At 46.0% G+C, this 230,686-nt stretch carries 203 protein-coding genes and 4 riboswitches (2 of these 207 only partly in view); of the genes, 162 read left to right on the forward strand and 41 right to left on the reverse strand.

Translation table 11 applies throughout. The features are described 5' to 3' along the window. Positions 1-493, reverse strand: the 5' portion of a protein-coding gene (locus tag PIL01S_RS05750; RefSeq protein ID WP_127536680.1) for a beta-class carbonic anhydrase. Its footprint begins 68 nt before the window's first position; only the first 493 of its 561 coding nucleotides appear in the window; its start codon is at positions 491-493; the stop codon falls past the left edge of the window. Positions 494-715: 222 nt separating this feature from the next. Between PIL01S_RS05750 and PIL01S_RS05755 the strand changes: the two genes are divergently transcribed. The 21 genes from PIL01S_RS05755 (at position 716) to PIL01S_RS05855 (ending at position 27,226) form a co-directional block, all read left to right on the forward strand. Beyond that, positions 716-2,230, forward strand: coding sequence for a carboxypeptidase M32 (locus tag PIL01S_RS05755; protein ID WP_127536681.1), 1,515 nt, complete (start codon positions 716-718; stop codon positions 2,228-2,230). A 151-nt stretch (positions 2,231-2,381) separates the two neighbouring features. Further along, positions 2,382-3,386: an ABC transporter substrate-binding protein gene (locus PIL01S_RS05760; protein ID WP_127536682.1), complete on the forward strand. Its 1,005-nt coding sequence runs from the start codon at positions 2,382-2,384 to the stop codon at positions 3,384-3,386. Between the two features lie 29 nt (positions 3,387-3,415). Then, positions 3,416-4,210, forward strand: coding sequence for an ABC transporter ATP-binding protein (locus PIL01S_RS05765; protein ID WP_127536683.1), 795 nt, complete (start codon positions 3,416-3,418; stop codon positions 4,208-4,210). 41 nt (positions 4,211-4,251) lie between these two features. Further along, positions 4,252-5,043: an ABC transporter permease gene (locus PIL01S_RS05770; protein WP_371859929.1), complete on the forward strand. Its 792-nt coding sequence runs from the start codon at positions 4,252-4,254 to the stop codon at positions 5,041-5,043. A 481-nt stretch (positions 5,044-5,524) separates the two neighbouring features. Then, on the forward strand, positions 5,525-6,502 hold the full coding sequence (locus PIL01S_RS05775) for an aromatic acid exporter family protein (RefSeq protein ID WP_127536684.1): 978 nt from the start codon (positions 5,525-5,527) through the stop codon (positions 6,500-6,502). Positions 6,503-6,577: 75 nt separating this feature from the next. Continuing rightward, positions 6,578-7,138: an outer spore coat protein CotE gene (locus tag PIL01S_RS05780; protein ID WP_127536685.1), complete on the forward strand. Its 561-nt coding sequence runs from the start codon at positions 6,578-6,580 to the stop codon at positions 7,136-7,138. Between the two features lie 109 nt (positions 7,139-7,247). Further along, entirely contained in the window at positions 7,248-8,498 is a 1,251-nt protein-coding gene (locus PIL01S_RS05785) for a putative amidoligase domain-containing protein (RefSeq protein ID WP_307720976.1), read from the forward strand. 206 nt (positions 8,499-8,704) lie between these two features. Further along, positions 8,705-11,491: a DNA mismatch repair protein MutS gene (mutS, locus tag PIL01S_RS05790; RefSeq protein WP_127536686.1), complete on the forward strand. Its 2,787-nt coding sequence runs from the start codon at positions 8,705-8,707 to the stop codon at positions 11,489-11,491. Positions 11,492-11,511: 20 nt separating this feature from the next. Then, entirely contained in the window at positions 11,512-13,599 is a 2,088-nt protein-coding gene (gene mutL / locus PIL01S_RS05795) for a DNA mismatch repair endonuclease MutL (RefSeq protein WP_127536687.1), read from the forward strand. A gap of 17 nt (positions 13,600-13,616) precedes the next feature. Then, entirely contained in the window at positions 13,617-14,402 is a 786-nt protein-coding gene (locus tag PIL01S_RS05800; RefSeq protein WP_127536688.1) for a class I SAM-dependent methyltransferase, read from the forward strand. Next, a complete protein-coding gene (gene miaA, locus PIL01S_RS05805; RefSeq protein ID WP_127537192.1) occupies positions 14,386-15,333 on the forward strand; it encodes a tRNA (adenosine(37)-N6)-dimethylallyltransferase MiaA in 948 nt (315 codons plus the stop codon). Before PIL01S_RS05800 ends, miaA begins: the two co-directional genes overlap by 17 nt. A 219-nt stretch (positions 15,334-15,552) precedes the next feature. Further along, entirely contained in the window at positions 15,553-15,780 is a 228-nt protein-coding gene (locus PIL01S_RS05810; protein WP_164764178.1) for a hypothetical protein, read from the forward strand. Positions 15,781-16,008: 228 nt separating this feature from the next. Further along, complete coding sequence (hfq, locus tag PIL01S_RS05815; RefSeq protein WP_017687918.1) at positions 16,009-16,251, forward strand: RNA chaperone Hfq; 243 nt, start codon at positions 16,009-16,011, stop codon at positions 16,249-16,251. A gap of 171 nt (positions 16,252-16,422) precedes the next feature. Then, positions 16,423-19,065 carry a penicillin-binding protein 1A gene (locus PIL01S_RS05820; RefSeq protein WP_127536690.1) on the forward strand — a complete coding sequence of 881 codons (2,643 nt, stop codon included), beginning with the start codon at positions 16,423-16,425 and terminating at the stop codon, positions 19,063-19,065. Between the two features lie 283 nt (positions 19,066-19,348). Continuing rightward, positions 19,349-19,912 (forward strand): ribonuclease FAU-1 family protein, encoded by a 564-nt coding sequence (locus PIL01S_RS05825; protein ID WP_127536691.1) that lies wholly within the window; start codon positions 19,349-19,351, stop codon positions 19,910-19,912. 109 nt (positions 19,913-20,021) lie between these two features. Further along, the gene (locus tag PIL01S_RS05830) at positions 20,022-20,993 is read left to right on the forward strand and encodes an AAA family ATPase (RefSeq protein WP_127536692.1); all 972 of its coding nucleotides are present in this window, start codon (positions 20,022-20,024) and stop codon (positions 20,991-20,993) included. Between the two features lie 118 nt (positions 20,994-21,111). Beyond that, positions 21,112-22,395, forward strand: coding sequence for a GTPase HflX (gene hflX, locus PIL01S_RS05835; RefSeq protein ID WP_127536693.1), 1,284 nt, complete (start codon positions 21,112-21,114; stop codon positions 22,393-22,395). A gap of 84 nt (positions 22,396-22,479) precedes the next feature. Beyond that, complete coding sequence (locus PIL01S_RS05840) at positions 22,480-23,733, forward strand: methionine gamma-lyase family protein (protein WP_127536694.1); 1,254 nt, start codon at positions 22,480-22,482, stop codon at positions 23,731-23,733. An 82-nt stretch (positions 23,734-23,815) separates the two neighbouring features. After that, on the forward strand, positions 23,816-24,229 hold the full coding sequence (locus PIL01S_RS05845; RefSeq protein WP_095286436.1) for a MerR family transcriptional regulator: 414 nt from the start codon (positions 23,816-23,818) through the stop codon (positions 24,227-24,229). Between the two features lie 128 nt (positions 24,230-24,357). Further along, complete coding sequence (gene glnA, locus PIL01S_RS05850) at positions 24,358-25,686, forward strand: type I glutamate--ammonia ligase (RefSeq protein WP_095286437.1); 1,329 nt, start codon at positions 24,358-24,360, stop codon at positions 25,684-25,686. Positions 25,687-25,930: 244 nt separating this feature from the next. Further along, positions 25,931-27,226: an aldehyde dehydrogenase gene (locus PIL01S_RS05855; protein WP_127536695.1), complete on the forward strand. Its 1,296-nt coding sequence runs from the start codon at positions 25,931-25,933 to the stop codon at positions 27,224-27,226. A 111-nt stretch (positions 27,227-27,337) separates the two neighbouring features. On the opposite strand, the gene lexA is transcribed toward PIL01S_RS05855, so the two are convergent. Further along, positions 27,338-27,964 (reverse strand): transcriptional repressor LexA, encoded by a 627-nt coding sequence (lexA, locus tag PIL01S_RS05860; RefSeq protein ID WP_056689962.1) that lies wholly within the window; start codon positions 27,962-27,964, stop codon positions 27,338-27,340. A gap of 295 nt (positions 27,965-28,259) precedes the next feature. Here lexA and PIL01S_RS05865 point away from each other — a divergent pair, with 295 nt between their 5' ends. From PIL01S_RS05865 to PIL01S_RS05900, 8 genes are all read left to right on the forward strand, one after another. Next, positions 28,260-28,637 (forward strand): LysM peptidoglycan-binding domain-containing protein, encoded by a 378-nt coding sequence (locus PIL01S_RS05865; RefSeq protein WP_127536696.1) that lies wholly within the window; start codon positions 28,260-28,262, stop codon positions 28,635-28,637. A 96-nt stretch (positions 28,638-28,733) separates the two neighbouring features. Then, on the forward strand, positions 28,734-28,943 hold the full coding sequence (locus PIL01S_RS05870) for a DUF896 domain-containing protein (RefSeq protein ID WP_095357365.1): 210 nt from the start codon (positions 28,734-28,736) through the stop codon (positions 28,941-28,943). 127 nt (positions 28,944-29,070) lie between these two features. Continuing rightward, positions 29,071-29,583, forward strand: coding sequence for a hypothetical protein (locus PIL01S_RS05875; RefSeq protein WP_095286441.1), 513 nt, complete (start codon positions 29,071-29,073; stop codon positions 29,581-29,583). Between the two features lie 27 nt (positions 29,584-29,610). Beyond that, a complete protein-coding gene (locus PIL01S_RS05880) occupies positions 29,611-30,402 on the forward strand; it encodes an HAD family hydrolase (RefSeq protein ID WP_127536697.1) in 792 nt (263 codons plus the stop codon). A 583-nt stretch (positions 30,403-30,985) separates the two neighbouring features. Next, positions 30,986-31,915, forward strand: coding sequence for an ABC transporter permease (locus tag PIL01S_RS05885; protein ID WP_371859930.1), 930 nt, complete (start codon positions 30,986-30,988; stop codon positions 31,913-31,915). A gap of 12 nt (positions 31,916-31,927) precedes the next feature. After that, complete coding sequence (locus tag PIL01S_RS05890) at positions 31,928-32,797, forward strand: carbohydrate ABC transporter permease (RefSeq protein WP_127536699.1); 870 nt, start codon at positions 31,928-31,930, stop codon at positions 32,795-32,797. 70 nt (positions 32,798-32,867) lie between these two features. After that, complete coding sequence (locus PIL01S_RS05895; protein WP_127536700.1) at positions 32,868-34,499, forward strand: ABC transporter substrate-binding protein; 1,632 nt, start codon at positions 32,868-32,870, stop codon at positions 34,497-34,499. 106 nt (positions 34,500-34,605) lie between these two features. Further along, positions 34,606-35,280, forward strand: coding sequence for a GntR family transcriptional regulator (locus PIL01S_RS05900; RefSeq protein WP_095286446.1), 675 nt, complete (start codon positions 34,606-34,608; stop codon positions 35,278-35,280). Between the two features lie 92 nt (positions 35,281-35,372). On the opposite strand, the gene PIL01S_RS05905 is transcribed toward PIL01S_RS05900, so the two are convergent. After that, positions 35,373-35,918 (reverse strand): cupin domain-containing protein, encoded by a 546-nt coding sequence (locus tag PIL01S_RS05905; protein ID WP_095286447.1) that lies wholly within the window; start codon positions 35,916-35,918, stop codon positions 35,373-35,375. A gap of 179 nt (positions 35,919-36,097) precedes the next feature. On the opposite strand from PIL01S_RS05905, the gene metH reads away from it, so the two are divergent. The 26 genes from metH (at position 36,098) to PIL01S_RS06035 (ending at position 63,483) form a co-directional block, all read left to right on the forward strand. Then, positions 36,098-39,538, forward strand: a complete 3,441-nt coding sequence (metH, locus tag PIL01S_RS05910) for a methionine synthase (protein WP_127536701.1) — start codon at positions 36,098-36,100, stop codon at positions 39,536-39,538. A 74-nt stretch (positions 39,539-39,612) separates the two neighbouring features. Beyond that, complete coding sequence (gene rnz, locus PIL01S_RS05915) at positions 39,613-40,557, forward strand: ribonuclease Z (RefSeq protein WP_127536702.1); 945 nt, start codon at positions 39,613-39,615, stop codon at positions 40,555-40,557. A 348-nt stretch (positions 40,558-40,905) separates the two neighbouring features. Next, the gene (locus tag PIL01S_RS05920; protein ID WP_127536703.1) at positions 40,906-41,715 is read left to right on the forward strand and encodes a TIGR01457 family HAD-type hydrolase; all 810 of its coding nucleotides are present in this window, start codon (positions 40,906-40,908) and stop codon (positions 41,713-41,715) included. Between the two features lie 6 nt (positions 41,716-41,721). Next, positions 41,722-42,543, forward strand: a complete 822-nt coding sequence (locus PIL01S_RS05925) for an Fpg/Nei family DNA glycosylase (RefSeq protein ID WP_127536704.1) — start codon at positions 41,722-41,724, stop codon at positions 42,541-42,543. Then, the gene (locus PIL01S_RS05930; RefSeq protein ID WP_127537193.1) at positions 42,533-43,381 is read left to right on the forward strand and encodes a deoxyribonuclease IV; all 849 of its coding nucleotides are present in this window, start codon (positions 42,533-42,535) and stop codon (positions 43,379-43,381) included. Before PIL01S_RS05925 ends, PIL01S_RS05930 begins: the two co-directional genes overlap by 11 nt. 20 nt (positions 43,382-43,401) lie before the next feature. After that, entirely contained in the window at positions 43,402-43,740 is a 339-nt protein-coding gene (locus tag PIL01S_RS05935) for a cyclic-phosphate processing receiver domain-containing protein (protein WP_095286453.1), read from the forward strand. Next, complete coding sequence (locus PIL01S_RS05940; protein ID WP_127536705.1) at positions 43,740-44,057, forward strand: thioredoxin family protein; 318 nt, start codon at positions 43,740-43,742, stop codon at positions 44,055-44,057. The genes PIL01S_RS05935 and PIL01S_RS05940 overlap by 1 nt, the downstream gene beginning before the upstream one ends. A 2-nt stretch (positions 44,058-44,059) precedes the next feature. Then, positions 44,060-44,833: an ABC transporter ATP-binding protein gene (locus tag PIL01S_RS05945; protein WP_127537194.1), complete on the forward strand. Its 774-nt coding sequence runs from the start codon at positions 44,060-44,062 to the stop codon at positions 44,831-44,833. A gap of 6 nt (positions 44,834-44,839) precedes the next feature. Next, complete coding sequence (locus tag PIL01S_RS05950) at positions 44,840-45,889, forward strand: SAM-dependent methyltransferase (RefSeq protein ID WP_127536706.1); 1,050 nt, start codon at positions 44,840-44,842, stop codon at positions 45,887-45,889. 179 nt (positions 45,890-46,068) lie between these two features. After that, positions 46,069-47,544, forward strand: coding sequence for a serine/threonine protein kinase (locus tag PIL01S_RS05955; protein WP_127536707.1), 1,476 nt, complete (start codon positions 46,069-46,071; stop codon positions 47,542-47,544). A gap of 30 nt (positions 47,545-47,574) precedes the next feature. Then, a complete protein-coding gene (locus tag PIL01S_RS05960; protein WP_127536708.1) occupies positions 47,575-48,591 on the forward strand; it encodes an SAF domain-containing protein in 1,017 nt (338 codons plus the stop codon). A 74-nt stretch (positions 48,592-48,665) separates the two neighbouring features. After that, the gene (locus tag PIL01S_RS05965; protein ID WP_127536709.1) at positions 48,666-49,379 is read left to right on the forward strand and encodes a hypothetical protein; all 714 of its coding nucleotides are present in this window, start codon (positions 48,666-48,668) and stop codon (positions 49,377-49,379) included. Continuing rightward, positions 49,376-50,206, forward strand: coding sequence for a ParA family protein (locus tag PIL01S_RS05970; RefSeq protein ID WP_127536710.1), 831 nt, complete (start codon positions 49,376-49,378; stop codon positions 50,204-50,206). Before PIL01S_RS05965 ends, PIL01S_RS05970 begins: the two co-directional genes overlap by 4 nt. A gap of 7 nt (positions 50,207-50,213) precedes the next feature. Continuing rightward, a complete protein-coding gene (locus PIL01S_RS05975; RefSeq protein WP_127536711.1) occupies positions 50,214-52,040 on the forward strand; it encodes an ATPase, T2SS/T4P/T4SS family in 1,827 nt (608 codons plus the stop codon). Further along, entirely contained in the window at positions 52,030-54,096 is a 2,067-nt protein-coding gene (locus PIL01S_RS05980; protein WP_127536712.1) for a hypothetical protein, read from the forward strand. The genes PIL01S_RS05975 and PIL01S_RS05980 overlap by 11 nt, the downstream gene beginning before the upstream one ends. 64 nt (positions 54,097-54,160) lie before the next feature. Continuing rightward, positions 54,161-54,646, forward strand: coding sequence for an ABC transporter permease (locus PIL01S_RS05985; RefSeq protein WP_127536713.1), 486 nt, complete (start codon positions 54,161-54,163; stop codon positions 54,644-54,646). Positions 54,647-54,662: 16 nt separating this feature from the next. Continuing rightward, a complete protein-coding gene (locus PIL01S_RS05990; protein ID WP_127536714.1) occupies positions 54,663-55,061 on the forward strand; it encodes a hypothetical protein in 399 nt (132 codons plus the stop codon). Further along, a complete protein-coding gene (locus PIL01S_RS05995) occupies positions 55,058-55,609 on the forward strand; it encodes a hypothetical protein (RefSeq protein WP_127536715.1) in 552 nt (183 codons plus the stop codon). The genes PIL01S_RS05990 and PIL01S_RS05995 overlap by 4 nt, the downstream gene beginning before the upstream one ends. Next, on the forward strand, positions 55,596-56,591 hold the full coding sequence (locus PIL01S_RS06000; protein ID WP_127536716.1) for a hypothetical protein: 996 nt from the start codon (positions 55,596-55,598) through the stop codon (positions 56,589-56,591). The genes PIL01S_RS05995 and PIL01S_RS06000 overlap by 14 nt, the downstream gene beginning before the upstream one ends. A 135-nt stretch (positions 56,592-56,726) precedes the next feature. Then, on the forward strand, positions 56,727-58,277 hold the full coding sequence (locus PIL01S_RS06005; RefSeq protein ID WP_095286466.1) for an ABC-F family ATP-binding cassette domain-containing protein: 1,551 nt from the start codon (positions 56,727-56,729) through the stop codon (positions 58,275-58,277). 109 nt (positions 58,278-58,386) lie between these two features. Beyond that, positions 58,387-58,496, forward strand: a riboswitch (TPP riboswitch). A 245-nt stretch (positions 58,497-58,741) separates the two neighbouring features. Next, a complete protein-coding gene (locus PIL01S_RS06010) occupies positions 58,742-59,365 on the forward strand; it encodes a thiamine phosphate synthase (RefSeq protein WP_127536717.1) in 624 nt (207 codons plus the stop codon). Positions 59,366-59,382: 17 nt separating this feature from the next. After that, positions 59,383-60,615, forward strand: coding sequence for a glycine oxidase ThiO (gene thiO, locus PIL01S_RS06015; protein WP_127536718.1), 1,233 nt, complete (start codon positions 59,383-59,385; stop codon positions 60,613-60,615). Then, complete coding sequence (gene thiS / locus PIL01S_RS06020) at positions 60,612-60,815, forward strand: sulfur carrier protein ThiS (RefSeq protein WP_127536719.1); 204 nt, start codon at positions 60,612-60,614, stop codon at positions 60,813-60,815. Before thiO ends, thiS begins: the two co-directional genes overlap by 4 nt. A gap of 3 nt (positions 60,816-60,818) precedes the next feature. Then, positions 60,819-61,586 carry a thiazole synthase gene (locus PIL01S_RS06025; protein WP_127536720.1) on the forward strand — a complete coding sequence of 256 codons (768 nt, stop codon included), beginning with the start codon at positions 60,819-60,821 and terminating at the stop codon, positions 61,584-61,586. Further along, positions 61,583-62,632 carry a ThiF family adenylyltransferase gene (locus PIL01S_RS06030; RefSeq protein WP_127536721.1) on the forward strand — a complete coding sequence of 350 codons (1,050 nt, stop codon included), beginning with the start codon at positions 61,583-61,585 and terminating at the stop codon, positions 62,630-62,632. Before PIL01S_RS06025 ends, PIL01S_RS06030 begins: the two co-directional genes overlap by 4 nt. A gap of 158 nt (positions 62,633-62,790) precedes the next feature. Then, positions 62,791-63,483, forward strand: a complete 693-nt coding sequence (locus PIL01S_RS06035; protein WP_127536722.1) for a response regulator transcription factor — start codon at positions 62,791-62,793, stop codon at positions 63,481-63,483. 140 nt (positions 63,484-63,623) lie between these two features. Here PIL01S_RS06035 and PIL01S_RS06040 read toward each other — a convergent pair whose 3' ends face one another. Beyond that, entirely contained in the window at positions 63,624-64,124 is a 501-nt protein-coding gene (locus PIL01S_RS06040) for a C40 family peptidase (RefSeq protein ID WP_095286473.1), read from the reverse strand. 287 nt (positions 64,125-64,411) lie between these two features. After that, positions 64,412-65,053: a thiamine diphosphokinase gene (locus tag PIL01S_RS06045; RefSeq protein WP_127536723.1), complete on the reverse strand. Its 642-nt coding sequence runs from the start codon at positions 65,051-65,053 to the stop codon at positions 64,412-64,414. A 168-nt stretch (positions 65,054-65,221) separates the two neighbouring features. Here PIL01S_RS06045 and PIL01S_RS06050 point away from each other — a divergent pair, with 168 nt between their 5' ends. Both PIL01S_RS06050 and PIL01S_RS06055 read left to right on the forward strand, forming a co-directional pair. After that, on the forward strand, positions 65,222-65,890 hold the full coding sequence (locus PIL01S_RS06050) for a trimeric intracellular cation channel family protein (RefSeq protein ID WP_127537195.1): 669 nt from the start codon (positions 65,222-65,224) through the stop codon (positions 65,888-65,890). Positions 65,891-65,892: 2 nt separating this feature from the next. After that, the gene (locus PIL01S_RS06055; protein ID WP_127536724.1) at positions 65,893-66,363 is read left to right on the forward strand and encodes a low molecular weight protein-tyrosine-phosphatase; all 471 of its coding nucleotides are present in this window, start codon (positions 65,893-65,895) and stop codon (positions 66,361-66,363) included. Positions 66,364-66,507: 144 nt separating this feature from the next. Here the strand turns inward: PIL01S_RS06055 and PIL01S_RS06060 are convergent, their stop codons facing one another. Beyond that, positions 66,508-67,242, reverse strand: coding sequence for an alpha/beta hydrolase (locus PIL01S_RS06060; RefSeq protein WP_127536725.1), 735 nt, complete (start codon positions 67,240-67,242; stop codon positions 66,508-66,510). A 255-nt stretch (positions 67,243-67,497) separates the two neighbouring features. Here PIL01S_RS06060 and pdhA point away from each other — a divergent pair, with 255 nt between their 5' ends. The 9 genes from pdhA to PIL01S_RS06105 all read left to right on the forward strand — a co-directional run bounded on the left by pdhA (position 67,498) and on the right by PIL01S_RS06105 (position 79,463). After that, complete coding sequence (gene pdhA, locus PIL01S_RS06065) at positions 67,498-68,565, forward strand: pyruvate dehydrogenase (acetyl-transferring) E1 component subunit alpha (RefSeq protein ID WP_095286477.1); 1,068 nt, start codon at positions 67,498-67,500, stop codon at positions 68,563-68,565. 105 nt (positions 68,566-68,670) lie between these two features. Beyond that, entirely contained in the window at positions 68,671-69,648 is a 978-nt protein-coding gene (locus tag PIL01S_RS06070) for an alpha-ketoacid dehydrogenase subunit beta (protein ID WP_095286478.1), read from the forward strand. A gap of 176 nt (positions 69,649-69,824) precedes the next feature. Beyond that, entirely contained in the window at positions 69,825-71,141 is a 1,317-nt protein-coding gene (locus PIL01S_RS06075) for a dihydrolipoamide acetyltransferase family protein (protein ID WP_127536726.1), read from the forward strand. Between the two features lie 3 nt (positions 71,142-71,144). Continuing rightward, the gene (gene lpdA, locus PIL01S_RS06080; RefSeq protein WP_095286480.1) at positions 71,145-72,560 is read left to right on the forward strand and encodes a dihydrolipoyl dehydrogenase; all 1,416 of its coding nucleotides are present in this window, start codon (positions 71,145-71,147) and stop codon (positions 72,558-72,560) included. A gap of 275 nt (positions 72,561-72,835) precedes the next feature. Further along, entirely contained in the window at positions 72,836-73,630 is a 795-nt protein-coding gene (gene thyA / locus PIL01S_RS06085; RefSeq protein ID WP_095286481.1) for a thymidylate synthase, read from the forward strand. Between the two features lie 27 nt (positions 73,631-73,657). Next, entirely contained in the window at positions 73,658-74,146 is a 489-nt protein-coding gene (locus PIL01S_RS06090) for a dihydrofolate reductase (protein ID WP_127536727.1), read from the forward strand. Between the two features lie 633 nt (positions 74,147-74,779). Next, positions 74,780-76,267: a glutamate synthase subunit beta gene (locus PIL01S_RS06095; protein ID WP_095286483.1), complete on the forward strand. Its 1,488-nt coding sequence runs from the start codon at positions 74,780-74,782 to the stop codon at positions 76,265-76,267. Positions 76,268-76,515: 248 nt separating this feature from the next. Beyond that, a complete protein-coding gene (fur, locus tag PIL01S_RS06100; RefSeq protein ID WP_281280768.1) occupies positions 76,516-77,007 on the forward strand; it encodes a ferric iron uptake transcriptional regulator in 492 nt (163 codons plus the stop codon). A gap of 125 nt (positions 77,008-77,132) precedes the next feature. Continuing rightward, the gene (locus PIL01S_RS06105; RefSeq protein ID WP_127536728.1) at positions 77,133-79,463 is read left to right on the forward strand and encodes a type IA DNA topoisomerase; all 2,331 of its coding nucleotides are present in this window, start codon (positions 77,133-77,135) and stop codon (positions 79,461-79,463) included. 55 nt (positions 79,464-79,518) lie between these two features. On the opposite strand, the gene PIL01S_RS06110 is transcribed toward PIL01S_RS06105, so the two are convergent. Together PIL01S_RS06110 and PIL01S_RS06115 are read right to left on the reverse strand one after the other, a co-directional pair. Beyond that, complete coding sequence (locus tag PIL01S_RS06110) at positions 79,519-80,283, reverse strand: HAD family hydrolase (protein WP_095286485.1); 765 nt, start codon at positions 80,281-80,283, stop codon at positions 79,519-79,521. A gap of 45 nt (positions 80,284-80,328) precedes the next feature. After that, positions 80,329-81,249 carry an ArsR/SmtB family transcription factor gene (locus PIL01S_RS06115; RefSeq protein ID WP_127536729.1) on the reverse strand — a complete coding sequence of 307 codons (921 nt, stop codon included), beginning with the start codon at positions 81,247-81,249 and terminating at the stop codon, positions 80,329-80,331. A 203-nt stretch (positions 81,250-81,452) separates the two neighbouring features. Between PIL01S_RS06115 and PIL01S_RS06120 the strand changes: the two genes are divergently transcribed. The 5 genes from PIL01S_RS06120 to PIL01S_RS06140 all read left to right on the forward strand — a co-directional run bounded on the left by PIL01S_RS06120 (position 81,453) and on the right by PIL01S_RS06140 (position 86,994). After that, entirely contained in the window at positions 81,453-82,652 is a 1,200-nt protein-coding gene (locus PIL01S_RS06120; RefSeq protein ID WP_127536730.1) for an MFS transporter, read from the forward strand. Between the two features lie 84 nt (positions 82,653-82,736). Further along, positions 82,737-83,462 carry a phosphonate ABC transporter ATP-binding protein gene (locus tag PIL01S_RS06125; RefSeq protein ID WP_127536731.1) on the forward strand — a complete coding sequence of 242 codons (726 nt, stop codon included), beginning with the start codon at positions 82,737-82,739 and terminating at the stop codon, positions 83,460-83,462. Positions 83,463-83,484: 22 nt separating this feature from the next. After that, positions 83,485-84,801, forward strand: a complete 1,317-nt coding sequence (locus tag PIL01S_RS06130) for a hypothetical protein (protein WP_127536732.1) — start codon at positions 83,485-83,487, stop codon at positions 84,799-84,801. After that, the gene (locus PIL01S_RS06135) at positions 84,794-85,492 is read left to right on the forward strand and encodes a response regulator transcription factor (RefSeq protein WP_095286490.1); all 699 of its coding nucleotides are present in this window, start codon (positions 84,794-84,796) and stop codon (positions 85,490-85,492) included. The genes PIL01S_RS06130 and PIL01S_RS06135 overlap by 8 nt, the downstream gene beginning before the upstream one ends. After that, the gene (locus tag PIL01S_RS06140) at positions 85,489-86,994 is read left to right on the forward strand and encodes a sensor histidine kinase (protein ID WP_127536733.1); all 1,506 of its coding nucleotides are present in this window, start codon (positions 85,489-85,491) and stop codon (positions 86,992-86,994) included. The genes PIL01S_RS06135 and PIL01S_RS06140 overlap by 4 nt, the downstream gene beginning before the upstream one ends. Before the next feature lie 75 nt (positions 86,995-87,069). Here the strand turns inward: PIL01S_RS06140 and PIL01S_RS06145 are convergent, their stop codons facing one another. Then, positions 87,070-88,296, reverse strand: a complete 1,227-nt coding sequence (locus tag PIL01S_RS06145) for a glucose-1-phosphate adenylyltransferase (RefSeq protein ID WP_127536734.1) — start codon at positions 88,294-88,296, stop codon at positions 87,070-87,072. Between the two features lie 196 nt (positions 88,297-88,492). On the opposite strand from PIL01S_RS06145, the gene glgB reads away from it, so the two are divergent. The 3 genes from glgB (at position 88,493) to PIL01S_RS06160 (ending at position 93,788) form a co-directional block, all read left to right on the forward strand. Beyond that, entirely contained in the window at positions 88,493-90,505 is a 2,013-nt protein-coding gene (glgB, locus tag PIL01S_RS06150) for a 1,4-alpha-glucan branching protein GlgB (protein ID WP_127536735.1), read from the forward strand. After that, positions 90,502-91,944 carry a glycogen synthase GlgA gene (gene glgA / locus PIL01S_RS06155; RefSeq protein ID WP_127536736.1) on the forward strand — a complete coding sequence of 481 codons (1,443 nt, stop codon included), beginning with the start codon at positions 90,502-90,504 and terminating at the stop codon, positions 91,942-91,944. Before glgB ends, glgA begins: the two co-directional genes overlap by 4 nt. Before the next feature lie 137 nt (positions 91,945-92,081). Continuing rightward, positions 92,082-93,788 (forward strand): right-handed parallel beta-helix repeat-containing protein, encoded by a 1,707-nt coding sequence (locus tag PIL01S_RS06160; protein ID WP_127536737.1) that lies wholly within the window; start codon positions 92,082-92,084, stop codon positions 93,786-93,788. Positions 93,789-93,863: 75 nt separating this feature from the next. Here the strand turns inward: PIL01S_RS06160 and PIL01S_RS06165 are convergent, their stop codons facing one another. Next, positions 93,864-95,615: an alpha-glycosidase gene (locus tag PIL01S_RS06165; protein WP_127536738.1), complete on the reverse strand. Its 1,752-nt coding sequence runs from the start codon at positions 95,613-95,615 to the stop codon at positions 93,864-93,866. Positions 95,616-95,867: 252 nt separating this feature from the next. Continuing rightward, on the reverse strand, positions 95,868-97,043 hold the full coding sequence (locus PIL01S_RS06170; protein ID WP_127536739.1) for a M20 family metallopeptidase: 1,176 nt from the start codon (positions 97,041-97,043) through the stop codon (positions 95,868-95,870). Between the two features lie 205 nt (positions 97,044-97,248). Between PIL01S_RS06170 and PIL01S_RS06175 the strand changes: the two genes are divergently transcribed. The 3 genes from PIL01S_RS06175 to PIL01S_RS06185 all read left to right on the forward strand — a co-directional run bounded on the left by PIL01S_RS06175 (position 97,249) and on the right by PIL01S_RS06185 (position 100,543). Further along, the gene (locus PIL01S_RS06175) at positions 97,249-98,688 is read left to right on the forward strand and encodes an ABC transporter substrate-binding protein/permease (protein WP_371859931.1); all 1,440 of its coding nucleotides are present in this window, start codon (positions 97,249-97,251) and stop codon (positions 98,686-98,688) included. Next, positions 98,675-99,400: an amino acid ABC transporter ATP-binding protein gene (locus PIL01S_RS06180; protein ID WP_153978998.1), complete on the forward strand. Its 726-nt coding sequence runs from the start codon at positions 98,675-98,677 to the stop codon at positions 99,398-99,400. Before PIL01S_RS06175 ends, PIL01S_RS06180 begins: the two co-directional genes overlap by 14 nt. A 266-nt stretch (positions 99,401-99,666) precedes the next feature. Next, positions 99,667-99,866, forward strand: a riboswitch (cyclic di-AMP (ydaO/yuaA leader). Between the two features lie 2 nt (positions 99,867-99,868). Next, entirely contained in the window at positions 99,869-100,543 is a 675-nt protein-coding gene (locus PIL01S_RS06185) for a 3D domain-containing protein (protein WP_127536742.1), read from the forward strand. A gap of 128 nt (positions 100,544-100,671) precedes the next feature. Here PIL01S_RS06185 and PIL01S_RS06190 read toward each other — a convergent pair whose 3' ends face one another. Continuing rightward, complete coding sequence (locus tag PIL01S_RS06190) at positions 100,672-101,463, reverse strand: polysaccharide deacetylase family protein (RefSeq protein WP_127536743.1); 792 nt, start codon at positions 101,461-101,463, stop codon at positions 100,672-100,674. 151 nt (positions 101,464-101,614) lie between these two features. On the opposite strand from PIL01S_RS06190, the gene lpdD reads away from it, so the two are divergent. The 5 genes from lpdD to PIL01S_RS06215 all read left to right on the forward strand — a co-directional run bounded on the left by lpdD (position 101,615) and on the right by PIL01S_RS06215 (position 104,526). Further along, positions 101,615-101,956: a prenylated flavin chaperone LpdD gene (gene lpdD, locus PIL01S_RS06195; protein ID WP_127536744.1), complete on the forward strand. Its 342-nt coding sequence runs from the start codon at positions 101,615-101,617 to the stop codon at positions 101,954-101,956. Positions 101,957-102,080: 124 nt separating this feature from the next. Next, on the forward strand, positions 102,081-102,752 hold the full coding sequence (locus tag PIL01S_RS06200; RefSeq protein ID WP_095286502.1) for a PspA/IM30 family protein: 672 nt from the start codon (positions 102,081-102,083) through the stop codon (positions 102,750-102,752). Between the two features lie 96 nt (positions 102,753-102,848). Next, positions 102,849-103,250 (forward strand): DUF350 domain-containing protein, encoded by a 402-nt coding sequence (locus tag PIL01S_RS06205; protein WP_095286503.1) that lies wholly within the window; start codon positions 102,849-102,851, stop codon positions 103,248-103,250. A gap of 23 nt (positions 103,251-103,273) precedes the next feature. Then, positions 103,274-103,780, forward strand: coding sequence for a DUF4178 domain-containing protein (locus tag PIL01S_RS06210; RefSeq protein WP_095286504.1), 507 nt, complete (start codon positions 103,274-103,276; stop codon positions 103,778-103,780). A gap of 11 nt (positions 103,781-103,791) precedes the next feature. After that, positions 103,792-104,526, forward strand: a complete 735-nt coding sequence (locus PIL01S_RS06215) for a DUF4247 domain-containing protein (RefSeq protein ID WP_095286505.1) — start codon at positions 103,792-103,794, stop codon at positions 104,524-104,526. Between the two features lie 125 nt (positions 104,527-104,651). On the opposite strand, the gene PIL01S_RS06220 is transcribed toward PIL01S_RS06215, so the two are convergent. Next, entirely contained in the window at positions 104,652-104,942 is a 291-nt protein-coding gene (locus PIL01S_RS06220) for an HNH endonuclease (RefSeq protein WP_127536745.1), read from the reverse strand. A 166-nt stretch (positions 104,943-105,108) separates the two neighbouring features. Here PIL01S_RS06220 and PIL01S_RS06225 point away from each other — a divergent pair, with 166 nt between their 5' ends. Continuing rightward, positions 105,109-106,377 carry a molybdopterin molybdotransferase MoeA gene (locus PIL01S_RS06225; RefSeq protein WP_127537197.1) on the forward strand — a complete coding sequence of 423 codons (1,269 nt, stop codon included), beginning with the start codon at positions 105,109-105,111 and terminating at the stop codon, positions 106,375-106,377. A 5-nt stretch (positions 106,378-106,382) separates the two neighbouring features. Further along, positions 106,383-106,922, forward strand: coding sequence for a molybdopterin-guanine dinucleotide biosynthesis protein B (mobB, locus tag PIL01S_RS06230; protein WP_127536746.1), 540 nt, complete (start codon positions 106,383-106,385; stop codon positions 106,920-106,922). 167 nt (positions 106,923-107,089) lie between these two features. Here the strand turns inward: mobB and xerS are convergent, their stop codons facing one another. Beyond that, entirely contained in the window at positions 107,090-108,184 is a 1,095-nt protein-coding gene (xerS, locus tag PIL01S_RS06235; RefSeq protein WP_127536747.1) for a tyrosine recombinase XerS, read from the reverse strand. 171 nt (positions 108,185-108,355) lie between these two features. Between xerS and PIL01S_RS06240 the strand changes: the two genes are divergently transcribed. The 10 genes from PIL01S_RS06240 (at position 108,356) to PIL01S_RS06285 (ending at position 118,626) form a co-directional block, all read left to right on the forward strand. After that, a complete protein-coding gene (locus PIL01S_RS06240; protein WP_127536748.1) occupies positions 108,356-108,844 on the forward strand; it encodes a GNAT family N-acetyltransferase in 489 nt (162 codons plus the stop codon). A 243-nt stretch (positions 108,845-109,087) separates the two neighbouring features. Further along, on the forward strand, positions 109,088-109,984 hold the full coding sequence (locus tag PIL01S_RS06245) for an aldo/keto reductase (RefSeq protein ID WP_127536749.1): 897 nt from the start codon (positions 109,088-109,090) through the stop codon (positions 109,982-109,984). Positions 109,985-110,369: 385 nt separating this feature from the next. Then, positions 110,370-111,614, forward strand: a complete 1,245-nt coding sequence (locus PIL01S_RS06250; protein WP_127536750.1) for an MDR family MFS transporter — start codon at positions 110,370-110,372, stop codon at positions 111,612-111,614. A gap of 501 nt (positions 111,615-112,115) precedes the next feature. Beyond that, positions 112,116-113,105 carry a LacI family DNA-binding transcriptional regulator gene (locus PIL01S_RS06255; protein WP_095357426.1) on the forward strand — a complete coding sequence of 330 codons (990 nt, stop codon included), beginning with the start codon at positions 112,116-112,118 and terminating at the stop codon, positions 113,103-113,105. Next, positions 113,098-113,979 carry a ribokinase gene (rbsK, locus tag PIL01S_RS06260; RefSeq protein ID WP_127536751.1) on the forward strand — a complete coding sequence of 294 codons (882 nt, stop codon included), beginning with the start codon at positions 113,098-113,100 and terminating at the stop codon, positions 113,977-113,979. Before PIL01S_RS06255 ends, rbsK begins: the two co-directional genes overlap by 8 nt. Then, entirely contained in the window at positions 113,976-114,377 is a 402-nt protein-coding gene (gene rbsD, locus PIL01S_RS06265; protein WP_127536752.1) for a D-ribose pyranase, read from the forward strand. Before rbsK ends, rbsD begins: the two co-directional genes overlap by 4 nt. A 14-nt stretch (positions 114,378-114,391) precedes the next feature. After that, on the forward strand, positions 114,392-115,873 hold the full coding sequence (locus PIL01S_RS06270) for a sugar ABC transporter ATP-binding protein (RefSeq protein ID WP_127536753.1): 1,482 nt from the start codon (positions 114,392-114,394) through the stop codon (positions 115,871-115,873). A gap of 10 nt (positions 115,874-115,883) precedes the next feature. Then, entirely contained in the window at positions 115,884-116,846 is a 963-nt protein-coding gene (gene rbsC / locus PIL01S_RS06275; protein WP_371859932.1) for a ribose ABC transporter permease RbsC, read from the forward strand. Between the two features lie 14 nt (positions 116,847-116,860). Beyond that, entirely contained in the window at positions 116,861-117,793 is a 933-nt protein-coding gene (gene rbsB / locus PIL01S_RS06280) for a ribose ABC transporter substrate-binding protein RbsB (RefSeq protein ID WP_127536754.1), read from the forward strand. 266 nt (positions 117,794-118,059) lie between these two features. Continuing rightward, on the forward strand, positions 118,060-118,626 hold the full coding sequence (locus PIL01S_RS06285; RefSeq protein ID WP_127536755.1) for a sugar O-acetyltransferase: 567 nt from the start codon (positions 118,060-118,062) through the stop codon (positions 118,624-118,626). 234 nt (positions 118,627-118,860) lie between these two features. Here the strand turns inward: PIL01S_RS06285 and PIL01S_RS06290 are convergent, their stop codons facing one another. After that, a complete protein-coding gene (locus PIL01S_RS06290) occupies positions 118,861-120,276 on the reverse strand; it encodes an amidohydrolase (RefSeq protein ID WP_127536756.1) in 1,416 nt (471 codons plus the stop codon). A gap of 196 nt (positions 120,277-120,472) precedes the next feature. Here PIL01S_RS06290 and PIL01S_RS06295 point away from each other — a divergent pair, with 196 nt between their 5' ends. Then, positions 120,473-122,482 (forward strand): helix-turn-helix domain-containing protein, encoded by a 2,010-nt coding sequence (locus PIL01S_RS06295; RefSeq protein ID WP_164764179.1) that lies wholly within the window; start codon positions 120,473-120,475, stop codon positions 122,480-122,482. A gap of 99 nt (positions 122,483-122,581) precedes the next feature. On the opposite strand, the gene PIL01S_RS06300 is transcribed toward PIL01S_RS06295, so the two are convergent. Further along, positions 122,582-124,354 (reverse strand): sensor histidine kinase, encoded by a 1,773-nt coding sequence (locus PIL01S_RS06300; RefSeq protein WP_127536758.1) that lies wholly within the window; start codon positions 124,352-124,354, stop codon positions 122,582-122,584. A gap of 3 nt (positions 124,355-124,357) precedes the next feature. Further along, positions 124,358-125,098, reverse strand: a complete 741-nt coding sequence (locus PIL01S_RS06305) for a response regulator transcription factor (RefSeq protein WP_127536759.1) — start codon at positions 125,096-125,098, stop codon at positions 124,358-124,360. Positions 125,099-125,471: 373 nt separating this feature from the next. Between PIL01S_RS06305 and PIL01S_RS06310 the strand changes: the two genes are divergently transcribed. From PIL01S_RS06310 to gcvH, 9 genes are all read left to right on the forward strand, one after another. Next, on the forward strand, positions 125,472-126,479 hold the full coding sequence (locus tag PIL01S_RS06310) for an ABC transporter ATP-binding protein (RefSeq protein WP_127536760.1): 1,008 nt from the start codon (positions 125,472-125,474) through the stop codon (positions 126,477-126,479). Continuing rightward, a complete protein-coding gene (locus PIL01S_RS06315; RefSeq protein WP_127536761.1) occupies positions 126,476-127,474 on the forward strand; it encodes an ABC transporter ATP-binding protein in 999 nt (332 codons plus the stop codon). The genes PIL01S_RS06310 and PIL01S_RS06315 overlap by 4 nt, the downstream gene beginning before the upstream one ends. A 22-nt stretch (positions 127,475-127,496) precedes the next feature. After that, positions 127,497-128,447, forward strand: coding sequence for an ABC transporter permease (locus PIL01S_RS06320; RefSeq protein ID WP_127536762.1), 951 nt, complete (start codon positions 127,497-127,499; stop codon positions 128,445-128,447). Between the two features lie 52 nt (positions 128,448-128,499). Beyond that, positions 128,500-129,399 carry an oligopeptide ABC transporter permease gene (gene opp4C, locus PIL01S_RS06325; protein ID WP_127536763.1) on the forward strand — a complete coding sequence of 300 codons (900 nt, stop codon included), beginning with the start codon at positions 128,500-128,502 and terminating at the stop codon, positions 129,397-129,399. A gap of 59 nt (positions 129,400-129,458) precedes the next feature. After that, complete coding sequence (locus PIL01S_RS06330; protein WP_127536764.1) at positions 129,459-131,108, forward strand: ABC transporter substrate-binding protein; 1,650 nt, start codon at positions 129,459-129,461, stop codon at positions 131,106-131,108. A 39-nt stretch (positions 131,109-131,147) separates the two neighbouring features. Next, positions 131,148-132,131 (forward strand): ABC transporter ATP-binding protein, encoded by a 984-nt coding sequence (locus PIL01S_RS06335; RefSeq protein WP_281280769.1) that lies wholly within the window; start codon positions 131,148-131,150, stop codon positions 132,129-132,131. An 83-nt stretch (positions 132,132-132,214) separates the two neighbouring features. Continuing rightward, positions 132,215-133,693, forward strand: a complete 1,479-nt coding sequence (locus tag PIL01S_RS06340) for a M20 family metallopeptidase (protein ID WP_127536765.1) — start codon at positions 132,215-132,217, stop codon at positions 133,691-133,693. 24 nt (positions 133,694-133,717) lie between these two features. Then, positions 133,718-133,835: riboswitch (glycine riboswitch) on the forward strand. 3 nt (positions 133,836-133,838) lie between these two features. Then, positions 133,839-133,920, forward strand: a riboswitch (glycine riboswitch). 62 nt (positions 133,921-133,982) lie between these two features. Further along, a complete protein-coding gene (locus PIL01S_RS06345) occupies positions 133,983-135,242 on the forward strand; it encodes a serine hydroxymethyltransferase (RefSeq protein ID WP_281280770.1) in 1,260 nt (419 codons plus the stop codon). Between the two features lie 19 nt (positions 135,243-135,261). Beyond that, positions 135,262-135,663: a glycine cleavage system protein GcvH gene (gcvH, locus tag PIL01S_RS06350; protein WP_127536767.1), complete on the forward strand. Its 402-nt coding sequence runs from the start codon at positions 135,262-135,264 to the stop codon at positions 135,661-135,663. Positions 135,664-135,979: 316 nt separating this feature from the next. Here gcvH and PIL01S_RS06355 read toward each other — a convergent pair whose 3' ends face one another. After that, complete coding sequence (locus PIL01S_RS06355) at positions 135,980-136,591, reverse strand: TetR/AcrR family transcriptional regulator (RefSeq protein WP_127536768.1); 612 nt, start codon at positions 136,589-136,591, stop codon at positions 135,980-135,982. A gap of 176 nt (positions 136,592-136,767) precedes the next feature. Between PIL01S_RS06355 and PIL01S_RS06360 the strand changes: the two genes are divergently transcribed. The 4 genes from PIL01S_RS06360 to PIL01S_RS30155 all read left to right on the forward strand — a co-directional run bounded on the left by PIL01S_RS06360 (position 136,768) and on the right by PIL01S_RS30155 (position 139,404). Beyond that, on the forward strand, positions 136,768-137,505 hold the full coding sequence (locus tag PIL01S_RS06360) for an SDR family NAD(P)-dependent oxidoreductase (protein WP_127536769.1): 738 nt from the start codon (positions 136,768-136,770) through the stop codon (positions 137,503-137,505). A gap of 120 nt (positions 137,506-137,625) precedes the next feature. Next, positions 137,626-137,754, forward strand: a complete 129-nt coding sequence (locus PIL01S_RS29795; protein ID WP_222592015.1) for a DUF6254 family protein — start codon at positions 137,626-137,628, stop codon at positions 137,752-137,754. Positions 137,755-138,116: 362 nt separating this feature from the next. After that, positions 138,117-138,758 carry a hypothetical protein gene (locus PIL01S_RS06365; protein ID WP_127536770.1) on the forward strand — a complete coding sequence of 214 codons (642 nt, stop codon included), beginning with the start codon at positions 138,117-138,119 and terminating at the stop codon, positions 138,756-138,758. Positions 138,759-139,221: 463 nt separating this feature from the next. Then, positions 139,222-139,404 carry a helix-turn-helix domain-containing protein gene (locus PIL01S_RS30155; protein WP_371859919.1) on the forward strand — a complete coding sequence of 61 codons (183 nt, stop codon included), beginning with the start codon at positions 139,222-139,224 and terminating at the stop codon, positions 139,402-139,404. A gap of 168 nt (positions 139,405-139,572) precedes the next feature. Here the strand turns inward: PIL01S_RS30155 and PIL01S_RS06370 are convergent, their stop codons facing one another. Together PIL01S_RS06370 and PIL01S_RS06375 are read right to left on the reverse strand one after the other, a co-directional pair. Next, positions 139,573-140,382: a cytochrome c oxidase assembly protein gene (locus tag PIL01S_RS06370; RefSeq protein ID WP_127536771.1), complete on the reverse strand. Its 810-nt coding sequence runs from the start codon at positions 140,380-140,382 to the stop codon at positions 139,573-139,575. Continuing rightward, positions 140,372-140,887: a DUF2243 domain-containing protein gene (locus PIL01S_RS06375; RefSeq protein ID WP_127536772.1), complete on the reverse strand. Its 516-nt coding sequence runs from the start codon at positions 140,885-140,887 to the stop codon at positions 140,372-140,374. The genes PIL01S_RS06370 and PIL01S_RS06375 overlap by 11 nt, the downstream gene beginning before the upstream one ends. A 327-nt stretch (positions 140,888-141,214) precedes the next feature. On the opposite strand from PIL01S_RS06375, the gene PIL01S_RS06380 reads away from it, so the two are divergent. Next, positions 141,215-141,745, forward strand: a complete 531-nt coding sequence (locus PIL01S_RS06380) for an AAA family ATPase (RefSeq protein ID WP_127536773.1) — start codon at positions 141,215-141,217, stop codon at positions 141,743-141,745. Positions 141,746-142,119: 374 nt separating this feature from the next. On the opposite strand, the gene PIL01S_RS06385 is transcribed toward PIL01S_RS06380, so the two are convergent. The 5 genes from PIL01S_RS06385 to PIL01S_RS06405 all read right to left on the reverse strand — a co-directional run bounded on the left by PIL01S_RS06385 (position 142,120) and on the right by PIL01S_RS06405 (position 146,186). Further along, positions 142,120-142,887, reverse strand: a complete 768-nt coding sequence (locus PIL01S_RS06385) for an ABC transporter permease (RefSeq protein WP_127536774.1) — start codon at positions 142,885-142,887, stop codon at positions 142,120-142,122. Continuing rightward, positions 142,888-143,649, reverse strand: coding sequence for an ABC transporter ATP-binding protein (locus PIL01S_RS06390; protein ID WP_127536775.1), 762 nt, complete (start codon positions 143,647-143,649; stop codon positions 142,888-142,890). 12 nt (positions 143,650-143,661) lie between these two features. Next, positions 143,662-144,525: a pentapeptide repeat-containing protein gene (locus PIL01S_RS06395; protein WP_127536776.1), complete on the reverse strand. Its 864-nt coding sequence runs from the start codon at positions 144,523-144,525 to the stop codon at positions 143,662-143,664. 14 nt (positions 144,526-144,539) lie between these two features. After that, positions 144,540-144,869 carry a PadR family transcriptional regulator gene (locus PIL01S_RS06400; RefSeq protein ID WP_127536777.1) on the reverse strand — a complete coding sequence of 110 codons (330 nt, stop codon included), beginning with the start codon at positions 144,867-144,869 and terminating at the stop codon, positions 144,540-144,542. A gap of 297 nt (positions 144,870-145,166) precedes the next feature. Further along, positions 145,167-146,186 (reverse strand): alpha/beta fold hydrolase, encoded by a 1,020-nt coding sequence (locus PIL01S_RS06405; protein WP_127536778.1) that lies wholly within the window; start codon positions 146,184-146,186, stop codon positions 145,167-145,169. A gap of 139 nt (positions 146,187-146,325) precedes the next feature. Between PIL01S_RS06405 and PIL01S_RS06410 the strand changes: the two genes are divergently transcribed. Then, complete coding sequence (locus PIL01S_RS06410; protein WP_127536779.1) at positions 146,326-147,234, forward strand: LysR family transcriptional regulator; 909 nt, start codon at positions 146,326-146,328, stop codon at positions 147,232-147,234. A 135-nt stretch (positions 147,235-147,369) separates the two neighbouring features. Here the strand turns inward: PIL01S_RS06410 and PIL01S_RS06415 are convergent, their stop codons facing one another. Further along, positions 147,370-147,897, reverse strand: coding sequence for a DinB family protein (locus PIL01S_RS06415; protein WP_127536780.1), 528 nt, complete (start codon positions 147,895-147,897; stop codon positions 147,370-147,372). Positions 147,898-148,295: 398 nt separating this feature from the next. On the opposite strand from PIL01S_RS06415, the gene PIL01S_RS06420 reads away from it, so the two are divergent. Together PIL01S_RS06420 and PIL01S_RS06425 are read left to right on the forward strand one after the other, a co-directional pair. After that, on the forward strand, positions 148,296-148,667 hold the full coding sequence (locus PIL01S_RS06420) for a winged helix-turn-helix transcriptional regulator (protein ID WP_127536781.1): 372 nt from the start codon (positions 148,296-148,298) through the stop codon (positions 148,665-148,667). A 164-nt stretch (positions 148,668-148,831) separates the two neighbouring features. Further along, the gene (locus PIL01S_RS06425; protein ID WP_127536782.1) at positions 148,832-149,548 is read left to right on the forward strand and encodes a 3-ketoacyl-ACP reductase; all 717 of its coding nucleotides are present in this window, start codon (positions 148,832-148,834) and stop codon (positions 149,546-149,548) included. Positions 149,549-149,684: 136 nt separating this feature from the next. On the opposite strand, the gene PIL01S_RS06430 is transcribed toward PIL01S_RS06425, so the two are convergent. Then, positions 149,685-151,037 carry an MATE family efflux transporter gene (locus tag PIL01S_RS06430; RefSeq protein WP_127536783.1) on the reverse strand — a complete coding sequence of 451 codons (1,353 nt, stop codon included), beginning with the start codon at positions 151,035-151,037 and terminating at the stop codon, positions 149,685-149,687. A gap of 141 nt (positions 151,038-151,178) precedes the next feature. Here PIL01S_RS06430 and PIL01S_RS06435 point away from each other — a divergent pair, with 141 nt between their 5' ends. After that, complete coding sequence (locus tag PIL01S_RS06435; protein ID WP_127536784.1) at positions 151,179-151,859, forward strand: TetR/AcrR family transcriptional regulator; 681 nt, start codon at positions 151,179-151,181, stop codon at positions 151,857-151,859. Between the two features lie 257 nt (positions 151,860-152,116). Here the strand turns inward: PIL01S_RS06435 and PIL01S_RS06440 are convergent, their stop codons facing one another. Beyond that, positions 152,117-154,141: an ATP-dependent DNA helicase gene (locus tag PIL01S_RS06440; protein WP_371859933.1), complete on the reverse strand. Its 2,025-nt coding sequence runs from the start codon at positions 154,139-154,141 to the stop codon at positions 152,117-152,119. A gap of 183 nt (positions 154,142-154,324) precedes the next feature. Between PIL01S_RS06440 and PIL01S_RS06445 the strand changes: the two genes are divergently transcribed. The 3 genes from PIL01S_RS06445 (at position 154,325) to PIL01S_RS06455 (ending at position 159,566) form a co-directional block, all read left to right on the forward strand. Further along, entirely contained in the window at positions 154,325-156,577 is a 2,253-nt protein-coding gene (locus PIL01S_RS06445) for a glycoside hydrolase family 3 N-terminal domain-containing protein (protein WP_127536786.1), read from the forward strand. A gap of 474 nt (positions 156,578-157,051) precedes the next feature. After that, positions 157,052-158,329, forward strand: a complete 1,278-nt coding sequence (gene codB / locus PIL01S_RS06450) for a cytosine permease (RefSeq protein WP_127536787.1) — start codon at positions 157,052-157,054, stop codon at positions 158,327-158,329. Beyond that, entirely contained in the window at positions 158,298-159,566 is a 1,269-nt protein-coding gene (locus tag PIL01S_RS06455) for a cytosine deaminase (protein WP_127536788.1), read from the forward strand. Before codB ends, PIL01S_RS06455 begins: the two co-directional genes overlap by 32 nt. 182 nt (positions 159,567-159,748) lie before the next feature. Here the strand turns inward: PIL01S_RS06455 and pdxR are convergent, their stop codons facing one another. Further along, positions 159,749-161,221, reverse strand: a complete 1,473-nt coding sequence (pdxR, locus tag PIL01S_RS06460; RefSeq protein WP_127536789.1) for a MocR-like pyridoxine biosynthesis transcription factor PdxR — start codon at positions 161,219-161,221, stop codon at positions 159,749-159,751. Positions 161,222-161,434: 213 nt separating this feature from the next. On the opposite strand from pdxR, the gene pdxS reads away from it, so the two are divergent. The 4 genes from pdxS (at position 161,435) to PIL01S_RS06480 (ending at position 168,767) form a co-directional block, all read left to right on the forward strand. Then, positions 161,435-162,319 (forward strand): pyridoxal 5'-phosphate synthase lyase subunit PdxS, encoded by an 885-nt coding sequence (gene pdxS / locus PIL01S_RS06465; RefSeq protein ID WP_212676968.1) that lies wholly within the window; start codon positions 161,435-161,437, stop codon positions 162,317-162,319. Between the two features lie 209 nt (positions 162,320-162,528). Beyond that, positions 162,529-165,042, forward strand: coding sequence for a GH39 family glycosyl hydrolase (locus PIL01S_RS06470; protein ID WP_246058102.1), 2,514 nt, complete (start codon positions 162,529-162,531; stop codon positions 165,040-165,042). Positions 165,043-165,244: 202 nt separating this feature from the next. Next, the gene (locus tag PIL01S_RS06475; RefSeq protein WP_127536790.1) at positions 165,245-166,477 is read left to right on the forward strand and encodes a PTS sugar transporter subunit IIC; all 1,233 of its coding nucleotides are present in this window, start codon (positions 165,245-165,247) and stop codon (positions 166,475-166,477) included. A 19-nt stretch (positions 166,478-166,496) separates the two neighbouring features. Beyond that, positions 166,497-168,767 (forward strand): beta-glucosidase, encoded by a 2,271-nt coding sequence (locus PIL01S_RS06480; protein WP_127536791.1) that lies wholly within the window; start codon positions 166,497-166,499, stop codon positions 168,765-168,767. A 98-nt stretch (positions 168,768-168,865) separates the two neighbouring features. Here the strand turns inward: PIL01S_RS06480 and PIL01S_RS06485 are convergent, their stop codons facing one another. Next, the gene (locus PIL01S_RS06485; protein WP_246058103.1) at positions 168,866-169,807 is read right to left on the reverse strand and encodes a DMT family transporter; all 942 of its coding nucleotides are present in this window, start codon (positions 169,805-169,807) and stop codon (positions 168,866-168,868) included. 173 nt (positions 169,808-169,980) lie between these two features. Here PIL01S_RS06485 and PIL01S_RS06490 point away from each other — a divergent pair, with 173 nt between their 5' ends. Next, on the forward strand, positions 169,981-170,469 hold the full coding sequence (locus tag PIL01S_RS06490) for an NUDIX hydrolase (protein ID WP_127536793.1): 489 nt from the start codon (positions 169,981-169,983) through the stop codon (positions 170,467-170,469). Positions 170,470-171,037: 568 nt separating this feature from the next. Here the strand turns inward: PIL01S_RS06490 and PIL01S_RS06500 are convergent. Continuing rightward, positions 171,038-171,589, reverse strand: coding sequence for a TetR/AcrR family transcriptional regulator (locus tag PIL01S_RS06500; RefSeq protein WP_127536795.1), 552 nt, complete (start codon positions 171,587-171,589; stop codon positions 171,038-171,040). Between the two features lie 215 nt (positions 171,590-171,804). On the opposite strand from PIL01S_RS06500, the gene PIL01S_RS06505 reads away from it, so the two are divergent. The 4 genes from PIL01S_RS06505 (at position 171,805) to PIL01S_RS06520 (ending at position 174,362) form a co-directional block, all read left to right on the forward strand. Next, positions 171,805-172,569, forward strand: a complete 765-nt coding sequence (locus PIL01S_RS06505; protein ID WP_127536796.1) for a carboxymuconolactone decarboxylase family protein — start codon at positions 171,805-171,807, stop codon at positions 172,567-172,569. A 29-nt stretch (positions 172,570-172,598) separates the two neighbouring features. Then, the gene (locus PIL01S_RS06510; protein ID WP_127536797.1) at positions 172,599-173,012 is read left to right on the forward strand and encodes a cupin domain-containing protein; all 414 of its coding nucleotides are present in this window, start codon (positions 172,599-172,601) and stop codon (positions 173,010-173,012) included. Between the two features lie 175 nt (positions 173,013-173,187). Next, positions 173,188-173,727 carry a GNAT family N-acetyltransferase gene (locus tag PIL01S_RS06515; RefSeq protein ID WP_127536798.1) on the forward strand — a complete coding sequence of 180 codons (540 nt, stop codon included), beginning with the start codon at positions 173,188-173,190 and terminating at the stop codon, positions 173,725-173,727. Positions 173,728-173,774: 47 nt separating this feature from the next. After that, positions 173,775-174,362, forward strand: coding sequence for a GNAT family N-acetyltransferase (locus PIL01S_RS06520; protein WP_127536799.1), 588 nt, complete (start codon positions 173,775-173,777; stop codon positions 174,360-174,362). Between the two features lie 18 nt (positions 174,363-174,380). Here the strand turns inward: PIL01S_RS06520 and PIL01S_RS06525 are convergent, their stop codons facing one another. Next, positions 174,381-175,166, reverse strand: coding sequence for a helix-turn-helix transcriptional regulator (locus tag PIL01S_RS06525; protein ID WP_127536800.1), 786 nt, complete (start codon positions 175,164-175,166; stop codon positions 174,381-174,383). 86 nt (positions 175,167-175,252) lie between these two features. On the opposite strand from PIL01S_RS06525, the gene PIL01S_RS06530 reads away from it, so the two are divergent. Further along, positions 175,253-176,437 carry a DUF2264 domain-containing protein gene (locus PIL01S_RS06530; protein ID WP_371859920.1) on the forward strand — a complete coding sequence of 395 codons (1,185 nt, stop codon included), beginning with the start codon at positions 175,253-175,255 and terminating at the stop codon, positions 176,435-176,437. Positions 176,438-176,713: 276 nt separating this feature from the next. Continuing rightward, positions 176,714-177,754 carry an ABC transporter substrate-binding protein gene (locus tag PIL01S_RS06535; protein ID WP_246058104.1) on the forward strand — a complete coding sequence of 347 codons (1,041 nt, stop codon included), beginning with the start codon at positions 176,714-176,716 and terminating at the stop codon, positions 177,752-177,754. Between the two features lie 119 nt (positions 177,755-177,873). Here PIL01S_RS06535 and PIL01S_RS06540 read toward each other — a convergent pair whose 3' ends face one another. Further along, positions 177,874-178,377 (reverse strand): hypothetical protein, encoded by a 504-nt coding sequence (locus PIL01S_RS06540; protein WP_127536803.1) that lies wholly within the window; start codon positions 178,375-178,377, stop codon positions 177,874-177,876. Between the two features lie 295 nt (positions 178,378-178,672). On the opposite strand from PIL01S_RS06540, the gene PIL01S_RS06545 reads away from it, so the two are divergent. The 4 genes from PIL01S_RS06545 to PIL01S_RS06560 all read left to right on the forward strand — a co-directional run bounded on the left by PIL01S_RS06545 (position 178,673) and on the right by PIL01S_RS06560 (position 183,810). Continuing rightward, positions 178,673-179,413 (forward strand): LytR/AlgR family response regulator transcription factor, encoded by a 741-nt coding sequence (locus tag PIL01S_RS06545; RefSeq protein ID WP_127536804.1) that lies wholly within the window; start codon positions 178,673-178,675, stop codon positions 179,411-179,413. Between the two features lies 1 nt (position 179,414). Next, entirely contained in the window at positions 179,415-180,713 is a 1,299-nt protein-coding gene (locus PIL01S_RS06550; protein WP_127536805.1) for an ATP-binding protein, read from the forward strand. Positions 180,714-180,826: 113 nt separating this feature from the next. Next, positions 180,827-182,878 carry a serine hydrolase domain-containing protein gene (locus PIL01S_RS06555; RefSeq protein WP_127536806.1) on the forward strand — a complete coding sequence of 684 codons (2,052 nt, stop codon included), beginning with the start codon at positions 180,827-180,829 and terminating at the stop codon, positions 182,876-182,878. Positions 182,879-183,054: 176 nt separating this feature from the next. Beyond that, on the forward strand, positions 183,055-183,810 hold the full coding sequence (locus PIL01S_RS06560; RefSeq protein WP_127536807.1) for a class I SAM-dependent methyltransferase: 756 nt from the start codon (positions 183,055-183,057) through the stop codon (positions 183,808-183,810). A gap of 443 nt (positions 183,811-184,253) precedes the next feature. Here the strand turns inward: PIL01S_RS06560 and PIL01S_RS06565 are convergent, their stop codons facing one another. Further along, positions 184,254-185,879: a PucR family transcriptional regulator gene (locus tag PIL01S_RS06565; RefSeq protein WP_127536808.1), complete on the reverse strand. Its 1,626-nt coding sequence runs from the start codon at positions 185,877-185,879 to the stop codon at positions 184,254-184,256. A gap of 204 nt (positions 185,880-186,083) precedes the next feature. Between PIL01S_RS06565 and PIL01S_RS06570 the strand changes: the two genes are divergently transcribed. The 8 genes from PIL01S_RS06570 (at position 186,084) to PIL01S_RS06605 (ending at position 195,122) form a co-directional block, all read left to right on the forward strand. After that, positions 186,084-187,304 carry an amidohydrolase family protein gene (locus PIL01S_RS06570; RefSeq protein WP_127536809.1) on the forward strand — a complete coding sequence of 407 codons (1,221 nt, stop codon included), beginning with the start codon at positions 186,084-186,086 and terminating at the stop codon, positions 187,302-187,304. A gap of 61 nt (positions 187,305-187,365) precedes the next feature. Beyond that, positions 187,366-188,586 carry an amidohydrolase family protein gene (locus tag PIL01S_RS06575; protein ID WP_127536810.1) on the forward strand — a complete coding sequence of 407 codons (1,221 nt, stop codon included), beginning with the start codon at positions 187,366-187,368 and terminating at the stop codon, positions 188,584-188,586. 327 nt (positions 188,587-188,913) lie between these two features. After that, positions 188,914-189,846 carry an ABC transporter permease gene (locus PIL01S_RS06580; RefSeq protein ID WP_127536811.1) on the forward strand — a complete coding sequence of 311 codons (933 nt, stop codon included), beginning with the start codon at positions 188,914-188,916 and terminating at the stop codon, positions 189,844-189,846. 9 nt (positions 189,847-189,855) lie between these two features. Beyond that, positions 189,856-190,746 carry a carbohydrate ABC transporter permease gene (locus PIL01S_RS06585; RefSeq protein WP_371859921.1) on the forward strand — a complete coding sequence of 297 codons (891 nt, stop codon included), beginning with the start codon at positions 189,856-189,858 and terminating at the stop codon, positions 190,744-190,746. A gap of 56 nt (positions 190,747-190,802) precedes the next feature. Then, positions 190,803-192,287, forward strand: a complete 1,485-nt coding sequence (locus PIL01S_RS06590; protein WP_127536812.1) for an ABC transporter substrate-binding protein — start codon at positions 190,803-190,805, stop codon at positions 192,285-192,287. A gap of 16 nt (positions 192,288-192,303) precedes the next feature. Then, positions 192,304-193,263 (forward strand): amidohydrolase family protein, encoded by a 960-nt coding sequence (locus PIL01S_RS06595; protein ID WP_127536813.1) that lies wholly within the window; start codon positions 192,304-192,306, stop codon positions 193,261-193,263. Between the two features lie 192 nt (positions 193,264-193,455). Beyond that, on the forward strand, positions 193,456-194,106 hold the full coding sequence (locus PIL01S_RS06600) for an HAD hydrolase-like protein (RefSeq protein ID WP_127536814.1): 651 nt from the start codon (positions 193,456-193,458) through the stop codon (positions 194,104-194,106). A gap of 83 nt (positions 194,107-194,189) precedes the next feature. Next, positions 194,190-195,122 (forward strand): copper amine oxidase N-terminal domain-containing protein, encoded by a 933-nt coding sequence (locus PIL01S_RS06605; protein WP_127536815.1) that lies wholly within the window; start codon positions 194,190-194,192, stop codon positions 195,120-195,122. 111 nt (positions 195,123-195,233) lie between these two features. Here PIL01S_RS06605 and PIL01S_RS06610 read toward each other — a convergent pair whose 3' ends face one another. Beyond that, positions 195,234-196,085 carry a helix-turn-helix transcriptional regulator gene (locus PIL01S_RS06610; RefSeq protein WP_127536816.1) on the reverse strand — a complete coding sequence of 284 codons (852 nt, stop codon included), beginning with the start codon at positions 196,083-196,085 and terminating at the stop codon, positions 195,234-195,236. Between the two features lie 173 nt (positions 196,086-196,258). On the opposite strand from PIL01S_RS06610, the gene PIL01S_RS06615 reads away from it, so the two are divergent. Continuing rightward, complete coding sequence (locus PIL01S_RS06615; RefSeq protein WP_127536817.1) at positions 196,259-197,665, forward strand: family 4 glycosyl hydrolase; 1,407 nt, start codon at positions 196,259-196,261, stop codon at positions 197,663-197,665. Positions 197,666-197,981: 316 nt separating this feature from the next. Next, the gene (locus PIL01S_RS06620) at positions 197,982-198,905 is read left to right on the forward strand and encodes a bifunctional helix-turn-helix transcriptional regulator/GNAT family N-acetyltransferase (RefSeq protein ID WP_127536818.1); all 924 of its coding nucleotides are present in this window, start codon (positions 197,982-197,984) and stop codon (positions 198,903-198,905) included. 106 nt (positions 198,906-199,011) lie between these two features. On the opposite strand, the gene PIL01S_RS06625 is transcribed toward PIL01S_RS06620, so the two are convergent. The 5 genes from PIL01S_RS06625 to PIL01S_RS06645 all read right to left on the reverse strand — a co-directional run bounded on the left by PIL01S_RS06625 (position 199,012) and on the right by PIL01S_RS06645 (position 202,588). Then, complete coding sequence (locus tag PIL01S_RS06625; protein ID WP_127536819.1) at positions 199,012-199,581, reverse strand: class I SAM-dependent methyltransferase; 570 nt, start codon at positions 199,579-199,581, stop codon at positions 199,012-199,014. A gap of 26 nt (positions 199,582-199,607) precedes the next feature. After that, positions 199,608-200,708 carry a sensor histidine kinase gene (locus PIL01S_RS06630; RefSeq protein ID WP_246058105.1) on the reverse strand — a complete coding sequence of 367 codons (1,101 nt, stop codon included), beginning with the start codon at positions 200,706-200,708 and terminating at the stop codon, positions 199,608-199,610. After that, complete coding sequence (locus PIL01S_RS06635; RefSeq protein ID WP_127536820.1) at positions 200,701-201,381, reverse strand: response regulator transcription factor; 681 nt, start codon at positions 201,379-201,381, stop codon at positions 200,701-200,703. The genes PIL01S_RS06630 and PIL01S_RS06635 overlap by 8 nt, the downstream gene beginning before the upstream one ends. Before the next feature lie 83 nt (positions 201,382-201,464). Continuing rightward, positions 201,465-202,031 (reverse strand): class I SAM-dependent methyltransferase, encoded by a 567-nt coding sequence (locus PIL01S_RS06640; RefSeq protein WP_127536821.1) that lies wholly within the window; start codon positions 202,029-202,031, stop codon positions 201,465-201,467. 53 nt (positions 202,032-202,084) lie between these two features. Continuing rightward, entirely contained in the window at positions 202,085-202,588 is a 504-nt protein-coding gene (locus PIL01S_RS06645; RefSeq protein ID WP_127536822.1) for a DedA family protein, read from the reverse strand. Between the two features lie 609 nt (positions 202,589-203,197). Here PIL01S_RS06645 and PIL01S_RS06650 point away from each other — a divergent pair. From PIL01S_RS06650 to atzF, 10 genes are all read left to right on the forward strand, one after another. After that, positions 203,198-204,400 (forward strand): glycoside hydrolase family 5 protein, encoded by a 1,203-nt coding sequence (locus tag PIL01S_RS06650; RefSeq protein ID WP_127536823.1) that lies wholly within the window; start codon positions 203,198-203,200, stop codon positions 204,398-204,400. A gap of 216 nt (positions 204,401-204,616) precedes the next feature. After that, positions 204,617-205,156, forward strand: coding sequence for a GNAT family N-acetyltransferase (locus tag PIL01S_RS06655; protein WP_127536824.1), 540 nt, complete (start codon positions 204,617-204,619; stop codon positions 205,154-205,156). Between the two features lie 330 nt (positions 205,157-205,486). Beyond that, complete coding sequence (gene biuH / locus PIL01S_RS06660) at positions 205,487-206,170, forward strand: biuret amidohydrolase (protein ID WP_127536825.1); 684 nt, start codon at positions 205,487-205,489, stop codon at positions 206,168-206,170. Between the two features lie 48 nt (positions 206,171-206,218). Next, on the forward strand, positions 206,219-207,226 hold the full coding sequence (locus PIL01S_RS06665; protein ID WP_127536826.1) for an ABC transporter substrate-binding protein: 1,008 nt from the start codon (positions 206,219-206,221) through the stop codon (positions 207,224-207,226). 11 nt (positions 207,227-207,237) lie between these two features. Continuing rightward, positions 207,238-208,062, forward strand: a complete 825-nt coding sequence (locus PIL01S_RS06670; RefSeq protein ID WP_095357492.1) for an ABC transporter ATP-binding protein — start codon at positions 207,238-207,240, stop codon at positions 208,060-208,062. Continuing rightward, positions 208,059-208,811, forward strand: a complete 753-nt coding sequence (locus PIL01S_RS06675) for an ABC transporter permease (protein WP_127536827.1) — start codon at positions 208,059-208,061, stop codon at positions 208,809-208,811. Before PIL01S_RS06670 ends, PIL01S_RS06675 begins: the two co-directional genes overlap by 4 nt. After that, positions 208,808-209,881, forward strand: coding sequence for a cyanuric acid amidohydrolase (gene atzD, locus PIL01S_RS06680; RefSeq protein ID WP_127536828.1), 1,074 nt, complete (start codon positions 208,808-208,810; stop codon positions 209,879-209,881). The genes PIL01S_RS06675 and atzD overlap by 4 nt, the downstream gene beginning before the upstream one ends. A 40-nt stretch (positions 209,882-209,921) precedes the next feature. Continuing rightward, positions 209,922-210,356 (forward strand): cupin domain-containing protein, encoded by a 435-nt coding sequence (locus PIL01S_RS06685; protein WP_095286573.1) that lies wholly within the window; start codon positions 209,922-209,924, stop codon positions 210,354-210,356. A 16-nt stretch (positions 210,357-210,372) separates the two neighbouring features. Next, positions 210,373-211,980, forward strand: coding sequence for a PucR family transcriptional regulator (locus PIL01S_RS06690; RefSeq protein WP_127536829.1), 1,608 nt, complete (start codon positions 210,373-210,375; stop codon positions 211,978-211,980). A 31-nt stretch (positions 211,981-212,011) separates the two neighbouring features. Further along, on the forward strand, positions 212,012-213,790 hold the full coding sequence (gene atzF / locus PIL01S_RS06695; protein WP_127536830.1) for an allophanate hydrolase: 1,779 nt from the start codon (positions 212,012-212,014) through the stop codon (positions 213,788-213,790). 281 nt (positions 213,791-214,071) lie between these two features. On the opposite strand, the gene PIL01S_RS06700 is transcribed toward atzF, so the two are convergent. Beyond that, the gene (locus PIL01S_RS06700) at positions 214,072-215,226 is read right to left on the reverse strand and encodes a glycosyltransferase family 61 protein (RefSeq protein WP_127536831.1); all 1,155 of its coding nucleotides are present in this window, start codon (positions 215,224-215,226) and stop codon (positions 214,072-214,074) included. 439 nt (positions 215,227-215,665) lie between these two features. Here PIL01S_RS06700 and PIL01S_RS06705 point away from each other — a divergent pair, with 439 nt between their 5' ends. The 11 genes from PIL01S_RS06705 to PIL01S_RS06755 all read left to right on the forward strand — a co-directional run. Continuing rightward, a complete protein-coding gene (locus PIL01S_RS06705; protein WP_127536832.1) occupies positions 215,666-217,192 on the forward strand; it encodes a response regulator transcription factor in 1,527 nt (508 codons plus the stop codon). A 47-nt stretch (positions 217,193-217,239) separates the two neighbouring features. Then, positions 217,240-219,063, forward strand: a complete 1,824-nt coding sequence (locus PIL01S_RS06710; protein ID WP_127536833.1) for a sensor histidine kinase — start codon at positions 217,240-217,242, stop codon at positions 219,061-219,063. Beyond that, positions 219,053-220,594, forward strand: a complete 1,542-nt coding sequence (locus PIL01S_RS06715) for a response regulator transcription factor (RefSeq protein WP_127536834.1) — start codon at positions 219,053-219,055, stop codon at positions 220,592-220,594. Before PIL01S_RS06710 ends, PIL01S_RS06715 begins: the two co-directional genes overlap by 11 nt. A gap of 178 nt (positions 220,595-220,772) precedes the next feature. Then, on the forward strand, positions 220,773-222,449 hold the full coding sequence (locus PIL01S_RS06720; protein WP_127536835.1) for a type 2 periplasmic-binding domain-containing protein: 1,677 nt from the start codon (positions 220,773-220,775) through the stop codon (positions 222,447-222,449). A 128-nt stretch (positions 222,450-222,577) separates the two neighbouring features. Then, positions 222,578-223,543, forward strand: a complete 966-nt coding sequence (locus PIL01S_RS06725) for an ABC transporter permease (protein ID WP_127536836.1) — start codon at positions 222,578-222,580, stop codon at positions 223,541-223,543. Between the two features lie 112 nt (positions 223,544-223,655). Continuing rightward, complete coding sequence (locus tag PIL01S_RS06730; RefSeq protein ID WP_246058139.1) at positions 223,656-224,495, forward strand: carbohydrate ABC transporter permease; 840 nt, start codon at positions 223,656-223,658, stop codon at positions 224,493-224,495. Continuing rightward, on the forward strand, positions 224,496-226,052 hold the full coding sequence (locus tag PIL01S_RS06735; protein ID WP_127536838.1) for a glycoside hydrolase family 43 protein: 1,557 nt from the start codon (positions 224,496-224,498) through the stop codon (positions 226,050-226,052). 60 nt (positions 226,053-226,112) lie between these two features. Continuing rightward, positions 226,113-227,147 carry an endo-1,4-beta-xylanase gene (locus PIL01S_RS06740; protein ID WP_371859922.1) on the forward strand — a complete coding sequence of 345 codons (1,035 nt, stop codon included), beginning with the start codon at positions 226,113-226,115 and terminating at the stop codon, positions 227,145-227,147. A gap of 69 nt (positions 227,148-227,216) precedes the next feature. Further along, positions 227,217-228,203 carry a glycoside hydrolase family 43 protein gene (locus PIL01S_RS06745; protein ID WP_127536840.1) on the forward strand — a complete coding sequence of 329 codons (987 nt, stop codon included), beginning with the start codon at positions 227,217-227,219 and terminating at the stop codon, positions 228,201-228,203. Between the two features lie 457 nt (positions 228,204-228,660). Further along, positions 228,661-230,196, forward strand: a complete 1,536-nt coding sequence (locus PIL01S_RS06750; RefSeq protein WP_127536841.1) for a glycoside hydrolase family 43 protein — start codon at positions 228,661-228,663, stop codon at positions 230,194-230,196. Between the two features lie 146 nt (positions 230,197-230,342). Further along, positions 230,343-230,686, forward strand: partial view of an extracellular solute-binding protein gene (locus PIL01S_RS06755; protein ID WP_246058106.1) — the 5' portion only. 1,357 nt of this gene lie beyond the right edge of the window; 344 of the gene's 1,701 nt are visible here — the first part of the coding sequence; the start codon lies at positions 230,343-230,345; its stop codon lies off the right edge, out of view.

Raw genomic sequence — 230,686 nt, forward strand, 5'->3', positions numbered from 1 at the left:
GTACTCCCTGTGGAAACAGGGGATGATTTTTGATGACTCCTACAGTATGTTTTACCCCTTCATCAACACTGCTAAACCCTCGAAGCCAATTGTTCAAATTGATTCCGGAGTTATCCAGAGCATTGATGACTTCCTTGGATACGCCGCGGTCAAGCATGTGACCAATCATTGTGTCTGCTTGCAAAGATGCCATACCGCACTCGGTGTGACCGACAACAACAACTTCGTCTGCTCCGAGCTCATAGATAGCTACAAGCACGCTTCGCATAACAGAACCGAAAGGTTGAGAGATAATGGCGCCTGCCGTTTTAAGGATTTTAACCTCACCATTCTTCAAATTCATCGCTTTTGGCAGCAGTTCCACCAGACGGGTGTCCATGCATGTGATAATTGCCATTTTTTTAGTTGGAAACTTACCGGCCGTATACTTTTCGTATTCTTTTGTTTCGACAAATGATTTGTTGTACGCCAAAATCTCTTGAATGTTGTTCATGTCCATTGCCTCCTGTTATCCAATACGATGAGCACGGCTGCTTGCATCGGTATGCAGCTTGTCCTAAGCCCTGCCCTTGATTATACCACGGTCAGCAAACGGCACGATATCTTATAAATAAGAATCAAGCCATTTTACCTCTGTTAAAAGTTGATTATACGCATTGCAAAAAGTATCATCAATAGGGAGTCTAAACTTTTTTTGGAGAGGTGAACGATAACAATGGAAGAACAAACCCTGAAACATCTGGAACCATTCCTTAATTTGGCCAGCAAAATCAAAAGTTATCACGAAGCCATTGGTTTGCTTCATTGGGATCTGCGCACTGGTGCGCCGAAGAAAGGCGTTCCGACTCGTTCGGAAACCATCGGCATGTTATCCACCGAAGCGTTCAAGCTTCAAACTTCGGCTGAGATGAAAACCTATTTGGACATGCTGACAAAACCAGAGGTGTTGAATCAACTGGATGATATAAATCGCCGTCTGGTATTGGAATGCAAAAAGGAATACGACCGAAGCCAATCTGTCCCGCCTGAGAAGGTTCAAGCATATACGGTGCTTACGGCCAAATCGGAAACGGCATGGGAAGATGCCAAGCATAATAGCGATTTTGAAGGCTTTTCCCCGTATTTGACAGAGATCGTGAAACTCAAACAGGAGTTCATCGACTACTGGGGTGTGAAAGACACACGCTATGATACGCTGCTTGATATGTATGAGCCGGATCTGACCGTAGAGAAAGTAGATGCGGTATTTGCCCGGTTGAAAGCACGTTTGGTGCCGCTGCAGGAAAGGATCAATGCTTCCGAAAACAAGCCGAATACGGAGTTCTTAAACCAGCTGTTTGATACGGATCAACAGGAAAAATTCAGTTTGTTCATTTTGGGACAGATGGGTTATGACTTTGATGCCGGAAGACTGGATGAGAGTGTTCATCCGTTCGCGACAGGACTTAACCCGGGGGATGTGCGAATCACGACGAATTACTTGCAGGATGATGTGACGAGCGCGGTATTCAGTTCTTTGCACGAAGGCGGACACGCTCTATATGAGCAAAATATTGACGAAAGTCTGGCAGGTACCCTTCTGGCTGAAGGAACGTCGATGGGTATTCATGAATCCCAGTCCCGTCTGTGGGAAAATATGATTGGCCGCAGCCGTCCGTTCTGGACTCGCTATTATCAAGACTTGCAGCAGCATTTTCCACAATTGAGCGATGTGGCTCTGGAAGATTTCTACCGTGCGATCAACCGCGTCGAAAGTTCCCTGATTCGAATTGAAGCAGACGAGCTGACGTATAATCTGCACATTATCATCCGTTATGAGATTGAAAAAATGCTGTTCAATGAGGGACTGGAAGTCAAGGATTTGCCGGAAACCTGGAACGCCAAGTACAAAGAATATTTAGGCATCGTTCCTCCAAACGATGGTGTAGGTGTGCTTCAGGATGTTCACTGGTCCGGTGGCGATTTTGGTTATTTCGCATCGTATTCACTCGGCAACATGTATGCCGCTCAGATTCTACATACGTTGCGCCAGGAACTGCCGGAGTTTGACTCTTATATTGCTGAAGGCAATCTGATACCGATCAAGGAATGGTTAACGGACAAGATTTATCGTTACGGCAAGAGCCGTACGCCATCCGAATTGATTCTCGCTGTAACAGGTGAGGAACTAAACCCGGATTATCTGGCGGACTACCTGGAAGCAAAGTATACCGAGATTTACAAACTGTAGTTGTACAATTCACATACCACGAAGCAGGTACTAGAGAGAGCCGGGCATATGCCCGGCTCTTTTTTGGTGTGCAAGTTCTTAACCTTTTGATGGGCAGCGGCATATTCATAGTAGAGAGAAACTGCTGAAACCAGCGAAGGAGGGAAACAGCATGAAATACACGCCCTGGTTCATCCGTGCCATCGTTATATTGCTGATTATCATTGTAGCGCTCACGAGCTGCAACCGAGAGAAAAACGAAGCGAAAATTACGATTGGCGAGGTGACGCGTTCGGTATTTTACGCACCGGAGTATGTAGCCGTAGCTCAAGGTTTTTTTGAAGAAGAGGGACTTGAGGTCGAGATCCAGACAACGGCTGGTGGTGACAAAACGATGGCTGCCTTGCTCGCGGGCTCCGTGGATATTGCCCTGGTCGGAGCAGAGACATCTATCTACGTCTATCAGCAGGGAGCGGAAGATCCGGTCATTAACTTTGCCCAGCTAACCCAGACAGACGGAACATTTTTGTTTGCACGGAGTGCGGAAGGCAGCTTTGATTGGGATCAGCTGAACCAAAGTACATTTCTTGGACAACGCAAAGGCGGGATGCCGCAAATGGCTGGAGAATTCACGTTGAACAAACACGGCATTGATCCGCAGAATGATCTGGAATTGATCCAAAATGTCGATTTTGCCAACATTGCTTCTGCATTTGCGTCGGGTACCGGAGATTATGTACAGCTGTTTGAACCACAGGCGTCAATCTTTGAACAGGAAGGCCGCGGGAAGGTCGTTGCATCGTTTGGAACGGAGAGTGGACATTTGCCTTATACGGTGTTCATGACAAAACAAAGCTACATCAACGATAACAAGGAAATGGTACAGAAATTTACAAATGGGCTGCACAAAGCACAGGTCTGGGTAGATTCCCATTCGGCTGAAGAGATTGCCGAGGTCATCCTCCCTTACTTTAAAGACATCGATCAATCCATTCTCGTAAGTAGTATTAATCGCTATAAAGAGCAGGGGACGTATGCAACAGATCCGATTATTGATGATGAAGAATGGAACAATCTGCTGGACGTCATGAGTGCGGCTGGAGAACTCGAACAACGGGTGGATTCCAAAGCGATTGTCGACAACACCTATGCGGAACAAGCAGCATCTGTGAAGTAACCAGGCATTCAGGAAAGGAAGTGATCGCCATGCCTGAATCCGATACGGTGATTAGACTGGAAGGGATTTCGCAAGTGTATGTCAATGAGCGTGAAGCCTCATTGGTCATCGAAGACCTGAGCCTTCAGGTTAAACAAGGCGAATTTGTCAGTCTTGTTGGTCCGAGCGGGTGTGGCAAAACAACATTGTTGTCCATCATCGCCGGGCTGCTCACGCCAACCGCGGGAGAGGTGAAAGTTAAAGGGAAACTGGTTGAAGGTCCTTCTGCCCAGATTGGCTATATGCTGCAGCAGGACTATCTGTTTCCATGGCGTACCATTTTGGACAATGCATTGATCGGACTTGAATTGACGGGCAGGCTGGATGAACGGAGTCGTAAACGAACAAGCGAGCTGCTTGCAGAGATGGGCCTTGCTGGAACAGAGAATTTGTATCCTTCCGAACTATCTGGGGGCATGAGGCAGCGTGTCGCACTCGTGCGGACGCTTGCAACCGATCCATCCTTACTGCTTCTGGATGAGCCATTCTCTGCACTGGACTATCAGACCAAGCTGCAGCTGGAGGATCTGGTGTCAGATACGCTCAAGGAAACGGGAAAAACCTCGGTGCTGGTCACCCATGACCTGTCCGAAGCGATTGCAGTGAGTGACCGCGTTATTGTGCTGGACCGCAATCCTGGACGAATTCGGAAAGAGTTTATCATTCCGGAAGCCATTCGGAAATCCCAGCCCTTCTACGCAAGAGAACAGGAAGGTTTTAATGAGCTTTTTCAGGCATTATGGAGCGAACTGGAACAGTCCGGAGGAGGTGAGAAGAACGGGTGAATCATACGAGAGAGAAGCAGGAAATGCGCCGGGATGAATGGATGCAGAAACTGCACCAGGGCCACATGAAGCAGGTTGCTGAGTGGCGCCGCAAGGTACTTGCGGTTCAGCTGTCCCTGCTGGTCTGCATGTTTTTGTTATGGGAGCTGGCGGGCAGGCTGCGCTGGATTGATGTGCTGCTGTTCAGTTATCCGAGCAAAGTTTTTGCCCAGATCGGCAAGGACATCGCTAGTGGTGAACTTTGGATTCATGTCGCAGTCACCGTTGGGGAGACAGCAGTTGGCTTTTTGCTGGGGACGCTTGTCGGAACGCTGCTTGCGGTCCTGATCTGGTGGTCTCCTTTTTTGTCCAAAGTGCTTGATCCCTATATGGTCGTATTCAACAGCATGCCAAAGGTGGCACTCGGCCCCATCTTCATCGTCATGTTTGGTGCAGGCTTTACGGCTATTGTCATGACTACGTTGTCCATTACGGTGATCATTACGACCCTGGTTGTGTACAACAGTTTCAACGAAGTGGACAGCAATTATATCAAGGTCATTCGTACGTTCGGTGGCGACCGGTCCGTGATTTTTACCAAAGTTGTCCTGCCGGCTTCGTTTCCCGCGATTGTTTCTACATTGAAAGTCAATGTGGGCATGGCCTGGGTCGGTGTAATTGTGGGTGAGTTTCTGGTTGCCAAACAGGGGCTCGGGTACTTGATTATCTATGGATTTCAGGTCTTCAATTTTACCCTGGTATTATCGAGCCTGCTTATTATCGCGGCCGTAGCTACAGCAATGTATCAACTTGTGGTGTATGTAGAGAGAAAACTGCTGGCAGGTCGCAGGTAGTGCCACGAAAAAAGTTAATAGAGCTTGCTAGATCGTGTTATGTATACAATTTCACAAGGGGTGTCACGTTGCCCGCTAACCAAAAATCAAGTACCATACTAATACGAATATTCCGTGCAGTCCTTCATGTATGCGGAGATTGGAGATTAGGGCCTTATATGTCTTCACCCCGCATCAAATCGAAATTGCCAGCGTCCCACATCCGGGACGCGATGTTGTGACCGGCATGCATGGGCATGTCGGTTGATGCCGTTTATTGATTCTGATGTGACTGCATATGTCTAGGCATCCCTTCAATAGCTTCTTTTTTTGTAAAACGGGAAATGGTTTGCCTAATGGTGTGTAATACTACGAATACTACGTATTGCAGAAGCAGGCTAACGCAGATTTGTTAGAGGTATGAAGCAGGACATGCATTCATCCGGATGGGACGAAGAGCTGGCTTGGCCATATAAGCAGCTTAGAGGAGAGGTAATGAGAAATGGGTTTTAGAGTAATTAAAACCGCAATTGCTGCACTGATGGCTGTGCTGATTGCGGACTGGTGCGGCTTGCCCGGGCCAACATCGGCAGGCTTGCTGGCCATTCTGGGTGTCGATGTTACGAGAAAAAGAAGCATTCGCACGATTTCGGCGCGATTCTTTGCTTCCGTGGTAGGTCTTTTGTTTGCAAGTGTACTTTTTCACTTTCTAGGCTTCCATTATTGGGTTCTGGCCGTGTACATACTGATTGCGTTTCCGGTAATTGTTCGGGCCGGATTCAAGGAAGGCATTGTGACGGGGTCTGTCGTGGTCTTTCGTGTCTTCAGTGGCGGGGAGATGGACGTTGAAGTCATTTTGGTGCAAATCGGGTTGCTGCTGATTGGTCTGGGATCTGCAATGGTCGTTAATCTGGCATATATGCCGGCAGCGGACCCGCAAATGCTTCAGATTCGCAAAAGGATTGATGAACTATTCTCCGTGATCTTCAAGGAGTTTGCTGCGACTCTTCGTAATCCGAATGAGGTCTGGGCAGGGAAGGAACTGATTGAAGCGGACAAGGCTGTTCTTGGAGGCATTGAAGCAGCCAAGCGTTCACTGGAGAATCAGGTCATTCATCCCAACGAAGAATGGAGCGTATACTTTTACATGCGAAAAACGCAGCTGGACTCCATTCAGCATATGATGCATCTGGTATCTCAAATTTATCAGAAGATGCCACACGCCGAAATGGTGTCGGAGCTGTTTGACCAGCTCAGTCAGGATGTGCTCACAGAGTCTTACACTGGACGAACCGAAAAACTACTCGCAAATGTGCAGGAAGAATTCAGGCGAATGGAACTGCCAGATACAAGGGAAGAATTCGAGATTCGTTCTGCGATTCTCCAGCTGTGCCGGGAACTCGCGCTGTATCTGAAAATTGCGAAAAAGGACAAAGCACCGTCTCCGATTACGGACCGGTCCCAATCTACAAACGAATAATAGAAAATAGTTGTCACCCTAGACGGATGCCCTGCATACACTTGTAGTGAATGATTGTATGGAGGAGGTTTAAAGATGTCATTGAGTCATAAACATCAATGTAGAGAGATCATCACGAAGGCGATCTGCGGCAAAGGTCGTAAGTTCTCTACCGTAACACATACCGTGACTCCGCCTAATGGTCCGACCAGTATTTTGGGGGCTTGGATTATCAACCACCAATATGAAGCCGTATCAGCGGGGGACGGAATTGAAGTTATTGGTACTTACGATATCAACATTTGGTATTCCTATGACAAAAATTCGCAGACAGATGTAGCCAAAGAAACGGTGTCGTATGTAGAACATGTACCTTTGTCTTACCTGGATCCGAAACACCGGGCTTCCACAGTGGAGGTATCTGCGGATGCAACGCAGGAACCAAGCTGTGTGGAAGCCACTGTATCCGCAGGCGGAGGCAGCGTAGTTATCCGAGTAGAACGGGAATTCGCTGTTGAACTGGTTGCCGAAACCAAAGTATGCGTGAAGGTATGCACAGATGGTTGCGGAGACTACGAAGACAAGGATTATGACTTTGGCAGCACGGATGAAGATTATGATGATCTTGATCCGGACCTGCTTGACGAGGAACTGTAATTTCTTCGTCTCTTGTATCCTTAGCTAAGGTATTATATGCGCCGCAAGCGGCAGTGAAGAGGGCGCAAGCCCTCTTTTTTCTTTTTGGGCGATGGAAAGGAGGGACCGAATGAATGTAATGGAAGAGGCAGAGCAAGCGGTTAAACGTTACGAACGCATGTCGGCGGGTGAACGGGCAGGACGATTGGAGCGAGCCGGCATTGAAGTGCTTGCCTCACGTGACAGGCAAAAAAGGGAGCCTGGCCTAAGAGTACGTTACGATGTAGAGATATGCTGCCTGTACGCACTTCGGATTAAACGGCGGGATACGAGCGGCATGGGCGGTGCACAGGATAGCGTACTGGACCGGGAAGCGGCTTCGACGCTGTTCAAAAGAATCGAGCGGCTAGCTGTTAAAACCTTGTATACCCTTGGACTCGATCACGGCGCTGTACGGCTGGAAGCTTCGGGGAAAAACGGGTGCACTGTTGTTTCGATTGACCCGCGTCCGTGGAAGGGCATGACAGATTTATCTGTCATGTACCGGGAAGGCTGGAAGCAGCTGCAGTCTCAACTGGATGAGGAAAGTCAGAATAAAGTAACGCCCGTGCTTGGAATGGACCCGGAGTTTCTACTCGTGCAGATGCCGGAGTCCAAAATTATACCTGCTTCAAGGTTTCTCGGACGCACAGGAATGGTAGGCTGCGATTCCGTGACTATCGGGGGGAGGCGGATCTATCCGGTTGCTGAACTTCGTCCTGCCCCCAGTTCGGAACCGCGAGAGCTGCTAACTCATTTACTTAGAGCTTTCGACCTGGCATCCCGCAGCATAACCGACCATTCGCTCATTTGGCAGGCTGGGGGAATGCCGCAGCGTGGATTGCCGCTCGGGGGACATGTTCATTTCAGCGGAGTGACGCTTAACGGGGATTTGCTGCGTGTGCTTGACAATTATCTGGCCCTGCCGCTTGCGTTTCTGCAGGACCCGCGTGGTTCGGGCAGGCGTCCAAGGTACGGAGCACTGGGTGATTTTCGATTGAAGCACTATGGTGGATTCGAATATCGAACACTGCCCAGCTTCCTGATCTCTCCACTCGTTGCCAAAGGAGTGGTCGCTCTCGCAGGTCTTATTGCCGCCTCCTACACCAGTCTTCCTCTTCGTCCTTTGATGAACACAACAGTGCATGCTGCTTTTTACGAAGGAGACCGGGAACGAATGAAGGAATACATTCCAGCGCTTCTGGACGATCTGGTCGGCTTGGAGGACTACTCAAGATATGAAAAGTATGCCGCTCCGCTCATACGTCACCTGAGAGAAGGGAAGACGTGGGATGAGAGCCGGGACATTCGCAAAGTCTGGAATATTCGTGCAGGTTCATGAAGAGTAGATGTTTTTTTGTTATAATAGAAAGTAAGTCAATTTTGGATCTGATTACAGCTATGGAAGACATGCAGACACTGGTCTGTGAAGGAAGCGGCAGGTGGCCGAAACATGAGGCGGAGGCACGAAGATGTGCCTGACCGCCTTATTGTTCCTTCTAGGGCAGGGACTCTTCCTGACAACATAGGAACGGATGGAGGATATTCATGGCTCAGTATACGCCAATGATTCAACAATATTTGCAAGTGAAGGCCGAAGCGCAAGACGCTTTTCTTTTTTTTAGATTAGGTGATTTCTATGAGATGTTCTTCGATGATGCTGTCAATGCAGCACGTGAGCTCGAAATTACGCTGACTGCACGCGCAGGCGGTGGGGAAGAGAAAATTCCGATGTGCGGTGTGCCTTATCATTCGGCGGACAATTACATACAGCGTCTGATTGAAAAAGGATACAAGGTTGCCATCTGTGAGCAGATGGAAGATCCAACCGTAACAAAAGGCATGGTACGCCGGGAGATTGTACGTGTCATCACGCCTGGAACGGTGATGGAAGGCAAGACTCTTGGCGACAAATCCAACAATTATATGGTCTGCCTGACAGGAAACCAAAATACACTGGCGCTGGCAGCGTGTGATCTGTCAACGGGTGAATTGTACGTGACGTCCGTGCCATATTCCAAAGAATGGCTGAAAGATGAGATCGGCATTTACGAACCTTCCGAATTAGTCGGTGATGCGACTCTTCTCGATACCATCGCTGCGCAGTCTTCACCAATCGGTAGACCTGTTGTATACACGCCTTGGACCAAAAGCAAGGAAGATCTCGTTCGGCAACAATTCGGCGAAGCTGCATGGGCAAGACTGGAGCCTGAACGTCAAGTTTGTGTTGCACGACTGTTCTCTTATCTGAGTGAAACGCAGAAACGTTCTCTGGGGCAATTGACACAAATCTCGACTTACGAGCCGGATCACTTCATGATTCTGGATCCATTCACCAGACGTAATCTGGAACTTGTGGAAACGGTTCGCGAGCGTTCCAAAAAAGGCTCGTTGCTCTGGCTGCTGGACAGAACGGAGACATCCATGGGTGCGCGGATGCTGCGGCGGTGGGTGGATAAACCCTTACTTCAAAAAGGGAAAATTAATGAGCGGCTAGAAGCAGTGGACACGTTATACAATCAGTTTATTTTGCGTGAGGATTTGCGTGCTGAACTGAAGGACATTTACGATCTGGAACGACTGGTGGGGCGGATTGCTTTCGGGAATGCCAACGGGCGCGATTTGAACGCACTCAAGCTGTCGCTGGATAAAATACCTGGACTGCGCCAGTATTGTGCAGAATCTTCTTCTACCACGCTGCAGAACATTGCGGAGATGATGGATGACTGTAGTGACTTGAGGGATGCTATCGGGCGCGCCATTGTGGACGAGCCTCCGGTATCCGTAAGAGATGGAGGATTAATCCGTGAAGGTTACCATGAACGACTGGACGAACTAAGGGAAGCATCGGTGAACGGCAAACAGTGGATCGCTGAATTGGAAGCAAAAGAACGTGAAGCTACGGGTATCCGCTCCCTGAAAATTGGCTACAACAAGGTGTTTGGCTATTATATCGAAATTACGAAGTCCAATCTGGCCTCCTTGCCGGAAGGCCGTTATGAGCGAAAACAGACGTTGGCTAATGCAGAACGTTACATTACGCCGGAGCTTAAGGAAAAGGAAACATTGATTCTCGAAGCACAGGACAAGATGGTCGATATTGAATACGGATTGTTTGCTGAGCTGAGGGATCGGTTGAATCAGGAAATTGCAAGACTGCAAAAACTGGCTGAACAGGTTGCGGAGATCGATGTGTATCAATCCTTCGCGGTAATCAGTGCAGAGCGGAATTTTGTTAGACCAACACTGACAGATGGTTATGACTTTGTTGTGGAACAAGGACGTCATCCTGTGGTGGAGGCTGTTATGAGGGATGGTGCCTTTATCGCCAACCACACGGCAATGAAAAAGGAAGAAGCACGGATTCTTCTGATTACTGGTCCAAATATGGCTGGGAAAAGTACGTATATGCGACAAGTTGCCCTGATCTCAATCATGGCGCAGATCGGTTGTTTTGTACCAGCAGGTCAGGCAGAGGTACCCATCATGGATCGCATCTTCACACGAATTGGGGCAGCAGACGATCTGATTGGCGGTCAAAGTACGTTTATGGTGGAGATGGCGGATATTCAGGTAATGACTGACAAAGCAACGCCGAGAAGCCTGATCATTATCGATGAATTGGGCCGGGGCACGTCAACAAGCGAGGGGATGGCCATTGCCCAATCCGTCATTGAGTATGTGCACGACATTATAGGCTGTAAAGCACTCGTATCGACGCATTTTCATGAACTGGCTCACCTGGAAGAAAGTCTGGATAAGCTGTCAAACTACTCCATGGCCGTACAGGAGAGTGGGGACAAAGTGAATTTCTTGCGCAAATTGATTCCGGGTGCTGCCAGCAGCAGTTATGGTATATACTGCGCACGACTTGCTGGTCTGCCGGATAGTATTATTGAACGAGCGAATGGTTTACTGCACGGCTTCGAACATGCGGCTGCACAGGTGGCGGTCGGCAGTGAGTTTGCTGGGAAGGGAAGCCGCATTCCGAGATCGGACTACAATAATACACCTGGAATGGAAAATGCCACAGTGATACGAGAGGAAGCTGTTGTTTCGGTACCCGATACGGTGACTTACGTGGAGAGAGAGCCGTCCAATGCGCGGGGCCAAAAGAACAATTCTGGTTCCAAACCCCAAGACGTTGTCCAGCTGTCGATATTCGGTGATGATGAGCCCGACGTGGGAAGCAAGCCCGATGCTGTGGTCGCTGTGGACAAACCCGCGCGAGATTTTATAAGCAACATGAGAGACATTGATGTTATGAATATGACGCCTCTGCAGGCGATGCAATTATTGAATGAGCTTAAGTTAAAGGCACAGCAATTATCCTGATATGATGGGAGGGGAAACCTGTGGCGAAAATACATGTCCTTGACGAACATATTGCCAACCAGATTGCAGCAGGTGAAGTGGTTGAACGGCCTGCTTCGGTTGTTAAGGAATTACTGGAGAATTCCGTGGATGCAGGGGCTACCAAAATTGAAGTTTCCGTTGAAGAGGGCGGATTGCTCAGCATTCGTGTGAAAGACAACGGTTCAGGCATTGAACCCGAGGATCTGGAAACAGCATTCTATCGTCATGCAACGAGCAAAATTACGCACGGACGTGATCTCTTCCAGATCACAAGTCTTGGTTTTCGGGGAGAGGCTCTGCCGAGTATCGCGGCTGTCTCCAAGGTCGAAGTGCTAACGGCTAGCGGAGACGACGGCCGGGGGCGCCGGATTGTGATTGAGGGTGGCAAACTGTGTACACATGAGGATGCTGCTTCACCTCAAGGGACAGAGTTTGTTGTCAAAGAATTATTTTATAATACTCCTGCCCGCCTGAAATATATGAAAACCATCCAAACCGAGCTGGGACATATCTCGGATGTGCTGTACCGGATGGCCATGTCTCATCCGCATATTTCCTTTACGCTGCGGCATAATGCCAATGTGCTGCTGCAGACGCTCGGAAACGGCGACCTGCTTCAGGTGGTGGCAGCAATCTACGGTACCAGTGCAGCCAAAGCCATGCTGCCCGTCCAGGGCGAGAATCTGGATTATCGGGTAAGTGGATTAATCAGTCTTCCGGAATGGACACGGGCCAATCGGGGCGGCATGTCAACGATTGTAAATGGTCGATATATTCGCAATTATGGTCTTAATCAAGCCATTCTTAAAGCGTATCACACGTTACTCCCGATCAATCGATTTCCGCTTGTTGTGGTGCAGCTTGAGATGCATCCCTCACTCGTGGATGTAAACGTGCATCCGGCAAAACTGGAAGTGCGGTTCAGCAAAGAAGCGGAGTTGTACGAATTTATTGAAACGACAGTGAGGGGGATTTTGCGGCAGGAAGTGCTTATACCTCAAGTGACCAAACAGCAGATCAGACGTGGAGACGACAGTTCATTTATACAGGAACAGTTTCTGTTTCCGCGAGGACCATACAAGGATGAGCCAGTGATAGAAGATGAGGTTGCACAGTCCAAAAAGAATAGCACCCCTGTGCCAGGCAACACGGCCATGGAAGAGGACGATCTGGATGCCCCCGCTGATATTCAACCGGGTCATGCTGCGGAACTCTTTTCAGAGGTGCCACCCTTGCCGGACGCTCCACCGCCAGATCAGCTCAACCCGATAAATCCGTTTCAAGCCCTTGTTGTTGATGAGCGGGTTCAGACAGATGAACGCGAGGTGCCAGCTCAGGACACAGCGCCGACATATCGACCAACCAACGTGAATGTTCCAGTTAGAGAAAACCGGCTGTCATATCAAGCTTCTAATCGTTCCAATATGGAGCGCAGCTGGAAGGGTTCAGGTTTACCTGATACTGCAAAGCTGGCAGCAGCGGTGAAGTCGGATGCGACGTTGCCGGCGTTTCCAGAGCTTAGCCTGATTGGTCAGCATCACGGTACGTATCTGATTGCCCAGAATGAAGACGGCCTCTATCTGATTGATCAGCATGCCGCTCATGAGCGGGTGAATTATGAGTATTATTATGAAAAGTTTGGCAATCCGGCTCAAGCTTCACAGGAGCTTTTGCTGCCGATCACACTGGAATTTACACCGTCCGAAACGGAAAAACTCAAGTCCAGGCTTGCCTGGTTTGAACAGGCTGGAGTCTATCTGGAGCATTTCGGTGGACAGACGTTTCGTGTGCGCTCCCATCCGTTCTGGTTTCCCAAAGGGGACGAGAAGGATATTATTGAGGAAATGTCTGAATGGGTGCTCAGCGAGCGCAGCATTGATGTGGGGAAAATGCGTGAAGCTGCTTCCATCATGTGCTCCTGCAAAGCCTCGATTAAAGCCAATCAGAAGCTGACAGAACAGGAAGCAGAGACGCTCATTCAGCGACTCGGTTCCTGCAGGCAGCCCTATACTTGCCCACACGGGCGACCGATAGTCGTTTCATTTTCAACCTATGATCTGGAGAAACTGTTCAAACGGGTCATGTAGCTGTTTAGGAGGAAGTTATGTATATTACAACCGGTGATACAGAGGCGCCTTCGCTTGTGGAACGCGCGCGCAAGCTCGCGGAAACGACGGGTGGTACCTATGTGCCGCGCAATAAAAAGTCTTTGCCCAGGCTGATTGAACGTTATGGCGTTAACGAAATCCTGGTCGTGCTTCAGGGCAAGGCGCGCTTGTATCGCAAGAATGCGCCGCAGCTTGAATTTCATCCAAGCATGGGATTCGTACGCGCGAAGCGTGTGTTGCGCGGAGAGCCTGATCCTATGCTGGAAGCGGGAGCTGTAATTAAAGGAGATACCATCATTGATTGTACAGCCGGATTAGGTACGGATGCGCTTGTATTCTCCGTCGCAGCAGGTAAGCAGGGGAAGGTTATTGCTTGTGAGAGCTCTCTGCAGCTCTATACACTGTTGGTTGAGGGGATGTCCTATTACGAGAGTAATCAGCCCGAAGTCGATGAAGCCTTTCGCAGAATTGAATTAAGACATGCCAATCATCTGGATTTTCTTCGTTCTATGCCGGATCGAAGCTGCGACACAGTTTACTTCGACCCCATGTTCCGCGAACCGATGATGGATTCAAGTGCGATTCAGCCCTTGCGGGATTATGCAAACTCCCATGCACTGGATATTCAAAGTATTATGGAGGCCAAACGGGTAGCCCGCAAACGGGTTGTGATGAAAGAAAAGCGCGGCAGCGCGGAGTTTACGAGGCTCGGATTCGAGGTGCTGGATCGCGCCAATGCAAAAACACTGTACGGAGTGATAAATGTTGAAAGCGGAAGCTAAACCTAAACTGCTTGTACTGGTTGGACCGACAGCAGTAGGCAAAACAAGGATGAGTATCGAGCTCGCACAAGCGTTTAATTGCGAAATTATTTCGGGAGATTCGATGCAGGTCTATCGTGAAATGGACATCGGGACAGCCAAGATTACCCGTGAAGAGATGAGAGGAGTGCCCCACCATCTCATTGATATCCATGAACCGGAATATCCATATTCGGTTGCAGAATTTCAGGAGAGCTGTACCCGGCTGATCAGTGAAATACAGGATCGCGGTAAGCTGCCCTTTATTGTTGGGGGAACCGGTCTGTATGTAGAGTCGGTCTGTTACGGATTTCAATTCTCGGAAAGCGGGTCGGATGAGGCTTTTCGGGAGGAACAGTTTCGCTATGCGGAGTTACACGGTGCTCAGGCGCTGCATGACAAGCTGAGGGAAATAGATCCAATTAGTGCGGAACGGCTACATGTGAACGACCAGCGGCGAATTGTTCGGGCTCTTGAGATTTACCACCTGACAGGGGAGAAGTTATCTGAACAACTGGCGTCGCAGAAGAAAGAATCCCCGTACGATCTGAGTATTATAGGTTTAACAATGGATCGTCAAAAGCTCTACGCCAGGGTTGAAGAACGGATTGACCTGATGATTGAGCAAGGTTTGGTAGAAGAAGTGAAGTCACTGCTGGAACGCGGTGTGGCCAGAGGTCATATCTCCATGCAGGGACTGGGATACAAGGAAATTGCGGCGTATCTTCAAGGCGAAGTCAGCTGGGATGCTGCGGTGGAATGGCTGAAGAGGGATACCCGCCGCTTTGCCAAACGCCAGCTTTCCTGGTTCCGGCATATGAAGGACATTGAATGGGTGGATATGACAGATACCGAAGATTTCGCAGGGAACTATGAGAGGGTATGTGCATTAATTCATCAAAAGTTCAAATGATTGCGAAACGTGTGAAATAGGTCCCTTATGGGACGTTTGAACCTCTATCTCTTGATTTCAAAAAAGAGTAGAGGTTTTTTATTTTGAGTGCAAAACATAGAAAATAAAGGAACAGATTTAATCAAATGGTTGTAAAAAAATGACATGAACTTTAAGATGAAAACACATAACAACATCAAATAATGAACCGTGTGTTCCAATGAGAAAGGGATGGTCTTCTTGGATTCGGGCTTTAGTGGAGGAACGAGCTTATATCTATTTTTTTCCGGATTATTCGGAGTTGCTGTTGCCATTCTGGGTCTTATTGCCCTAATTTGGGTAATTATCGTTCTGTCCAATACCAATACATACCTGAAAATGCTGATTCATGATCGAAAAGAACGGCAGAAAATTCCGCTAACGAAAGCATTGTCGAACCCTTTGGTTGACCAGGAACGGCAGGAATAAAGCGCTCTAAAACGATGATTTTGTCCCTCTTTTGCATTTTAGACAAGCGGTGTATAATGGATAAGTCTTCTAACTGCACGTCAGGCTGATTCCGAGATGCAAATTAGTAGACAAGGGGTTTTTGTGGATTATATGAAACTGTTCATGATATAATAGCACGAAAGCTACTCAGCGATATTGAATACTATCTTAAACACGAATTCAAATGAACCAATGGGGGTACGGCTAATGAACAAGTCCATCAACATCCAAGATACGTTCTTGAACCAACTGCGGAAAGAAAACATTCCTGCTACGGTCTATCTGACCAACGGCTTTCAAATCCGTGGAACGATCAAGGCATTTGACAATTTTACGATCGTCATTGACAGCGACGGACGCCAGCAAATGGTCTATAAGCACGCCATCTCCACGTTCACGCCGCAACGCAGCGTATCGCTGATGCAGCAGGATAACAGCGGCGAAGCTTAAAAAAATTACGAAACCTTTTCTACAACCATTACGTCTACAAGTATAGGAATTGAAGCAGAGCAACCTTAACAAGGGTTGTTCTTTTCATTCCGGGCAAAAAAGGGTTATGATAAGCATTAGCCTTTACAGGCAAATAGAAATTGTGCAACCGAAAGGGAGTCAGGAGGTAACATGCCAAACGATCCGTTGTCGAGGTCTAACAATCGCAACAACAATAACAAGTCACCCAAGAAAGCGAAGCCTAAGACCTCTAAAAAGAAAAAAATTACGGGTAAACGCGTTGGGTGGACACTATTTTTCACTATGGCAATCGCCATCTTTTGTGCACTTGGCGGGTATCTGTTCATCATGGTCAGTGGTGAGCGGCTGCTTACAGCCAACATGGACAAAACAACAATTAATGAGACATCGAAAGTATATGATCGCAATGGTCAATTAATGGGGGAGCTGTCGATTCAGAAGCTGGAACCCGTTGATGAAGATGAAATTCCCGAATTGGTAAAGGAAGCTTTTGTGGCAACAGAGGACAGACGATTCTATGAGCATCAGGGTGTGGATATCTGGTCCATCGGACGTGCAGCTGTAAAAGACATCATGGCCCGTTCCATGGTTGAGGGGGGGAGTACGCTAACCCAGCAGCTTGCGAAAAATATGTTCCTGTCCCGTGACAAAACATTCTTCCGGAAAGCGACGGAAGTATCCATTGCGATGGCTTTGGAGCGCAAGTACACAAAAGACGAGATTCTGACGATGTACCTGAACCGGATTTTCTTTGGTCATCAGCGATATGGGATCAAGGCCGCTTCTGAATTTTATTTCGGGGAAAAAGATTTGAATAAACTTGAGTTGTGGGAAATTGCTACACTGGCTGCGATGCCTAAAGGGCCGTCCGCCTATAACCCGCTGAGCAATCCGAACGATTCCAAAGCGCGCCGCGGTGTGGTGCTGCAGCTGATGTACGAACAAGGCTACATCACGAAGGAAGAAATGGATGAAGCCAAAGCGGTGGATTACGATTATACACCACCGGAGAAAGAGCAAAAATATCAAGCTTTTATTGATTATGTACTTCGTGAAGCAGAACGCGTAACAGGCAAAACAGAAGATGATCTGAACATCGGTGGATACAAGATTTATACAACCATGGATGCTCAGGCACAGACGGCCATGGAAAGTGCCTTCTCGGATGACAGTTTATTTGAGGAAAGCAAAGACGACCAGAAGGTTCAAGGATCCATGGTTATCATGAACCATGAAAATGGTAGTCTGGTTGCTCTCTTGGGTGGACGTGACTATCAAACGAAGGGGTACAGCCGGGTAACACAGAGCCGCAGACAACCGGGATCGGCATTCAAGCCCATCGTATCGTATGCGCCTGCACTGGAGTCTGGAGAATATAACGCCAATTCGCCGCTGAGCAATCAGAAGCAGTGCTTTGGCAATTATTGCCCGGGAAACTTGCATGGATACTCTTCAACAATCAGTATGACCGAGGCCATCACGAAGTCGGAGAACATTCCTGCCGTGTGGCTGCTTGATAAAATAGGTGTAAATACAGGCGTACAGTTTGCCAAGAGTGTAGGCATTCAGCTTACAGATGAGGATAAAAACCTAGCGATTGCTCTGGGTGGTCTGAGTAAAGGTACAAATACCCTTGAGATGGCACAAGCTTATAGTGCATTTGCCAACCTCGGTGAATATCAACAGGCTTATTCGATCAAGGAAATCAAGGACAGCTCGGATAAGTCCGTTTACAAACATGACAAGTCAGACACGACGCGTGTCATGAGTGAACAAAATGCATACGCATTGACACAGATGCTTCAAAATGTAGTCAATGATGGTACAGGACGTTCAGCAAGACTGGATCGCCCGGTAGCAGGTAAAACCGGTACGGTGCAGAGCGGCATCGCTGGCAACAGCGCAAACCGTGATGTATGGTTTGTCGGGTATACACCTGAATGGACTGCTGCAGTCTGGATGGGATATGATAATCCGGACGCAACCCATATGCTCAAAAACAGCAGTAAGCTATCCGCAGCTTTCTTCGCCAAAGTCATGACTGATGCACTGAAGGGTGTACCTGTGAAGGACTTTGAAGCACCTAAAGGTGCACAGGCACCACCACCGGAAGAAACGCAACCGGAGCAGCCGCAATTATCGGTTAGTGGATTAAGCGGGGCGTATGATCAGAATTCTCAGACGGTTTCGCTTAACTGGACAGGAACAGGAGATGCGAATACTCAATATCGGATCTATCGGAAAGAGACGTCCGAAGCGCAATTCACCCATCTGATTGATTCGGTGGGATCGACTAGTGCACAGGATCTAAGTGCACTTCCAGGCCTGACATACGAGTATTATGTTACTGCCTTTGATCTGGCCTCTGGACTTGAAACGGATCCGTCCAATACGATCTCACTTATGATTGAGGCGCAGGAGATCGAACCAGTGGAACCAGAACCGGGTACAGACCCAGGAACGGATCCAGGAACGGAACAGCCTGGTACCGAGAATCCGGATAACGGTTCACCGGATAATGGGAATTCGGGTGAAAACAACGGTAACAATGGGAATAACGGTAACGGCAACGGTAATGGTAACAATGGAGGACCGGGGCAAGGAAACGGCCAGCCTGGTGATGGAAATACATCCCCTGGAACGGGAACTACCGATCCTGGTGGGAACAATGATGGATCTGGCGATGGTTCGGTTACGACTCCTGGTGAAGTTGTTCCGCCGGATGCCGGAACAGAAAGCAACACAGGTGAAAACGATGGTACGGTTGAAACACAGACCGGAAACGATGGTTAACTTCAACTAATTATCATTAACGCAGCTCTTAACCTGCTTCCCGAATGATCGGTGAAGCAGGTTTTTTGCTATAGACAGCGATAATTTAACTCCATTCATATCGATTAATTGGTGAGGCAAAGCTTAATTTTGAGTGTATAACTTAAATATGGTAAGCTGTAGCTATCGTAATACGTTGTGCAAAACTGATTCGTAAGTCATGGAATCGGCTGTGCGGACGTTATTCAGTGTTCACCAATATGAGAACAGGTCAAGGGCCTGTAGTCGGCAAAGAGGGGTTCGTATGAAACGGAAATTCGGGGACCGCGCGAACTGGCGCCGGATTACGAACCGACAATTTACATGCCGGTTCGTACAATCCAAAGTTTTTACAGGTTACATTACGTTGTATACCATACAGGATTTGAAAGAACCCTTGTGGAAAACCTATGGGGGGAGTACGTTTTGCATCGCAGATAAAGGGTATTCATGGCTGCAGTATTACCCGAAGGGAGAGCATTTCGTGGTGACAGCCATGTTTGATGATCAGGAACGGATCGTTGAATGGTACATTGATACCTGTCGAAGCCAGGGCATCACGGATCAGGGGGTTCCCTGGTTTGATGATCTCTATCTCGATGTCGTCGTCCTGAAAGATGGAGAGGTATTTTTGCTGGATGAAGATGAGCTTGAAGACGCCCTCTCGCGCAAACATATTACAACCAGCGATTATGATCTGGCTAACCGTACGGCCAAGGAATTGCTGCATGCCATTGATGCTCATGTGTTTCCTTATTTTCAACTATCATTGAAACATCGGAAGACCTTGTTTGAAAACGGGGAGTTTCGCAAAAACGTTCAAATCTGAGTTTTGACCAATCAGAGAATTACTTCGCCATCCTTCTAATATTGGAGCATCTGATAGAATACATTAATAATCAGGAGAGATCAGCCCGATAAAATAGAGGTGATGGCGAATGAACGGACGGGTCATGGCTGCAGGAGGGCAACCGGGAGGCAGACCATCCAGACAAATTAATGTTGTATTGCGTAACCAAGAGCCTCAGATGTTGGCGAAGGAAGAGGAGACACCACTTCAGGCAGTAAAGGGATTAGCCAAGCACAGCCATTTTCAAGAGATTCAAGGTGAGCTTGAGCAGTTGGTTGGGCTGGAAAATATCAAGGATCTCGTATTTGAAATCTATGCGTTTTTGCAAATTGCCCAGATGCGTTCTGAGGCAGGCCTGATCAGTGGAGCACATGTATATCATATGATTTTCAAAGGAAATCCAGGGACCGGGAAAACCACGGTTGCGCGGATTGTGGCAAAGCTGTTCCAAAAGATGGGCGTGCTCAACAAAGGGCACCTTATTGAGGTGGAGCGGGCCGATCTGGTCGGAGAGTACATTGGACATACGGCCCAAAAAACGCGTGATCTGGTGAAGAAGGCACTTGGAGGCATCTTGTTTATCGACGAGGCATACAGCTTGGCTCGCGGTGGCGAGAAGGATTTTGGCAAGGAAGCTATTGATACACTTGTTAAATCCATGGAAGATCACAAAAATCAATTCATTTTGATTCTGGCAGGGTATTCTGAAGAAATTGATTTCTTTCTGCAGACCAATCCGGGATTACCATCCCGATTTCCTATCCAGGTTGAATTTCCGGATTACAGTATAGATCAGTTGATACAGATTTCAGAGATTATGGCGAAAGAGCGAGATTATATTTTAATGCCACAGACCATCCTGAAGTTGAAGCAGCATTTGCTGCAGGAAAAAAATGAATCTCTGCATGCCTTCAGCAATGCTAGGTACGTTCGAAATGCAATTGAGCGGTCCATTCGTCATCAGGCGGTTCGATTGCTGGAACAGTATACCCAGGGCAGTCCGGGAAAATTGGAACTGATGACGATTCGAACAGAGGATTTGAAGTTTGAGCGAAAGTAAGCGATAATGGTTTTTTTGGAGCAGCCGGCCGGGTTAACCGGTTCGGCTTAAAGTACGCTATGAGGGAACAATAACCGTAATAGATGAAGCTGAGTTTGAGAAGGAGGACACATTGAATATGACAGTTACCCACGATACAGATCAGGTCAAGAAAGACCGCGCCGTTTTAGTTAGTTTGATTACAGATGAAGTAAAGCGTTCAGGCATTAATCCGGAGTACTCTTTGGAGGAATTGGTGAAGCTTGCAGAGACCGCAGGTGTTGAGGTGCTGAGTGTATTGTCCCAGAACCGGGAAACCCGGGATACGAAGTGGTTTATCGGAAAAGGTAAAGTGGAGGAGCTACGTGCGATTGCAGAGGAATTAGGCGCGACCACAGCGATATTTGATCAAGAGCTGTCTGGAGCTCAGGTTCGTAACCTGGAAGAGGCACTGGATCTCAAAATTATCGACCGTACCCAGTTGATTCTGGATATTTTCGCTCAACGTGCAAATACAAGAGAAGGTATCATTCAAGTCGAATTGGCCCAACTTAGCTATCTGCTTCCACGATTATCGGGTCATGGCAAAAACCTTTCACGGCTTGGAGGGGGAATCGGGACACGTGGACCGGGGGAAAGCAAGCTGGAGACGGATCGCCGTCATATCCGGGGGCGCATTGATGATCTGAAACGGCACCTGGAAGAGGTTACACGCCACCGCAAACTTCATCGCGAGCGTCGTAAAAAGACAGGCATTGTACAGGTAGCACTTGTGGGGTATACGAATGCAGGCAAATCCACATTGCTTAAACAATTAACTGCCGCTGACGTATATATTCAGGATCAGCTGTTTGCAACGTTGGATCCAACTTCACGTACGATGGAGCTTCCGAGCGGTAAAGAAATTGTACTTACGGATACCGTAGGATTTATTCAAAACCTTCCACATGATCTGATTGCCGCTTTCCGTGCAACATTGGAGGAAGTGAACGAAGCCGATCTGATTTTACATGTTGTAGATGCATCCTCTGCAATGAGGGAAGATCAGATGAGAACTGTGCACGACATTCTCCAGCAGCTCGGATCTGGCGACAAGCCTCAATTGGTGCTCTATAACAAAAAAGATGCATGTACACCGGAGCAGCTGGAAATGCTTCCTTTGGACAAAGACCATATGAAGGTAAGTGCACTGGAAGAAGCTGACCTGCTGAAGATTCGGGAGCGAATTCAGGAAGAGTTGACGGGGGATACGAAGCGGTTCCGTATTCCTGCAGAGCGGGGCGATCTTACATCCGTGCTTTATAAGGTTGGAGATGTTGTTGAAACCACTTTTGAAGAAAACGATGTGATCTATCAAGTTGAGCTGCAAAAAGGAGAATATGAAAAATTCGGTTATTTACTTGAAGATTTCATTGAATTGTAATATACATGACATATTGGTATGGTAAGTTGACACGATAATCGATATTATGCGTTAGATTAGTGCAATGAAGGGGAATGAAGTAAGATGGCAAGCTTGGATACAAAGATTGTGGAGCTGCAACAACAAGTTGAGGCCCAGATAGAACAACAGATGAGAATGATTGACGGTATTACGGATTACAACCAGTGGAAGGTCATTGATGCGTTTCAACGCAAACAAGTCAGTGATTTTCATTTTGCCGGTTCAACGGGATATGCATATAACGATCGTGGCCGGGAAGTGCTGGATGAAGTATATGCGGACGTATTTGGCGCAGAAGCTGCGTTGGTTCGTCCCCATTTTGCCTCAGGTACACATACGATAGCCACCGCTCTCTTTGGCGTACTGCGCCCAGGTGACGAGTTGTTATACATCACAGGTAAACCTTATGATACATTGCACAAAGTCATTGGAAGTCCGGAAGATGGAACCGGATCTCTTCGGGACTTTGGTATTGGATACCGTGAAACCGCTTTGCTGGCAGATGGAAGTGTCGATTGGGACGCAGTGAAAGGGAATATTACTGCTTCAACCAAAGTCATTGGTATCCAACGTTCACGTGGGTATGACTGGCGTTCTTCCTTCTGTATTGATGAGATAGCTGATATGGTAAGACGGGTAAAGGCCATCAAAGAAGATGTTATCGTGTTCGTGGATAACTGTTATGGCGAATTTACTGAGAAACGCGAACCGACAGAGGTCGGGGTAGATCTGATGGCAGGTTCACTAATCAAAAACCCTGGCGGAGGCCTTGCTGAAACCGGGGGTTACATATGCGGGAAGGAAAAGTATGTTCAACTGGCAGCGTATCGTTTGACTGCACCTGGCATAGGTGGTGAGGTTGGTGCCATGTTGGGAACTACCCGTGGGATCTACCAGGGACTTTACATGGCGCCGACAATTGTGGGACAGGCCATCAAGGGCAGTACCTTTGCCGCTGCAATGTTTGCTGCTTCGGGATTCGTAACCAAACCTGCATGGAATGAGACACGCACAGATTTGATCCAAGCTGTGCAGTTCTCCTCCGCGGAGCATCTGATCGCTTTTGTACAGGGAATTCAGCGGGCTGCTGCAGTGGATAGTCATGTCGTTCCTGAGCCATGGGACATGCCTGGTTATGAACATCCCGTCATTATGGCGGCAGGTACGTTTATACAGGGCGGAAGCCTGGAGTTGTCAGCGGATGCGCCTATTCGAGAGCCATATATCGGCTACATGCAGGGTGGATTAACCTACTCTCATGTTAAATATGGCGTTTTGATGGCGCTCCAGACAATGAAAGATCGTAAATTATTGTGAGTTTATCTAACACGTCATTGACACTTAGTAATAACTAAATGTACAATAGGGTGAAGAATAGATGACTGGAAGGTTGATGAACATGGGTGACGAAATTCGCAGAAATATGGCCTTATTCCCGATAGGTATTGTTATGAAACTTACGGATCTGTCCGCTCGTCAGATTCGATATTATGAACAGCACAGCTTGATTGTACCGGCAAGAACGTCAGGTAACCAACGTTTGTTTTCCTTTAATGACGTAGAACGATTGCTGGAGATCAAGGCTTTGATCGAAAAAGGTGTTAATATTGCCGGCATCAAGCAGGTTATGAATCCAGTATCCAAGGAATCTGAGGAAGCAACAGTTATCACCGCAGATACAGAAGTGAAGCGCAGAGAACTGTCGGATACACAGCTGCACCGTTTATTGAAGCAACAGCTGGTTTCGGGTAAGAGACCTGGACAAGTATCTCTCATTCAGGGAGAGCTTTCCCGATTTTTTAATAAAAAGTAAGTTCGCATAACTTGGCGAGTGAGGGGAAATCATGCAGTTGTGATGGCAGACTCCTTGACCCGTGGAACTTTCTAATGTACAAATATAACATGCAAGCCAAATAAGCAGAAAAGAAAGGGAGAGGTATCGTGAGTTATACAAAAGAAGACATTCTCCGCATCTCTAAAGAAGAAAACGTACGATTCGTTCGATTGCAATTTACCGACTTGCTGGGAGCTATCAAAAACGTTGAAATTCCTGTAAGCCAATTGACCAAGGCTTTGGATAACAAAATGATGTTTGATGGTTCTTCCATTGAAGGTTATGTGCGTATTGAAGAATCCGACATGTACCTCTATCCGGATCTCGATTCTTGGCTGATTTTCCCTTGGGTAGCTGAGAACCGTGTTGCTCGCCTAATCTGTGATGTTTATTTGCCGGATGGCAACCCATTCCCTGGAGATCCACGCGGCATCTTGAAACGTAACCTGAAGGAAGCCGAAGAAATGGGATTCACTTCCTTCAATGTCGGTCCTGAACCAGAGTTCTTCTTGTTCAAAACAGACGAAAAAGGAAACCCGACTAACGAACTGAATGACCAAGGTGGATATTTCGACCTTGCGCCTACGGATCTTGGTGAAAACTGTCGTCGTGACATCGTTATCACACTTGAAGAAATGGGCTTTGAGATCGAAGCTTCCCACCATGAGGTAGCTCCAGGTCAGCATGAGATCGACTTTAAATATGCTGATGCTCTAAAAGCAGCAGACCAGATCCAAACGTTCAAACTCGTTGTTAAAACGATTGCACGTCAGCATGGTCTACATGCGACCTTTATGCCGAAACCATTGTTTGGTATGAACGGTTCCGGTATGCACTGTAACCAATCGTTGTTCCAAGGCAGTGCGAACGCATTCGTTGACGAGTCGGACGAGCTGGGTCTCAGCAAAACTGCACGTCACTTCATGGCTGGAACGCTGAAGCATGCGCGTGCGTTTGCAGCAATTACTAACCCAACTGTGAACTCATACAAACGTCTTGTACCAGGTTATGAAGCCCCTTGTTATGTAGCATGGTCCGCCAGTAACCGTAGCCCAATGATCCGTATTCCAGCTTCCCGTGGTTTGAGTACACGTGTTGAGGTTCGTAACCCGGATCCGGCTGCTAACCCTTACTTGGCTTTGGCTGTTTTATTGAAAGCAGGTCTGGACGGAATCAAACGTGAGCTTTCCTTACCAGCTCCGATTGACCGTAACATCTACATTATGTCAGAAGAAGAGCGTGTGGAAGAAGGCATTCCAAGCTTGCCGGCTGACCTGAAAGAAGCATTGAACGAATTGATCCGCAGCGAAGTCATCTGTGATGCGCTTGGCGATCACGCCTTGGCTCACTTCTACGAGCTGAAAGAAATTGAGTGGGATATGTACCGTACACAAGTCCACCAATGGGAACGCGATCAATATATCACGTTGTACTAATTCGGAAAGCCCTTGGCGCAAAAAAGTGCCAAGGGCTTTTTTTGATGAATTACATAATGGGACAGAGGTGAGTAGTTTTCTAAAAAATACCAGCATTTAATAGTATTTATATAATAGTAAGAGAGAAGATACATATTTTACTTAGAACAGTCATTTTAATATGTTGATAATTTCATATAAACAAGATATAATTCAATTATATTTTTAGCAATTTAATTTTAAAACATTAATTGGAGATGTTAATATGGAAAAAGCGAAACAACTCGTTGCAAGACAGCGGGCATTCTTTTATACAGGACAAACTAAAAATATCGAGTATCGGATTCATGCTCTTCAGCAATTAAGACAAGGCATTGAGAAATATCAGCAACGGATATTGGATGCACTGCATGCTGATCTAAATAAATCGGAAACAGAGGCCTATAACTCTGAGATTCGCATCGTTTTGGGTGAACTGGATTTTGCACTAGAACATCTTAAGGAATGGGCGGCTCCTAGAGCAGTGCCTACAAGTGCTGTTATACCTGATGGTACAAGCACGATCTATCCAGAACCTTATGGAGTTGCTCTCATTATTGCGCCATGGAACTATCCGTTTCAACTGGCATTTGGTCCTTTGATTGGTGCAATTGCAGCGGGTAACTGTGCTGTTATTAAGCCTTCTGAATTAACGCCGGCAGTGTCACGTCTGACGTATGACCTGATCACGGATATTTTTCCTGAGGAATATGTTGCTGTCATGGAAGGTGAAGTCGAAATGAGCACAGCCTTGTTGAAAGAGAAGTTTGATTATATTTTCTTCACAGGAAGCACGGGTGTGGGTCGCATCGTTATGAAGGCAGCAGCAGAGCACCTTACGCCGGTAACGCTTGAATTAGGTGGTAAAAGCCCTGTAATTGTTCATAAAGACGCAGATTTGAAGTTGGCAGCTCAGCGGATCGTCCGTGGCAAGTTCTTGAATGCGGGTCAGACCTGTGTTGCTCCGGATTACTTGCTTGTACATCAGGACGTACACGATAAACTCCTTGAAGAGATTGGTGAGGAGATTCAAGATAAATTCGGTAAGGATGTCATGGGAAATCCTGATTTTCCGCATATCGTCAACACACGTAACTTTGATCGACTGTCTGTATTCTTAGAAGAGGGTCATGCTCTGATTGGTGGTCGCTCTGATCGGGATCAGCTGCTGATTGAACCTACCTTGGTAGGAAATGTGGATTGGGATTCACCTGTTATGCAAGAAGAGATATTCGGTCCCATTCTGCCGGTAATGACTTACGATGATCTTAATCCTCTGCTCGCTGAGATCGTACGCCGTCCCAAACCGCTGGCGCTATACCTGTTCACGCAGCAAGAGGAGCTGCAGAATCAGGTCTTGGATCAAGTGTCCTTCGGTGGAGGGTGCATTAATGATACGTTGTCTCATATGACTTCACATTATTTACCGTTTGGCGGTGTAGGAGAGAGTGGTATGGGGTCATATCATGGTCAGCAAAGCTTTGAAGTGTTCTCCCATCACAAAAGCATTCTCAAACGATAACATATGGAATTAACGAAGTAGAAATTTAGCATGTAAAAAGAGGTTGTCCTGTTGAACAGGGCAACCTCTTTTTGTCATTACAGTTCAGCTGACTTGCTGTTGAAAGAAAGACTAGTGAATATCACGGAAAAGGCCAATCACTTTACCCAAAATGCTAACATGTTTTAAACGAAGTGGTTCAAATGTTGCATTCTCAGGCTGAAGACGAATGTGGTCTTTCTCTTTGTAAAATGTTTTAACTGTAGCTTCGTCATCTTCAGTCATCGCAACGACAATATCTCCATTATCTGCCGTTTGCTGCTGGCGTACGATAACGTAATCTCCATTGACAATTCCTGCTTCGATCATACTGTCACCAACAACAGAGAGCATAAACACTTTCTGTTCTCCAACATAATGTGTCGGTAGCGGGAAATAATCCTCAATGTTCTCTGTTGCGGTAATCGGAACCCCTGCAGTGACTTTACCTACGACAGGAATGCGAGCAACACTGTGTGCAAACTGATGGGAGTGTTCTGATTCCTCCTGGCTTAACAACTCAATGGCTCTTGGTTTAGTAGGGTCACGTCTAATGAGACCTTTCTTCTCCAAGCGGTCCAGATGTCCATGAACCGTAGAACTGGAAGCCAGTCCAACCGCTTCTCCAATTTCACGTACGGAAGGAGGATATCCCTTCAACCGGACTTCATTGCGTATAAACTCCAGAATAGCTTGCTGCCTGCTGGATATCTTCGACATACCGTATCAACCCCATTTTAGTAACGTTTGGGAAAATTATAACATAGAACCTCCGTTCGTACAAACATAAGTTCTAAATAAAATCCGATAAAATCAATGTTTTTGAGTCTTTTATTCGTATAATCCTTCAAATTTAACAATAGTAAAAAAACGAGTTGGATTCACCTAGAGATTTGCGGGAAATTTGGAGTTTAAAATAAAGCGAACAATTGTTCTAAAAATCTGTTGTACAAAACAAGTGTTCGTGTTATATTGATTTTAACAGATAGGAACAAACGTTTGGAGGACGATTAATATGAGATATTCCACTTATCAAAGTATTTACGAACCGGTGAATTCGGAAGCGGTCAAGTCTAACATAGGTAACGTTAAACAATGGTTTGCAGAAGCCAAGATGCCAACATGGTTGTTGAAATTGATTATGGCATCGTTAATCATATTTATTGGCTGCAGCACTGTATTGACTGTGTTTGCAGGAGACGAGAACAATGTTCTTCCTGGCAGCAAAATAGCTGTTTCCCAGGGTGAGACATTGTGGAGCTTATCTTTGGAACATAAACCTGAAAATATGGATACGCGTGTATATATAGAAGCAATAAAGAAAGTAAACCAGCTTCAAACAACTTCAATTCAAGCCGGACAGGTTCTAATTTTGCCTCAGTTTACCCCTTAAAATCACGATTCAGTGGAGCGAGTAAGTAGCAACCTTGACAAGCAGCCTCGATCATGTCAAAGTTAGTATGACTTTGTATTTTTGGAGGGGACAAGCTTGGATATAGATAGCCTGGTAGCACGCATCAATGAATTGGCTCGTAAACAAAAGTCCACTGGACTTTCAGAGGAAGAACTTGCCGAACGTGCTAAACTTAGAGAAATTTACTTAAACAACATCCGCAGCAACTTCAGACAGCAACTGGATTCTATTGAAATTGTTGATGATGAGAAGGATCAAGGCCACCAAGGCAAACTCAAACACTAAGGAAACCTAAAGATATCATTATGATATTTAGGTTTCTTCCTTTTATTTTGAGGATGCAAATTTATAGGGGGAATGTCGGTTTGCGAATTTTGTAAGCCGATACAAAGATGACATAAGGGGGATTCTCATGGCTCGTTCGTTCGAGAGAACGGTTCGGAAAAATTCAAAGCAGTTGAATCAGCAGCGCAAAAAAAATGGTCAACCGATTTCGGGTACGCCCGGTGAGGACATTTTCAAAGGACGCAGTCTTCTGTTTCCTATTTTCCTCATTGGACTTGCGTTTTTGTATCTGTTTATGAGCACATTTCTTGTTAAAGCTCCAATGACAACATGGGACTGGGTTACGATGCTGTTGTATGTATTTTTGGCTGTAATTTTTATGCTTCGCCGTCCTTACATCAAAATCGGGAGCAACCGGATTATAACAACCAAAGGGAATCGGGAACGCTCCATTGGAGTAGATGACATCGTTAAGTTTAGATTCGAACAGGGAACGGTAGTTATCGAACATAACAGCCGTGGCAAAAGATGGGTGTTCACTAAACTGTTGAACCGCTATGACACAGATGCCATTTCTGAACGACTTCTGAAATTTGCCAAAGCACATCAGATTACTGTAGAAACAGACGAGAAAAAGTAATTATTCACAAAGGGGAAGATGATCGGAATGGCATTAAAAGCGATTTTGTTCGACCTGGATGATACTTTATTGTGGGATGAACGCAGTGTGCGGGAAGCATTCCACGAAACTTGCCTGCTTGCTTCACAAGAAACCGGCGTTGATGCTGAGGCATTGGAAGAAGCTGTTCGTAATGAAGCTCGTAGTCTATATGAATCATATGAAACCTTTCCATTCACCAAAATGATTGGTATCAATCCGTTTGAAGGACTATGGGCTAATTTTACAGGTGGTGACCAGCCTGAATTTCGTCAATTGGAGCAGCTTGCCCCTGTATATCGTAAGGAGTCCTGGCGTCGTGGCTTATTGAAGCTGGGCGTGGACCGTGAAGATTTGGCTGAACGTCTTGCCTCGCAATTTGGAGCAGAGCGAAGATCCAGACCCCATGTATATGAAGAAACGATGGACACTTTGCGTCACTTGCAGGGAAAATTCAAATTGTTGCTCTTGACGAATGGTTGTCCAGCTCTGCAGCAAGAGAAGTTGGATGGTGTGCCTGAACTGGCTCCTTTCTTCGATGAGATCATCATCTCGGGTACTTTTGGAAAAGGAAAACCGGATCCGTCCATCTTTGAACATGCGCTCAGCAAACTTGGAGTAAAACCAGAAGAAGGCTTGATGGTTGGAGATAAACTCACGACGGATATCCGCGGAGCTTTGTCAGCAGGAATCCAGTCTGTCTGGATTAATCGTGAGAACAAAGTGAACTCGGAGTCTTATGTACCTGATCATGAGATTAAGCACTTATCAGAATTAGATCGTATTATTGCTAATTTCTGATTATTTCAGAATTGAACAATAGTGCATTTTAAAACATTGATAACCTCGGTGAATGATGCAAAATCATTCATGGGTTATCAATGTTTTTTGGTTTGGTTGAAACTTTAAAGCAACTGCGTAGTGAAGAAATATCAAAAATAATAAAAAAAGGTATTGTAATGTTGGGACTGCTGTTTTAGAATGTAACTAACATACTAGTATGACTAGTATGGGAATCATTTAAAGCAGTACTCTTTTGGAATATCCAGGTTATGGAATCAGAAGTTATTGCTTTATTATTTTTATGTATATTGTAAGCGCTTTACATAGTTTTGGAAAATATTAATTTTTGGAATACAATAGGTATTCATGAGATTGAGCAATAAGAAAACAATCTGTACCTAAGTATATCCATTAAACTACTTTAAATTGATATCGCTTACATTCAAAATATCTAGTATGCAGTGGGGGTGAAATTTCTGCAAGGGTTTCGATAGAAAGAAGTGAAGATGGGAGCTGTCATGAAGTACTTTTAATTTTATCAAGTTTATTTGATCGGAGTGAATCAGATATGAAGTCAGAAACTGCTAAAACCACACTTACGATGACCTCATTACGCAAAGAAAGCAGGTTAAGAACGGCTGGAGCCTTACTCCGCAAAGATTGGCAGCTGTATTCACTATTAATACTTCCAGTGATCTATCTGATAATTTTTAAATACGGGCCCATGATTGGTAATGTGATTGCCTTTAGAAGATTTGTACCCGGAGGCAGCATTTTTGGTGAAACCTGGGTTGGGTTAAGGTATTTTCAGATGTTCGTTCAGGACCCCACATTCTGGAAAGTATTTGGGAACACACTCATTTTAGGTGGGCTTGCATTACTCTTCACTTTCCCAGTTCCCATTATCTTTGCGCTGCTTTTGAATGAAGTAAAAAGTAAACGCTTCAAAAAGTTCGTTCAGACTGCATCCTATCTGCCGCATTTCTTATCGATCGTTATCGTAGCCGGTATGATTTTGCAACTAACGGCAGTGAATGGATCAATTAATGGCTTGGTTGCATTCTTTACTGGAGACAATATTCCTTTTATGCAGCGCGCCGAATGGTTCAGAACGATCTATATAACCTCTGAAATTTGGCAAGGCATGGGCTGGGGAGCCATTTTGTATCTTGCCGCCTTAACAACAATCGATGATTCTTTGTATGAAGCTGCACGGATTGACGGTGCGAATCGCTGGAAACAGACGATCCATGTAACCATACCAGGCATTTTGCCAACCATCGTTACATTGTTAATTCTGAATATGGGTAATTTTCTTGCTGTCGGATTTGAGAAAATTCTCCTCCTTTACAATCCGCTTATCTATGATACATCAGACGTGATTTCCACTTATCTGTATCGTGTAGGTTTGCAATCCAGCAACTTCAGTTACGCTACTGCGATTGGATTATTCGAATCACTCATCGGACTGATCTTGGTATTCTCGGTAAATGCAATCTCACGCAGACTAACACAACGAAGCTTGTGGTAAAGGAGGGGCAACATGCAGGAATCAAAATCATACAAAGTGTTCAAAGTGTTCAACGCCATCTTTTTGCTGCTCGTGGTATTCGTCACACTCTATCCGTTCCTGAATGTCGTAGCACAATCTTTCAGTAGCGAATCCTATATCAATTCCGGGAAAGTCAGTATCATCCCGAGAGGGTTCAATGTTGAAACCTACAAGACCATCTCGCGTGACAGCATGTTCTGGACCAATTATAAAAATACAGTTATCTACACCGTGGTAGGTACGTTGATATCCATGTTTATGACAACCATATTCGCGTATGCAATTTCTAAAAGGAGATTAATGGGACGCAAGTTCTGGACAATGTTTGCCGTGTTCACCATGTTTTTCAGTGGCGGATTGATTCCAAACTATGTCCTGATTAATTCCCTTGGCATGAACAATACGATGTGGGCGTTAGTTGTACCTGGAGCAATCAGCATTTATAACATGTTAATTATGAAATCATTTTTCGAAAACATGCCTGAGGAGCTGGAGGAAGCAGCAGCCATCGACGGTTTAAACACATATGGTATTTTACTTCGTATCATATTGCCGCTAAGTAAGGCTGTAATGGCTACAATGGTTCTGTTCTACGCAGTGGGACACTGGAACTCATGGTTCCCGGCATTCCTATATCTCGACAAAAAGGAACTGTTCCCTGTGACCATTTATTTGCGGAACATGATTGCAGGTGCAACAGGAGGAGCTTCTGCTGGAGCGTCGGCTGATAATTTGACTCAAATCTCAGCTAATATCAAGTCGGTAACGATGGTACTTACGATTCTGCCTATCCTTACGATTTATCCGTTTGTGCAAAGATACTTTGTAACCGGTATCATGTTGGGATCTGTCAAGCAGTAATTCCAAGTGCATATAGTTAACATCTCTTAGACGCAAGGCCAATCTAAACCACATGCAGGGGGACAATGTAATGAAAAAGAGACCACGCAAGCTTGTAGGCAAGATGGTTTTGGCAACAATGATGAGTGTTGTTTTGGCAGCATGCAGCAGCGGAGCGGGAACCGAGAAGGCCGAACCTGAATCCAAAGGGGCTATGGAGTCCTACGGAGTGGGTGAAACGTTTAAAGCCTCGGAGCCATTCAACTTATCCATACTTTATAGTGATCAGCCAGCATATCCATACAAGAAAGATTGGTTGCTTTTCCAAAAAATCACCGAGCTGACGGGTGTGACCTTGGATCCTACCATTGTACCAATGTCTGACTATCCGCAAAAAAGATCTCTTTTGATCAGTTCGGGAGATGCACCTCTCGTAATCCCTAAAACCTATCCGGGTGAAGAATCTGCCTTCGTATCTTCTGGAGCCATATTACCCGTAAGTGACTATGTTGACTTGATGCCTAATTTCAAGGACAAGATAGAGAAATGGGGACTTGAGGATGAACTGGAGGGTCTCCGTCAGGAAGACGGGAAGTATTATGTTCTCCCTGGTTTGCATGAAGAAGTATGGCCAGACTATACACTGATTGTTAGAACGGATGTCTTCGAGGAAAACAACATTCCTATCCCAACAACTTGGGATGAACTATATGATGCTGCCAAGAAGTTGAAAGAGATCTACCCAGATTCGATTCCGTTCTCTGACCGATTTGAATTTAACAGTACGTTGAATATTGCGGCTGCTGGTTTTGGAACCAAGGGCGGGTGGGGTTTCGGCAATGGTCTTACGTATAAGGAAGACAAGGATGAATTCGTATATACATCCACTACTCCTGAGTACAAAGAAATGCTGACCTACTTCAACAAAATGGTGTCCGAAGGATTGCTGGACAAGGAAAGTTTCACTCAAGATGATGATCAAGCGACACAAAAATTTGTCTCTGGCAAGTCGTTTATCATTAACGGTAACTCTCAAACGTTAGTGCTGCATCGCAATGATATGAATAAAACGTTGGGTGAAGGAAAATTCTCCATTGCTAAAATTACGGTTCCGGGTGGTCCGAAAGGACAATTAATGTCTGGATCAAGACTTGAAAACGGTGTCATGATTTCCGGTAAAATCAAAGATAGTGAAAATTTCAAAGCAACAATGCAATTTATTGACTGGTTATACTACAGTGATGAAGGACAGGAGTTTGCCAAATGGGGAGTTGAAGGAGAGACCTTCACGAAACAGGATGGGGTTCGCAAGCTTGCGGATGATGTGAACTATAATGGATTGAATCCTAAAGGCACAAAAGATCTGCGTATTGATTACGGTTTCTCTGGTGGCGTGTTTGCTTATGGTGGAACAACGGATCTGCTGCACTCCATGTTTAGTGAAGAAGAATTGAAATTCCAGCAGGACATGAAGGATACCAAGGAAGTTATTCCTGCTGAACCTCCAATCCCGTACTCAGATCTTGACCGTGAACAGGTGACATTGCTTAGTACTCCACTTAAGGACTACTCGGACCAAAATACCCTTAAATTTATTCTTGGCGAACGCAGTCTTGACGAGTTTGATGCATTTGTAAAGGAACTGGAAGGACAAGGGTTGTCTCAGTACTTGCAGATTTCCAACGATACGTACAAAAAGTATAAAGAGAACAAACAGCAGTAGCATGATAAACAAAGTTTAAACGATTGCCGTTTCGCTGAGCTCATTTTAGTGAAACGGCAATTTATGCTAAGATGAATGAATACGGCTGAGAGGAAGAGGTTAAGGAATGTCACTTAATCAAAAGATTAGAGGTTCGACCCGGGCTTATTCATATGAGCTGATAAAGGAAAGAATTTTGCACCTTGAGCTTAAACCTGGTACGAAGATTTCAGAGAAAGAAATAGCGGATGAACTTGAGGTCAGCAGAACTCCTGTTCGTGAAGCTTTCATGAAGCTTGCTGAAGAGGAACTTTTGGATATTATCCCACAGAGTGGAACAATCGTCTCACATATTAATCTGGAGCATGTGGAAGAAGGCAGATTTATGCGAGAAAAAATAGAAAAGGAAATTGTAGCGCTGGCGTGTGCCTCATTTGCAGAAGAATTCAAATTCAGATTGGAAACCAATATCGCTATGCAGGAAGTGTGTATGGATAAGAATAACTTCTATCGACTGTTTGAACTGGATGAGGAGTTTCATCAGATCCTGTTTCAGGGAACTGGAAAAATGAGAACGTGGAAAATGCTTCAGCAGCTTAACATTCCGTTTAATCGTCTGCGTATCCTTCGCTTGTCCGAAGACATTAATTCCGAAATTATTATCTCCCAACACAAGGAAATCTACCAGCTCATCAAGGAGCGCCAAACAGAACAAGCGATGAAGGTGATGGAAGCTCACCTTAGACTTGTCGTTGTTGAACAGGAGACGGTCAAAGCAAAGTATCCACATTATTTTATATAATCCATCTAGTGTTGTATAATGATCCAAACCGCAACAAACCCCTGTTCAAATGGACAGGGGTTTGTTGAATGAACGATATCCGTAATATAAGATTAGGCCTGCTTAATAAAAGTAGGATCCGGGTACGGGTCAGCAACCCAGCCGTCTTTTTCGATAAAGAGACGGACAGCAATAATTTGTTTGTTCTCCATCAAAGTGAAGAAATGCGGCGTGTTTTCCGGTACGGAAATGACGTCTCCAGGAGACAATTCTACATTAAAGTAACCTACATCATCTGTACCTTTGATAACAAAGATCCCTTTACCCGCGACAATGGCACGGATTTCATCTTCGGCATGTGTGTGGATTTCCTCGAACTTGGCCAATTTTTCTTCAATATCTGGCGTTTGTTCGGAGAGGGTGATGACATCCCAGATCTGATATCCGCGACGTGCAGCGAGGTCTTTGATTTCATAATCAAAGGTTTCCAAAACCTGGTTTTTCTGATCATCAGTCAATCCAAAGTTATTTTGCAATTCAGCACTTAATTTGGATGCGTCCCATTTTTCATAGAGTACCTCATATTTGTCCAAGAAATTTCGAACATTTTCGTCTCCAGTGATACGTTCGTTCGTATTTCTGATCACAATTTCAGCCATGTTCTTTCCCTCTTTTCCACTTGGTTTAATAGATATTATATCGGATGTCTACCTTTTTGTCGATTCGCAAATTCGACCTTGATCGTCTGAAACCCGCCATACAGCTGAATAAAACCGATCTTTCACAATAAGTAAGTTTCTGTTAAACTAAGATTTAACGTTTTGCGGGGGTGAAGTTATTGGATAAGCTTAGTCTACATGATGCATTAAAACAACGAATATTAATCCTCGACGGTGCGATGGGGACCATGATTCAACAAGTTGATCTCACTGGTGCAGATTTTGGCGGAGAGGATCTGGATGGCTGTAATGAAATGTTGGTACTTACACGTCCAGAACTCATCCAGCGCATTCATGAAGAATATCTGGAAGCTGGTGCAGATTTAATCGAAACCAATACATTCGGAGCTACTTCGGTTGTATTGGCCGAATACGATATCCAGGATCGTGCCCGCGAGATTAACCTCGAAGCTGCTCGAATTGCGAGAGCTGCGGCAGATCGGTTTTCGACTCCAGAATCCCCACGGTATGTGGTAGGTGCGATGGGACCAACAACGAAGACGCTCTCAGTTACGGGCGGCGTAACGTTTCAGGAGCTCATCGACAGTTATTCCGAGCAAGCGCTCGCTTTAATTGAGGGAGGCGTTGATGCGCTACTGCTTGAAACTTCGCAGGATACCCTTAATGTCAAAGCAGGCAGCATAGGTATCCAGCAAGCATTCGAGCAGAGCGGAATTAAGCTCCCTTTGATGATCTCAGGGACAATTGAACCGATGGGAACAACCCTTGCGGGTCAAAACATCGAATCCTTTTATATATCCCTAGAACACCTTAACCCAATTTCAGTGGGACTAAACTGTGCTACAGGCCCGGAATTTATGCGTGACCACATCCGTTCTCTTTCCGGAATGGCTTCAGTAGCAGTCAGCTGTTATCCGAATGCAGGTCTACCTGATGAAAATGGTAATTATCATGAATCACCTGATTCACTCGCTCAGAAAATTGGAGCATTTGCCGAACAGGGATGGTTAAACATCGCCGGAGGTTGCTGCGGTACAACTCCAGCACATATTCGGGCGATGCGTGATACGCTTGCCAAGTACCCCCCAAGAGAAATGAACGGAACACATCCGCCAGCATTATCCGGTATTGATCCCGTATATATAGAGCAGGATAATCGTCCATATATGGTTGGTGAACGGACCAACGTGCTTGGATCTCGGAAATTCAAGCGCCTGATCGTTGAAGGGAAATATGAGGAAGCTTCGGAAATTGCACGCGCTCAGGTAAAAAATGGAGCACATGTTGTCGACGTTTGTGTGCAGGACCCGGACCGCGAAGAAGCTGAGGATATGGAAAAATTTCTCGAACTGGTCGTCAAAAAAGTAAAAGTTCCGCTGATGATTGATACAACCGACGCAAAGGTCATCGATCTTGCTCTTCAGTACTCTCAAGGTAAAGCGATAATTAACTCCATTAACCTTGAGGATGGGGAAGAGAAATTCGAGCTTGTAACTCCTCTTATCCACAAATATGGCGGAGCCGTTGTAGTGGGTACAATCGATGAACGTGGACAAGCCATTAGTCGGGAAGATAAATTGGAGGTTGCCAAGCGTTCATACGATCTGCTGGTGAACAAGTATGGATTGAAGGCTGAGGACCTGATTTTTGATACATTGGTGTTCCCTGTTGGCACCGGGGATGAGCAGTATATTGGTTCTGCCAAGGAAACCATTGAGGGGATTCGGGTTATCAAGGAAGCTATGCCTGAGTGTCATACGATTCTTGGTATCAGCAACATCTCATTTGGATTGCCTGAGGCCGGTCGGGAAGTCCTGAACTCTGTCTTTTTGTATGAATGTACGAAGGCAGGACTCGATTACGCGATTGTAAACACGGAGAAGCTGGAACGTTATGCTTCCATCCCTGAAGAAGAACGCAGATTGTCGGAAGAGCTGCTCTATAATACAAATGACGAAACACTCGCTGCATTCGTAGCGGCATTCCGGAACAAAAAGGTTGAGAAGAAAGAGAAGATTTCGAATCTTTCATTAGAAGAGCGTCTCGCCTCTTATGTTGTCGAAGGCAGCAAAGAGGGATTGTTGCCAGATTTGGAACAGGCTCTTGCCAAATACTCAGCGCTTGAAGTCATCAATGGGCCACTTATGCAGGGGATGGAAGAAGTAGGCCGACTGTTTAACAACAACGAGCTGATCGTTGCTGAGGTTCTACAGAGTGCGGAAGTAATGAAGGCCTCAGTTGCTTATCTGGAACAATTCATGGAGAAAAATGAAACATCTGTGAAGGGCAAAATCATTCTGGCAACGGTTAAGGGTGATGTGCACGACATCGGGAAGAACCTGGTGGAGATCATCCTGTCCAATAACGGTTACCGAATCATTAATTTGGGTATAAAAGTACCACCAGAACGAATTATAGAAGCATATAGAGAAGAAAAAGTCGATGCAATCGGCTTATCCGGTTTGCTTGTCAAATCGGCACAGCAGATGATTGTCACCGCGCAAGATTTGCGTACAGCGGGTATCGACGTACCTATCATGGTGGGTGGAGCAGCACTTACGCGCAAATTCACCAAGAACCGGATTCGTCCTGAATATGACGGAATGGTTGTATACGCAAAAGACGCGATGGACGGTCTGGATTTGGCTAACAAGCTGATGAACCCGGTTTCCCGTGAAGTCATGCAGCTGGAGATGGAGGCCGAAAAAGAAGCAGATGCGTCCAGTGCAGAAACAGTTAAACCGCTGCCGGAGCTTACGCGAGTTGAGCGGTCGGATATCGCAATCGACAATCCTGTTCTTGTTCCTCCGGATCTTGAGCGGCACACGCTGCGTAATTATCCATTGTCGCACATTTTGCCGTATGTAAACATGCAGATGCTGCTTGGTCATCATCTTGGCCTTCGCGGTTCTGTGGAGCAGCTGCTCGCTTCGGGTGATCCCAAAGCTACCGATCTCAAAGCGGTTGTAGACGGAATTATGCAAGAAGCAGTCCGGGATGGAATTATCCAGGCACATGCGATGTATCGCTTCTTCCCGGCACAATCCAGCGGCAATAGCGTCATCATTTACGATCCCGAGAATACAAGCAATATTCTGCATACCTTCACATTCCCGCGGCAAAAGGTTGAACCGTTCCTGTGCCTGTCTGACTTCCTGAAGCCAGTGGAATCTGGAGAAATGGATTACGTTGGATTCATGGTTGTAACAGCCGGTCACGGTGTTCGTGAACTATCTACGGCATGGAAGGAGCAAGGGGATTACCTTCGATCACATGCTCTGCAATCTGTAGCACTTGAAGTAGCTGAGGGATTAGCTGAACGAGTGCATCATATGATGAGAGATATATGGGGCTTCCCGGATCCGGCGAACATGACCATGAAACAGCGTCATGGCGCGCGTTACCAAGGGATACGGGTGTCATTTGGATATCCGGCTTGTCCGGATTTGGAAGATCAGGGGCCACTCTTCAAGCTGATGCAGCCTGAGGACATTGGTGTGGAACTGACGGAAGGCTTCATGATGGAGCCGGAAGCTTCCGTATCCGCGATGGTGTTCAGTCATCCGCAAGCCAAATATTTTAATGTTGAAAAAGCATAGTCAATAAGAGGTCAGGCAGAGCCCTCCGCATCGTCGGAGGCTTTTTGCTGGCAACAGAAAGAGGTGCAATCCGGATGGAACTATATTTCCTGGGAACTAACGCTGGTGTACCTACACTGCAGCGGAATGTAACTTCCATTGGGCTCCGCATGTTGGATGAGCGAAGAGCTTTGTGGTTGTTTGACTGCGGGGAAGGAACCCAGCACCAAATTTTGAGTTCACCGCTAAAACTGAGTAAATTGGAGAAAATCTTCATTACTCATCTTCATGGGGACCATGTATTCGGGCTTCCCGGCCTGCTTTCGAGCAGGGCTTACCAGGGAGGGACGACACCCCTTACGGTTTATGGACCGCCTGGGACAGAACGTATGATTACAACCGTAATGGAGTTAAGTCAGTCTCGGATTAACTATGAGTTGAAGATTGTTGAGCATACAGGTGGTTTGCTGTTTGAAGACGAGAGCTTCATTGTAGAGTCTGCATTACTGGAACATCGGATCGACAGCTACGGCTACCGAATTACGGAGAAGGATCGTCCAGGCAGTCTCGATCAAGCTAAGCTGGCAGAGTATGGTTTGAAGCCGGGTCCTCTTTTTGGTCGTCTTAAACGCGGTGAGACGATTACCCTGGATGACGGCAAAGCTGTTCGTCCGGAGGATGTATTAGGAGCTCCCAAACGCGGCAAAGTGATAACCATTTTAGGAGATACACGACCGTGTGCAAATGTATTGCCCCTCGCTAAGCATGCAGATGTACTTGTGCATGAAGCAACATTTATGGACGATTTGGCAGATACCGCTCATGAGTACTATCACAGCACTGCTAAGCAAGCGGCTGAGGCGGCCAGAGCAGCAGATGTTGGAGAATTGATTATGACTCATTTTAGCTCTCGTTATAAGGATGATGAACAGCTGCAGCCCCTTTTGGACGAGGCAAAGGCCGTTTTTCCTAACTCCAGATTGGCGAATGAGCATCAGTTAATTCCTGTCATTCATCATCAGAATGGATCTCAGTTATAATTAAGGCAGTTGGGCTTCAAAAATGTTCGTTTAAAGGCGGCAATTCAGGCGGGACTGAAGGGGAGAGGCCCTGAGGTCCCTTTTGCAATCTGATCGGAAAGCGTGTAGGATGGGCAATATGAGCAGGGAAATGAACCAAATTATTTTCCGGGAAAGCGCAGGAAATGACAAGCTTGTACAGAAGGCGCGCGAGTGAAAACGTCTGGGTTCGATTCGGTTCGACGTGTTGCGTGCTCATACGAGCAAGCCCGTATTATTTTTTGAAATACATAGCTATGGATCAAAAAACTTCAAAATGTAATTAAGGACATGAATGGTTAATGGTCTAAAAGAAAGGAAGTGCTCTGTATGATTAAGGCCTATCTGATCGATCTGGATGGAACACTCTATCATGGCAGACATCGGATTGAAGGGGCAGACAAGCTTATTCAGACGCTGAATGAACAGGCTGTACCTTATTTATTTGTAACAAATAATTCTTCACGTACACCGCAAGGGGTAGCAGATCACTTGAACGAAATGGGAATTCCAGCGGAAGCATCTCAAGTTTGTACTTCTGCAGTTTCTGCTGCTGAATATGTAGCTGAAGAATCTCCTGGCGCAAGAGTTGCCTGCATTGGAGAAGCTGGTTTACTTCAGGCTATCGATGAAGCAGGATTGCAAAGGACGGAAGAAAAGCCGGAATACGTCATTCAAGGCATTGACCGTGAATTTTCCTACCAAAAACTAACCAAGGCACTGCGCTGGATTAATGATGGAGCAAAATCAATCCTGACCAACCCAGATCTACAGCTCCCCTCTGATGATGGCTTGACTCCAGGAGCAGGTACCATTGGTGCTGCGATCGAAGCGGCTACAGGTGTTTCACCAACTGTAATCGGCAAGCCTTCCAGCATTATTATGAAGTCAGCGATTGATCGATTAAATTTAAGGGCTGATGAAGTGGCAGTGATCGGGGACAATATGCGTACAGATATTGCAGCAGGAGCAGCAGCTGGATGCGAGACATTGCTCGTATTGACCGGAGTCACAACGAAAGAAAATATGGATACTCATATTAGCGCGACCAAGATACGTCCTGATCATGTGTTTGATGATTTGCATAAACTGATTGAGTGGCTGTTGCAACAAGAGAGCCAAGCATCCAAGAAGGGATAGATACAGATGCCGGAACTGCCGGAAATGGAAAACTACCGGACATTATTGTCCGCAGAAATACTTGATTTACCTATTACTGGTGTTGTCGTTAATCGGGAAAAATCCATCAATAAAGAGCCAGAGGAATTTACGCGCGAACTTACAGGCAATCGTATTATTTTTGTCGAGCGCCGGGCGAAGTATCTTATTTTTCATTTGGCAAACGGTAAACGACTGGTGCTCCATCTCATGCTGGGAGGCATGATTTACTGGGGGACTGAGGCAGATCGTCCCGATCGGTCGACACAAGTTGAGATTCAATTTGGTGATCATATCTTGTTCTTTATTGGACTCCGATTGGGTTATTTGCACCTGCTTACATCCAAGGAAACGGAAGAAGCCATGGCCGATCTTGGACCTGAGCCACTTGATCGACGCATGAATCCTGAGCGTTTTGCTTCATTGCTGAAAGGACGCCGCGGAACGCTCAAAACGACCCTGGTTAATCAGCACATTATTGCTGGTATCGGCAATTGTTACTCGGATGAAATTGCTTTTGCTGCAGGTTTGAGACCTAGTTCCAAAACACAGAACATCGCCAGTTCACCAGAGCTCACAGAGCGTTTGTTCCGTTCTATGCAGTCGGTGCTCCGTGAAGCAGCTTCGGAGGGTGGTTATATGGAAATGCCGCTGATGCAAGGGGACACGAAAACAGGAAGTTTTGATGAGCAATGCAGGGTATATGATCGCGAAGGGGAAAGCTGTCCACGTTGTGGAGGCACGATTGAACGAGTGGAAATTACGGGGAAGAAGGCTTTCTTCTGTCCGAATTGTCAGCATGAGGCCTAATTACGGAATCGGCGCACACGTCAGCACGAGAGGTGGATTTTTACAAGCAGCCAAGAGGGCATATGAGATGGGGGCAACGGCATTTCAATATTTTCCGAAGAACCCCCGGAGCCTTGGTTTGAAAGATCCTGATCTTAAAAATGCTGAATTGTGCCGGGAGTGGTGTGAGGAGAATGGCATTGCGTCCATTGCACACTCACCCTATCCGACGAATCCGGCTTTGGGCATGACCCGTGGAGAGGCGGGGTTTCATGCTACCGTAGCTTCCATAAGGAATGATCTGCATATTGCAGATGTGTGCGGTTCAGTAGGAACGGTAGTTCATTTTGGTCATCTTAAGAGTGATCAGCCGCTTGAAGGGTATCAGAATCTCATCCATTGTTTGGATACGGTTTTGGAAGACTGGAATGGACAGGCAAAGATCTTGCTCGAAAATCAGGCAGGTGACCACGGTCCAATGGGCACGACGATGGAAGAAATGATTCAGATTCGCAAGCTGAGCCAATATCCGGAGCATATTGCTTTTTGTTTTGACACATGTCATGCTTTTGCTTCAGGGATGTGGCACAGCAATAGTGAACAGGATATGCTTCAAAAAGGCAGACAGCTTGGGTACTGGGATGCACTTGCTGCTGTGCATTTTAATGACTCCAAATATGCTTCCGGCTCGTGCAAGGATCGACATGCGCGAATCGGTCAGGGATTTATAGGAAGCAAAGCGATGCAAGAATTGTTGAGTTCGACCGAGTTCCAACAGGCTGTCGTTGTGTTGGAAACCGAGACAGGTGAGGATGGGACGCACAAAGATGATATTGAGGTCATGCGTTCCTGGTTGTAAACGGGGAGAGGAGTGGTCGTATGCATGTTTTCTTGGATGATTACCGGTCATGTCCCAAGGGATTTGTCTTGGCTACCAATGCGGAAGAATGTCTAATGCTGCTCAGGGAAGGTGACGTGGATATTCTGTCCCTGGATTATGAATTGGGGCCGGATTCGCCAAATGGTGGAGAAGTTGCAGCTGCCATTGTACGGGAAGGGCTGTTTCCACGCGAAATTTATTTACACACCTCCAGCATGTACGGCAAACGTCAGATGTACGAATTGTTATATACCAATAAACCTGACACTGTAAAGGTACACAACGGTCCGATGACAGGTGAGGTTATGCTTCGGGTTGCTGCGGGAGAGCTCAGCTGATGAAGCCCATTCATTCGAAGCTTTTGATGCGCGGTGTGTGGGAAGGTATTCCTCAAGCTGTATTTATCTACACCCCTTTATGCGGTACTTGTGCTGCAGCGAGAAGAATGCTGGAAATCGCGGAGCATTTGCTGCCTGAGAACACATTATTTGAAATGAACATTCATGATATTCCGGATCTTGTGCAGCAGTTTAAAATTTCAAGCGTACCTGCAGTGATGCTGTTTGATGGTGAGCAGGATGTACCTAAAATGATTTATCGAATGTCCTCGGTGGAGCACCTGCTAAATGAAATTCGAAAGGCGGTCCTGAAATGAGGATTATTTCGATGGAGCATGTTTCTCTTCGCCGGGAGGATAATCAGATCCTGGATGACGTTCATCTGCATATTGAGCAGGGCGAGCATTGGGTCATTCTGGGACGTAATGGTTCAGGCAAAACAACACTGCTGGAAATGATGAATGGATACATGTTCCCCAGTCAAGGGCGTATTGAGGTGCTGGGGAACTTATATGGGCAATGTGACGTTCGTGAAGTCAGAAAAGAGATTGGTTATATCAGTCAAACGCTGATTGAAAAACTGACATTGCGAGACCCGGTCTGGGAGGTCGTTGCGACAGGTGCATTTGCCTTTTTGCGTTTTTATCAGACCATTCCCGATGAAGTGAAGACTAGAGCCTTGAATCTTCTGGATGACATGGGCTTCGCTAAATTGGCTAACCACCCGCTGGGTACACTATCCCAGGGCGAGCGAAAAAAAGTTATGCTTGCACGTTCATTGATGGCGGATCCTAAGTTATTAATTATGGACGAGCCGTGCGCTGGACTCGATCTGTATGAACGGGAAAAAATGTTGGCTGAAATCGACCAACTTCGTCAGCGCAATATAACAGTAGTATATGTAACGCATCATGTAGAAGAGATCATGCCCTTATTTACACATGTAGCATTGATTCGCGAAGGTCGTATTGCTGCGGCTGGAAACAAACATGATGTTTTGACACAGGATACAATTAAGCATACGTACGACATTCCGGTCGACATCCAGTGGGATCACGATCGACCATGGATTCGCGTACGTTCTGGAGGGTAACACAAGTTGAGTACACAGTCATCTAGCGGAGAAGGGAACTTCTCCCGTTTTATCTGCACAGCCAATCATGGCTTTGCGCCCTATGCTCAGGAAGAACTGCGCCGTACATTCGGTGCTGTTAAGAGCACGGTACTTGTACCGGGTGAAGTCCTTCTTGCAGGCTTACCGGTAACAGAAGAAGAGGTATCGATCAAACTCCTTGAGGAAAATCCAACGTTTTTACGTCACATTCAGCCTGTTCAGTTTCAGGAGAATACGGAAGATTCTGATCAGGCGATGGAGAGACTGATTGCCTTTATTACAAACCATACGGAGTTGACCGGAACCAAAGTGGCATTACAGGTTCGTAAAACGGAAGGTTCATTTTGGCTGGAGAACGCTGCTTCATTGAAGCAATGGTTGACCGAAAAACTGGATACACTAGGCTGTGATTGGGTTGTTCGCGATGCAGACTCTGTTATTTCTGTGTTTGCGGCAGATGATGCATTGTATGCTGGTATATCACGACCTGAACAGAACCTTTCCGACTGGAGCGGGGGAGCTGTACGCTTTCAAAAAGAGGAAGGCCAGATCTCGCGTGCCAAATTCAAGCTGCTTGAGGCAGAGCAGACATTTGGCATCGATTTTGCATCGTTTCACAAAGCGCTTGATATTGGTGCTGCCCCTGGTGGTTGGACTTCCTTTTTGCTAGAACGAGGATTAGAAGTCACAGCAGTGGACCCGGCCAAAATGGATGCCACACTTCTGGAATCGCCCAAACTTACGTTTTTGAAAAAGAATGCAGGTGATGTACGGTTCCGTGAAGGTGAATTTGACCTGCTTGTCTGTGACATGAGCTGGAGTCCCAAATTGATGAGCCGACTCGTTTCGGACTTGTTATATAGTCTTCAATCCGGTGGAACAGCGGTTGTTACGGTAAAATTGCTTCATAAGAAACCACTCGCGCTGATCAAGGAAGTCATTGATACGTTTGAGCGTTCACGGATGCAGATTCAACGATCCAAACAATTGTTTCACAATCGCGAGGAAATAACACTTTATATGATTAAATATTAAGCACGTAAAGATTTTAAATTTACTACTTTACAATATCTTGTGGCGTATACTATAATGATACCATTATTAACCATAATGAATCCAAGGGAAAGCATCCCGAGGTGGACAAGTCTGGATAACCGGACTGTTGCACTTCGGTAAGCTTTCCCTTTTTTGTTATGCAGAAAGGAGGAGTATACATGAGACATCCGGCGAGGCTGGAACACGGAAGCCTGCTGGGAGGACGATATCGGATCGAGTCCGTACTGGGTACAGGTGGGATGAGTCACGTATATAAGGCAGAAGATATGAAGTTGCCAGGTAAGACCTGGGCAATAAAAGAAAGTGTTGCTATGGTACCTTACGAATCCAGTATGGAGACGGAAGCTGCTCTTTTGACCTCACTCAGGCACCCCAGATTACCGCTGATTGTTGATTTTTTTGTACCGAATGAAGAGGGCTACACGTACCTGGTAATGGAATACATTGAGGGTCAGACACTAAGTGATTATCACAAGCAATGTCGCGGAAAGATCCCCCTCGAACATATGACAGATTTTGTGCTCCAATTACTTGACGTGCTCAGTTATTTGCATGGTCTGAATCCAGCAGTGATTTATCGCGATCTGAAGCCATCCAACATCATGATAACCCCAGACCATGAAGTCAGGTTGATTGATTTTGGGATTGCTCGCAGCTTCAAGGCTCAGCATACAGAGGATACGGTGAAACTGGGTACGGCAGGGTTTGCTGCTCCCGAACAATACGGTACCGGACAGACGGATGCCAGATCGGATTTGTATGGGCTCGGAGCACTGCTGCTCTACCTCATGACGGGTGGTACATATACAGAATGGATACAAGGGGTCGAAAGTTCCATACGCAGTGATGTACCTCGCACTTACATTCCGGTTGTACGGCGATTGTTGAGACAGAACCCCGAGGAACGCTTCCAATCTGCCGATGAAGTCCGCAAAGAACTGCTTCGAAGACCTGGAATAACGGAGAGTAATGATTCGACAACATTGACCATTAGCGGTGGAACTAGAGTTATTGCTCTGACAGGAGCATCTTCCGGTGTTGGGGTTACGCATACCGCCATAGCCATTAGCCATTACCTGGAGAGACAACAGTTTAAGGTGGCAGTCATCGAGATGTCGCCGCGCTCCCAATCGTTTGCAAGGATTCAGCAAGTTGCCCAAGCTGGGAAACCATTATTGGCAGGCAGACAGTTTGCAGTAGACGGAGTGCACTATTGGAAGCAGTCCGGACGAGCAGACATTTTGTCTCTGCTGGGTGGCAGCTACCAATTCATCGTTATGGATCTGGGTAGTGGTCAGGATCAGAATCGACTGGAGGAATTTCTGAGAGCAGACCTGCCTATTGTTGTGGGCTCAGGTGCTGAGTGGAAGCAGGCAGAGATTAATGCATTTGTTCGTTCGCATTATCGTTATCCGAGAGACAAATGGATTTATTGTTTGCCGCTTGCAGCCACAGATGCTGTTCAACGTGTACGTAGAACTTTGAATACATCAAGTGTGTACGGACTTCCATTGCACATTGATCCTTTTGATAGGGATTCTCAGACAGACAAGGTATTAGCCCATATATTGAATCATTTGATCGGGCAGCAGCCCAAGAAGCGTTCGTTTTTTGCAAGAAGAATAAAATCATGATTAGAGGAGCTTGTGAAAGGAGAGCCTTTTTTGTCCAAATTAAGAAAACAAAGCCGACAAATGATCTATGCCGGATTAACCGGTGCGGGAGCAGTAGGATTATTATTCGGGGGATATGTCATCTACAACGTGATTACAATGAATGACACCAAATCTGAAATGGAGTCCCAGTATGCTTCAGCTTACGAACAAAAAGAAGCTGAGCTGCTGCAGCAATGGAACACAGGAGCACAAGGCTGGGTAACGGTACGCGACGTTGAAGCAGGAGAACCGATCTTACCCGAGGATATTAAGCTTATCGCAGTGCCTGATGCTCAAGCGCCACGTAATTTATGGTCCAGCACCAAACAGATGGATGGGCAAGTAGCCAAAATAGAATTGAAAAAAGGAACAGCCATAACAACCGAAATGGTTTATGAAGACACGCCAGCACCGCCAGATTTAAGAAATCGTGAACTGCAGGTCGTTTTATTACCCACTTCACTTGCACAAGGCGATAATATAGACATTCGCATCCAATTTCCAACAGGGCAGGACTATATCCTTCTGTCCAAGAAGAAAGTAGAGCGCCTGAATGAAGCGACGTTGTGGATTACCATGACCGAGGAAGAGATTCTGTCGCTGTCCAGCGCAATCGTAGATGCCTATTTACATAAAGCTTCAATTTATGCACTAACGTATGTTGAGCCTCAGTTCCAGACAGCTGCAATTCCAACGTACCCTGCCAATAGTGAAGTGCTGAAACTGCTTGAAAGTGACCCGAACATTGTTCGGCGGGCAGAACAGGAGTTGTCGAGACAGGTACGGAGTTCCCTTGAGAGCTCTCTGGCTGCTTCCATGACAGCGCCCTCCCAAAGTGTTGAGCAAGATGTTGCACAATCATCCGTTTCCCATAACAGCAGACCTCGCTCTAACAATACTTCGGACGAAGTCATATGGAATGACGGATCAGGAAGCAATCAGCAAACGACAAATGGAAACAATCCATCCACGGAGTCTTCCGCATATACGGATGAACAGAAAAGCCTGTTGACCGGAGGAGAGTAGTAGACATTCAAAATGTAAAAATATAATGCTGATAACAACGTAATAATGCATAAAAGGAAGGAGTTGAGTGTCACGTGCATACTTGGATTTTCGCTGGATTATGTGAAAAAAATGATCTTATGTTATATCTGTGCAAAATTTTAGCCACTTCAGGCAAGCGGGTGTTACTGGTTGACGGAACTTTACAACAAAAGTATGGGTACGGGGTTGGAGAAGGACACCATTCTCTGCGTATCACCGAATTTGAGGGTTTTGATATTGCCTGTCACTTTGTAACTTCGGCCGCGGTTGAGAGTCATCTGGAGGCTAGTGGAGAAGGTGTGGACGCTTATGATTATGTCTTGTATGACATGGAAACCTCCCATTTCGCATCTAGAGAATTATGGCTCACGGCTGATATTCGAGTCTGGGTGAGTGATTATGAACGTTACAATCTGGAACGAGGAAAAGGCTGGTTGAGGCGGCTTCTTGAAGAGCAATCTTTACCAACAGAGCTTTCATTTCAGCGCATTCTGATTAATGCAGTTGACTGCAAATTGGAAGAACGTTACCTATGGGCCTATCTGGAAGGAAGTCCTTTTGTTTGGACAGGCGAATCTTTGATACTTCCATGGGATGAACTGACTGCTGCGGTGAAATTGGAAAATGAACATCACCGTCGGGTGCGGTTAGGGCCTTTGTCACGGAGCTACAAAAAATCACTATGTCGTTTGTTCGAACAATTGACTGGATGGGAAAGTGTTCGAAGTCGAAGAGCGATCAAGGAAGCGGAAAGGATGAGAGCATGAGCAACATTTTGTTTTGGAGTCCTTTTGCAGGTTCGGGCAGTACGTCCAGTGCAGTAATTAGCGCCTACGCCATGGCACTTCAATACAGGACCCGAGTTTTATTAGTGAACACAGGTCCAGTCGGCAGTGGTATTGAAGCACCGCTTCCATCTATGGAATTAGGGCAGGCTGACAGTCTGTTCAGATTTGAAGAGGGTGGTTGGGATGCAGTAGAACGACTACATATAAGCGGAAGCCTAGGCAAGCATAATTTGAAGGATTACGCGAAGCCGCTATTACGGGATAGATTGGATTTATTGACCGGAAGAATTAACCAGATGGAACGTACGCCCAAAGAACACATTGAAACGTTGAAAGCACTGCTGGAAGTGGCGAATGAGTACTACGATATGGTTTTGCTGGATGTGGACCGTGAGGGAATGGATGCGACCGTTCTACTGGCTCAAGCTGATTATGTTGTAGTGAATTTGACACAAAATATGCGTGATCTGGAATTGTTTTTTGAACACATCAAACCTGATAACTTAAGTAACCAAAACATGCATGTTGTCATCAACAAGTATGATCCGCAAGCAAGGGCAACTCTTAACAACATTCGCCGACGTTTCCGTTACAAGGGATCCATATCCATTGTGCCTTATACGACTGCATTTCTGGATGCTGTGAATCGGAGGGATACGGCTACGTATCTGCAGCTTGAAGGATTGAGTGACAGTAGAGATCTTCGAAAAGGAAGCATGGCCGCCAGTATGGCTGAACTTGCTCGCCTGATTATGGACGGTGCGGGTATGCGTACTGTTCTGAAAAGGCTGGAAAGGGGAGCCTGAACCTCCAATGCTCTGGAATACAATAGGGATCAGTTTTATTGTAATAGCTGTTTTGACATACATCTGGATCAAAACGAAATCATTCCATCAGCAAAAAAATGCAGGAACTCCTGAACGCGAGGCATTTACGATTGAAATGCTAACTGAACAGGTGAAGAACTCGCTGCATGAATTAAGTCATAGTCAGCTTGCGGATATCGGTCTTCATGAAGAAGAATATCGCAGGAGAATCAATCAGCGTGCCGAGATGAGAAAAGCGCTGAAAGGCTGCGTCTCTGGCAGCATAAGTGACAAAACCTATGTAAAGAACCTAATCGCTGATTTACTTACTCGAAACATAGGTCTGAATAAAACCAATGTGGATGAAGTCATCCTTTTTGCGGAGCCCGATCTGTTATCCGTTCAAGACCAGTTTGAAATTGTCTTTTACCTGTACCGACAGCAGTTCGGCGTCGATGCCTTGTCACGCTTGATTGACACTTACGATCTGGGCAGACTCCGATTGGAGGATGGTGCTGAGGACGGCGGTGGATATTATGTTTCCGAAGAAGATATCCGGTATGTATTTGAGTGCGAATACCGTGAACTCGGTTTTAGAGAAAAAACGGATATTATCGTTCAGCGGATATACCAACATTACAAAGGTTTCTCGGTTGTAGATGAAATCAGAGACCAGCGAATTGATGGAGTTAGCGGCGGGGTTAGCGGTATGCTGGATGCCATGCAAGATATCGGAATTAAGCACCCGGCTTCCTGGAATGATCTGTTGGAAGATGGCTTGGAGGATACACCCGTTGACGTTCCGCTAAGTGGTATGGAGAGTGTTTGGATTTTTTACAAAGGGAAGTCGATCCATCTTTCATTTTTATCGTTTGGCAGTACACGGGAGCTGAAGAGGGTTTGTCAGAATATTTATAAATATAATTATCCTGGTCAGTTATCTGAAGCGAATGGATATAAGGTTAACGAAATGAAGGATGGCTCTCGTGTCGTTGTGGTACGACCTCCTTTTGCAGAATCCTGGGCGTTTTTTGTCCGGAAATTCGATATTCCCAATGCGTCGCTTGAGCAATTAATAACCGGCAGCAATGCCGAACTGCCAATCACATTACTGAAGTACCTCATGAAAGGAAGTCGTATTACAGCTGTGACTGGTGCTCAGGGATCTGGTAAAACGACGCTGCTGATGGCGATGGTCAAGCATATCTATGCCTCATACACCCTGCGTGTACAAGAAATGGCATTCGAGCTGCAGCTGCGTCGAATCTACAGTCGTCGTAATATTTTGAGCTTTCGGGAGACGGAACATATTTCAGGTCAACAAGGACTGGATTTGCAGAAAAAAACAGATGGAACAGTCAACATACTGGGAGAGGTTGCGAGTGATGAGGTTGCTGCCTGGATGATTCAAATGTCGCAGGTGGCGAGTTTGTTCACTCTGTTTACCCACCATGCCAAGACATTCCGGGATCTGGTATTCTCGCTCCGCAACTCTTTGCTCAAAACAGGTATGTTTCAACATGAGCACATTGCTGAGGAACAGGTCGTCAGTGTCATCAATTTTGATGTGCACATGAAAAAGGACCCCGAAGGACGCAGATACATAGAGCGAATTACAGAGTGCTTGCCTCGTGCTGATCAGGTGGACAGTGTGGAAGAACGGGCAGGGTTTGCTTTTCGGAATGTCATTGAATACAAGGATGGCGAATATGTGGTAACCGCTCCCCTGTCACCTAGCTGCATTATGGATATGCGGGACCAAATGACATTGCACGATGCTGCACAGTTTGAACAGTTTATTGAGCGGCACTGGGGTGATATGCATGACAACTAAATCGTGGCTTATCCTTTTGCTGGGTATATGTATCTCCGGGCTCATGATTACGCTCCTGACTCTCCAATTCTTTCAAAAGAGGGGGAAGGGTTTAAGCGATAGAGTTCCTGGAACAACAACTCCTGTTGCCAATCGAACGGTCTGGGTAAGGTCATTTCTGCTGCAGTCCTATCGCTGGGGTAAGAGGGTGCCGATTTTGGCATCTTACATCTATTTGATTCAAAAGCGGGTCTCATTCAGACATGTTGGAGATGAAGCCTCTTTAAGGCGTATGACCATGACTGTTGTTCTGATTGTTGCGGGAGGATACGGAAGTATTAGTATCTTGCTGTTCTTAATGCAACCAGGGATTGCTTTCTTCATTTTGTCTGTACTTTGCGCTGTCGTAATCCATAGTCTTGTCGTGGACTTGTGGCTGAATCGCACAGAGAAACGGCTGCTGGTCCAAATGTTGGATCTGTTTGCGGACGTGCGACATCGATACCACCAGCACGGGATGATCGAAGAAGCACTCTATGAAGCTGGAGAAGCTGGTGTGGGTGAAGCAGCCGATCAGGTATTGCTAATCTATGAGGCACTGACTTCACCAGATCCCAATGAAGCGTTGGAGAGGTATTACGAGATAGCCCCCAATCGATTTTTGAAGGCTTTTGCTGGCATCTCCTATATGGTGATGGAGTTTGGGGACAAGGACAGGGCTCAAGGTTCAATATACCTGAAAGGTTTGGGAAACCTAACTCAGGAAATTCATTTGGAAATTTTGCGGCGTGACAAGTTGGATTACCTTTTAAAAGGATTGAATATGATTGCGCTGGCTCCGGTATTGTTTACGGCTCCCATTGAACGCTGGGCGAGAGGCAGTTTCCCGACCATGGATGAGTTTTACCGCAGCAAGCTTGGATTCATAACCAAAATATCAATCTATATCATCATAATTTTGGCCTACTTGCTGTTGCAGAGACTTCAGCATTACGATGAAACGCGATTCCGCTCAGGGCACAAACCTTCCATCATGGACCGTTTTTTGTACAACCAAAAATTCATTCGTAAATTGGCCATGTTGTTTGCTGCTAAACCAGGAAGTACAAATTATACCCAGACGGTAAGGTTGATGAGGGAGAGCAGCGCTGAATTAAAATACGAGTGGCTGGCGATCCGCAGACTGATGTTGTTTGTGTGCTCCTTAGCACTGGCTATCGGTTGTATATTACTGCTTCATCAAATTGAACGAAATCATGTTCTATACGATCCGGTAAGAGATGACCGCATGTTTGGAGCAATGGCCGAAGCTGAACTGAAGCAGGCTGCCGAAAAAACAGCTTTGGACCGAGAGGTAATGGGGCGGTTAGGCATGAAACGTGGAACTAGTTATGATGACGTGTTTAACATGTTACAACAGGTTTCCCCCATCCCATTAGACTCTGATACACAAACTGAAACGAGTCTGCGCATCATTCAAAAGCTCGAAATATACAACAAGCAGTACTTGCACTGGTGGGAGCTGCTGATTGCCATCTTTATCGGCGCAGCCGGATATTACATGCCCATATGGCTCATGATGTTCCAGCGTAAAATGCGAAGCATGGACATGAAGCATGAAATTTACCAATATCAGACGGTGATCTCCATTTTGCGTGAGATGGACCGGATGTCCGTTGAAGAGATTTTGGAATGGCTTAATCGTTTTGCCGTCATTTTCAAACGACCACTGCAAAAATGTCTGCTGCACTTTGAACATGGACCCGAAAATGCACTTGAGCAGCTGAAAGAGGATGCAGGATTGGCTGAGTTTCAGCGTTTGGTGGACAAACTGCAGCTTGCACTCGGTAAAATATCGATTCGTGAAGCGTTTGATGATCTGGACAGCATGATGGCTTTTTATTTTGATCAGCGGAAGCAGGAGTATACCAGAATGATAGATGTAAAAGCCTCATGGGGCAGAATGATTGGCTTTACCCCGATGTATGCCCTTATTTTTCTCTATCTGGTGATCCCGCTTGTTGGTATGAGCTTCCTGCAAATGAACATTTATTATGAACAAATTCAGAAACTGTAGCGGTTCAGGTTGAACCCGTTCAGGCTGATATACATTTATTTATCAAAACATAGGAGGATTTAACATGAACAATGCTTCAAGTGCTTTAAAGGTAGCCGCAGGGATCTTTTTGACGATTGCCCTTATTACGATTGTGGTACTTCTGTTTATTTCTGCTCAGGAGGCAACCAAAACAGCGCAAAACAATTTTGCGGATATTCAGACAGAATTATCTCAGGCAGCATTTACGGTGTATGACGGGACAACGATCAGTGGCTCCCAAGTTACTAACGCACTGCGTAAGTATGCGGACAAGGATCAATTTGGTATCCAGGTCATTACAGGAAAAAACAAGGGTGGTCAGTGGTATGGCAATGAGTTGAACATTTCTCAGGATATTAATAATGCCGATTACGGTTCAGTCATTGCTCCAGATAACAAAGTGGGCAGTATTAATCAGACGATGAGCGAAAAGGACAATCAATACGTTAACCCAAGTGGAAAGTTCAAGGCCGTAATCGTTAAAGACAAATCAAATGTGGTGAGAGGACTAATCTTCCAGCAATCCTGACAGGAGTTGGTTTCCATTGTCCCAGAATACTCAGCAGCTCATGTTGTTTTGTACCGCAATTGTCCTGTTTGTAACAGCCTGCCTGTATGGACAACAAAGCGTTAGCGTATTGGTCAGTGCTTTGAGTTCCAGTGTGCACACGAATGAAGACATGGAAGGAAGAATAAATACAACATTAAGAATAAGCGAACCCCTTCGTTACAGCGGAGCTGAGGTGTTACATACGGTTAGACAAATGACAGGTACAGCGGTGGAAGTGCAGGTTGACGGGAAAAAGTATACGATAGACCCGCTTATCAACCGAAGTGCGATCATACCTGTTCACGTGTCTGCTTCCTATAAACCGGAGTTTTTAAGAGATGATAGCGGTGAATTGCTTCGAATTGCATTTTGGAGGGAGGCCAGTATCAATTGATAAATGCTGTATCCAAGCTGCTAGCAGTTATGCTGGCAGTACTTCTGCTATATGTATATCCGACTGCGGAAACGGCAGATCGACAAGACGATATAGCACGAATGGTCACATATCAGACGGTTACCCGTTTTGTGGATTCGGTCAGAACGAATGGTTATATCTCTCCTGGGATGTATGCCGAATTTGAAGAGCAGCTAGCGCGAACAGGCAATGTTTACGAGATTACCATGGAGCATCTGCACAAAAAATATGTTCCTCATTACACGGATCCGATGGATCAAGGTACATTTACAGGAACATATGAGACGGTACAGGATGCATATTACTCAGCGCAAATCTTAGAAAAAATGTTCCCTGTCTCGGGCACGTACGCAGCCGATGATCCGCTTCGTAGATACACACTGACCATGGGTGACTTTTTCACGATTACACTTAAAAATACCAATCGGACATCAGCCATGCTGATTCGCGAGTGGCTGAATGGTACGGCTCCTGCGGCAGCAGTGTTTACCACTTATGGAGGCATGGTTCTCAATGAAGATTACTGATTTATCCATTGTGTTTGTTCTAGTTTTTCTACCCTTTTTTTGGATGGTTTCTCGGAATACCCATGATGCGGATGAAGCTCAGCTTCTTAATCAAAGGTATAGATCAGCCCTCCAAACAGCTGTATTGGACGCGGGAAACGTAATGCACCAGAATGAGAAGCAAAACAGTGAGGCAGGATATGATTCCACCAAATTCGTAAAGGCAGATAAGGAACTGGCGCTTCAGACATTCACTCAAACGATGGCCTTGAATATGGGCATACATGACGATCCAAAGGCAATTAAAGCACTGTTTGATTACATACCGGCCATAGTTGTACTGGATTACGATGGTTATTATATCTTAGCTAAGGAAGCGGAGATGACTGGTGAGACTGATGATTCGTACCACCAGGTATGGAGTCCTAAAATGCTTTATACATATTCAGATTCAGACGGCAGCAGCATTAATTTTACACTTGACGGTTATGTTTATGCTTATGATGCCGTTCAGGGTAAATGGATTGAAGGCTTTCAAAGGGAACTCGCTTCGACTAGTGGAATTCCATTGCTGCAAAATTTAGATTCGTTTGAGCAGGTCAGACAAACTCGCATCGTCATGAGCGTACAGGAGAATCTAGCCGAAGTCATTAATCGGCATAATGAGTTTGCAAGAAGAAACGGGATATCCTATACGTTTACCTTGCCTCTTATTTCTCAGGAGGATTGGTACAATACGATTAATGATACGGGGATCATGGCCTTTATTCAGGGCTTGCCTGTAGGGAGCCAAAAGGTAAACACCTATGCCATCGGTGGAGGAAGGTTGGTTAAAAGAACAGCAGTCATTGGAGGGATAGAACCTTCTACCGGCATAAAATATTATTATCCAGCAACTTGTAAGAATAACTTCCGAGCTGAAGAAGTTTTTACCGATGTGAAGCAGGCCGCGGCAGCGGGGTATTTTGAGGGGAATTGTTACATTAACAAGGTTGTTCACTGAGTATGACTGCTGCGCTACTACATTGCTTTCAGAAAGGCAGGTCCTGTGCTAAAATAGGGTTTCAGTTCAGAACTTGACCGGTATCAACAATACCGAATAAAAGTAATGTTAAATAGATAGGAGCAACCTCATCTCATGAGTTTATTGTCAGTGGAGAACGTCAGTCACAATTTTGGTGACCGCACGTTATTTAAAAATGTATCTTTTCGTTTACTTGCAGGAGAGCGTGTAGGCCTGGTCGGAGCAAATGGTGTAGGAAAGTCCACTTTAATGAACATTTTGACCGGAAAATTGCTGAAAGACAGCGGGAAAGTGGAGTGGACACCAAAAGTCCGTTACGGATATTTGGATCAGCATACCAAGCTGACTCCTGGCAAAACAATCCGCGACGTTTTAAAAGATGCCTTCCTTCCCCTGCTTGAACTGGAAAAAGAAATGATGGCCATTACAGACCAGATGGCTGATGCAGACCCAGACCAGCTTGAAAAACTGCTGGAAGAAATGGGTGAAATCCAGGAGCAGCTTGAGCAGGGCGATTTTTATTTGATTGATGTAAAAGTGGAAGAAATGGCGAATGGCCTCGGATTATCCGCTATTGGGCTTGATCGTGACGTCGCTGCTCTAAGCGGGGGACAACGGACCAAAGTATTGCTCGCCAAGTTGTTGCTCGAGAAACCGACGGCTCTTTTGCTGGACGAGCCAACAAACTACCTGGACGTGGAGCACATTGAATGGTTAACGCGATATTTAAAAGATTACCCTTATGCATTCATCCTGATTTCACATGATACGGAGTTCATGAATGAAGTCGTTAACGTCATTTATCATCTGGAATTTGCTAAATTGACGCGTTATGCTGCCAACTACAATAAGTTTCTTGAAATGGCAGATATGCAAAAAGCACAACATATCGACGCTTATGAGAAACAGCAGGAATATATTAAGAAACAGGAAGATTTCATTCAGCGTAACAAGGCAAGAGCCTCCACTTCCGGACGTGCCAAAAGCCGCGAGAAACAGCTGGGCAAGATTGAACGAATCGATCGCCCGGATGAAGCAGCAAAACCGACATTTAAATTCAAAGATGCCCGTGCCAGCAGCAAAACAGTATTCGAGGGAATTGATTTCGAGATTGGTTATTCCTACCCTTTGCTGCCTAAGATGACAATGACCATTGAACGTGGTGAGAAAATAGCCATTGTTGGATGTAACGGTGTAGGTAAGTCGACACTTCTTAAAACCATATTGGGCAAAATCCCGCCGATCAGCGGTAAAACGTTCCTGGGGGATTATCTGGAAACGGCTTACTTTGAACAGGAAGTTCGGGCTGGCAACATTACGCCAATTGAAGATGTGTGGAACGAATTCTCCCATCTAACTCAGAATGAAGTACGCGGACATTTGGCCCGCTGTGGTTTGAAAAACGAGCATATCACTCGTCCGCTGAGTGCACTTAGTGGGGGAGAACAAGCGAAAGTTCGCTTGTGCAAGCTTTTGATGCGTGAAAGCAACTGGATCCTGTTTGATGAACCGACAAATCACCTGGATGTAACAGCAAAAGCGGAGCTAAAACGTGCCTTGCAAGAATTTAAAGGTACAGTACTGCTCGTTTCCCATGAACCTGAATTTTATCAGGATTGGGTCACCAAGACATGGGACGTCGAAGCCTGGTCTGAGAAAAACTAGTTGTTGCGGAGCAATTTAGTGCTCTACAATCAAAACATTCATCAACATGAGTTTGAAAAATCAACGGTGACAAAAAAAGGTGACTATGGTAACATAGGCTACAACTTCATACAATCACTAGGGGGGCCGCTCGTTGCGGCTGAGATGGAATAATGCGATTCCGGACCCTTTGCACCTGATCTGGATTATACCAGCGTAGGGAAGTGGCGCGTTTTAGTTAATGATATGGGCAAATTAATATTCGATTTTGTAGCGAATGTGAATGCTCACAAGTGGAACATGAAGGTATCTCGTATATATCAGGGCTATGGTTTAATAGCTTGTATACCTGACAACTGGCATGTAAAGCTCATTTAACTAACTGGACATGTTATCGCGGCCACTCCCTACGGGAGTGGCTTTTTTGTACTTACATATTGTGACGGCAAGGAAGGTGAAACCAAACGGATACCTTTAAAAAACCTGTGAATTCACTATCGTTTGAACTGCATGCTGTTTCGCCAGGGGTAGGGGATCAACAACGTTTTCTGAAGATTGCAGCGGATGCATGGCCTTGGCTTGACTATATCCACATCCGGGAAAAACATCTAACCACTGAACAAAAAATTCAATGGGCTCATAGTTTGCTGAACGCAGGAATTCCATCTGACAGGATCGTAATCAATGGTCTATGTGAGCTGAATAATTTGGAGAAACATGTTTTCATTCAGAGGATTCATTGGGGCCAGTCCGATATGGCGACTACTCAAGGCAGCAGCCTGAACAAAAGCGATCGACTTCGTCTCGGTATTTCTGTTCACTCTCTTCACGAAGCTAGAGTAGCTGAAGAACGGGGAGCGGATTACCTCTTTTATGGTCATGTATTTTCCTCCAGCAGTAAACCTGGGAGCAAGCCGAGAGGGATATATGCACTGTCTGAAATATGCTCAGCTGTTTCCATTCCCGTAATTGCCATTGGCGGTATTGGACCGGCAAACATAGCTGCTGTACGTGCAGCCGGAGCAAATGGTGCGGCAGTAATATCTTCTATCTGGACCAGTGATAATCCGGAAAGCGCGGCAGCATCCTTGAGGCGTGCTATCGAATGAATAACGGAGGTGAATGAATGAGCAGAGAAGCAAGAGGCCGAAGACGAAGTGGCAGCCTTTACCGAAATGGAGCAGCTTGTACGACACTAATACGTGGAGAAATTCGTGGCAAGCTTCATGCGGAAACTATTGTTGTGGGAGGCGGCGTTATAGGTTGTGCCATCGCGTATGAGCTAGCTTCACGAGGTAAAGAAGTGATTTTAATCGAGCGTGCGCGTATTGCAAGTGAGACATCTTCTGCGGCAGCGGGCATGTTAGCTGCAGACAGCGAGACGTTTCATACTACTGTGATGTCAAAGCTAGCATATGAAAGTAGAAAACGACTGCATCAGCAAAAAGAACAGCTTGAACTACTAAGCGGCATTGAAATTGGCCTGCAGCAGAGTGGATTTATTACACCATTTCGGAATGAAGCCGAGATGAAAAAGTATAGCGATTCGAGAAGAAGTACAGTTTTGCCTACAGAGCAAATGTGGTGGGATCATTCCAAGCTTCAACGTGAAGCCCCATGGATAAGCAAGGAAGCTTTCGGGGCTCTGTATAGAGCTTCAGAAAGTGAACTTCTTCCTGTCAATTTGGCACGTGCCTATGCGGGCGCAGCTCAAACAATGGGAGCCAAAGTAATCGAAGGTGTACAGAATGTAAGTCTAACTGCCGATTCGAGCGGAATCCAGGGTGTGGAAACGTCGATTGGAAGATTAACGTGTAAGCATGTTGTTGTCGCAGCTGGATTACAAGGTGGAGAGATTTTGAAGCAGGTGGGTCTTAACCTGCCCACTCTTCCAGTGAAAGGTGAAATTGCAGCAATTCAATATGCGAAACATGATGCAGATTACAGACCTGACAAGACGGTTTATGCAGATAATGTATACATTGTCCCCAAAGCAAACGGTGAAGTTTGGATCGGAGCAACCAGTTTACCAGGACGCTCGGATCGGGATGTAACTGTTGAAGGTATTCAAAAGCTGCTTGCATCCGCAGCAGGGTGGGTCCCTGGAATACAGCAAGCCCAGTTTATCCGTGCCTGGGCAGGGGTTCGACCATCGACTCCTGACGGTTTGCCTTATCTGGGAGCTTGTAAAAGCATACCCGGGTTATATACCGCGTTTGGACATTACAGAAATGGCATCTTACTTAGCGCAATTACCGGCAGCCTGATGGCTGATCTGATGGCTGGCCATTCTTCGGAGGAGCTTGGCATTGATGAATTGAGTCCGGAGCGTTTGAGCAGAAAGGAGATTATGCAGTGAACATCATCGTAAACGGGCAGAGCATGAACATTGAGGACGATTTAAATCATGTGGATCAGCTACTGCAATCTTTTAATTTGCAGGTGAAAACTGTGGTGGTTGAGTTAAATCGCCAAATTCTGATGAGGGAGCACCATGCATCGACCGTTTTAAGAGACGGAGACCGAATTGAGATCGTACATTTTGTGGGAGGCGGTTAAAACATGCTGAAGATAGGACATCATTCATTTCATTCTAGATTGTTGTTGGGTACGGGCAAATTTGACGATTTGGATATACAGAGTCAAGCGGTAGAAGCGTCAGGAACCGAAGTGCTGACTTTTGCAGTTCGACGCCTCAACTTGGAAGATCGGGATAAACACCACTTCCTTGATACACTCGATTTGAAGCGATTCACTTTACTCCCTAATACCGCGGGTGCTTCCACTGCAGAAGAGGCCGTCCGAATCGCTGAACTTGCCCGTGCCTCAGGACTTTGTGATATGATAAAAGTAGAAGTGATCGGAGATGGGATCACACTGCTGCCAGATCCGATCGAAACGTACAAGGCCTGCGAGATCCTGTTGGAAAAAGGATTCATCGTACTGCCTTATATCTCAGATGATGTGATTTTAGCCAAACGGCTGCAGCTGCTTGGGGTTCATGCAGTCATGCCAGGAGCTTCACCGATCGGAGCAGGAAGAGGCATTATCAACCCGTACAACCTGGAAATCATAATGGAGCAAGCGGTTGTTCCTGTAATTGTGGATGCCGGATTGCGTTCCCCCAAAGATGCTGCTTATGCCATGGAGCTGGGGGCGGATGGTGTGCTGCTGAATACGGCGGTATCCGGTTCGGGAGATCCGGTTAAAATGGCAAAAGCGATGCGAATGGGAGTTGAAGCGGGAAGACTTGCTTATGAGGCAGGCATGATACCCGTTAAGCGTTATGCGGCAGCCAGCAGTCCGGCGGAAGGAATGGTTCATACATGATAGAAGAAACAAATTCAACGGAGCAAAGTGATCGATATTCGAGACAGGAACGATACGCTCCGCTTGGCAAAGAAGGTCAGCGCAGACTAAACAACAGCAGGGTTGTTATCGTGGGGGCCGGTGCACTGGGAACCGGCATTGCAGAGACGCTCGCCAGGTCAGGTATTGGACACATTACCATTGCGGACCGGGACTATGTGGAATGGAGCAACCTGCAGCGACAGCAGCTCTATGTTGAACAGGATGCAGTTCAGCGAATGCCAAAAGCGATGGCAGCCGAAAAACGCCTGCTCGATATCAACTCCTCGGTTGTCATTGAAGGCAAGGTGATGGATGTCCGTGCAGACGAGCTGGAGGATCTCATTCAAAATGCAGATCTTATCATGGATGCCACGGATAACTTTGATACAAGGCTGCTGATTAATGACATGTCCCAGAAATACCGCATTCCCTGGATTTATGGGGGGTGTGTGGGGAGTTATGGTATCACGTATACGTTCCTGCCCGGGGATACCCCTTGTTTGAACTGTTTACTTGGCGAGGTACCGCTCGGTGGAGATACTTGCGATACATCGGGGATTATACCCCAGGCTGTGCAGATGGTAACGGCGAACCAGACAGCAGAAGCGATGAAGCTGCTTAGCGGTAATGAAGGTGCGCTGCGGCGTAAGCTGTTGTCCTTTGATGTATGGCGGAATGAGTACATATCCATAAATGTGGATGGTGCCAAAAAAGCAGATTGTCCTTCCTGCGGAAATACCGCTTCCTATCCATACCTTTCCGCTGCAAATCTGGAGAAAACCGATGTGTTATGCGGTAGGGATACAGTTCAGATTCGTCCTTCTCGCTCCATGAAGCTGAATCTTCAAGATACGGCTGAGCGTCTGAGGAGGCTTGATGAAGGACCAGTTGAAGTCAATCCGTTCCTGATCTCTTTTACGAAAGGGGTGCATCGATTGGTTATTTTTCAGGATGGACGTGTTCTGGTTCATGGCACAAAAGATACTGCAGAAGCTCGAACACTCGTACATCGATATTTTGGCTAAATGATTAAATTCAACAGTCTGTTCCCTATAGGGGAATGGACTTTTTCGTTTTACGGCATGCTAAGCAAACAATAGGTTGCTGTACTCCAGGTGGAAATGATAAGCGAATTGGTCATTTTACACCTTGACAGCGGTTGAGACAGGCCGGGTGAAACGAAATGAAAACGTCCATTTTACTTATTGGTGCCAAAGACCGAACGAACTCGATTAAGGAAGTGCTGTGTACCGAGAGTTACTCCGTTTTTGATATTAAATGGGAAGAACTGTATCAGGAACAGGACGCCCAGCTGGAAACCTGCAGCATGATAATTGGCGTAGTGGATGAGGAGCATGACAATTCAATTGTGGAGGAACTGCAATGGCTAATGGAGTATAAGGAAGGCGTCGTTCCTATTATCGTGATTACACCACAGGCAACCCCGGAACAGATAGTCGCTTGGCTTGATCAAGGCGCAAATGATGTAATTGTTGAACCGTTTCAGTGGAAAATCGTGATGGCGAGAATTCGAAATTTACTCCGCGTCTTCTGGAATGCAGCCCGAACGGATGAGGAGGTCATCGTTGTGCATGATCTTAAAGTGAATCTGCGTTCACGCAGGGTAAGCCGTTCAGGGGACTACCTCATGTTGACACCAAAAGAATATGAACTGCTGGAATTTTTGGCCAGGCATGTGAATGAGGCGTGTACGCGGAGTGCAATTCTAAGGGAAGTGTGGGGGTATGATTTTGCGATGGATACCAATGTAGTTGACGTATATATTAAACATTTGCGTGTTAAGGTTGATAAAGGGAGAGATATTAAACTGATCCATACCGTACGCGGCATCGGCTACATGCTTCATACCAGTTAATGAATGACTCCCAGCATCAATATGACGTTAAGTTACCAAAATACGCCTGTTTGTAATCCTGAGAAATCCGGGTAAATATAAAAGGACCGGATCCAAGATCCGGTCCCAACTGCCTGTCTATAGTATAAATTATAGTTTAACTACAGTACGCGGCGAGCTTTAATATATGTTCTTTTCCAAGTACCGGAATTCAGATCCGAGATGGTTACACCAGGAGAGCCGTAAGTGTGCAGAATTTTGCCATTGCCAGCGTATACTCCTACGTGAGTAATGTTTGAACCTGTGGAACGACTACCGCTCGAGAAGAATACCAGATCTCCTACACGCAGGTTAGCCTTCGATACAGCCTTACCTTCTTTGGATTGTTTAACAGACGTACGTGGCAAATCTACACCATACTTCTTAAAGATATATTTCATAAAAGAAGAGCAGTCAAAATATTTCGTAGTGGACGTTGACGCGCCAAATTTATACGGTGTTCCAGTAAATTTTTTGCCGTAGTTTACGATTTGTTGTCCAGTAGATACGGATGCAGTTGCTGCTTGTGCAACAGGTGCATTTGTCATTAATACAGCTCCAAAACCTAATGTAGCGCACAACCCGACGGTTACGGCCTTTTGGACTAAGATGTTTGTTTTCATGTTGTTTGTTACCTCCAAAATTCGTTTTCGTTAAGTTGCTAAAGCGAGTATAACAGGTTTGTAACAGCCTAGAAATTGGATACACCGCTATAATCCCTTGTACAGCCTAGGTTTGGGTTTCTTTATTAAAAAATGATTAAAAATGTCAAAAAATTAATCGTTGACTTATATGATTGAACAGAAAACTAGAAAAGACCCTTGATAATCAAGGGTCTTTTCTAGTTATGATCTTATAATCCGTACATTTTATAGGTTACAAAAACGTAATAACTATCGTGGATATAGGTTTAATCTTTGCTCTGTATGATAAGTAATAATCCACTGTCTATGGATACAGTTCCTGTTGCTCCAAGGAGTTTATTGCTTATCCCCAAAGATTGTCCCATCCGAATGGTAGCTTGATCAAGAGGATACAGGAAGCCATCTAATGTAATACCCGTAACTTCTGGAGTGAGGGGCAGTAAGGAAATGTATTCATATCCCCGGTCCTCCACCTCTAATTTTGATGTTGTCAGCATCATATAGTTGTGTTCGTCCTGAATGGTACAGAAGATATGATGCTGCATAGCACGAACCATAATATGTACATTGGCCAAGGTGTGGTCCAGTCTAGTCCCCGTAGCTCCAAGCATCAGGATATGGGTGGGTTCGTGGTCTAGTGCCGTCTCAAAGGCCATTTCAGTGTCTGTCCAATCTTTTGCGATAGGATCAACCGTGATCATGCGCTCACTATTTTCACGCACCATTTGCCATTGCTGCTCTGTAATGGAGTCGAAATCTCCAACGGCTATATGAGGCTTTACGCCATGTTCAATTAAATACAGTGCTCCGCGATCGGCTGCGATAACCATATCATCCTGCCTAATTTTTTTGAGAAATTGAGGAGAGAGAGCCCCGCCTGTAAAAATCACAATGCGTTTCGTAGTCATTCCATTCATCCCTTCTATTAATGTAGAACGTATAACATCATTTCACAGTATTCACGAATGCTCTCAGTATAAAACACAAAATGTGGTTGCACAATTTCAGTCCTCGCGGATACAATGGGTAGAGCGACATGGAGATGACTTGAAAAGTGAGGTTTGAACAGGTTGGACTTGCACATTTTTGAAGTGTTCAGCATTATAGGCACCGTTGCTTTTGCAATGTCTGGTGCTTTCGTGGCGATGGAAGAGGAATATGACATCTTGGGCGTGCTCGTATTGGGGCTGGTGACCGCCTTCGGTGGCGGGGTTGTTCGTAATGTGCTAATTGGGGTGCCTGTCACTACGCTATGGAGTCAGGGTGGACTAATTATGCTAGCACTGGTATCTGTTGCTGTAGCGTTCTTGCTTCCACTGAAGTGGATCGGTCACTGGAAGAGAACAGAAGCGCTATTTGATGCGATCGGACTGGCGGCGTTTGCCATCCAGGGTGGACTGTATGCTGCTAATATGGGACATCCCATCAGCGCGGTAATCGTTGCTGCAGTACTGACGGGGATCGGCGGGGGAATTATTCGTGATTTGCTTGCAGGCCGCAAGCCACTAGTACTCCGCGACGAGATCTATGCGGTATGGGCTATGACAGCCGGATTTGTTATAGGTATGGGATGGTTTACCTCGAATATGGGACTGTTGATATGTTTTGCAGCAGTTGTATTTTTCCGGATGTGTTCTGTACATTATAAATGGAAGCTTCCTCGCCGTTCATTGGTAAGCGCAGAAGCAGTTCCATCACAGTCTTCACAGTCAGCGCTTAAGCGTACGTTAAGCAAGGGGGAGTAATCATGATTCGTGTTTTGTTTGTTTGTCTAGGTAACATTTGTCGATCACCTATGGCAGAGGCGGTATTGCGTCACAAGATAGAGGAAAGAGGATTCCAGCACCAGATTCAGGTGGACTCGGCTGGCACAGGAGATTGGCATATTGGCAAGCCTCCGCATGAAGGAACGCGCAAGCTATTGGATTCGCACCAAATTTCCTATGCCGACATGGCTGCTAGGCAATTTGGAAGTGCTGACTTTGACCAATTTGACTATATCGTCTGCATGGATGATTCCAATGTTGCCAACGTGCGTAAGATAACTGGCGGAGCAGAGGCTGATATTATGAAATTCATGGACCTTCTGCCGAATGAATCCCTTCGGGAAGTGCCCGATCCATACTTTACAGGTAACTTTGAAGAAGTGTACAAGCTGGTAGAAGCGGGTTGCAATGAACTTTTGGAGCAAATCCAAAAAGATCATTCTCTTGCCTAATCCTAAGAGGTACAGGATTCGTTTCAAAAATGAGGTTATAGACAAGCAGGGGATTCCTGCTTTTTTTAAGAGGATTTTTGTAAGCGTTATCAAATAAAAAGAAAAAAATAGCGGCCAATACAGCCGCTTATAATATGAAGCACACTAGTTCTCTTGCAAGAAATATAACAAGGCTTCAGGCAGTTCCTTTTGCCAAAATCCCCATTGATGATGACCATCCTTTTCCCGATAAGAGACGTGAGCACCGCGCTTTTCAAGCAAATCACGTGTGTCTCTGTTTAGCTGAACAAAATCATAAGTGCCGGTATCCGCCTCAAAGGCAGTTTCCTGTAAACCAACGATCATCCAGATGGAAAGCCAGGACAAGTCTTCTTCAGCTGCATAGATTTCCTGGGAGGCAGAATAGAAGGCTCCAGACATGCTGATCACCCGTGTGAACAGATCCGGATAGAGCAGGGCCAGATGCAATGAAACACTGCCACCAAGGGAATCGCCAGCGAGAACGCGTTCCTGTGGAGAGCGTCTTACCGGATATTTCTCTTCAATAAAGGGAATAATCTCTTCAGCAAAGCATGAGGTATATGCTTTGAATCGATCACCGAATGGAGCATATTCCTGGGTTCGAACGGAGACATCAACCTGAACACCTACAATAATGAAAGGTTCAGCACCCTCATCCAGAATAATGCGGTTGGCAGTCGTAGCAATACGACCAAAGTTGAAGAATTCTTCGCCGTCCTGACAATAAACGACAGGGTAGCTGAGTAATTCGTTATAGCCTGGTGGAAGATAAATTCGAAGTGTGCGCTTCTCTCCAAGATAGCGGCTATCGATTTCTTCCTTTACAATCGTACGTTTCAAATAGCGGGAATCCGTCATAAAACGTCACCTTTCTCGGTTTATTTTTGCATTCGTCCGCGCAATACGGTAAGATTAACCTGGTGCGGGGATAGGTCAAACACGCAATCATGTATTATGCTGTTATACCAATATTAAGCCCCTGTTATACATACAATCCGGAAGGAAACATAAAAAAATTACGGATATCTTTGACGTATGCAGTGAAACAGGTGTATAATAATATTATAACAGCGGAACTTGATATTCAAATTTTTTGTTGAGGTGAAGAAAAAAATGAGCAAGGTTCCTTATGAAGTGTATACGGAGGATGTAGAAGCTCTGTCCGTGCTGTCTCCTGACGGCGAAATTGTAAACAAAGACATGATGCCTAAACTTTCCGACGATCAATTAAAAGAAATTATGTACCGCATGGTATTTACCCGTACTTGGGATGACCGTGCAGTAAACCTGGGCCGTCAAGGTCGTCTTGGTTTCTATGCTCCAGTATCTGGACAAGAAGCAACAATGGTTGGTAGTGAGTTTGCACTTGAGAAAGAAGACTTTATTGCTCCAGGCTATCGCGATATTCCGCAACTCGTGTGGCACGGACTTCCTCTTTATCAAGCATTCTTGTACTCCCGTGGACACCAACATGGTGGACAAATTCCTGATGGCGTTAACGTATTGATGCCGCAAATCATCATTGGTGCACAAATTCTGCACGCAATGGGTATTGCTATGGGTTATAAACTGAAGAAACAAAAGCAAGTTGTTATTACGTACACAGGTGATGGCGGTTCTTCTGAAGGTGACTTCTATGAAGGTCTGAACTACGCTGGTGTATACAAACTGCCAGTTATCTTCTTCGTACAAAACAATGGTTATGCCATCACAACTCCTTTTGCTAAACAAACAGCAGCTCTGTCCATCGCTCACAAAGCGGTAGCAGCAGGTATCAAAGGTGTTAAAGTTGACGGTATGGACATTTTCGCTGTTATCAAAGCGGTTCAGGAAGCTGCTGAACGTGGACGTAACGGAGAAGGCGCTACATTGATCGAAGCGGTAACTTACCGTTTCCGTCCTCACTCCCTTTCTGACGATGCTTCCAAATATCGTACAAAAGAAGAAGAGGCTGAATGGAGCGAAAAAGATCCAATCGCACGTTTCGCTAAGTATCTGGAGAAAAAAGGTCTTTGGACTGAAGAAGATACAGCTCGTGTGAAAGAAGAAGCAAAAGCTAAAGTAAATGAAGAGATCAAAAAAGCGGAAAAAACCGAGAAAATGACGATTTCAGGCTTGATCGACAGCATGTTCGAACAAACGCCTAAGCACTTGGAAGAGCAAAAAGCTGATTTCCAATAAGTTTTTTCCGATAAAGCATAAACATCCGGCGCCGGCTCTGGTGTCTCGGTATACATGTATGAATTCAAATGTGAACTGTCAATGTTTAAGGAGGAAATGAAGCAAATGGCACAATTGAACATGAAAGAAGCAATCCGTGATGCGCTTCGCGTTGAGTTGAAACGTGATCCTAACGTTCTGCTTTTCGGTGAAGACGTAGGTAATGTAGGCGGCGTTTTCCGTGTAACGGAAGGTCTGCAAAAAGAGTTTGGCGAAGAGCGTGTATTTGATACTCCACTGGCTGAGTCCGCTATTGGTGGTTTGGCTGTAGGTTTGGGTATTCAAGGCTTCCGTCCGGTAGCTGAAATCCAATTCGTAGGTTTCATCTTCGAAGCACTTGACCAAATGGTAGTGCAAGCTGCTCGTATGCGTTTCCGCTCCGGTGGAAAATACAATTCTCCAATCGTATTCCGTACACCATTCGGTGGCGGTGTAAAAGCGGCAGAATTGCATACAGATTCTCTGGAAGGTTTGCTCACGCAAACTCCGGGTATTAAAGTAGTAGTTCCTTCTAACCCTTATGATGCAAAAGGTCTGATGATCGCTTCCATCCGCGACAACGATCCTGTATTCTTCATGGAGCACTTGAACCTGTACCACGCTTTCCGTGCAGAAGTGCCTGAAGAAGACTACGTTGTTGAACTGGGTAAAGCAAACGTTGTTCGTGAAGGTTCCGACGTTACGATCATCACTTACGGTATGATGGTTCATACTTCCGTTAAAGCAGCGGAAGAGCTTGAAAAACAAGGAATCAAAGTTGAAGTCATCGACCTTCGTACGATCAGCCCGATCGACATCGATACTGTTGTTGCTTCTATTAAGAAAACAAATCGTGCAATTGTTGTACAAGAAGCTCAAAAGAGCGCAGGTGTTGCAGCTGAAGTCATTGCCCAAATCAATGAAAAAGCTATTCTTCACCTGGAAGCACCGGTTCTGCGTGTAGCTGGTCCGGACACTGTATATCCATTCGCACAAATTGAAGATACATGGCTGCCTAACCCAGCACGTATTGTTGCTGCGGTTAACAAAGTCGTAAATTTCTAATTTGATCATCTGACATGCCGCAAGGCGCAGTATGGTGATTGACATCGCAGCACAGGCTGCACTGTAAACAGCCATTAGCCCCTTGATTGACAGTTATTTGCATTAGCAGTAACAGTTAGTTCTTGGAGCTAAGGGTTGTTTTCAGGATTGAGCACATAATCAAGGAGGTTTTTCAGTTGGCTAAATTTGAATACAAATTCCCTGAACTAGGCGAAGGCCTTCACGAAGGCGAAATCATCAAGATGCACATCAAAGTCGGGGACAAAGTAACTGACGACGATATCATCATGGAAGTACAAAACGACAAAGCGGTAGTAGAAGTACCTTGTCCGGTTAACGGAACAGTTACTGAAGTATTCGCTAAAGACGGTCAAATCTGTCATGTTGGTGAAGTAGTTGCTGTTATCGATGCAGAAGGCGAACTGCCTGAGCAAGACGACGCTCCTGCTGGCGACCAAGGTGCACAAGAGAAAGACGCAGCTCAAGGCGGAGCTGACACTAGTGGTTCTTCTGCAGCAGCTTCCAGCTCAGATGCAGCTCAAGAAGGCGGCAACAACAGCGTTCCGGCAGTACCTGCCAAAGACGTTCTGGCAACTCCAAGCGTGCGCAAATTTGCTCGTGAGCAAGGTGTAGACATCGCTCAGGTTAACGGCACTGGAAACAACGGTAAAGTAACCAAAGAAGATGTTGAATCCTTCAAAAATGGTGGCGGCCAATCCGCAGCAGCTTCCGCAGCTCCTGCTCAAGAAGAGAAAAAATCTTCACCAGCAGCGGCAGCAGCTGACCAACGCCTTGAAGAAGAGCGCGTACCATTCAAAGGTATCCGTAAAGCAATCTCCAATGCTATGGTTAAATCGGCTTACACTGCACCTCACGTTACAATCATGGACGAAGTGGACGTAACCGAGTTGGTTGCTTTCCGTACTCGCATGAAACCAATCGCAGAGAAAAAAGGAACGAAAGTTACTTATCTGCCGTTCATCGTTAAAGCATTGGTTGCAGCTTCCCGTCAATTCCCTGCTCTGAATGCAATGATTGATGAAGAAGCTAACGAAATTGTTTACAAAAAATACTACAACATCGGTATCGCAACAGATACAGACAACGGCTTGATCGTTCCTGTTATCAAAGATGCTGATCGCAAATCCATCTGGATGATCGCTGATTCCATTCGTGATCTGGCAGCTCGTGGCCGTGATGGCAAATTGAGCGCTAACGAAATGAAAGGAAGCACAATCTCCATCAGTAACATCGGTTCTGCTGGCGGTATGTTCTTCACTCCGATCATCAACTTCCCTGAAGTTGCAATCCTCGGAACTGGACGTATCAGCGAAAAAGCGGTTATCAAAGACGGCGAAGTTGTTGCAGCACCTGTAATGGCTCTTTCCTTGAGCTTTGACCACCGTATCATCGATGGCGCAACAGCACAAAACTTTATGAACTACATTAAACAGCTGCTCGCTAACCCTGAGCTGCTTGTTATGGAGGTGTAAGATATGGTAGTAGGCGACGCTTCTCTCAATATCGACACATTAGTAATTGGTGCGGGTCCTGGCGGCTATGTAGCTGCCATCCGCGCTGCTCAACTGGGCCAAAGCGTATTGATTGTAGACAAATCCGAGCTTGGTGGCGTTTGTTTGAACCGCGGATGTATCCCGTCCAAAGCCCTGATCTCTGCTGCACACCAATATGAAAATGCACTTCACGGTGAAGCATTCGGTATTTCTGCTGAAAACGTAAAAGTGGACTTCGGCAAAACTCAAGAATTCAAAAACGGCGTTGTTAAGAAAATGACTGGCGGCGTAGCTGGTTTGCTTAAAGGCAACAAAGTTGAAGTTTTCAATGGTGAGTGCATGTTCATCAACGAAAACGAAGCGCGTGTATTCAACGATCACGAATCTCCGCGTTACAAATTCAAAAATGCAATCATTGCAACAGGTTCCCGTCCAATCGAACTGAAACCTTTCCCATTTGGCGGACGCATTCTGTCTTCGACAGAAGCATTGAACCTGCCTGAAGTACCGAAAAGCCTGATCGTTATCGGTGGCGGTTATATCGGTGCTGAGCTTGGTCAAATGTACTCCAAATTCGGTGCTAAAGTAACGATCATCGAAGGTTTGGATACTGTACTGCCAGGATTCGATAAAGACATGACTAGCCTTGTGGCTAAAAACATGAAGAAAACAGGCATCGAAATCGTAACGGGTGCAAAAGCTGAAAGTGCTGAGCAAACGGACAAAGATGTAACTGTTAAATATTCCGTAAATGGTGAGTCCAAAGAAGTAACTGCAGACTACCTGCTTGTTACTGTTGGACGTCGTCCAAACACGGATGGTGAGCTTGGTTTGGACCTGATCGGTGTTGATGTTGACGAGCGTGGATTCGTTAAAGTTGACCACCAAGGCCGCACTAGCATTCCTCACATCTTCGCAATCGGTGATATCGTATCCGGTTTGGCACTTGCCCACAAAGCTTCTTATGAAGGTAAAGTGGCTGCTGAAGCAATCGCAGGACAACCATCTGTAGTTGACTACAAATGTATGCCAGCTGTTGTATTTACAGATCCAGAGTGCTCCAGCGTAGGTTACACTGAAAAAGAAGCCAAAGAAAAAGGCTACAAAGTTAAAGCAGGTAAATTCCCTTATGCGGGTAACGGCCGTGCAGTATCTTTGAACCATGCTGAAGGCTTCGTGAAAATCGTAGCTGACGAAGAAAGCGGCCTTGTACTTGGTTGCCAAATCGTTGGTCTGGAAGCTTCCAACCTGATTGCTGAGCTTGGTCTTGCAATCGAAATGGGTGCTACTCTGGAAGATCTGGCTCTGACTATTCACGCTCACCCAACTTTGGGCGAAATCGTGATGGAAGCTGCGGAACTGGTTATGGGTCACCCGATCCACATCATTTCCCGCTAATATCGTCTAAGCTTCAGACTCGTCCGGCATCATACGTAAATCAAGAGGTGAATAGCGCTAACGCGTTATTCGCCTCTTTTTTTGTGAGTGTAGAAGGCTTCCGTAGAGTTATATCATGTACATTGTGTTGTAAACATAAGCAAAATTGAATGTGTTTTCAACTCTTTTTCCATCGTGCACAGTGTGATAAACTGTTAAGATGATCAGACACGATGTAACTCAGACCAATCTGGAACTGAGTGGCAACATATATAGAGATGCGAGGGGAAATCAACTTGAAAAACTATCTCGATTTATTACAAGATATATTGGATAACGGTGTTCATAAAGGGGATCGTACTGGAACGGGTACACAATCGGTGTTTGGCAGACAGCTTCGTTATAACCTGTCAGAAGGCTTTCCGCTTGTAACCACGAAGCGAATCCATCTTAAATCCGTCATTCATGAACTATTATGGTTCTTGAGTGGGGATACGAATATTGCCTACCTGAAAGAAAACGGAGTGAAGATCTGGGACGATTGGGCAGACGAGAATGGCGATCTAGGCCCGGTTTACGGTTCACAGTGGAGAACATGGGAAGCACCAAACGGGGAGAAAATTGATCAGATTTCAGCAGTTATCGATTCAATTAAAAATAACCCGGATTCACGCCGGCATCTGGTAAGTGCATGGAACGTGGCAGAGATTAACAACATGAAGCTTCCACCTTGTCATTTTGCGTTTCAATTTTATGTGGCGGAGGGTAAACTATCCTGTATGCTTACGATGCGCTCCGTGGATACATTCCTGGGGTTGCCATTTAATATTGCCAGCTACGCGTTACTGACACATATGATTGCCCAACAGTGTGACCTTGAAGTGGGAGATTTCATCTGGTCGGGTGGCGATGTGCACATCTATTCCAATCATGTGGAGCAAGTGAAAACACAGCTTGAGCGGGAGCCTTTCGCGCTGCCTAAGTTGATCATTAAACGTAAGCCGGATTCGATTTTTGATTATAAGTTTGAGGATTTTGAGTTTGAGAACTATCAGCATCATCCGGGGATCAAAGCTCCAATTGCGGTATAAGCAGACTCGAAAAAGGAGTGTAGCATTTTGAGTATTGAACTTGTGTGGGCTATGGGTGAAAATGGTGTTATTGGCTTGAACAACTCCATTCCATGGCGATTGCCCAAAGATATGGCTTTTTTTAAGCAACGTACGTTAAATAAAACGATTATTATGGGTCGCAATACGTGGGAATCCTTTGGTGGTAAGCCGCTCCCGCAGCGCCGGAATATTGTGGTCACCAGAGATCTGAACTACAAGGTAGAGCAGGCAGAAGTGGTGCATTCCATTGAAGAAGGTTTGGAGGCTACCAAAGGAGAGGAACTATGTGTAATCGGTGGCTCACAGGTATACCGTGAGTTCCTCCCGCTGGCGGACCGGTTGGTGGTTACCAGGATCCATGAGGAATTTGAGGGAGATACCTTTTTCCCGGATGTGGATTGGTCCGAATGGGAGCTGAAGGAGCAGATTGAGGGCGAGCAGGACGAGAAAAATGTGTACGCCTATACGTTTGAGTTTTATGAACGCAAACGCTGAAGCTAACCTTTAAGATGATAATTCATTGAAATTTGATGTGTGAAATGAAAAATAGAAAAGGCGCTGATTGACGATATATTCGTGAACAGCGTCTTTTTTCATTATTTTTAAAAATGTAGGTTGCCCTCTGCCATTATTTGTGGTTTACACGAATATAACATTTGTAACCATGAGAAATTGGGGCTCAAAAATAAGCTTTTCAACATAACTAGTAAAAAAGTATAAAAGTTATGGGCATTTACCGTTGTAAAGCCCTAAATTCGAGTGAATATTCGGAATTGGGAGGTGTATAGGGCTGACTTGCTTGATTTTAATGGTAAATTAGCTCACATTCACATGACGTTCGTTTTGTTTTTCGACATAATAAACGTTAGATCAGACTTTTGATCATCATTTTCAGCTCCAAAATAAGGGTATTGACCACAGCTAAACCTGACGATATGATGTATAAAATACAAATAATTATGCGGATAATCCATTTAATATTCAGTTGTCGAAATGCTACTATAATTGAAATATCTTTGAGAAGTTTTTGTGATACAATAGACAAAAAACTCAGCATGAGTAATCCATTTCATATAGAACCATGCCAATGAAAGGATTAAGACGAGAACGGATGGGGGAAAACGTAAGATGTCTACACCTACTGGATTTATGGAATACAAACGGCAGCTGCCTGCGGACAGGGAGCCGGCTGAGCGGATTAAGGATTGGGAAGAGTTTCATAAACATATGGCTGAAGAAGAGCTCAGAACACAAGGTGCACGATGCATGGATTGTGGTACCCCGTATTGCCATACAGGTATAGATATGATTGGCGGAACGTCGGGCTGTCCTGTGCATAACCTGATTCCGGAATGGAATAATCTTGTATATCGTGGATTGTGGAGAGAAGCGCTTGATCGTCTGCACAAAACAAATAATTTTCCGGAGTTTACAGGTCGTGTCTGTCCAGCTCCATGTGAAGGATCTTGTACCGTTGGCCTGATCGGCCAGCCGGTTACCATCAAAACGATTGAAGAAGCTATTATCGAAAAAGGATTCGAAGAAGGCTGGGTGGTTCCCCAACCTCCGGAGAAACGCACAGGTAAGCGCGTAGCGGTCGTTGGTTCTGGCCCTGCAGGTCTTGCAACGGCAGCTCAGTTGAATAAAGCAGGTCATACGGTAACTGTATATGAGCGTTCGGACCGTGTCGGTGGTTTGCTGATGTATGGTATTCCTACAATGAAACTGGACAAAAAAGTGGTGCAACGTCGTGTGGATCTGCTTGAAGCGGAAGGCGTTCAGTTCGTGACAAACACCGAGATTGGCAAGGATATTCCTGCTCAGCAATTGGTGGACGAGTATGATGCAGTCGTGCTGTGTGGTGGCGCTACGAAGCCGCGGGAGTTCAATATTGAAGGAAGCGACTTGAAAGGCGTACATTACGCGATGGACTTCCTGAATGGCAGTATCAAAAGTTACCTGGATTCCAATCTGGAGGACGGAAACTACATTTCTGCAAAAGATAAAGACGTTATCGTTATTGGTGGCGGAGATACTGGTTCGGACTGTGTGGCTACATCGCTCCGTCACGGTTGTCGTACCGTAACTCAATTTGGTACACATACCCAAGCACCAATGGAACGTGATCGCATTAACAACCCTTGGCCGCAATTCCCTAACGTTTACACATTGGACTATGCACAAGAGGAAGCCAAAGCATTGTTCGGGCAAGATCCGCGTGAATTCTCCATCATGACAACCAAATTTGTTGGAGATGAAGAGGGCAACCTCAAAGAGCTGCATACGATTCAAATCGAGCGTATCGTTGATGAAACAGGTCGTAAGATCTACCAGCCAATCCCTGGTACAGAGCGCGTTTTCCCTGCACAAATGGCAATGATCGCGATCGGGTTTGATGGTCCGGAGCAAACGCTGGTTGAACAGCTGGGGCTTGCAACAGATCGTCGTACCAATGTTAAAGCTCGCTACGGCAAATACAATACCAATGTGGATAAAGTATTCGCTGCAGGAGACATGCGTCGCGGACAAAGTCTGGTTGTGTGGGCAATCAATGAAGGACGCGAAGCCGCTCGTGAAGTAGACAAATACCTGATGGGTGCCACCGTTCTTGCTTAATTTGTAATAAGCAATAATTTCATAAATTATATCGGAACAAAAGATGTGATACAAAAAACAACTCTCGCTTATAGTGGGAGTTGTTTTTTTATTTCATAACTCTATTGCGTATCAAATAATTTGGGCTAGTGTGCGGTATAGCATTGCTTTTTAAGTCGTAAAGATTTATTATTAGATTATAATAATTATAAATAAGACAACAAATGACATTGTTAAATAGAGAATTTAAATCCGGAGGTGCGACAGCTATGGCAAGAAACCGGGAGAAGTCCATTTCAGAACAAATATTTGACATTAAAAAGCAATTGGTAGACAAAGGATATAAATTGACACAACAGCGTGAAGTGACGGTACGTGTGCTGCTTGAACATGAAAAGGATCATTTCAGTGCTGAGGAAGTGTTTCTGCTGGTGAAGGAGCAGTTTCCTGAGATCGGCCTGGCAACCGTATATCGGACACTAGAGCTGCTAAGTGATCTTCAGGTTGTAGAGAAAATTAATTTTGGAGATGGTGCTGCACGCTTCGATCTGCGGAGTACAGATGGTTCCCATCATCACCATCATTTGATCTGCACAGAGTGCGGAACCGTGGAAGAAATTATGGAAGATGGGTTGCTTCGTCTGGAGCAGCAGATTGAACGTCAATACGGATTTGCCGTGACGGATCATCGTCTTGACTTTCAGGGTGTATGCAGGGAATGCCGGGAAAAGCAGGCCATAAATGAACAAGCTGCAGGCTAATTGTTCCACGGAGGATGCTCCCGGAATCAAAATCTGATATAATAGGATTCAGAAGCAAGGGGCTTCCGTGGGCGGAAGGCCCCTTTTTGCCGTCATGCGGACGGTGAAGGAGGAGAGATGGACGGATGAAGACATTGGTTATAGCGGAAAAGCCTGATATGGGTCGAACCATTGCCGCCGTCATAGAACCAAGAGCCAAGAACAATCGCAGTTATCTTGAAGGTGAGCATTACATTATCACTTGGGCGATTGGTCATCTGCTCGGGCTTGCTGAACCGGATGCATATGATACGAAATACAAACGATGGAATATTGCGGATCTGCCCATTATTCCGGATCAGTTCAAAATCGTGCCGAATCCCAGAACAAAAGATCAGCTGAAGATCATTGGAGAGCTTGCCAAACGAGCATCATCAATCGTAAATGCATGTGATGCCGGGCGTGAAGGCCAGTATATTTTTGCATTGATTCAACAGCAGTTGAAGCTGCGTCAACCAGTTAAACGACTATGGATTTCGGACCTGACTGCAGAGAGCATTAAGCGTGGCTTTGACGGACTTAAGGATGCATCAGAGTTCGAAAATCTGACTCATGCTGCTCGCGCCCGAAGTGAGGCCGATTGGCTGATTGGCATGAATGCATCACGTGCCTTTACGACCAGGCATAACGCGCTGTTATCTGTGGGACGTGTACAGACACCCGTTCTTGCGTTGATCTATGATCGGGAAATGGAGATTGAGGCATTTCAATCACAAACATTTTATGAAGTCGCTGCCTGGTTCCGTCAGGAGGGTGTAGAGTACAGAGGTTTACGCCAAGGAGACAAGCTCACGGACGCGGAAGCTGCTGAAGCGATAGCGAGCAGTGTGAAGGGCAAGACCGGACATATTACCAAGTATGAGGCGAAGCAAACGAAGGAGTATCCGTACAGACTATATGATCTGACTCTGCTGCAGCGTGAAGCCAATGCCAAGTATGGGTATGGAGCGAAGAAGACACTGGACATTGCACAGGCCTTGTACGAGAAACACAAGGTTATTTCCTATCCGCGGACGAATTCCAACTATGTTACGGAACAGAATATTGAGGGTATGCACAAAACATTAAACCTGCTAAAGAACGGGCCCTATAGTGAACTGGCCATTGGTGCAAAACCTGAATTGGTTTATAAGAATAACAAGGGAGTCTGCAATCCTTCCAAGGTTGAGGATCACCATGCCATTTTGCCTACGTTGAAACGGCCAGGTACATTATCGAAGGATGAGCAGAACATCTACGACCTGATCGTCCGACGGTTTTTGTCTCATTTCTATCCGCCTGCAGAATACAAGCAGCATACCGTACTTACTGAAGTAGAGCAGCATCAGTTCAAAACTTCTGTGAAGGAGCTGCTGTCACTCGGATGGAAAGTTGTTCTGCCTTCTACAGATCAAGAGCAGAATGGCTCGGGAAAGAAAAAAACGAAGAAGAACAATAATGAGGAAGAAGAATCCGAAGAATGGACGGATAAGTCGTTCTCTGTGCAGCCAGAACTTCCAGTGCAGTGTAGCAAGAGCGAGTTCAAGGAAAAAGCAACCCAACCTCCCAAAAGTTATACGGAGGGAACTTTGCTTAAAGCGATGGAAAGTGCGGGTAAGCAGATCGAAAACGAGGAACTGCGAGATGCCATGAAGGACAGTGGTCTGGGTACGCCAGCGACACGAGCTGCAACCATCGAGCGGCTCAAAAATGTTGGTTATATCACGATGCAGGGGAAAAAGATGCAGTTGACGCTAAAAGGCCGAACAGCGATTGAATTGATTCGGCGAGCCGGAGTTGATTTGTTAACCTCTCCGGAGATGACTGGACAATGGGAGAGAAGATTGTATCAGATCTCCAAAGGGGAAGCCGGTCAGGACAAGTTTATGGAGAACGTTAAGAAGTTTACCATGTCCATCATTGATAAGGTGCGTGTACAAGCCCCTGCACCTGCAGACGCCTTTGGGGAAGATTCACGCGGGGGACGTGGCAAAGGTAAGGGAGCAAAATCCTCAAAATCAGGAACGAAAACAACAGCAAGAACAGCAGCTTCAGCTCCCAAATCATCACGGCAGTCTTCAGGGTCTGTCTCCAAATCGAGTAACACAGCAGTCTCAGTGGCAAAGACTGCATCTGCGAGCTCGGCAAATGCCGGTGTTCGTGAGCCCTTGGCATCTTGTCCCTCACCAGGATGCACCGGTCAGATTATTGAGGGAAAAAAAGGCTATGGGTGTACGCGATTTAAGGAAGGCTGTGGGTTTGTCATCTGGAAAGAGTACGTTGGCAAAAAAATAACCAGTACGATGTTAAAGTCTTTGATCGAGAAGGGAAGCACTCAGGTGCTGTCTTTCAAACGTAAGGACGGGAGTACGGTTAAGGCCCGGATCATCCTGCAGGATCAATCTTCGGGCAAGCTGTCAGCTGAAAGGCAGGAGTAGTAAGGTAGTTCAAAAAAATAAAGCAATCACAGATTTATGTAAACAAAAAGGACCCTTAACCCAGGGTCCTTTTTTGCTGCTGCTGCTGAATATTCTCATGAATGACCTGAGGCACCTCTTCGAGAGCGGTGATGGTGTACATCGAAGTCTCCGGATTGGGCTGAAGTTCAACAATGTTATACTGCCATTCATTTGGTTGTTTGATATATATGCTATGGATTCCAGCCGTGACCGCTGGCAAAATATCCGTGCGTAATGAGTTTCCGATCATCCATGTTGTTTTGCGGTCGAAGGGGCCGGAAGATAAAATGCCTTCAAGTGCTTCGACGTTCTTATGCTGCCTTATATAGATACGGTCATCGAAATAAGCGGATAACTTCATCTGATCAATCTTCCGTTGTTGAATCACCGTTTCGCCTCCGGTATACAGATAGAGGGCATGTCCGGCTGATTGCAGGCTTTCCAGTGTTTCAACCATATGAGGGTAAGGTTCAACCTCCCGATCATATACACTCATGCCAAGCTTCGTGAGGAACGTTTCTTCTTCAGTGGAAGTGGCTCTTGCATATTTCTGAGAGAAATAGCGATACGTATCAATAAGAGACTGTGGAAAATGATGACTGGCGAATCCGACCTGGTTCACACCGGTCACGTCAATCTCCAGTTGTTTGTCACGAATGTCCTGAACGGTTAATGCATGATTGTCAAACCACTCCTGCATGTTCTCGAAGAATTCACCGAGGACTAAGTTGAAATATTTGTTGCAATAGACGAGCGTATCGTCCAGATCGAAAATGATATGCTGTTTAATCGTGTTCATTTCAAAATCACTCCTTGCAGCCGGCAACTCCAGTTACATCCTCATTTATATGCGAATATAGGATTCCAGGAACATGTTCAATTCAGACACGCCATCCGGCCGGATACTGTATTTCTCTTTGCGGTTACTGCCGAGCAGATGGGTTCGCAGCAAACCTGCGACACGTAGCGCCATAACCTGATCTTTAACCATGTCTTCGTCTTTGTTCAATTCTTCACACATCTCCGCAAGCGACTTTGGCTCATCGGATACGTAACGAAGCAAGCGAAGGCGTTCGGGATCAGCCAAAGCATGTGTAAAACGCAGCAGACAGGTTGGCGGCTGATCTTCATTCTCTTCAGGAGTATCAACCGGGTATTGCATAATCATCATGCCTTCGTAGAAGCAGTAGATATTAATCGGACGGTTATGTACTGTGGGGAATAGAATCACTTCATCTAATCCGGGCATTGGCTCCACAATAACACCTGCTGTAGCATATTCAATAAGCAGTTCAGGTCCCATTTTCTCCAAAAGAATTCGCTTCTCATGAGCGTCCTCTTCCAGCCAGGTACGATAATCGTCACTTATATTTTGGCAGTAATGCTGGTCCCAGAGACGTAGAAGCGGCACGTAACTGTCCCGAATCCGATTTGTTTCTTCTATTGTAATACTCGGCAGAAGAGGAGATACACGTGCAAACAATTCCTCTGCAGGCAGACTCGCAAGCATATGCAGAAAATCCTGATTCTCTGAAGAGCAGGTCCGGTAGGCAGCCCATGCGAACAAAACATCAAAATCATCAAAAGGCCAAGTCGACGCAGGTGCCAGAGCAGCACGTACGTTGGAACTTAGTTTGCCTTCCACTTCAAGAATCCATTCGGGTCCAACATCCAGATGCTGAATCCATTTTTTCGTGACATATACAAGAAAACTGTTCAGCATTTCATATATCGGTGAAACATCAATCTTGACATGATAAGTCATAACGATGCAGAATCCTCCCGTCACATCTAAATGTACGCAGCGACTTATGTACTATTATGGCTTGTTTTGCAGGGCGTTGTCCACTATAATGTTCAAGTCCGGGGCAAATGCACCGGTGAAGCAGCGCTTTATCATATGAATATGAATAACATGCGAAAAGTCGTCAGCGATGGCGATTTTTCTTTTGGTTGTCCGCAGGAGGAATGAAATTCGTGTCATCTATTAATGTCGCAAAATCATCACATTCTACATCCAACTATCTCATCCTGATCATCGTTATAGTTGTAGCAGGGATTAGCCAAGGATTATTGCTTCCCGTACTATCCATTTTTCTGGAGCAAAAAGGGGTATCACCTGGGTTGAATGGCCTCAATGCAGCAGCGCTGTATGTAGGTTCCTTTGCAATGACTCTGGTCGCTGAACGGCTGCTCGGAGCAGTTGGTTTTAAAAAGCTGATTGTCGGCGGCCTGCTATTTGTTATGTTTCCCCTGATTCTTTTTCCGTATTTACCGGATATTAAAATATGGTTTATTCTTCGTCTCGTCGTTGGTATAGGCGATAGTGCTTTACATTATGCTGCTCAGCTCTGGGTTCTTCTCGTGACGGCACCCGAAAAGAGAGGTCGCTACATATCCCTATATGGCATGTCCTACGGACTTGGCTTCAGTATCGGGCCTTTGGGCATCAAGCTGCTCGGATTTGGCGAGGCAGTGCCGTTCTGGGTTCTTTTCGTTTGTATGGGAGCTGTGCTCCTGCTTGTATTAATGAAGCTTCCTGATACCAAACCGGAAAAAGCAGAGCTTGGTCAGCTCCCGGAACGCCGCTTCCGACGCAGCTGGGCATGGGCATGGTATGCGTTAATACCAGCTCTACTTTATGGCTATATGGAAGCCGGGATGAACAGCAACTTTCCGGTATATGGATTGCGGATTGGTTTAGACGCCAATCAGATCTCATCTTTACTGCCGTTTGTGGGAATTGGAGGATTGTTTCTGCAGTTGCCTCTGGGCATCCTCAGTGACCGTTTTGGACGTAAAAAAGTGTTAATGTCTGCTGGTATTGCAGGCGGGGTTATGTTCATGCTGGTACCTGTGGCCGGAACTCACTTCTGGTGGACGCTGGTATTACTGACCGTAGCAGGTGGGCTGGTAGGGTCCTTTTTCTCCCTTGGACTTGCCTATGCAGCAGATATTTTACCAAAGGCACTTCTTCCTGCAGCGAACGTCGTGGCCTCGTTCCATTTTACGATAGGCAGTATTCTGGGACCGAATTTGGGTGGTCAGATGATCAATTGGATCTCACCCGGAAGCATGTTTATCTTGCTTGGTTGTTTTTATTTGCTTTTTGGTGCCGCAGGTGTCCTGTTCCAACATAAACCAAGTTCTCATTCTGTGTTAAAATAGAAGCTGGTGTTCGCATGGAAATTGATGTCCATTTCCGAGTACACTATATAGTAGGGAAAAACATGGACAAGAGGAGACATCGCGATGATCAGAGTTGAGAATTTGAGTAAATCCGTTGGAGCGGACCGTGTTCCGGTTCTACGGGATATACGATTTGATATGCAACAAGGTGAAATGATCGCAGTAGTCGGTTCAAGCGGCAGTGGAAAAAGCATGCTGCTCAAGTGCCTGGCCATGATGGAGAAATGGGATGGCGGCCGATTTACGGTTGACGGTGTCGAAATTTTGAAAGAAGGCTGGTCCGGCAAACGGAAAATTAAGCGTGAATGGGCATACTTGGAACAGAATCCTCAGCTCTATCCTAGAAAGTCAGCACTCAAAAACGTATTGATCGGTCGGTCTGGTCAGACGCCTTGGTGGAGAATGGTGACTGGAATGGTCCGTTCCGATGATTACATGGGTGCCATGGATTATCTTGAAGGACTCGGACTTTTGGATAAAGCTCATCAAACCGCAGAAAAGCTAAGCGGTGGTGAGAAGCAGCGTGTAGCGATTGCCCGTGCACTCGCCCATGGGGCAAAAGTCATTCTCGCGGATGAACCAGTAATTGGGCTTGACCCACATACTGCCGACACAGTTCTCGAGACGCTGCGGAAACTGTGCGAAGAAGAACGGGCAACGGTTATTGCCGTTTTACCTATTGAGATGGCGGAGAAACATGCAGCTCGCATCTGGGGTCTTGCAGAAGGCAAGATTGCCTTTGATATACGTGGACGTAGACTGACACAGAAGGAAAAAAACATGATTTAAACTATTGAAATGAGTGATGAAATTGCTTAACTCAAGATGGGGGCGCCTGTTAGCGTGTGGAGCAGTAACGGTGGTGCTCGGCTCCGTTCTTAGCGGATGTACGGTCATAAGCGACCCCAAGGGCTTGATGAAGAAACCCATGCTGTCCACGGACAAAGAAAAATTGTTTTACGTTGTTCAGAAAGAGCAGCCGCCAGAGAGCAATCTGATTCGCCCCAAAGACATGAACAACACCAGCATGATCCGTGTTGAAGATCTCGACGGGGACGGAACGCGCGAAGCTATCGTATTTTACGAAACACCCAATGAGAATGTGCGTATTCATGGCATGCTCCTGGAGGAACAGGGAGATACGTGGGTTAAGAAGCTGACGTTTGACGTTCCGGGAAGTGAATTGCAATCCTTTAAAGTGTTGGATATCACGAACGATGGAAACCCGGATATCATACTCGGTGTGAGTCTGCAAGACCAAAAAGCACTGACGGCGTATTCATATTATGGCGGTGCTCTTGAGCAGGTATTGGGTGGAGTCCCTTATAACCAGTATATTATTGATGATCTGCAAGGTAACACACTGGACATGAATGGGGATGGAAAAAGCGATTTTGCCATTGTAGCCCTAAATAACAGTGGGTTTGCAAGTGTAGCGTTGTATCAGTATGACGAAGGCAGCTTTAAGGAAGTTGATCGGCTGCAGACCGATTATACCGTTAAAGAGATCTACAATGCGCTTGGAGGAGAAATCGCCAAGGATAAGATGGGTATTGTGCTGGACGCAGAGCTGGATGACCGCAGTTCTTTCTCACAACTGATCTATGTGAAGGATAACAAACTGGTAAATGCCTTCAAATCACCTGATCAAACCTATAGAGATGACAAAATTTTAAGCGGTGATTTCAACAATGATGGTATTATTGAGTTTGGACTAAAGGAAACGCCAAAAGGCTGGGAACATTACGTGTTTGATTCCCGCATGTGGTTTTATACCTTTTATCAATGGGATGGCAAGGATGGAAAGGAATTTGTCTCATTCCAGTACCGTGATGATGCCAATCTGTTTCATTTAAACTTAAAACCTGAGTGGTACGGCAAGATTACAATCGACACCAAATCGGAAAAGGAAAAATATATTCGATTTAAAATGATTGATACGGATGAAACCGTGGGTGAAATTAAATATTTCACGCTTTCTCAGTGGGAACAGGAGAAAGGAAAGAGATGGAAGGAAATTACCCGAACAAACGACCGGGTGATTGCTTCACGTAATGCGCAGGATAGTAATGATGGATTACTTGATAATATGTCTCAGCTGAACAGAAAGGGAGAACTAAATGAGTAAAGTACTTATTCTTGAGGATGAAGAATCCATCCGCAGTTTTATCGTAATCAATTTGAAGAGAAACGGGTTCGAAGTGCTTGAAGCAGGAGATGGGCATGAAGCACTTCGCATCTTGCAAACTGTACCAGATATTGACCTGGCTCTTCTTGATGTCATGGTACCTGGAATTGACGGTTTTGAAGTGTGTCGTCGCATCCGTGAAACCAATGAACGTTTGGGCATCATTTTCTTGACGGCCAAGGTTCAGGAACAGGACAAGGTATATGCTCTTTCTGTTGGAGCAGACGATCATGTAAGCAAACCATTCAGCCCGACCGAACTGATCGCACGAATTCAATCCTTGCTGCGCAGAGTAAATGTGCATCGGGAGACTGCAGCTAAGGTCACATTCCAATCGGGGCCGTTTTCTCTTGATTTGATCTCCAAACAATTTAAAAAACAAAATGAATTGATTGAATTGACTCCAACGGAATTTTCACTTATTCAATTCTTCCTGGAAAAAGAGAATACACCACTTAGCCGTGATTTGCTCCTGGATCATGTATGGGGCAAGGAATATATGGGAGATCCCAAAATTGTGGATGTGAACATTCGCCGCTTACGCCAGAAAATCGAGAACAATCCTTCCGAACCTGAATACCTGCAGACTGTATGGGGTCACGGTTATAAATGGAAGGGCCGGGAGCAATGATTAAAAAAGGCATCACCAGGCAGATCGTACTACATTATTTTTTCGTAGTTCTGCTTGCTCTGTTATTGGTGGAATTTATTTTTATGCTTGCGGTGCAGCGGTATTATTACGAGAGTATATACAATACCATCAGCTCTCATATTTCCATGTCAAAAGACTTTTTGGAGCCCATCGCCCGCGAGGATAATGCGGATAATGGTAATCTGTCGAAGTTGCTTTCGAACCTGGAACTATCCAGCACAGAGCTCGAAATTCTTGATCTCAACGGACGAGTTCTTGCCAGCTCTGCGGCCTTCGAGTCTGACCGGGCCGTAATGCAGACAAGTGATATCATGCAGGCCATAAATGGCAATACGGGACGGTGGGTAGGCAGACAACCGGGCACCGGTGAGCAAGTCATGGCCGTTTCGCACAAACTTGATCTGGGTGGGGAGAATACGTACATTGTAAGATATCTGACTTCACTCGAAAATGTAAACTCGAAGCTGCTTGTCATGGGATTGCTTGCCGTTGCCGTGGGGATTGCTGTTATGGCCATTGTTCTGATTATCAGCATTGGTATGGCGAACTCCATCGTCCGTCCCATTAACAATATTACCGCGGTATCTGCCCAGATGGCGAGAGGACGTCTGGATGTCAGAGTCAAAGGGAACTATAAGCACGAACTTGGCGAATTGGCATCCACACTGAATTTTATGGCTCATGAGATCGTTCGCAGTAACCAGATCAAGGATGATTTTATCTCATCCATTTCTCATGAGCTCAGAACACCACTGACTAGCATTAAAGGCTGGAGTGAAACGCTGGATTCAGGCGGATATGATCCGGATGAGACACGTATTGGCATGAGCATTATCTCGAAAGAAACAGAACGCTTGATCGGGCTGGTCGAAGAGATGCTGGATTTCTCCAAACTGCAGCAAAATCAGATGAAGCTGGTCAAAGGTACGGTCAGTATTCGTGAGATCGTGCAGGAAACGATGTTGAACGTTTGGGCCAAAGCGGAACAAAAGCAAATACATTTGAAGCTGGACACAGATGAGACCCGTGCTTTTAACGTGCATGGTGATGGAAATCGCCTGAAACAGGTATTCCTGAACATCGTGGATAATGCAATTAAATTCTCACATGAAAATTCGTGGATTTATCTGTCGGTAAAAGAAGAGGACGGAAAGATCATAGCAGCTGTGCAGGATACCGGGATCGGGATTAGCGAGGAGCATCTCATCAAAGTACGTGATCGATTCTTCCAGGTCAATCACCAGAATGGTGGAACAGGATTGGGGCTTGCCATTACGCAAGAACTCGTTGAGCTGCATGAAGGAACGATTACGATACAAAGTGAACTCGGATCGGGTACAACCGTCACGATAGAACTGCCCGCTTTGCAGGAAGAAGAGATCGTAACTGAGCATCAGGTGAATGAACTCGCTTCAGAAACGCAACAAGAGAGCGGGGCACAATACATTAAACCGGGTTCGGATACAGGCAAAAGCGAATAGACACCCGATTGCAATTGACACATTCTGAATGCATCAAAAAAGGCGAGCCATTAACGGCTTGCCTTTTTTGGTATATTATGAAGAGAGTTCGCCAGCGCGCAAGCGACCGGTTTTCTCATATACTTCTTTCAGAATACGTGCAGGCTGAGTGCGGACTGCCGGTTTGGCAGACACAACCTCATTAGGGCCTACAACGACAATTTCATCAGCAGTGCCTTTGACAATGGCGCCGTCCTTGATAATGGCACCTTCACCAATAATGGCACGTTCGATATGAACACCTCTACCGATACGGGCGTTTGGCATAATAACACTGTCTTTGACTTCAGAACCTTTTCCTACTTCAGCACCGCAGAAGATAACAGAGCGCTCTGCACGACCTTCAATGGCACATGACTCATGGACCATGGAGGACGCATGCTCAGCACGGGAATGACGAGCTTTGTGAGCACTTAATTTGGTTTTCCAGTCACGAGTGAACATCGGCCAGTGTTCTTTGTGCAGGCTCCAGTTTTCTTCGTTATGCAGCAGATCCATGTGTGCATCCCACAAGCTTTTTACAGTACCAACATCTTTCCAGTAACCATCGAAGTTATACACGAAAAGAGAGTTGTTTTCATTAAGCATTTGAGGGATTACGTCTTTACCAAAGTCGTGACTGGAATTCGGGTTAGCCGCATCCAGCAGAAGATGGCGTTTCAGATACTCCCAGTTAAACATGTAAATACCCATGGAAGCCAGGTTACTTTTTGGTTCAGCGGGCTTTTCTGCAAATTCGGTCACACGCATATTTTCATCCGCAGCCATAATTCCGAAGCGATGTGCTTCATCCCAAGGAACCTCCATTACCGAAATGGTCGCAACAGCTTTGTTCGCTTTGTGGGATTCCAGCATGTCACGATAATTCATATGGTAAATGTGATCTCCCGACAAAATTAGAACATTTTCGGGGTTTTGCTGGTCAATATAGTCGATATTTTTATAAATGGCATCCGCCGTTCCCAAGTATTCGTCATTTCCTGTATGATAAGATGGAAGCAGGGAGATTCCTGCCTCTTCCGAATTCCCATGTCCCCATGGTTCTCCTCCACCAATGTGATCGTGTAAAGATTCAGCTTGGTACTGCGTCAATACTCCAACCGTATCGATTCCTGAGTTTACGCAGTTGCTGAGAGGAAAATCGATAATCCGGTAGTGCCCGCCAAACGGTACAGCGGGTTTAGCAATACTTGAGGTCAATGGGGCTAATCTTTTCCCCTCTCCTCCCGCCAACAGCATAGCGATGCAATCTTTATTAAACATAATCGTTTCCCTCCCAAGATATTTGTCCAGTGTAGTACTTACATAAACGCAAAGTGGTGCTGTTGAAACGATGTATACTGTAAAATTCCTGTAAAATTACAACATTTTTTTAAACACGTCATTTTTCTTTTCAACTTGGCTAGAATGGGGTAATGATTAACGTTATATCTATTTTCTAGGGGAAGAAGGTGATCTCTTGGCCATTCAACCATTGGCAGATCCGGCCATTTCGCCGGAGGATATCTATTTGTTTCATGAAGGAAACCTTCATCACAGTTATCGAATATTAGGCGCACAGCCTGCGACTCAGGATCATCGTCAGGGGTATCGCTTCACCGTCTGGGCTCCAAATGCCAAAGAAGTAGGGCTGGCTCTTGACTGCAATGATTGGAAAGGTGAACAGGCACCTTTATATAAGATACCCGATTCTGGATTTTGGACTCGTTTTTTTCCGGAAATCAGTGAAGGAACTTTATACAAATTCCGTATTTTAACGGAAAACGGAGTAGAACTGCTGAAAGCAGATCCGTATGCATTTCACGCCGAAGTTAGGCCTCGCACGGCTTCCATTACAAGTTCCATCCAAGGATACAAATGGAACGATGGTGCATGGAGACGGAAACAGAGGGCTGTATATAACAAGCCTTTACATATTTATGAGATGCACATCGGAACATGGAAGCGAAAGGAAGACGGCTCTTTATACAGTTATAGAGAGATCGCGGATCTGCTTGTTCCTTACTTATTAGAAATGAAATACACACATGTGGAGATGATGCCGCTCAGTGAACACCCTTATGACCTTTCTTGGGGGTATCAGAGTACGGGCTTCTTCGCCCCGACAAGCCGTTTTGGAGGTCCTAAGGATCTAATGTATTTAGTGGATACACTGCATCAGGCTGGAATAGGTGTACTGCTTGATTGGGTGCCTGCACACTTTGCCAAGGACGCCCACGGTCTGCGTTTGTTTGATGGCACACCGCTTTTCGAATATGCAGATCCATTGCTGGCTGAGAAACCAGGGTGGGGAACACTAAGCTTTGATTATTCGAAACCGGAAGTTCGTTCATTCCTTATTTCCAATGCGCTGTACTGGATGGAAATGTATCATTTTGATGGTCTGCGTGTAGACGCGGTTACCAGCATGTTAAGGCTTGACTTTGAAAAGCATTCTGGCCAATTTCGTCCCAATGCAGACGGAGGATTGGAAAATAAAGAAGCTGTTGCCTTCTTGCAGCAACTCAATGAAACGATCTTTAAGTACTATCCTTATGCGCTGATGATGGCTGAAGAGTCCAGTGCATGGCCGATGGTCACGTCTCCTGTGGACGTAGGCGGACTGGGATTCAATTATAAATGGAACATGGGTTGGATGAACGATACGCTGGATTATATGAAAACCGATTTCCACGATCGTCCGTCGAAGCATCATTTGCTGACATTTCCTGTGGTTTACTCCTTCTCTGAAAATTATGTGCTGCCTCTGTCGCATGACGAAGTCGTACATGGCAAAAAGTCCTTGCTGGACAAGATGCCTGGATCGTACGAACAAAAGTTTGATGGCATGCGAGCTTTCTTGGGTTACTTCATGACTTTCCCAGGCAAGAAGCTGCTCTTTATGGGCGGAGAATTTGGCCAGTTTATTGAATGGAAAGATGAGGATGAACTGGATTGGTTCTTGCTGGATTATGACAGTCACCGCAAACTCCACAAGTTTGAACGTGACCTGTCTGAGCTGTACCTGAGCGAAAAAGCTTTGTGGGAGCTTGATCATTCCCTGGACGGATATGAATGGATCACTCCGGAGGACCATGGCCAAAGTGTCATTTCATATGTTCGCAAAGGAAAAAAACCTGCGGATACACTCCTTGTGCTTGTTAACTTCCAGCCGGTCAAGCGGGAGCGTTACCGGATTGGTGTCATGCGTCCCGGTATGTATGCCGAAGTTCTGAACAGTGATCATCCCGATTACGGGGGATCAGGTATATTGAATGATATGCAGATAGCTACCGAAAAGATTCCTTTTCATGGCCATCCCCACAGTCTGGAGATTGTTTTGCCTCCGCTAAGCGTGGTTATTCTAAAAAAGAATACACGTCGGAAAACGGATGAGACAGCAAATGAAGTCGCTTCTGTCAGACCAAAAGCACTCAAAAATACAAATACAAATAAGACCACTGCCAAATCAAAAAGGGGGAAAAAGGCGTGAAACTTTTATTCGCTGCTGCCGAGGGCCATCCATTTATCAAAACGGGTGGACTCGCTGACGTTATTGGAGCTTTGCCTCAAGCCTTGAAAAAGGCTGGGGCAGATGTTCGTGTCATTTTACCCAAATATAAAGGGATCCCTGACGAATATAAGGAGGCCATGAAGCCGGTTATCGTGACCGATGTTCCACTCGGCTGGCGCAGACAATACTGCGGCATTGAAATGCTCGTCCATGACGGAATCCCGATTTATTTTGTCGATAACGAATATTACTTTGGCCGTGACGGTGTCTACGGGTATATGGATGATGGGGAGAGATTTGCTTTCTTCAATCGCGCGGTACTCGAGGTATTGCCGCTTCTGGACTTCAAGCCGGATGTGCTTCATAGTCATGACTGGCATGCCGGAATGATTCCGCTGCTGCTGCAGGCGCATTATGCACATGAGCCATTCTATAGTGAGATACGTACCGTATTCACCATACATAATCTGTTGTATCAAGGTGTATTCCCACATTCGTTATTCAGCGATCTGCTTGAACTGGACGACCGATATTTCACCATGGATGGCGCAGAGTATTATGGTAATGTCAATTTTCTAAAATCAGGTATTGTCTATTCAGACCATGTAACAACAGTAAGCCCCACCTACGCACAGGAAGTGAAAACTTCCTATTATGGCTATGGCTTGGACGGTTTGCTTAGCTCTCTTGGCGAACGTTTTACCGGAATTGTGAATGGTATTGATACCAAGAGTTACAACCCGGCGACGGATAACAAAATCCCGGTTAAGTACAGAACAAGCCTATCCAAGAAAACGGAGAACAAGATTGAGCTGCAGAAGGAGCTTGGGCTGCCTGTCCGTCCGGATGCACCATTGATGGTAATGGTTACCCGTCTTGTTGACTCTAAAGGACTTGATCTCGTTTGTCGCATATTGGATGAGCTGTTGTACTACGACGATATCCAGTTTGCCGTATTGGGAACTGGGGATCCTGCCTATGAGCATTGGTTCCGGGAGGCGTCCTATCGTTATCCACTAAAAATGTCAGCCCAAATCAAGTTCAACGATGGATTATCCCGTCGTTTCTATGCAGGAAGTGATATATTTCTCATGCCTTCCAAGTTTGAACCGTGTGGCATAAGTCAGCTGTTAGCACTCCGGTATGGCAGTGTGCCGCTTGTCCGTGAAACGGGTGGTCTTAACGATACCGTGCAGGCATACAATGAGTTCAGCGGTGAAGGGAACGGCTTCTCGTTTACCAGCTTTAACGCACATGACATGATGAATACGATCCGTCGTGCAGAGAAGTTGTATCGCGAGCCCGACCACTGGAAGAAGATTGTGAAAAATGGCATGAACGGGGATTACAGCTGGGATGTTTCGGCTGATGAATACATGGACATTTATCGCAGCATTACTGTTGAGAATACAAAATAATGACCAAACCACGGAGCCGCAGTATATATTGTACTGTGGCTTTTTTTGCAGAGTAAATCCGGAGCCATGTTGGAATGCCCTGTAGAGGTCGAATGAAGTGAATGAGGTTGAAAAAAGGATGAAAGAGAGTTGATAAAATGGCCAATCATATTAATTTCACCTCCACTTATAATCCGAATCTGGAGGCATGGGGTGGGAATGAAACATTTGATCCTCTCAAGATGAACGCAATGTTTAGTCAGATTTTGGGGAATATTGCAGCGGTTGAATCTTCTATCCCTGGAAATATCATTGACGTTAGAAACTTCGCTCCGGGTGATGGAACTGACCAATCCGCACAGATCAAAGCTTTTTTTGACTCAGCGCAAGAAGGTGATATTTTACTATTTACGCCGGGACACTACAAAGTCATCAAATCGGGATGGTTTTATACGTTTAATGGAAAAGCGGTAACCATCAGAGCTCATCCGGGAGCCATATTGGAAGTTTCTGATCAGGGTTTACGCTTCGAGAACAGCAACCACATTGAAGTAAGTGGTCTAACGTTAAGGCGTACAACTCAGGCTGGATGGGCCAAAGGAAGAACAGGCATTTACGTAGAGAATTCCAGCAATGTCATATTGCAGAATAATGATATTAGCAAATTTACGGACGGCATTGGCGTGAATGGTTCAACCAGTCAGGAGAATCCTTCAAGAAATGTTATCATTAGAAACAACAAGCTTCACCACTTGGGTGAAGAGCCCATTGCAGTGAGGACCAATCTGGCCTTTGTCATCATTAGCCAAAATGACTGCTACCGATACTTGGGTGATGGGATCCTCATTAAAGCAACCTGGAACGTATTTGTAACGACAAACTTTCTTCATACACCCGTATTGTCAACAGATGCAGACTATACTACGTTTACAGCAGGCCAGCAAGGGTCTAATGTGCCCAAAGTAGGTGGAGGCATTACATGTAACAATGAAGGTGGCGAGACAGGGGCCCGGAGCCTGCATATCCATGACAACAGTGTGATTGGAACAGCTTTTGGCGTAGGACTTATCGGTTTTAGAGGCGCATTTGTCACTTCAAACTTCTTCAGTAATATTCGAAACAGCTCTGTAGTGTCTGTCTCCTTTCTCCCTTCCCAATTCAACCCAAATGATGAGAGCAACCATATTTTTGTGATTCAGGGCAATTATATTGATGCTATTTTGAAGTCGAATCCTACAGCAGCCATTGAGGCAAGAACCAATAACGGAATTGAAGGTATGGATATTGGCGTTATCTCCGATAATATCGTGATTCCTAATGGCAATCATTGGGGGATCATTGCAGACGGAAACATCATCATCAAAGGCAATTATATTGCCAAAGCAGGAATTGCAATGGACTTGAGTAATGGGGTAGTCGCCACCAGCAATATCATTCAGCCTGGTTTTGTCACGACCAATCCTGACCGGATGGTCAGCATTAATGACAATGTGACATTCGCAAGCAATTCAATTTCGGGTAAAGGCACATCACTGAAAATTCGTGGATCAAACAGCGTTATAACCGGCAATCGCATGAACTATGATGGGAATTGGTGGGCAGTCCATTTTGATAATGCTAATCGGGTTGTGGAAAATAACATTATTAAAGATAATGTGTTGCTGGTATCGTCTAGTGCCACTGGTCGATATTTATTCGGGTCCAGTGCTTTTTCGAATGGAAAAAACGTCGTGATTGATGTGGTTAAGGACAACAATGGTTCTGTCTACCAACTGGTGAACGACCTTGTACTGACAGGGCCCAATTCCACCCGCTGGAGAGTCACTGTTGATGCCAATGGTAATATTAAGGGGACAAAGGTTTAGCATTTATCATAAAAAAACCTCCTAAACACCAGATCGAAGAAAGGGAGCATGGATCTGATGAATTAGGAGATTCCTTTATGAAGGATCTAGCTGTCTGTATAGAATTCGATAACCGTAAGGATCGAGCTTAATGTTCATGATGCCATCTGTGGGAATAACCGGATCTTCGGTTAGAGCATCTCTCCAGTCCCTGGTCTCCATAGGGTGAGAAAGGGTGCGTACATCGGGAGTATTATTCATCCAAACGGTAAAGTGAAGCTGATCATCCATTCGCTCGTATACGATACAGGGGTCGTTGTGATCCGCTTTAAGAAAGCGGAAGCGCCCTTTGCGAAGTGCCTCATTGCTTTTGCGCAGATCAATCATCAGCCGGTAGAAGTCATAGAGCTCCCGATCTTGCTTGGCAGGGTCCCATTCCATACATTTGCGGCAATCGGGATCTCCTTCACCGCTGATGCCTACTTCATCTCCATAGAAGATACACGGCGTACCGATGTAGGTAAACAGGAATACAACGGACAGTTTTAATCGGCGTTTGTCTTCACCGCATCGGGAGAGCAGGCGAGGCGTATCATGACTGCATAGCATATTGAAGATCACTTCGTTGGTTTGCTGGGGATACCGCATAATGAGGGACCCCATCTCATTTGCAAAGTTGTAGCCATCCATGGATCCGCAGAAAAATTCCAGGACCTTGTCGGCAAAAGGGTAGTTCATAACGGAATCGAACTGGTCACCCATCAGCCATGTCAGGGAATCACTCCAAACCTCGCCCACAATATAGGCTTCCGGGTTCGCCGTTTTAACTACTTTGCGGAAATCTCGCCAGAAGTGGTTATCCACTTCGTTCGCTACATCCAATCTCCAGCCGTCGAGCTTGATCTCCTTAATCCAGTATTCGGCGACATCCAGCAGATACGCTTTCACTTCCGGATTGGCCGTGTTAAATTTCGGCATATTTCCATAAAAACCGAAGGTATCATAGGTAGGTATACCGTTCTTAATACCGACAGGAAATTCATTGATATGGAACCAGTCTACATACTTTGATTGTTTTCCATTTTGCAGCACATCCTGAAAAGGCGGGAAATCTTCACTGCAATGATTAAAAACGGCGTCAAGCATGACGCGGATACCACGCAGGTGGCATTCCTCTGTGACTTTTTTGAGCAAATCATTATCTCCAAAATGCGGATCTACTTTTTTATAATCAATGGTGTCATATTTATGGTAGGAGTTGGCTTGAAAGAGGGGGGTGAAATATATAGCATTTACGCCAAGTTTGGTTAGATCATCCAGATGATCTAGGACGCCTTGCAGGTCTCCGCCAAAGTAGTTATCCAGCTCGGGCGTACCTCCCCAGGCGTGAGTTCCTTCGGGATTGAGGTCTGGATTGCCATTGGCGAACCGTTCGGTCATGATCTGGTAAAAAACAGCTTCTTTGGCCCATTCGGGAACCTTAAACACATCAATTTCATGAATGTACGAGAATTCGTAATATCCTCCAGTAGGGTAAGGGGGATCGCGGTGAATCCCATTGTCGGCCAGAAATACATTTTCATGACCCGCTGTGACTCGAAAAATATAAGTAAGTCGTTTGAATTGGGGTTTAACCGCAGCCTCCCAGTAGTCGAACATCCTATCCGAAGCAGCTTTTTCCAGTTGGATTTCCCTGTAGGTTCCGTCCCAATCATATTTATCACCAGTCAGTGCAGTCACATAGTCTACATCATCTCTCTTCGTACGTACACGCAGATGAATCGTAGACGTGTTGTAGGCGTAAGCCCACTTGTCACGGGGAACGTGATACATCGCTTCGAGCAGCATGACGGCACCTCCTGTATCAAGATGAGTATAGCATTACATAACCAAGCTAGACAGCAAATGAACCATAAAAGGTTTACATAATTAGTAAAATTTTCATTACTTTCATCGATTTCATTTCACAAGCATCTCCAGGTTAGGCTTGAATATACGTATGCAAAATAAAGAAAAGAGGTGTTTTCTGCAGACCTGGTGATATCCATCCAATCTGTAGAGAACACCTCTTTGGTTGTCTCTATTAACTTAAAACTTATATTATCGTAGGGCCTGTTCAAACTCTGTTCGAATCGTTTGCAGCAGCTCAGGCTTCGTTAGCACATCATAAGCTGTTGTGGCAAGTGCTTTTGCACCCAAGACCATGCCATCCAGTGCCCGTTCCTGTAATGCCAGATCGCGGAATTCGATGGAGTGCAGGGTGTGAACCTCATCAACGACCCGAATGTAAGGATGAATTGCAGGACAGCGTAAGGATACGTTACCGATATCCATGGAGCCATGATCATCTCCGCTAACGATCTCGTCTTGTGGAATACCGAGTTCCATGAGGTTTTCAGTGAACGTTGCAGATAAAGATTCATTGGTTACCATCTCATCATATGACGTTTCATAATTTGAAGTCACAAGACGACAGCCTGTTTGGAGCGCAGAACCTTCGGCAATTTGTATGACACGCTGCGTTAGTATATTAAGCTCTTTTCTGGTTGCGGCCCGTACGTAAAATTGGGCTGAAGCATAGTCGGGAATGATGTTGGCAGCCTGACCACCGCTATTGATAACACCATGGATCCGGACAGTACTTCTCACTTGCTGGCGGAATGCATTAATACCGTTAAAGGTTTGAATGACGGCATCGAGAGCATTGATCCCTTCATGCGGACTGGCCGCGGCGTGAGAGGATTTGCCGTGGAACTCAAATTGCACGGCATCAATGGCCAGAGAGCTGCCCGATTTCTCATAAGCATAATATGGATGGGCCATTAGCGCGACATCACAATCATCAAACAGACCTGCTTCAGCCATTGGAACTTTGGCGCCACGAGTTTCCTCCGCAGGTGTGCCGAAGACTTTTAACGTTCCTCCAACTTCATCCAGAATGGACTTTAGACCGACAGCTGCGCCCAGGCTCATCATACAGATCAGATGATGGCCGCAAGCGTGACCAATCTCGGGAAGTGCATCGTATTCGCATAACAGGGCTATGGTTGGTCCTTTTTTGGCAGCAGCGTAGGTGCCGATAAAAGCCGTACCCAGTCCAAGTACGGGAGCTTCTACTTCGAAACCGTGAAATATCAATTCTTCCTTTAAGCGGGCAGAAGCAAGGTATTCCTCGTTCCCGAGTTCAGGATTGGCACCAATGTATGATGAAATCTCCTTAAAACGGGAAGCATATTGATCAATAACCGACAAAATTTGTGATTTGGTATGTGTCATCGTGAACTCCTTCGTGCAAAATGAAAATAATTTAGTCATTATATCATGTTTGCTTGATTTTTTCAGAAACAAGTCAGGATTTGTAAGTTGAAAACTCATTGCATAATCATGCATTGTACTTTATAATGACTCAGGCATCAACATGAGGAAGCACATAATGTATTGTAAGGGGAGAACAGGGTTGAAATTGATTAGTCGTTACACCATGATGCTGTTGACCTTTGTCGTTTTATTGACAGCTGCCATTCCTTCGGCGCTGGCAAGTGGAACTACGGGCACTTCAGACAGTAAAAAATTGGTTCTCGGCACGAGTGCCGACTTTGCACCATATGAATTCCATAAAGTGATTAATGGCAAAGATGAGATTGTCGGATTTGATATTGCCATTGCCAAAGAGATTGCTGCCGATCTGGGCGTAGAACTTGTCATCGAAGATATGGGTTTTGACGGCCTGCTGCCTGCATTGCAGAGTGGACGCGTGGATATCGTTATTTCAGGCATGACACCGACAGAGGACCGCAAAAAAAGTATCGACTTCTCGGATACCTACTATAAATCGAAACAAGTCATCATGGTTCGCAATGAGGATAAAGACAAATACCCGACCATGGCTGAACTGGAAAATGAAAAGATCGGAGCACAGAAAGGTTCGATTCAGGAAACGATCGGACAGAAGATTCCTGGAGCCAAGCTGACGTCTCTTGATAAAATCTCGGACATTGTGCTTCAACTGCAGACTAAACGGATCAACGCTGCAATCGTTGAAGATACGGTTGCCGCAGGCTACCTGGACGATATGATTGGACTTGCTCCTGCAGTTCCGGACGAAGAGCAGGTAGCAGCAGCGATCGGTATTCGCAAAGGCAATACGGAGTTGCTAAATGCCGTTAATGGTACGCTTGAACGATTGAAGAGCGAGAATAAAATTGATCAGATGGTAACCGAAGCCAGTCAATTGATGGCAGACCGTGAGGTCAAATCGCCAAATATTTTTGAAGTGTTCTGGCAGTACAAAAGCTTTTATGCTACAGGGGTTGGTTATACCCTCCTATTGTCAGCACTTGGCGTAATCTTCGGGGTAATCATCGGTTTGATCATTTGTTTGTTCCGAATGCATGATACAGCAATTTTGCGGTGGATTGGTACGGCATATGTAGAAGTCATTCGCGGTACGCCTATGTTGGTTCAATTGATGATTATTTATTATGGTCTTGCCTTGACATTTGGTATTACGTTCTCGCCTCTTCAGGCAGGTATTTTAACACTTTCCATCAATAGTGGTGCTTACCTGGCAGAGATCTTCCGTGCAGGGATTCAAGGCGTTGACCGTGGTCAACTTGAAGCTGCCCGTTCGCTTGGGATGGGTAGAGCCGCGGCCATGAGATTTATTATTTTGCCACAGGCTTTCAAAGCTGTACTGCCTGCCATCGGTAATGAATTCGTAACCATCATCAAGGAATCTTCCATTATCTCGGTCATTGGTATGGTTGATATCATGTATCAGGCAAGTGTAGTCAAAAACATTACGTACCAAGGAATGAATCCGTTCCTTATTGCAGCAGCCATTTACTTTGTATTGACATTCATTTTGTCCAAGCTGCTGGGTCGACTGGAAAGGAAGTTGAGTGCAAGTGATAGACGTTAGACAATTACACAAATCTTACGACAAAAACGAAGTACTTAAAGGCATAGATGTATCAATTGGCAAGGGCGAGGTCGTTGTCGTGATTGGTCCTTCAGGATCAGGCAAAAGTACCTTCCTTCGCTGTCTTAACCTGTTGGAGCAGCCTACTTCAGGTGAAATTAATTTCGAAGGCGTATCGATCACGGATCCCAAACACAACATTAATGCAACGCGGGAGAAAATGGGGATGGTGTTCCAGCACTTTAATCTGTTTCCGCATAAAACCGTGGAGCAAAACATTACCATTGCCCCGATCAAAGTCAAAAAGCAGTCTGCACAGGAAGCCAAGCAGATCGCCGCAGACTTGCTCAAAACCGTGGGGCTTTTGGATAAAAAAGATGCTTATCCAAGTCAGCTGTCTGGTGGACAGAAGCAGCGCATTGCCATTGCCAGAGCGCTTGCGATGCAGCCGCATGTGATGCTGTTTGACGAGCCGACGTCTGCACTTGACCCTGAGATGGTTGGTGAAGTACTCGACGTTATGAAACGCCTGGCTGAAGGCGGAATGACGATGGTTATCGTTACCCACGAGATGGGCTTCGCCCGTGAAGTCGGTGATCGTATCATCTTTATGGATGGCGGTGTAATTGTGGAAGAGGGAACACCAGATGAAGTATTTGGTCAACCTAAGCATCCACGTACGCGTGACTTCCTCGGTAAAGTCTTGTCATAGCCTTTGAGCATGATCCAGTCAGTGAACCGTATTAAATAGAATGAACAAAAAAACGAAATTAAACAACCTTGCTCACGTCACGTTAGCAGGGTTGTTTTTTTGTGCATGTATAAGGATCCAGTGTCGTAAAAGTAACGTTTCTGTCATCGTTCCAGAGCTGCTTGATCGCTCTTTTTTAAGAAAAATCCTTATTTTTAAAGCATCATAATGTGTTGTTATAGACAGTTGGTAACATTTACTACGGACCCTGGTTACAAAATTGTGATATATTGTTCCTGCCGAAACTTCCTGAGGAGGAAGTGTGGAGGATGTAATGATGCAGACCGTGGAGGGGAAGATTGAAACGCACGCTGCTTGGGGTGAATTAGGGGTACATAACGCAAGACGAATGTAACAGTGACCTATAGGGTGGTTTCCTCCATCCGAATCCGACAACTAACTTCGCAGGCACAATGAGGGAGGAAGACCATGATTAAGAAGAGAACTATAGCCAAAACAGCAACAGCCCTGCTGACAGCAGCAATGCTCATTCAGGCCGTTCCAGCTCACGCTGATTCTGTTCACGTGGCCAAAGAGGGGGATACCTTCTATACCTTATCGAAACAATATGGAGTTGGACTGAACACACTGGTTAAAGCAAACAGTGATATTTCACCTTACAACATTTATGGTGGTTTGAAAATTACGATTCCTGAAAAAGTAAACACAGCCTCAGCTGCTCCAGCAGCGAAGAGCTCTACGGGTGCAAAGACGATTACGACAGCTAGCCTTGATGTGAATGCTGACGATAAAGTCGTTCAGGCCTGGGGCAAAACGTTTGATTACAGTAAATCCATTGATGTGAAAGCAACAGCGTACTCTGCAGCCGCTTCCGAAAATGGTGGATGGGGTCCTGTTGATTATTTCGGTAATCCACTTGAACTCGGCACGATTGCAGTAGACCCTAGTGTGATCCCACTTGGTACGAAGGTTCTTGTTACAGGTCACTCCCATCCGGGGCTGCCTAAGCAGGCATTTGTGGCTACTGCCCGGGATATCGGCGGGGCGATCAAAGGGAAACGGATTGATATTTTCATTCCTGGAAGCCAGAAGTCTGTGAGCACATTTGGTTTTCAGGATGTTGAACTTTATATCTTGAAATAAGTATCAGCGCCAATAAAAGGGTGCCTTTATGACACGATTAACGTGAAATAAGGGTACCCTTTTTCTTTATTAAAACGCGCAATATTGGTAGTTCCATAACTTGTGTGTTTGGTTTGCGAAGCCGAGTATTATTTGCTTTTTGGCAATTGCAGCATTTCGTCCAAAGTCACCAGATTAAAGCCCCTGCATCGCAGTTCATCTATAATCTCCGGAAGTGCTCCAATGGTACCGGATAGATTGGAGCCCACACCTCCGCCCGCATGTTGAAGAATGATGGAGCCTGGCTTGACTGCAGATAAAACATTCTGCTTCACTTGCTCTTTGCTGAGGCCTTTCCAATCCAGCGAATCCACATTCCAGTTGACGATGCTGTATTGCTGTCTTGCGGCCCATTGCAGCTGTTTCTCATTAATGTCCCCGTATGGAGGACGAATCATTTTAGGTGTATACCCGGTCAGTTTACGAATAATGTCGCCGGTATGTAGAATTTGTTTGCGAAAAGCATTCAAAGACAGCTTACTGAATTCAGGGTGGTTGTAACTGTGGTTCCCAACAATGTGACCTTCCCTAACGATCCGTCTGACGAGGTCGGGATGTTTCTCTGCCCGGTTGCCGACAATAAAAAAAGTCGCTTTTACATTATATTTCTTTAAAATATCCAATACCTGCGGAGTGAAGCGCGGATCAGGCACATCATCAAAAGTCAGTGCTACCTGTCTGGTTGAAGGTCCATTGGTCTTGAACGTATCGGCATATTTCTGCCTTAGCTGACCGAGTGTCAGTTGTTCATCCTCAGATAGATCCGGCTTTGCAGCAGGCATGCTCTCTGGAACGGGTTTGGCCAGCAGTTGTCCAGGTGAATAGTTTCCACTCATAAACATAAGGATCAACATGGAGAATGCGATGAGGCGAATACGCATGATACAGCCTCCTTTGTCAAATTGCGTTCTCTTTGGTATGCCCGCGGTGATGGTCCATTATGCATAAATGTGAGAAGTTTCATTGTCCAATTCGGTCGATAAGCTCATAATTCCACCATTACATATACACAAAAAGGATGGGTGGACTAGGATGAGTACGTATGATTTGAAATCGGTTCGATTGCAGGTCATTGAAGCTGGAGAGGATAAGATATTTTTGGTCACGGGTGGGAAAGCTCATATAGGGGCTGTGGCGACCTTTTATCCGGAAAGAGAACGCGTGGTGGGAACGGCAGTCCATATTCCGGGGCATAAGGAACAGGAATTATGTGAGCGCCTTGCACGTAAGGCCGCAAATTCTCTCAAGGTGACCGTAACCGTTATTATGGGCATTCATTTTGACGCCATTACACGTGTACAGATCGATGAGATCGTACAGACGGCGGAGAAGCTGCTGAGCGACCATTTAACCCTGGCGAATGATATAAAATAGTAGATTTTGGTTGACCCGGAATCGTGTTTTATGATTTTTTTTGGTAAAATTGAAACGGGATGAAGGTTACCACGTATGTATGATTATATACAAGGATGTAATATCGACTAGGAGGAATACCATAATGTCCATTTTCAAACGTTTGCGTGATTTAACAATGTCTAACATTAATGCCATTATTGACAAGGCAGAAGATCCAATCAAAATGACGGATCAATATATCCGTGATATGCAGGAAGATCTGGAAGATGCCGAGAAGGCTGTTGCTCAACAAATCGCGATTGAGAAAAAATTCAAGCAGCTGTTCGAGGAACAGGAAGCATTGGTGAAGAAACGTGAGGAGCAAGCTCATACCGCAGCACGTGCACAGAACATGGATCTGGCGCGCCGGGCTCTGGAAGAGAAAAAAGCTGCTGAAGTAAAAATGGCAGAATATAAAACAAGCTATGATCAAAACAAGGCTTCGGCAGACAATCTGCGCGGCAAGCTGGATGAAATGCGCAAGCAATTGACACAAATGAAAAACAAGCGTGAAACGCTGGTAGCGCGTTACAATGCAGCAAAAGCACAAACTGAAATCAACAAAGCGCTGAACGGATTCAGTTCCGACACAGCTAGTGCTGGCATGAAACGTATGGAAGAAAAAATGATGCAAATGGAAGCACAGGCTGAAGCGAGCAACGAAATGTCTTCCAAAGGAAAATCACTGGATGAAGAGTTCGAGAAACTCGGCAAGGATCAGGCCGTTGAGGATGAACTGGCGGCACTCATGAAGCAGTACGAAAATAAGAACTAAACCTTGCATCTTAGGCAGGGTTCACTAGCGGAGGAGAGACAGCGTTTCTCCTTCGCTTTTAAATGCGGTTCATGTTGATAAGTGGGGGCTGTGTAAATGGATTTGAACATTTTGGCGATGCTGGTCTGGACATTATCTGGCTCGGTTTTGCTTTTTGTATTGATGTATGTGGATTCATTATTTACGAAGTATAAGGATTTTGCAGAAGTTAAGGCAGGGAACATGGCGGTTACGACACGGATGGTCATGAAGCTGTTTGCTCAAGGGTATGTGCTTGCCACTTCGATTTCGACAGCGGGTCATCTGGGTGAAGCGCTGCTTGTATCGGTGGTTTCATTTGTCATCCTGCTTATTCTGGAGAGCGTTGTGCACTTTATGATTCGCACGTGGGCCAATCTTGATTTGGACACAGGAATTCAGCAAGGGAAGACCGGATATGGCTTGTTCTCCGGTGCTTTGCACATCGTAGGCGCATTAATTATTGCAGCTTGTTTATAAGATAACGAACGGGAGTAATGGGTATGAGTGTATGGAAACGGATTAAAGGAATACTAGCCAAACCCGAACCACCACGAGCAGAGAAAACCATGCTGGACCTTGAGCCTGGAGATATCTGTGAGGTCTCGCTCGTTACGTATGAAGTTGTGGGGCGGGTGCAGCATCGTGCCCGAAAAGCGGTGGTACTAACACTGCAGGACGGTACAACGTTTAGACATTTGCATGTAGAAGAAAGAGAATTGACGCGTTATTCCCTCTATACGCCAATTGATGGCCGTCTTGACGCACCAGACGAAGTACCAACCTTACTTGATCTGGACGGACGCGCGTATCATCTGGAGGAAGAATATGGAGGAATGGTTACCACTGCCGGCAGGACACCTTATGGTCAGGCTGGAGAACAATTGGTTTGGCAGTACCAGTCTGATGATAACATGCTTCTGCGTGTGGAATGGCAAGACAGAAGATTTACTCTGTATGAAGGTGAATCCATTCTTCCTGCGGATATCAAAGTGATTCGTTCGAGCTAGGAGAGGTTCCAATGAAAAAGCGCATGGCACTTGGATTAAAATTAATGCTGGTCCTCAGCCTTGTCATGTCCCTGTTGTCCGCGTGCGGGATGCCTTCCGTTCAGGACACTTATCCGCTTGAGTCTGTAAGCGGCAGTGGCAATACGACATCCTATGTGTATCGGGCTGCCGACCGTTCTGTACCGGAAGTCGCTCAGGAGTTATCCGAACAGCGCAAACCTGATCAGATCTCGGCGGAAAATGAAGAGCGGATGTTCCTGGTGTATCAGGACCAGTATTATCATTTGCAGCAGGACCCGAACAAGAAGGAAGATACCTTAATTGAGGTGGATTCCAAAGAATATGTACGTCAGAATTATGATTCTTCCTTTTTACAGGGGTATTTGACCGCAACGCTCATTGGCAATTTGTTTGATTCCTTTGGCGGCAGCGGATACGGAAAGTACAGAGGGTACACCGATCGTGATACGTACAAACCGAATCAAGGTACTTATCGTGCACCAACAAGCAATGACAAAAAGGCAGCTCCGCCCATCACGGTTGACCGAAAAGGATCCATTACCCGGCGGGGAGGAGACACCGATACTAGTGTAGGTTCAGGCGGAGGATTATTTAGCCGTAAAAAGGAACCGAGCACCGGTACCGTCGAACGTAACAAGAGCGGTGGATTGTTCAATTCACCAAAGAGCTCTTATAAGAAACCCAAAACAAGGGTAGGCGGCGGACGAATCATGAGGCGAAGGTAAAGACGAGATTTGCCAGCCTGAAGAGTTTATAGAGAACAGCCACAAGGTAAGGCAGAATGAACCCTGCCATGCAAGCTCACCTTGTGGCTGTTCTTTTTGTTTTATATTAGGAAGTATCGTTTTAATTAGGATCTGCGAACATGATTGGATTTGCGTGTCCGGGGAATGGTGGAAGGTGGCTGTTTGCGAATCCAGCGAACAAAAGGGGCCATTCGTTCATTCTCTCGTAGTGCCTGAAGTTCTGTTAAATGGAGCCTTATGATATCCTGGTTGGTAAATAGCGAATGGATTTGTTTATGACACGGGATACATAGATCAGCAGTAGGCATGAAAGTACCGCCCAGTTCCTTGGGCGTGAGATGATGAACTGTTGTTTCCACAGGCTCTCTACAGCATAATTCGCATCGGCTGCTCATATCTGCTCCTCCGTCCTTACCCCTATTATGGGCATAAGCACACAGTTTCATGTTACCCGCGAGGCGAGTACTTGTCACACCCCTGCTTTCACGCTACACTTTCTTAAACAAGTTCTGTCCCAAGGAGGTCCGTTCCATTTTGAGAATCAATACACATTCAGATGATATGACAAGTCCCAAATTTAACCGTACAGCCGTGCAGGTCGAAGCTGCTCAGGCCAGAATATCACCTCATGTTACTACAGCTTTAGTTGAAAAAGTAACCTTGGAATCTGCGCATGGACGAACGCTGGCAGAAACGATTCATGCTCCGCATCCATACCCTTTCTTCAGAAGGTCAGGTATGGATGGTTATGCGATTGTCAGCAGTGATACAGCTCACGCGTCCAGCGATCAACAGATCTGGCTGCGAGTCGTTGATGAAATTCCATGTGGATATACTTCGGATTTACCCATCACTCCAGGTACCACCGCGCGGATCATGACGGGTGCTCAAGTACCTGAAGGAGCAGATGCCGTTGTTATGCTGGAGATGACCGAAAGCAGGGAACAGGATGGAGAACAATGGATTGCCTTAAAGCGCCATATCCAGCCCAATGCCAATATAACGCCAATTGGATTGGAAGTTCAGGAAGGACAACTGCTGCTTGAAGCCGGAACGATCATCCAGGCAGGAGAACAATCCGTATTGGCTACTTTTGGTGTGGCCGATGTACCGGTGTTTCGACGTCCGAAAGTTGCCATTTTTGCAACGGGAACGGAATTGCTGGAGGTGCATGAGCCTTTGCAGCCTGGACGCATTCGTAACAGCAACAGTCATATGCTCCGATCCTTGGTCGTGGAGGCAGGTGGCGAACCTGTGATGTATGGATCTATAGCCGATGATGTGGATACGGCTCGTGCTAAACTGGCAGAAGCAGTCGAGCATAACGATATCGTTGTGACCACTGGAGGCGTATCGGTTGGGGATTATGACATCATGGGGGATCTGGTACGGGAAGGCAACATGGAGATGCTGTTTAATAAAGTGACGATGCGACCAGGAAGTGTTACGACAGCAGCGGTTGTGAGTGGGAAGTTACTATTTGCCCTATCCGGTAACCCGGGAGCTTGTTTTGTAGGATTCGGACTGTTCGTGCGGCCTACCATTCGCATAATGCAAAACGATGCCCGGCCTTATTTGGAAGAGTGGACAGCGACCCTGGATCAAGAATATACAAAAGTGAACAATTTTACGCGATTCGTACGGGGGCGCACAGAGATTCGGGATGGCAGGGTATATGCAATGCCCGCTGCGTCACGAGTCGATGAGTCCAGCGTCATGATTACCATCAAGGACAGTGATTGTCTGATCATCATTCCGCCTGACAAGAAAGGGATTGCTGCAGGAGAACAGGTACGCATACTTAAGCTGCCAAGTGGACAGGTGAGGTAGGGCACATGGTCAACAAAAGGACACTTCCACACATTGTGCAGATCGTGGGATACAAAAATACGGGGAAAAGCACCTTAACTGCAGAACTCACGAGATATCTTTCTTCGGAAGGGTTACGGGTTGCCGTCATTAAGCATGACGGACACGATCATTTCCAGATGGATCATGAAGGAACAGATTCATTTCGTTTCAATCAGGCGGGGGCCACCGCAGTGATTGTAATGTCGGAGAAGCGAACGGCTATCATCGAGCAGCAGCCAACCAGTCTGGAGAAGATGCTGACTCGTCTATCGGATTACGACTGGATTCTAATTGAAGGATACAAAGCGGCACCCTATCCCAAACTGGTGATGATTCGTGAAGAACAGCATGTGGCTATACTTCAGAAGCTAAAGGGAGTGATGGCAGTTGTTTCCTGGTTTCCGAGAGAATCCTTGCAATCCTCATGCAGTGAACCTGATCCGCTCAGCGATGTGGTTTGGCACTCTGTGCAGGAGCCAGAATTTATTGTTCGATGGTTGCTGGAACATGTGAATAAAGGGTAGACAAGGACGGGGAAGAACTTGGTGTGATCGAAAGAGTAATCCAGGTTCATTTCAGCAAACTCTACAGTATTCGTTATCAAAAAAATATTGAATAAACGAAAAAACAGCGGATATTCTTACTGGTCATCAGTAAAAAGTATCCGCTGTTTGATTGCTATGGGAGTCTCCTATGACCCCGTACCTTCCGAACGACGCTCAATGGCTTCAGACATCGTTTTGTCCGTAAGATGTGCATAGATTTCGGTCGTTTCTGTCGAAGCATGCCCAAGCTGTTCCTTGGTTTTATAGATGTCGTTTTGCAGGTAATAGTCTGTCGCAAAGGAATGCCTCAGTTTATGCACCGTCAGATACGGTTTGCCAAAACATTTGGCATATTTCATAATCATGGCCTGAATCGCTCGTTTGGTCATACGGCTGCCTTCAGACTCACCGTTACGAAGCGCAATGAATAATCCTTTTTCCCGTTTGGGTGTGCGATACCTTGATTGCCGGAGCTGCATGTAGTTGGCTAGTTCATCCTTGGCCTGCTCCCTGAAATATACGGGTGTTTTGAACGTTTCATCATTGTTACCTTTGCGGTAAACATATAACAGTTTGTTGTTCAAATCCAGATCATCGACATTTAAATTAACCACTTCGGATACACGCAGTCCGGAATTCAGAATAAGACTGGCGATGCAAGCATCCCGTTCTTTGTTGAGTTCATGGGAATAGAGGGCTTGTTTGTTTTTTTGCATGTCGATTGCATATCCTTCGAGGATATATCCGATAAACTCAAGCAGCTCCTCATCCTCTAATAGTTTCCCTTTGAGCTTTGCCGCAGTGTCCTTTGGCTTGTGTGTGCGTTTGATCTCAATCTTGGCCATAATATTTCGCTTCAGCAGCGGATAGAAATCTTCATCTTCGGCAATTTGGCTCAAATAATGAAAGAGGGAGCGCAGAGAAGACAGTTTGCGGGATACCGTAATTCTCGAATTGGCTCCTTCGCGTTTAGTAGCGAGGAACAATCGGAACGAGGTTACCGAATCCATCCGTAATACTTCTAGTTCAGTTAACGTCACTTCCCGGTTCGACTCAGCCTGGGACAATCCTTCAGCACGCAGCCAACTGAAAAAAGTATCATAATCCCTTAAGTACTCCAGCAGGGTAGAGGGTGATAAATCGGGAAGCTTATAGTCAATGAATTGCTGAACGAACCAAGGCATGGAAGGCAGTTTATCATCCAGCTTGCGTCGATCAATCTCTTTTTGCACATTGGTCAAGTTCGGCACCTCCTGGTTAATTCTTCTTCTAAAAGTCTATGTCTTAGTGTACCATAATTTGCTTGGTCACAGCCTGTTCAAGGAATAGTGCAGAGGAGGGCTGTATTCTTGCCCTTCGCCTTACAAACCTTTAAAGTAAATAGTATAAGTTAAGCAGAGGAGGTGAACCGGATGAATATGCAAATCGAGCTGGTTCCCCGGGAACGGAGTCAGGTAATTCGGCATTTAATGCAGTTTTATCTATATGATTTTACAAAATATCTGAATATCGATGTGGACAGCAATGGCATTTTTCCGGAGTATCCCGGTTTGGAGGCATTTTGGGAGGAGGAAGGGCGTAAATTTGCTTTTCTCATTACGTGTGATGGAGCCCCGGCCGGTTTTGCACTGGTGGAGCGCTTCGAGCCTGGCAGCAAGGATAACGATTATTATTTAACGGAGTTCTTTGTCATGCAAAAATATCGGCGGAGCGGAATAGGGACTCAAGCGGCACACGAGCTGTTTCATCGTTTTCCGGGAAGATGGAAAGTAACGCAGGTGCGCAACAATGTGATCGCTCAGGCGTTCTGGAGGAAAGTGATCGGAGCCTACACAGGAGGAAGATTTCGTGAGAAATTTCATCCGGAACTCGGTAATCCGAGCCAGTTTTTTGTAACGTAAAAGTGTGTGAGGAACTAATCGACTGTCACTATACATATTGGATTGAACTAGGAGCGTGTGACACGATTAGATCCGATATTTCATGGACAAGAACAGAGGGCACTTTTCTTATACGGATTTTAAATGTTTGTTGGAGAAATAGATCTAAAGTGGGTGCGATGTTCGTCTAACGGGTAATAACCCATAGAGTTGTCAAGCTTTCATAAGTTGTACCTATATTAATGAAGCTCGGAGGAATCAATCATGGAACTGCGCGAATATGGAAACACAGGCATGAAAGTAAGCACGCTCGGATTTGGCGGATCCGAAATCGGAAGCAACGTATCCAAACAAGACGTGGAAACACTTCTGAATACCGCTTTGGATGCCGGATTGAATGTCATTGATACCGCCGAATGTTATGGGGACAGTGAGGAACTGATTGGAGATGTACTTTCGCATCGGCGCGATGACTATTATTTGTTTACCAAATGCGGACATGCTGCCGGGATAGATGGACCTGATTGGGACGCCAAGGTGCTGGAGCAAACGATTGACCGCAGTCTGAGAAGACTCAAAACGGAATATGTGGATGTCATTCATTTGCATAGCTGTTCTGAAGAAGTTCTCCGGCAAGGGGCGGTAATTGAAGTGCTGCAGCGAGCCAAGGAAGCCGGAAAGACCAGGTTTATCGGGTACAGCGGGGACACAACGGACGCGTTGTACGCGATTGAAACCGGGGTGTTCGACAGTTTGGAAACTTCGCTAAATATTGCAGACCAGGAAGCGATTGATTTGACATTGCCGGAGGCGAGAAAAAGAAACATGGGTGTCATTGCCAAACGACCGATTGCCAATGCAGCATGGACGTTTGACGCGCTCCCCGAAGATGCCTATCCATTCGTATATTGGAGACGGTTGCAGGAGCTGGGCTACGGTTTTCTGACAGGTAATGATGTGCAAGCGGCGGTTGAAACGGCTCTTCGTTTCACGTTAAGTACGGAGGGCGTTGATACAGCGATTGTTGGAACAACGAAGCCGAACCGGTGGCAGCAAAATGCTGATCTGGTCGCAAAAGGATCTCTTCCGCAGGAGCTGTACGATGAAATCAGGGCACGATGGAAGGAAGTCGCCGGAGCAGATTGGACCGGACGTACGTAATTGAAGAATAGAGGAAACGGTTCGACAGAGAACCGTCGATTTTTGAAAGCCGCCCTCGGGCGGCTTTTTTTAGTTGAATCTAGGCATCCAAGCTACAGGAGACAAGAAAAAATAATAGAAGAAGAATTTGAAAATATAATAATTATAATATTACAACATATGAAAAATTCACAACAATAAACATTCTTCGTGTATCCGCAAGAGATATAGATAAAGTGTAAGCCTGTGACGAGAAAAAGGGCGAGGATTAAGCCTAAACGTAAAAAGTCAAGTTCGTTTTCCAAATAAAATGTCCCTCTAGTAAGTCGACGGGCCGTATAATAGAATTCATACATATGTTGATAAGAACATGTAAAATCAGGAGTGGTCAACAAGGGGGAACAGCATGGCTTCACAGTTAAAACAAATTCATCCATTGGCATGGACGATTATCGTCGGTACCATCTTTGGACGTATGGCGACTTCAATGAGCATTCCGTTTCTGTCCATTTATTTGACACAGCAGATGGGGGCGTCGCCAACTCAGACAGGCCTAATCGTGGCCGTGAGCGCGCTCGTCGGTGTTTTTGCCAGCTTCTATGGTGGATACATCTCTGACCGAATTGGTCGTAAAAAAGTGTTGTTCATGTCAGTATTTGGCTGGGCGCTCGTATTTATTGGGTTTGCCCTATCGGACCAGATCTGGCTGTTCTTTATCATGAATGCACTCAACGGCATCTGCCGGGCGTTATTTGAACCGACATCCAGGGCGTTGTTATCGGATATCACACCACCGTCAAGCAAGCTGCTTGTATTCAATCTGAGGTATGCAGCGATAAATCTGGGGGTTGTGTTCGGACCGCTGCTGGGACTGTATTTGGGATTATCGGATTCCAATTTATCCTTTCTGGTCGCTGGAGGAGTATACATAGCTTACGGTATTCTATTAATTGTTCAATTTATTCTTCATCCTCTGAAGCAGGACGAGCAGAGTTCAGGGACGGCGGAGCCGATCCGTTTGAAACAAGCATTCCGCATTACAAGTGGGGATCCTGTTTTTATGTTTGTTTTGATTGGTACCATCTTTTGTGTGCTCGGGTACGGACACTTTAGCTCGACGCTACCTCAGTACATGGCGATTAACCCGAATATGGTTGATGGTGCGAAATGGTTTGGATACATGCTTTCCTTAAACGCTGTGGTTGTTCTCGCCGTTCAATTTCCGGTGGTTCGTATCGCGAGTCGCTTTCCACCTGTAGTGCCGCTCATGACAGGCAATATTATGGTATCTGTCAGTCTGCTGCTGTTTGGATTGGCGCAAAGCCCATGGTTGCTGGTAGCGGCAGTTGTCATTTTTACGGTAGGAGAAGTACTCATGTTTACGCTGATGGATGTTCTGGTGGATCGGATTGCGAAGCCGGAACTGAAAGGGACATATTTCGGCATGATTGGATTCAACAATCTGGGTAATGTCAGTGCTCCAATCCTGGGCGGCTTTTTGCTGGACAGCTTCGGGGCTAACCAACCACTGCTTATCTTTGTACCAATTGCAATAAGTGCTGTATGCGGAGTGCCTTTTTTGTGGATAGCACATCAACGTTTGCAGGAGAGAGAACAGCAACGAACGATGGAAAATGCACTGGGAAACTAGCCGGATGCGTATTTAAAAAAATTCAAGAACCTTCAAATCACTTTAATGTGAGTCCGAAGGTTCTTTTTCTGATCTACAATTATAATATTTCAACATATGAAAAATTCACAATAACAAAACCATTTTCCGTACCTTGTTTTGACCTACAATCAAGCTACACTTGCGCTCCCCAAATGTTAAAACGAACTTCATTATCCATGAGTAAAAGTCAAGAAAAATCCAGGGGCAATTTGCTCCCTGAGAAGGGCATCATTGCTTTGGTGTAATATCGGTTCAGCGTATTAAATTACACTTGCAAGCAACAAGAACTAAACGATGAAATAAACATTGGAAACGGACAGAAAGTCACGTTAACCGTGGCTTTTTGTGTTCAAATATTCAATAGCATCAGAAAAAACAAAACAACTTGGATAAATTTCCAGCGAAAAAATGATTGTCAAATAAAAAGATATGTGATAATTTAATGTCTGTAACCGGTTACACATAGAGGAGAACAAATTCATGACAACAATCAAAGACGTAGCGAATTTGGCTGGCGTATCAGTAGCCACCGTATCTAGGGTCATCAATGACAGGGGTTATGTACATGCGGATACACGCAAGAAAGTAGAAGATGCCGTGAAGGCGCTTAACTTCTCCCCTAATGAAGTAGCTCGCTCATTATATAAACGTAAGTCCAAACTGATTGGTCTGCTGCTGCCGGATATTGCAAACCCTTACTTTCCACAGTTAGCTCGGGGTGTAGAAGATCGGATGCAGGAGCAGGATTTCAGGCTGATTTTCGGAAATAGTGATGAGGATGAATCGAAGGAGCAGGATTACATCCAGACGTTTATCCAAAATAACGTAGTAGGAGTAATTTCATCCACGAACTACCCTCATTCTCCAATATATGAAAAATTAAAAATACCTGTTGTGTTTCTTGACAGGACTGCACTGGATAGTCCTTCTGTCTATGCAGACGGAAGAGAGGGCGGACGATTGGCAGCAAGAGAGATCATCAAGCGCGGTAGTCATCGGATAACCGTTATGCAGGGTCCGTCACATATCAAGCCAGCACAGGATCGGTTCGAGGGAGCCATTGAAATCATCCGGGATGCCGGATTGGATTACCATGTGATCCAGACGACCTCGTTCTCTTTTAACGAAGCGGGATTGTGGGCAGAAGAGCTGTTCAGCAAATATGGTGACACGGATGGAGTTATTGCCAGCAATGACATTGCAGCTATGGCGGTACTGCATGAGGCTTCGCGAATCGGGAGAAAGGTTCCTGACGATGTGCAAGTGATCGGATTCGACGACATTCCGATGAGCAGCCTGTTATCACCCGCATTGTCAACCATTCGCCAGCCTGCATACGAGATGGGCAGGGAAGCGGCGGGATTACTTATCGGACTTGTGGAACAAGCTCCAATTGAGAACAAAAACATACAGATGCCCGTAAGTTTTATCGAACGAGGCACAACGAGAAAGGTGAATTCAGATGGCTAAAATATGCGTAATCGGAAGCAGTTCCATGGATCTGGTCGTTACTTCTTCAAGACGTCCTGGGGCGGGTGAAACCGTCCTCGGGGAAAGTTTCAAAACAGTACCTGGCGGTAAGGGAGCCAATCAGGCGGTTGCTGCTGCAAGACTGGGTGGTGAGGTAACGATGATTGGCCGGGTAGGAGACGATGCTTTTGGTCAAGACATTTTGAATAATTTCGAAGCAAATGCTGTAAATACGCAAAATGTGAAACCGGTTACACATTCAGAAAGCGGAACGGCTCATATCATACTGGCGGAAGGTGATAATAGCATTGTATTTGTTGAAGCTGCCAATCGCGAAGTCACTCCGGCGTATGTTGATCAAGCGGCGGAAGTGATCCGCAATGCCGATATCGTACTGATCCAGCAGGAAATTCCGGAAGAAACCGTTGTCCGTGTGAGCAGCCTGTGTGCTGAATACGGAACACCACTGCTGCTTAATCCGGCTCCAGCGAGAACAGTGCCGCAGGAAGTCATTGACAATGCTGCCTACATCACGCCGAACGAGCATGAAGCCGAAATCCTTTTTCAAGGCATGAGCCCGGCTGAGGCATTGCGCAAATACCCAAACAAACTGTTCATAACGGAAGGCAGTAAAGGTGTTCGTTACTTTGACGGAGCGGAAGAAATCCTCGTGCCAACATATAAAGTGGAGGCAGTGGATACCACGGGTGCAGGGGATACATTTAATGCTGCATTTGCGGTCGCCTTAGCGGAAGGCAAGCCGCTGCAGGAGAGCATCCGGTTCGCCAATCGTGCCGCATCGTTGTCCGTGACCAAGTTTGGAGCACAGGGCGGCATGCCGACGAGAGACGAAGTGGAGGAGAGTTTATCATGAAAAGAAACGGCATACTAAATAGTCACATTTCTAAAATACTATCTGATTTAGGTCATACGGACATGATTGCCATTGCGGATGCGGGTCTCCCCGTTCCAGAAGGGGTGCTCAAGATTGATGTGGCTTTGAAACTCGGAACGCCAAGTTTTCAGGAAGTGGTTGAACTGATCGCAGAAGACATGGTCATTGAGAGAGTAATCGTGGCAAAAGAGATCAAGGAAGGCAATCCGGAAGCTCTGCAGTTCGTTACAGATAAATTTGGCAACGATGCCATTGATGATTCCATCAACCACGAACAATTCAAAGCACTAACCCGGCAGGTTAAGGCGGTTGTTCGTACAGGTGAAGCTACACCCTATGCCAATTGCATTTTACAAGCAGGAGTCCATTTTGGTTAAAAGGAGGTTGCATGATGCATATTCAGATGCACAACATTCATAAAGCATTTGGCACCAACCAGGTGCTAAGCGGAGTGGATTTCGAACTGAGGGAAGGTGAAGTTCATGCCCTGATGGGTGAGAACGGAGCTGGCAAATCCACGCTGATGAACATTTTGATCGGACTTCACCAGCGTGATCAGGGAACGATCTCCATTGATGAAAAGGAAACCTATTTCGGCAGTCCGAAGGAAGCAGAGAAGTTAGGTATCGCATTTATTCATCAGGAGCTTCACGTTTGGCCCGAAATGACGGTGCTCGATAATCTTTTCATCGGTAAGGAGATGACATCTTCCTTAGGATTCCTCAATACAAAACAAATGAAAGCGCTCGCTTCAGAACAATTCGCCAAGCTGTCGGTACAAATCCCGCTCGAACGGCCGGCAGGAGAATGCTCCGTTGGACAGCAGCAGATGATTGAAATCGCCAAGGCGCTGATGACGGATGCGAAGGTCATTATTATGGATGAACCTACTGCAGCATTAACGGAACGCGAAATTCAGAAGTTGTTTGATGTGATTACTGCACTGAAGAAAAACGGAGTATCCATTGTGTATATTTCTCACCGTATGGAGGAGATCTTCACCATCTGCGATCGGATCACGGTCATGCGGGATGGCAGGACGGTAGATACCCGGCCGATTCCTGAGACAAGCTTCGATGAAGTGGTGCGGAAAATGGTTGGACGGGAGTTAACCGAGCGGTATCCGGCCCGTAATCCTTCCTATGGCGAAGTTGTTCTGGAAGTGCGGGACGCAAGCATTAAGGGATTGTTCCAACATGTCAGCTTCAACGTAAGAGCAGGTGAGATTGTTGGTTTCTCCGGACTTATGGGTTCGGGGCGAACAGAGATCATGAGAGCGATCTTTGGTCTGGATACCCTGGACAGTGGAGAAGTCTTGGTCCGTGGCAAAAAAGCGAACATTCATAAACCCTCGGATGCAGTGAAACACGGCATCGGTTTCATAACAGAAGACCGTAAGGATGAAGGGCTTGTACTGGACTTCTCGATTCGGGAAAACATGGCGCTGACCAATCTGTTCAGCTTCTCAAGTAAAGGGTTCATTTCAGCTCCAAAAGAACAGGATTTCGTCGATACCCTGATCAAGCGTCTGCAGATCAAGACGCAATCTTCGGAGACAGCTGCGCGTAACCTATCAGGGGGCAACCAGCAGAAGGTTGTTATTGCCAAATGGGTAGGTATCGGGCCAAGTGTGCTCATTCTGGATGAACCAACGAGAGGTGTGGATGTTGGAGCAAAGCGTGAAATCTATCAGTTGATGAATGAACTGACAGAACGCGGCGTCGCCATCATCATGGTATCTTCGGAGCTTCCTGAAGTACTCGGTATGAGTGACCGAATTGTGGTTGTGCATGAAGGGCAGATCAGCGGAGAGCTGGCCAGGGAAGAAGCAACACAGGAAAACATTATGACATTGGCCACAGGGGGACAGTGAAATGACAACAATGCAGAACAACAAAACAACCGGAACGGGATTCCGCTTATCGAGCGTAACACAGAAATTAGGACCGCTGCTTGGTTTAATCATTCTTATTATTATCGTATCCGTACTGAATCCAAGCTTCTTGGAACCGCTTAATATCTTGAACCTGCTGCGTCAGGTATCGATTAATGCACTGATTGCCTTTGGTATGACCTTTGTCATTCTGACAGGCGGGATCGACTTGTCCGTTGGCTCCATACTGGCTTTATCCAGCGCATTTGTCGCAAATATGATGTTGTCTGGCCTGGATCCGATTTTGTCCATCATCATCGGGGTAGCACTTGGTGGTGTGATGGGGATGGTGAATGGACTCATGATTACGAAGGGGAAAATGGCTCCATTTATCGCAACATTGGCGACAATGACCATATTCCGCGGCTTAACGCTGGTATATACGAATGGTAATCCGATTACAGGACTCGGGGACAGTCTGCTGTTCCAACTGTTTGGACGCGGCTATCTGCTAGGCATTCCGGTACCTGCCATAACGATGCTGATTACGTTCGTGATTCTATGGACGATTCTGCATAAAACGGCTTTTGGCCGCAAAACGTATGCTATCGGTGGTAATGAGAAAGCATCCATCATCTCGGGTATCAAAGTCACACGTGTGAAGATCATGATCTATTCCCTTGCAGGCATGCTGGCAGCTCTGGCAGGTGCAATTCTGACATCTCGTTTGAATTCCGCACAGCCAACTGCAGGTACTTCTTATGAACTGGATGCGATCGCAGCCGTTGTTCTGGGCGGAACAAGCCTGACAGGTGGACGCGGACGGATCGTGGGCACATTAATTGGTGTTCTGATTATCGGCGTGCTGAACAATGGTTTGAACCTACTCGGCGTGAACTCCTTCTATCAAATGGTGGTCAAAGGTGTCGTCATTGCGATTGCTGTCCTGCTGGACCGCAAGAAAACGGCTTAAGGGGAGAAACAATTATGAAAAAATGGACATTAACACTTGTAAGCATGATCATGATTATTGTTCTGGCCGGGTGCTCACTGGAGCCGCCTCAATGGGCGAAGCCGGACGGTGCCGGAAATAAAGGACAGAAGAAAATAGGTCTCTCGATTTCAACACTGAACAATCCGTTCTTCGTTTCATTGAAAGACGGAGTCGTTGCCGAAGCTCAAAAGCAAGGCATTGAGGTTATCGTGGTCGATGCACAAAATGATTCGGCCAAGCAGACCAACGATGTGGATGACCTTATTCAGCAGGGTGTTGATGCACTCCTGATTAACCCAGCGGACTCCGCGGCAATCTCTACGGCAGTTCAATCTGCCAACAGCGTAGGCATTCCCGTAATTACACTGGATCGTTCCGCAGACAAAGGTGAGGTAGCGGCTCTGGTAGCATCCGATAATGTCAAAGGCGGACAGATGGCAGCAGAATATTTCGTTGAACAGCTCGGTGAAGGTGCTAAAGTCATTGAACTAGAAGGAGTGCCAGGGGCTTCCGCTACACGTGAACGGGGTAAAGGGTTCCACGAGGTAGCTGACCAGAAGCTTGACGTGGTTGCCAAACAGTCGGCCGATTTCGACCGCTCCAAAGGTTTGAATGTGATGGAAAACCTGCTGCAGGGAAATCCGGATGTACAGGCTGTGTTTGCCCATAACGATGAGATGGCACTTGGTGCGATTGAAGCGATTCAAAGCTCGGGCAAAGACATTCCAGTGATCGGGTTTGACGGCAACGACGATGCAATCAAATCCATTCAGGACGGAAAACTGACGGCAACCGTCGCTCAGCAGCCGGGACTGATTGGACAGCTGGCCGTACAAGCTGCTCTGGATGTCCTGGACGGCAAACAGGTGGAGAAGTCCATCCCGGCAGAATTGAAGCTGGTGACCAAGGAAAACGCAAACAACTAGTACTCGTGACATCCCGTTTTGGCTAAGCGCCAGGGCGGGATTTTTTTGTTCTGCTCGGTTCGGGTGTATGAATTGCCGAATTCACCTTGTTGGTAAGTTGGATTGGAGACATTCGAAGGAAAATGAAAAGTAGATGTACCGTAGATCGAATGAAGGATTAAATAAAGGAAATTGCTCCTTCTTAAAATAGATGTTGACCTAGAGTTAAATCGAAGTGGTACGGTAAAAATACTTACTACTCTATATAGGAAGAAGGGAGAGCGCCAATGAGCAAAGATATTTTTGAGCGAGATCGTTCAGGAGAAATCATTTCGATCAGTGACCCTGAGTTTTATAAAATCGCCGAAGCTATTGAACGTGCACAAAAGCTAATTGCAGAATTAAATTCGGGGTACCATGACACCAATAAAGTAAGGGACTTATTTAGCGAGTTAACCGGAGAAAAAGTGGATAAAACGTTTGAATTACTACCACCGTTCTACACCGATTACGGCCAAAACATCCGGGTGGGAAAAGAGGTATTTATCAACCAAGGTTGCACGTTTATGGATCGAGGTGGCATAACCATAGAAGATTATGTGTTGATTGCCCCTAAGGTCAATCTCGTCACCATCAATCATCCAATCTCGCCATCTCATAGAAGATCCACCGTTTCGACTCCGATCGTTATCAAAAAAAGAGCCTGGATTGGTATTGCAGCAACCATTATGCCAGGAGTAACCGTCGGTGAAAATTCCATTGTATCAGCAGGAGCGGTAGTAACAAAAGATGTGCCTGCCAACACCATTGTGGCTGGTATACCGGCAAAAGTAATAAAAACCATAGAAGAATAACCGATATGAAGGTGAGCTTTATTTAATTAAAAGCAAAATTCTCTCCCCTCGTAGTACTAAGTTAGCAGCGTTGTTCGTTTTTGGGGAGTGATGAATGAAAATAAGCCTAGACATAGGAGGAATCCTTTGTCTAGGCTTATTGGCTAATAGGGCTCACTCTATCAACAATCCCAAATAGCTAATCTTTGATCTAGTTGTATCGCCAACCTCCCATGCTGGTTGTCTGGATGGTTATTATCCGGCGGGGACTGTCTCCTTGAAGAACGGCGGCTTCACATCCATTGGAATGCAGCTCTTATATGTGGCACCTTTCGTACTTAATGCAAACTCGGCTTTGGCCTTGTCGATGATGCCATCAACGTTAAGGAGCAGGTCATAAGCAGATAACGCCATCAGCTTGGCTGCGTAATGCATGCCTCTCATGCCGATGGAAGAGCCGAAGGCGGCGGTTGCCTGCCATGTGTGCACTTGGACGCCGGCAGGAGCGCACGTAGTCATGATCTGGCCCATTGGCACGATCCAGGAAGCGTCACCGATGTCACTGGAGCCCCCTATGGACATTCCATAAGTCTGTTTGAGATTGAAGAAGCCGATAGGTAGGTTCTCCTTGGACGGAGTCATTGCGCTTCCGGTGGCAAGCACCTCAGGGTGAATACTTCCGCGAAGTTGAACGGCAAACTGCTCTTCCTCTTCCGTGAAGGACATCGGTCCGACGAATTCAGCCTGGGTGTGCATGAGGTCGTTGAGTGCCACATTCGGGAGTGTATCATAGCAGCCGGCACGAATAGCCCAATCCACGCTTGTTTCGGTCATCATGGCGGCGCCCTGTGCTGTTTTGATCAAACGTTCCAGTAACTGGTCAACGGCCAGACGGGTTTTACCACGCAGAAAGTAGTAGACGCTTGCCTTGTCCGGAACGATGTTCGGCGCGAGACCGCCGTTAGTGATCTGATAGTGGATTCGCGACCCGTCCGGCACATGTTCACGCATGTAGTTTGCACCTACATTCATCAGCTCGACGGCGTCCAGGGCACTTCGCCCAAGATGTGGTGCTCCGGCCGCATGTGCGGTCCGACCCGAAAAGAAAAATTCGACCGCCGTCAGCGCCTGCATGCTAAAATTGGCCGTCATGTTGAAGCTGCCGGGATGCCAGGTCAGCACGCTGTCCAGGTCGTCGAAGGCCCCTTCTCGCGCCATATATGTTTTCCCCGACAATAATTCCTCCGCCGGACAGCCATAATAGCGGATCGTTCCTGGTAGACCTTCCTCTTCCATACGCTTCTTCAGTGCAATCGCAGCCTCAACACCCGCGGTTCCGAGCAGATTGTGACCGCAGCCATGCCCTGGACCTCCTGCAACGATAGGGCTTTCCGTATAGCTGACTTCCTGGGACAGACCCGGCAGAGCATCGAATTCACCCAAAATGCCGATGATCGGCTTGCCATTCCCATATTCAGCGATAAATGCCGTGGATACTTCTCCGATATTCCAAGCAATGCTGAAGCCTTCCTTCGTTAGCGTGTCCGCTTGTAACGAGGAGGCGAAACGTTCCGTATATCCAACCTCCGGATGCTCCCATATCTTCCTAGCCATTTCGGTAAAGGTTGCAGAGTTATCATCAATCCAGCTGAGAATATCCTGTTTGCTCATCAGGGCTTCAACTCCTTGTTAAGAATAGTTACATTTTAGCTCTCTTTAAGGGCAAATACATTGTCTCATTCAACGATCTTTACAAGATTTTATTGTTTGAATACACTATGAAATAAGATTGTGTGGTAGGAATGGTTACATGAAAAGAGGGATGAATGTGAAAGATCGAGAGTTGAGATCGAATTTGGAGGCTTGGATGAAATCTTCACAGTATGGCCTATGGGCACGTTCTGGATCAGAAGCTCCTTGGCGCCGCTGGAGACGAGGAGAGTCTATTGAAGGGGTTGGGATCACTTCTCCTGGCATGGATCCGGAACTGCAGGACGAACATGGCGACGGAACTAAGCGAATCCTGTTCAAATATGAAGAGCCACTGTGCCGGGAGGCGTTGCTTCTGTATCCCAAAGAGTTGGATCTTCAAGTGGATTGGCAGGACCGGTTGCATTGGATTATCCGGGAATGGTGGCTGGAAGAGCTTGTCATTGAGCGGAGCAGAGAAGATGAGTTATGGCTGCGCAGCCTCAGGGAGCTGACTTCTTCCCTAGATTTAAACGAGCTCCTTCTGCGTATCATGCACAGTGCCCTGAAGGTGATTCCTTCTGCGGATTGCGGTTTTTTCATGATGTTTAATTCGGAGTCGGGCAAGCTAGTTCCTAGGGCAAGCGTGGGGGTCGGAGAATCAATTTATGCGTTTAGGGTCCATCCGGGGGAAGGTATTACTGGGAAAATTTTTAACAGTGGAAAGGGAGAAATATTTTTGTCGCCGCCCTCTTTCATAAAAGCAATGGATAACGTGGCTATGGACAATATGGCAAGCTTGTCCCAGGCGTTTGAGGACTCTCCAGAAAAGGTGAACGCGGTCATGGCTGTTCCTGTAACCATGAACACAGACAAAATTGGGGTCATGCTCGTCCATCAAACTAAGAAGTATAAACAAATGGAAGAACGCGATCTTCATCGGCTCCAAGGTTTCGCGGATCAAGCGGCGATTGCGATCGCTAATGCCCGTCTGTTCAGCGAGCTGGAGGAAAAGAATCGCTATCTGACAAAGCGCAACGAGATCCACGATATTTTCACAAAATTATCCGTGGAAGGCAACGATTTGGGAATGTTCACGCAAACGATGAGCCGCATGATTGGCTTGTCCGTCCTCTTTGTGGATCTGGTCAAGGATGAATGGTATCCCCGTTCAGAGTCATCCCAAGACTTCTCCGGGGAGAGGCTGCGCAAGTTGTTTAATAGCATAGCGACATATCAAACATTGGAGAGTCAAGATGAAAGGAAGCACTGTCTCTATCCGATCTGGAACCGTTCCATGCTACTCGGATGCTTTGTCGTCGAACTCGGGCGCCCTCTGGAGAGGCTCGATTATGTTGTACTGGAGCAGGGGAGCGCGGTCGTTGCCCTGGAGATGATGAACACGCACTCCCTGACCGAGATGTACTATCGTGGAAATCAGGAATTGTTCAACGAGATCGTGCTGCACCAGGAGCCGAGGCAGCTAGAAATGAAGCTGAAACGTTTCGGACTTTCCAATCACGCACCGCTGTTTGTCTGCATCTTACAGCTGACGGAAGAAAACTCGGATTCAAAGCGGCAGGACAGCGAGTTCCGCAGGCTGATCTCAGGGATAGAGAAGGAGGTTGGCCGAACAAACTTGCTGCTGTTCAGCGCGCAAGACAAGATTACGCTTCTTGCTTCCGCCGCCGATGAGCAGATACAAGACCGATTCGTGCAGAAACTTAGGTCGGTGGTGGATAATTGGTCCAGCTTACAGACATCTCTGTTGTTCGGTGGAGTGGGAGGGCTGTACATAGGGCTTGCGAACGTATCCAAGAGTAATGACGAAGCCAACCGCTCACTCGCTTACCTGATTCGGAGGGAGAGGCCGGGAATTATCCGTTACGGGGACATCGGCATTAACCGTCTGTTCATCAATCAAGATCCGGATGAAATCGAGACGTACGTGCGGGACGTGCTTGCACCACTTCGCTCACAGCGCGGGCAATCGGGCGAGCTGGAGCGAACGCTCAAAACCTACATGGCCGCAAACCGTGCTGCAGGCCTTACAGCGGAGAAACTTCATATACATCCTAACACACTATATCATCGGCTCCGCAAGATCGAAGAACTTCTTGGACTGAATCTGGACGAGCCGGACGAATGGCTGAAAATTTATCTGGCCTGCCATTTGAGCGACACCTAAACGGAGAGTTAGCCAGACTTTCTCCGAGAAGTCTCAAACTTCTGGAAGCGGAAGACATGCGAAAAAATATATTAGCGTCCCAGCCTGACAGCCCACGAATTAACTGATTGGAAGCTTGATGTCAATCAGCGTTCCCCAGCCGGGCTTGCTCTTGATGCACAACTCGCCTCTGTGACCGTAAGCAAGCTGTATTCTTCTCTGTGTATTAATAAGACCAATGTGGTTGGCGTCCATCGAGTCACTAAACAACCTCGTGCGCAGCTCGACCATACGCGTCTCCGATATACCGTTGCCATTGTCAATGACGGCCATACGCAGGCGTGTGCCACTGCGCTGAATCTTGATCTTAACCGCCAGCTTCTGATCCGAACGGCTCAAGCCATGCTGCAGGCTGTTCTCGATCAGCGGCTGAAAGATCAGTTTGAGCACTTGGTATTTCTCCAGTTCTGCGTCGTACTCCCACCAAATGTCAAATCGCTCCCCATATCTTGTTTTCTGAATCGCGATGTAGCTCTTCGTATTAGCGATCTCCACGTTAAGCGGCACAAGTCCGTTTTGCCCGTCCAGAGAATACCGCAAAATATCGGATAAATGCTCTACGATGCTCGTTAGCTCGTTCGGCCCGTCGGTGTATCCGGCTGCCTTCCAATGTATTGTCTCCAGCGTATTGTAGAGAAAATGAGGGTTGAGCTGTGACTGTAGGGCAGCGAACTGGGCAGCTTGCGTTTTATACTGGCTCTCCGAAAGTTGAACGCGCATGTAGTTATGCTCAATGAAATTCTGCAACAGGCTGCGGATAATTTGGCTGTACACACTGTTACCCTTTGAACGGTGTAAAGGGAGAGGCTTACCTTTCTCTGCGGCGTCCAGAATGGACATGATGATTTTAAGGTCCGAATAATTTTTCTTCGTCAGCTGGAAGGCTAGCAGAAGCGCAGCGACCAACGCCATGACCATCAAAACAGCCCCAATGCGAAGCAGACGATTAAGCGCGGTGTATAGAGATTGCTTCGGAGTGACGGAAATGAATGTCCAATCGTAAGTCTCAGAGTTAATCAAGTTGATCAAGGCTTCCTCATTCGGAGCTTGCGTCGTAATAGAGCTGTTTTTACTCGAAATGACCTGTTTCAGTTCCTCGGGGCTTAGCTCGTACTTGGCATTATTCTGAAATATAACAGAGCCCTGTTGATCCACAACGGCGAGCAGTTGCCCTTTTGCGGTAGCGAGATCGTTCAGCCTGCGTTCAATATACTCACGTTTGATATTAAGGACGATAACGCCGGTAGTGTCGTCCGACACCTTAAAATTGCGGTACATGGTAATGACATCTGCATAATCGATCTCTTCGTTCAAATTATAGCGCGGAATCTTCCGGCTTTCCGTCCAGATCGCTTCGTGATGTTTATGCTGTAGATAGCTGTCGTACCATAAGTGATCTGGGTCCTCTCCAAGCTCGATAAAGCCTCCGGTAACGGACGAAATGTAGCGCTGGTTGTCGTTATTTAGATAGATATAGATAGAGTCAATATAGGAGCTGGCAATGGAGGGTGAATCGATAAAGTTTTTCAGGACGGCCAGTTGTTGGTAATCCTCTGCCGATGGCAGGGGCTTGTTCAGCATATCCTTAAGGTTCATGAACTGGGTCGTGCTGGCGATAATATGCAGGTTCAAAGCGTTCTGTTCATTGAATAGGAGTTCAATGTTCTCTTTGGTTTGCTTCAGCATGTTCATGTTGTTGCTTTTGATACCTTGAACGACATACTGCTGGGTTAGGAAAGCGGACAGAGCACTGAGAACAACGAGCGGGATCAGCATGGGCAAAAGAAAGGTCAGCAGGTTCTTGATGAAAAAGCGAACAGTAGTCGTGACCATACATTATTCTTCGTTCCTGTATTCTCTGGGAGTCACCCCGAAGAAGCTCCGGAACATCCTAGTGAAATTCTTGGCGTTACTGTACCCGACGATTTCACTGATTTCGTACGTCTTGCAGTGTGTGGTCTTCAGTAACTCGGCCGCACGCTGCATGCGAAGCTTCATTACATAATCGGAGAAGTTCTCGCCGGTCTTGGTTTTGAAGAATTTGCTTAAATAGAAGGGATTAAGAAAAACATGCTTTGCAGCGTTCTCCAGGGTAGCGGCGGACAAGTTATCCTGCAAGTAAGCTTTAACCTTCTCGATGGTCTGGTCCGTCAGGCTGTTCTCCGCGGACGATGCAGAGGGGGAAGGGACAGGCAATCTCGCATTGTCCATTTCACTTCGGAGATGTCCAAACACTTCGGCAATTTCCGTATATTTAGTAGGTTTTGTCAAATACCGCTTAACTCCATACTGTACAGCCAATTGTGCATATTCAAATTCCTTGAATCCGCTTAGAAGAACGACCTTGACCTCTGAGCCTTGCCGATATAGCCGTTCGGCTACATCAATGCCCGACAGGGAGGGCATGCGGATGTCACAGAGAAGCACGTCCACAGGCGTCTCCTGGATAAAGGCGAGGGCTCCCTCTCCGTCGCTAGCTTGACCGACAACCTGATACCCAAATTCATGCCATGGGAAATAGTTACTTAGACCGTTGCGAATTTCGCTTTCGTCATCAGTGATTAGAAGATTGTACACGGCCCACACCCCGTTCTTTTTGTATTCTTAAAATTTGATACCTTTTTGGTCCTATGGAGGCTTTGATGCCAAGAAATGATCCCAAAAGCTAATGAAAAGTGTCTTTAATTAATCGTCATATTAACGTTAAATAAAGTTACAAGGTAAGATACATGATTGAGATGTCAGGGGGAGTTTACAAAAAGAAGAATACGATAATTGAAATATAGCATAAGTTTTTTGTGAAATGTATGTTGATTCTCCCAATGAATAAGAGATTAAAGTGTGGGACTTCACATTCTCCTCCTTATGAGGGCTTCGTAAGATAATAATTATGTAAGGAAATATAACATTAAAGCTTGGTGGCAGACCAAATATTGAGACAAAGGAGGGGCTGCGCATGCTGCTAGAGCTTAAGGACGTAAGGACCGTTTTTAAAACGGACAAAGGGGAAGTCACTTCGGTGGACCGGGTTAGCCTTAAGCTGGAGAAGGGGGAAACCATAGGCATCGTCGGAGAATCGGGCTGTGGTAAGAGTGTTACCTCCCTCTCAATCATGAGACTGCTCGGCAAGAATGGCAGCATCAGGGAGGGGGAGATTCGGTTCATGGACAAGGATCTCGCGAAGCTGTCGGAGGCTGAGCTGCGTCTGATTCGCGGCGGAGACATTGCGATGATTTTTCAGGAACCGATGACCTCTCTCAATCCCGTGTTCACTATTGGAAATCAATTGACGGAAGCCATCCGGCTGCATACTGATTTGAGGGGCAAGGCAGCTGATGGATACGCAATCGAAATGCTTGAAAAGGTCGGAATACCCCGCCCTGAAGCAATCATGAAGAGCTACCCGCACTCTCTATCCGGGGGAATGAGACAGCGCGTGATGATCGCAATGGCACTTTCCTGCAAGCCGAAACTGCTCATTGCCGATGAGCCTACGACCGCACTGGACGTGACAATTCAGGCGCAGATCCTGAATCTGATGAAGGACCTTCGAGAAGAGATGGAGGCTTCGATCATGCTTATCACCCATGATCTCGGCGTTGTTGCAGAGATGGCGGACAAGGTCATCGTCATGTACGCCGGTCAGGTGGTCGAGGAGACTGACGTGTTTACCCTGTTTGAGAAGCCGCTCCATCCTTACACACAAGGATTGATGAGATCCATTCCCCACATTGAATCCGATGCCGAGGAGGTGCTGGCCTCCATCCCTGGTGCGGTGCCTCCACTTACGAACATGCCGAAGGGCTGCCGATTCCATACTCGCTGTGAGTTTGCCGAAGCGAAATGTCTGTCCGAAGCACCGACACTGCTGCCGGTTCAGGAAGGCCACCACGTGCGCTGCTGGATGGCACAACAGGAACCCGGTGCCTGGAATGCGCGAGAGGAGGAAGCCATATGACGCTTGTGGAACGCAGAGTGGCCCAAGAACCTCTACTTCGAATCGAAGGTTTGAAGACGTACTACCCTATTAAACGAGGATTGCTGTCTCGCACAGTTGGGAATGTCAAAGCGGTGGACGATATTTCGCTGGAGCTGTACCCAGGAGAAACGCTAGGACTCGTTGGTGAGTCGGGCTGCGGCAAGTCGACCATCGGCCGGAGCATCATCCGTCTTGAGAATCCAACGGACGGAAGAATTTGGTTTGAAGGGCAGGAAATTACGAAAAGCACAATGTTGGACCTCCGCAGGGAACGGACGAAAATGCAGATGATTTTTCAGGACCCTTACTCCTCACTTAATCCCCGGATGCGGGTTCAGGAGCTGCTTGCCGAGCCGATGCGGGTGCATGGTCTGGCCACCGGAGCGGAGCTGGAGACAAGGATAGACCACCTGCTGGATACGGTCGGTATACCCCGAAGCTATAAGCAGAGATTTCCTCATGAATTTTCAGGCGGTCAGCGGCAGCGCATCGGGATCGCTCGTGCCCTTTCCCTGAATCCGAAGCTCATCGTGTGCGACGAGCCGGTATCCGCGCTTGACGTTTCCATTCAGGCGCAGATTCTGAACTTGTTCAAGGAGCTGCAACGGGAGCTGGGACTCACCTATTTGTTTATCGCTCATGGTCTCGGGGCCGTCAAGTACATCAGTACTCGTATCGCGGTGATGTATCTTGGCAAGGTGGTTGAGATCGGAACGAAGGAGCAGATCTTTGCAAACCCGCGTCATCCGTATACGCAAGCTTTGCTCAATGCTTATCCGGTCCCGGATCCCCGCAAGCGCGGACAAGAGCGGATCGTTCTTCAGGGAGATGTACCCAGTCCCGCTAGTCCCCCGTCAGGCTGCCGATTTCATACCCGGTGTGCGTACGCCCAAGCAATGTGCAAGGAGCAGGAGCCCCTTCTGCAAGGAGAAGAACACGCGGTGGCTTGTCATTATCCACTGACTGCCGGTTAAATCGCAAGAGAGGAGAAAGAGCATGTTTACTTACGTCATTCGCCGCATTCTGATTGCGATTCCCGTTTTGTTTGGCATTACTATCATCAATTTTGTCATCATCAACCTTGCGCCTGGTAACCCCATTGACATGTATATGACACCGGATACACCTCCGGAACTGCTCGAGTTACGTAAGGAGCAGCTTGGATTAAACGATCCGATTATCGTTCAATATTTCAAATGGCTCGGTCAACTGCTGGCCGGCAATTTGGGATATTCCTTCAGCACTAGTGAATCGGTTGTTTCACTCATCGGTGAGCGTCTGGGGCAGACAGTGCTGCTCGGCATCTGCGCACTGATTATTGGCCTTCTGATCGCGCTGCCAATCGGTATCATGAGTGCGGTCCGGCAAAACTCGAAATTCGACTATCTAATGACCGGACTCTCCTTCGTCGGAACGTCGATTCCCCAGTTTTTCCTTGGTCTCGTATGCATTTATATTTTCTCCGTTCAGCTGGGCTGGCTTCCCGTCGGCGGAACAGAGGATCTTGGCGGTGGTGGAGGGTTAGCTGACCGGATCAGACATTTGGTGCTACCTTCCATAGCACTGGCAGTCGGCATTGCCGGACGCAAAGTGCGTTATATTCGGGCCAGCATGCTCGATGTATTGAAGCAGGATTACCTGCGCACAGCTCGAGCCAAGGGGCTCAAAGAGTTCTATGTCACCAACAAGCATGCCCTGCGCAATGCTCTGATTCCGATCATTACTGTTGTCGGAATGGAAATTCCGATGCTCTTCGGTGGAGCCGTCATTGTGGAGCAATTATTTCAGTGGCCTGGCATCGGACAGTTGACTATTCAATCGATCATGTCCAGAGACTATTCGACCATCATGGGTTTAAATCTGGTCGCTGCCATGATTGTACTGGCTGCCAATCTACTTACAGATATTTTTTACTCGGTAGCTGATCCTCGTATCCAATATCAGTAAGTGAAGGCTTATATTCCACGAAACAAACCACGAATGAGAGGAGGCGGATTCGATGTCTGCTGTACAAACCCCAGTCGCCGGAGGAGTTATCCTGCCGATTCAACAAGCAGAGCCCGAGAGCGTCTTCCGGCAAATGGCCCGACGTTTCCTGAAGCATCGGCTGGCCGTCGCCGGGCTTGTTGTTACCTTGCTGCTTATCCTCATAGCCATCTTCGCTCCTTGGCTAGCCCCGCATAGCCCTTATGCGGTAACCGCCGAATTTTCTGCTGCACCTTCCTCTTCCCATTGGCTTGGAACCGACCAGGTGGGAAGGGATGTGCTGTCCCGTCTGCTGTACGCGACGAGAGTTGCTGTAACGGTAGGATTTGGAACAGTCGCCTTGTATGTCGCGTTTGGAACCATCATCGGTCTTTGGTCTGCTTATGTTGGCGGCTGGGTTGATATGTTGGTCATGAGAGTTACAGATATGTTCATGGCATTCCCCTATATGATGGTTATTCTCGTGGTTGTCAGTGTGCTTGGACCAACACTTTGGACGCTGGTGCTTGTTCTTGCTCTATTCTCCTGGCCATCCATTGCCCGACTGGTTCGGGGGAGCGTACTGACGCTCAAGCAAATGGATTACATTAAAGCCGGAGTGGCTTTGGGGCTGAGCACACCGCGCATCGTCTTCCGTCACATCCTGCCGAACGCGCTGGCTCCAATTATCGTGAACGCGACATTTGGTGTTGCCGCGGCAATCATGGCAGAGTCCGGGCTAAGCTTTTTGGGCATGGGTGTTCAGCCACCAACGGCCAGTTGGGGCAATATGCTGACGGATGCTCAATCTATTAGCGTCATGACGGACCAGCCCTGGCTTTGGCTGCCTCCCGGCATCATGATCCTGGTGACGGTGCTTGCTATCAACTTCGTCGGTGACGGCTTACGTGACGCACTTGACCCGAAACAATAAACTACAGTGCATCTCTCAATGATGACATACAAAACGAGAAATTAGGTGGAGGAGATCCGATGAAAAGGGTGCGTAAAGCTTGGATTTGCGGAGTATTGACATTATTAATGGTGCTGGTCACGGCCTGCGGTACGAATTCTGACAGCAATACATCATCGTCTCCGGGATCGGGTGGCGAAAGTGCTTCTGCTTCCGGGGGCACCGGTCAGCCTCTGTATATCGGCCTTGTGAATCCAGTGACGACATTCGATGTCTTTAATTTGGACAATGCAGGTGTCTTCGTGAACTCATTGATGAGCGATACACTTGTTGCCATGAACAGCGATTATGGATTCGATCCGAAGCTTGCCGAATCGATCGAAACAACGGACAACCTGAACTTCACCATCAAGCTGAACAAGAACGCCAAGTGGAGCGACGGGGAACCGTTCACGACAGACGACGTCGAGTTCACGTTCCGCATGTTCACGGACATTAACGTGAAGACACTCCTTAACATGACGTTTGTCGCTGGACTGAACGAAGCTGGTAAGAGAGAGGAGGGGCAAACGGAGCTGGGATTTTTCGAGAAGGTGGATGACTACACCTTCGTCATTAAGACGAAAAACCCGATGGAAACGAATCAATTCAAGAGTCAGTTCGGCACGTACTTCCGATATCTTCCAGAGCACATATTGAAGGATGTGGCCCCGGTGGATCTGAACAAGAACGAATTTATGATGAATCCTACGGTCACCAACGGAGCCTACAAATTTGTCAAATTTGCCAAGGACCAGTACGTTCAACTCACTGCAAATGAGCAATATTACGAGGGTGCGCCGAATATTAAGGACATTTATATCAAAATGATGCCGGCGACGAATCTCGCAGCACAGCTTCAGACAGGTGACATACAGTTGACTTCTCCCGGTGTAGGTCTCATTCCGGTACAGGATTTTGACAAGGTAGCGAATATGGCGAATGTGACCACCGGCTATGGAGATGCCAATAATCCAAACATCATGTTCATCAATACGAAGAAGTTCCCGGATCCAAAAGTGCGTCAAGCCATGGCCTATGCCATGAACCGCCAGCTCATTGTAGATCAATTGCTCAAAGGACAAGGTGAACTCGTGGATGGCATGCTGGGCCAAAACCACCCTTACTACAATAAAGATATACCCCTTTACAGCTACGATCCGGAGAAAGCGAAAGCACTGCTGAACGAAGCGGGCTGGGACTTCAACCAGTCGATTGAATTCGTCGTCCCGACAGGCAACAAAATCCGCGAGCAAGCTTCTGACATCATAGCCGAGAATTTGAAAGCAGCCGGTTTGAAAGTGCAAGTGACAAAGCTCGATTTTCCGACAACCTATCAAAGAGCTCTTAAGCACGACTACGACTTAACGGTACTCAATCTGGGCTTCATTCTCGATCCGAACTCCGTGCTGGGTCTGTTCAAATCGGGAGTCAGCTTTAATATCGCAGACTATTCGAACACCGAAGTTGACGAGCTGCTGGCCCAAGGGGCAGAGGAGCTTGAACCATCCAAGCGTTTCGAGATTTACCAGCAGGTTCAGCAAATGCTGCACGACGATGTTCCGGTAATTGCCCTGTATGCTGATAAGCAAATGTATGCAGCGGCCAAAAACCTGGACATCGGCAAAGGTCTCGATACCAGCACGGTGGGCTTAACGAACAACGTCGCCAAGTGGAAATTCACCCCTTGATCGAATAACAATCAGCTTCGGTTCAGGGAGGGGCGGCAGATGCTAGATATGAAAAAGAAAAGGCCACCACTGCTGAGCGTAGAAGGGCTCAAGACATATTATCCCATCCGGCAGGGCATTTTCTCGCAGGTCACAGACTATGTCAAGGCGGTCGATGGTGTCAGCTTCTCGATTCGCGAAGGTGAGACGCTTGGTCTCGTCGGAGAATCGGGCTGTGGGAAGTCGAGTGTCGGTCGCACGCTGCTTCAACTTGAGACGCCTTATGACGGAAGGATCCTCTATGCGGGCCGGGAACTGGCAGAACTCGGCAAGAGGGAACTTCGCCGAATTCGGGCAAGCATGGGGATGATTTTCCAAGACCCCTACTCCTCGCTCAATCCCCGAATGAGGATCGGTGATATTCTGGCAGAGCCTCTGCTGGCGCACCGACTTGAAAGTCGTTCGTCTGTTGGAGAACGGGTGGATCGCCTGCTCGAAACTGTCGGAATATCGACAGAAGACAAAAGTCGTTATCCTTATGAATTTTCCGGAGGACAGCGACAGCGAATTGGCATTGCGAGGGCTTTGTCCCTAAACCCCAGGTTTATCGTGTGCGACGAGCCCGTTTCAGCTCTCGACGTCTCGATCCAGGCCCAGATTCTGAATCTCCTGAAGAAGCTCCAGAAGGAGAAGGGGCTCGCATACCTGTTCATCGGACACGGCCTCGGCGCAGTCCGCTATATCAGCGATCGAATAGCTGTTATGTATCTAGGCAAGATTGTGGAGATTGCGAGCCGGGATAAGCTGTTCAGGGCGCCGAAGCATCCCTATACGAACGCCTTGTTAAGTGCGAATCCGGTAATCGATCCAAAGCTTCGTTCACACAAACGGATTATTATCCAAGGGGATGTTCCGAACCCAGTCCGCCTGCCAGGCGGCTGTCGTTTCCACACGCGGTGCCCGATCGCCAAAGCAATCTGTCGCGAATTCGAACCGGAGCTTAAAGGTCACGATCATGCCGTTGCCTGCTTTGCATTTAATTAACAGATAGCCTGTACTCAGTGTATTTGCTGTTTCCGTAGCCCAATGATGTAGAGTAGCCGAAATTAAGGAGAGAGGTGTTTGGCATGAATGAGAAGATCATTGAAGAAGTCACCGCGTATATCGAAGGCAAGAGAGATTTATTTATCGATGTAAGCGACTCGATCTGGGACTTCGCTGAAACGCGATTCGAAGAATTCGAGTCAGCGGATTTGCTCTGCAGGACGCTGGAACAGGAGGGGTTTTCAGTAGAGAAAGGCGTTGCCGGACTCGCCACCGGGTTTGTAGGCAGTTTCGGGAACGGTTCTCCGGTCATTGCTGTTCTTGGTGAGTTTGACGCGCTGGCAAGCCTTAGTCAGCAGGCGGGATCAGCAGTTTTCGATCCTCTTGTGCCGGGTGCGAATGGACACGGGTGCGGGCATAATCTGCTCGGAGCAGGCTCTCTGGCGGCTGCCTTTGCGGTGAAGGATTATCTGCAGGAACATGGTATGTCCGGCACGGTTCGATACTATGGCTGTCCGGCGGAAGAGAGTGGATCCGGCAAAGCCTACATGGCCAGAGCGGGATTGTTCCGAGATGTCGACGTCGCTTTCTGCTGGCATCCTGCCACGATGAACGTTGTCATGCATATGTCCTCTCTTGCCAATCTGCATGTGCACTTCAAGTTCACGGGCCGCAGCGCCCACGCGGCGGCAGCACCCCATCTCGGACGAAGCGCGCTGGATGCGGTCGAGCTGATGAATGTGGGAGTGAACTACTTGCGTGAGCATATGATTTCGGATGCTCGAATCCACTATGCCGTGACGAATACAGGAGGCTTTGCACCCAATGTTGTGCAGGCCGAAGCAGAAGTGAACTATTTGGTTAGGGCGCCGAAGTCCTCCCAGGTTGCGGAATTGTTTGAACGGGTTCTCGATGTTGCTCGTGGAGCGGCTCTGATGACGGGAACTACGATGTCATATCACTATGAAGGCGGGGCGTCCAATCTCATCCCGAATGCAGCTCTGGAAGGTAAAATGCACGAGTTCCTCACTGGACTTGAGCTTCCCGTTTATACTGAGGACGAATTGGCCTTTGCCCAAGAGATCTTTGCTATGATCCCTGAAGAGGATAAGACAAGTGCATCGCGACAGAGTGGAAAGAAGGTCCATGACATGCTCTCGGCCCGTCCTCTTGCGGGCTTCGTCGCTCCACTTATGGATACAATGCGCGTTATGCCAGCGTCAACGGACGTAGGAGATGTTAGCTGGAACGTGCCGACTGCACAATGCGGTACCGCGACCTGGGCTTATGCGACGCCGATCCATGCCTGGCAGACTGTTGCGCAAGGCAAGAGCAGCTATGCACACAAAGGCATGCTGCTCGCAGGCAAAGTGATGGCGTGTACTGCCATTGCAGCTCTGCTTGACCCAGCCCTCATTGAGCAGGCGAAGGCAGAGCTGGCGGAACGACTGGAAGGAGAGTCGTACATTAGCCCGTTCCCTGATGACGTGATACCTCCGACTCTTTCCTTCTCTTCAAAAACGGCCGGAGCAGCATCTGAACAAACTCCGGTGAAGGTGTAATTCCAACTCAACTGAATATAGCGAATGACGATGGCCGGGAGAGACCGCGGAAGCGAAATAAAGCTTCGGGGCACCGAAGGAGCAAGTCAGCGGCTGGCCAGCCGCTGGTTAAACTCTCAGGTAAACGTACCGCCATCCGACGCAACTCTGGAGAGAGCCAACAAGCCACCAAAGGGGTAATAACGGTCGAAGAGGGCCGTTTAAACTCTCAGGTACCCAGGACAGAGAACACGGCATGAGCTGGTTCACTGTCCCTTTTTTTATATATTATCCTAAGGAGGACATTTACTTGAGTTTATTAAACTATGATTCCGACATTTATGCTGCGATTGAACGAGAGCACGACAGACAATTAGAGACGCTGGAGCTGATTGCTTCCGAAAACATCGTGAGTCCGGAGGTCATGGAGGCGATGGGGACGGTCCTGACGAACAAGTACGCGGAAGGTTATCCGGGGAAAAGGTATTATGGAGGCTGTGAACATGTGGACGAAGTTGAGATTCTGTCGATGGAGAGGGCGAAATTGCTGTTTGGTGCCCAACATGCCAACGTTCAGCCCCATTCAGGTGCGCAAGCCAATACGGCCGTGCTGTTCCACTGGCTGAAGCCGGGCGACAAGCTGATGGGGATGAACCTTTCTCAGGGGGGGCATTTGACTCACGGAAGCCCGGTAAGCTTATCGGGCAAATGGTTCGAAGCAGTCTCCTATGGAGTGGATGAGCGATCTCATCTGATCGACTACGACCAAGTAGAGTCGGTGGCCCACAAGGAAAAGCCGGCCCTGATCATCGCCGGAGCCAGCGCTTATCCACGGATCATTGATTTTATAAAGTTCAAGGAGATTGCGGACAGAGTTGGTGCGAAATTCATGGTCGACATGGCACATATCGCTGGACTTGTGGCGGCAGGAGTGCATCCGTCTCCGGTTCCATATGCCAACGTTACAACAAGTACGACGCACAAAACGCTGCGCGGTCCGCGCGGTGGACTACTGTTGACGAACGACGAAGAAACGGCTAAAGGGCTGAACAAGTCGATTTTTCCGGGTATCCAAGGCGGTCCGCTCATGCATATTATTGCGGCCAAAGCCGTAAGCTTTCGAGAGGCACTGGAGCCGTCATTCCAAGCGTACGCGAAGAAGGTCGTCAGCAATGCTGGAACGCTTGCGGACACATTGATGGCAGAAGGTGCAACACTCGTCTCCGGAGGCACAGATAACCATTTGATGCTGATCGACGTTCGTCCGTGGGGACTCACGGGCAAAGAGGCCGAAAGATTGCTCGAGCATGTTGGCATTACAGTGAACAAAAACACGATTCCTGGAGAGACGACCAGTCCGTTCGTCACGAGCGGCATCCGTATTGGCACCCCGGCACTGACTACGAGAGGTATGGACGAAGAAGAAATGATAAGACTGGGACGCTGCATCGCAAGAGCCTTGAGACATCGAGACGACCCGGTAGTCATTGCCAAAGTAAGAGAGCAGACTGCTGAGCTTGCCGGGGCGTTCCCTCTCTTCTCGAGGGGGCAGCTTCAGAAAAAAATGTAGACCGAGAGGGTGCCGATGAATGAGCGAAGTCAAAGCTGGATTGGGTTATACGGTTGAGCATGAGTGGGTGGAGGTGCGGGGATCTAGCCTTGTTAGGATCGGTATTACGGATTATGCGCAAAGACAGCTTGGTGACATCGTATTTGTAGAAGTGGCGAAAGTGGGAACAACGCTTCAAGCGAACGAGACGGTGGGTACGATTGAATCGGTCAAAACAGTATCGGACTTATTCAGTCCAGTTAGCGGTACAGTTACGAGGGTTAACGATCAGTTACTGGATGCTTCTGAAAAAGTCAACGACGATCCCTACGGGCAAGGCTGGATCGTCGAGATAGAAATAGACAGCGATGCGGCTGAAGCAGTATCGCTTCTGCTGAATGCTGTCAATTATGCTGAACTTATTGGCACGAAGTCAGCGTGATGATAGTAACAGGATGTCGTCTCAGCTGCCTGGAAGTCATGAAGCAAGAACAGCATCCTCCTGGTAAAAATCAAATCGCTTAAGTAATTATCAACCGAATTATGAAGAAAGCGTACTGTGATTTAAGCGAATGACTGCCTGTGAAGTTTGCGGGCAGTCGTCACAACAACAGGGGCCGGCCAAGAATATACAATCTGTTAAAGTCGCTATTAGCGGCTTTTTTTGCTTTTAAGGTATATTCGAATCCGCTTAAACTTGAAAAACTTTGACGTATGGTGGAAAATGCCTTATTTAGTTGAACCGCAAAACAAAGTATTTAATCCAGTTTATCCCCCACATAATAAAAAGAGTGAATATGCGTTTTGGTGAGTTCAATTACGTTATGGATAAACGCGTCCCGTGACTCACGAAATCCGCTTAAAATCCAATTGTTCAATAGTCCAAAAAAACCGTATGCAGTATAGTACTTGAAATACTCCATGTTGACAGGGGAGTTATTGATCGTTTCGAATACAAATTGCTCTTCATAAATTTTGAGCATGGTTTGCGGAAAGCCTGTATGCAGACCAGGTAACGTATCATCGTATTGGATTAATTCGAAGAAGTCACGGTGTTCATAAATATAATCCACGATTTGAAAAGATTCGACGTTAAGCTTGTTTGTGAGGACCTTTTGACCGTGCCAGTAGGGTTTACCTGTGGCTTTTCTCAACCCTTCAAGCTTCATGATCAATAACTCCTCGGCAAGAACGAATTTATCCTGGTAATGCAAATAAAAGGTGCTGCGATTGTAACCCGCTTGATCAACGATGTCTTTGACAGACACAGCATGGAAGCCTTTTTTCTTAATGAGCTGAATCAGAGCGGCTTTGAGATGTTCCTTGGTTCGATTACGATGTTGAGAAGTCACAGTAAGTTCATCATTCATTCAAAAAATCTCCTATAAATTTAGACATTGTTTAGAGAAGTGTCTAGAAGGTAGACACTTGGCTTTATCTTAATGATTGGATTGTTACAATTTTAAGCATACAATTAGTTTTGTAAACATCATATAGCACTATTGATATAGGCGCTATTCAAAATAGTATACTGGAGGATTTAGTCATGGGCAAACTACAAGACAAAGTAGCAGTCATCACAGGAGGAGCATCCGGAATTGGTGCAGCGACAGCTCGTCTATTCGTTTCCGAAGGAGCCAAAGTCGTCCTGGTGGACTTAAATGAAGAAAAAGGCAAAGCGTTTGAGCAGGAGCTGAAAGCGCTTAACGCGGAGGCTCTATTTATCAAAGCCAACATCACAAGCGAACAAGAGGTTGCTGAGATTTTCAAACAAACCGTTGAAGCTTTTGGCAAAGCGGACATCGTATTCAACAACGCAGGAATCGGACGTGTTCATCCGTCGCACGAGCTGGACTATGCCGAGTGGCGTAATACGGTTAATGTCGATCTGGACGGAGTATTCCTGGTTGCGCGTGAATCTATTCGTGAAATGCTCAAAATCGGTGGAGGCACAATCGTTAACACGGCATCCATGTATGGATGGGTTGGTTCACCTGGTTCTGCAGCCTATAATGCAGCCAAAGGCGGCGTTGTGAATTTGACTCGTTCGCTGGCGTTGGAATATGCAGAGAAAAACATTCGCGTCAACGCACTATGCCCAGGTTTTATCGATACACCGATTATTCCTGAAGAGAGCAAGCAGGCTCTTTCTGCTGCAACACCGATGAAACGTCTTGGTCAAGCGGAAGAGATGGCTAAAGCCGTTCTGTTCCTGGCCAGCGATGATTCGTCTTACATGACAGGAAACAGCCTGATCGTGGATGGTGGATACACTGCTCAATAAGAGCGGGTGACTTCTGAATAGTGGATTATTGAAGATGAAGCTGTACGTGAATGAAAGTCAGTGATAATTCACATCATAGAAAAGTAGTATCACTCTAATTTCCTGAGGAGGAGATCTTTTATGGCTCGCCAGAAGAAAAGGCAGGAAGCTGCTTGGAAGTCACGAAAGCAAGAACAGCATCCTCATGGTAAAATCAGATCGCTTAAAGAAATATCGAGCGAATATGACGAGAAGAATACTACGGTATAAATGTAAGACTGCCGGCGACAATGCTGGCAGTCTTCTCAATTCGCATATTAAACTCTGAAGATGACAAATGCTTGGCGCAGCAAGCGAGCATTATCATATTCAAGAAACGGATTTATTCAAAGTCGCAAACGAGCGGCTTTTTTTGTTTTATGGATCAATGTCAATTTCACCAGATAAAATCTAAATTAGTAGGTAGAGGAGCAGAAGATAAAATCTAGAGGATTGGTAAAAATGGATGTGTGCACTATATTGTTATGGGTAATAGTCTATTGTAGGCAACATAAGCAAGTTTTGGTGCGTTTGGCATGTTGAACACATATTCTATCCAGACCAATAGGTCAGGTTTGAGAGGAGCGTTTGTTATGAAAAATCGCTATCCCTTTCGGCTAAACATTCCGATTTTTATCATGGTCGTCATGATTTCCGCTTGTACAGGTGAGACAGAACCTGTGGCCACCCCCGAAACGGTTGCTCCAGAAGCTGAATCCGTATCGCCACCTTCATCAGAACAGGGACAGGAAGAATCTGTTGAAGCGAATCGCCCGGAGACGGAGAGTTTTGAACTAATGACCGCTGAAGGTAATCAATCCATGGAGGCGGTCCTGCATCAGGGTGAAGGATTTTCCTTGTATGTCTTTGAAAAGTTTGCCTTCGATGAGACAGCAGGTCGCTTGTCGTTAAGAAGTGATCCGGATTATTATGTGGACATTGAACCGCTGCCTTCCGATTATGATCTGACTCAGCTTGAAGCTGCAGGCAAGGAAGAGATCAGTGGACTTGGTGAAGTATCCGATTATAGTGGGGAGTTGGTTGAGCATCCTCTTGGTTCTCCGGAACTTTACCTTCAAGCTTCCGGGGAGGAAGGCATAAGTGATTATATGGTGTGGACATCAGAAGCAGGGGATCCATTTCTGTTCCGCCTTCATAATCCGAAAGGGGAAGAAGCCCCCGATTTTGCCGGACCCGTTCTAGTTTCCCTGGCAACCGTACAAAGTGATAAGTAATGTTGAATTTCTTTTATATGCCCAAATACTGTTGATTCTCATAGAAAGTCACTAATATAGTGGCTTTCTTTGTTGTGTATAACGAAGTTATTGTCCCGGGTTGAGTGCAGAAATGTGTGCCTATTGCCGTAAGGATTTTATCAGTTTGCGGACAAACCATATGAATAAAAGAATGACTAAGAGCAGAATGATGATTCCAGGAAAACCAATACTACTAAACATGATACCCCTCCAATATTATCCATGAATTACTTTGGTTCATTATAACATAGGAAATAGATTGATCATTTCAAGCTTCAAATCCAATTCACAGATGTTTCTGATTTTACGTTCACCATTACATATTTGAAAATAAGTGCGCTCTTATGAGAAACATCAAAGCTTGATTATTGGGGGATTTTAGTGGGTGAAACAGCATTAACACAGGGTTTTCGGGTACCCGCGTCCTGTAAAGGCCATATGAATGAAATGTCCTCCAGGTTGTACAATTCACCGTAACACAGGGGCATCCCGGCTGGACAACCTAGGGAGGATCATGGGCATTCCGCTCAAGGACCCGGAAAATCTGCTGCTGCTAAATCTGGTTTTTCTGTTCCGCAGGCTGCTCAAAGCAGAGGAGGGGGAGGTTCCGGTAATTGCCTCCTAACTCTGGACTACAGAAGACGTTATCGCACATCTTAATTCCGAATTAAAAACACAGTCTGCACTTCGCATGCAGGCTGTGCTTGATTTATAAGCTCTTCTTCATGATATTTGTCTGAAATGGGCGACGTAAGGGAGGTACTATTGTTGGAAAGTAAGCTGGAGGATATCTCTAGCTCATGATTAAGCCAGTTCTAGGGCGAGTTGCTCTAAACCAATGCAAACATAATATGAAGATAATGACTATATCAACAGCATCTCCACCATAGTACATGAGCATGCCTCCAACCCTGGCTTGATCCAAAGGTACACCGGTAGGCGGGTGTGCATAGATCAGCTTGGACAACATGCCATGACCTGCTAAAGAAATCACTAGTATGATGGAGCGGTACAAAAAGGAGAGCCGGTGGGGCATGGGTTCTATGTAAATAATGGACATGGTAAACAGATAACCTGCTGCGAATATGTGGAAATGAACAACGAGATACAGAAGTGTATTCTCATGCATGAGTGAGTATAGGTTTGTAGTGTATAGTATCCAGAGTCCTCCAATATTAAGGAGCGAAGTGATCATAGGGTGAGTCAATATCCGGGACGGCCAACTTCGCAGAAGACGTGTAAGATGCCTGGCTAATGGTGTGCTTAGCGATTTCAGCAGCAGAGTCATCGGTGCAGACAACACCATAAGCAGTGGTGCAAGCATACCCAAAAGTAAATGACTGAACATGTGGGCCACGAAATCAGTATGGGCCAGATCTGCAAGAGGTCCCGCAACGGCCATAACCGCCAAAAGAGTGCCGATGGACCAGAGAACAGTCCGGTATATTGGCCAGGATTTCTTACGAATGGAACGGACTGCAGCATAAATATACATCCCAAACGCGAGTGCAAAAGGTAGTGCCAGAATCAGCTGTGGTACGATCCCCGCCATATGATCCAGCTCAGTTCCATGGTGATGATGAATGTGAGTATTAATGTTCATAGGAGTGAGCCTTTCCTGAGAATGGTCTGCTTCTTGTGCGGTACATAAGACTGAGCCCCGTCAGGATCATTAGAGCAGCAAGGACGTTCCATACCAGGTCGTAGAGAATAACATTTTCCACATAACGAATTTGATGGATTCCCATGAGTTTGTGTTGAATGAGTCCATCATACAACTGGAAGCTACCCGCTCCAAGAAGAAGGCCTCCCGACCATCTCGTAAGCCAAAATGCGATTCGTCTTCGAAGATCTGCATACATAAACAATCCTCCGATGGTAGCGAACCAACTAAAAGCATGAAAAAGACCATCTGAAATCAGACCAACCTCTGTGGTCGCCTTGTCATAAAAATGATGCCAGTGCAGCAGCTGATGGAAAACGGTCTCATCGATAAAGGCAACCAAACCAATGCCGAAGAGAATCCCAGACCATAGGTTACGATTCGAATAAACGAAGCGATTCATTATCTTCGGGTCCGAATTTTCGTTTTGAGTTTTGCTCGGCATGAATTCACCTCCACCAAAAAATACTTTATTATCCAATATACCCATATGAATGAATTGTACTCAGTTGCAAAACAAACCAGTATGAAAATGCCCAAATGAACATTTAGACCGCTAATGCAGCGGCTTTTTTTGTTATTAAGGACCAAGTCCCTGTCCCTGTCTCGGGCGAACTTGCATCCGAAGGCTTTCTTTTAAAAGGACTTTAAACTTAGGGCGAGGATAGTTCCATAAGTTGTATAATCATGGTAGTAAACAGGTATGTATTGATGTCGAAATTCGGTGTCTAACAAAGATAATCTTTTAAAATAAGGGCGGAGGCGGTATATGATGAAAGAAGCCATTTATTTAATTACAGGAGTTATGGCCTCTGGAAAGTCAACGGTATCGGAGCTGCTGGCTTCCAAGCTGGGAAAAGGTGTTCATCTACGTGGGGATATATTCCGTCGCATGATTAGTTCAGGACGCGAAGAAATGTCCGCTGAACCTTCCGAAGAAGCTGTCCGTCAATTATATTTACGTTACCGGTTAGCTGCGAATGCCGCAAAGACCTATTATGACTATGGATTTTCTGTTGTTTTGCAAGATAATTACTATGGAGGGGCACTACCCTATATGATGGAGCAGCTTAAAGATTACCCGCTTCAGGTGGTTGTGCTGTGTCCAAATGTTGAGGTGGTAAAAGAGCGAGAAAGAGGAAGGGGAAAAGTCGGGTATACCGGATTTACGGTAGAAAATTTGTATTCGGATTTTTTGAAGGAAACACCGAAAATCGGATTTTGGCTGGACAGTTCGGAGCAGTCACCAGAGCAATCGGTGAAAGATATTTTACTGCACTTCGGCGAAAATGAATCCATTTAATATTATCGACATATGACTTGTTTTCAACTCAAGGTTATGTGCAGGTTTAAGGCCCACGTATGCTGCTTAATAACAGCATACGTGGGCCTTTTGGTTGTATTGCTGCATGCTTGCATGAAGCAATAAAGGTTGTTCATTGGCATTCAACAAAGCATGTAGAAGGGAAGTAAATCAAGGGGCTATTCATACCTGAGCAAAGGATGGAAAAAACGCAGCAGCAGAAATTGAACCTGGGAAGCTAATTGTTTAAAGAGATTAATCTGCTAAAGATAATTAACTCATTAATGTTATCGAAGGAAGGTACAATCCAGTATTTTTTAAATTATTTAGGGGTGTGACCTTGAGTCATACTTAGAAGCTGAGCTGATAAGTTCTCATACCCGCTTGTTATACACTCTCATTGCAAGAATATATGCGACCAGCAGGACCCCGACACACCATGCCAAAGCAACCCATATCTCATTGCCCACCGGTTGATCTAAGAGCAGCGCACGGATCGCTTCGACAATGGAGGTTACTGGTTGGTTTTCGGCAAAGACACGAACAACCGTAGGCATCGATTCAGTTGGTACAAATGCAGAGCTGATAAAAGGAAGGAATATAATGGGGTAGGAGAAGGCACTTGCGCCATCCACGGATTTTGCGGACAGTCCTGCTATCGCAGCAACCCAGGTTAATGCCAGTGTAAACAAAGTGAGTATGCCTGCTACGCCAAGCCATGAGAGGATTCCGGCTGGTGAACGAAAACCCATGATGAGTGCAACCAAAATAATGACGGCTACGGAAATGGCGTTAGAAACCAGCGAGGTCAGGACATGCCCCCATAACAAGGTGGAACGTGAAATCGGCATGGAGTGAAACCGTTCAAATATGCCCCGCTGTACATCGATAAACAGGCGGTACGCCGTGTAGGATATTCCGCTGGCAATTGCAATGAGTAGTATGCCGGGCAATAGATAATTGACGTAGTTGTCCGTCCCGGTTTGAATAGCACCGCCAAACACATAGACAAACAGCAGCATGAAGGCAATCGGCATGATTGTAACCGTAATAATGGTGTCCATGCTGCGAAGAATATGGCGCAACGAACGTCCCAGCATTACGCTCATATCACTGAAAAAGTGTTTTTTTACCGTTTCCATTTAGTTCGCCTCCTTTTTGCCGATGACTGCGAGGAATATATCTTCAAGTGTAGGCTGCTTTTCGACGTACTCCACTTTTGCGGATGGAATCAACTTCTTCAGATCGGAGAGCGTGCCGCTGGCGATAATTCTGCCCTCATGGAGAATGGCTATTCGGTCAGCAAGCTGCTCAGCTTCCTCCAGATACTGTGTAGTCAGAAATACTGTCGTACCGCCATCCGACAGCTCTTTAACAATCTTCCATACCTCAATGCGTGCTTCGGGGTCCAGCCCGGTTGTTGGCTCGTCGAGAAAAATGATCTGTGGTTTTCCCACGAGGCTGAGAGCAATGTCGAGTCTGCGACGCATCCCGCCCGAATACGTCGATACCCTGCGGTCCGCAGCATCCGTCAGACCAAAGCGTTGAAGCAAGTCTTCAGCAATCTGACGTGGATTGTGAAGATATCGCAGTTTGGCAATCATGATCAGATTTTCCCGTCCGGTTAAAATTTCGTCCACCGAGGCGAATTGACCGGTCAGGCTGATCGCCTGCCGTACATGGTCAGGATTGGTTGCAACATCGAATCCGTTCACGGTCGCAGTTCCACTGTCTTTTTGAAGCAGTGTGGCGAGAATTTTGACAACGGTTGTTTTGCCAGCACCATTGGAACCGAGAAGGGCGAAGATGCTGCCCTTTTCCACTTCGAAATCCACGCCCTTAAGGACGTGCAGCTGTTTGTAGGATTTTTGCAGGCCAATCACTTGAATGGACTTGTTTTGCACAGGATCTCCTCCTTAGATAACCGTAACTTTGGACACATTGGCTTCCATACCTTTGAGAGCCGCATAAGTGAGTTTATCCATCATTGCACCGTCAAAGCAGACGGTCTTGATCACCCGATAATACTTGTTGGACCATGAAGACGTTGGAAAGGATACGTTTTTGAGTGTAGCGTTTTGAAATGAAACTTCGTTCAATGCCACCTTGTCAAACTTGACCCCGGTAAAGGTTTGCCCATCAAAACGCTGCCCGCTCAGATCGGAGGACTTGAACTCCACACCGTCAAAGATACAGTTATGGAAAATAGCCTTTCTAAGATCAGTTAAGGAGAACGCAACGTCAGTCAGTCTGACATTTGTGAATTTGGCCCCGTCCATACCCGACTTGCTGAAGTTCGTGCGTACCAGAACGGATTGACTGAAGCTTGCATTTGCTAGGTCCAGTGTAGAGAGGGTGCAGTCCGTCAGATTGGCGCGGTCAAAATTGGCATCCCGGACATCGCTGCTAATAAAAGAACTACCAGTCAAATCTGCATCCCTGAAATTGGAGCCTCGCAGCGCACTGGACTTGAATTGTCCTTTATGCGCGGTAACACCAGCAAAATCGCTCGTTGACAGGTTACTTGCGTTAAAGTTTGTCACTACCTGCCGTTCCAGTGAACGGGAGAGGTTGGCAACCTCCTGCACGGTTTGTTCAATATCGCCGATGCTTTCAATGGTCATCTCAAAAGCAGTTTCATCATCTTTGCCCTCAGCCTTGAGGTCACGGAACCTTTCTTGCAAATCGGAGTGCAGGTCTGCTTTTAATTCGGTGACACTTTTTACCTCATCGTACGGTGCAAAGACTCCGTTCAAATAGTGAGTGAGCTTTTCATTCATAACCTCAACACTCCTTATAATAAGTTTTCAAGCACACGTTTCGCGTACTCCCAGTTTTCTTTGTTGCTGGCATGTGTTGCTTTGCCCTTTTCGGTAATTCTAAAATACTTACGGCGTCCACCTTGAGATTCATCGCCCCAATACCACTCGATATCACCCTCCGCTTCAAGTCGCCGAACGCTGGAGTACATGGTAGCTTCTTTTAATTCGTACTCACCGCCTGAGCGCTCGGCAATCTTTTTGACAATTTCGTACCCATATCTGTCAGCTTCGGATAAGAGCCTTAGAATCATTGTATCGGTATGGCCGCGTAGTAGGTCGGATGTAATTTTGTTTTGGCTCATGTAATCACCTCGCAATTGTATAATACGTCATATTACTGTGACTGTCAAGGTAGTATTATAATCAAATTACCTTGAGTGAAAAATTGTACGTTTATCCCATCATGTTATTCAATCGTTCCTTTTCGTTATAGAAATTATCCCGACATGGATTGGTGCATGGGCTGAGAGTAGAGATGGCGTGATAAACATGAAAAAACCTCTCTTGACGTTCATGTGGTCATGACGATAGGAGAGGTTGGTTTATCACTTGTTATTGAGTAATGAAATGATAAGAGATGAATCAAAAGATGAGTCGGTTTAGCCGACTGGACTTAACGTAAGCAACCGTTTCAGATTGTCATCAATAAATTTGTTATCGGCAGGGTTAATCCCACGACCGGCGAAATGTCCCCAAATCGAATGAATCGGCTGATAGTCAGCATTAGGAATAAGGCCAGCCTCGTACTCGTTGTCTTCCGCCGTGCAGAAGAGATCCGTGCTACCTGGCATAATGCAGGCGAGCGCTTTAATACTGCTTAGCGCATGCTCGAAATTTCCGTTATAGAGGGGATTATCACTAATATCGGCATGTTGGCCTGTCCATGACATGGCGAGAACATTGTGCGGATCCATAGTCATGAAGACCTCTTCCCAGAAGCCTGCCATAAAATCTGTTAATGAGTCGAAACCAAGCTCACGGTAAAGTTTCCTTCTATAGAAAGCCTGTGAAAATCCCCATCCCGCGTAAACTCGGCCAGCCCCGCGCATGTCTGCAGTGGTCAAATGATTGAGTTGTTTCGAATCAAATTGCACGGCTGACAGGAGGGGGGCACATACTCCTTCCAGGACCGCAAACGTATGAGGCCATGTTTTGGCCACGCCTGCAAAAGGCGCGATGCGTTCCACCATATCGGGATAACTTGCCCCCCACTGGAATGCTTGAATACCACCCATGGACCACCCTACAACAAGTGCAATCTTTTGTATGCCGAATAGTTCGGTAACTAGCCGATACTGCAGAACAACATTATCATAGATGGTTACTCTGGGGAAATTCGCCCGGTCAAATGGAGGAGGCGTGTTACTGGGAGACGAGGACAATCCGTTACCTAACAGATTCGGAACGATGATAAAATATTTTTCCGGATCCAGTGCCATGCCATTTCCAATCAACCATTCATTTTGTACATGCTGGTCGCCAAAAGCCGTAGGATAGACAACAACATTATCTTTCTTCTCATTCAATCTACCGTAAGTCTTGTAAGCAAGAAAAGCATTTGGTAACGTCACGCCTGATTGCAAGGTTACATCACCCAATTTGAAGATGTCATAGTCCATATTTAGTTTCTCCCTTCAAATATAATGACTCATTATGTGTGTTTCTTGTACTCAGTATAGGTCCGTGTTACTCTCAATAAAAGTGATTAAAACTCAATATAGTGTTCAATATTTTTGATAATAAGAGGAGGAAAAATACATGGAATTGCGCCAATTAAATATGTTCCGGACTGTCGCATCGACCCTTAATTTCAGCCGGGCAGCCGAATCTATGGGCTATGTACCTTCGAACGTGACGATGCAGATCAAGGCTTTGGAGGATGAGCTGGGTGTTCGACTTTTTGACCGCTTGGGTAAGCAGCTTGTACTCACAGGAGCGGGGAAACGCTTCTTAATTCATATTGAGAGTGCTCTGGATAAATTGGATGAAGCTCGAAGCGCCGTTCATGACGATGAACAATTAAGTGGAACCTTAACAATTAGTGCCAATGAGGTTCTATGTGCCTACCGGCTTCCAGTGGTCTTTCGTCTATTCCGCTCACGGCATCCGGGAGTTCGCCTGATCTTCCGCTCCGTTCCCAACCTACAACTGAAGCACACGCTTTTTGAGGGGACCGCAGATGTGGTCTTTATGTTGGACGAACCTATTCGCTCTACAGGTCTTGCAGTGGAACCGTTGGTGGAAGAGACATTCCGTTTCTACGCTGCGCCGGATCACCCACTTGCGCAGCATACGGTATTAAAGCTTGAAGATTTTCACGGTCAAGTGTTCCTGACCAATGAGAAGGGCTGTACATATCGAACCATGTTTGACCGGGCATTTGAGAAAAAGGGGATTGATACCATTACACATTTGGAATTTCAAAATGCCGAAGCGATTAAGCAATGTGCCATGGCTGGAATAGGTATTGCGTTCCTGCCGGAATTAACAACGGAAGCCGAAGTAGATCGGGGTGAACTTATCGTTCTTCCTTGGAAAATTGCTGACTTGCACGTATATACACAAATGTTATGGCATAAGGACAAGTGGCTTTCACCCATGTTGTTATCTTTTCTGGAAGCAGCAAGGGAGGTCATTGCGAAGGAGGAAGGGTTTGATCATTTTTAAAGCTAAGGTGATCCGTAAGCGCTGAACGACGGATTAAGGAATGACGGACAGATGTTGAAATCTTCAATGAGAAAGAAGGATCAACGTCTGTCCGATAACCATAATGGGAATGACATCAAAAGGTTGAGTTAGTAATTATAATGGCACATCTACCGCATAACGATCGCGAAGAATGGACAGATGGTGCAGTTCATGTCCAACCAGAACATAAGCAATGGATCGAGCTGAAGCAGGATTATCACTAACAATTCCTCTACGCAGCCAGGCTTCCGGCGAGATGTGACGAAGCATGAGCAGGGTGGAGCTGCGTGCGGCCGCATATTCTTCGTTTAGATCGGCCACGGTGTACGCATCGAATGGATGACTTTGCATAAGGACATCCTGATCGTAACCGGGATGATTTGCTTGGTCGCCTCTGGCGATGCGAAGCAGTCGGCTGCTCATAATACGTTCATTATCCGTCAGGTGGCCAATGACCTCTTTTACGCTCCATTTGCCTTCAGCATAACGGTAATTCGCTTGCTCCTCAGTCAATGAGGACAGAACGGATTGTACGATATTGGATTGCTGCTCCAACCGTTCGATGATATTCCCTTCGGGAACCAGTTTTATGTATCCTTCATAATAAGCTGCATACTCCTCTGTCGTTGGTCTTTCAAGCATGGTAGCGCCTCCTTTGGATTTCTAGCTCTGGATTTAATTGTAGTATATGCTTGGACATATTCTCAACCTTTCAATGGCAGGAAGCTGCTCCTTTATGGTGTTAATATTTAATAGGGTGAATTAATTCTAGAGCAGAATCCGGACGAAATGAACCTTGCTTTCTTCACGAATAAGGTCCTCGCTTGTTGTTAAAGAACCTTTTGTGTGTTATCTTTCGGCCGCCTTACATATTGACAAGTTGATAGAGCAGCTTCGTGTTTCACATCCGTTTCACGTTATCGTCTTACATTCAAACATGTGATGGTATAATAGAAAGGTCGCTAAATACGTTGCTGTGTTGACCACAGTGGTAGCGAGATCGCTAACAGGAGTTTATTTCAATAAAGGAATGATATTACATGACAGATTCGCTGAGACAAGATATCCGGGATCGATTGGCCCAAAAGGATTACCATTGCGAGAAAGAGTATACGTTATCGATCCTTAGCGGCAAATGGAAAGTGGTTATTTTATGGCATTTGGGAGTGGAAGGCCCTCATCGGTTTAGCGATTTACAAAAGCTCTTTCCTAAAATTTCACATAAAATGTTGACAAGCCAGCTGCGTGAGCTAATTGAGGATGGCATAGTTCATAGAGAAGTCTATCCGGATGTCCCTCCCAAGGTTGAATATTCGATGACAGAAGTAGGAATGAGCATACTGCCCATCGTTGAAATGATGTATACTTGGGGTCTGAATCGGCTAAGTCAGCTTAAGGAAGAAATCAAGTAAATGGATGTGGCAGTTACCGTTTGGTAACCACCGCACCAAAAAGTGCATGCTTTTCATTTAAAGTAAGGGCAGTTAGAATGGAATAGAAGTTGAGAACGATTGTTTTTAACGCTAGGTTTTAATTCAATTTAACTTATCTAAGATTCAAAGGAGCGAACAATAATATGCAGTCCATAGCAGGGAAAGTAGCATTAATTACAGGAGCGGGTCGCGGGATTGGTCGCGCGATTGCCATTGCATTTGCACAAGAGGGCATCCACGTAGGCCTTGTAGGCCGTACGCTTGAGAATTTGCAAAAGGTCAAGGAAGAACTTAAACCGTACAATGTGAACGTAGCGATTGCTGCAGCTGATGTGGCCGATCTGGATTCCATTACAGCAGCAGTAGAGTCTGTACGGGGAGAGCTCGGAGCGATCGATATTCTAATCAACAATGCGGGTATTGGCAAATTCGGCGGATTCATGGAGTTAACACCGGAAGAATGGACCAATATCATTGATGTCAATGTGAAGGGTGTATATTACACGACCCGTGCGGTATTGCCAGAGATGATGGAGCGCAACGCAGGCGATATCATTAACATTTCATCTACGGCTGGACAAAAAGGTGCGCCGCTTACGAGCGCGTATACTGCATCTAAAGCGGCTGTGAATGGACTCACCGAGTCCTTGATGCTTGAAGTACGTAAGAAAAACATTCGTGTCACGGCTCTGACCCCTAGCACCGTTGCTACGGATATGGCAGTCGAGCTCAAGTTGACGGACGGCAATCCGGACAAGGTGATGCAGCCTGAAGATCTGGCAGACCTGATTGTGGCACAACTGAAGCTGCACCCACGCGTATTGTTGAAGCATGCGGGTCTATGGTCAACAAATCCGTAAATGGATAGAAGCAAAAGTGCATTGTAAAAATTAAAAATGTACACTAGGAATATACAAAAATAAGTCGCTGCTTAAGCGGCTTATTTTTGTTTTTGCAACGTTTTGGCCTAATCACACAAATACCCGATAATATTTTCTACTGTACAAGGTGTTCCAGTTCAGGCTGCAGTTTATTCCGCAGAATAAACATCATGGCCGCACCAACGAGGAAAGCAACAGCATCCGCAATAACAAGTGACCAGACCACGCCATGGAAGCCGTTCATATGACTCGCAATGAAAAGCACAGGAATCAATGTAACTCCTTGAATAATGGACATAACAAAAGCAGCGGTTCCTTGGGCAGTTGCCTGGAAAATGCCTGTGAACAGCGTCGTCATTCCTGAGATGAACAGGGACAGAAATGTCACATGCAGAATATAGCTTCCCATTTCAATGAGCTGCGGATCACTCGTGAATAGTCCGATTAAATGATCAGAGATCAGATAAACGATGATGCCGAACCCGGCGGCTAGAACGAGAATGCTTTTAATCGTAAATCCAATGGTTTGTTTCATACGCAGCTTGTTTGCCGTAAACGTGAAAGCAATTAATGGCACAACTCCTTCACATAACCCCATTAGAATAAATTCAGGAAACTGCAGCAAACGTGATGCTATCCCGTATCCCGCTACAGCCTGATCCCCATAGTCGGCAAGAAAATGGTTCAAGAAAAGCGACATGGCCCCCAGGAAGATACTCATGATAAAGACAGGAACACCAATTTTGAATACATTGCTCAGGATGTCTTTGCTTGCCTTGAACCATTTGGCAGAAATGGTTAGTAAACGGCTTTTATTCCCCATATGAAAGGCATAGAATGCACTCGCAACCAGGTTGGAGATCACGGTAGCAGAGGCTACACCAATAACGCCCCAGTGAAAGACGTAGATGACTACCGCATCAAGTATGATATTGACGACAACACTGAGGATCATGCCGACCATCGACGTGATGGCCGCTCCTTCGGAACGTACGATATTTTCCAGTGTGAAAAACAGGATTACGAATGGCGAGCCAATCAGCATAACGGTGACATACTCTTTTGTGAATCCAAATGATTCTGTTGTTGCGCCCAGGCCATGAACGATGGGATCGACCAATGGAAGACCGATGGCCATTACCAGCAAACCGAGAGCTAAACTGCTGTAGAACGCAAAGGAAGACACATGTTTTACGTCATCATATTTCTGCTCGCCCAGCAAACGGGAAATAAAGGTGCCACTCCCTATGCCAATCAAGTTACCTAACGCCATGATGGCGGCAAACAAAGGCAAGGTTAGCGCAAGAGCGGTTAACATCGCAGTATTGCCTAGCGTACCGAGAAAATAGGCGTTCAAGATGGAGTATATGACGTTCATTGACGTGCCGAGCATCATGGGGATGGCAAAGTGAGCTACGGCTTTGGTAATTGGTGCCTTTTCGAAATAATGGAGGTTTTCTGCATCCATGTGGGTCACTACCTTCTTCATATAATTTAGTATTGCTGACAATCTAACAGCGTTAGTTTGTGCCTTACAGTGTAAGATGATATCATGAGCGTATGAACCTGTAAAGTAAAACTTACACTGTTAGATAAAGGGCGGATATAAATGAAAAAACAACAGCCACAAATTTCGGAAGATAAAATATTGGAAGCCTCGTGGGAACTTCTGGGGGAAGAGGGCATCCAGAAATTCAGCATGAGACGATTAGCCGATCGTTTGGGGATTCAGGCACCATCTATTTACTGGTATTTCAAGAGCAAGCAGAATCTCTATCAACGTCTGGCTAACCAGATATCGAAAATCATTCTGGAGGATTTCAATTCGGAGGGGAATTGGAAAGAGCAGTTGGAGGAATTAGCCATAACCATTCGAAGTGTGTTGAGTCGTTACCCCTGCTCGACGCAGCTCATGATGATGACGCTGCCTCATGAACCTGACATGATCCGATTCACCAACCGTATGTTGCTTTGCGTCGAATCGACCCCGCTTGAGCAAGAGCAGAAATTGCAAGCCGTTTTAACGCTTACAAACTATGTGTTCTATTTCGTTTTGGATGATTATCAACATCAGCGCAATATCACCGTGATGCTGGAGGATGAGGGAGTGGCTCCGGGCGGGCAGATGAACGAACTTCTGGACTCCATGACTGAGGCAGAAGCGGGACTATTCCGAGGAATGTACAAAAGCGGACTTTTTGAGGTCATGGGGACCGATCAGGCTTTTGAATTTGGTTTGAAGCTGATTCTGATGGGGATTGAGCAGGTTATCAAGGAGCATGAGAAGTAAATCGATATTCACAGCTCATCTGGGGATGAAGTCGCCCCGGCAGACCTTACGATGCGCTGCGCATAACGTGCAACGAAATAGAGACAGTCTATATTAGAGAAGTGATTGCCAAGGTACATTCCCTTGTTGGATTGTAAACTGAAAAAGCTGATGCGGGTGATAAGACCGTATCAGCTTTTTTTATGTTGAACGCCCATAATTCGACTCTTTAATGAGTGTCTGCAACCAATCGTCAACAGTAGTATCCCATTTCAACCTTACCGTTTAATGCCCTTTTCGTGGACAAATTTCTTCAGTACCGAAAAATCCTCTGTCACCTTCTTAAAAGGCAAAGTTTCCAGCACTTGTTCCCGGTAATTCTTCCTGGCTGCTGCGCTAAGACGAGAGTCAAGGATGCTGAGCACGCCAAGGTCCGTTTCGCTGCGAATCAATCGTCCCGTTCCTTGCCGTAAACGAAGAAGCATGTCCGGTACAAACACGTCCATGAACGAATTGTCCGATAAAGTGGCCTTATACTCATAGATGGGATCGGACGGAACAGGGAAGGGCAGACGAAAAACAATGACTTGTGACAGGTCAGGACCCTCGATATTTACACCTTCCCAGAAAACGCCTGTACTAAGCAGCACACCTTTACTTCCCCGGAATTCAGCGATTACCCCATCTTGGGAAGATCCCTCCTTCTGAACATGTGCCGCCCATGGATATTTACTCTTATCTGAGATCAACTTCTGATGAACATACTTCATGTCTTCCTTGGCAGAAAAAAGGACTAGTGTTCTACCTTGGGTTAGATTACAGAGTTGAATCATTTCGTGGTAGGCTGCTTCAAGATACAGCTCGCGCTGATCGTATTGATAGGTTGGAACCTTGTTCGAGATGTACATCATGGCATGGTTCGTGTAATCAAATGGAGAGGGTTTGCGGTCCATATAATCGCCCCTGTAACCAAGCGATTGTGTTAAATAAGAATATTGTTCCTCCAGTGTTTCTCCGCCTTGACACATCGTGGCCGACGTGAGAATCACAGACGTCTTACCGTTAAATAACGTATGTTTCAGAAACTGGCTTATATCTTTGGGACAGATGCTGATCGTGGTTGCCCGAAGTGTCCTACTTGCCCAACTAAGATGATTTTCCTCTGTGTTAGCCAAGACATCCATAAGAGATATAAGCCCGTTCATAGCTTCATAAACTTCGTCAATCTCCCGCTCGTTGCGTGAGGTCAGAACCGATAAGCGAAGACTAAGGTCCTTCAAATGTTGGGAGACTTGGCGAAATGGTATGCCTTGCATCTCAGAAATCTGGATACGGTCACTATCCTGTTTGGCCTCTCGGAGCAGGTCAGCGTCGATTTGTTTGAAAATATGCTGAGCACATCTTTTGATAAATTTGGATTGGGAAAGGAGAGTCTTGTCCATAGACTGCTTCATGAGCAATTGCACCGTGTCGTCCAGTGTACGGCAGATGCCTCTTAATGTGAACTCCAGCGTCCTTGCGTCTCTAACTTTGGCCTCCAGATTATGAGCTTCATCAATAATGATTAGAGCTGGTCTTTCTGTAATGATGCCCCGTGTTCCTTCTTTTTTCTTCATCAGATCCCGGATAAGCAGGTCCTGATTCACAATTATAAAATCAATCTCGCTTGGCCTTGCATTAATTTTGGCTCGCATTTCATAAAACATGCATCCATTTTTATGATGACAACGTTCAAATTGGCAATCATTTACAGACACGTTAGACCATTCGGTATCACTAATTCCACCTTGGATGTCTGCTCTTTCATCAATTTCATAATTGATTACTCGCTGAGCAAGGGTGGACAAGGGGGAATTGGGATCATCTGGCTTGAACAACTCCGCAGCCCTGTTTCGGCAAGCATACTGGCCCATGCCTTTCCCTACGACAGAGCGAACTGTAGTGAAGCCGAGCCGGCTGCCGATGACGCGAAGATCCTTATGTATCTGTTCCGAAAGCTGAATGGAGGATGTGGCGATAATAATGGGCTGTTGTGAAACCTGATTAATGAGCAGACTGGGGATGAGATATCCAAAAGACTTGCCGATACCTACGCCAGCTTCAATCATGGCATTACGCCCGTTAACATAGGCATCCGTTATATCCAGAGACATATCCTGCTGCCCAATCCGCTCGCGAAGACCCATTCGGGGAAAACGGTCATACACCCGAAAGATGCCTTCCACAAGCGAGCGTTCGAGGTCCTTTTTCGGTTTGCGTTTCTGTGATTTAGAGAGTTCATTTAACCAGTTCAAAACAATCACCTCACTTCCCAATGTAAAATCTTCCTCTTCGTCTATTTTTAGTGAAACCCTAATTATCTTAGAAGCGTCATTTACAGTCAAGTGTACATAAGCGATGATTAAGTCCATGGCTATAAAACGCAACTAAACGGATATCAATAGCGTCTATTTATCTTACATAGAACAGCAACAGGAGTGAAACAAATGCAGCTAAAAATGATAGGCATATTCGGCGCCGTTCTCGGCTCTATGCTCATATGGGCGGGAAATGCAGCAGCGGAAGAGCGGTTTAACGACCTACAATATTCGAAGTGGGCAGAAGACGGTATTGAGTACATGGCGAAACGGGGAACCGTCGCAGGGTATGGAGATGGGAAATTTAAACCCGCAGGGCTTGTGACTAGAGCACAGGCAGTCACCTTTCTGGTGCGGGAGCTATACCCGGAACAGCTTGAGAAGCCCGCTGAAGGTACGACTTACTCGGATGTTCCAAAGACACACGCCTTTAATAAAGAAATTGCGATAGCTTCTAAAAATGGACTTGCCAGCGGATTCCCGGATGGCTCCTTCCGTCCGGATGCACCGCTTAGCCGCGCTGAAACTGCAGCTTTCTTAACACGCGCATATTCTCTATCGGAAGGCAAGCAAACCGCCAATTGGTCCGATACGGAAAACCATTGGGCAGCAGCGCCCATTCTCGTCATGAGCTCCAATGGTTTGGTCGGCGGATATTCAGATGGCACCTATCGTCCGAATCAAACGGTGACGCGAGCAGAATATGCCGTATTTATGTCACGATTAATTCAGTTCGAACGCCAGGCAGCCATTCAGGCACAGGATTGGGACAAGCTGATTTCTTATATGACCGTGAGTGAGCAGGTCGGTCAAATGCTCATGCCTGACATTCGGCAGTGGAATGGTAAAGTGACCACGACTGTTAATGAAGGGTTGAAAAGCAGCCTCCATAATCAGGATCTGGGCGGCTTAATCCTTTTCGATAAAAATATTGTAGACACTCGGCAGGTCACAACATTTACGCACAATCTGCAAATGGAAGCAGGGGACATTCCGATGTTTCTTGGCATTGACCAGGAGGGAGGCGTTATTAAGCGAATCCCTGGCGGCACCAATTTGCCGGGTCAAATGGCTCTAGGCGCAACCGGAGATTCAACCCTGGCCGAAGCGGCTGGACAGCTGACGGGAGAAGAGCTGAAAGCACTGGGGCTGAACATCAACTTTGCGCCAGTACTCGATATTAACAGCAATCCGGACAACCCGATCATCGGTATGCGATCATTCAGTTCAGATGCAGATTTGGTCACCAGACTTGGTCTCGCAACGATAACAGGGCTGCGGCAATCGGGCGTCATTGCGGCAGTTAAACATTTTCCAGGACACGGGGACACGACGGTGGATTCCCATCTCGGATTACCAGTCCTGACGCATAACCGCGAGAGGCTCGATGCGGTGGAGCTGAAACCTTTTCAGGCTGCAATCGAGAACGGGGTGGAGATGATCATGACTGCACACATTGCTTTTCCTGCCATAGACAGCGAACAGGTCACATCGCTTAAAGACGGACAACGCGTGCCTGTTCCTGCCACGTTATCCAAAAAGGTATTGAATGGTCTGCTTCGGGAAGAGCTGGGATATGAGGGGATTATTATTTCAGATGCGTTCACCATGGATGGGATAGCGGAGCATTTTGGTGAAGACCAAGCGGTAGAACGGGCGGTCAACGCAGGTGTGGATATCATCCTAATGCCGCAGGATTCTGCAGCTGCTCATCAAACACTGGTGAATGCGGTGAAGAACGGAACGATTCCGATGGAAACCATCCATGCTTCAGTCGAGCGTATTTTGGAGCTGAAAGCGAAGTATGGCTTGTTTGAACGCAGTGAAAGCCTTACGTCTAAGCTAGCCGAGCTTAACAATGTTATCGGTTCACAGGGACATCGCGAGGTGGAGCGGGAAATTGCAGAGCGAGCAGTGACCCTGTTGGCCAGCCGTGACGGTATGCATCCGGATTCATTCCAACGAGGAGATCGGGTCGTCATTGTTGCAGCGGAAGAAGAGCAAGCCAAGCAGCTTGAGGTACAGTTGAAGCAGGCTTCAAATAACCTGTCGTTAAAGACGGACATTGCCCTAATTGGACAAGCTCAAACGAAAGAGACGGTTGCCAAAGCCGATTATGTCATCCTGGCTTCCTACCAGTTCCGTAACGTGGCCAGCCAGTTTGGATGGAGTGCTTATCAAGCCTTAATCAATGAAATGAACACTCGTAATCAACGCTACACGCTGTTGTCACTCGGCAACCCTTATGAAACGATATATCTGAAGAACATTCGCTCAGGACTTGCTGTTTATGGCAAACAGGAGCCCAATACGGAAGCCGGAATCAACGTGCTGCTTGGCCATCAAGAAGCTACCGGCAAGTTGCCAGTGAAAACGAATTAAAACATATTGAAAATATTCAAAAAAATAATCAAAAGACGGATTCCAGCATACGGAGTCCGTCTTTTGATTTTGATCTTTGGATTCACCAGTGGAGAAAATTAATTGATATTTTTGTAATAAACCAAATGGTCCGTCCATTCATCATATTCGTGTATGAAGCCTTTGCGAAGAAGAAAAGTTGATTACATAGCTGTTTTATCGTGTTTGGATAATAATGACATTGACATATGTGTCATTTTCCAAAATAATAGAATGTAATTGAATACTGGTACCTTTAATTCAGTCCAGAGAGGCTGGCAAGGGCAGCGGATTTTTATAATCACGCGTGAAACAGGGCATATTCCGTTCAGGGATGCTCTGCGTCTTCGCGCGGGTTATGATGCAAAAAAGAGGCTACTTGTCAGTTATGACCTGACGAGTAGCCTCTTTTTTCTGCTTTTTGGTATCAGGACACTTTAAGTTGGGGGTATTCTGATGAGCAAACAAGATCAAGAATTTTCATGGCAGGCAGTGCCAAAAACGCAGAGAAACCATTTTTGGAAGACGTTGTCCGTTATGCTGGGTTTCACATTCTTCTCGGCAAGCATGCTGGCAGGAGGGACGCTTGGTGTCAGCTTAACGTTTATGGAGTTCATTGGTATCGTGCTTGCGGGTAATTTGGTGCTCGGGATCTATACGGGAGCACTGGCACATATCGCGGCGAAGACAGGCTTGTCCACACATTTGCTGGCCAAATATGCATTCGGTGAGAAAGGGTCGTATCTGCCTTCGTTCCTGCTCGGCTTCACGCAGGTTGGATGGTTCGGTGTCGGCGTAGCAATGTTCGCGATTCCCGTTGCCAAAGCGATGGATTGGAATGTGTACCTGTTAATCTTTGTGTTTGGTCTCGCCATGACGGCATCTGCAATCTTCGGTATGAAGTCGCTTGTTATTTTGGGTTATATCGCTGTTCCGGCCATTGCCATTCTCGGGAGTTACTCCATGTTCCAAGGCGCAGACACGCTTGGTGGCCTGCAAGGATTGTTTGATTACACGCCGGCACAGTCGCTCACTGCAGCAGCAGCACTAACCATTTGTATCGGATCGTTTATCAGCGGGGGTACGTTAACGCCAGACTTTGCCCGGTTCTCCCGTACGTCACGCCAGGCAGTTACCGCAACTGTCATTGCATTCTTCCTGGGCAACTCGCTCATGTTCCTGTTCGGTGCAGTCGGCGCCATGGCCTATAACCTGGCAGACATTTCGGAAGTCATGTTCCTGCAAGGTTTGATCATTCCTGCGATCATCGTTCTGGGATTGAATATCTGGACAACAAACGACAATGCTCTGTATGCTTCGGGACTTGGTTTTGCCAACATCACTAAAATTTCGAAAAAATTCTTCGTCGTCGTCAACGGCATCGTGGGTACCATCTTTGCGATGTGGATGTATAACAACTTCGTTGGTTTCCTGAATGTACTCGGCGCAGCCGTACCGTCCATCGGAGCCATCATCATTGCAGACTACTTCTTCGTGAAGCGCAGAAATTATAAACCATTTGCCGAGATGACTTTCAAAACGGTAAACTGGATAGCGATGGTCGCTTGGGCGATCGGCGTGGCATTCGCTCAATTGGCACCAGGAGTAACGCCATTAAATGCACTTCTTGGTACAGCGGTGGCTTACATTGTACTCATGTTGATCGTTTCTGCGAAAGAATCCAAAGAAAAGGGGAAAATGAATGATTATACAGAACGCGAAATTGCGGGGTAAAGACGGTCTATGGAATATCGTCGTAAAGGACGGAAAATTCGAACAAATCACGCAGGAGCCAGCTGCTACTGCGAATGAGGAAGTTATCGACGTAAGCGGTTCGCTTGTACTGCCACCGTTCATTGAGCCTCATATTCATCTGGATACAACGTTAACAGCAGGTGAGCCGGAATGGAATTTGAGCGGCACGCTGTTCGAAGGCATTCAGCGGTGGTCCGAACGCAAAGCATTTCTGACGCATGAAGACGTTAAAACACGTTCCAAAACGGCGCTGAAATGGCAAATGGCGCAGGGCATCCAGCATGTGCGGACACATGTGGACGTAACGGATCCAAGCTTGACGGCAGTTAAAGCGATGCTTGAAGTAAAAGAAGAGATGGCGCCTTACATTGACATCCAGCTTGTCGCTTTCCCGCAGGAAGGTATTCATTCCTATCCCAACGGTGTGGAACTGCTTGAAGAATCGCTGAAAATGGGCGTTGACGTCGTGGGAGGCATTCCCCACTTCGAATTCACGCGAGAATACGGCGTCGATTCAATGAAGGTTGCATTTGACCTTGCTGAGAAATATGACCGTCTAATCGACATTCACTGTGATGAAATCGATGATGAGCAATCCCGTTTTGTAGAAGTCGTTGCCAAGGAAGCCTACGAACGTGGACTGGGTTCCCGTACGACAGCGAGTCATACGACGGCAATGGGGTCATACAATGATGCATATACGTACAAGCTGTTCAGATTGCTGAAAATGGCTGACCTGAACTTCGTATCCAACCCGCTGGTTAACATCCACCTGCAGGGACGCTTCGACACGTATCCGAAAAGAAGAGGACTGACTCGTGTCAAAGAGCTGCAGGAAGCAGGTCTGAACGTGTGCTTCGGTCACGATGACATCTTCGATCCATGGTATCCACTCGGTACGGGTAACATGCTTCAGGTGCTGCATATGGGTATCCATGCTTCGCAGTTGCTTGGTTACGATCAGATCGTGAATTCCATTGACCTGATTACCAAAAACAGCGCAAGAACGCTCCACATCGAGGATGTGTACGGCATTGAAGAAGGCAAGCCGGCCAACTTCATCGTTCTGGAAGCAGAGAATGAATATGAAGCCATCCGTAAACAAGCTGGCGTGCTCTACTCGTTCAGAGGCGGCCGCAAAATCGCGGAAACGAAACCACGGGATACGTCGATCATTCTTGAAGACGGTTTGGAGAAGGTAACATTTAACAAATAAGCAATGAGAATGTAATGAAATAGGAAATAGGCACATTATACATTAAGAAATGCCTAGCATTAATCAAAAAATCCCCTCGGGGTGACAGGATCAATCAGAAATCACACGTAATCGTGAATTCTTCCTGCCACACATGAGGGGATTTTTTACTGTTATTAAAGAGACAGTGCCTCATGATGAGACTAGTCCGTTACAGCTTTTTGTAATCTCGCTACACCTTCCTGTATTTGTGCATCTGACAAATGGGCAAATGATAAATAAATACCAACCTTTATGCCATCCGATGTTGAGCTGCTGACTTCCGAGTAGTGGACCCCTTCCGATCTGGCGGATGCCCGAAAGGCTTCATAAGCTGAGGCTTTTCCTCGCCACCAGCCGAATACGTGCAGACCCGCTTCATTTTCCACCCAATCAAACCATGTAGAGAGCTGCTGATTCAACAGTTTGAGTAACATATGGAACTTGCGGCTGTACAGACGATTCATCCTGCGCAGATGGCGTTCATACTGACCGCTTGTCATAAATGCTGCGAGCGCCCGCTGTTCAATTAGATTAACAGGTCTTGGCTCATATAAAGCCTGAGCCTTTCTAAAGGTATCTGCCAGGGTGGGAGGGAGGACCACATAACCCAGTCGGACTTCAAAAGGCAATGTTTTGGTGAAGCTTCCAAGGTAAATGACGCGCCCTTCTTTGTCGAGTGTTTTCAGAGGTTCAACATGCATTCCGCGGTATCGGAACTCACTGTCGTAATCATCCTCGACAATCATGGCATCCCGGCGATGTGCCCAGTCCAGCAGGGTTTGTCTGCGTTCAAGACTAAGCATTTCACCTGTTGGAAATTGCCTCGATGGCGTGACAAACAACATACGTGCATCCCAGTTTTGGGGAACCAGTCCCTGACCGTCGAGATTGGCTTCAATTAACTTGGCGCCCGCAGCCATAATGGCTTGAGAAATCCCGACATAACAAGGGCTTTCCGTCACAACATGATCGCCAGGGTCTGCGAGCAACTGAGTGAGCAGCGCTATTGCCTGCATTGAACCTGCAGTAACGGCAATATGCTCCGCATCTACATGAATCCCCCGCATTCTCCGCAGGTAGGCAGCAATGGCCTCTCTTAATTTCGGGTCTCCTGTGGAGCTAACAGAGGCAGAAGCATGGATAACATTCTCCTCACGATGCCGTATCTCTGCATACAATCGATTATTCCATTCATCGTAAGGGAACTTGGAAAGATCCGGCTGATATTTGCTGAAGTCGATCATTTCGCTATTCTCTTTGCTGTGATCACGAATCTGTACCGTTTGTTGAGGGGTCTGCTGCTCAAGCTGCTGGATACGGTTTCCCCAAGCTGACAAGTGATGAGTACAGGATTTTACCTGGTACTCCTCATGGCTTAAATCCGCTTGATAAGCAACAAAGGTACCTCTTCCGTGCTCTGACTGAAGGTAACCTTGGGCAGTTAACGTATCATAGACCTGATTCACGGTTCCTCGGGAAATGTGATATGACGCTGCTAACTCCCTTGTGGAAGGTAACTTTTCGCCGTATACGAGATTACCATCATGAATAGCGTCCCGAACCGCATGATAGAGAGCCTTCATTTTAGTATATTGTCGGTTCAAATATGAACTGTACGCTAGATGAAATTGCATAGATCCTCCAATGGTTGTATAAAGTGGTTCAACAGATTCAAAGTGGTACAATAAAATCCGGTGATATTGGATCTTTTTATGTGTCCATTCTCATTTTATACTAATTCATAGTTTAAGGGGAAACAATAGTGGCATCGAAAAATAGATCATTTACTTTGTTGAAATAAGATGTCCTTTTTGAAATTAATCAAAAGTTAAACTGGGAGGATTACAATCATGCAAACAGGTACAGATCGTGTTAAAAGAGGAATGGCTGAAATGCAAAAAGGTGGCGTCATCATGGACGTCATGAATGCGGAACAGGCTAAAATTGCGGAAGCGGCTGGGGCAACAGCTGTTATGGCTCTTGAGCGGGTACCTTCTGATATTCGCGCAGCTGGCGGTGTAGCTCGCATGGCAGATCCAACGATCGTTGAAGAGGTTATGAAAGTGGTGTCCATTCCGGTGATGGCCAAAGCACGTATCGGTCATTACATCGAAGCCAAAGTGCTTGAATCCCTTGGCGTGGACTATCTCGATGAGAGTGAAGTACTGACACCTGCAGACGAAGTATTCCATATTGATAAACATGAGTTCACTGTACCATTTGTATGTGGAGCCAAAGATCTGGGAGAGGCTCTTCGCCGCATTGGTGAAGGCGCATCCATGATTCGTACCAAAGGTGAGCCTGGAACAGGCAATATTGTGGAAGCGGTTCGCCATATGCGTCTGATTAACAGCCAAATCCGCAAAGCCCAAAACATGTCCAAGGACGAATTGTATGCTGAAGCGAAAAACCTGGGTGTATCTTATGAGCTTTTGCTTGAAGTACATGAGAATGGCAAACTTCCAGTCGTTAACTTTGCTGCAGGCGGTGTAGCCACTCCGGCAGATGCTGCACTTATGATGCATTTGGGCGCAGACGGCGTATTCGTTGGATCCGGTATTTTCAAATCGGATAGCCCTGAGAAATTCGCTCGTGCCATTGTCGAAGCGACGACACATTACACGGATTACAAACTGATTGCCGAAGTGTCCAAAAACCTGGGTGCGCCAATGAAAGGGATCGAGATTTCCAAACTGTCTGCGGATGAGCGCATGTCCGACCGCGGTTGGTAAGATATAATGGATTTCGATAAGTAGTAGGTAGTCTGAATAGTGAGGAAAAAAGCTGATCAATTGAGTATAATTGATCGGCTTTTTTGTTATTCTTAAAGAACAACGTACGGATGTTCCAAAAGACAGACAATGAATGTAACGGACGTGAAATTGACCTGCACATTGATATCTTCAAAATGCTGTGTCTATAATAAGCGGTATGAAGGAAGGTGCAGACCATTCGCTATCTATATGAGTTTATTCAACATCACGACGATCTGCCTATGAAACTCTTCGTGAACTCAGTGAAACATATCGATTTCCATTGGCATAAGGAAGTGGAGGTTGTCTATGTTCTCCATGGTTCAATCAACATGTATCTGGATCAGCAGCAGTATACATTGCATGAAGATGATTTGATTGTGGTAAACAGCATGTCCGTCCACAAGATAGAACGAACCAATCAGGACAACGTGTTATTAACATTGCAGTTTGGTCCGGAGTTGATGAACAATAATGCTTTTATCTCCTGTAACTCTGCCCTGAACGTGGAGCAGGACGTTCCCCGGCTGCTTAGCATCAAACAACATCTTGCGCAAATGGTGTGGGAGATCAACAAAAAAACGCCGGGGTATCAAAATTTCACCATGGGCAGATTACAGATGTTATGCGGCTTCCTGCAGAGGTATTTTTCAAATGGAACGAATCCGACGTTGGAAGAAGGAAGCAGGGACTATGACTATAAAAGGCTGAACAGGGTCCTCACATATATTGATATTCACTATAATGAGAAGATTACGCTGCAGGATATGGCAGATTCCGAGCATTTAAGCTTGCATTATTTTTCCCACTTCTTTACGGACAAGATCGGGATACCTTTCCAAAAGTATCTGACCCTCATTCGCCTGGAGAAAGCCCAGGCCCAACTGGCAGCAAACGATAAAAATATTTCGGAGATCGCGCTGGATTGCGGATTTGCCAATGTGAAGCTGTTTAACAAATACTTCAAGGAAAAGTACGGCTGCACGCCCGGTTCCTATCGGGAAGCTTCGCGTACACCGGAACCTCATCAGTTGAATGTGAATCGCAAGCCCAAAACGTATGAGGAATCTTCTAGCGGAGATTATTACGAGATGGAAACGTTGAATGCGATTGGCTCGCTGTATCGATATTTGGATCCCAAGGGCGACGCAGATCAGGAGATGCTCCCTGTATCACCTGCACATCTGTCAGACCAAACTAGCATCGAGGTTCGTGCGGATCAGACATCGTTCGTCTACGAAAAGCACTGGAATATCACCATGACGGCGGGAAGAGCCATCGAAGGTTTGCGTGAAGATTGGCGGAAGCAGCTGTCTGCTTTGAAAGGCAAAGTACCTTTTAAGTACATTCGATTTCACGGCATATTTAATGATGAGATGATGGTGTATAGCGAAACGGAGCAAGGCACTCCTGTCTATAACTGGTCTTATGTGGACAAGTTGTATGATTTCCTGCTGGATCAGGGAGTTCGGCCATTCGTGGAATTAAGCTTTATGCCGAGCCAGCTGGCGAGATCCAAGGAAACGTTGTTTTGGTGGAGGGGGAATATTAGCCCGCCATCCGACCCCGCCAAGTGGCAGGCACTTGTTCGTGAATTCATTAGGCACTGCTTGAATCGTTATGGGGCGGAAGAAGTGAAGAAGTGGTACTTCGAAGTATGGAACGAGCCTGACCTGGCTGGTGTTTGTTGGGCAGGAAGCAAGGAAGAATATTTCGCTTTTTACGAATTGACCGCCCATGTCATCAAAACAGTATTGCCCGATCTGAGAGTGGGAGGCCCAGCTATGGGTTATGGATCTCTTTGGAACGACACCTGGGCTGAGGAGTTTCTATCATATTGCAGGAAGTGTGAAGCTGCTCTCGACTTTTTCTCGTTCCATATCTATTCGGAGTATCCCAAGCTAAAAGTTGAAGAGGATCGATTAACTCAAATCATGCCGCCTTCTTTCTATAAGGAAAGCATTGATCTTCTTCGGCAGAAAATGAAGGCGTCTTCGTACGGACATGTTGAACTCCATGTCACTGAGTGGAATTTTTCGCTGTATGACCGTAACTTGCTGCACGATACCATGTTCATGGCTCCGTTCGTCATTTATCACACGATGAATACACTCGGTGATGTGAAAGCCATGGCTTTTTGGTCTTTTACCGATGTATTCGAAGAAAGTATCGTTCCAACTTCTCCTTTCTATGGGGGATTTGGGCTGATCAATCGCGATGGTCTGAAGAAACCTAGCTATTATGCATTTGAGCTTATGGAGAAGCTGGGGGATGAGCTGCTAATCAAGGGGGACGGTTATGTCGGAACGCGAAAAAGTGACGGAAGCATGCAATTTCTGTTCTATCATTATGTGCATGTAGATCAGTTGTTTGCGAGTGGAGATTGGTCCGAATTATCCTGTTCAACCCGTTATGACGTATTTGAGGAGAAGGGCAGCAAAGCTTTTGAACTCACGCTTAACAAGCTTCCAGGGCCTTATAAATGCACCAGTTATCAACTCGATCGGGATCATGGCTCCGTATTTGATGAGTGGACACGCATGGGATCGCCATACTCTTTAACGGAAGAAGAGATCTCTTATCTAAACGGCAGAAGCGGACCCTTCATGGGGACAGAGATAATTAGGGATGAGTGTTGGCGCAGAGAGATTTTGCTCCCGCCACATGGCGTGACGCTGCTCATTTTGAATAGACAATATTAAAAAAAGTATCCTTAAGGCATCCTTTCAGCAATGGAGGGATGTTTTTTGTTGTTTAATTCTTGTACAGGCAGGCAAGCTAGAAAGTAGGATTAGAAATGGGCAAAAAACGAACCATGAAGTGGCAAGTTCCAACAAGAAAGCGTTCACACAAATCGATATACTATGGTTGTGGCAGCAAAGAGGAAGACAGGGGGAGTTTTGGATGAAGCGTTTCATGAAATGGATGACAGATTCGTTTGCGCCAAGATTGGAGGCGTTTACGAACAATATTTGGGTTTCTTCGATTCAAGAAGCCATCATGGTCGCCATTCCGATGATTTTCATCGGTTCAATTATTACATTGATTTCGATTTTGCAGGATTTCATTCCTGGTATGCCGGACCTGACACCGATCACGACATTCAGTTTCGGTTTGCTTGGGTTGTTTATTGCTTTCTTGACGCCTTATGTGGTGATGGAAAAAAGAGAAAGACACAAAATCAAGCTGCTGGCGGGAATGACGGGGATATCTCTGTTCGTCATGCTGCTTAACCCGACGGTAAACGAAGACGGTACCATTCAGTTCATCCTTGAACGATTCGGACCCTCGGGGATGATTACAGCACTTCTGGTAGGTGTATTCGTCGCTCTTGTCATGATCTTGTGCAACAAATTTTCGTTCTTCAAAAAGGGATCTTCACTTCCCGAATTCATTATGGATTGGTTCGATTTTCTCGTCCCGATCGCCCTGGTATTAACAACAGGATGGGTACTTGTATATCAGCTTCATTTTGATATTTTTGGCCTGATCGTGAACGTATTTGAGCCGATCAATGCCGTAGGACAAAGTTTAACCGGATTTTTATTGTTCAACTTTATCGGCGTCGTGCTGTATTCCTTCGGCGTAAGCCCGTGGGTCATGACACCGATCTGGTATGCAATCTGGATACCTGCAATTGAAGAAAATGCAGCTCTTGTCGCAGCGGGACAAGATCCGGTCAATATCAACACATTTGAAACCTTTTTCTCCGGCTGGCTTGGTATTGGTGGTATGGGTGCGACCTTGCCTTTAGTTGTTTGGTTCCTGATGGCACGTTCGAAAAAGCTGAAATCTGTCGGCAAGGCGACTATTATCCCGTCCTTGTTCAACATTAATGAACCAGTCGTGTACGGAGCACCGATTGCCTTTAATCCATTACTCATGGTGCCGATGTGGATTAACTCACTTATCACGCCAGTGATTGTTTACTTGGCTCTCGACTGGGGTTGGGTACGAATTCCGAGCCAGATCTTCCAGTTATGGTATACACCGATCGGCCTGTCCACCTACATTATGTCCGGATTCAATGGGCTTATCTTGCTGGCGGTTGTCCTGGTGATTGTATTTATTGTCTGGTTTCCGTTTTTCAAACTGTATGATGCACAGGAACTGAAGAAAGAACAGGAACAAAATTGATATCAGAAGGGTGAGTACTATGGATAAATCAATCAATGAATTGTTATCGGAATTGACGCTGGCCGAGAAAGCTTCACTCTGCGCAGGCTTGAATATGTGGATGACAAAAGGAATTGAGCGGTTAAACATTCCGCCAGTTCATATGTACGATGGGACAAACGGCATCCGTAAAACGAACAGCGATGAAGAAATGGGTATTACAACGGAAAATGTCCCCGCAACCTGTTACCCTACGGGTTCAGCCATCGGTTCTTCGTGGAATACGGAATTGTTGTATGAAGTCGGTGTGGCACTGGGACGTGAATCAAAAACGATGGACGTCGAGCTTCTGCTTGGACCTGGTGTAAATATGAAAAGAACGCCGCTTGGTGGAAGAAACTTCGAATACTACTCGGAAGACCCATACTTGACGGGTGAGCTTGGTGCGGCATTTATAAACGGGATCCAAAGCGAAGGAGTGGGCGCTTCTGTCAAACACTTTGCCGGCAACAACCAGGAGTTCGAGAAAATGGTGACCAGTTCGGAAATCGACGAGCGGACGCTTCGCGAAATTTACCTGAGCGCCTTTGAACGGATTATTAAGAAATCCGACCCATGGACGGTCATGTGTTCCTATAATTTATTGAATGGAACATATACGAGTGAGAACGAACATTTGCTGCATGACATTTTGAGAGAAGAGTGGGGCTATGAAGGTGTTGTCCTATCCGACTGGACAGCTGTCAATGATCGTATACGCGGACTGAAGGCCGGGCTTGATCTGGAAATGCCGGGTCCCGCCAATTATAATGCCAAAGCGATTATTGAAGCGGTTCAGAACGGAAGCCTGTCCGAAGAACAGTTGAATCAAAGCGTGGGTCGTATTTTGAAGCTGGTTGAGCGGGTAACGGGCAAAAAAGACATGGATTCTTCTCCAGATGCGGACTATCATGCACTCGCACGTAAAGCGGCGGCCGAAAGTATTGTACTTCTGAAAAATGAGAACGCGATTCTTCCCCTGCAGCCGGAATCGGTGGGGTCCATTGCCGTGATCGGACGGTTTGCCAAAAAACCGAGAATTCAGGGAGCAGGCAGTGCGAAGGTAACGCCTACAAATGTTGATATTCCTTGGGACGAGATAAAGAATCTGGCTGGTGATGCCATGAGCATGAACTATGCAGAAGGGTACCCGGAGGATGACTCTATCAATGATGAGCTAATTCAGGAAAGCGTCTCATTAGCCATGAATTCCGATGTTGCTGTACTGTTTGTTGGCCAACCGGAATATGCCGAATCGGAGATGCATGATTTGCAAGGCATTGATCTTCCCGAGCATCAGGTGAAATTGATTCTTGCGGTAGCCGCGGTTCAGCCCAAGTGCATTGTTGTGACGAGCAGCGGCTCCGCACTGGCGATGCGTCCATGGGTACAGCATGTACCTGGTGTGATTCATTCGTGGTTGTCGGGTCAAGGCATGGGTAAAGTGATTGCAGATGTATTGTTCGGACAAACGAACCCATCAGGCAAGCTGTCTGAGACTTTCCCTGTCAAACTGTCGGACAACCCTTCACATATGCGAATTCGCGGAGAGAACGGCAAGCTGTATTATCGCGAAGGCCTATTCGTGGGTTATCGATATTATGACCGGAAAGAACTAGCACCTCAATTCCCGTTTGGACACGGATTGTCTTACACATCGTTTTTGTATACGGATCTGGAAGTGGCTCAGACCCATACCGGTGTTACGGTGTCCTTCCAATTGAAAAATACCGGTAAGCGCAAGGGGAAAGAAGTTGTTCAACTGTATGTACACGATGAAGAGTGCACATGGACCCGTCCAGAGAAAGAATTGAAAGCTTTTGCCAAAGTTGAACTGGAGCCCGGTGAAAAACGCAAGATTACTTTTGAACTGGAAGAGAGAGATTTTGCATACTACAACACCAAGTATAACCGTTGGGTGGCAGAGACCGGCTTTTTCCAAATTTCACTTGGCAGCTCGTCCAAAGATCTCCGAATTACAGAACGTTTGCATTGTGATTTTGGTAAGGAAGAAATCACGTTCCACAAATTCAGTCTGCTTAGTGAGTGGATCAGTGATCCTGCAGCGAAAAAGGAATTGGAGCATTGCCTGAATGAAATGAACGAGCACGTTACGGACAAGGTATATCTTAATGAGGAGTTTGTGGGATTCTGGGCAGATTTCCCGATGATCAAAGTATTCCAAATGTTCGGTCAACAATGGATGGATGAACGTTCGCCTGATGAAATTATTCATGAACTTATCGCCAAGGTTAACCAGGCACGGAAATAATAGATAAGGTAAAGAAAAACCAAGTTCGATCCCGTAAAAAGGACATGAACTTGGTTTTTCTATCGTTCCGGGACATACCGTTTACGAGCAGCCGAATGTTATGCAGAGCTTGCTCGATTCACGATGTAAATGCCGATCGACACGAACAGGAGGGCAATCAGATTCTTCAGTTCCATAATGCTTTCGCCCAAAAATGCAGCAGATAGTAATGCGCCAAACACGGGGATCAGGAAGTTATACACCGATACTTTCCCGACTTTGTTGTATTTCAGAAGCAGATTCCATAGACAGAATGCGGCTGATGACAACAGAACCAAATAAACTAAGTTACTAATGGATTCCAGGGTGAAATGTGTAACCTGTCCGCCAAGCAAGAGGCCCAGCAGACCAAGCATCAATCCGCCGACAAACAAGCTGAATCCCGTAACGACCAATACATCGATGGAAGATGTTAGATGCTTTGCGTAGATGGCAGTAATGGAAAATATAAAAGCAGCCACAATCACAAAGCCTTCACCTGTAAATGTAAAAGAAAATGCAAATAGATCTGTATTGAAGTTCACAATGATGACTCCGATAAATCCAAGCACAGTCCCCATGACTTTTTTATTGCTTAGCTTATCATTTTGATACAGGAAATGGGCTAGCACCACACTGAAAAAGGTAGCTGTCGCGTTCATAATGGAGCCTTTAACACCGGTCGTATTGGATACACCTATGTAAAAAAACATATACTGCAGTCCTGTTTGCATGACGCCCAGCATAGTGAGGCTGGTCCATTGTCGTCCAGATAGAGCAAACTTTCGTTTTCGAATCAAGCGGTATAGGGTCAGGAGCAGCAATCCTGCAAGTACAAATCGATATCCAGCAAATACAAACTTGGAGGCAATATCTTCTGGCAGGATGTTAAAAGCGATATACCCTAGTTTAATGGATGGGAAAGCACTTCCCCACAACAAGCAGCATAGGCTTGCGATTAAGGTTACAACCAGTGGATCTGTTAATCTGTGCGGTTTCTCAATTCCTTGACTCTCATTCACTTGTAATCTTCTCCTCAACATGTTGTAGTACGTTTGTTATGCAACAAATACATTCTAGACCATATCACATTTCCTGCGGCTTGTATCCAAAATATGAATGGACTCTGTTTAAGCAGGAAGCTGTATGAAGGATGTGGAATATATATACAGATTACTGTAGAGGAGGTGGTTAGATGGTCTTTCCAACGCATATTGTATCGGCAGGCGGAATTGTAGAAGACGGACACGGAAATGTCCTGTTAGTAAAGGCCCATGACGATGGCTGGGTCTACCCAGGAGGGATTACTGAAGTAGGAGAAAACCTGATTGATGGCGTGATCCGTGAAATCAAGGAAGAAAGTGGGATAGAGGCCAGTGTTAGTCATTTGATTAGTGTGGTCTCGAATACAGCAGTACATAAGTGGTATGACGGTGTGACGGATGTCCCGACAAAGGTCATGTTTGATTTTGTGTGCAAATTAGAAGGTGGAGAATTAGCTGCATCTGAGGAAACGAGCGAGTGCAGGTGGGTTCCCAAGGAACAGGTGCTGGATTATATTACACTACCTGCTATCCGCATGCGTTATGAAGCGTATCTGAATTTTCAAGGTTCAGTGAATTACGTGGAGTATGTCACTGCGACAACATCGGAGTGCAACACCAAGCTTCATCGACATGTTTAGCTGTACGGGTGCTTGCAGTTGAATAAAGTTATGTGCAGGTGCTCAAGCGTCAATTGGTTGGACAGCTGTTGATTGGACACAAGAGAGCAGTCGATTCGTTGGATCGACTGCTCTTATTCATACGGCCGGAGACCGATGTGACGATTTGAACATTAATGATAGATATGCAGTTTCATAAAATTCAAAAAGTCGCTTTGCATCGAGCCCAGCGTAAGGATCTTCCTGGGAATCATGAATTTCCATCGCCGGCCTTGAACATGGAATGACCATGTTGCAGACAATAAGGTTCCAGAATGATAGGTTTGATCTTGTAATTCAGCTGTTTGGAATTCAACGTTATGAACGACTTTAGTCGAAAAAAAATTGAGGAAAAGAATAATTAATTTATCCTCATTCATGAGCAATATAGCCCGGCTTGTCTTCGCTGACCAGCTCTGCGGAGTGGAATAACATATGAACATGTTAGGTTCTCTATGAGATTGAGTTAGCCGATTCAGCAATTTTTTGGTAATAAAGATCATGATTCAATGCCCCTTCTGTTGTGATATCTCATTTCTGTAATCCGTTCCTAAAAATTCCGATCTAACAAAACCCCTACTTGTTCTGCAATAACCTGAGTAGGCTCAGAAATTCCATTGGTAAGCCACCCTTCGACGATCTCCACGATTGCCGCTCCAAAGAAATTAAGAATGATCTCCTTGCTTAATCCCTGATTTATTCCTTCGGTTATATTCACTTCTCCCTCTAATTCTTCAATAACAAATGCAAGAAAATGATGACGAAATACAGAGGCGCCCTTGCTTGATAACATGGCTGAGAAGAAGGGGTGATGATGTTCAAAGTATTCAAACCAGAGGAGATTTCCCTCTGCAAAACTTAAGTCAGATGCCGCTTCGCATATTCTTCGTAGCTCGTTAATGTGTTCTTCAATAATTTTGTCGAGCAAATCAAATTTATCCATGTAATGATCATAGATCGTTCTTCGACCGACGTTTGCCCGATGGGAAATGTCCTGAATCGTAATCTGATCCAGATTTTTCTCAGACATCAGTTGGGTGAATGCATTCTTAATGGCATCTTGAGATTTTTGTACTCTTCGATCCAATTTCAATTTGGACATGGGGTTCGCACCTTTCCTGAGGGTAATCGCACATTATTTCAAATTTGTGCAATATCGCACGAATGAAGACGGTTTGTTTATTGAAGCTGAATCACTTTGCATTTATATTATACACATGTGCGGTAACGCATCAATATGTATTATCTCAATCATTGATGTTTCCTTTACTGAAATAACTGAAATAATAGAAGAGAAGATTAAGGGAGGCGAGACGCATGGATCGAATCGAAAAGAGCAAGGAAAAATACCAAGAACTATTTGGTGAGAGCGTACCTTCTTCCTATGCAACAGATCCTGAATTTCAGGACATCCTAAGCCGTTTTATCTTTGGAGAAGTGTTCGATCAAGGTACGCTGACGGACATTCAGCGGGAGCTGCTGACACTGGTGGTCCTTACGGTCAATCAGACAATACCTCAGCTTAAGGCTCATGTAAGTGCGGCATTGAATGTTGGGGTGACTCCGGTAGAAATTAAAGAAGCCGTTTACCAGTGTGCCCCATACATCGGTTTTCCGAAAACATTAAACGCCATTCATGAAGTGAATGAGGTGTTCACGTCCCGTAATATTGCATTGCCTATTGAAAGCCAAAGCCTGGTCTCAGAACATAGTCGTTTGGAAAAAGGGCTTGCTGTTCAGATAGAGATTTTTGGTGATGTCATTGAAACAATGAGAGCAAGTGCACCTCCGAACCAGAAGCATATTCAGGAATACCTTTCGGCTTTTTGCTTCGGGGATTTCTATACTCGTGACGGACTTGATTTGAGAATCAGGGAATTGTTAACACTGGCTATGGTTAGTGCATTGGGAGGAGCCGAAGGCCAAGTTAAGGCACACGTACAGGGAAATATTAATGTGGGAAATGACAAGGAAACACTGATTGCGGCGATCACACATTGTCTTCCTTATATGGGTTTTCCAAGGACACTCAATGCACTTGCTTGCATCAATGAAGTGATTCCGGCAAATGAAGAGAAATGATTTTAATCAACAGATTGGAGAAATCAGATATGACGAAACATGAAGAGGTAAAGAACGGCGTTATATTCCCGGTAGGAGAGAAGAATGAAGGTTATGCCCAATATTTTGTGGGACAAAGCTATCTTCAAGCTCTGGTTGCAGATCCGAAAGTGAATGTGGGCGTAGGGAACGTGACCTTTGAACCGGGCTGCCGAAACAACTGGCATATTCACCGTGACGGATTCCAGATATTGTTAGTTACGGGTGGGGAAGGGTGGTATCAGGAGGAAGGCAAGCCTGCCCAATTCCTGAGAGCTGGCGATGTTATTGTTACGCATGATGGTGTAAAACACTGGCATGGTGCCGCAAAAGACAGCTGGTTTGAACATATAGCGATCACTGCAGGTACACCTGAATGGCTTGAACCTGTCACGGATGAAGTTTACGATAGTGCGACGAAGTGAACCACCAGATTCTCATGAACCAAAAGTTTTGAGTAAACAAAAAAGACACCCGTAAGGGTGTTTTTTGTTGCTTTTATAGACATCTATTGCGTTAATATAAAAGGGTTTTAGTAAACCAGTGTAGAAAGGCAATGGATAAAGGTTTATATCCATATTTTCGTTTAGGAGGAGTCATTTGAGAATAGAACAGGTATTAGAATTCGAAATTGGTGTGGAGCTTAGCGAGAAAATACAAGCGTTATTAATCAAAAGCTTTCCTGAAGTTTATCCTGTGGATCGAATTTACTTCAAGCAAGTACCGCAGTTTAGATTCTTGGCTTTTAATGATGAGAATGAACTTGTAGGACAAGTAGGTCTGGATTACAGGGTGATGAATCTAAATGGTAAACGCATTAGAGTCCTTGGTGTGATTGATTTGTGCGTCTCACAAAACGAGCGTTCTCAAGGACTGGGGTCCAAGCTGCTTAAGGAAATTGATACATTCTCAATTGGTAGGAATATTGACTTTCATCTTCTGTTTGCAGATAACATGGCTTTGTATCTAAAGAACGGTTATAAAAGAGTTGAAAATCGAGTAAAGTGGTTGAAGATTAATGACGAATTACAAATGACGAACGGAATAGGTCACGAGCCGATAAGCGAAATCATGATCAAGGAAGTAAGTGAGATGAGTTGGGATGAAGGGGAGCTGGACTTGCTAGGCTATCTTTACTAGAATTGCGCTCGCAAATGGATTCGTACATAAAATTATAGGAGGATATAATGCAATCTAATGACACCATAAATAACAGACTCTCCATTACATGTGAAGATATTATCCTTCGGGAATATCGACTTTCCGACCTTGAGGGTATTCATGAACTCACATGGCAACCTGAAATTCATGGCTATTTACCAGGGTGGAATGTTCCAAAGGAAGTTCGCCAAGAATGGCTGATAAATTACGAAATCCCAACCAACAATGAATTTATTCAACGCGTGCAAGAGGGCAAACCTGTGGAGGAACTTATTTTAAGATTAGGGATTGTTTTGAAAGAGACAGGAGAACTTATCGGATGGTGTTGTTCTGGTATAAAAGATGAACTACCGAATCCGAATAGAGAAATCATGTACGCAATATCGAAAGAACATCGAAATCGAGGTTATGCTTCTCAAGCTGTTAGAGGGATTGTTCAATATTTATTCGAAAATACAGAAGTTGAACAATTAAATGCAATTGCACTCTTAGAGAACGGTTCGTCTAATAAAGTCATTCTGAAAAACCATTTTCTCTTCATTGCTGAGATTGAAATTGAAGAGGAGAAGTACAACCATTACCAGCTTCGCAAGGCAGATTGGTTAAATCTCTGAAGTCTAACAAAATCGTTTTCAACTGGGCTCGATTCTGAATCTGTATTTCCTGGGCGAAACACCAACAAATTTCTTGAACTGCCTCATAAAATGGGTGTCATTTTCATAACCACATGCATCCGCAATCTGATTAACGGAGAGCTCACTGTGATCCAAAAGATATTTGGCATGATCAAGCCGTGCATGAATCATATCCGTCATTACGGAACAACCAAATAGCTCTTTATAGATGTGTTGAAAGTAGGATTTGCTCATATTTAATCGTGAAGCTTGTTCTGTTACGGTTACGTTTTGCTGAGGAGAGCGATAGATATCGTTGCGGAGTTCAGTAAATTGGATGTAATAACGGCTAAGTTGGTGGGGAGTAGTTCTTGCTCGCAAGTCACTCAATTTCATGAAGAAAGACTGAAGGTCACAATCGATAATTTTCTCACGCAGCTTTCCATCCAGTCTGTAACAATTCTGAAGTTCCATGATGCTTCTGGAGATCAACAAGGGATCTGAAGCTTCCATAAGCGTGTCCACAGGAAATTGAATACTTAGGAGAAATTCGTGGAAATCGCTGCCGTTACAGTGGAACCAATCATTAATAAATGGACTCTCCAGCTCACGGTAATAATGAGGCGTTTGAGGTTGAAACAAAATGAAGGTATTCTTCTCCACCGTGCTTGTATTGTCATGCAATCTCACTTCTGCTCTGCTATTAAAAAACACAAAGGTGTAATTTCCAGAACCATTTGGCCGGTTTCTCACAATCCCTTCATGGTGAATGGTACGATAGCCGCAAGAAAGTAACGTAAGCATGCCTTATCCTCCTCAGCACAATAGGTCAGTTTTTGATGATTATAGTTTATTGTTCACGTCTAAACAACCATCTATAATTTCTAAAAATGTTTATTTTGAAGGAGGAGGAGAAAGTGTCGGTTGACAGAAAGTATTGGGTCGATACGTTGGTTCGCATAGCGCATCCTGTGCTCTGTTCCTTATCGGAAAGCAGACTGGTTATCGATATGCCTGTTGAATCAAAGGGGGGAGATCGTACCGACTACGCCTATTTGGAAGCTTTGGGGCGGACTTTGGCAGGAATTGCACCATGGCTTGAACATGGCCCTCGTTCAGGTGAGGAAGGGGAGATTCGAGCCAGGATGGCAGATCTGGCCAGGCGTGCAATCGGAGTGGCGACAGATCCAGCTTCGCCCGATTTTATGAATTTCACGCAAGGCGGCCAGCCTGTTGTTGATGCTGCTTTTCTTGCGAATGCGGTGCTTCGGGCTCCACATGAGCTGTATGAACTGCTGGACGAGAAAGCAAAAGATAATCTGAAATCAGCCCTGCTCGCCACACGGATTATACGCCCTGTATTCAGTAACTGGCTGTTGTTTAGTGCCATCATTGAAGCTGCCCTTGCCCGAATGGGTGTAGAGACTTGGGATCGCATGCGAGTGGATTATGCGGTAAGGCAGCATGACCAATGGTACATGGGTGATGGTGCATATGGTGACGGGCCTGACTTTCATTGGGATTACTATAACAGCTTTGTGATTCAACCCATGCTCGTGGATACATTGGACGCGTTAGGAGATCAATTCGACGATTGGAAGGCGATAAGGATCAGGGTGTTAGACAGAGCAATTCGCTATGCTGCCATCCTGGAACGCCTGATTTCACCAGAAGGCACCTTCCCGCCCATTGGGCGATCACTTGCCTATCGTTTCGGAGCATTTCAGCATTTATCTCTCATGGCACTCCGAGAGGAACTCCCGGTAGAAGTGGAACCAGCTCAAGTTCGCTGTGCCCTTACGGCTGTGATCCAGCGGCAGATTCAGATGCCAGGGACGTTTGACGATGCCGGATGGCTGCGAATTGGATTCGCCGGAAGCCAGCCGGAAATCGGTGAAGCTTACATATCAACGGGCAGTTTGTATCTGTGCACGACCGTATTCCTTGCGTTAGGACTCTCACCTGAGGCTGATTTCTGGCAGGGAGAGGCCGAGTGGACTTCACGGAAAGCATGGTCCGGAGGAGAGGTCAATTTGGATAAAGCCTACCATGATCAACAGTTTAAATGGGGTTGAGGAACGTTTTTGGCAATCATATTGATCATTTGTTCGTGCAGCCTCTTGAACGGATGTCATGGAGAGGGAAGAATAAAACTGTATGGTGAGTCGCTGTAAAGCGGCTTTTTTGTTCTCAACAGAATGATATTGATTATTGTTCTCATTTACACACTCCGACATTTACTGTATACTGACAATAGTTATTTTACATAATGGTCAAAAAGACAGACGAGAATGGAAAAGGGAGAGGTTATTTACATGTTGGTGTCCGTAAAAAAAGGGATGTTTCTTTGTTTGATTACTGCAATGATTCTGGTGCTTGCTGCGTGTTCAAGCGGTGGCAGCGACGGTGCCAAGGGCAGCTCACAGCAAGCTGCGGAGAGCAGCGCCACGAATGCAGCAGCAGATGGGGAACAGACTGATGCTGATGCTTCAGCTGCAGCTGAAACAACTTACCCGGTAACCGTGTCGAATTATACAACAGAGAACGGTACTTGGGTCGCCAAGGAACAAACATTTGACAAGGCACCTGAACGCGTTGTTGCCAATACCCAAGGTGCAGCCGAGCTGATGATTCGCCTTGGATTGACGGACAAGCTCGTGGGAGTAGCGGCTTTGTTTGGCAGTGTGCCTGAAGATATTGCTGATGAGTTTAAGAAAATCCCTGTTCTGGCCGAAGGATATGTTGGGAAGGAAGTGACCATTGGCGCTTCACCTGACCTGATTATGGGACGTGGCGGGCTGTTTGAGGATGCCGACTGGGGTGTGGGTACAGTCAACAGCTTGAATGAAATGGGTATCAAAACGTTTGTGCAGAGCACGAGTGTTACTGATGCTTCGTTGGATAGTCTGTATAAGGATATCACCGAGCTAGGTGAGATCTTCAACGTACAAGCTAACGCGGCGGCCTATATTGAGGAACTTCAAGTACGCGAGGAAGCATTGAAGGCTCGTGCTAGCGCTGAAACGATCAACTATGCGTCCTTCTCTGATAATGGTGATGGAACCATTGCGGTTTACAACGGAAATGGAGATACATTTATCGAAAGTGCAATGTCATTAATCAACGTACATAATATGTTGATTAATGAAACAGGCACACTCAGTCTGGAGAAGCTCATCGAGATCAATCCGGATGTGATGATCATTTCCAAATATGCTGGCGGTATTGATCCGCAAGAAACGATTGACAAGTTGCTTGCTAACAAGCAGGTGCAAAGTATTAACGCAGTGAAAAACAAGAAGATCTATGTTATTGATTTCAACAATTTCTGGGGTTACGGAGATTCCATCTTCACAGGTGTTGAGAAGCTTGCTGATGATATGGGGTTGTAAAATAACCTAATTTATATGATTCATGTGTTACTATATTATATCTTCACATTCAAGTAGGAGCCAACTTTCGGAGTTGGCTCCTTTTCTTGTCTCATTATGAGTACGATTAGCAATCAAATTCAATTGAATGTATTTGCTATATCAATTAAGGTTTGGTAATCGTATAAAGGTTCAAGATTGTTATTTTTTCCTGAAATAAGAGAGTAAGTTAGACCCTCGTTTCTCCAATAGATGGCACTCACATGTTCGTTTCCTTGGTCCCATGTTTGCGAACCGTTAGTTAATTTCAAACCTTTCTTCCCAGTCGGAGGTGTATCAATCTGTGAGTTTGTAATCATCATGATGAGATTCATTCCTTCGTCGCTATTTGCATACGTAATTTCAATTGCATCAAATTCTCCATTGGTATCTAAAATCCTTGCTGATTGTTGAGTAACATGGAAAGGAACTGACGGTTGTTTAATTTCAAACGGAACCTTAGCTTCCGCTTCTTCAAATGAAATATTAACCGGGGACTTCAGATCTGAAGTATTAGTCGGTTGATTCCTTTCCGAGTTTTGTAAGCAGGCGGACAAGAACAGAGGAATCATACATAGGAACAGTAACTTCGTTACAGCCTTCATTTGAATCACCTCGATATCTGAATAGTTACTTCTATTACGCACTAATAGCTGGGACGGTGCATAACCTAGCCTATTTAATCCAAAGAAAAAATGTTTCTCAAAGTTGATCAATGACACGGGTAGCAAGCAATAGTGGTTCGATAATATAAAAATTTCAACGGATCTAACCGGTCTCCATGCAGTTTAGGGTTTGAAACATGCGTTTCATCCCATTTCCCCCTGAAATGTATGATAAAGTAGTATATTTGAGAGTGAAACTCAGAATTGTCGTCAAATGAAGGGCGGATGTTCTATTATGTTTAATGTTGCCATTTGTGATGATGAGGAGAAACAAAGAGAGTTCGTGAAAGCGATGCTGATCTCCTTATCTCTGAAAACGAATATTGATTTCCAAGTTGCCTTATTTGCATCCGGTGAAGAGTTGATTTCTCATTACAAAACGGCTGGGGATACCTTCCATATTCTCATTATGGATGTGGAGATGAATGGGATGAACGGCATACAGGCAGCCAAAGAAATCAGAACGATGAAATTTCTGGATGTGCAAATCATGTTTCTGACCAGCTATCCGGAGTATATGGTAGAGAGCTTCGATGTGGTTACTTTTCAATATCTGATCAAACCGATCCAGACACATATCTTCGAGGAGAAAATGATTAAACTATGCCAGTACTTGAGATCAATGGACAAAAAGTTTGTATTAATCAAATCAGCTTATGAAGAATTGTTGTTGAAATACGATGATATTCTCTGGATTGAAGTGATGAAGAGTTTAACGATCAAAAACAAACTGAATTTTGTGACCAACGAAAGCACGCATGAAAGTAAAGGCATTATTTCGAATTATGCTGATGCGTTGAAGGATCATGGCTTCTTGCAAATTCATCGCTCGATTATCATTAACCTGTTGCATGTCCAGAAGTTTAGCGGCTCCCAGGTCGTCATGTTAAATGGTGCTGAATTGCCCATCGGCCGTTCCAAAGTCAAGGAAGTCAAGGATGCTTACACCAAATATATGATTATGAGGATTCAATGATATGGAACCATTTACGATCTTGTCTGTCATCGTCGTTACGCTGCTTATGGCATTCCAGGTGAATTTTTATTTCAACTCGGTACTGGGCAAGTCCAGGCAAAAGCCGAACAGAGTGGTCTATTTTGTCCTGTTTATTGTCTTATGTTTTTTCTATCTGGCTTCTACATTGCCTTCGCTCATCTCGTCGTTGGTTGTATTAATATTTATCTTCAGTCTGGCGCAATCCTATGACGTGGAGTTGAAGCTAAAACTGGTTTTCACGGTCCTTTATGCCGTACTGGTCACCATGGTGAATTATATTGCTGTATATATTATGAGTGTCTGGGACGCTACGGATTACACCACATGGGATCACTTCAACGAGGGTTATCATGAGGTGTTCTACAAGGTCATGCTGCTTGGCTGCAGTCTCATGTTTATTGTCATTCAGGTCGTTCGTCTTATTGCCAAACGAAGAAGTTTCGCCCTGCACTATCGCTATTATCTTTTATTTCTCATTGTACCGATCATTACGTTATATCAGATTAATGTGGCTTCGAACTACAGTGAGAAAAACATCTTTTATATCATTTCCGTGATGGGCTCGCTGTTTCTCAATGTGTTCATTGTCTATGTATTCGATAATATGGTGGAGAAGGTTCAGCTTGCGAATGAGAATGCCCAGCTGCAGCGTCAGATGGATTATCAGGACGCCAACTACGAGAAGACAGTGCACAGTTTCAAAAATGTGAAAGGCATCATCCATGATATTCATCAGCAGTTTCTGTACATTGAAGAATGTATCAAGCAAAACAAACATGAAGCGGCTTCTGATCATATAAAGCTAACCTTGAATAAGATTGAAGGCGTGTACCAGCGGGTGAACTCCGGCAATCTCGTGATCGATGCGCTTGTCACGAATACCATAGCCGTAGGACAGGCAAACGGGATCAAGATTGACGCCCGCATTCAGCTTCATTCTCAACAGGTCCATATCGATCGTTATGATCTCTGCGTTGTACTTGGCAATATGCTGGATAATGCCGTCGAAGCTTCCAAGAAAGTCAGACAGGCTGAAGACAGATATATCCTGATCGCGATTCACTCTACTGCCTCTGCAATTATTGTCCAGGTGTTGAATCATGTAGAGCAATCATTAACACATTTGAAGAGTGAGAAGCCCAATCCGGAGTATCACGGAATCGGCCTTACGAATATATCAAGAATGTGTGAAAAGTACGGAGGGCATATGACAATTGAACATCATCATCGGACATTCAATAACATGGTCGTGCTGCCCTTTGAAGTCAACAGTCTCTGAACATGCCGTTCAGGGATTGTTTTTTTCCATTCAGGGTTTGTTCACGTTCAGAGTGTCTCTTCCCAGATATGATGAATTCATCTTATCGAAAGTACTGAGGGAGGAAGCTGAGGATGAAGAAACTTTTCAGTGTGTTATTTACAGCGGTGCTTGTGATCACTCCGATGACAGACGTCAAGGCAGAGGCGAATAAGAGCACTTCAATTGAAAAGCAGGTAGAACGAATGGCCGCAGATTTGGTGCAAAATTATGGAGTCACAAGTCTGCAATATGCCATTAGGGATCAAGGGGAAATCATATTGTCGGGCAGCACGGGCTTTCAAGACAAAGCATCCCAGACACCAGTCACCAGGGAAAGTATGTACGGCATTGGCTCGGTGAGCAAGATGGTTGTCACTGCAGCCACCATGATGCTGGTGGATTCCGGGAAAGTAGATCTGGATGAGCCTCTTACTACCTATATTCAGGACTTTGAGATGGCGGATGCCAGGTACACCCAAATTACCCCGCGTATGCTGATGAATCATTCATCGGGTCTCTACGGTTCACATTACGGGAACAGCATGCTGTTTGACGACAATGACATGCGCAACCACGATGAACTATTGCTTAAACTCAAAACTGAAAAGTTAAAATCGAAACCTGGCTCATATTCTGTCTACTGTAACGATGGCTTTCAATTGCTTGAGATCCTGGTTGAACGCGTGAGTGGTTTAAGCTACAGCGATTATGTCGCCAAGTTTATCAGTAATCCGTTACAGCTGGAAGCAACCAAAACACCGCTGGATGCATTCAATAGAGATCAATTATCTGAAGCGTATTGGCCCACGATTGAAACCAAAATGCCAGTTGAAAATGCGAACATTCTTGGTACAGGCGGGATATACTCCACATCCGAAGAATTGACCGAATTTGCTGAAGTATTGATGGGTAATAGACCGGACATATTGTCCGAATCCTCGGTCAAGTCTATGCAAAATCATGAATATCGACAAGGAATATGGGTATCAGATGAGCGAAACACGTTCAATTATGGCCTGGGATGGGATGCTGTGGATCTTGCCCCGTTTAGCGATTATGGTATTACTGCACTTGCCAAAGGTGGTGACACCATGATGTATCATGCATCACTAATCACTATACCTGAGCATGATATTTCAATGGCCGTTCTGTCCTCAGGTGGGTCCTCCATCTACAATCAGATGTTTGCGAGCAAAGTACTGCTGGAGGTATTGGAGGATCAGGGTGTCATCAAGAAAATCAAGGAAGATCAGACATCCTCCCCACCCGTAAAAGTGAAGATGCCTACGGAACTTAATGCGTATTCGGGTCTATATGGTACAGTAGGTACAACACTGGATATTCAGGTCAAAAACGACGAAATCACACTGCCAGCTTTGCAGGGCGGAATCATTCCAGAGCAGAAGTATGTCTACACTGGAGAGGGGCAATTCACAAGTGCGGATGGAAGTGTGAAGGCCAGTTTCGTGAAGGAACAAAACGGGAAAGTGTATGTTAAGGTGCAGGCAGTGATTTCATTGCCGGGTCTAGGTCAAACGGTGATGAACACGTATGATTATCAAAAGTTGGATCCCAACCCTTTGAACACAGCCACAGGAAAGAAATGGGCAGATCGCAACGGCTCCAAATATTACGCACTAGATGAAAAAATCACATCGATTTTTTATCTGCTTCCTTCGATGCTAATCAAAAATCTGAGCGTGGATACGGAGAACGGTTATGCAAACGGCACTCAAATTGTAGATTCAGACCATGCAGTGAATGTCGCAGAGATTCCCGTGATGAACGGTAGAGATGCTTTCGATCTGCAATTTTACACCAAGAATAATGCTGAGATTTTGATTCAGGACGGACAGGAATATATTGCAGAGGATGCGATTACACCGGTCTTTGGCGGCAAGACAGGTAAGGCCACCATACCGGCGAGCGGTCAAGCCCGTTGGTTTGCTATCGATTCTCGTTCTGCAAACAAATCGTTGACGGTAGATTCGCCGAATGGCGGCGGTTACGCTGTATATAATGAGCAGGGTGAAGTGGTTCACTTTTCCGTCGCTACTGATCAACAATCCATTGAGCTTCCCAAAGCCGGCTTTATCGTTTTTGGTGGTGAAGCTGGAGATGTGTTCAAGATCCATTTAAAGTAAACGCGGGTTACATCATACGAGTTCAATGGCAATAACAGATCGCGAGCATACGCTGCCCGGGGTCTGTTTTTTTATGGGAAGAATATGGAATAAACAGGAAGGGTTTCTGAGATAAAAGAGAGAAGGTAGTGAAATGGTGCTTTAGATAGTCTAATTCAAAGGAGACCTGATGACAGATGAAAAATGAAGAACGGTTTTCAAACCGGGTTGATTCCTATACGAACTACCGCCCGAGTTATCCGAAAAAGGCTATTGATTATCTGTACAACTCCGTTGGTTTGCATTCGAACAGTAAGATCGCAGATGTTGGTTCAGGGACAGGGATTTTCTCGAAATTACTTCTGGAACGTGGGAGCTATGTTATAGCCGTCGAGCCGAATCAGGCCATGCGCGCAGCCGCCGAGCAGATGCTAGAGAATGAACCGAACTTTCAGACGATATCAGGCTCTGCAGAATCTACGGGATTACCTGATCATTCGGTAGAATTTATTGTGTGCGCACAGGCGTTTCACTGGTTTGACCGCTTGGCAGCGCAGACCGAGTTTAGGCGGATTTTACAGCCGGGAGGTAAAGTGGTATTAATCTGGAATTCCCGTCTTACTAGCGGTAACTCGTTTCGTGTAGAATACGATCAGCTGCTGCATGCGTACGGAACCGACTATGAAAAAGTGAATCATAAGAATATTTCTGAGTCTGTGCTTCATTCCTTTTTCAAGGAAGGCACGATGCAGAAAGCAAACTTTCAAATGAGTCAGGAGTTCGACTTCGAGGGCTTGAAAGGCAGATTGCGATCATCTTCCTACAGTCCTGTGCCCGGTCATCCCAATTATACTCCGATGATGTCTGAGCTTCAGAACATATTTGATCGAAATAAACGGGAGGGTACTGTTCTTTTTGATTATGAAACGGAGATATTTTGGGGAGAAGTGTGATCAGGTTGTGTTCATAGGAACTGACAAAACTGAAATTAGAGGTGCGGTTCATGATGAGAAAAATGGCATCACAATCCTTACTTGTGCTTGGAGCAATTTTTATTATCACTGCAGCTCTTCCTCTATTTTTTAATTATCCATATCGTGATGGACCTCAATCTGGCCCTTCAAACGTATGGGAGCTTGTTCAAATGTTTGCTCATGACTCGTGGGCGTCACTTTTAATAATGGGCCTCCTTTTGTCGATAGCTTCTCGTTTCGTGTTTCGGCCATAAATGTATATATCGTTCATGTCAATGATAGCGTTCGTTGAAAAAAATAATCTGCAGCCGATCACAGAGATCCTGAGAGCGGCTGTTTTTTTTAGTGAGATACCGGTAGAACAGCGGGATGCATCGCATAGGATGTTTGACGAAACAAGAACCTTCATGAAGATGTGTCTCTTAATCTTTTTGCAGCAATAAAGGTTCGATCGCAAGCGCTATACGAATTCGTAGACTTTCAGCGGGATCTTTGAGTTTAACATCCAGGAGTCTTTCACACTTTTCCAATCTGTACACTACCGTATTCCGATGCACGAAAAGCTGTTTGGATGTTTCGACAAGCTGGCATTGTGTTTCATAAAATGCATTCAAGGTACGGAGCAGCTCTTTTCTTTCGGATTCGTCGGCGATTTGCAATAATCCATCTAGAGTCGATTCGTAAAATTGTTTTAGTTCGTCGTGGGGAAGCATATGGAATAAATACCCGATATCCTTGGCTTGATAGGATTGGACAAATTGTTTGCGTTTAAATCGATAGCCGAATTGCAACGCATTGACTGCTTCTGTGTAAGAATGGCGAACGCCGAGCACATTCATTGCAGGTTTGCCGATGCCAACCGACATGCTCATTCCATTCTCATAATGGAGGTGTTTAAGCATTCCTGTGAGATGCTCGGTGAGCTTCACCTCGTCCCAGCCTGACTCCGGGATGGATAGCAGAATGCAGTAGGTATCATGTTTGGTAAACATGGTGAAAGAATGCTCCAACGCACCAAAATGACGTTTAATGTGCTCGTATTGCTCCTCTTGTTCGGTCAAGTTGTCTCCCTTTAGAGCCGCCGCCTCGTCATTACGAATAGCCAGCACGACACAAGAATAACCCTTTCTAAGCCCGTATTTCTTGCCGCGGTTCAGCGCTTCCTGCTCGAAAGTAATATATCCCTCGATCAAATCGGAAAAAAACTCGTTTTTATGCCTGCGGGAACGTTCCTTGACTGCTTGGGATTTGGTCAGCTCCATTCCAATGACGTTGGAGGCTTGTTCAAGCGTTAAACCGTACAGACCAGTCCATTGATCTGGCGTATGAAAAGATAACAAATAGCCTTCGTGACGATACGTTTTTACAGGATATACTAGCATGCAGCTGCGTTCCCGAAGGGATGAGTCGATTAAGCACAATGAAGTCGGGCTGGAGGTATCGGACAAGTTGTGAAGTGCAGTAACTGCAGCTGCGGTAAGCTCAGTAATATTTGCATTTTGATTGGTGGCAGCAATGGTTTTCCATTTGTTGTTTAGCAGGATGACTGGGGAGGAGAGTAGTTTGGACAAGGACTGGATAATGCCGGAAATTCCTTTGCCTCGCATGATCATTTCGGAGAATTTTTTGTGAATGCTAAGTGCATATTGGAGTTCGTCGCTCTTATTGTTCAGAATAACACTGGTCGATCGTTGCAAAATCTCACCAAGGGATAGACATACATCGGAAATTTCAATGATAGGAAATTCGATACGGTCGGCTTCATGTAATATTTCATCAGGGATCGGAAGTTCAAAACGCTTGGTTTTGATGGCCAAACCGGAGCAGCGAAGCCGCTGCATGTCCCTGATCAGGTGAATGAACACCTCAGGTTGCTGTTTCATGAAATAGCCGTTGGTCAGCAAGAGCTCGTTGGGCCTTAAAAACCGTATGATATCTGGACAGTCCATAATGTTAACGGTTTGAACCTCGCGAGTAAGACCCTTGTGCCCAGTAATCACTCTGGCATCATCGTAAATGCCGTTATTGAGCAAATCTATCAGCAGCACATCGACCCATCCCTTTCTGGAACAAGTTAAACTATTGTTAAGTAATATAACATTATGATCCTTGCGAGTAAATATCTTTGGCTTGTTCGTCCAATAATCCAAATTATTTTTATCTTTATCATCCAATGACTTCCCCCTGCAGAGTGGAATATGCTTGAATTGTTTTTAACATGTAACCAAAGCGTACATGATTGGAGGGCTGTCATGGTTGATTTGCTTATCACCGATACCGTGTTATCCAAGGATGGAAGGCGAATGGATGTGGGGGTATCCTCAGGTAAAATTGCATTTATCTCACCATACGGTGAAGGAATATCGGAAGCGATGAATGTCGTTCAAGCCAAAGGAGGCTTGCTGCTGCCCGGCTTTGTCGAGCCGCATATTCACCTGGAAAAAGCCTATTTACTGGATGTCATGGATCGGGATGCAGATTCTCTCCAAGACGCAATTCAGATAACGGCTAAACTGAAAAGTTCTTTTACAGACGAGGACATGTACGAGCGGTCGCTTGCTGTCATTCGTCATGCCGTCAGCAACGGTGTTACCCATATGCGCTGCCATGCTGAGGTGGATCCGATTCTTGGTCTCAAGGCAATGGAGTCGGCTCTCCATCTGAAACAATCTATAAGAGATCAACTGGATTTGCAGGTGGTTGCCTTTCCGCAAGAAGGCGTATTCAGAAGTCCTGGGACGGAAGAGTTAATGGAGGAAGCGCTGCGTATGGGGGCTGACGTCGTCGGAGGAATCACGTATCAGGATGAATGCCTGGAAGATCACTTGGATTTTGCATTTGGTCTGGCAGAAAAATACGGAAAACCGCTGGATTTTCATACGGATTTTTCGGACAATCCCAAGGACCGTGCCATTGCGGACATAGCCAGAAGAACACTCATCACAGGAATGCAGGGACAGGTATCTGCCGGACATGTAACCTCGCTCGGTTCTCTGCCTGAGCATGAAGCCATGGATATCGCGGAACTTCTGCATCGTGCCGGGATCAGCGTTATTACGCTGCCGATGACCGACCTGTTTTTGAATGGTCGAGGAGATGCGGAAGGGCCGCGCAGAGGCTTGGCGCCAGTGAAATTGCTGCAGGAATGCAGTGTGAATGTAGCAATTGGCGTCAATAATGTCCGCAACGCATTTACACCGTTTGGCAAAGCGGATCCGTTAGAGGTCGCCTGGCTTCTGGCAGTCACTTCGTATATGGGCGGGGAACGGGATGCCCTTGCGTTGATCAGGATGCTGACGTATAACGCAGCTCAGGCTTTGGGTATTAAAAATTATGGAATGAAGGTAGGCGCTACGGCAGATATGGTATTGTTCTGGGAACGATCAGAAAGGGACGTGCTGCTGGATAGGCCGGAAACAAGAATGGTTTGGAAATCGGGTGTGCAGGTGGGTAGTATGGTTCAAAAGCAATAGAATGGCTGCGGAAATCACATGCTATGGATACCATTGAAACACGAGTGAAGGGGATGAAGCTATGGAGAAACAGTTAACCATCATTAAAAACGTAAAATGGGCAGATGATCTATTCGATCTAACGATTGATCGAACGACGGGAACAATCATCAGCATTGAAACAGCTGCAACCGATGCGGAGTTTGCATCTGGAGGTACCAACCATAACGGGGCAAATGTCTTCGAAGCGGGAGGTCTGCATTACGTTCCACCCATGGCAGATATGCATATCCACCTGGACAAACATTTTCTTGGCGAGCCGTGGAAGACACTGCAGCCCTTTGTCACCCTGCCTGGCCAATTGGAATTCGAGAAACGCATGCTGGGAGAACTTCCGACCGGAGCAGGCGAACGCGCTAAACGGTTGTTGGATTTAATGCTGGCCCAAGGTACGGCCAAGATCCGAACGCACGTTGACGTTGATCCGCAAATCGGTCTTTCGCATCTTGAAGAGATATTGGAAGTTCGTGAATTATATCGGGGCCGCATGGATATGGAGATCGTTGCGTTTCCTCAACAAGGACTACTTCGATCCGAATCTGTAGCCGTCATGCGGCAAGCACTCCGCGCTGGAGCCGATTATGTAGGCGGTGTGGATCCGGCCGGGCTGGACCGCCGAGTGGACGCCAGCCTGGAAGCGATGTTTGAGCTGGGGGCTGAATTTGCTGCGGGAATCGACTTACATCTGCATGACCCGGATCACCTCGGAACATACACGATCGATCGTTTCGCTGATTTAACGGAACAAGCAGGCATGTCCGGCCGCACTTCAGTGAGCCACGCCTATTGTTTGGGTCAGGTTACTGAAGCAGAGGTACGTACATTGGCAGAAAAGCTGTGCGCGACCGGCGTATCCATCATGACAAGTGCACCTATCGATAGACCTATGCCGCCCATTAAGCTATTGCTGGAAGCGGGAGTAGCTGTACATGTCGGTTCGGATAATATTCTGGATTCGTGGAGTCCATTCGGCAATGGCGATATGCTCTCACGTGGGTCACGTCTCGCTGAAGCCTCCGGTTGGGTAGAAGACCACTGGTTACTTGAGACATACAAGCTGATTTCCAATGCGCCGTTAACTCCAAAAGTGGGTGATCGCGCCGATTTCTCTTTAGTAAATGCCTTGAATGCGATGCATGCGCTGGCAGCGGTACCTCCTCGAGAAGCGGTATTCTCGGGTGGTGTGCTTGTTGGAGGCCGTGCGTTCCCAACCAGTAGGCGGATGGCAGAAATTCATTCATAACTATTTTCTGCTAGGAGTAAGATGCAGCGCGTCCTTGATGCGCTGCTTTTTTTGTTTGCTGAAGTAGGATGTATGAAAAACTAGACATGTTGTGTTCTCACGTGATCATTGTTGACACGGATGTCGGGATAGAGAGTTCCTTTTGGTGTATCAGTCCAAGATGCGTTGAATTTTTTAGACGATAACACCAATGACTAGGGGACGTTTACAGCGTATTATTCTTGTAAGAAGAAAATAACGTTAGATAAACTTACACGAAAGAGAAAAGGAGGGATATATTTGATTTACGACACCAAGTATCTTTACGTAGAAAAGGGGGAGAAGGGCATGCGTCGTAGTGCCTTTGCATATCGCATCCAAAACATAAAAAGGCATTGGTTGCTATTGGTCATGATCTTACCAGGTATCATCTATCTGTTCATCAACAACTACTTGCCGATGCTTGGCATTATCATTGCATTTAAAAATGTTAATTTCGCAAAGGGGATATGGGGAAGCGACTGGGTAGGTCTTGAGAACTTCGCCTACCTGTTCCAAACGCAGGATGCCTGGGTGATTACCCGAAACACATTATTGTACAATGGCGCGTTTATCGTGCTCGGAACGATACTCTCTATAGCCGTAGCGGTGTTGCTAAACGAAGTAAGAAAAAGATTCTTCTCCCGCTTGTATCAGAGCATTATTTTACTGCCTTACCTCATCTCTATGGTTATAGTCGCTTATTTGGTACTAGCCTTGCTAAACGAGGAGAACGGGTTCGTCAACCATTACGTGCTTCCTTGGCTGGGGATCGATTCGGTGTCGTGGTATGCAGACGCTGGGAAATGGCCTTACATATTAAGTGTCGTGTACCTGTGGAAAAATGTTGGTTATACCTGCATCGTCTATCTGGCCTCCATCGTAGGCATCAGCCAGGAGTACTACGAATCAGCTACGCTGGATGGAGCTTCCAAGTGGAGGCAAGTTTGGAGCATCACCCTTCCACTGATTAAACCCACAATGGTTATTCTGGTTCTCCTTTCGGTTGGACGCATCTTCAATTCCGATTTTGGACTGTTCTATCAGGTTCCGTTGAATTCAGGTGCACTGCAAACTACTACGGATGTCATTGACACTTATGTTTACCGCGGATTGATGACTTTCGGGGACTTCGGGATGTCATCTGCAGCAGGACTATACCAGTCCATCGTCGGATTTGTGTTAGTCATGACGACCAATGCGTTCGTTCGCCGAAAAGACAAGGATCTGGCTCTGTTTTAGTAAAAGGGGGTGGTCAACTTGTATTCAAATCGAGTTTATCAAATAACGGTTCACTTCGTGCTCATCGCGATGGCAATTGCTGCAGCATTTCCGTTCCTGCTCCTCATATCCGCTTCGCTTACCGAGGAACAAGCCATCATTAGAAATGGATATAGCTTGATTCCAGATCAATTCAGTTTCGACGCTTATGTGTACTTGTTCAATCAGTATTCATTGATTCTGCGCTCGTACGGAATTACCACGTTCATCACGATTGTGGGAACCATTCTTGGCCTTCTGATTACAACCCTCATCGCTTATCCATTATCGAGAAATGTGCTTCCGTTTCGTTCGTTCCTGTCCTTCTTTGTATTTTTCACTCTGCTTTTCAATGGCGGGCTCGTGCCCATGTACCTGGTGTATACGGACCTCTTCCATTTGAAAGACACCATCTGGTCCTTGATCATCCCGAATCTACTGACTAATGGCTTCTACATTTTATTGATGCGCAGTTTCTTCTCCACGTCAATTCCCGGTGAAGTTGTGGAGTCGGCTTACGTGGATGGTGCCAATGAATGGGTTATTTATTACAAAATTGTTCTCCCGCTAGCGCTTCCTAGTCTGGCTACGATTGGTCTGATGCTCATGATTTCGTACTGGAACGATTGGTTTAACGGTCTGATCTTCATCAATGATGGAAGCCTGTACAGTATTCAGAACCTGCTTAACCGGATGTTGTCGGATGTTCAGTATTTACAGCAGAACAGTTTGTCCGGCCAGACGGCTGTCGCTTCATCCGTACCTCTTGCAAGCGTGAGAATGGCTATTGCCGTCATCGGTGTACTGCCGCTTATCGCAGCCTATCCGTTTTTCCAGAAGTTCTTCGTTAAAGGGTTGACCATTGGAGCTGTAAAAGGCTAACAGCGCTCGGCATCCAATAGGTTGTTCCAATAGCAAACATGGGGGAGTGAAGAAAGATGTTTACAAAAAAAAGGTTTGTAGGTTTCACGCTGGTGGTTTCCTTGTTTGGTGTTTTACTAACAGCATGCGGAAATTCGGGCAGCGAGGAAGAATCGGTACGCGGAAATGATGCAGAAACCGGCTTGTACGAAGTGGTCATGACGTATCCAGCTTTTGGTGACGTGACGGATGTCAAGGAGGTCCAGGATGCCATTAGTGAAATTACAGCTGAGAAAGTAGGTGCAACGGTAAAGCTCCTGCCTGTAAATGGCTCCAATTATGCGAATCAGATGAACTTGATGCTGGCTGGCAGCGATAAACTGGATCTGGTGTATACCAGTGTGTGGTTTGGTCTGGAGTCTCAGATCAGCAGGGGGCAGCTGCTGCCTATGGACGAACATTTGAATGAATTCGGCCAAAAGATTCTGGAGACCATTCCGGGAGAAGCGGCGGAAGCCGGAAGAATGAATGGTGAAACCTATGGCGTTCCAAGCATCAAAGCCTGGGCACTATCTCCAAGTTTTGTGATGAGCAAGGAGCTGGCTGATAAGCATGGTATCGACCTTGCGTCCATAAAGACATGGAGCGATATCTCGGGTGTGCTGCAACGTATCAAGGATGAAGAGCCGGGAGTCACACCAATCGTCAGCTATACCTCGCAGGAAACTCCCGGACAGGCCATGCTGAATTTCGATCCATTGGGAACAGCGCCTGGCGTACTGGATTTCAATGGAACAGATTACACCGTGCAGAATCTCTTTGCCACCGAACGCTTCTCAACGATGACCGATCTGATGCGCGAGTGGTACGAGAATGGTTATTTTAGCAAAGATGTTGCAACATCCCAGGAAACGGGATCCAACCTGATCAAGGCGGGCAAAGCCTTCTCCTATATCCGGAATATCAATGAGTGTTACTCGGAATCACTGGCGGCAGGGACAGAGCTTGCATGTGTTCCCCTGGAGGATTCCTATATGACGCGAAATAGCGTTGCTTCCAACATGATGTCTTTGGCGAGAAACAGTGAGCAGCCGGATAAGGCAATTCAGGTGTTGGAACTGTTCTACTCGGACGAAGCGGTTATTAATCTGTTCACGAATGGCATCGAGGGCAAGCACTATGTTAAACAGAGCGATGGCCTCATTGCCAAGCCGGACGGCGTGAGCTCATCAGGATATGATTCCAATCAATACGCAGTTGGCAACAATTTTCTATCCTATATCTGGGAAGGGAATGACCCTGATATGTGGGAGGTGTTAAAGAGTGAAAATGAAAGTGCCGTAAAATCAAGGGCGATGGGATTCAGCTTCGATATCAATCCGGTCAAAACGCAAATTACATCGGTAACCAATGTCCAGAATCAGTATGACGCTGGATTTCAGACAGGAACGTTTGACCCGGCAGAATTGCCAGCTTATATCGAAAAATTAAAGAGTGCAGGCGTTGACAAAATATTGGCAGAAAAGCAAAACCAGTTAAACCAATGGCTTGAAAACAAATAAAAGGAGCTGATCATATATGTTTAATCCCGTTATTGATGTGCATCATCATATCATTTCTAGAGAAATGCAAAGGAAACAGAAGGAGCTGGGCATGGAGATTCCGAGTTTTATGCCGAAGTGGACGCCCGAGATTGGACTTGAGAAAATGGGTGTAGCCGACATTTCGTTTTCGTTTCTTTCGGCCCCGTCAGATCTGACATTCATTGACCAGCCATCTGCCAATACGCTTGCGCGGAAAATGAATGAAGAGCTTGCTTCGTATGCTCAGCAGTATCCAGAAAAGTACGGTGCATTTGCTACGCTGCCGCTCCCTGATGCCGAAGCTGCCCTGGAAGAAACCATATATGCGCTAGATATTCTTGGACTGGATGGAGTTGCAATGCTCACTAGTTATCAAGGGAAATATTTAAGTCATCCAGATTACGCTGAACTGCTAAGCGAGTTGGATCGACGTAGTGCGGTTGTGTTTCTTCACCCGATTCTCATTCCCCAGAAAATTGCCGGACTGAGTCCTGCGCTGCTTGAAGGAACCTTTGATACGACGCGTGCTGTCACTACGATGGCGGTTCATCGCATTTTCGACCAATACCCTTCAATTAGGTTTATTCTTCCTCATACAGGAGGCATGGTTCCGTACATCAAATGGAGGATTGCCCTTGCAGCCATTGGGCAGGATTCCATCCAAGTGGAAGCAACGCCGGAACTATTCGAAGCCGAAATGGCCAAATTGGACCATCTCTACTATGATTCCACGCTGAACCTCGGCACAATCCAAAAGTTAATTGGGCCTGATCGGATTCTATTTGGTGCAGATATTCCCTGGCCGGCAGACAGCGTACTACGCATGCAGCGGGAGTCGGTACTCCATGAAGCCATGCAGATTAGCGAAGATAACATGAAGGCTATTGCTTACGGCAACGCATTTCGTCTCTTTCCCCGCATAAGTAAGTTTTACGAAAAAGTGACACTGAACTAACTTCAGAACGACTCTAAACTGTGCCGAATGAAGAGTAGAGGGGTATATCTGTTGGAAATAAAAAGAGCAGCTTGCCAATGGGCAAACTGCTCTTTTTCAATAGTTATTAAGAGAGATCATTTCAGTCACACCGTAAGAACCTAATATATGTATAATAATATATAATGTAATTTAACCGAGGGAGATGCAGCTATGTCACAATCACTTATATTTGATATGGATGGAACGTTGTTTCAAACAGATAAAATTTTAGAATTATCACTTGAAGATACGTTTAATCATTTAAGAGCACGACATGAATGGTTTAATTCTACACCCATTAATCAATATCGAGAAATTATGGGGGTGCCGCTGCCCAAGGTATGGGAAACGTTATTACCCCAGCATTCTGCAGAGGTGAGGGAATTAACGGATGCGTATTTCCTAGAAAGATTAATACATAATATAAGAAATGGTAAAGGGGCTCTATACCCTAACGTAAAAGAAATATTCGCCTACTTTAAAAAGAGAGATTTCTCAATTTACATAGCAAGTAATGGTTTGACTGAATATCTAAGAGCCATTGTTGCGTATTATCGCTTGGATCATTGGGTTACGGAGACGTTTAGCATTCAGCAAATTCAATCGTTGAATAAATCAGATCTTGTTCAGCAGATTATCGTAAAATATGGAATTTCGAATGGAGCTGTAATAGGAGACCGCCTATCGGATATTCTTGCTGCTAAAGACAACGGTTTGGTAGCGATCGGATGTAATTTTGATTTTGCCAAAAGTGACGAACTTTCACAGGCTGATATCGTTATCGATGATTTAATCGAGTTAAAAGAGTACTTTTCTCACTGATGGTGTTGTAAACTCCCTATCGAAACGTATGCATTCTGCCGATAATGAAGGTGCATATATTTTTACTTCAGGAGGAATCATCGATGAAAAAAACGGTCATCTTGTTAACAAGTCTAACGCTAATGTTAGGCACCGCTGCAGGCACAGCCTCAGCCAAACCGGGAAACACTCCACCCGGAAAACCAAGTAAAGAAGTATCATCAAAAGCACCTAAGGACAAGCAGCGGCAAGCGGAGGAGAAACAGACCGAAGAAATCGATCCTTCTGAAACGGTCCGCGCGGAAGAAGATGAAGTGAAGGAGCCTTCAGTATCAGAGGCAGAGAATACAGAGAGCCCTACAACCGAATCATCAGAACCCGGTAAAAAAGGACCAAAAGGATACAAAGGGTTGTTAAAAGCCATTCAAAATGTAAAGGATAAGCCGGCGGGTACCGTTTTGGCTGATATTTTGCTCACAAAATATGCAGCTGAATTGACGGACGAACAGAAAAAAGAACTGGAAGCTATCATGGAAGAGGATAAGGCATTGGAAACCGCAGCAGAGATGCTTGAGAATAATGGTAGTGTGACGGATGCTGTGTATTTGCAGGAAGAAGCCATAAAGGCTAATTTCAAAAACCTGGATCTGTACAAAACATTGGGGAAACTGAATGAAAAGGCGGGTAAAAAGAATGGAGTGAAGCTGTATGTGAATGGTGAAGGGACAGATGCCGAACCGTTCATCAAAAAAGGTAACACATTCGTTCCTTTTCGCGCCATTGCCGAGACTTTGAACGCCGAAGTCACCTGGAACCCTGAAGAACGCTCCATAACTGTCACCAAGGATGGAGTAAGCATCAAACTTGTGGTTGACAGTAAGACCGCAACTGTCAATGGTCAAAACGTATCATTGGATGCGCCAGCCACCATCACCAAAGGGAGTACGTATGTGCCTGTTCGTTTTATAAGTGAGGCATTGAGAGCAACTGTCCTATGGGAAGAGCAAAGCAGAACCGTTGTAGTCTATGAAGAATAAATAGGGTAGGGACAGAACGATTAGCATACAATCGGAGCACAGCTAGGAGAAGAAGCCGCCATGAGGCGGCTTTTTTGCGTTTTTCCTGCACACTACATCAATGTAATCTAATCATTCAAACTTGGATGGAGGCACGTTATAGTATTTTTTGAAAGCTTTCGAGAAGGTAAACGGATCCGGATAGCCCAGGAAGCCGGCGATTTGTTGGATCGTATACTTTTTCTCGTAGAGATAATCCCTCGCGCGATTCATTCTGATCTGGGAAATGTACTGACCCGGGGTGATCCCGACGGTTTTCTTGAAATAGGAAATAAAATACTTCTCGGAGATCCCTGCCATCGCTGCGAGATCGTTCATCCGTATGGGACGATGCAGGTTCGCATCGACATATTGAAATACGTCTTGTAATACGTCCAGGCTACCTTCGGATTTTCTGGGTTTCTTGCCGTTCAGGAATTGACCGACATAGGCGCCCTGACCGTAAAGCTCGATAATCTTTGCGATAACGGCAAGAAGAGAGGCTTTTAAGTAGAGTTGGTTCCCTGACGTGCCGTTCTCCTGTTTCAATCGACGAAATGTTCTGGTGAACAGCATGGTTTCCTCTTGAATCAGGTTGCCCGGCACAATTCCCGGAAGTTGAAAACCGCCCAGAATTCGCTGCTGCTCGCCGATGCCAAAGTCGAAATGGATGTATATGAATCGGCAAACGTCCTCGGACGTCGAGGCGATATAGGGCATATCCGGATAAAAAAATATAGCATCCCCCGGGACTGCCGTATATTCGAACCCATCGATCATCATTTTAATGGAGCCCTCTTGAATGAACCAAAGATCGTAATCAGGATGCGATTTGTGTTCAGTCCAGTCTTGATTGTGAGTCTGTTCTAGATAGGAACTCATCCGGAGATGAATATATTCCGAAAGTTCGTTAAGGATGCTCATATTCAATCTGTTTTCACTCATCCGCTTTCCTCATCCACCTTTACCACATGACATCTTTAAAATTAATTCATTATATCAAAGGTTTTACACGTTGTTAAATATCGTACGATATGACATGTATTGAAAACTATTGCACATTCCGATTATTAGCCACTCTTCTATAATGAACTTATATCACATGAGGAGGGCTATTCATGAACACGACGAACATGCCGCAGCCTAAGGTTGTCGTTATTGGCGCAGGGAGTCTATTTTTTGGTCGTCAGTCCATATGGCAGATGGTTCATTCCCCTTACTTGAACCAGGGGACGCTTGCTCTGGTCGATACCGACGAAGAGCGGCTGGCAAAAATGGTGAAACTTGCGGAGATGGTTGCTCGGGAGAACAATGTATCCTTGAAGATTGAGGGCTCGACAGACCGAAGACAGGTGCTTCCGGGGGCCGACTTCGTTGTACTCAGCTTCGCAGAACAATCGGTGAAATATCGGGGGATTGATTGCGAGGTATCGTTGAAATACGGCATCCGTATGTGCTCGGGGGATACAATCGGGCCAGGAGGAATTTTCCGTGCGATGCGGGAATTGCCGATCATTATGGAATGCGCCAAAGACATAGAGGAGCTCTGTCCCGATGCTTGGGTGATTAACTATATCAATCCGTCTACCGTCCACGGTATAGCGTTACACCGTTATGCACCGAAGCTGAAATCGTTCGCGCTTTGTGACAGTCATCATATGCCTCATAAGAAAGCTTATTATGCTGTGCGAGCAGGGATCATTGGCGACAGAAAGGAGTTCACCGAGGAAATCGATCGAAAGTTTGATTTCCGCATTGCCGGGGTCAATCATTTTACGTGGCTCCTAAAGGCGGAGTTCGAAGGCAAGAATGTCATGCCGACGATTGCGGAGGCTATGCGGAAATCCGCTGGTGAGGAGAACAACGGTGGTGATCAAGGTGCCAAAGCTCTCCATAACGACGCCATTACGTATGAGTTGTACGATATTTTTGGATATATCCCTACATGCACTGCACATACGAAGGAATATGTCCGGTATTGGCAAGGTCATGGCAAATCGTCGGATCGTATCCCGCCGTTATCAATCTGGGAGACAGAGGACCGTTATCATCGTCACGACGAGATGTGGAGGCAAGTGGACGGCTTCCTTTCGGGGGACATTCCCATTGCCGATTACATGAATACCTTCGGCCCGGATCATGCAACAGACATTATTGAAAATATGGTGGGTAATCTGGGGAAACGCTTCTTCGTGAATACCCTCAACAATGGGGCAGTGACAAATATGAATGATGATTCGTTCCTGGAGCTGTTATGTGATGTAAGTATGGAGGGAGCGAAACCGGTTCATGTTGGTGAGATGCCGAGAGGAATTCGGGGAATGCAGGAGCTTGTACTGGATACCCATGAGCTTACGGCAGAGGCCGTTGTGGAGCAGAGCTTGGAGAAGCTAAGAAGAGCGATGTTGACGGATCCGCTTGTTAGTTCCATCGGTGACGCGGACCAGATCATCAAAGAACTTCTGGAATTGGAACGTGAGATGATTCCAGATGTCTGGTATTCGGATGGACTGATCAAAATCTGAATTCGGATAACTCATAGAAAAGGGTCTGGTTTTTAATCCTAAATTGTTTACGAACTACCGAAGAAAGTCGCTCATGTGGCGGCTTTTTTGGTGTGGTCTGATTCCAGAGGCATATGGATCTTTGTTATTTATCAAGTAGGTAGTTACAAGGAACCGAGTTGTGACCTCAATTTGGCAGCAATTCGGTTTTTCTTTATTTTGGTGGGCCATCATCATTTATTTGACTAAGTCAAATAAAATAGGGTAAAGTGTATATAGTTGACTTAGTCAAGTAAATGAACCCAGTAAATTATGTTCTGTGTGTCAGGAGGAAACTATGAAATCACTAACATCGATCATTCCAATTATTCGCGAATTTAACCGTTTTTACACCAAGATACTGGGGCTGCTGGACAAGCATCTGCTCGACAGTGACTTTTCTCTCTCGGAGGTCCGGGTTCTTTACGAAATAGGCAATGCCGAACACTGTACCGCAAGTGTGCTCACGGAGCAACTGGGACTTGATCCAGGGTACCTGAGCCGTATGTTGAAGAGGTTTGAAAAGCTCGGACTAACCTACCGTGTTCAATCCAAGGAGGATGCAAGATCGTCCTTGCTGTATCTCTCGGAATTCGGAGAAGAAACCTTGGCTCGAATGAACGCCTTATCCGATGATCAAATTCGTAACATGATTATCAATTTGTCTGACAAGAGCCGGTTAGATATCGCCCGAAGTATGACCGCCATTCAGAATGAATTATCTGGCCATTCCGCAAAACCGAGAATACAATTCCGGACCGAACTAAAACCCGGGGACGCCGGGGCATTGATTCATCTTCACGGTTGGGTATATGCGGAGGAATGCGGCTATAATCATATTTTCGAAGCATATGTCTGCAAGACGTTTTATGAGCTGCTGCAAACCTACAGCCCGGACAAAGATCGGTTCTGGCTGGCAGAAGCCGATAACGAAATTGTCGGCAGTATTGCGGTAATCGGTCATTCAGGTGAAAGAGCTCAGATTCGCTGGTTTATCTTACATCCAGATTGCAGAGGCATGGGGATCGGAAAGAGGCTCATCCAGGACGCCATTGCTTACTGCAGAGAAAAAGGGTACCGCAGCGTCTTTCTGGAAACGACGGAGGACCAGGAGACGGCCATAGCCATGTATACCAAGGAAGGTTTCGTCAAAATAAAAGAACAAGAGAACGAATCCTGGGGAGTTCGCCACATCGAACAAACCTATGAACTTGAGCTTTAATGGAAAATAGCCGCTGAATTAAGCGGCTTTTCTTGATTAAAGGAAACACGATCGAATTTTTATGAGTCAGGGGCGATTAACTTAGTTGATCAGGTGTGGATATTTTTCAGGTGTCGTTGTCTTTCTTGCGGCATGTATACACGAAGACGGGTGGGAAATTGTAGGGGACAAACTGGATGTTCTCCATAATCAGCTCTTCAGCCAGAGTTTGCTTCATATGAAGTGAGTACTGATATAAGACCAACCTGCCGCCTGGCCGGAGAGCTTGAGTCATTTGAGCAAGAATGTGTTCTCTCATTGTCTTGGAAAAATTAAACAAAGGTAATCCGCTAATAATGCAATCCAAGTGTAGAACTTGCTCCTGATTCATTTTCTTTACTAAAGAGGAGGCATTGGAAGCGAGCTTGAAATGAGGATATTCCTTTTTTAGAGCTTTCCTCATTCTTCGGTCTCTTTCAAATAAAAGGACTGCTGCAGAGCTCGGTAAATGGGCTTCCATGATGCGTGTTATAGCACCCGTTCCTGCCCCAAGCTCTGCTATGGCTCGAACATCATTCCAATACACAGACTGAATAATTTTACGTGCCAGAAATGCAGAACTGGGGAAGATGCTTCCTACTCTTTTCGGATTCTTGAGGAAAGCTAGCAGAAAAAGAAGAAAGTTGGGTATTTTCAATCATTTATCCTCCATTGTTGTAAAATCTACCGGATGCCGGAAGGCAACCTTAGCCGAAACCTAAATACATTATCCTCATGCTGAAGGGTTAGGGTGCCATGATGCAGCTCTGCAATATTTCTTGCAATTGAAAGGCCGAGCCCGGATCCCGATTGAATGCCTTCGCTGCTTCTTGAATAATCCACCTTATAAAACCGGTCAAACAGCTTGTCCATCTGTTCTGCCGTTAGGGGAGTTCCTTTATTTTCGACTTCAATGATTACATGCTCAGGCTGCATGGCCATTCGGATATGAATCGTACCCGGTTTGAAAGAATACTTCAGGGCATTCATCAACAGATTATCGATGGCGCGAGCCATCTTATCACTGTCGATATAGGTCATCATTGGTGAATCGCCAATGTCTTTCTCGATGTGGATGCCATTTTCCATGGCGAGAGGTTCAAACTCGAATAACATCTGGTCTATAAGTTGAAATAAATCAATTTTTCTCAGATCCAATTGGGTATCAACGGAGGTAAGACGAGTATATTCAAATAGATCATCCAGCAATTTTTTCAAGTGCGTTGCTTTGTTATAGGTGTTTTCTACGAATCGTGTATACTCAGCCTCGTCTTGAAAGGAATTGGTCCGCAGAAGCTCAATGTAGCCAATAATACTCGTAAGAGGCGTACGCAGGTCATGCGAAATACCTGTAATTAAGTCCATTTTGGATTTTTCCAATTCGCGTTCCTTCATGATTTGTTGTTGAAGCTGCTCCGTCATGAGATTAATGTTGGTGGCGACCCGTCCCAATTCGTCTTGGCGATTAACGGCTACCCGATAATCCAGATGGCCCTCCGATATGAATTGAAGACCTTGCTCCAAAGAGACCAGATCTCTGACTATTTTTCGCGTGGCAATCAAAAAAGTGAATGTGAAGATCAATATAAAAATAGGCGTAATGACATAAGGGAAAAAGTTAAGAAGCCAGTGCCATTCTAATCCATCACTGATTTTGGAAGCCGTCATAATAAGAATATTATTCACGCAAACGGAACCAACAATTGAAATAACAAAACTGATCACCAATCGATTGAGGATGTGGAACTGTATCTTTTTCGTTTGCTTGGATTGCGGCTTAGTCAACTTTGTAACCTACTCCCCATACCGTTTTAATATATTGAGGCTCTCTTGGGTTCACTTCCAGCTTCTCACGCAGATTGCGGATGTGTACCATCACGGTATTATCCGAATATCCGTAAGGTTCTTTCCACACGGTTTCGTATATCTTCTCGGAGCTGAATACCTGTCCGGGGTGGCTGGCAAGCAGCTCAAGTATTGAAAACTCCAGCGGTGTAAGCGGAATATCGTTCTCTTTTAACTTCACGGAATGTTTAGTTTTATCGATGACAAGGTCTTTAACGAGAATTAAAGAGTTATATTCAGCTTTTCCAATCAGGGTTTGACGCCGCAGCTGAGCCCTGACACGAGCGAGTAATTCCAATGGATTAAACGGTTTGACCATATAGTCGTCGGCTCCGGTAGTCAGGCCAGTGATTTTATCAATGTCTTCTTCTTTGGCTGACAGCATGATGATCGGAGTGTTGGATACTTCGCGAATTTTAAGACAGGCTTGAATTCCATCCAAGACGGGCATCATAACATCCAGAATGACGAGTTGAACCGATGTTGTTTTTATAATATTGAGTGCTTCCAGACCATCGGCTGCTTCAATGACGTGATATCCTTCGTTACGTAAATAGACATGAATGACATCGCGGATATCGGGTTCATCATCGACAACGAGTACGGTGTTCATAAATCTAGCTCCTTTTTAGTCCACTCTAAAATAAATATAATGAATTCGTGACATCTACCAGTGTAATCCATCGTCCAGAATGTTTAAATTGTTTCCTTTTTGCGACAGACATAAACAAACGCAGGAGGGATATTCAATGGCACGATATCGATGTTCTCGATGACAAAATGTTTGGAAAGTGTCTTTTTCATCTGAAGCGAATATTGAAAGGCGATGAATAAACCTCCAGGTTTGAGAGCCTGATCGATTTGGTCTACCAACGTGTTTCGGAGCTCAGGCTCAAAGTTAAAAAACGGCAATCCGCTAAAGATACAATCTAATTGCTGAACGCCTTCTTGCTTCATTGAAGCTACTAATTGAGCAGCATTCGGATAGAAGGAGAATGTGGGAAATGCCTTTTGTAAATTAGTCCTCATAATCTGATTCGACTCAAACACAAATACGTTGGTACTATCCTGCACCTGTTTTTCAATATAACGAGTGATGGCCCCTGTGCCTGCACCGAGCTCTGCGATGGCCTGGAATTCAGGCCATGGTGCATGACTGACCATTTTGCTAGCCAGGAAGCGAGAACTTGGTATGATGCTGCCTACATGTTTGGGATTCTTTACAAAGCTTTTCAAAAACAAAATCGTTTCATCTGAATTCATGAATTAAGTTCCTCCAAGGGTTTCATATCGATTTTTGCAAATACAAGACGGACTCAAAAGCGTAATAACTGAAGCACAGACAGAAGGGGATCTCCAAAGTAAATGCCTGCAGCAAAATACGTTAAGGTCCAGAGTAGAGCACTGGAATAGGTTATCATTGCAAATCTTCTAAAATGTACCCCGCTCAGCCCGATCACCAGAGGAAGAACATATCGTACGACTGGAATAAACAAACCGATCGACATCGCCCAATGGCCCCGTTGGTTCAGCATTCGTTCGGCTTTGATAAAATGTTTATTATGTTGAAATCGGTATAGGTTCTTGGCGCCGTACAATTTACCTGCAACATAGGCAGCAGTGATCGCTGTTAAAAGTCCGGATAAAATACAGAAGTAAGTGATCCCGGCATTGATTGCACCGGTGTGGCTCAGGATGGCCCCGCTGATAATCGTGATCTCATTCGGAATGGGAATTCCGAACGGACCCAGGGAGAAGGCAAAATAAAAAATCAGATATCCATACTGATGAAGCAGCTCTAAGATTGTATTACTGACCATGGTTTTACCTCCTCGCTTGTCGATAGCAAAATCATAATGAAATAAACTGAGGAATTAATGAGTATATTTCTAAAGAAAATCTAAAGATTATTTAAGTAAGTTAACAACTTATCTCCATTCAACCTAAAAAAGCCTTGCCAAAAAGTTGGCTAGGCTTGATTTGTTTTAATAGAAACGATGGTCATTGAGCAATTCTCGCAATTGATATGCTGCTGCATAAGTTTCGTGTACGAGCTGGATGTATTCTTCCTTGTATTCGTAGGATTCCAATTGCTCAATGTTCCGAAAAAAGTTGAATGGTATGTCTAATTGGTAAATAGGTCACAGCAATAATAGAGAAAAACTCTGAATATTTGGGCAGGATTTTTCTAAAGAATTTCTGAGTATGACGGGATATAGCCAAGATTGGGACAGATTGTTTTCGTCGAAAATTCCATGCAGAATATTGTTCTTTATTTTCCATATTTGTGTTATTCTGTTGATGATAGGCGACCATTTCATTGGTGTGATCGATATAGAAGGGAGGGACATCTGCTCGATTCATTCAATTGCTATAAAGAGAGTAACGGCACTGCTTGTAAAAAATGAGAAATAAGCGGAGGTTTGGTTATGCTCAAAAAAATGAAGAAATATGGTGTTTGCAGTTTGGCACTTGTATTGTTTGCGGCTGCGGCATTGACCGGGTGGAGTACTAAAGCATCGGCAGCGGATTTCAGATCATTGAACGCTTCACAGATTGTATCGGAGATGGGTGCAGGATGGAATCTGGGGAACCAGCTTGAAGCAACGGTGAATGGCGTCCCTAGTGAAACGGCTTGGGGCAATCCTGTCGTTACTCCAGAGTTGATTAAAAAGGTAAAGGCAGCAGGCTTCAAGACAATTCGCATTCCTGTATCCTATTTCAATCATATTGGAAGCGCTCCCAATTACACGATTAACGCGGCGTGGTTGAATCGAGTCCAAACCGTCGTTGATTATGCATATAATGAAGGTTTATATGTCGTTATTAACATTCATGGAGATGGGTATAATTCCATCCCGGGCGGATGGCTTCTTGTGAATGGCAGCAATCAGGCTGCAATTAAAGAGAAATACCAAAAGGTGTGGCAGCAGATTGCTACCAAGTTCAGCAATTATAATGAGCGTCTTATTTTTGAATCGATGAATGAAGTGTTCGACGGAAATTACGGCAATCCGAATGCTGCATACTATGCTAACTTGAACGCCTATAATCAAATCTTTGTGGACACGGTCCGGCAGACTGGGGGCAACAACAACGCCAGATGGTTACTGATTCCAGGCTGGAACACCAATATTGACTATACGGTGGGCAATTATGGCTTTGCTCTTCCAACAGATAATTTCAGATCCTCGGCAATCCCGAGCTCTCAGAAGAGAATTATGATCTCCGCACATTACTACTCTCCGTGGGATTTTGCTGGTGAGGAGAACGGAAATATCACGCAGTGGGGCGCAGCGGCAACAAATCCTTCGAAGAAATCAACCTGGGGTCAGGAAGACTATCTGAATGCACAATTCAAATCGATGTACGATAAGTTTGTAACACAGGGCTATCCGGTTGTTATTGGAGAATTTGGCTCCATTGATAAAACGGCGTATGACTCCACCAATAACGTTTATCGTCAAGCTTATGCGAAAGCGGTAACGGCAACTGCCAAGAAGTACGGGGCCGTGCCGGTGTATTGGGACAATGGCCATAACGGTCAGCATGGTTTCGCTTTGTTTAACCGCTCAAACAACACGGTTACCCAGCAAGGCATTATTAATGCCATCATGCAGGGGATGCAGTAATCAAATCATGCGTTTCATCGTACGAAAGGCATGTCCTCTCACAAGAAAGGACATGCCTTTTTTTATGTAGTACTCGTTCGGTATCGTTCAAACACAAATACCATATTGCCAATGAATTTTACATAAGCCATATACAGAATTCATTAAACGCCACAATACCTTTTATATACTTAATTTGCTTATATAGCGAACTAAAAGGACTAGGTGGTAGACAGAATGTTAAAAAAACGCGATTTGCATGAATGCCACGCACTGTACAGCTTATTGAACGACCCCTCAGTGTCACCTTATGTTCGTTACCAATGTCATTCACCTGAGGAATATGTATTCCTGACCAAACAGTTGATGGACGAGGAAGAACAGAAAACCACGATTTCCCGTACAATTTTAAACGAAGCGGGCCAGCCCATTGGAACCATTGATTTGTATCATATCGTAAACCATACAGGGTTTCTGGCCACATGGATTGGAGCACCTTACTTCGGTAACGGATACAGTCAACGGGCGAAATCCATCTTTTTGAGTGAACTATTTCTCGAACATGCCATAGAAACGGTGTTTTTGAAGATTCGCAAACAAAATATCCGGTCGAGCAAAGCTGCACAAAAACTGCCCTATGTAAAACTGGCCAATGTTTCGCATTCTGAATTATACGGATCCATCAATACCAGGGAGCAGATTTATGACCTCTATCGCGTGGAACGGATCGACTTTATCGAGTACAGTATGATCCTGAACCAAGGAGTGGCTACATAACTGCACAATTCTATAAGGTCAAAGATAGGTAGTATTATCATCTTAACAACTCATACCAATCAAGAGTCGCTGAATCAGCGGCTTTTTTTGTTGCTCTTTAGGCCAGGGGATAGAGGATTATGTGATAATTTATAACACACAGATTGAATGGTTGTGAAAAATAACAAAAAATAATGAAGCTTTTTTATGGAAAACTACAAAGACATTCAGAAATGTTCGTAATATAATATGACGCAAGAAGAATGAATGAAGGAAGGAATAAGTCAGGTTATATAACATCGAAATAAATCAACACAGGGATCTCAGTTCTGTTCTGAAAGGAGAATATTTATGCAAATTACAGCAGCACCTTACAGTTGGCCTTACGACGGGAGCATCGATCCCTGTAAAACCGCATTAGTCATTATTGATATGCAAATCGATTTTTGCGGCAAAGGAGGGTATGTGGAACAGATGGGGTATGACTTGTCCCTGACGGCCAAACCCATTGAGCCTATTCGAAAGCTCTTGCATCGGGTCAGGCAGATAGAAGATTTTCACGTCATTCACACGAGAGAGGGACATAAACCGGACCTATCCGATCTGCCTGCGAACAAACGTTGGCGCAGCAAACAGATCGGGGCCGAGATCGGTTCTTCCGGACCGGCAGGACGCATTTTGGTTCGAGGTGAACCGGGCTGGCAGATTATAGAGGAGCTTGCTCCCATCGAAGGTGAATCGATCATTGATAAGCCGGGTAAAGGCAGTTTTTATGCTACAGACCTGGATCTAATCCTCAAGAATAAAGGCATTACTCATCTGATCTTAACGGGAATTACAACGGATGTTTGTGTGCACACAACCATGCGTGAAGCCAATGACAGAGGATATGAATGTCTGATCCTGGAAGACTGCACGGGAGCAACCGACCCTGATAATCATCACGCAGCGCTCCAGATGGTCAAAATGCAGGGAGGCGTGTTCGGCAGCGTCAGTAACTCCAGCGAGGTTTTAAAGGCGCTAGCTGCCTTTTAAGCAACACTGCCACAGCAATAGAAAAACAACAACATGGGAGGAAATCATATGTGGAGATGGTCCAGAAAGTCACTGCTTATCGTAATGTCGGTTTGTTTGCTCGCACTAACAGCTTGCGGGTCGAACGATGTGCCTAGCTCTGCTTCAGGAGATGGAGAATCCGGTGGATTGAAAAAAGTGGTTCTGCGTCTAAAATGGGTTCATCAAGCACAGTTTGCCGGATTCTATACCGCCGTAGAGAAGGGATTTTACAAAGAAGCGGGTTTGGATGTTGAGATCAGACCCGGCGGCGCGGATTTTCCTTCCGTACAGATGATTGCATCAGGTGCAGAGCAATTCGGCGTAACGGGCGCAGATCAAATACTGATGGCCAGGGAGAAAGGGGTTCCCGTGAAGGCGCTGTCCGCCATTTACAGAAAAACGCCATTTGTATTGTTTAGTCTCAAGGATTCAGGGATCACGAAGATGGAGGATCTGGTCGGCCAGAAGATCGGTGTGAAGCTTGGAGGTAACGAAGAGCTGACTTACCGAGCAATGGTGAAGAATGCGGGCATAGACGGAACCAAGGTGGAGGAAATGCCAGCAAAATATGATCTCAGCCCATTGCTCAGCGGACAGGTGAAGGCATGGCCGGGTTATGTCATTAATGAGGTCCTCGCCGTACAGGAGCAGGGGAATGAAGTCAATATTATTGAGCCGAGCGATTATGATATTAACTTTTATGCGGATACGTTGTTTACGACAGAGGACATCATCGAGCGTGATCCCGAAATGGTGAAAAGCTTCGTACAGGCTTCCATGAAGGGGTGGAGCTACGCTATTGAGAACCCGGAAGAGGCTGCCGAATTTGGCTTGAAATACGGGGATAAATTGACCATTGACCACGAGGTGAGCATGATGAACGCAAGCATTCCTTTGCTGGAGCCGGAGAATCTTCCCCTCGGCAAGATGGAATCAGAGGCATGGGACGTGCTGCAGCAGAACTTGATCGATCTGGAATTCTTGAAGGAAGAGCAAAACCTTGAAGACGTATTTTCAAACGAATTTATCGAATAGGGTGTGATTTTATGCTAACAACGGCCAGTGGTCTGGAGAAAGAAGCTTCAGGGCTGCATGAACAACAGACAACCATTTCTTCCAAAAGCGACATCGCGGTTACGTTGAAAAATTGCTCCTTATCCTTTGGTGACGTCAACGTATTGAATAATGTGTCGATTGATATTTATAAAAATGAGTTTGTTTCCATTCTCGGCCCAAGCGGCTGCGGGAAGTCTACGCTGCTCCGGTTAATGCTCGATCTGCTTCAACCCAATGCAGGAGGAGAGATCGTCTATCCATCGAAGGATCTCTCGCTCGGCATGGTGTTTCAGAAGCCTGTATTGATGCCCTGGCTAACCGCAATCCAAAATATATCCCTGCCTCTCACGATCGGAGAGAAGAAGTTCACCAAAAAAGAGATCAAGGAAAAAGCGGAATCCTCGCTGCGGCTGGTTGGACTTCAGGATTTCATGAATCATTTTCCGCATCAGCTGAGCGGCGGCATGCAGCAGCGGATTGCGATTGCAAGGGCACTTGCTGCAGATCCGACAGTATTGCTTATGGATGAGCCCTTTGGGGCGCTCGATGAATTTACGAGAGAAAAGCTGAATTTCGAGCTGCTGCGTCTATGGGAGAGTCCCGAAACGAGCCTAAGTACAGTTGTGATGGTTACCCACTCGATTCAGGAATCCGTGCTGCTATCCAACCGCGTGATCATGATGTCACCAAGGCCTGCCGGCGTGGAGGATATTATTTCGGTTCCCCTGCCTTCACCGAGGGAAATTGGCATGGATGAACTCCCGGCCTTCCACCAGACTGTCAATGAGTTAAGAAAGCGGGTCAAACACCTATGAAAACCAAGATCAAAGATGCCATGTATCCTGTCGTATTCGCCATTGCCTTTCTTATATTATGGGAACTCATTGTACGCCTTTTCGACATACCCCTTTATTTGCTTCCATCTCCCACAGGCATCTTATCGGTAATGGACAGCTCCTTATGGTCACATATGCTGGTCACGCTGCTGGAAGCTTTGGCAGGCTTCGTGCTTGCCAATGTCCTGGGATTGATTACCGCAGTGATCTTCGTGCATTCCAAACCCATTGAAAAGGGAGTATTCCCGCTGGCGATTGCACTCAAAACGACCCCGCTTGTCGCTCTGGCTCCGCTTCTGGTCGTATGGATGGGGACGGGATATTCCTCCAAGGTCGTAGCCTCCATGCTAATCTGTTTCTTCCCTATTTTGGTCAACAGCGTAAAGGGTCTGAAAGCCATTGAGCATGAAGCATGGGAGCTGTTCTCCACATATAAAGGCACCAAGTCGGAAATTTTCTGGAAATTACGGCTGCCTGCAAGTTTACCTTACGTGTTTTCTGCGTTGAAAATCTCGACCTCGCTGGCTATCGTGGGTGCCATTGTCGGTGAATTTGTCGGCGCTAACAAAGGGCTCGGCTATGTCGTCCTGGTATCTTCATACCATATGGATACACCTGTGATGTTCTCCGCAATTATTGCATCCGCACTATGCGGACTGGTTCTCTTTTGGGCCATCAGCTTACTTGAGAGAAGAATTATATTCTGGCAAAGGACGGATGACCTATGATGAGATGCACGGTGAACCGTATTCCAAGCCGTTCGCCTAACGATACGGCTGCGATGGAGAAAGCGATCCAAGAGGGAATCATTGATCCTCAAGATGTGGTTGCAGTATTAGGCAAAACAGAGGGCAATGGCTGCGTGAACGATTTTACGCGCGGTTATGCTGTGCTGGCGTTAAAGCAATTTTTTACCGAATATCGGAAAGAATCAACTTCTTCCATATCCTATGTCATGTCTGGAGGAACCGAGGGCATATTGAGCCCTCACTTTACAGTGATTAGCCGTAAAGGTGCTTATAACCAAGATGTTCAGAGACAAGATCAGAAATCGCTGGCCATTGGCGTCGCGAAAACACGTGATTTCCTTCCAGAGGAAATAGGAAGGCTGGCTCAAGTGGACGAGGTGGAAGCTGCCGTTCAGCGAGCCATAGCGGAAGCTGGCATCGAATCTTCGGCAGATGTACATTTTGTGCAAATTAAGTGTCCGCTGTTAACGTCCGAGGGCGTGCATGATGCTTTGAGCAGATCACAAACCACTGTGACAGAAGATACTTACAAATCCATGGGATATTCACGAGGAGCCTCCGCACTAGGTGCGGCAGTTGCTCTCGGTGAGGTGGAACGAGCTGGACTTCAAGATACGGACATTTGCGATTCATGGCATCTGTTCAGCAGTGTAGCCTCCACGTCGGCAGGCAGCGAGCTGGCGTATTGTGAGGTGATCGTCTTCGGCAATTCTGACTTTGCGGAAGGTCCGTTTTTTATCGACCATGCTGTAATGAACGATTCTATTGACGCTCCTGCACTCAAGCGCCTGCTGGATGTTCATGCTGATGCTGAAATGGTGCAGGTGATGGCTAAGGCAGAGGCTGATCCCACCGGATTCATCCGGGGTCACCGGCACACGATGCTTGATGATTCGGATATCAACCATACGAGACATGCGCGAGCTGTCGTCGGAGGTGTGCTTGCTTCGGTGTGTGGTGATCCAATGATCTATGTGTCTGGTGGAGCCGAACATCAGGGGCCGGCAGGCGGCGGGCCGGTGGCGGTCGTTTTTAAACGTAGGAAATAGACGGGATACATCCATAAAAAACAAATGGAGGAATGACACGATGATTACAGCCAAGAAAACTGAGGTTATCACTGGAGAAGACATGCAATGGGGATTAATGCCGAATCATATTCACCTGTATCACCGCGAGATTGTGTCTGCGGAACAGGCGGATCAGATGGGGTTTCGTGCCAGCTCTGTTTTGTGGGAAAAGATTGGAGTCGGCGGTCAGGTATTGCCTCACTATCATGATGTAGCTGAAATCATTCACATCACGGTAGGTAAAGTGAAACTGTTATGCAATGGAGAATGGAAGAGCTACCAGGCAGGCGATACGTTCCATGTCCCGGCAGGCGTTATTCATTCGGTAGCTAATGACGATGTACAGGCGACAGAGCAGATCAGTATTTTTTTGCCGGTTGAAGAAAATGCTCCGGTTAACTCCTTTTTTAATACGACATTAGTGGAAGATGTCTTTTCCACCAAATTGAAATAGTCAGGCGGGATGGGAGATGGCAGATCACAAGAAGGCAGGATTCACGTGCAGTGATGTTTTGTTGATCCCCGACTTTAAGGAAGCTGTCGTCTTGGCTGGAGCAAGTGGCATGCAGCGAATGATTAACCGTGTCAACGTGATGGAAGTGCCGGATGTGATCGATTGGGTGCGCCCGGGGGAGTTTCTGATCACCAGTGGATTTCCATTTCGTGATCAGCCGGAGGCCATTGCGGATATCATACCGCAGCTGGTGGAGAAAGGTGTATCAGCGCTGGGGATCAAAACCAAACGATTCATTGATCATATTCCTGCCCGTGCACTCGAGCTGGCTGACCAATTGGGCTTTCCGATCTTCGAGCTTCCGGCCGCGACCGTTTTTTCGGATGTTGTCCGGGATATTATGGAACGGGTCCTTGTGCAGGAGGCAAGAGAGCTATCGCTGCTGCAAAGCCGCTTTCACAAGCTGTCTCAACAGCTCCTGTACGGGAAAGGATTAGAGGAATTTTTGCAAACGCTGGATGGCATATTGAACAATCCCATTGTATTGCTTGATGACTCCAATCATCTGTTCCTCTCTCCCCAGGCAGAGGAGATTGTGGAGGCAGATAATCCGATGCTGTGGTCCGGTCTGCGGGAGGAGAGCAGCCTCGGTGTGAGTTTCATAACACTAGGCGAGCGCCGAATTCGTGTATATGTATCAGCCGTTAATGACAAGCAATACGACAAATGCTTGCTGGTTCTGCTGGAATGGAATCAGGAGCACTCGGTTGTTGATCGGCTGACGATTGATCGCGTAGGTGTTTTGGTAGGACTCGAGATGATCAATACCAACGCCAGGCGGGAAGTAGAGCTGAAGTACGTCGATCAGTTTCTGCAGGACTGGGTTACGGGCCGAATTGTAACCATTGAGGATTTGAGGCTGCGAGCGGAAGCGTGCGGGCATCCACTTGATGATGATCAAACGCGGCATGTCGCGTTAGTGCGATTTTTGAACGTCAAACCTAGCATCAGGACCATGCAGCAGGCGATTAAAAGATTGAGAACCAAATCCAGATGTGTGGGGCTTCAGGCAACCATACTGGAGGGAGAGCTTGTCCTTCTTTTCGCAGAAGAAATGCATGGGATTCGGAATGTGGCGATGGAAGCCATTATCGCTGATATGAAAGTGGTTTTCCCTGCTGAGAGCTATTCTCTCTGTATCGGCAATCGAACCGAAGCTGCGGAGAAGGTATACGAAAGCTATAACGATGCCAAAAAGATTCATCATATCAGCTCCATTTGCGATTACCGTGAACCTTATGTGGACTATATGAAGCTAGGCGTGTTTCAGCTTTTATACCATCTGCCTGATACGGAGGAGGTTCAGGAGTATCGCGATCGATTCATTCTGCCCTTGCTTGCGTACGATGTGAAGCATAATTCCCAGCTGTTTGAAACGTTGAAGGTATACTTTAAGCATAATCGTAATGTGAAAAAGACGTCAGCGGAGCTTTTTACCCATTATAATACGGTTTCCTATCGGGTAGAGCGGGTGTGTGAATTGCTGGGGATCAGCATGGACAATGGCGATGATGTGCTGCAGCTGCATCTAGCGATGAAGCTGAATGAAATGAGACCAGCCTGATTGATATGTACGCGTCAAGGAGGGATGACGGATGAGTAAGCTGGATATGAAAATACCGCGCGAACTGACAATAGACTGGCTGCAAGCGCAATATGGGAGTGGGAAGCTCAAGCCGGAGCAGGTCATTGAAGAGATCATCCGCCGTTCCCGTGAGGACGAAGGGATGAATATTTGGATCACTCCGCCTGTGCTGGAGAGAATCAAGCCGTATTTGGACCGTCTCCAAACAATGGATACTTCCTTACCGCTGTGGGGTGTACCCTTCGCCATTAAGGACAACATCGATTTGGCTGGAACACCAACAACGGCTGGCTGTCCCGAATATGCATATGTTCCAGACAGGCATGCTGCAGTTGTAGAACGATTGTTAGATGCCGGAGCGATTCCTGTAGGTAAAACCAATATGGATCAATTCGCAACCGGGCTTGTAGGCACCCGGAGTCCTTACGGTGAGACACATAACGCGCTGAGCGCTGAATGGATAAGCGGCGGGTCGAGTTCGGGATCGGCTGTAGCGGTAGCGAGGGGACAGGCGGCATTCGCCCTGGGCACGGATACAGCGGGCTCCGGAAGGGTTCCTGCGGCGCTGAACCGTCTCATCGGCTATAAACCGAGTCTCGGAGCCTGGTCGACAAAAGGTGTTGTTCCCGCTTGTGCCAGTTTGGACTGTGTAACTGTATTTACCCATTCAATACACGAAGCAAGGATTGTAGATATGCAAGTACGAGGTCTTGAATCATCAGACCCATGGTCCAAGGAAATGCCGCGATTGGTCGATAAGCTTCCCAAAAAGTTGTATCTGCCTGAAAAACCATTAACGTTTTTTGGTCCGTTGGCTGAGGAATACAGCAAGGGATGGGATTCAGCAGTCCAGAGGATCAAACGGTTGGAGCTGACAGTCGAGTATATCGATTACGCTCTCTTCGAGGAGGCTGCCGCACTTCTGTACGATGGACCTTGGGTAGCTGAGCGCTGGGCCAGTGTAGGAGAATTCATTGAATCAAGTCCAGAAGTCACTTTCCCGGTGACGGAACAAGTCTTGCGATCAGGAGGATCAGGCAAGCATGACGCAGCTTCCGTATTTACCGCGATGCATAAGCTTCAGGAGCTGCGAATGATAAGCAACAAGCTTCTCCAGGAAGCGGTGCTTGTCATGCCGACCTGTGGAGGCACATGGACGAGAGGACAGGTTGAAGCCGATCCGATAGCTACGAATTCGGACATGGGGCGGTATACGAACCATTGTAATCTTCTAGATTTATGTGCGGTGGCTGTACAAGCGGGTGATGCCGCGTCTCAGATGCCTTTTGGAATTACGTTATTTTCGCTATCTGGCAATGAGCACTTGATGGAAAACGCTGCGGCCTCGTTTCTTGAAGTAAATTTGCCGCCTCTGGAAGCAAAAAGGCAAGAAACGATCCTGGTTGCCGTCTGCGGCCTGCACATGAGAGGTTATCCACTGGAGAAGCAGATGCTGGAACACGGGGGTCAATTTGTTCGTGAGTCTCATACGGCGGAGAAGTATCAAATGGTGAAGCTTCCTACAGTTCCGGCTAAGCCCGGGTTGTTGAAGAAAAAGGTAGGAGGCACTGCTATTGCGCTTGAATTGTGGGAGATGCCTGCCGCTTCTTTTGGCGCGTTCGCTGCATTAATTCCGGCCCCGCTTGGTATAGGCAAAATTGAATTGCAGGACGGGACAGAGGTGTCTGGTTTTATATGCGAAGGCTACGCTGAAGAAGGGGCAGAGGATATATCCGCCTGCGGAGGATGGAGAAACTTAGATAGGTATGAAGAAAGCGGGTTCGCTTAAACGATCGTCTTTCGATCCCAAGAACCGAATATTGTGATAAGGGAAAACAACTATGAGAGCATAAAATTCTTTCCCATTCATGTTGTCACATGAATAGTCCATGATGGTATATGCAAATTCATCGGTCCATAATCATCAGTCTGATGCATGTCCCGAGTTCAATAAAGGGCTACTGACTTCCTAGTCAGTAGCCCTTTATTATTATTTTATGTAACCACGATATTGAAACCCGCATCCTTACCGACTAGTGATGAGTGGCTCTAAGGGACATGAACGGCTGTTCAGGTAGCCCGCTTATTCAGTCCAGCTATACGCAGCGTTTGCTCCAGTCGATTCAGATCCACGGTGAAGTCCTCTAATCCCGGAAAAAGGTCCGGTGTCGTTCCGTCATCTTGCCCATACATCATATAATAATCAAGTTTGTTATGGTTGCTGATCATCCAGTAAGTAGGCACTACATGCCGGATATGAAAAATTTCTACGACAAGGGTGTCCTTCATGCAGAAAGCGAGATTGGCCAGCCCGGCTCCGTGCGGTGAAACGATCGCTTTTGAGGAAGCAAAGAGCTGAATCTGCTGGGCAACGCTCCAATCTTCCAGACAGATCGGAACAAACCCGTACGTCTCCAAAAGCCGGATGACTTCACCCTCGTTAGCTATCCGTCGTGCAGCGGCTTTGCTCCGGGAAATGAAAATGCGTTCCGGTGAATGCAGCGTTGTGTAGCGTTCAGGCAGCATAAACATGCGAAGGACAGATGTAGCCCAAGGGGGATAGTGGGAATTCATCATTAAGGAAGGCACGACCAACCTGTCAGCCTGAAGTTCCCTATTGTCTCCAGTACGAATCACGGACGATTTCGATACGCCAAACATCAATAACGTTTCTTCCACAAATGATGCATAAGGATTCGGATTCATGATCAGCGATTGAAAAGGAATATTTAGATTTTTAAGCATACCCAATCGAGGCAGCACATCATATAACCAATGAAAATAATTATGACTCCCGCAAAAAGTCAAAACGGCAGAAGTCCCATGGAGATAAAGTTGCTCCTGTGTCTTACTCCGATACAAAGCAGGGTGTTCTTCCAGTGTCAGCATTCTATTAAGTCTTCCATCGTATTCGGGAGAAAGGTCGAAGATCAGTTTTTCATCTGATGTCAGGACAGAACCTGATCTTCCCCAAACTCGCCCATTTGATATGTATGCAACATACCCACCTTCAGGATGAGCGGTATAGGGCGTCAAATAACGGTGAATTTCCGTTTCAAGGGTTTTCGGTACCTCGTATTTAACGGCTTCACCAAGATCAAAAGGGGAAACTTTTTCATCCCCGCCGGAGGAAACGGAAGCTCCCCATTCCCAAATGTCCCTGTAGAAAGCGGACTTATTTGAATTTGTGCCTGTCGATTTGACATTTTTACATATTTCACTCATTTTTCAGCCCTCCTTAGCCATGTGTTGCTATGCAGCTAATTTATGCATGCAGGCCTCAAAGTGATTAGGGCTGATCATATCCTTTATTTCTTCTGTGAAAATTTACATGCAGATCTCTTCATTACGCTGTGAACATGTCGCAGTATCATTATTTACTATTAAATAGTAAAGCTTTGGATGCTAAATCAAGTATTGTATGTTGTATATGTGCTAAAAGCTCTGGATAATTAGAATGTTACACAGTTATTATTGTAGTCACTTATACCTGAGGGTAGCGCCAGATGTGTTGAATCTCTCTCCATCGGGAGAGAAGATCGACGTATTTTTTAGGTTTAATGATGTTAAGCATAATGATAGTATTGGTTGAAAGAAATGAAACATTATAAGTTCACTATCAAACACGATACGTGCTTCATTTAATGGAGAGGGGGAAACATAAATGATGAATGTTTTGTTGGTGGATGATGAGCCGTGGGTGCTCGAAGGACTGAGAACCATGGTGAATTGGGACAAATACGGTTTTCGCATTTGTGGTGAGGCGGAGAATGGCAATGCTGCCTGGTCCATGATCGAAAGTCTTCAACCGGATCTGGTGTTTACAGATATTCATATGCCCTCTGTGAGTGGCCTGGAACTGATTGACCGTTCCAAGCATGAACTGGCCAAAGCACCCCGATTCGTTATATTAAGTGGATATGACAGCTTTGAGTATGTAAAAACAGCGCTGGAGCAGAGAGTAGAGGACTACTTGCTCAAGCCTATTGATGAGATCGAGATAGAAAATGTACTGGAACAGATGGGCCGTAAAATTCAGGAAGAACAGATTTCGGCAGAAGTACACCAGCGTGATCGTGCCCTGTATGTGAATTGTTTGTTTGATCGCCTGATTCAAGGGGAAGACAGCATGGAGCTGCAGGACGAAGTGAATACCATGCTGCAAATGGAAGGTCATGAGGATATGGCCTGTCTTCTAATTGCCACGGATATCAGTAAAGATGACGTGAAAGGGCGAATACACGCTTTTGGTGGTGTCCATTGGTCGGAACCTTTTGTGGATGCTGAAGGAAACCTAGGTGTGTTCGCTGCCGATATCGATAATTCTTTGAACCTGCTTGAGTCAATGGGCAGAAATATCGTGGAGACCTATGCTGGTCATTCCTCCATGATTGTGGCCGTTGGACATCATTCGGGCACACAAATCGGTATGCGGTCAGCCTACGAGAAAGCTTTGTTCGCTCTAAAATGGAAGCGTTATCAGGGAGGGGGCGGATTTGTTCAACATCAGGATCTGCCGCAGAGTGACCCATTGGCCAGCGTAAATCAAAAAGCTTTAGCCAATCTGATGGAAGTCATTCTTTCTGGTGAACAGGATAGGTTGGAAGGGAAGATTCAAGCACTTCTTGCTGATCCTGACTTAGGATTGCCCTTCTCCAATATGGAATACGTCCGGGTTCAATTGCTTGCCCTTGAAATGAGTGTTCTCAAGGAGTTGAAAGAGCTGGATGGAGATATGGGCAGTTTTATGCTTCACGTTCAAAATAAGGCAGGCGGCATTACTAAAATCGACTCCTATCCAGCATTTCGGGATTATGCACGTGTGTTAAGTTTGAACGCTTTGGAGGCGCTGCAGGAGCGGAGAAAAGAAAAGGAATGCAGCACCATTTTTCGTGTGGTGCAATATGTCAATCAGGAATTCCGTAAGAAGCTGCAGCTTCAGGAGCTCGCACATCAATTTCACATGAACGCCAATTATTTGGGGCAGGCATTCAAGCAGCAGACGGGCAAAACGTTTCGGGAATATTTAAACGATAAACGGATTGAGGAAGCGAAAAGACTATTACGCCAAAGCTGCGCATGCGTTGCTGACATTGCGGTTCAGTCTGGTTATCCGAATGCAGACTATTTTGTAAGTCAGTTCAAGCGAATGACGGGCATGGCGCCTTCGGCATATCGTAAGCAGCAATAGATCCCCCGAGAGATGAGAAGTACGAATGAAGGATGGCGATAGCAAACATGTTCAGAACATTCCGTTTTCGCAGCATCGTGAACGATATACCCTTGAATTACAAATTTATCTTGATATATGTCATTGGTATTTTGCTTCCTATCTTTGTAAGCAATGTTTTGTTTATGGATCGTATGTCAGGGTTGATCAAGGAACGGGAAGAGCAGAATTTACAAATCTCACTGGAGCGTGCAAGAAAGGATATTCATACCATGATTGATGGTGGCGTCGCCGTCAGTCATGCCTTGATTACGGACAAGTTGCTGACCGAATCCATGGATCGGGTGTATGACAGTCAGCTGGATTTCTATAACACACTCGATGATCAGCTTCGTCACCGGGTGACTTCCTATATTCCTGTGAACAACCAAATTCAGCGAATAGGGGTTTACACCGAAAATCCGACCATTGTGCCTGGAGGGGATTACTATGTTCTGGACAACGACGTACGCTCCGGAACCTGGTTCGAGCAATGGAAGGCCGCTGGGGAAACCCTAAAAGTGCTTGCATACCGTGATCAGGCAACGAATGATCGTGCAGCAACCTCCTCGTATTTAAGCGTGATCGAAAAAATGGATTACTACAACGCCGACAACTCTTATCAGAAATTGGTACGCATCGATTTCTACGTGAGTCGCTTCTATGATGTGATTGCCAGAGAAAAGAGTTCTCTGGATCTGTATCTGGTGAATGCCCAGAATCAAATTATTGTATCTGCGGATGACAAGTATCAGGGCGAGATGGAGAGTAGCTATGCGTTGTTTGATATGAGCAAAGCGGCAGACAAAGACTTGCATATCGTTCCAATCGGTAGTGCTAGTTATGTGAAAGGTTGGAAGCTTATTGGTGTTCCTCAGGAAACACGTGTCAAACAAGCAATGTTATCCATGCAGCTTTATTTTGGAATGCTGGCCGGGATTATTACCCTGATCACTTCCATTTTCATTTATGTCATGCTCCGTTCCTACAATTATCGTGTCAAGCGGCTGTCGAGACATATGCAGAAGGTGGGTAACGAGAAATTCGAACTAATCAACATGGATGGTGGACATGACGAGATTGGGCATTTGATTAGCAATTTCAATATGATGACGGCACGAATCCATTCATTGATCAACAACGTGTACAAGCTAGAAATTCAGCAGCGAAGCCAGGAGGCTGAGCGCATTCGAGCAGAGCTTAATCTGCTGCAAAGCCAGATGAATCCTCACTTTCTATTCAATACGTTGAATGCGCTGCTAGTAGTTAGCACCAAAAATAACTATGCGGACGTGAAGGATATTATCAAGGATCTGTCCAAGCTGCTTCGCCGTCTGTTGAACTGGAAGGATGATGTGGTCACGCTGGAGGAGGAAATGAGCTTTACGGTCATGTACCTGGGTATTGAGAAATTCCGTTTCCGGGACAAGTTTGAATACTATATTGACATCACTGAAGAGGCAAGGCGATATAAAATACCCAAAATGAGTATCCAACAGCTGGCGGAAAATGCTTGCAAACATGGCATTCAGGCCATTGAGGGGCTTGGCTATGTGAAGATTCAGGCTGAGATTGTGAACGAGCATCTGCGTGTTGTCGTATCTGACAATGGAAAGGGTATGGACAAGGAACGGCTTCAAGAGGTTCTGTATCACATGCGAAGCAAGGAAGAGAGCGGTGGATACAATATTGGAATACGAAATGTGTATCGCCGTCTTGAATTGTACTACGACGATAAAGTGAATTTTAATTTGGTAAGCAGGATCGGGGAGGGGACTGAGGTATCCTTTGAAATCCCGTTGCAATTGCTGGAACGTCAGGATGTAAAAGGAGGCGTGGACGATGGCATTTAAAGTGTTGTTAATTGACGATGAGCCTTTGGCGCTTGAGGGTCTGCAGTTATGGATACCATGGGAGAACCTTGGCTTTGAGGTGTGCGGTGTCTGCGGAAACGGTTCGGAGGGCCTGAAGCAAATGGAGGAGCTGAAGCCCGATCTGGTCATGGTTGATATTCATATGCCGGTGATGAATGGCCTAGAGATGATTGAGGAGTGGAGACGCAGGGGCAATGAGTCTACCAAATTCATTATCCTGACAGGGTACAGTGATTTTGATTATGCACGAAAGGCACTCAAATATAGAGTTTCACGCTATTTGCTTAAACCGCTGGATGAGGAACAGGCCGAGCTAGAGATCCGTCAGGTGGGACAGGAACTGGCTAAGGAGCGGGAACAACTATACGTCGGGCAGGTGGCACAGAGAGAGAAGGAAAATCTGGCGATAAAGGAGGCTCTACTTGGCAAAGGATTGTCCACAGAAGCTGCTGGTGTACTGGAGTCCTTGTCTGGCTCCTCTCATGTTTGGAATGTATGCCTCGTTCAGATCGCGGCAGAGGATTATTGCAGGTGGAGCACGGTTGCTGCGGAATTTTTGGACAGGTCAAAAGCCATGTATGTGATTCGCTTGCGAAATGATCTGGTTTCCATCGTGTTTGGCAGTGCTGAATCAGCCTCCCATGGCACGAGCTGCACAGCCAGACACCGATTGGAGGAATTGGCACGCCGTTTGGCGAACTTTCGCGCATTTATGGCCATTGGTGAAGCGGCGTCTTCACTTCTTTTCATTAATCATTCCAGGGTCACAGCAGAAAAAGCGCTCCTGCATACCTTTTATGAAACGAATAGGAACAGCGTGATGGACTATGAGAGCCTTAAGGATCTTACGTTCCAAAGACCTGATGATCAGGTAGAGCTCACAGCGAGAATCTTGGGGGCATTTCAACTCATTGATCACGATGCTTACAGGTCAGCAGTGGATTATATTGAGCGATCTTTTCGCCAGTTACGAGTTCACCCGGAGGAGGCCCGCAAATACGTGATCTACCTACTTCATGAGATTCGAGCATATATGAGATCCGAACTGACAGAGGATACGGGCGCTCCAAATCGTCTGTTCGATATTCCCAATCTGGATGAACGCCTGCTGACATGGATTGATCTGATCGACATGCTGCAGTCGTGCGGGCGAGTCTGTTTTGAACTTTTGCTTAAGGAGAATGCTTCCGAAGCGCAGGGTATAGTACAGGACATCAACGATTACATTCATGAGCATTACCGGGAAGGCTTGAGCATTAAAATGCTTGCCGAGCGTTTCTTTTTGCATCCAGCCTACCTGGGACAGCTGCTTATACGAAAAAATGGCATTGGTTTCAATGAACTGCTACATAATTTGAGGATTGAGGAAGCTTGCCGTTTACTCCAAATGAATCAATACAAAAATAGCGAGGTCTCGGAAAAAGTTGGATACTCCACCTACCATCATTTTTTGAAGCAGTTTGAGAAAAGGCTGAACATGTCTCCGAATGAATATAAGAAACATGTCTAACAAAATACCTTTAGAAAATCGCGTACGGTTGAATCTATAGATTATAGAATGAAAACCTGAGTTTTTCTCGGAAAGAGCTATAATTCGGGTGTATTTTCCATTTAACATTAAATTTATAATGAAATTATTCAAATGAAAGGGCTTTCATGAAGGCGTAATCAAACTTTGGAGGTGCTTTATGGGGGAAAGTAAAAAGAAGTTTTTCCGTATGGGGGCAACCATGTTGTTGTCACTGAGCGTTGTACTGGCTGGTTGTTCAGGCGGTACAAATGACCCAGGCAGCGGAGAAGAGGGAAGTGGTACAGAGGTAGGGCCTGATAATCCGATAGAAATCTCGGTATTCCTTAACGAGGCCGGACAGCAGCCAACCGCTGACAACAAGATTTACAAGAAAATGAAGGATGAGCTTGGCGTATCATTCAAGTTCGAATTTCTGGCCGGTGACAAAAACCAAAAGCTTGGCGTTATGATTGCTGGTGGGGATTATCCAGACCTGATCTCAGCTGATACCAAACTGACAGCTGCAGGTTCAGTCATTCCGCTTGAAGATCTGATTGAGGAACACGCCCCGAATTTAAAAAAACATTACGAGAAGTACTGGAATCAAATGAAGGATCCAAATGATGGACATATCTACTACCTGCCAAACTATGGTGCATATAACGGCGAAGTAGCTGACACCTATTACAGCGGTCCCGCGTTCTGGATTCAAAAAGCCGTACTGAAAGAGTTCGGTTACCCGACTCCAAAAACACTGGATGAATACTTCGACCTGATCGCGAAATACAAAGAGAAATATCCGACTATTGACGGCAAGCCGACCATCGGTTTTGAGGTCCTGAACTATGACTGGAAAAACTGGGGCTTGTTGAACCCGCCTCAGCATTTGATCGGTCACCCAAATGATGGCGGAGTGGTCGTCAACGATGGCAAGGCGGAGATCTTCGCCGATAAGGATTATGCCAAACAGTACTATCAGAAGCTAAATGAAATCAATGCGCAAGGCTTGCTTGATAAGGAAGCGTTTGCACAAAACTACGACCAATATATGGCCAAATTGTCCAGTGGTTCCGTACTCGGCATGTTCGATCAACATTGGAACTTCCAAAGCGCGGAAGATTCCCTCATCACGCAAGACAAAATCGAACGCACTTATGTAGGTTTCCCGCTTGTGTATGACAGCAGTACCAAAGACTATTATCGTGATCGCGCAGCATTGAATCTTAACAATGGTTTCGGTATTACCGTGAGTGCCAAAGACCCTGTAAAAATCCTCAAAGTGCTCGACAAACTGATGGAGGAAGAATGGCAAAAAACACTCACTTGGGGCATTGTGGATGAAGACTATTATGTCAATGAAGAAGGCCGCTTCATGAAGACACAAGAACAACGCGACAATGCAGCGGATGCTGCTTGGAAACTTGCCAACAAAGCTGACGCATTTTATGGAACTGCGCCGAAAACGGAAGGGTACTTTAGCGATGGCAACGCAACTTCGGCAAGTAATCAGCCAGAAGAATACCAGGCAAGCTTGAAACCGTTTGATAAGGAAGTTTTGGATGCATATGGTTTCAACAGCTATGTCGATTTCTTCAGTGCTCCACCAGAAAATCCGGTAACTTACCCTGCTTGGTCTGTCGATGTGGTAGAGGGATCTCCAGCCAAGATTGCCAATACGAAGTTGAACGAATTGTCGACCAAATATCTGCCAAAATCAATCTTGGCCGGTACATCAGAGTTTGACAATGTTTGGAACGAATACGTTTCCGAGATTCAAAAGCTTGACATCAAGGCATATGAAGATCGTATCAATGAAGTGTTGAAGTGGAGAATTGATAACTGGTCTGTGAAATAAAAACAACTTATGTCAGGAAGGAAGATAACCTTCCTTCCTGATTCTTTTGAAACATGGTTATGGCAGATGTGTTCTGGGTGTTTCGACGTTTTCCTTTGATTATAAAGATGGATAGGGAGCTTGATATTATGGAGGAAATTGTAGTGGGTACCAAGCCGCTCCGCCCGAAGAAAAAACCGAAAATTAGGCGGATTACTTGGCAGAATATTAAAGCACAGAGACAACTCATTTGGATGTCTGTTCCTCTGCTTGCGTACATTATTGTCTTTGCGTATGTACCTGTATGGGGTTGGACGATGGCCTTTCAGGATTATAAACCGGCTCGGAGTTTCTCACAGCAGACGTGGGTAGGATTCAAGCATTTCCAGTTTTTATTTACCGATGACAATTTTTTGCGAGTGCTTCGCAATACGCTAGCCATGAGTATCATCAACATGATTCTGGGTTTCGTAACCGCTATTGTTCTGGCATTGCTGCTTAATGAGATCAAAAAGGTCATGTGGAAGCGGACGGTACAGACGATCTCGTATCTGCCTCACTTCTTATCATGGATTATCGTTACCGGAATCGTGGCAACATCACTTGCTTCTGACGGTATTGTCAACGATATCCTGATGAAATTGCATTTAATTGATGAGCCTATTCTATGGCTGACGGAAGGCAAGTATTTCTGGGGCGTTGTTGCAAGCTCCCACATTTGGAAAGAAGTCGGATGGAGTACCATCATTTATTTGGCGGCCATGGCCTCGATTGACCCGGCACAGTACGAAGCTGCCGACATTGATGGAGCTAACCGTTATCAAAAAATGTGGAATGTCACCTTGCCGGGAATCAAGCCTACCATTGTCATCCTGTTGATTATGTCGATCGGGCATATTCTAGAGGCCGGTTTCGAGGTTCAATATTTGCTGGGTAACGGATTGGTTGTTGACTGGGCAGAAACGATTGATATCTTTGTGCTCAAATACGGGATTGCACAGGGTAACTATTCGCTTGCGACTGCAGGCGGTATATTCAAGACCGTGGTCAGCATTACGATGTTGCTTGTAGCGAATTGGACAGCCAAGCGGCTTGGGGAAGAGAGGCTCTTATAAGATGAAAAAAACACCATTGTCCGGTTTAGGAAATACATCGGCGCTTTCTGTACGCCGTCCTGGTGCCAGAGGGCTTGAACCGTTTCTGTTCGGCACCTTTAACACGATCTTCATGATTTTGCTCGTAATTGTGACGCTGTATCCATTTTTAAACACCATTGTAGTTTCGTTTAATGCAGGGAATGACACCATTCGGGGAGGCTTATATTTATGGCCTCGTGATTTCACCTTGCAGAATTACAAAGCTGTTTTTGCATCGGGCACGATCTATAATGCGTTTTTGATTTCAGTTGCGCGGACTGTACTTTCTACTCTGCTTAATATTTTCTTGACCACCATGCTGGCCTATACGCTGAGCCGGCGCGATTATATTTTCCGCAAGCTGATTACAACTGTTTTTGTACTGACCATGTATTTCAATGCCGGTCTGATTCCGGGATACTTCCTCATGAAGGATCTGCATTTGATTAATTCCTTCTGGGTGTATGTGCTGCCATCACTGGTAAGTGCGTTTAACCTGATCGTCATTCGTACGTATATTTACACGATACCCGAAAGCTTGATTGAATCTGCGAAAATAGACGGTGCAGGAGATTTCCGGATTTTCTGGAAAATTATTTTCCCGCTATGTAAACCTGTGCTGGCAACCATTGCGCTCTTTGTTGCCGTGGGTGCGTGGAACTCCTGGTTTGATGCTTTTCTGTACACGTCGTCTCGTCAAGAGCTCAGCACGCTGCAATATGAATTGATGAAATTGTTGTCTTCCAGCATGAACGCCAACAGCAATCCTTCCGTAGCCAATGGTGTAGGGGCAGAGCATTCGACTCAGGTAACGCCAATTTCCATTCGTGCGGCCGTGACCATTGTGGCTTCCGTTCCGATTTTGCTTGTATACCCGTTCATGCAAAAATACTTTGTCGTAGGACTTAATGTAGGGAGTGTGAAGGAATAAATGTCACAGCTTCAAGTACAACAAATTCGCTATGCGAACCCGATTCTTCCTGGTTTTTATCCGGATCCGAGCATTGTGAAGGCAGAGGATTACTTTTACCTTGTTTGCAGTTCGTTTGAGTATTTTCCGGGGGTTCCGATTTTTCGGAGCCCGGATCTGATTCACTGGGAGCAGATCGGCAACGTATTGGATCGGGTAAGCCAGCTTGATTTGACTGGTCAGAAGAGCTCGGACGGGATTTATGCCCCTGCGCTGCGATACCACGAAGGTACGTTTTATATGATCACGACAGATGTTAGAGGTATCGGGAACTTCTATGTTACGGCAACCAACCCTGCAGGACCATGGTCTGATCCGATTCGCATTCCGTATGGAGGAATCGACCCCTCTCTGTTTTTTGACGATGACGGAAAAGTGTATGTTACGGCGCAGCAAGGAGCGGACTACGACTCTCACGCCATTCAATATGAGATCGACATCACGACAGGAGAGGCGTTATCCGAACCGCAGGTGGTATGGCACGGAGACGGTGGACCGTGGACCGAGGGGCCGCACTTGTACAAAATCAACGGGATGTACTATATGATGTCTGCTTCTGGAGGGACAGCCAAGGAGCATCGCGAAATCATCGGTCGCAGCGAACATCCGTATGGTCCATTCGAACGGTATCCAGAGCCGATTCTGACTCACCGCCATTTGGACCACCCTATTCAGTATTTGGGCCATGCCGATCTGGTGGAGGATCATCACGGAGAATGGTGGGCTGTATTCCTTGGCGTCCGCTTGACAGAAGACGGATATAGCGTGCTTGGACGCGAAACATTCCTTGCACCGGTTTTCTGGAATGAGGGCTGGCCGCACATTGACAACAATGAAGGTACGGTAAGCCTGGACATGGCGATTCAGCGTATGCCGATGTCAGTTCCTTCTCAAGCGGATGGTAATGCAGCAATTGTTGCTGGCCGGGATGACTTTAATGAAGAATTGGGTCCGCAGTGGATGTTTGTGCGCAATCCGTCAGAAGGAGCATGCTCCATAACGGATAATCCGGGTTCTTTGACACTTTACGGGCAGGAGGCAAATCTCAGCGACGTTGGTCAGATTACGTTTATTGGCCGTAGACAGCAGCATCTTCAGGCTAGCTACACAACCAGCATGACATTTGTGCCGACTGCTGATGGAGAAGAAGCGGGCATGTGCATTCGCCGAGATGAGGATGCGCATTATGAACTTGGTGTTAAAAGGTCGGAAGGACGCAACCTCATTTTTGCCCGTCTGACGGTACGTGGAGAGTCGAAAATCGTGTACGAGAATGAGACTGAAGCAGAGCAGCTGTTTCTTCGCATTGAATCAACGGAGACGGACTATAAACTGAGCTGCTCCTTGGATGAACAGGACTGGGTAAGTCTTGGCACGGGTTCGGCACGGGCCATCTCTCCGGAAGACTTTGTGCATAAAATGTGCTTTACCGGAGCGGTAGTCGGATTATATGCCACTGGCAACGGCCAGGCAAGTCATACACCTGCACGCTTCGATTGGTTCGATTATGAAATCTAGCTAACTGATCTAACGAGACGAACTAATATTACTTATTCGGTAATCAGGAGGAGGGGAATTATGGAATCCAGGCGTGAAGAGGAATCATTGAAGGCTTTATATAAGGATGCTTTTCATATCGGTGCAGCGGTTAATCCCCTGACGATCGACAGCCAGCGCTCGCTTCTGGCCTACCACTTCAACAGCTTGACAGCAGAAAATGAAATGAAATTTTCAAGCTTGCACCCGGAAGAGAATCTGTACAAGTTCGAGAACGCAGACGTCATAGCTGCATTTGCCAGAGAACAAGGCATGGCACTGCGAGGACATACGCTGGTCTGGCATAATCAGACTCCCGATTGGTTGTTCGAAAACGAAACGGGCGGAAAGGCGGAGCGGGAGCAGCTGCTGGAACGGCTTCGCTCGCATATTCAGACTGTCGTCGGCAGATATAAGGATGTGATCTACTGCTGGGATGTTGTGAATGAGGTCATCTCTGATGAGAATGATGAAAGTGCATTTCTGCGGCCTTCCAAATGGCTGGATATTGCCGGGGAGGACTTTATTGCCAAAGCATTCGAGTTTGCTCATGAAGCAGATCCACAGGCTCTCTTGTTTTATAACGACTATAACGAGTCCAACCCGCATAAGCGGGAGCGCATCTACCGACTTGTTCGTTCACTGCTGGATCAAGGCGTACCGATTCATGGGGTAGGTTTGCAGGCACACTGGAATTTATACGACCCCAAGCTGGACGACATGCGTGCTGCCATTGAGCGTTATGCCCAGCTTGGCCTTCAGCTTCAGCTCACTGAACTTGACGTATCGGTATTTCGCTTTGAAGACCGACGTACGGACCTGACTCGTCCTGAGAAGGGGATGCTGGAACTGCAAGCCGAGCGTTATGAATCCATTTTCCGTCTCCTCTACGAATATCGTGAACATATCAGTGCTGTCACATTCTGGGGAGCAGCCGATGATTATACCTGGCTTGATCATTTCCCGGTCAGAGGCAGGAAAAATTGGCCATTTTTGTTCGATGAGTCGCATGCTCCCAAACCGGCTTATGAGCGAGTCGCTCAAATTCCGAAGCGTGCTGCTATGGAGAAAAAGTGATACTTTTATCGTTGAAGCGTCCGAAAAAATGTTGAAATTGAATCATTTTTTTTGAAAGGGAGTATTTGAATGTCTGAAGTGCCTAAACCGCATCAACCGTTAGTCACCCACATCTATACTGCAGATCCATCAGCACATGTTTTTGAAGATCGGATCTATATCTATCCATCTCATGATCTGGATCATGACGGTCCGGTGAATGACAACGGAGACCAATACAAAATGGAGGATTATCACGTATTGTCCATGGCCGATCTGAATTCACCGGTCGTGGATCATGGTGAAGTGCTTCACGTTAAGGATGTCCCGTGGGCATCCAGTCAGATGTGGGCGCCAGATGCAGCGTACAAAAACGGGAAATATTATCTGTTTTTCCCCGCACGTGATCATGACGGCATCTTCCGGATCGGCGTAGCAACAAGCTCTTCTCCCCAAGGTCCATTCCAACCTGAGGAGCAGTACATCCCAGGCAGCTTCAGCATTGACCCTGCCGTATTCATTGACGAGGACGACGCGGCCTACATGCTCTTTGGCGGGCTGTGGGGCGGACAGTTGGAGAAGTGGCAGACGGGAAGCTACGTGGAAGATGCCGAAGGTCCTGCTCCGGATGCGCCTGCCCTTGGCCCACGAATTGCCAAGCTCAGCGAGGATATGATTTCTATGTCTACGGAAGCATTGGAAATTGTAATCGTGGATCAGGAAGGCAACCCGCTTACCGCCAGCAACGAAGATTGCAGATATTTCGAAGGCCCATGGATGCACAAGTATAATGGTAAGTATTATTTGTCTTACTCCACGGGAACAACGCACAAGCTTGTGTATGCTACAGGGGACAATCCTATGGGACCATTCACGTTCCAGGGCACTATATTACCGCCTGTTTTGGGATGGACAACACATCATTCCATTGTTCAATTTGAGGATAAATGGTATTTATTTTATCATGACTGTTCCCTGTCCGGCGGTGTCGATTACAAGCGCTGTGTCAAATTTGCCGAACTGACGTATAACTCCGATGGAACCATTCGCATGATTGATCCATACCCGGAAAAATAACAAGTTTAAGGGGGGCCTCGCGGGCCTCCCTACTTATATAATCATCCCTTGAAGCCGCCCTTTAAAATCTTTTTTTTGGCATGTATTTGGTTTTAAAGAGAAGGTCATATTAGCTTATCTATTTATGAAAGCGCTTAAATGATAATTTTATTACTCCACCTTTTACTATAGGATGTGATTGTTCTTGCATCCACAAAATCACATAATCAGTCTGTTCAAGCGGGCTAGCACTCGTCAACTCATGATTAATCTTCTTGTCATATAACGATTGCATGGGAATTTATTATGCTGTATGCGGAAGTGGCATCAACCTTCATTATAATGGAGAACGATGTTATTTTTTTCTGTTGCTTCTGGATTAAAACATGTAAAATGGGTTTGACTGAGGAGTCAGTGTTTGAATTCTATTTCTAACGATATTTTTACAATATTCAAAATAAGCGGGGTGTATTAAGGAATGGTTCATCACAATCCGATTCTATGGGCCGATTATCCGGATCTCGATGTCATCCGCGTAGAAGATACGTATTACATGGTGAGTACGACGATGCATATGATGCCAGGATGTGTCATCCTGCGTTCATATGATCTGATGCATTGGGAAGTGGCAACTCATGTGTATGATAGACTGGATGACACACCCGCCCAAAGACTGGAAGACGGCAAGCAGATTTATAGTAAAGGAATGTGGGCAGCTTCACTTCGGTATCATCAAGGGACTTTTTATGTAATCTTTGTAGCCAATGATACGCGAAAAACGTATTTGTACACATCTTCATCTATATTGGGGCCATGGAACAAACGCATTGTTGAGGGCTTTTATCATGATTGCTCACTTTTCTTTGACGATGACGACCGGGTATATCTGGTACATGGCAATACCGAAATTCATCTGATCGAGTTAAAAGCTGATCTGTCAGGACCCAAACCGGGGGGATTGCAGCGTTTAATCGTAAAAGAGCGAGAGCCTTACCATCTGGGATACGAGGGTGCCCATTTCTATAAAATCAATGGGAAGTATTATGTGTTCCTGATTCACATTTCGAAAGAGGCGGGACGAAGAACTCAGGCTTACTTCATGGCGGATACGATAGAAGGTGAATTTGTCGGTGGGGAAGTTTTTAACGATGATATGGATTATTTCAATTCAGGTGTTGCGCAAGGTGGGATTGTTGATACACCGAATGGAGAATGGTATGCTATGCTGTTTCAGGATCATGGTGCGGTGGGTCGTATTCCAGTACTTGTTCCCGTGCATTTCGAAGGCAGTATACCCGTTTTTGCAAGCAAGGCACCAAAAGAAATTGATATTCCTAGCACAAGGCCGGATTATCAATATAGCCCACTGGTAGGTAGCGACGATTTCAGTTATCACATTGGAGAAGACGGTAGAGTACGCCTGCGTGATTTTTGGCAGTGGAATCATACGCCCCATGATGAGCTTTGGACTGTAACCGAGAAGCCTGGTACATATCGTATTCGGAGCGGTCAGCTCAGTCCGAACTTAACGTTTGCCGTAAACACATTAACCCAGCGCGCGATGGGACCTGCATGTACGGTTAACGTGACACTGGACGGCAGCGGATTAAACGATGGTGATTATGCAGGCATATGTTTTTTAATAGGAACTTACGGTCTGATTGCGTTAACTAGGGATGAAGGACAGTTCTACCTTGTCATGCATGCACGGGAAAGTGAGGATTCCAGCATATTCGGGAATTTGATTGATCAGGAACCTGCCACGGAACATGCACGAATCCCCGTAGCCGGGCCGGTCGTTACGCTCCAGGCGTCAGGTCATTTTGTGAACAATCAGGATGAGTGTTCTTTTGCCTATCTTGATGCTACGGAGTGGAAGCCAGTTGGCATCCCTCACAAGATGTTCTATAAATTGGACCATTTCATGGGCTGCCGGATTGGCTTATTCCTCTATTCCACGAAGGTTATTGGAGGAATAGCCGATTTCTCCAATTTCGAATACCAGGTTATCTAGGCAATGAACACACAATGGTATGCATAAAGTCGCCTGGTGGCGGCTTTTTGTACGCCTACGGATCATTGGATATAGAATGATTGAATTCCGTATGATCCATAAAATAAATGGCATGATTCATTCCAATAGAAATGGGGCAAGTTGTCGTGTCTAATCGATGGAAGTACAGAACAAGATGGACCTTAATTCTGCTCCTTGCGGTGCTCATGCCTGTAAGCCTTATGCAAGGAATGTCTGAGCAGACGCAACCGTTACCCGCGGGGCAGCAGGGAGAGCCTTCTGAGGAGGAAGGAAAATATGTTCCGTCCATACAAGTCACTTTTGTCAGGGAAACAGAGGAGGAACTGGAGCGAATGGTTGAGGAGTTACCGGGTGAAAGTCTGATAGATAATCGCTGGACACGCTTGTATGAAGAAGAATTGGGAATTCAGATTCGTTATGACTGGATCGCAACGGGTGACGTTTATAATCAGAAGCTGGGGGTAGCCCT

The organism is Paenibacillus illinoisensis NBRC 15959 (assembly GCF_004000925.1).
Taxonomy (GTDB): Bacteria; Bacillota; Bacilli; order Paenibacillales; family Paenibacillaceae; genus Paenibacillus; species Paenibacillus illinoisensis.

What these genes read in the sequence shown, in the direction of transcription:
- PIL01S_RS05980 (WP_127536712.1), top strand. Translation starts at nt 52,030, where the DNA reads ATGACAACTAAATCGTGGCTTATCCTTTTGCTGGGTATATGTATCTCC.
- PIL01S_RS06420 (WP_127536781.1), top strand. Translation starts at nt 148,296, where the DNA reads ATGACAGATTCGCTGAGACAAGATATCCGGGATCGATTGGCCCAAAAG.
- PIL01S_RS05855 (WP_127536695.1), top strand. Translation starts at nt 25,931, where the DNA reads ATGGAAAAAGCGAAACAACTCGTTGCAAGACAGCGGGCATTCTTTTAT.
- opp4C (WP_127536763.1), top strand. Translation starts at nt 128,500, where the DNA reads ATGTCTGCTGTACAAACCCCAGTCGCCGGAGGAGTTATCCTGCCGATT.
- PIL01S_RS06525 (WP_127536800.1), bottom strand. Translation starts at nt 175,166, where the DNA reads ATGCTTACGTTACTTTCTTGCGGCTATCGTACCATTCACCATGAAGGG.
- PIL01S_RS06040 (WP_095286473.1), bottom strand. Translation starts at nt 64,124, where the DNA reads ATGAAAACAAACATCTTAGTCCAAAAGGCCGTAACCGTCGGGTTGTGC.
- PIL01S_RS06330 (WP_127536764.1), top strand. Translation starts at nt 129,459, where the DNA reads ATGAAAAGGGTGCGTAAAGCTTGGATTTGCGGAGTATTGACATTATTA.
- PIL01S_RS05920 (WP_127536703.1), top strand. Translation starts at nt 40,906, where the DNA reads ATGATTAAGGCCTATCTGATCGATCTGGATGGAACACTCTATCATGGC.
- PIL01S_RS06105 (WP_127536728.1), top strand. Translation starts at nt 77,133, where the DNA reads ATGAAGACATTGGTTATAGCGGAAAAGCCTGATATGGGTCGAACCATT.
- PIL01S_RS06360 (WP_127536769.1), top strand. Translation starts at nt 136,768, where the DNA reads ATGGGCAAACTACAAGACAAAGTAGCAGTCATCACAGGAGGAGCATCC.
- PIL01S_RS06160 (WP_127536737.1), top strand. Translation starts at nt 92,082, where the DNA reads ATGGCCAATCATATTAATTTCACCTCCACTTATAATCCGAATCTGGAG.
- PIL01S_RS06560 (WP_127536807.1), top strand. Translation starts at nt 183,055, where the DNA reads ATGAAAAATGAAGAACGGTTTTCAAACCGGGTTGATTCCTATACGAAC.
- PIL01S_RS06320 (WP_127536762.1), top strand. Translation starts at nt 127,497, where the DNA reads ATGTTTACTTACGTCATTCGCCGCATTCTGATTGCGATTCCCGTTTTG.
- mutS (WP_127536686.1), top strand. Translation starts at nt 8,705, where the DNA reads ATGGCTCAGTATACGCCAATGATTCAACAATATTTGCAAGTGAAGGCC.
- PIL01S_RS05780 (WP_127536685.1), top strand. Translation starts at nt 6,578, where the DNA reads ATGTCATTGAGTCATAAACATCAATGTAGAGAGATCATCACGAAGGCG.
- PIL01S_RS06655 (WP_127536824.1), top strand. Translation starts at nt 204,617, where the DNA reads ATGTTAAAAAAACGCGATTTGCATGAATGCCACGCACTGTACAGCTTA.
- atzD (WP_127536828.1), top strand. Translation starts at nt 208,808, where the DNA reads ATGATGAGATGCACGGTGAACCGTATTCCAAGCCGTTCGCCTAACGAT.
- PIL01S_RS06025 (WP_127536720.1), top strand. Translation starts at nt 60,819, where the DNA reads ATGCTGAAGATAGGACATCATTCATTTCATTCTAGATTGTTGTTGGGT.
- PIL01S_RS05885 (WP_371859930.1), top strand. Translation starts at nt 30,986, where the DNA reads ATGACCTCATTACGCAAAGAAAGCAGGTTAAGAACGGCTGGAGCCTTA.
- PIL01S_RS06455 (WP_127536788.1), top strand. Translation starts at nt 158,298, where the DNA reads ATGATTATACAGAACGCGAAATTGCGGGGTAAAGACGGTCTATGGAAT.
- PIL01S_RS05785 (WP_307720976.1), top strand. Translation starts at nt 7,248, where the DNA reads ATGAATGTAATGGAAGAGGCAGAGCAAGCGGTTAAACGTTACGAACGC.
- rbsC (WP_371859932.1), top strand. Translation starts at nt 115,884, where the DNA reads ATGCAGAACAACAAAACAACCGGAACGGGATTCCGCTTATCGAGCGTA.
- PIL01S_RS06120 (WP_127536730.1), top strand. Translation starts at nt 81,453, where the DNA reads ATGAAATTCGTGTCATCTATTAATGTCGCAAAATCATCACATTCTACA.
- PIL01S_RS06665 (WP_127536826.1), top strand. Translation starts at nt 206,219, where the DNA reads ATGTGGAGATGGTCCAGAAAGTCACTGCTTATCGTAATGTCGGTTTGT.
- PIL01S_RS29795 (WP_222592015.1), top strand. Translation starts at nt 137,626, where the DNA reads ATGGCTCGCCAGAAGAAAAGGCAGGAAGCTGCTTGGAAGTCACGAAAG.
- PIL01S_RS06750 (WP_127536841.1), top strand. Translation starts at nt 228,661, where the DNA reads ATGGTTCATCACAATCCGATTCTATGGGCCGATTATCCGGATCTCGAT.
- PIL01S_RS06215 (WP_095286505.1), top strand. Translation starts at nt 103,792, where the DNA reads ATGAAAAAGCGCATGGCACTTGGATTAAAATTAATGCTGGTCCTCAGC.
- lexA (WP_056689962.1), bottom strand. Translation starts at nt 27,964, where the DNA reads ATGTCGAAGATATCCAGCAGGCAGCAAGCTATTCTGGAGTTTATACGC.
- PIL01S_RS06555 (WP_127536806.1), top strand. Translation starts at nt 180,827, where the DNA reads ATGAAGAAACTTTTCAGTGTGTTATTTACAGCGGTGCTTGTGATCACT.
- PIL01S_RS06595 (WP_127536813.1), top strand. Translation starts at nt 192,304, where the DNA reads ATGTTTAATCCCGTTATTGATGTGCATCATCATATCATTTCTAGAGAA.
- PIL01S_RS06210 (WP_095286504.1), top strand. Translation starts at nt 103,274, where the DNA reads ATGAGTGTATGGAAACGGATTAAAGGAATACTAGCCAAACCCGAACCA.
- PIL01S_RS06225 (WP_127537197.1), top strand. Translation starts at nt 105,109, where the DNA reads ATGACAAGTCCCAAATTTAACCGTACAGCCGTGCAGGTCGAAGCTGCT.
- PIL01S_RS05955 (WP_127536707.1), top strand. Translation starts at nt 46,069, where the DNA reads ATGAGACATCCGGCGAGGCTGGAACACGGAAGCCTGCTGGGAGGACGA.
- PIL01S_RS05845 (WP_095286436.1), top strand. Translation starts at nt 23,816, where the DNA reads ATGGGTGACGAAATTCGCAGAAATATGGCCTTATTCCCGATAGGTATT.
- PIL01S_RS06240 (WP_127536748.1), top strand. Translation starts at nt 108,356, where the DNA reads ATGAATATGCAAATCGAGCTGGTTCCCCGGGAACGGAGTCAGGTAATT.
- PIL01S_RS06165 (WP_127536738.1), bottom strand. Translation starts at nt 95,615, where the DNA reads ATGCTGCTCGAAGCGATGTATCACGTTCCCCGTGACAAGTGGGCTTAC.
- PIL01S_RS05895 (WP_127536700.1), top strand. Translation starts at nt 32,868, where the DNA reads ATGAAAAAGAGACCACGCAAGCTTGTAGGCAAGATGGTTTTGGCAACA.
- PIL01S_RS06140 (WP_127536733.1), top strand. Translation starts at nt 85,489, where the DNA reads ATGATTAAAAAAGGCATCACCAGGCAGATCGTACTACATTATTTTTTC.
- PIL01S_RS06685 (WP_095286573.1), top strand. Translation starts at nt 209,922, where the DNA reads ATGATTACAGCCAAGAAAACTGAGGTTATCACTGGAGAAGACATGCAA.
- PIL01S_RS06705 (WP_127536832.1), top strand. Translation starts at nt 215,666, where the DNA reads ATGATGAATGTTTTGTTGGTGGATGATGAGCCGTGGGTGCTCGAAGGA.
- PIL01S_RS06300 (WP_127536758.1), bottom strand. Translation starts at nt 124,354, where the DNA reads ATGGTCACGACTACTGTTCGCTTTTTCATCAAGAACCTGCTGACCTTT.
- PIL01S_RS06445 (WP_127536786.1), top strand. Translation starts at nt 154,325, where the DNA reads ATGCAGCTAAAAATGATAGGCATATTCGGCGCCGTTCTCGGCTCTATG.
- PIL01S_RS06570 (WP_127536809.1), top strand. Translation starts at nt 186,084, where the DNA reads ATGGTTGATTTGCTTATCACCGATACCGTGTTATCCAAGGATGGAAGG.
- PIL01S_RS06255 (WP_095357426.1), top strand. Translation starts at nt 112,116, where the DNA reads ATGACAACAATCAAAGACGTAGCGAATTTGGCTGGCGTATCAGTAGCC.
- PIL01S_RS06375 (WP_127536772.1), bottom strand. Translation starts at nt 140,887, where the DNA reads ATGCCGAGCAAAACTCAAAACGAAAATTCGGACCCGAAGATAATGAAT.
- PIL01S_RS05760 (WP_127536682.1), top strand. Translation starts at nt 2,382, where the DNA reads ATGAAATACACGCCCTGGTTCATCCGTGCCATCGTTATATTGCTGATT.
- PIL01S_RS06545 (WP_127536804.1), top strand. Translation starts at nt 178,673, where the DNA reads ATGTTTAATGTTGCCATTTGTGATGATGAGGAGAAACAAAGAGAGTTC.
- PIL01S_RS05820 (WP_127536690.1), top strand. Translation starts at nt 16,423, where the DNA reads ATGCCAAACGATCCGTTGTCGAGGTCTAACAATCGCAACAACAATAAC.
- PIL01S_RS06480 (WP_127536791.1), top strand. Translation starts at nt 166,497, where the DNA reads ATGGATAAATCAATCAATGAATTGTTATCGGAATTGACGCTGGCCGAG.
- PIL01S_RS06605 (WP_127536815.1), top strand. Translation starts at nt 194,190, where the DNA reads ATGAAAAAAACGGTCATCTTGTTAACAAGTCTAACGCTAATGTTAGGC.
- PIL01S_RS06505 (WP_127536796.1), top strand. Translation starts at nt 171,805, where the DNA reads ATGGATCGAATCGAAAAGAGCAAGGAAAAATACCAAGAACTATTTGGT.
- PIL01S_RS06125 (WP_127536731.1), top strand. Translation starts at nt 82,737, where the DNA reads ATGATCAGAGTTGAGAATTTGAGTAAATCCGTTGGAGCGGACCGTGTT.
- PIL01S_RS06550 (WP_127536805.1), top strand. Translation starts at nt 179,415, where the DNA reads ATGGAACCATTTACGATCTTGTCTGTCATCGTCGTTACGCTGCTTATG.
- PIL01S_RS05905 (WP_095286447.1), bottom strand. Translation starts at nt 35,918, where the DNA reads ATGGCTGAAATTGTGATCAGAAATACGAACGAACGTATCACTGGAGAC.
- PIL01S_RS06055 (WP_127536724.1), top strand. Translation starts at nt 65,893, where the DNA reads ATGATTCGTGTTTTGTTTGTTTGTCTAGGTAACATTTGTCGATCACCT.
- PIL01S_RS06640 (WP_127536821.1), bottom strand. Translation starts at nt 202,031, where the DNA reads ATGAATTCAGATGAAACGATTTTGTTTTTGAAAAGCTTTGTAAAGAAT.
- PIL01S_RS05970 (WP_127536710.1), top strand. Translation starts at nt 49,376, where the DNA reads ATGAGCAACATTTTGTTTTGGAGTCCTTTTGCAGGTTCGGGCAGTACG.
- PIL01S_RS06730 (WP_246058139.1), top strand. Translation starts at nt 223,656, where the DNA reads ATGATTTTGCTCGTAATTGTGACGCTGTATCCATTTTTAAACACCATT.
- PIL01S_RS06335 (WP_281280769.1), top strand. Translation starts at nt 131,148, where the DNA reads ATGCTAGATATGAAAAAGAAAAGGCCACCACTGCTGAGCGTAGAAGGG.
- codB (WP_127536787.1), top strand. Translation starts at nt 157,052, where the DNA reads ATGAGCAAACAAGATCAAGAATTTTCATGGCAGGCAGTGCCAAAAACG.
- PIL01S_RS06175 (WP_371859931.1), top strand. Translation starts at nt 97,249, where the DNA reads ATGATGCTGTTGACCTTTGTCGTTTTATTGACAGCTGCCATTCCTTCG.
- hfq (WP_017687918.1), top strand. Translation starts at nt 16,009, where the DNA reads ATGAACAAGTCCATCAACATCCAAGATACGTTCTTGAACCAACTGCGG.
- PIL01S_RS05935 (WP_095286453.1), top strand. Translation starts at nt 43,402, where the DNA reads ATGCATGTTTTCTTGGATGATTACCGGTCATGTCCCAAGGGATTTGTC.
- PIL01S_RS06415 (WP_127536780.1), bottom strand. Translation starts at nt 147,897, where the DNA reads ATGCTTGAAAGACCAACGACAGAGGAGTATGCAGCTTATTATGAAGGA.
- PIL01S_RS06205 (WP_095286503.1), top strand. Translation starts at nt 102,849, where the DNA reads ATGGATTTGAACATTTTGGCGATGCTGGTCTGGACATTATCTGGCTCG.
- PIL01S_RS30155 (WP_371859919.1), top strand. Translation starts at nt 139,222, where the DNA reads ATGAAATGTCCTCCAGGTTGTACAATTCACCGTAACACAGGGGCATCC.
- PIL01S_RS05940 (WP_127536705.1), top strand. Translation starts at nt 43,740, where the DNA reads ATGAAGCCCATTCATTCGAAGCTTTTGATGCGCGGTGTGTGGGAAGGT.
- PIL01S_RS05830 (WP_127536692.1), top strand. Translation starts at nt 20,022, where the DNA reads ATGAACGGACGGGTCATGGCTGCAGGAGGGCAACCGGGAGGCAGACCA.
- pdhA (WP_095286477.1), top strand. Translation starts at nt 67,498, where the DNA reads ATGAGCAAGGTTCCTTATGAAGTGTATACGGAGGATGTAGAAGCTCTG.
- PIL01S_RS06490 (WP_127536793.1), top strand. Translation starts at nt 169,981, where the DNA reads ATGGTCTTTCCAACGCATATTGTATCGGCAGGCGGAATTGTAGAAGAC.
- PIL01S_RS06575 (WP_127536810.1), top strand. Translation starts at nt 187,366, where the DNA reads ATGGAGAAACAGTTAACCATCATTAAAAACGTAAAATGGGCAGATGAT.
- PIL01S_RS06410 (WP_127536779.1), top strand. Translation starts at nt 146,326, where the DNA reads ATGGAATTGCGCCAATTAAATATGTTCCGGACTGTCGCATCGACCCTT.
- PIL01S_RS06405 (WP_127536778.1), bottom strand. Translation starts at nt 146,186, where the DNA reads ATGGACTATGACATCTTCAAATTGGGTGATGTAACCTTGCAATCAGGC.
- PIL01S_RS05840 (WP_127536694.1), top strand. Translation starts at nt 22,480, where the DNA reads ATGGCAAGCTTGGATACAAAGATTGTGGAGCTGCAACAACAAGTTGAG.
- PIL01S_RS05900 (WP_095286446.1), top strand. Translation starts at nt 34,606, where the DNA reads ATGTCACTTAATCAAAAGATTAGAGGTTCGACCCGGGCTTATTCATAT.
- PIL01S_RS06070 (WP_095286478.1), top strand. Translation starts at nt 68,671, where the DNA reads ATGGCACAATTGAACATGAAAGAAGCAATCCGTGATGCGCTTCGCGTT.
- hflX (WP_127536693.1), top strand. Translation starts at nt 21,112, where the DNA reads ATGACAGTTACCCACGATACAGATCAGGTCAAGAAAGACCGCGCCGTT.
- PIL01S_RS06580 (WP_127536811.1), top strand. Translation starts at nt 188,914, where the DNA reads ATGCGTCGTAGTGCCTTTGCATATCGCATCCAAAACATAAAAAGGCAT.
- PIL01S_RS06675 (WP_127536827.1), top strand. Translation starts at nt 208,059, where the DNA reads ATGAAAACCAAGATCAAAGATGCCATGTATCCTGTCGTATTCGCCATT.
- thiO (WP_127536718.1), top strand. Translation starts at nt 59,383, where the DNA reads ATGAGCAGAGAAGCAAGAGGCCGAAGACGAAGTGGCAGCCTTTACCGA.
- PIL01S_RS06200 (WP_095286502.1), top strand. Translation starts at nt 102,081, where the DNA reads ATGTCCATTTTCAAACGTTTGCGTGATTTAACAATGTCTAACATTAAT.
- rbsB (WP_127536754.1), top strand. Translation starts at nt 116,861, where the DNA reads ATGAAAAAATGGACATTAACACTTGTAAGCATGATCATGATTATTGTT.
- PIL01S_RS06645 (WP_127536822.1), bottom strand. Translation starts at nt 202,588, where the DNA reads ATGGTCAGTAATACAATCTTAGAGCTGCTTCATCAGTATGGATATCTG.
- PIL01S_RS06540 (WP_127536803.1), bottom strand. Translation starts at nt 178,377, where the DNA reads ATGAAGGCTGTAACGAAGTTACTGTTCCTATGTATGATTCCTCTGTTC.
- PIL01S_RS06670 (WP_095357492.1), top strand. Translation starts at nt 207,238, where the DNA reads ATGCTAACAACGGCCAGTGGTCTGGAGAAAGAAGCTTCAGGGCTGCAT.
- PIL01S_RS06600 (WP_127536814.1), top strand. Translation starts at nt 193,456, where the DNA reads ATGTCACAATCACTTATATTTGATATGGATGGAACGTTGTTTCAAACA.
- PIL01S_RS06290 (WP_127536756.1), bottom strand. Translation starts at nt 120,276, where the DNA reads ATGAGCAAACAGGATATTCTCAGCTGGATTGATGATAACTCTGCAACC.
- PIL01S_RS06295 (WP_164764179.1), top strand. Translation starts at nt 120,473, where the DNA reads ATGAAATCTTCACAGTATGGCCTATGGGCACGTTCTGGATCAGAAGCT.
- lpdA (WP_095286480.1), top strand. Translation starts at nt 71,145, where the DNA reads ATGGTAGTAGGCGACGCTTCTCTCAATATCGACACATTAGTAATTGGT.
- PIL01S_RS06475 (WP_127536790.1), top strand. Translation starts at nt 165,245, where the DNA reads ATGAAGCGTTTCATGAAATGGATGACAGATTCGTTTGCGCCAAGATTG.
- mobB (WP_127536746.1), top strand. Translation starts at nt 106,383, where the DNA reads ATGGTCAACAAAAGGACACTTCCACACATTGTGCAGATCGTGGGATAC.
- PIL01S_RS06520 (WP_127536799.1), top strand. Translation starts at nt 173,775, where the DNA reads ATGCAATCTAATGACACCATAAATAACAGACTCTCCATTACATGTGAA.
- PIL01S_RS06045 (WP_127536723.1), bottom strand. Translation starts at nt 65,053, where the DNA reads ATGACTACGAAACGCATTGTGATTTTTACAGGCGGGGCTCTCTCTCCT.
- PIL01S_RS06060 (WP_127536725.1), bottom strand. Translation starts at nt 67,242, where the DNA reads ATGACGGATTCCCGCTATTTGAAACGTACGATTGTAAAGGAAGAAATC.
- PIL01S_RS06270 (WP_127536753.1), top strand. Translation starts at nt 114,392, where the DNA reads ATGCATATTCAGATGCACAACATTCATAAAGCATTTGGCACCAACCAG.
- pdxR (WP_127536789.1), bottom strand. Translation starts at nt 161,221, where the DNA reads ATGCAATTTCATCTAGCGTACAGTTCATATTTGAACCGACAATATACT.
- gcvH (WP_127536767.1), top strand. Translation starts at nt 135,262, where the DNA reads ATGAGCGAAGTCAAAGCTGGATTGGGTTATACGGTTGAGCATGAGTGG.
- PIL01S_RS06500 (WP_127536795.1), bottom strand. Translation starts at nt 171,589, where the DNA reads ATGTCCAAATTGAAATTGGATCGAAGAGTACAAAAATCTCAAGATGCC.
- PIL01S_RS06220 (WP_127536745.1), bottom strand. Translation starts at nt 104,942, where the DNA reads ATGAGCAGCCGATGCGAATTATGCTGTAGAGAGCCTGTGGAAACAACA.
- PIL01S_RS05825 (WP_127536691.1), top strand. Translation starts at nt 19,349, where the DNA reads ATGAAACGGAAATTCGGGGACCGCGCGAACTGGCGCCGGATTACGAAC.
- PIL01S_RS06710 (WP_127536833.1), top strand. Translation starts at nt 217,240, where the DNA reads ATGTTCAGAACATTCCGTTTTCGCAGCATCGTGAACGATATACCCTTG.
- PIL01S_RS06510 (WP_127536797.1), top strand. Translation starts at nt 172,599, where the DNA reads ATGACGAAACATGAAGAGGTAAAGAACGGCGTTATATTCCCGGTAGGA.
- lpdD (WP_127536744.1), top strand. Translation starts at nt 101,615, where the DNA reads ATGAGTACGTATGATTTGAAATCGGTTCGATTGCAGGTCATTGAAGCT.
- PIL01S_RS06250 (WP_127536750.1), top strand. Translation starts at nt 110,370, where the DNA reads ATGGCTTCACAGTTAAAACAAATTCATCCATTGGCATGGACGATTATC.
- PIL01S_RS05880 (WP_127536697.1), top strand. Translation starts at nt 29,611, where the DNA reads ATGGCATTAAAAGCGATTTTGTTCGACCTGGATGATACTTTATTGTGG.
- atzF (WP_127536830.1), top strand. Translation starts at nt 212,012, where the DNA reads ATGAGTAAGCTGGATATGAAAATACCGCGCGAACTGACAATAGACTGG.
- PIL01S_RS06635 (WP_127536820.1), bottom strand. Translation starts at nt 201,381, where the DNA reads ATGAACACCGTACTCGTTGTCGATGATGAACCCGATATCCGCGATGTC.
- PIL01S_RS06145 (WP_127536734.1), bottom strand. Translation starts at nt 88,296, where the DNA reads ATGTTTAATAAAGATTGCATCGCTATGCTGTTGGCGGGAGGAGAGGGG.
- PIL01S_RS06715 (WP_127536834.1), top strand. Translation starts at nt 219,053, where the DNA reads ATGGCATTTAAAGTGTTGTTAATTGACGATGAGCCTTTGGCGCTTGAG.
- PIL01S_RS06340 (WP_127536765.1), top strand. Translation starts at nt 132,215, where the DNA reads ATGAATGAGAAGATCATTGAAGAAGTCACCGCGTATATCGAAGGCAAG.
- PIL01S_RS05865 (WP_127536696.1), top strand. Translation starts at nt 28,260, where the DNA reads ATGAGATATTCCACTTATCAAAGTATTTACGAACCGGTGAATTCGGAA.
- PIL01S_RS05985 (WP_127536713.1), top strand. Translation starts at nt 54,161, where the DNA reads ATGAACAATGCTTCAAGTGCTTTAAAGGTAGCCGCAGGGATCTTTTTG.
- PIL01S_RS06745 (WP_127536840.1), top strand. Translation starts at nt 227,217, where the DNA reads ATGTCTGAAGTGCCTAAACCGCATCAACCGTTAGTCACCCACATCTAT.
- PIL01S_RS06000 (WP_127536716.1), top strand. Translation starts at nt 55,596, where the DNA reads ATGAAGATTACTGATTTATCCATTGTGTTTGTTCTAGTTTTTCTACCC.
- PIL01S_RS05930 (WP_127537193.1), top strand. Translation starts at nt 42,533, where the DNA reads ATGAGGCCTAATTACGGAATCGGCGCACACGTCAGCACGAGAGGTGGA.
- PIL01S_RS06035 (WP_127536722.1), top strand. Translation starts at nt 62,791, where the DNA reads ATGAAAACGTCCATTTTACTTATTGGTGCCAAAGACCGAACGAACTCG.
- PIL01S_RS06650 (WP_127536823.1), top strand. Translation starts at nt 203,198, where the DNA reads ATGCTCAAAAAAATGAAGAAATATGGTGTTTGCAGTTTGGCACTTGTA.
- PIL01S_RS05925 (WP_127536704.1), top strand. Translation starts at nt 41,722, where the DNA reads ATGCCGGAACTGCCGGAAATGGAAAACTACCGGACATTATTGTCCGCA.
- PIL01S_RS06725 (WP_127536836.1), top strand. Translation starts at nt 222,578, where the DNA reads ATGGAGGAAATTGTAGTGGGTACCAAGCCGCTCCGCCCGAAGAAAAAA.
- PIL01S_RS06425 (WP_127536782.1), top strand. Translation starts at nt 148,832, where the DNA reads ATGCAGTCCATAGCAGGGAAAGTAGCATTAATTACAGGAGCGGGTCGC.
- PIL01S_RS05770 (WP_371859929.1), top strand. Translation starts at nt 4,252, where the DNA reads ATGCAGAAACTGCACCAGGGCCACATGAAGCAGGTTGCTGAGTGGCGC.
- PIL01S_RS06110 (WP_095286485.1), bottom strand. Translation starts at nt 80,283, where the DNA reads ATGAACACGATTAAACAGCATATCATTTTCGATCTGGACGATACGCTC.
- PIL01S_RS06590 (WP_127536812.1), top strand. Translation starts at nt 190,803, where the DNA reads ATGTTTACAAAAAAAAGGTTTGTAGGTTTCACGCTGGTGGTTTCCTTG.
- PIL01S_RS06690 (WP_127536829.1), top strand. Translation starts at nt 210,373, where the DNA reads ATGGCAGATCACAAGAAGGCAGGATTCACGTGCAGTGATGTTTTGTTG.
- PIL01S_RS05775 (WP_127536684.1), top strand. Translation starts at nt 5,525, where the DNA reads ATGGGTTTTAGAGTAATTAAAACCGCAATTGCTGCACTGATGGCTGTG.
- PIL01S_RS06115 (WP_127536729.1), bottom strand. Translation starts at nt 81,249, where the DNA reads ATGACTTATCATGTCAAGATTGATGTTTCACCGATATATGAAATGCTG.
- PIL01S_RS06430 (WP_127536783.1), bottom strand. Translation starts at nt 151,037, where the DNA reads ATGGATGCAGAAAACCTCCATTATTTCGAAAAGGCACCAATTACCAAA.
- PIL01S_RS06355 (WP_127536768.1), bottom strand. Translation starts at nt 136,591, where the DNA reads ATGAATGATGAACTTACTGTGACTTCTCAACATCGTAATCGAACCAAG.
- PIL01S_RS06005 (WP_095286466.1), top strand. Translation starts at nt 56,727, where the DNA reads ATGAGTTTATTGTCAGTGGAGAACGTCAGTCACAATTTTGGTGACCGC.
- PIL01S_RS06370 (WP_127536771.1), bottom strand. Translation starts at nt 140,382, where the DNA reads ATGAACATTAATACTCACATTCATCATCACCATGGAACTGAGCTGGAT.
- PIL01S_RS06610 (WP_127536816.1), bottom strand. Translation starts at nt 196,085, where the DNA reads ATGAGTGAAAACAGATTGAATATGAGCATCCTTAACGAACTTTCGGAA.
- rbsD (WP_127536752.1), top strand. Translation starts at nt 113,976, where the DNA reads ATGAAAAGAAACGGCATACTAAATAGTCACATTTCTAAAATACTATCT.
- PIL01S_RS06620 (WP_127536818.1), top strand. Translation starts at nt 197,982, where the DNA reads ATGAAATCACTAACATCGATCATTCCAATTATTCGCGAATTTAACCGT.
- PIL01S_RS06285 (WP_127536755.1), top strand. Translation starts at nt 118,060, where the DNA reads ATGAGCAAAGATATTTTTGAGCGAGATCGTTCAGGAGAAATCATTTCG.
- PIL01S_RS06190 (WP_127536743.1), bottom strand. Translation starts at nt 101,463, where the DNA reads ATGCGTATTCGCCTCATCGCATTCTCCATGTTGATCCTTATGTTTATG.
- PIL01S_RS05875 (WP_095286441.1), top strand. Translation starts at nt 29,071, where the DNA reads ATGGCTCGTTCGTTCGAGAGAACGGTTCGGAAAAATTCAAAGCAGTTG.
- PIL01S_RS06380 (WP_127536773.1), top strand. Translation starts at nt 141,215, where the DNA reads ATGAAAGAAGCCATTTATTTAATTACAGGAGTTATGGCCTCTGGAAAG.
- PIL01S_RS06400 (WP_127536777.1), bottom strand. Translation starts at nt 144,869, where the DNA reads ATGAGCCAAAACAAAATTACATCCGACCTACTACGCGGCCATACCGAT.
- PIL01S_RS06170 (WP_127536739.1), bottom strand. Translation starts at nt 97,043, where the DNA reads ATGACACATACCAAATCACAAATTTTGTCGGTTATTGATCAATATGCT.
- PIL01S_RS06530 (WP_371859920.1), top strand. Translation starts at nt 175,253, where the DNA reads ATGTTTATTTTGAAGGAGGAGGAGAAAGTGTCGGTTGACAGAAAGTAT.
- PIL01S_RS06435 (WP_127536784.1), top strand. Translation starts at nt 151,179, where the DNA reads ATGAAAAAACAACAGCCACAAATTTCGGAAGATAAAATATTGGAAGCC.
- rnz (WP_127536702.1), top strand. Translation starts at nt 39,613, where the DNA reads ATGGAACTATATTTCCTGGGAACTAACGCTGGTGTACCTACACTGCAG.
- PIL01S_RS06095 (WP_095286483.1), top strand. Translation starts at nt 74,780, where the DNA reads ATGTCTACACCTACTGGATTTATGGAATACAAACGGCAGCTGCCTGCG.
- PIL01S_RS06245 (WP_127536749.1), top strand. Translation starts at nt 109,088, where the DNA reads ATGGAACTGCGCGAATATGGAAACACAGGCATGAAAGTAAGCACGCTC.
- PIL01S_RS06135 (WP_095286490.1), top strand. Translation starts at nt 84,794, where the DNA reads ATGAGTAAAGTACTTATTCTTGAGGATGAAGAATCCATCCGCAGTTTT.
- rbsK (WP_127536751.1), top strand. Translation starts at nt 113,098, where the DNA reads ATGGCTAAAATATGCGTAATCGGAAGCAGTTCCATGGATCTGGTCGTT.
- PIL01S_RS05765 (WP_127536683.1), top strand. Translation starts at nt 3,416, where the DNA reads ATGCCTGAATCCGATACGGTGATTAGACTGGAAGGGATTTCGCAAGTG.
- PIL01S_RS06315 (WP_127536761.1), top strand. Translation starts at nt 126,476, where the DNA reads ATGACGCTTGTGGAACGCAGAGTGGCCCAAGAACCTCTACTTCGAATC.
- PIL01S_RS06700 (WP_127536831.1), bottom strand. Translation starts at nt 215,226, where the DNA reads ATGAGTGAAATATGTAAAAATGTCAAATCGACAGGCACAAATTCAAAT.
- PIL01S_RS06365 (WP_127536770.1), top strand. Translation starts at nt 138,117, where the DNA reads ATGAAAAATCGCTATCCCTTTCGGCTAAACATTCCGATTTTTATCATG.
- biuH (WP_127536825.1), top strand. Translation starts at nt 205,487, where the DNA reads ATGCAAATTACAGCAGCACCTTACAGTTGGCCTTACGACGGGAGCATC.
- PIL01S_RS06735 (WP_127536838.1), top strand. Translation starts at nt 224,496, where the DNA reads ATGTCACAGCTTCAAGTACAACAAATTCGCTATGCGAACCCGATTCTT.
- PIL01S_RS06395 (WP_127536776.1), bottom strand. Translation starts at nt 144,525, where the DNA reads ATGAATGAAAAGCTCACTCACTATTTGAACGGAGTCTTTGCACCGTAC.
- PIL01S_RS06740 (WP_371859922.1), top strand. Translation starts at nt 226,113, where the DNA reads ATGGAATCCAGGCGTGAAGAGGAATCATTGAAGGCTTTATATAAGGAT.
- PIL01S_RS06385 (WP_127536774.1), bottom strand. Translation starts at nt 142,887, where the DNA reads ATGGAAACGGTAAAAAAACACTTTTTCAGTGATATGAGCGTAATGCTG.
- PIL01S_RS05890 (WP_127536699.1), top strand. Translation starts at nt 31,928, where the DNA reads ATGCAGGAATCAAAATCATACAAAGTGTTCAAAGTGTTCAACGCCATC.
- PIL01S_RS06720 (WP_127536835.1), top strand. Translation starts at nt 220,773, where the DNA reads ATGGGGGAAAGTAAAAAGAAGTTTTTCCGTATGGGGGCAACCATGTTG.
- PIL01S_RS06185 (WP_127536742.1), top strand. Translation starts at nt 99,869, where the DNA reads ATGATTAAGAAGAGAACTATAGCCAAAACAGCAACAGCCCTGCTGACA.
- PIL01S_RS05755 (WP_127536681.1), top strand. Translation starts at nt 716, where the DNA reads ATGGAAGAACAAACCCTGAAACATCTGGAACCATTCCTTAATTTGGCC.
- PIL01S_RS06030 (WP_127536721.1), top strand. Translation starts at nt 61,583, where the DNA reads ATGATAGAAGAAACAAATTCAACGGAGCAAAGTGATCGATATTCGAGA.
- PIL01S_RS05800 (WP_127536688.1), top strand. Translation starts at nt 13,617, where the DNA reads ATGTATATTACAACCGGTGATACAGAGGCGCCTTCGCTTGTGGAACGC.
- fur (WP_281280768.1), top strand. Translation starts at nt 76,516, where the DNA reads ATGGCAAGAAACCGGGAGAAGTCCATTTCAGAACAAATATTTGACATT.
- PIL01S_RS05975 (WP_127536711.1), top strand. Translation starts at nt 50,214, where the DNA reads ATGCTCTGGAATACAATAGGGATCAGTTTTATTGTAATAGCTGTTTTG.
- PIL01S_RS06615 (WP_127536817.1), top strand. Translation starts at nt 196,259, where the DNA reads ATGAACACGACGAACATGCCGCAGCCTAAGGTTGTCGTTATTGGCGCA.